The organism is Hymenobacter sp. UYCo722 (assembly GCF_040547115.1).
Lineage (GTDB): Bacteria > Bacteroidota > Bacteroidia > Cytophagales > Hymenobacteraceae > Hymenobacter.
In genome coordinates this window covers 1-230,686 of record NZ_JBEPPC010000004.1, presented here as the reverse complement: position 1 = coordinate 230,686, position 230,686 = coordinate 1, and the positions used below count along the sequence as shown (strand labels likewise).

General features: G+C 61.2%; 197 protein-coding genes and 8 tRNA genes (1 of these 205 cut by a window edge). 96 read left to right on the top strand and 109 right to left on the bottom strand.

All coding sequences use genetic code 11. The annotated features are described in order from the left end of the window. The 39 genes from ABIB44_RS12650 to ABIB44_RS12460 form a co-directional block, all read right to left on the bottom strand. Positions 1–1,296, bottom strand: partial view of an aldehyde dehydrogenase family protein gene (locus tag ABIB44_RS12650; RefSeq protein ID WP_354585008.1) — the 5' portion only. Its footprint begins 249 nt before the window's first position; only the first 1,296 of its 1,545 coding nucleotides appear in the window; it begins with the start codon at positions 1,294–1,296; the stop codon falls past the left edge of the window. 311 nt (positions 1,297–1,607) lie between these two features. After that, positions 1,608–2,129, bottom strand: coding sequence for a HEAT repeat domain-containing protein (locus tag ABIB44_RS12645; RefSeq protein ID WP_354585007.1), 522 nt, complete (start codon positions 2,127–2,129; stop codon positions 1,608–1,610). A 109-nt stretch (positions 2,130–2,238) separates the two neighbouring features. Beyond that, complete coding sequence (gene rpsN / locus ABIB44_RS12640; protein ID WP_035567891.1) at positions 2,239–2,508, bottom strand: 30S ribosomal protein S14; 270 nt, start codon at positions 2,506–2,508, stop codon at positions 2,239–2,241. Between the two features lie 12 nt (positions 2,509–2,520). Further along, positions 2,521–3,075, bottom strand: coding sequence for a 50S ribosomal protein L5 (gene rplE / locus ABIB44_RS12635; protein WP_168672176.1), 555 nt, complete (start codon positions 3,073–3,075; stop codon positions 2,521–2,523). Between the two features lie 15 nt (positions 3,076–3,090). Then, positions 3,091–3,432, bottom strand: a complete 342-nt coding sequence (gene rplX, locus ABIB44_RS12630) for a 50S ribosomal protein L24 (RefSeq protein ID WP_345051300.1) — start codon at positions 3,430–3,432, stop codon at positions 3,091–3,093. Positions 3,433–3,435: 3 nt separating this feature from the next. Further along, positions 3,436–3,804 (bottom strand): 50S ribosomal protein L14, encoded by a 369-nt coding sequence (gene rplN / locus ABIB44_RS12625; RefSeq protein WP_188561967.1) that lies wholly within the window; start codon positions 3,802–3,804, stop codon positions 3,436–3,438. Between the two features lie 9 nt (positions 3,805–3,813). Next, complete coding sequence (gene rpsQ / locus ABIB44_RS12620; RefSeq protein WP_168672178.1) at positions 3,814–4,113, bottom strand: 30S ribosomal protein S17; 300 nt, start codon at positions 4,111–4,113, stop codon at positions 3,814–3,816. 5 nt (positions 4,114–4,118) lie between these two features. Then, positions 4,119–4,331 carry a 50S ribosomal protein L29 gene (gene rpmC / locus ABIB44_RS12615; RefSeq protein ID WP_345051291.1) on the bottom strand — a complete coding sequence of 71 codons (213 nt, stop codon included), beginning with the start codon at positions 4,329–4,331 and terminating at the stop codon, positions 4,119–4,121. 3 nt (positions 4,332–4,334) lie between these two features. Continuing rightward, positions 4,335–4,760: a 50S ribosomal protein L16 gene (rplP, locus tag ABIB44_RS12610; RefSeq protein WP_035567899.1), complete on the bottom strand. Its 426-nt coding sequence runs from the start codon at positions 4,758–4,760 to the stop codon at positions 4,335–4,337. 175 nt (positions 4,761–4,935) lie between these two features. Continuing rightward, a complete protein-coding gene (gene rpsC / locus ABIB44_RS12605; protein WP_070727272.1) occupies positions 4,936–5,826 on the bottom strand; it encodes a 30S ribosomal protein S3 in 891 nt (296 codons plus the stop codon). Positions 5,827–5,832: 6 nt separating this feature from the next. Beyond that, positions 5,833–6,279 (bottom strand): 50S ribosomal protein L22, encoded by a 447-nt coding sequence (gene rplV, locus ABIB44_RS12600; RefSeq protein WP_216685964.1) that lies wholly within the window; start codon positions 6,277–6,279, stop codon positions 5,833–5,835. A 1-nt stretch (position 6,280) separates the two neighbouring features. Continuing rightward, positions 6,281–6,559: a 30S ribosomal protein S19 gene (gene rpsS, locus ABIB44_RS12595; protein WP_068191730.1), complete on the bottom strand. Its 279-nt coding sequence runs from the start codon at positions 6,557–6,559 to the stop codon at positions 6,281–6,283. 3 nt (positions 6,560–6,562) lie between these two features. After that, entirely contained in the window at positions 6,563–7,390 is an 828-nt protein-coding gene (gene rplB, locus ABIB44_RS12590) for a 50S ribosomal protein L2 (protein WP_168672182.1), read from the bottom strand. A gap of 49 nt (positions 7,391–7,439) precedes the next feature. Continuing rightward, complete coding sequence (rplW, locus tag ABIB44_RS12585) at positions 7,440–7,727, bottom strand: 50S ribosomal protein L23 (protein WP_354585006.1); 288 nt, start codon at positions 7,725–7,727, stop codon at positions 7,440–7,442. Next, positions 7,727–8,365, bottom strand: a complete 639-nt coding sequence (rplD, locus tag ABIB44_RS12580) for a 50S ribosomal protein L4 (protein ID WP_354585005.1) — start codon at positions 8,363–8,365, stop codon at positions 7,727–7,729. Before rplD ends, rplW begins: the two co-directional genes overlap by 1 nt. 8 nt (positions 8,366–8,373) lie before the next feature. Then, complete coding sequence (rplC, locus tag ABIB44_RS12575; protein ID WP_070727262.1) at positions 8,374–8,994, bottom strand: 50S ribosomal protein L3; 621 nt, start codon at positions 8,992–8,994, stop codon at positions 8,374–8,376. 181 nt (positions 8,995–9,175) lie between these two features. Further along, entirely contained in the window at positions 9,176–10,450 is a 1,275-nt protein-coding gene (locus ABIB44_RS12570) for an O-antigen ligase family protein (protein ID WP_354585004.1), read from the bottom strand. Continuing rightward, positions 10,450–10,905 (bottom strand): WapI family immunity protein, encoded by a 456-nt coding sequence (locus ABIB44_RS12565; RefSeq protein ID WP_354585003.1) that lies wholly within the window; start codon positions 10,903–10,905, stop codon positions 10,450–10,452. The genes ABIB44_RS12570 and ABIB44_RS12565 overlap by 1 nt, the downstream gene beginning before the upstream one ends. A gap of 142 nt (positions 10,906–11,047) precedes the next feature. Next, complete coding sequence (gene rpsJ / locus ABIB44_RS12560) at positions 11,048–11,353, bottom strand: 30S ribosomal protein S10 (protein ID WP_035567915.1); 306 nt, start codon at positions 11,351–11,353, stop codon at positions 11,048–11,050. A gap of 38 nt (positions 11,354–11,391) precedes the next feature. Beyond that, positions 11,392–13,530 carry an elongation factor G gene (fusA, locus tag ABIB44_RS12555; protein WP_354585002.1) on the bottom strand — a complete coding sequence of 713 codons (2,139 nt, stop codon included), beginning with the start codon at positions 13,528–13,530 and terminating at the stop codon, positions 11,392–11,394. A gap of 102 nt (positions 13,531–13,632) precedes the next feature. Then, complete coding sequence (rpsG, locus tag ABIB44_RS12550; RefSeq protein WP_035567919.1) at positions 13,633–14,100, bottom strand: 30S ribosomal protein S7; 468 nt, start codon at positions 14,098–14,100, stop codon at positions 13,633–13,635. A gap of 98 nt (positions 14,101–14,198) precedes the next feature. Then, positions 14,199–14,621 (bottom strand): 30S ribosomal protein S12, encoded by a 423-nt coding sequence (gene rpsL / locus ABIB44_RS12545; protein ID WP_035567920.1) that lies wholly within the window; start codon positions 14,619–14,621, stop codon positions 14,199–14,201. 182 nt (positions 14,622–14,803) lie between these two features. Continuing rightward, on the bottom strand, positions 14,804–15,127 hold the full coding sequence (locus tag ABIB44_RS12540; protein ID WP_354585001.1) for a DUF3467 domain-containing protein: 324 nt from the start codon (positions 15,125–15,127) through the stop codon (positions 14,804–14,806). Positions 15,128–15,153: 26 nt separating this feature from the next. Further along, complete coding sequence (locus ABIB44_RS12535) at positions 15,154–15,465, bottom strand: hypothetical protein (protein ID WP_354585000.1); 312 nt, start codon at positions 15,463–15,465, stop codon at positions 15,154–15,156. Positions 15,466–15,564: 99 nt separating this feature from the next. Then, entirely contained in the window at positions 15,565–19,917 is a 4,353-nt protein-coding gene (gene rpoC, locus ABIB44_RS12530; protein WP_354584999.1) for a DNA-directed RNA polymerase subunit beta', read from the bottom strand. A 426-nt stretch (positions 19,918–20,343) separates the two neighbouring features. Next, the gene (locus ABIB44_RS12525) at positions 20,344–20,865 is read right to left on the bottom strand and encodes a hypothetical protein (RefSeq protein ID WP_354584998.1); all 522 of its coding nucleotides are present in this window, start codon (positions 20,863–20,865) and stop codon (positions 20,344–20,346) included. A 321-nt stretch (positions 20,866–21,186) separates the two neighbouring features. Further along, on the bottom strand, positions 21,187–25,032 hold the full coding sequence (gene rpoB, locus ABIB44_RS12520) for a DNA-directed RNA polymerase subunit beta (protein ID WP_502916494.1): 3,846 nt from the start codon (positions 25,030–25,032) through the stop codon (positions 21,187–21,189). Positions 25,033–25,323: 291 nt separating this feature from the next. Next, complete coding sequence (gene rplL, locus ABIB44_RS12515; RefSeq protein ID WP_168672191.1) at positions 25,324–25,704, bottom strand: 50S ribosomal protein L7/L12; 381 nt, start codon at positions 25,702–25,704, stop codon at positions 25,324–25,326. A gap of 66 nt (positions 25,705–25,770) precedes the next feature. Further along, a complete protein-coding gene (gene rplJ / locus ABIB44_RS12510; protein ID WP_035567386.1) occupies positions 25,771–26,319 on the bottom strand; it encodes a 50S ribosomal protein L10 in 549 nt (182 codons plus the stop codon). A gap of 15 nt (positions 26,320–26,334) precedes the next feature. Further along, positions 26,335–27,033 carry a 50S ribosomal protein L1 gene (rplA, locus tag ABIB44_RS12505; RefSeq protein WP_331060638.1) on the bottom strand — a complete coding sequence of 233 codons (699 nt, stop codon included), beginning with the start codon at positions 27,031–27,033 and terminating at the stop codon, positions 26,335–26,337. 19 nt (positions 27,034–27,052) lie between these two features. After that, the gene (gene rplK / locus ABIB44_RS12500) at positions 27,053–27,496 is read right to left on the bottom strand and encodes a 50S ribosomal protein L11 (protein WP_210521229.1); all 444 of its coding nucleotides are present in this window, start codon (positions 27,494–27,496) and stop codon (positions 27,053–27,055) included. A 120-nt stretch (positions 27,497–27,616) separates the two neighbouring features. Further along, the gene (nusG, locus tag ABIB44_RS12495; RefSeq protein WP_035567382.1) at positions 27,617–28,183 is read right to left on the bottom strand and encodes a transcription termination/antitermination protein NusG; all 567 of its coding nucleotides are present in this window, start codon (positions 28,181–28,183) and stop codon (positions 27,617–27,619) included. Positions 28,184–28,195: 12 nt separating this feature from the next. Further along, complete coding sequence (gene secE / locus ABIB44_RS12490) at positions 28,196–28,390, bottom strand: preprotein translocase subunit SecE (protein ID WP_354584996.1); 195 nt, start codon at positions 28,388–28,390, stop codon at positions 28,196–28,198. A 64-nt stretch (positions 28,391–28,454) separates the two neighbouring features. Further along, a tRNA-Trp gene (locus tag ABIB44_RS12485) sits at positions 28,455–28,525 on the bottom strand. A gap of 149 nt (positions 28,526–28,674) precedes the next feature. Beyond that, the gene (gene tuf / locus ABIB44_RS12480) at positions 28,675–29,865 is read right to left on the bottom strand and encodes an elongation factor Tu (RefSeq protein WP_168672198.1); all 1,191 of its coding nucleotides are present in this window, start codon (positions 29,863–29,865) and stop codon (positions 28,675–28,677) included. Between the two features lie 169 nt (positions 29,866–30,034). Further along, positions 30,035–30,106, bottom strand: a tRNA-Thr gene (locus ABIB44_RS12475). Between the two features lie 15 nt (positions 30,107–30,121). Continuing rightward, positions 30,122–30,194, bottom strand: a tRNA-Gly gene (locus tag ABIB44_RS12470). Between the two features lie 78 nt (positions 30,195–30,272). Beyond that, positions 30,273–30,355: transfer RNA gene (locus tag ABIB44_RS12465), tRNA-Tyr, on the bottom strand. Between the two features lie 170 nt (positions 30,356–30,525). Further along, positions 30,526–33,105, bottom strand: a complete 2,580-nt coding sequence (locus ABIB44_RS12460) for a M1 family metallopeptidase (protein WP_354584995.1) — start codon at positions 33,103–33,105, stop codon at positions 30,526–30,528. A gap of 96 nt (positions 33,106–33,201) precedes the next feature. Here ABIB44_RS12460 and ABIB44_RS12455 point away from each other — a divergent pair, with 96 nt between their 5' ends. The 3 genes from ABIB44_RS12455 (at position 33,202) to frr (ending at position 35,233) form a co-directional block, all read left to right on the top strand. After that, on the top strand, positions 33,202–33,705 hold the full coding sequence (locus ABIB44_RS12455; protein ID WP_354584994.1) for an acyl-CoA carboxylase biotin carboxyl carrier protein subunit: 504 nt from the start codon (positions 33,202–33,204) through the stop codon (positions 33,703–33,705). 46 nt (positions 33,706–33,751) lie between these two features. After that, positions 33,752–34,555 (top strand): UMP kinase, encoded by an 804-nt coding sequence (gene pyrH, locus ABIB44_RS12450; RefSeq protein WP_354584993.1) that lies wholly within the window; start codon positions 33,752–33,754, stop codon positions 34,553–34,555. A 114-nt stretch (positions 34,556–34,669) separates the two neighbouring features. Continuing rightward, positions 34,670–35,233, top strand: a complete 564-nt coding sequence (gene frr / locus ABIB44_RS12445; RefSeq protein ID WP_354584992.1) for a ribosome recycling factor — start codon at positions 34,670–34,672, stop codon at positions 35,231–35,233. Positions 35,234–35,356: 123 nt separating this feature from the next. On the opposite strand, the gene nadD is transcribed toward frr, so the two are convergent. The 6 genes from nadD to ABIB44_RS12415 all read right to left on the bottom strand — a co-directional run bounded on the left by nadD (position 35,357) and on the right by ABIB44_RS12415 (position 39,662). Further along, complete coding sequence (gene nadD / locus ABIB44_RS12440; RefSeq protein ID WP_354584991.1) at positions 35,357–35,923, bottom strand: nicotinate (nicotinamide) nucleotide adenylyltransferase; 567 nt, start codon at positions 35,921–35,923, stop codon at positions 35,357–35,359. Positions 35,924–35,938: 15 nt separating this feature from the next. Further along, positions 35,939–36,523: a guanylate kinase gene (gmk, locus tag ABIB44_RS12435; RefSeq protein WP_354584990.1), complete on the bottom strand. Its 585-nt coding sequence runs from the start codon at positions 36,521–36,523 to the stop codon at positions 35,939–35,941. 29 nt (positions 36,524–36,552) lie between these two features. Beyond that, positions 36,553–36,855 (bottom strand): hypothetical protein, encoded by a 303-nt coding sequence (locus tag ABIB44_RS12430; RefSeq protein WP_354584989.1) that lies wholly within the window; start codon positions 36,853–36,855, stop codon positions 36,553–36,555. A gap of 72 nt (positions 36,856–36,927) precedes the next feature. After that, positions 36,928–37,572: a sigma-70 family RNA polymerase sigma factor gene (locus ABIB44_RS12425; RefSeq protein ID WP_354584988.1), complete on the bottom strand. Its 645-nt coding sequence runs from the start codon at positions 37,570–37,572 to the stop codon at positions 36,928–36,930. Positions 37,573–37,848: 276 nt separating this feature from the next. Further along, complete coding sequence (locus tag ABIB44_RS12420) at positions 37,849–38,898, bottom strand: glycosyltransferase family 9 protein (RefSeq protein WP_354584987.1); 1,050 nt, start codon at positions 38,896–38,898, stop codon at positions 37,849–37,851. Continuing rightward, the gene (locus ABIB44_RS12415; protein ID WP_354584986.1) at positions 38,895–39,662 is read right to left on the bottom strand and encodes a glycosyltransferase family 2 protein; all 768 of its coding nucleotides are present in this window, start codon (positions 39,660–39,662) and stop codon (positions 38,895–38,897) included. Before ABIB44_RS12415 ends, ABIB44_RS12420 begins: the two co-directional genes overlap by 4 nt. An 86-nt stretch (positions 39,663–39,748) precedes the next feature. Between ABIB44_RS12415 and ABIB44_RS12410 the strand changes: the two genes are divergently transcribed. The 3 genes from ABIB44_RS12410 (at position 39,749) to ABIB44_RS12400 (ending at position 41,910) form a co-directional block, all read left to right on the top strand. Beyond that, the gene (locus ABIB44_RS12410; protein WP_354584985.1) at positions 39,749–40,933 is read left to right on the top strand and encodes a hypothetical protein; all 1,185 of its coding nucleotides are present in this window, start codon (positions 39,749–39,751) and stop codon (positions 40,931–40,933) included. 103 nt (positions 40,934–41,036) lie between these two features. Beyond that, positions 41,037–41,264 (top strand): hypothetical protein, encoded by a 228-nt coding sequence (locus ABIB44_RS12405; protein WP_354584984.1) that lies wholly within the window; start codon positions 41,037–41,039, stop codon positions 41,262–41,264. Positions 41,265–41,379: 115 nt separating this feature from the next. Beyond that, positions 41,380–41,910 (top strand): GNAT family N-acetyltransferase, encoded by a 531-nt coding sequence (locus tag ABIB44_RS12400; protein WP_354584983.1) that lies wholly within the window; start codon positions 41,380–41,382, stop codon positions 41,908–41,910. Between the two features lie 19 nt (positions 41,911–41,929). On the opposite strand, the gene ABIB44_RS12395 is transcribed toward ABIB44_RS12400, so the two are convergent. The 4 genes from ABIB44_RS12395 to ABIB44_RS12380 all read right to left on the bottom strand — a co-directional run bounded on the left by ABIB44_RS12395 (position 41,930) and on the right by ABIB44_RS12380 (position 46,510). Further along, positions 41,930–44,041, bottom strand: coding sequence for a T9SS type A sorting domain-containing protein (locus ABIB44_RS12395; protein ID WP_354584982.1), 2,112 nt, complete (start codon positions 44,039–44,041; stop codon positions 41,930–41,932). Positions 44,042–44,228: 187 nt separating this feature from the next. Continuing rightward, positions 44,229–45,011: a hypothetical protein gene (locus ABIB44_RS12390; protein WP_354584981.1), complete on the bottom strand. Its 783-nt coding sequence runs from the start codon at positions 45,009–45,011 to the stop codon at positions 44,229–44,231. Positions 45,012–45,065: 54 nt separating this feature from the next. After that, on the bottom strand, positions 45,066–46,037 hold the full coding sequence (locus ABIB44_RS12385) for a glycoside hydrolase family 43 protein (protein ID WP_354584980.1): 972 nt from the start codon (positions 46,035–46,037) through the stop codon (positions 45,066–45,068). Between the two features lie 50 nt (positions 46,038–46,087). After that, on the bottom strand, positions 46,088–46,510 hold the full coding sequence (locus ABIB44_RS12380; protein ID WP_354584979.1) for a hypothetical protein: 423 nt from the start codon (positions 46,508–46,510) through the stop codon (positions 46,088–46,090). A gap of 199 nt (positions 46,511–46,709) precedes the next feature. Between ABIB44_RS12380 and ABIB44_RS12375 the strand changes: the two genes are divergently transcribed. Next, positions 46,710–47,534 (top strand): S1/P1 nuclease, encoded by an 825-nt coding sequence (locus ABIB44_RS12375; RefSeq protein WP_354584978.1) that lies wholly within the window; start codon positions 46,710–46,712, stop codon positions 47,532–47,534. Positions 47,535–47,691: 157 nt separating this feature from the next. Further along, positions 47,692–48,297, top strand: a complete 606-nt coding sequence (locus ABIB44_RS12370; RefSeq protein WP_354584977.1) for a hypothetical protein — start codon at positions 47,692–47,694, stop codon at positions 48,295–48,297. A gap of 75 nt (positions 48,298–48,372) precedes the next feature. Here the strand turns inward: ABIB44_RS12370 and ABIB44_RS12365 are convergent, their stop codons facing one another. Beyond that, a complete protein-coding gene (locus ABIB44_RS12365; RefSeq protein WP_354584976.1) occupies positions 48,373–49,863 on the bottom strand; it encodes an amidase in 1,491 nt (496 codons plus the stop codon). 163 nt (positions 49,864–50,026) lie between these two features. On the opposite strand from ABIB44_RS12365, the gene ABIB44_RS12360 reads away from it, so the two are divergent. Beyond that, positions 50,027–50,383, top strand: a complete 357-nt coding sequence (locus ABIB44_RS12360; RefSeq protein WP_354584975.1) for a glyoxalase superfamily protein — start codon at positions 50,027–50,029, stop codon at positions 50,381–50,383. Between the two features lie 29 nt (positions 50,384–50,412). On the opposite strand, the gene ABIB44_RS12355 is transcribed toward ABIB44_RS12360, so the two are convergent. The 3 genes from ABIB44_RS12355 to ABIB44_RS12345 all read right to left on the bottom strand — a co-directional run bounded on the left by ABIB44_RS12355 (position 50,413) and on the right by ABIB44_RS12345 (position 53,422). Continuing rightward, positions 50,413–51,159, bottom strand: a complete 747-nt coding sequence (locus tag ABIB44_RS12355) for a LytR/AlgR family response regulator transcription factor (protein WP_354584974.1) — start codon at positions 51,157–51,159, stop codon at positions 50,413–50,415. Between the two features lie 61 nt (positions 51,160–51,220). Further along, complete coding sequence (locus ABIB44_RS12350; protein ID WP_354584972.1) at positions 51,221–52,387, bottom strand: sensor histidine kinase; 1,167 nt, start codon at positions 52,385–52,387, stop codon at positions 51,221–51,223. A gap of 87 nt (positions 52,388–52,474) precedes the next feature. Then, positions 52,475–53,422, bottom strand: coding sequence for an alpha/beta fold hydrolase (locus tag ABIB44_RS12345; protein ID WP_354584971.1), 948 nt, complete (start codon positions 53,420–53,422; stop codon positions 52,475–52,477). A gap of 276 nt (positions 53,423–53,698) precedes the next feature. Between ABIB44_RS12345 and ABIB44_RS12340 the strand changes: the two genes are divergently transcribed. The 11 genes from ABIB44_RS12340 to ABIB44_RS12290 all read left to right on the top strand — a co-directional run bounded on the left by ABIB44_RS12340 (position 53,699) and on the right by ABIB44_RS12290 (position 61,122). Then, positions 53,699–54,166 carry a carboxypeptidase-like regulatory domain-containing protein gene (locus tag ABIB44_RS12340; RefSeq protein WP_354584970.1) on the top strand — a complete coding sequence of 156 codons (468 nt, stop codon included), beginning with the start codon at positions 53,699–53,701 and terminating at the stop codon, positions 54,164–54,166. 82 nt (positions 54,167–54,248) lie between these two features. Further along, positions 54,249–54,572, top strand: a complete 324-nt coding sequence (locus ABIB44_RS12335; RefSeq protein WP_354584969.1) for an ArsR/SmtB family transcription factor — start codon at positions 54,249–54,251, stop codon at positions 54,570–54,572. Positions 54,573–54,636: 64 nt separating this feature from the next. Further along, positions 54,637–55,455 carry a sulfite exporter TauE/SafE family protein gene (locus ABIB44_RS12330; protein ID WP_354584968.1) on the top strand — a complete coding sequence of 273 codons (819 nt, stop codon included), beginning with the start codon at positions 54,637–54,639 and terminating at the stop codon, positions 55,453–55,455. Between the two features lie 46 nt (positions 55,456–55,501). Beyond that, positions 55,502–56,869, top strand: coding sequence for an MBL fold metallo-hydrolase (locus tag ABIB44_RS12325; RefSeq protein ID WP_354584967.1), 1,368 nt, complete (start codon positions 55,502–55,504; stop codon positions 56,867–56,869). A 48-nt stretch (positions 56,870–56,917) separates the two neighbouring features. Continuing rightward, entirely contained in the window at positions 56,918–57,259 is a 342-nt protein-coding gene (locus tag ABIB44_RS12320; protein WP_354584966.1) for a rhodanese-like domain-containing protein, read from the top strand. Between the two features lie 68 nt (positions 57,260–57,327). Beyond that, entirely contained in the window at positions 57,328–57,888 is a 561-nt protein-coding gene (locus ABIB44_RS12315) for a YeeE/YedE family protein (protein WP_354584965.1), read from the top strand. A 17-nt stretch (positions 57,889–57,905) separates the two neighbouring features. Next, positions 57,906–58,316, top strand: a complete 411-nt coding sequence (locus ABIB44_RS12310; protein ID WP_354584964.1) for a DUF6691 family protein — start codon at positions 57,906–57,908, stop codon at positions 58,314–58,316. A gap of 27 nt (positions 58,317–58,343) precedes the next feature. Continuing rightward, positions 58,344–59,390, top strand: a complete 1,047-nt coding sequence (locus ABIB44_RS12305) for a c-type cytochrome (protein WP_354584963.1) — start codon at positions 58,344–58,346, stop codon at positions 59,388–59,390. A 9-nt stretch (positions 59,391–59,399) separates the two neighbouring features. Beyond that, entirely contained in the window at positions 59,400–59,552 is a 153-nt protein-coding gene (locus ABIB44_RS12300) for a hypothetical protein (protein ID WP_354584962.1), read from the top strand. Between the two features lie 39 nt (positions 59,553–59,591). Continuing rightward, positions 59,592–60,128 carry a DsrE family protein gene (locus ABIB44_RS12295; RefSeq protein ID WP_354584961.1) on the top strand — a complete coding sequence of 179 codons (537 nt, stop codon included), beginning with the start codon at positions 59,592–59,594 and terminating at the stop codon, positions 60,126–60,128. A 58-nt stretch (positions 60,129–60,186) separates the two neighbouring features. Then, positions 60,187–61,122: an MFS transporter gene (locus ABIB44_RS12290; RefSeq protein ID WP_354584960.1), complete on the top strand. Its 936-nt coding sequence runs from the start codon at positions 60,187–60,189 to the stop codon at positions 61,120–61,122. Positions 61,123–61,429: 307 nt separating this feature from the next. Here ABIB44_RS12290 and ABIB44_RS12285 read toward each other — a convergent pair whose 3' ends face one another. The 11 genes from ABIB44_RS12285 to ABIB44_RS12235 all read right to left on the bottom strand — a co-directional run bounded on the left by ABIB44_RS12285 (position 61,430) and on the right by ABIB44_RS12235 (position 68,496). Next, entirely contained in the window at positions 61,430–61,738 is a 309-nt protein-coding gene (locus ABIB44_RS12285) for a PKD domain-containing protein (protein ID WP_354584959.1), read from the bottom strand. 336 nt (positions 61,739–62,074) lie between these two features. Then, positions 62,075–62,491: a hypothetical protein gene (locus tag ABIB44_RS12280; RefSeq protein WP_354584958.1), complete on the bottom strand. Its 417-nt coding sequence runs from the start codon at positions 62,489–62,491 to the stop codon at positions 62,075–62,077. 389 nt (positions 62,492–62,880) lie between these two features. Beyond that, positions 62,881–62,954, bottom strand: a tRNA-Asn gene (locus ABIB44_RS12275). Positions 62,955–63,065: 111 nt separating this feature from the next. After that, on the bottom strand, positions 63,066–63,485 hold the full coding sequence (locus ABIB44_RS12270; RefSeq protein ID WP_354584957.1) for a Rieske (2Fe-2S) protein: 420 nt from the start codon (positions 63,483–63,485) through the stop codon (positions 63,066–63,068). 62 nt (positions 63,486–63,547) lie between these two features. Further along, positions 63,548–64,396 (bottom strand): 3-hydroxyacyl-CoA dehydrogenase NAD-binding domain-containing protein, encoded by an 849-nt coding sequence (locus ABIB44_RS12265; RefSeq protein WP_354584956.1) that lies wholly within the window; start codon positions 64,394–64,396, stop codon positions 63,548–63,550. A gap of 77 nt (positions 64,397–64,473) precedes the next feature. Further along, entirely contained in the window at positions 64,474–65,445 is a 972-nt protein-coding gene (gene ftsY / locus ABIB44_RS12260) for a signal recognition particle-docking protein FtsY (protein WP_354584955.1), read from the bottom strand. Positions 65,446–65,645: 200 nt separating this feature from the next. Continuing rightward, positions 65,646–65,810 (bottom strand): DUF4295 domain-containing protein, encoded by a 165-nt coding sequence (locus ABIB44_RS12255; RefSeq protein WP_210514038.1) that lies wholly within the window; start codon positions 65,808–65,810, stop codon positions 65,646–65,648. 8 nt (positions 65,811–65,818) lie between these two features. Then, positions 65,819–66,001 (bottom strand): 50S ribosomal protein L33, encoded by a 183-nt coding sequence (rpmG, locus tag ABIB44_RS12250; RefSeq protein WP_035567317.1) that lies wholly within the window; start codon positions 65,999–66,001, stop codon positions 65,819–65,821. A 104-nt stretch (positions 66,002–66,105) separates the two neighbouring features. Continuing rightward, a complete protein-coding gene (locus ABIB44_RS12245) occupies positions 66,106–67,800 on the bottom strand; it encodes an aminopeptidase P family protein (protein ID WP_354584954.1) in 1,695 nt (564 codons plus the stop codon). A 187-nt stretch (positions 67,801–67,987) separates the two neighbouring features. Next, entirely contained in the window at positions 67,988–68,227 is a 240-nt protein-coding gene (gene rpmB / locus ABIB44_RS12240) for a 50S ribosomal protein L28 (protein WP_168674977.1), read from the bottom strand. 86 nt (positions 68,228–68,313) lie between these two features. Next, positions 68,314–68,496 carry a C1orf53 family protein gene (locus ABIB44_RS12235; RefSeq protein ID WP_354584953.1) on the bottom strand — a complete coding sequence of 61 codons (183 nt, stop codon included), beginning with the start codon at positions 68,494–68,496 and terminating at the stop codon, positions 68,314–68,316. Positions 68,497–68,573: 77 nt separating this feature from the next. Between ABIB44_RS12235 and ABIB44_RS12230 the strand changes: the two genes are divergently transcribed. From ABIB44_RS12230 to hemB, 7 genes are all read left to right on the top strand, one after another. Further along, entirely contained in the window at positions 68,574–69,086 is a 513-nt protein-coding gene (locus ABIB44_RS12230) for a hypothetical protein (RefSeq protein ID WP_354584952.1), read from the top strand. Positions 69,087–69,119: 33 nt separating this feature from the next. Further along, positions 69,120–69,893, top strand: a complete 774-nt coding sequence (locus ABIB44_RS12225) for a DUF6597 domain-containing transcriptional factor (protein ID WP_354584951.1) — start codon at positions 69,120–69,122, stop codon at positions 69,891–69,893. A 94-nt stretch (positions 69,894–69,987) separates the two neighbouring features. After that, positions 69,988–70,536 carry a hypothetical protein gene (locus ABIB44_RS12220; RefSeq protein ID WP_354584950.1) on the top strand — a complete coding sequence of 183 codons (549 nt, stop codon included), beginning with the start codon at positions 69,988–69,990 and terminating at the stop codon, positions 70,534–70,536. 59 nt (positions 70,537–70,595) lie between these two features. Then, positions 70,596–71,849, top strand: a complete 1,254-nt coding sequence (rocD, locus tag ABIB44_RS12215; RefSeq protein WP_354584949.1) for an ornithine--oxo-acid transaminase — start codon at positions 70,596–70,598, stop codon at positions 71,847–71,849. A 53-nt stretch (positions 71,850–71,902) separates the two neighbouring features. Continuing rightward, entirely contained in the window at positions 71,903–73,042 is a 1,140-nt protein-coding gene (locus tag ABIB44_RS12210; protein WP_354584948.1) for an NAD(P)/FAD-dependent oxidoreductase, read from the top strand. 56 nt (positions 73,043–73,098) lie between these two features. After that, positions 73,099–73,650, top strand: coding sequence for a hypothetical protein (locus ABIB44_RS12205; RefSeq protein ID WP_354584947.1), 552 nt, complete (start codon positions 73,099–73,101; stop codon positions 73,648–73,650). A gap of 95 nt (positions 73,651–73,745) precedes the next feature. Then, a complete protein-coding gene (gene hemB / locus ABIB44_RS12200; protein ID WP_354584946.1) occupies positions 73,746–74,732 on the top strand; it encodes a porphobilinogen synthase in 987 nt (328 codons plus the stop codon). Positions 74,733–74,754: 22 nt separating this feature from the next. On the opposite strand, the gene ABIB44_RS12195 is transcribed toward hemB, so the two are convergent. Continuing rightward, positions 74,755–74,826, bottom strand: a tRNA-Arg gene (locus ABIB44_RS12195). Positions 74,827–74,830: 4 nt separating this feature from the next. On the opposite strand from ABIB44_RS12195, the gene ABIB44_RS12190 reads away from it, so the two are divergent. Genes ABIB44_RS12190 through ABIB44_RS12180 form a run of 3 tightly spaced genes read left to right on the top strand, consistent with a single transcriptional unit; the run spans position 74,831 to position 76,387 of the window. Continuing rightward, complete coding sequence (locus tag ABIB44_RS12190; protein WP_354584945.1) at positions 74,831–75,367, top strand: GNAT family N-acetyltransferase; 537 nt, start codon at positions 74,831–74,833, stop codon at positions 75,365–75,367. 10 nt (positions 75,368–75,377) lie between these two features. Continuing rightward, positions 75,378–75,626: a hypothetical protein gene (locus tag ABIB44_RS12185; protein ID WP_354584944.1), complete on the top strand. Its 249-nt coding sequence runs from the start codon at positions 75,378–75,380 to the stop codon at positions 75,624–75,626. A 38-nt stretch (positions 75,627–75,664) separates the two neighbouring features. Next, complete coding sequence (locus tag ABIB44_RS12180; protein ID WP_354584943.1) at positions 75,665–76,387, top strand: DUF92 domain-containing protein; 723 nt, start codon at positions 75,665–75,667, stop codon at positions 76,385–76,387. 125 nt (positions 76,388–76,512) lie between these two features. Here the strand turns inward: ABIB44_RS12180 and ABIB44_RS12175 are convergent, their stop codons facing one another. Beyond that, a complete protein-coding gene (locus tag ABIB44_RS12175) occupies positions 76,513–77,913 on the bottom strand; it encodes an APC family permease (RefSeq protein WP_354584942.1) in 1,401 nt (466 codons plus the stop codon). A gap of 194 nt (positions 77,914–78,107) precedes the next feature. On the opposite strand from ABIB44_RS12175, the gene ABIB44_RS12170 reads away from it, so the two are divergent. The 6 genes from ABIB44_RS12170 (at position 78,108) to ABIB44_RS12145 (ending at position 82,476) form a co-directional block, all read left to right on the top strand. Further along, entirely contained in the window at positions 78,108–78,464 is a 357-nt protein-coding gene (locus ABIB44_RS12170) for a hypothetical protein (RefSeq protein WP_354584941.1), read from the top strand. Between the two features lie 62 nt (positions 78,465–78,526). Continuing rightward, positions 78,527–78,673 (top strand): hypothetical protein, encoded by a 147-nt coding sequence (locus ABIB44_RS12165; RefSeq protein WP_354584940.1) that lies wholly within the window; start codon positions 78,527–78,529, stop codon positions 78,671–78,673. Positions 78,674–78,733: 60 nt separating this feature from the next. After that, the gene (locus ABIB44_RS12160) at positions 78,734–79,681 is read left to right on the top strand and encodes a cation diffusion facilitator family transporter (protein WP_354584939.1); all 948 of its coding nucleotides are present in this window, start codon (positions 78,734–78,736) and stop codon (positions 79,679–79,681) included. Positions 79,682–79,726: 45 nt separating this feature from the next. After that, the gene (locus tag ABIB44_RS12155) at positions 79,727–80,665 is read left to right on the top strand and encodes a cation diffusion facilitator family transporter (RefSeq protein WP_354584938.1); all 939 of its coding nucleotides are present in this window, start codon (positions 79,727–79,729) and stop codon (positions 80,663–80,665) included. 120 nt (positions 80,666–80,785) lie between these two features. Continuing rightward, positions 80,786–81,991 carry an amine oxidase gene (locus tag ABIB44_RS12150; protein WP_354584937.1) on the top strand — a complete coding sequence of 402 codons (1,206 nt, stop codon included), beginning with the start codon at positions 80,786–80,788 and terminating at the stop codon, positions 81,989–81,991. Then, a complete protein-coding gene (locus tag ABIB44_RS12145) occupies positions 81,988–82,476 on the top strand; it encodes a methylated-DNA--[protein]-cysteine S-methyltransferase (protein WP_354584936.1) in 489 nt (162 codons plus the stop codon). The genes ABIB44_RS12150 and ABIB44_RS12145 overlap by 4 nt, the downstream gene beginning before the upstream one ends. Before the next feature lie 61 nt (positions 82,477–82,537). Here ABIB44_RS12145 and ABIB44_RS12140 read toward each other — a convergent pair whose 3' ends face one another. After that, positions 82,538–83,422 (bottom strand): alpha/beta hydrolase, encoded by an 885-nt coding sequence (locus ABIB44_RS12140; protein WP_354584935.1) that lies wholly within the window; start codon positions 83,420–83,422, stop codon positions 82,538–82,540. Between the two features lie 195 nt (positions 83,423–83,617). Between ABIB44_RS12140 and ABIB44_RS12135 the strand changes: the two genes are divergently transcribed. Both ABIB44_RS12135 and ABIB44_RS12130 read left to right on the top strand, forming a co-directional pair. Then, positions 83,618–84,391: a tetratricopeptide repeat protein gene (locus ABIB44_RS12135; RefSeq protein WP_354584934.1), complete on the top strand. Its 774-nt coding sequence runs from the start codon at positions 83,618–83,620 to the stop codon at positions 84,389–84,391. 79 nt (positions 84,392–84,470) lie between these two features. Then, a complete protein-coding gene (locus ABIB44_RS12130; RefSeq protein ID WP_354584933.1) occupies positions 84,471–85,208 on the top strand; it encodes a hypothetical protein in 738 nt (245 codons plus the stop codon). 336 nt (positions 85,209–85,544) lie between these two features. Here ABIB44_RS12130 and ABIB44_RS12125 read toward each other — a convergent pair whose 3' ends face one another. Together ABIB44_RS12125 and ABIB44_RS12120 are read right to left on the bottom strand one after the other, a co-directional pair. Further along, positions 85,545–87,968, bottom strand: coding sequence for a M4 family metallopeptidase (locus tag ABIB44_RS12125; protein WP_354584932.1), 2,424 nt, complete (start codon positions 87,966–87,968; stop codon positions 85,545–85,547). A gap of 441 nt (positions 87,969–88,409) precedes the next feature. Then, a complete protein-coding gene (locus tag ABIB44_RS12120) occupies positions 88,410–89,729 on the bottom strand; it encodes an amidohydrolase (protein ID WP_354584931.1) in 1,320 nt (439 codons plus the stop codon). A 156-nt stretch (positions 89,730–89,885) separates the two neighbouring features. Between ABIB44_RS12120 and ABIB44_RS12115 the strand changes: the two genes are divergently transcribed. Beyond that, positions 89,886–90,584: a hypothetical protein gene (locus ABIB44_RS12115; RefSeq protein WP_354584930.1), complete on the top strand. Its 699-nt coding sequence runs from the start codon at positions 89,886–89,888 to the stop codon at positions 90,582–90,584. 74 nt (positions 90,585–90,658) lie between these two features. On the opposite strand, the gene ABIB44_RS12110 is transcribed toward ABIB44_RS12115, so the two are convergent. The 5 genes from ABIB44_RS12110 to ABIB44_RS12090 form a co-directional block, all read right to left on the bottom strand. Further along, positions 90,659–90,883, bottom strand: a complete 225-nt coding sequence (locus ABIB44_RS12110) for a PID-CTERM protein-sorting domain-containing protein (RefSeq protein WP_354584929.1) — start codon at positions 90,881–90,883, stop codon at positions 90,659–90,661. 92 nt (positions 90,884–90,975) lie between these two features. Beyond that, a complete protein-coding gene (locus tag ABIB44_RS12105) occupies positions 90,976–94,779 on the bottom strand; it encodes a DUF4331 family protein (protein ID WP_354585094.1) in 3,804 nt (1,267 codons plus the stop codon). 62 nt (positions 94,780–94,841) lie between these two features. Beyond that, positions 94,842–96,680 carry a DUF4331 domain-containing protein gene (locus ABIB44_RS12100; RefSeq protein WP_354584928.1) on the bottom strand — a complete coding sequence of 613 codons (1,839 nt, stop codon included), beginning with the start codon at positions 96,678–96,680 and terminating at the stop codon, positions 94,842–94,844. 565 nt (positions 96,681–97,245) lie between these two features. After that, on the bottom strand, positions 97,246–98,025 hold the full coding sequence (locus tag ABIB44_RS12095) for an SDR family NAD(P)-dependent oxidoreductase (protein ID WP_354584927.1): 780 nt from the start codon (positions 98,023–98,025) through the stop codon (positions 97,246–97,248). Between the two features lie 92 nt (positions 98,026–98,117). After that, positions 98,118–98,933, bottom strand: coding sequence for a phytanoyl-CoA dioxygenase family protein (locus ABIB44_RS12090; protein ID WP_354584926.1), 816 nt, complete (start codon positions 98,931–98,933; stop codon positions 98,118–98,120). Between the two features lie 333 nt (positions 98,934–99,266). Between ABIB44_RS12090 and ABIB44_RS12085 the strand changes: the two genes are divergently transcribed. Continuing rightward, positions 99,267–100,808 (top strand): hydroxymethylglutaryl-CoA reductase, encoded by a 1,542-nt coding sequence (locus ABIB44_RS12085; RefSeq protein WP_354584925.1) that lies wholly within the window; start codon positions 99,267–99,269, stop codon positions 100,806–100,808. A 126-nt stretch (positions 100,809–100,934) separates the two neighbouring features. Continuing rightward, entirely contained in the window at positions 100,935–101,660 is a 726-nt protein-coding gene (locus ABIB44_RS12080) for a hypothetical protein (protein WP_354584924.1), read from the top strand. 84 nt (positions 101,661–101,744) lie between these two features. Here the strand turns inward: ABIB44_RS12080 and ABIB44_RS12075 are convergent, their stop codons facing one another. Next, the gene (locus tag ABIB44_RS12075) at positions 101,745–102,284 is read right to left on the bottom strand and encodes a hypothetical protein (protein WP_354584923.1); all 540 of its coding nucleotides are present in this window, start codon (positions 102,282–102,284) and stop codon (positions 101,745–101,747) included. Between the two features lie 101 nt (positions 102,285–102,385). Beyond that, entirely contained in the window at positions 102,386–103,591 is a 1,206-nt protein-coding gene (locus ABIB44_RS12070) for a homogentisate 1,2-dioxygenase (RefSeq protein WP_354584922.1), read from the bottom strand. Positions 103,592–104,043: 452 nt separating this feature from the next. Between ABIB44_RS12070 and ABIB44_RS12065 the strand changes: the two genes are divergently transcribed. After that, positions 104,044–109,407: a DUF8693 domain-containing protein gene (locus tag ABIB44_RS12065; RefSeq protein WP_354584921.1), complete on the top strand. Its 5,364-nt coding sequence runs from the start codon at positions 104,044–104,046 to the stop codon at positions 109,405–109,407. A 60-nt stretch (positions 109,408–109,467) separates the two neighbouring features. Here the strand turns inward: ABIB44_RS12065 and ABIB44_RS12060 are convergent, their stop codons facing one another. After that, positions 109,468–110,505, bottom strand: a complete 1,038-nt coding sequence (locus ABIB44_RS12060) for a LacI family DNA-binding transcriptional regulator (protein WP_354584920.1) — start codon at positions 110,503–110,505, stop codon at positions 109,468–109,470. 409 nt (positions 110,506–110,914) lie between these two features. Here ABIB44_RS12060 and ABIB44_RS12055 point away from each other — a divergent pair, with 409 nt between their 5' ends. The 7 genes from ABIB44_RS12055 to uxuA all read left to right on the top strand — a co-directional run bounded on the left by ABIB44_RS12055 (position 110,915) and on the right by uxuA (position 124,233). Beyond that, entirely contained in the window at positions 110,915–114,136 is a 3,222-nt protein-coding gene (locus ABIB44_RS12055; RefSeq protein ID WP_354584919.1) for a SusC/RagA family TonB-linked outer membrane protein, read from the top strand. A gap of 176 nt (positions 114,137–114,312) precedes the next feature. Beyond that, the gene (locus ABIB44_RS12050; protein ID WP_354584918.1) at positions 114,313–115,818 is read left to right on the top strand and encodes a RagB/SusD family nutrient uptake outer membrane protein; all 1,506 of its coding nucleotides are present in this window, start codon (positions 114,313–114,315) and stop codon (positions 115,816–115,818) included. 120 nt (positions 115,819–115,938) lie between these two features. Then, positions 115,939–117,813, top strand: a complete 1,875-nt coding sequence (locus ABIB44_RS12045) for a glycoside hydrolase family 2 protein (protein ID WP_354584917.1) — start codon at positions 115,939–115,941, stop codon at positions 117,811–117,813. Between the two features lie 92 nt (positions 117,814–117,905). Next, positions 117,906–119,378, top strand: a complete 1,473-nt coding sequence (locus tag ABIB44_RS12040) for a hypothetical protein (protein WP_354584916.1) — start codon at positions 117,906–117,908, stop codon at positions 119,376–119,378. A 277-nt stretch (positions 119,379–119,655) separates the two neighbouring features. Continuing rightward, entirely contained in the window at positions 119,656–121,932 is a 2,277-nt protein-coding gene (locus ABIB44_RS12035) for a glycoside hydrolase family 3 N-terminal domain-containing protein (RefSeq protein WP_354584915.1), read from the top strand. Positions 121,933–122,095: 163 nt separating this feature from the next. Further along, complete coding sequence (locus ABIB44_RS12030) at positions 122,096–122,917, top strand: SDR family oxidoreductase (protein WP_354584914.1); 822 nt, start codon at positions 122,096–122,098, stop codon at positions 122,915–122,917. Positions 122,918–123,069: 152 nt separating this feature from the next. Then, positions 123,070–124,233, top strand: coding sequence for a mannonate dehydratase (gene uxuA, locus ABIB44_RS12025; RefSeq protein ID WP_354584913.1), 1,164 nt, complete (start codon positions 123,070–123,072; stop codon positions 124,231–124,233). 15 nt (positions 124,234–124,248) lie between these two features. Here the strand turns inward: uxuA and ABIB44_RS12020 are convergent, their stop codons facing one another. Next, positions 124,249–125,922, bottom strand: a complete 1,674-nt coding sequence (locus ABIB44_RS12020) for a S41 family peptidase (RefSeq protein WP_354584912.1) — start codon at positions 125,920–125,922, stop codon at positions 124,249–124,251. Between the two features lie 415 nt (positions 125,923–126,337). Here ABIB44_RS12020 and ruvX point away from each other — a divergent pair, with 415 nt between their 5' ends. The 3 genes from ruvX (at position 126,338) to ABIB44_RS12005 (ending at position 128,725) form a co-directional block, all read left to right on the top strand. Further along, positions 126,338–126,763: a Holliday junction resolvase RuvX gene (gene ruvX / locus ABIB44_RS12015; protein WP_354584911.1), complete on the top strand. Its 426-nt coding sequence runs from the start codon at positions 126,338–126,340 to the stop codon at positions 126,761–126,763. 123 nt (positions 126,764–126,886) lie between these two features. Beyond that, positions 126,887–127,495: a peptide deformylase gene (def, locus tag ABIB44_RS12010; RefSeq protein WP_354584910.1), complete on the top strand. Its 609-nt coding sequence runs from the start codon at positions 126,887–126,889 to the stop codon at positions 127,493–127,495. Positions 127,496–127,747: 252 nt separating this feature from the next. Next, entirely contained in the window at positions 127,748–128,725 is a 978-nt protein-coding gene (locus tag ABIB44_RS12005; protein ID WP_354584909.1) for a zinc dependent phospholipase C family protein, read from the top strand. A gap of 60 nt (positions 128,726–128,785) precedes the next feature. On the opposite strand, the gene ABIB44_RS12000 is transcribed toward ABIB44_RS12005, so the two are convergent. Continuing rightward, positions 128,786–129,715: an ion channel gene (locus tag ABIB44_RS12000; RefSeq protein ID WP_354584908.1), complete on the bottom strand. Its 930-nt coding sequence runs from the start codon at positions 129,713–129,715 to the stop codon at positions 128,786–128,788. A gap of 203 nt (positions 129,716–129,918) precedes the next feature. On the opposite strand from ABIB44_RS12000, the gene ABIB44_RS11995 reads away from it, so the two are divergent. From ABIB44_RS11995 to ABIB44_RS11975, 5 genes are all read left to right on the top strand, one after another. Further along, positions 129,919–130,593 (top strand): response regulator transcription factor, encoded by a 675-nt coding sequence (locus ABIB44_RS11995; RefSeq protein WP_354584907.1) that lies wholly within the window; start codon positions 129,919–129,921, stop codon positions 130,591–130,593. Positions 130,594–130,757: 164 nt separating this feature from the next. Next, complete coding sequence (locus ABIB44_RS11990; protein WP_354584906.1) at positions 130,758–132,125, top strand: sensor histidine kinase; 1,368 nt, start codon at positions 130,758–130,760, stop codon at positions 132,123–132,125. A gap of 112 nt (positions 132,126–132,237) precedes the next feature. Then, entirely contained in the window at positions 132,238–133,152 is a 915-nt protein-coding gene (locus ABIB44_RS11985) for an efflux RND transporter periplasmic adaptor subunit (RefSeq protein ID WP_354584904.1), read from the top strand. A gap of 7 nt (positions 133,153–133,159) precedes the next feature. After that, positions 133,160–133,825, top strand: coding sequence for a response regulator transcription factor (locus ABIB44_RS11980; protein WP_354584903.1), 666 nt, complete (start codon positions 133,160–133,162; stop codon positions 133,823–133,825). Between the two features lie 345 nt (positions 133,826–134,170). Then, the gene (locus tag ABIB44_RS11975; RefSeq protein ID WP_354584902.1) at positions 134,171–136,453 is read left to right on the top strand and encodes a patatin-like phospholipase family protein; all 2,283 of its coding nucleotides are present in this window, start codon (positions 134,171–134,173) and stop codon (positions 136,451–136,453) included. Positions 136,454–136,497: 44 nt separating this feature from the next. On the opposite strand, the gene ABIB44_RS11970 is transcribed toward ABIB44_RS11975, so the two are convergent. Next, on the bottom strand, positions 136,498–137,208 hold the full coding sequence (locus ABIB44_RS11970; RefSeq protein ID WP_354584901.1) for an alpha/beta fold hydrolase: 711 nt from the start codon (positions 137,206–137,208) through the stop codon (positions 136,498–136,500). Between the two features lie 320 nt (positions 137,209–137,528). Between ABIB44_RS11970 and ABIB44_RS11965 the strand changes: the two genes are divergently transcribed. Continuing rightward, positions 137,529–138,083 (top strand): RNA polymerase sigma factor, encoded by a 555-nt coding sequence (locus ABIB44_RS11965; protein ID WP_354584900.1) that lies wholly within the window; start codon positions 137,529–137,531, stop codon positions 138,081–138,083. A gap of 379 nt (positions 138,084–138,462) precedes the next feature. On the opposite strand, the gene ABIB44_RS11960 is transcribed toward ABIB44_RS11965, so the two are convergent. From ABIB44_RS11960 to ABIB44_RS11950, 3 genes are all read right to left on the bottom strand, one after another. Further along, complete coding sequence (locus ABIB44_RS11960) at positions 138,463–139,389, bottom strand: NAD(P)/FAD-dependent oxidoreductase (protein ID WP_354584899.1); 927 nt, start codon at positions 139,387–139,389, stop codon at positions 138,463–138,465. 141 nt (positions 139,390–139,530) lie between these two features. After that, on the bottom strand, positions 139,531–146,208 hold the full coding sequence (locus ABIB44_RS11955) for a T9SS type A sorting domain-containing protein (RefSeq protein ID WP_354584898.1): 6,678 nt from the start codon (positions 146,206–146,208) through the stop codon (positions 139,531–139,533). Between the two features lie 1,827 nt (positions 146,209–148,035). After that, the gene (locus ABIB44_RS11950; RefSeq protein WP_354584897.1) at positions 148,036–150,849 is read right to left on the bottom strand and encodes a 4-alpha-glucanotransferase; all 2,814 of its coding nucleotides are present in this window, start codon (positions 150,847–150,849) and stop codon (positions 148,036–148,038) included. A 242-nt stretch (positions 150,850–151,091) separates the two neighbouring features. On the opposite strand from ABIB44_RS11950, the gene ABIB44_RS11945 reads away from it, so the two are divergent. Both ABIB44_RS11945 and tamL read left to right on the top strand, forming a co-directional pair. After that, positions 151,092–156,326, top strand: a complete 5,235-nt coding sequence (locus ABIB44_RS11945; RefSeq protein ID WP_354584896.1) for a translocation/assembly module TamB domain-containing protein — start codon at positions 151,092–151,094, stop codon at positions 156,324–156,326. Between the two features lie 62 nt (positions 156,327–156,388). After that, positions 156,389–158,740: a translocation and assembly module lipoprotein TamL gene (tamL, locus tag ABIB44_RS11940; RefSeq protein WP_354584895.1), complete on the top strand. Its 2,352-nt coding sequence runs from the start codon at positions 156,389–156,391 to the stop codon at positions 158,738–158,740. A gap of 272 nt (positions 158,741–159,012) precedes the next feature. Here the strand turns inward: tamL and ABIB44_RS11935 are convergent, their stop codons facing one another. Next, a complete protein-coding gene (locus ABIB44_RS11935) occupies positions 159,013–160,182 on the bottom strand; it encodes a hypothetical protein (RefSeq protein WP_354584894.1) in 1,170 nt (389 codons plus the stop codon). A gap of 253 nt (positions 160,183–160,435) precedes the next feature. Here ABIB44_RS11935 and ABIB44_RS11930 point away from each other — a divergent pair, with 253 nt between their 5' ends. Then, complete coding sequence (locus ABIB44_RS11930; protein WP_354584893.1) at positions 160,436–162,454, top strand: tetratricopeptide repeat-containing sensor histidine kinase; 2,019 nt, start codon at positions 160,436–160,438, stop codon at positions 162,452–162,454. A 1,164-nt stretch (positions 162,455–163,618) separates the two neighbouring features. On the opposite strand, the gene ABIB44_RS11925 is transcribed toward ABIB44_RS11930, so the two are convergent. Further along, a tRNA-Val gene (locus tag ABIB44_RS11925) sits at positions 163,619–163,696 on the bottom strand. Between the two features lie 77 nt (positions 163,697–163,773). After that, positions 163,774–163,848, bottom strand: a tRNA-Val gene (locus ABIB44_RS11920). Between the two features lie 258 nt (positions 163,849–164,106). Between ABIB44_RS11920 and ABIB44_RS11915 the strand changes: the two genes are divergently transcribed. Continuing rightward, a complete protein-coding gene (locus ABIB44_RS11915) occupies positions 164,107–165,018 on the top strand; it encodes a TerB family tellurite resistance protein (protein WP_354584892.1) in 912 nt (303 codons plus the stop codon). Positions 165,019–165,115: 97 nt separating this feature from the next. Here ABIB44_RS11915 and ABIB44_RS11910 read toward each other — a convergent pair whose 3' ends face one another. Together ABIB44_RS11910 and ABIB44_RS11905 are read right to left on the bottom strand one after the other, a co-directional pair. Then, a complete protein-coding gene (locus tag ABIB44_RS11910) occupies positions 165,116–166,231 on the bottom strand; it encodes a mechanosensitive ion channel family protein (protein ID WP_354584891.1) in 1,116 nt (371 codons plus the stop codon). A 45-nt stretch (positions 166,232–166,276) separates the two neighbouring features. Continuing rightward, positions 166,277–167,539, bottom strand: coding sequence for an ABC transporter permease (locus ABIB44_RS11905; protein WP_354584890.1), 1,263 nt, complete (start codon positions 167,537–167,539; stop codon positions 166,277–166,279). Positions 167,540–167,687: 148 nt separating this feature from the next. Here ABIB44_RS11905 and queA point away from each other — a divergent pair, with 148 nt between their 5' ends. The 3 genes from queA to ABIB44_RS11890 all read left to right on the top strand — a co-directional run bounded on the left by queA (position 167,688) and on the right by ABIB44_RS11890 (position 170,435). Beyond that, positions 167,688–168,737 (top strand): tRNA preQ1(34) S-adenosylmethionine ribosyltransferase-isomerase QueA, encoded by a 1,050-nt coding sequence (gene queA, locus ABIB44_RS11900; RefSeq protein ID WP_354585093.1) that lies wholly within the window; start codon positions 167,688–167,690, stop codon positions 168,735–168,737. Positions 168,738–168,821: 84 nt separating this feature from the next. After that, positions 168,822–169,559 (top strand): 2-C-methyl-D-erythritol 4-phosphate cytidylyltransferase, encoded by a 738-nt coding sequence (locus ABIB44_RS11895; protein ID WP_354584889.1) that lies wholly within the window; start codon positions 168,822–168,824, stop codon positions 169,557–169,559. A gap of 90 nt (positions 169,560–169,649) precedes the next feature. After that, positions 169,650–170,435 (top strand): enoyl-CoA hydratase-related protein, encoded by a 786-nt coding sequence (locus ABIB44_RS11890; RefSeq protein ID WP_354584888.1) that lies wholly within the window; start codon positions 169,650–169,652, stop codon positions 170,433–170,435. Between the two features lie 108 nt (positions 170,436–170,543). On the opposite strand, the gene ABIB44_RS11885 is transcribed toward ABIB44_RS11890, so the two are convergent. Then, positions 170,544–171,383 carry a hypothetical protein gene (locus ABIB44_RS11885; protein ID WP_354584887.1) on the bottom strand — a complete coding sequence of 280 codons (840 nt, stop codon included), beginning with the start codon at positions 171,381–171,383 and terminating at the stop codon, positions 170,544–170,546. Positions 171,384–171,582: 199 nt separating this feature from the next. On the opposite strand from ABIB44_RS11885, the gene ABIB44_RS11880 reads away from it, so the two are divergent. Both ABIB44_RS11880 and ABIB44_RS11875 read left to right on the top strand, forming a co-directional pair. After that, a complete protein-coding gene (locus ABIB44_RS11880) occupies positions 171,583–172,194 on the top strand; it encodes a DUF4142 domain-containing protein (RefSeq protein WP_354584886.1) in 612 nt (203 codons plus the stop codon). Positions 172,195–172,445: 251 nt separating this feature from the next. Continuing rightward, complete coding sequence (locus ABIB44_RS11875) at positions 172,446–173,000, top strand: DUF4142 domain-containing protein (RefSeq protein WP_354584885.1); 555 nt, start codon at positions 172,446–172,448, stop codon at positions 172,998–173,000. 93 nt (positions 173,001–173,093) lie between these two features. On the opposite strand, the gene uvrA is transcribed toward ABIB44_RS11875, so the two are convergent. Continuing rightward, a complete protein-coding gene (gene uvrA, locus ABIB44_RS11870) occupies positions 173,094–176,129 on the bottom strand; it encodes an excinuclease ABC subunit UvrA (protein WP_354584884.1) in 3,036 nt (1,011 codons plus the stop codon). A gap of 396 nt (positions 176,130–176,525) precedes the next feature. On the opposite strand from uvrA, the gene ABIB44_RS11865 reads away from it, so the two are divergent. From ABIB44_RS11865 to ABIB44_RS11830, 8 genes are all read left to right on the top strand, one after another. Next, positions 176,526–177,290 (top strand): hypothetical protein, encoded by a 765-nt coding sequence (locus ABIB44_RS11865; protein WP_354584883.1) that lies wholly within the window; start codon positions 176,526–176,528, stop codon positions 177,288–177,290. 102 nt (positions 177,291–177,392) lie between these two features. Beyond that, positions 177,393–177,902 (top strand): hypothetical protein, encoded by a 510-nt coding sequence (locus ABIB44_RS11860; RefSeq protein WP_354584882.1) that lies wholly within the window; start codon positions 177,393–177,395, stop codon positions 177,900–177,902. Positions 177,903–177,989: 87 nt separating this feature from the next. Next, positions 177,990–178,502, top strand: a complete 513-nt coding sequence (locus tag ABIB44_RS11855) for a hypothetical protein (RefSeq protein ID WP_354584881.1) — start codon at positions 177,990–177,992, stop codon at positions 178,500–178,502. 64 nt (positions 178,503–178,566) lie between these two features. Beyond that, positions 178,567–180,042 (top strand): MBOAT family O-acyltransferase, encoded by a 1,476-nt coding sequence (locus ABIB44_RS11850; RefSeq protein ID WP_354584880.1) that lies wholly within the window; start codon positions 178,567–178,569, stop codon positions 180,040–180,042. Between the two features lie 36 nt (positions 180,043–180,078). Then, complete coding sequence (locus ABIB44_RS11845; protein ID WP_354584879.1) at positions 180,079–181,404, top strand: alginate O-acetyltransferase AlgX-related protein; 1,326 nt, start codon at positions 180,079–180,081, stop codon at positions 181,402–181,404. Positions 181,405–181,415: 11 nt separating this feature from the next. Continuing rightward, positions 181,416–182,729, top strand: a complete 1,314-nt coding sequence (locus ABIB44_RS11840) for an alginate O-acetyltransferase AlgX-related protein (protein WP_354584878.1) — start codon at positions 181,416–181,418, stop codon at positions 182,727–182,729. 133 nt (positions 182,730–182,862) lie between these two features. After that, positions 182,863–183,135: a hypothetical protein gene (locus tag ABIB44_RS11835; RefSeq protein ID WP_354584877.1), complete on the top strand. Its 273-nt coding sequence runs from the start codon at positions 182,863–182,865 to the stop codon at positions 183,133–183,135. Positions 183,136–183,144: 9 nt separating this feature from the next. After that, on the top strand, positions 183,145–183,615 hold the full coding sequence (locus ABIB44_RS11830) for a DUF3592 domain-containing protein (RefSeq protein WP_354584876.1): 471 nt from the start codon (positions 183,145–183,147) through the stop codon (positions 183,613–183,615). 94 nt (positions 183,616–183,709) lie between these two features. Here the strand turns inward: ABIB44_RS11830 and asnS are convergent, their stop codons facing one another. After that, positions 183,710–185,104 (bottom strand): asparagine--tRNA ligase, encoded by a 1,395-nt coding sequence (asnS, locus tag ABIB44_RS11825; protein ID WP_354584875.1) that lies wholly within the window; start codon positions 185,102–185,104, stop codon positions 183,710–183,712. A gap of 232 nt (positions 185,105–185,336) precedes the next feature. Between asnS and rpoN the strand changes: the two genes are divergently transcribed. Both rpoN and ABIB44_RS11815 read left to right on the top strand, forming a co-directional pair. Next, the gene (gene rpoN, locus ABIB44_RS11820) at positions 185,337–186,929 is read left to right on the top strand and encodes an RNA polymerase factor sigma-54 (RefSeq protein WP_354584874.1); all 1,593 of its coding nucleotides are present in this window, start codon (positions 185,337–185,339) and stop codon (positions 186,927–186,929) included. Between the two features lie 202 nt (positions 186,930–187,131). Next, on the top strand, positions 187,132–189,978 hold the full coding sequence (locus ABIB44_RS11815; protein WP_354585092.1) for an ATP-binding protein: 2,847 nt from the start codon (positions 187,132–187,134) through the stop codon (positions 189,976–189,978). 45 nt (positions 189,979–190,023) lie between these two features. Here ABIB44_RS11815 and ABIB44_RS11810 read toward each other — a convergent pair whose 3' ends face one another. Beyond that, entirely contained in the window at positions 190,024–192,132 is a 2,109-nt protein-coding gene (locus ABIB44_RS11810) for a hypothetical protein (RefSeq protein ID WP_354584873.1), read from the bottom strand. A gap of 183 nt (positions 192,133–192,315) precedes the next feature. Between ABIB44_RS11810 and ABIB44_RS11805 the strand changes: the two genes are divergently transcribed. Then, the gene (locus ABIB44_RS11805; RefSeq protein WP_354584872.1) at positions 192,316–194,421 is read left to right on the top strand and encodes an OmpA family protein; all 2,106 of its coding nucleotides are present in this window, start codon (positions 192,316–192,318) and stop codon (positions 194,419–194,421) included. A gap of 77 nt (positions 194,422–194,498) precedes the next feature. Here ABIB44_RS11805 and ABIB44_RS11800 read toward each other — a convergent pair whose 3' ends face one another. The 4 genes from ABIB44_RS11800 to proS form a co-directional block, all read right to left on the bottom strand. Beyond that, complete coding sequence (locus ABIB44_RS11800) at positions 194,499–194,843, bottom strand: DUF4844 domain-containing protein (protein ID WP_354584871.1); 345 nt, start codon at positions 194,841–194,843, stop codon at positions 194,499–194,501. 504 nt (positions 194,844–195,347) lie between these two features. Continuing rightward, positions 195,348–195,773 (bottom strand): DUF4844 domain-containing protein, encoded by a 426-nt coding sequence (locus tag ABIB44_RS11795; RefSeq protein ID WP_354584870.1) that lies wholly within the window; start codon positions 195,771–195,773, stop codon positions 195,348–195,350. 102 nt (positions 195,774–195,875) lie between these two features. After that, positions 195,876–196,382: a DUF4844 domain-containing protein gene (locus ABIB44_RS11790; protein ID WP_354584869.1), complete on the bottom strand. Its 507-nt coding sequence runs from the start codon at positions 196,380–196,382 to the stop codon at positions 195,876–195,878. Positions 196,383–196,561: 179 nt separating this feature from the next. Then, on the bottom strand, positions 196,562–198,037 hold the full coding sequence (gene proS / locus ABIB44_RS11785; protein ID WP_354584868.1) for a proline--tRNA ligase: 1,476 nt from the start codon (positions 198,035–198,037) through the stop codon (positions 196,562–196,564). A gap of 263 nt (positions 198,038–198,300) precedes the next feature. Here proS and ABIB44_RS11780 point away from each other — a divergent pair, with 263 nt between their 5' ends. Both ABIB44_RS11780 and ABIB44_RS11775 read left to right on the top strand, forming a co-directional pair. Further along, complete coding sequence (locus ABIB44_RS11780; RefSeq protein ID WP_354584867.1) at positions 198,301–199,638, top strand: hypothetical protein; 1,338 nt, start codon at positions 198,301–198,303, stop codon at positions 199,636–199,638. A gap of 79 nt (positions 199,639–199,717) precedes the next feature. Then, complete coding sequence (locus ABIB44_RS11775; protein WP_354584866.1) at positions 199,718–201,301, top strand: OmpP1/FadL family transporter; 1,584 nt, start codon at positions 199,718–199,720, stop codon at positions 201,299–201,301. A gap of 106 nt (positions 201,302–201,407) precedes the next feature. Here the strand turns inward: ABIB44_RS11775 and ABIB44_RS11770 are convergent, their stop codons facing one another. Then, positions 201,408–202,451, bottom strand: coding sequence for a hypothetical protein (locus tag ABIB44_RS11770; RefSeq protein WP_354584865.1), 1,044 nt, complete (start codon positions 202,449–202,451; stop codon positions 201,408–201,410). 106 nt (positions 202,452–202,557) lie between these two features. On the opposite strand from ABIB44_RS11770, the gene ABIB44_RS11765 reads away from it, so the two are divergent. Then, entirely contained in the window at positions 202,558–204,783 is a 2,226-nt protein-coding gene (locus ABIB44_RS11765; RefSeq protein ID WP_354584864.1) for a S9 family peptidase, read from the top strand. Between the two features lie 72 nt (positions 204,784–204,855). On the opposite strand, the gene ABIB44_RS11760 is transcribed toward ABIB44_RS11765, so the two are convergent. Next, positions 204,856–205,068 (bottom strand): hypothetical protein, encoded by a 213-nt coding sequence (locus tag ABIB44_RS11760; RefSeq protein WP_354584863.1) that lies wholly within the window; start codon positions 205,066–205,068, stop codon positions 204,856–204,858. A gap of 175 nt (positions 205,069–205,243) precedes the next feature. Beyond that, a complete protein-coding gene (gene prmC, locus ABIB44_RS11755) occupies positions 205,244–206,107 on the bottom strand; it encodes a peptide chain release factor N(5)-glutamine methyltransferase (RefSeq protein WP_354584862.1) in 864 nt (287 codons plus the stop codon). Positions 206,108–206,164: 57 nt separating this feature from the next. Here prmC and ribD point away from each other — a divergent pair, with 57 nt between their 5' ends. The 4 genes from ribD (at position 206,165) to ABIB44_RS11735 (ending at position 209,830) form a co-directional block, all read left to right on the top strand. After that, complete coding sequence (gene ribD, locus ABIB44_RS11750; RefSeq protein ID WP_354584861.1) at positions 206,165–207,199, top strand: bifunctional diaminohydroxyphosphoribosylaminopyrimidine deaminase/5-amino-6-(5-phosphoribosylamino)uracil reductase RibD; 1,035 nt, start codon at positions 206,165–206,167, stop codon at positions 207,197–207,199. Positions 207,200–207,279: 80 nt separating this feature from the next. Beyond that, positions 207,280–207,762, top strand: a complete 483-nt coding sequence (gene msrC / locus ABIB44_RS11745) for a free L-methionine (R)-S-oxide reductase MsrC (RefSeq protein WP_354584860.1) — start codon at positions 207,280–207,282, stop codon at positions 207,760–207,762. A gap of 31 nt (positions 207,763–207,793) precedes the next feature. Beyond that, positions 207,794–208,480: a Cj0371 family chemotaxis-regulating polar lipoprotein gene (locus tag ABIB44_RS11740; protein ID WP_354584859.1), complete on the top strand. Its 687-nt coding sequence runs from the start codon at positions 207,794–207,796 to the stop codon at positions 208,478–208,480. A 171-nt stretch (positions 208,481–208,651) separates the two neighbouring features. Continuing rightward, positions 208,652–209,830 carry a glutathionylspermidine synthase family protein gene (locus ABIB44_RS11735; protein WP_354584858.1) on the top strand — a complete coding sequence of 393 codons (1,179 nt, stop codon included), beginning with the start codon at positions 208,652–208,654 and terminating at the stop codon, positions 209,828–209,830. A 138-nt stretch (positions 209,831–209,968) separates the two neighbouring features. Here ABIB44_RS11735 and ABIB44_RS11730 read toward each other — a convergent pair whose 3' ends face one another. The 4 genes from ABIB44_RS11730 to ABIB44_RS11715 form a co-directional block, all read right to left on the bottom strand. Then, a complete protein-coding gene (locus ABIB44_RS11730; protein WP_354584857.1) occupies positions 209,969–210,631 on the bottom strand; it encodes a phosphatidylserine decarboxylase family protein in 663 nt (220 codons plus the stop codon). Positions 210,632–210,860: 229 nt separating this feature from the next. Beyond that, the gene (locus ABIB44_RS11725; RefSeq protein WP_354584856.1) at positions 210,861–212,147 is read right to left on the bottom strand and encodes a Glu/Leu/Phe/Val family dehydrogenase; all 1,287 of its coding nucleotides are present in this window, start codon (positions 212,145–212,147) and stop codon (positions 210,861–210,863) included. 144 nt (positions 212,148–212,291) lie between these two features. After that, positions 212,292–213,272, bottom strand: coding sequence for a phosphatidate cytidylyltransferase (locus ABIB44_RS11720; protein ID WP_354584855.1), 981 nt, complete (start codon positions 213,270–213,272; stop codon positions 212,292–212,294). A gap of 140 nt (positions 213,273–213,412) precedes the next feature. Further along, positions 213,413–214,384, bottom strand: a complete 972-nt coding sequence (locus ABIB44_RS11715; RefSeq protein WP_354584854.1) for a CPBP family intramembrane glutamic endopeptidase — start codon at positions 214,382–214,384, stop codon at positions 213,413–213,415. A 221-nt stretch (positions 214,385–214,605) separates the two neighbouring features. On the opposite strand from ABIB44_RS11715, the gene dusB reads away from it, so the two are divergent. Both dusB and ABIB44_RS11705 read left to right on the top strand, forming a co-directional pair. Further along, positions 214,606–215,598, top strand: coding sequence for a tRNA dihydrouridine synthase DusB (gene dusB / locus ABIB44_RS11710; RefSeq protein ID WP_354584853.1), 993 nt, complete (start codon positions 214,606–214,608; stop codon positions 215,596–215,598). A gap of 161 nt (positions 215,599–215,759) precedes the next feature. Continuing rightward, a complete protein-coding gene (locus tag ABIB44_RS11705; protein ID WP_354584852.1) occupies positions 215,760–216,962 on the top strand; it encodes an ATP-binding protein in 1,203 nt (400 codons plus the stop codon). Between the two features lie 129 nt (positions 216,963–217,091). On the opposite strand, the gene ABIB44_RS11700 is transcribed toward ABIB44_RS11705, so the two are convergent. Next, positions 217,092–218,153 carry a lipocalin-like domain-containing protein gene (locus ABIB44_RS11700; protein ID WP_354584851.1) on the bottom strand — a complete coding sequence of 354 codons (1,062 nt, stop codon included), beginning with the start codon at positions 218,151–218,153 and terminating at the stop codon, positions 217,092–217,094. A 225-nt stretch (positions 218,154–218,378) separates the two neighbouring features. On the opposite strand from ABIB44_RS11700, the gene ABIB44_RS11695 reads away from it, so the two are divergent. Then, positions 218,379–219,008: a hypothetical protein gene (locus ABIB44_RS11695; protein ID WP_354584850.1), complete on the top strand. Its 630-nt coding sequence runs from the start codon at positions 218,379–218,381 to the stop codon at positions 219,006–219,008. 29 nt (positions 219,009–219,037) lie between these two features. Here the strand turns inward: ABIB44_RS11695 and ABIB44_RS11690 are convergent, their stop codons facing one another. Both ABIB44_RS11690 and ABIB44_RS11685 read right to left on the bottom strand, forming a co-directional pair. After that, on the bottom strand, positions 219,038–219,733 hold the full coding sequence (locus ABIB44_RS11690) for a carboxypeptidase-like regulatory domain-containing protein (protein ID WP_354584849.1): 696 nt from the start codon (positions 219,731–219,733) through the stop codon (positions 219,038–219,040). Between the two features lie 55 nt (positions 219,734–219,788). Next, the gene (locus ABIB44_RS11685) at positions 219,789–220,685 is read right to left on the bottom strand and encodes a carboxypeptidase-like regulatory domain-containing protein (protein WP_354584848.1); all 897 of its coding nucleotides are present in this window, start codon (positions 220,683–220,685) and stop codon (positions 219,789–219,791) included. A 116-nt stretch (positions 220,686–220,801) separates the two neighbouring features. On the opposite strand from ABIB44_RS11685, the gene ABIB44_RS11680 reads away from it, so the two are divergent. The 3 genes from ABIB44_RS11680 to ABIB44_RS11670 all read left to right on the top strand — a co-directional run bounded on the left by ABIB44_RS11680 (position 220,802) and on the right by ABIB44_RS11670 (position 223,985). After that, complete coding sequence (locus tag ABIB44_RS11680; protein WP_354584847.1) at positions 220,802–221,305, top strand: hypothetical protein; 504 nt, start codon at positions 220,802–220,804, stop codon at positions 221,303–221,305. Positions 221,306–221,385: 80 nt separating this feature from the next. Next, positions 221,386–223,176: an amino acid permease gene (locus ABIB44_RS11675; RefSeq protein WP_354584846.1), complete on the top strand. Its 1,791-nt coding sequence runs from the start codon at positions 221,386–221,388 to the stop codon at positions 223,174–223,176. A 332-nt stretch (positions 223,177–223,508) separates the two neighbouring features. Then, positions 223,509–223,985: a hypothetical protein gene (locus ABIB44_RS11670; protein ID WP_354584845.1), complete on the top strand. Its 477-nt coding sequence runs from the start codon at positions 223,509–223,511 to the stop codon at positions 223,983–223,985. Between the two features lie 154 nt (positions 223,986–224,139). On the opposite strand, the gene ABIB44_RS11665 is transcribed toward ABIB44_RS11670, so the two are convergent. From ABIB44_RS11665 to ABIB44_RS11655, 3 genes are all read right to left on the bottom strand, one after another. Beyond that, positions 224,140–224,373, bottom strand: a complete 234-nt coding sequence (locus ABIB44_RS11665) for a hypothetical protein (RefSeq protein WP_354584844.1) — start codon at positions 224,371–224,373, stop codon at positions 224,140–224,142. A gap of 123 nt (positions 224,374–224,496) precedes the next feature. After that, positions 224,497–224,835 carry a hypothetical protein gene (locus ABIB44_RS11660; RefSeq protein WP_354584843.1) on the bottom strand — a complete coding sequence of 113 codons (339 nt, stop codon included), beginning with the start codon at positions 224,833–224,835 and terminating at the stop codon, positions 224,497–224,499. A gap of 232 nt (positions 224,836–225,067) precedes the next feature. Next, positions 225,068–225,340: a hypothetical protein gene (locus ABIB44_RS11655; RefSeq protein ID WP_354584841.1), complete on the bottom strand. Its 273-nt coding sequence runs from the start codon at positions 225,338–225,340 to the stop codon at positions 225,068–225,070. A gap of 305 nt (positions 225,341–225,645) precedes the next feature. On the opposite strand from ABIB44_RS11655, the gene ABIB44_RS11650 reads away from it, so the two are divergent. From ABIB44_RS11650 to ABIB44_RS11630, 5 genes are all read left to right on the top strand, one after another. Continuing rightward, positions 225,646–226,626 (top strand): aspartate carbamoyltransferase catalytic subunit, encoded by a 981-nt coding sequence (locus tag ABIB44_RS11650; RefSeq protein ID WP_354584840.1) that lies wholly within the window; start codon positions 225,646–225,648, stop codon positions 226,624–226,626. A gap of 95 nt (positions 226,627–226,721) precedes the next feature. Further along, positions 226,722–227,999, top strand: coding sequence for a dihydroorotase (locus ABIB44_RS11645; protein ID WP_354584839.1), 1,278 nt, complete (start codon positions 226,722–226,724; stop codon positions 227,997–227,999). Between the two features lie 135 nt (positions 228,000–228,134). Then, the gene (gene purE, locus ABIB44_RS11640) at positions 228,135–228,665 is read left to right on the top strand and encodes a 5-(carboxyamino)imidazole ribonucleotide mutase (protein WP_354584838.1); all 531 of its coding nucleotides are present in this window, start codon (positions 228,135–228,137) and stop codon (positions 228,663–228,665) included. Further along, positions 228,662–229,912 carry a 5-(carboxyamino)imidazole ribonucleotide synthase gene (locus ABIB44_RS11635; protein WP_354584837.1) on the top strand — a complete coding sequence of 417 codons (1,251 nt, stop codon included), beginning with the start codon at positions 228,662–228,664 and terminating at the stop codon, positions 229,910–229,912. Before purE ends, ABIB44_RS11635 begins: the two co-directional genes overlap by 4 nt. Positions 229,913–230,033: 121 nt before the next feature. Further along, a partial coding sequence (locus tag ABIB44_RS11630; protein ID WP_354584836.1) for a carbamoyl-phosphate synthase domain-containing protein occupies positions 230,034–230,686 on the top strand: 653 nt, incomplete at its 3' end.

Sequence of the window (230,686 nt, the reverse complement as noted above, 5' to 3'; positions counted from 1 at the left end):
CACCAAGGCACCATTTGAGATGTTCATCTCGCCTACTAGCTCTTCCATGCGGTCAACCAGCACGATGCTGTCAATGGGACCGAAAGGCTCCTTAAAATATAGCTCGCTCTGCCGAGGCAGGTTCACTAGCGCGCGGGGCATGGCATAAGCCGACCGGTCCTGGCCGGGCAGGAAGAGACTATCGTCAAATTTGCCTTCGTAAATAGGCGTAGCCCCGGTTTTGAGGGCATCGGCATAGAGGCGGTCGAGGTCTTGGGCTTGGGCGGCATTAATGACCGGACCAAAGGCGAGGTCCGGCAGCTTATCCCCCGCATTATCCACCAGAGTAGGATTACCCACCTTCAGGTTGCGCACGGCTTCGGTATACGTTTCCAGGAACTGGGGAAACAGCCGGCGCTCAACCACGAAGCGCACATAGGCGGTGCAGCGCTGCTTGCCGTAGTCGTAGCCCTTTTTGAGCTGGTCGGCCAGGGCATTCCAATCACTGTAGTCCCAGATGCCGTAGGCGTTGACGCCTTCCATTTCGAGCATGTAGCGCTTGTCGGTAGTGGAAAGCGCATCGGCGATGTTGCGGGCATTTTTGCGGCCTCCCACAAAGCTGAGGCAGTCGATGGCAGGATGCTTCACCAGTGCGTCGCTCAGTTCGCCGCCAGCGCCACTCACCAGCGTTACGGGCAGGCCCGCCCGGCGCACCAGGGCAAACGCCAGGCTCAGGGAGATGAAGCCCCCGTCGGTAGGCGTTTTGGCGATAACTGAATTGCCGCACAAAGCTTGAACCAGCACAGCGTGGAGCAGCACGGACATGGGGTAATTCCAGGAGGCAATGTTGGATACCAAGCCCAGCGGGGTGCGGCTCCCCAACATTGAGTCGATGTTATCGACGTACCATTGCGCGCCCTCCACGGCTCGGTCGATATCGGTGAAGCCCAGCTTGTAGGTCTTCCCGATTTCCCACATCAGCAGTTTGCCGATGAGCTCGACCTGCGGCCGGAGCAGGTCGAGTGCGTCCTGAACCTTCTTCCGGCGCTCATCGTGGCTGGTAGCGGCCCAAGCGGCGGCTTCGTTCTTGGCGGCCACCACGGCGCGGATGGCCGCGTCCTGATTCAGCATGGGCAGGCTGCCCAGCACGGTACTATCGATGGGCGAACGAAACTCGCGGGGCCGACCGGGCTCCTGCCAATGCCCCTCCATTAGATTAAGGAAACCACCCTCGGCGGTGAAGATTTCCGGAGTCACCTGCTTCACCTGGGCCAGCAGGGTGGCGTATTCTACCTGGGGAGAAATGATTTTGGGCATGGGGTAGGTACTGGTTTGCAATAAAGAAGTAGGTGAGTGACGAATACAGACATCAAGCACGAGTTTAACAAATTGTTTTCCAGCACCAAATACATCCGTGTGACCAATACATTGTAAAGTGCCCTTGTCGCACGAGCTTCATGGCATGCCTACCTGAATTACCCACCTTTTTTGCAATAACAACCCCTCCCCCACCACCCGCCGCCAAAGTAGCTGAGGAAACTGGGAGTGGCAGCAGCCTCGGTACCTAACCTTCGTACCAAGTGTATTAGTAGTCCCCGGGCAGGGGTTCAGAAACGGCGACGTAAGTTTTATACCTCTAAGTAGGCAATAAAACCATCGACAGTATGCTGAATATCTTCTTTGTTTTTAATATACTCTGGGCATACCTCTGGATGTTGCTGCACATCGTCCCACTTTGCTTTGATGGTATGCAAGTCGTCCGAATCGAACTCAAATATCTGTCCGTCTAATATACTTATCGCGCCCATTTTGACTTCAGCATTCCCGTAGAAGAGTAAGTCGAACATTTCGACTAACAGGTGAGAACAGTTCAAGGTATCTAAGGCAAACACCATTGTGCCTCGATAATTTTCGTTCTCCTTTTTGGTGATTGCCTGCATTAGTGGCTCTACAGCACGGCTATCTTCTGAATCGTGTAAGGCAATGGACGCTCGATTCCGCATCAGAACATCAGTGCCTGAAAGGAAAGAAACGAGGAATTCAAATACTTCATCTCCGCCAATGCTCACTAGCTTATCCAAAGCAGGCTCAGCAATGGTCCAATCTGATGAAAGAAACTCCGCTTTAAGAATCGTTAAATCTAGTACCACCTTGCGATTTCTTAGTTAGAGCATACTCCAATCGACTTATGAAACAAAAATAGACGCCCCAGCCGAAGCTGAAGCGTCTATTTAAGTGCTTGTGAAAAGCCTTACTGGACTACCAGCTCGACTTGGTCACACCAGGAATCTTCCCGGCGAGGGCCATTTCGCGGAAACGCACGCGGCTGATGCCAAACTTGCGCATGTAGCCGCGGGGGCGGCCGTCAATCATGTCGCGGTTGTGCAGGCGCACGGGCGAAGCGTTTTTGGGCAGCTTGTCGAGACCTTCGTAGTCGCCGGCAGCTTTCAGAGCCTTGCGCTTCTCAGCGTAGCGGGCCACGGTGGCAATGCGCTTGCGCTCCCGTGCTTTGATGGATTCTTTAGCCATAAGAGGTAGGGATTAAGCGTCTTTTTTAGCGTTGGCGAAAGGCATACCGAAAGCTTTCAGCAGCTCGTAGCTCTGCTCATCGTTCTCAGCGTTGGTCACGAACGTGATGTCCATGCCCGAGATGCCTTTGATTTTGTCAATCGAGATTTCGGGGAAGATGATTTGCTCCTTCACGCCGAGCGTGTAGTTGCCACGACCATCGAAACCTTTGTCGTTGATGCCTTTGAAGTCACGTACGCGGGGCAGGGCCACCGTCAGCAGACGGTCCATGAACTCGTACATTTTCTCGCCGCGCAACGTCACTTTAGCACCGATAGGCATGCCTTCGCGGAGCTTAAAGTTCGACACCGATTTCTTGGCGATGGTGGCAATGGCTTTCTGGCCGGTGATAACCGTCAGTTCTTCCACGCCGTTGTCGACCAGCTTCTTGTCAGCTACCGCAGCGCCGATGCCACGGTTGATGCAGATTTTGGTGACACGGGGTACCTGCATGATGCTCTTGAACTGGAATTTCTCCTGGAGCGCGGGTACGATGTCTTTTTTATAAATGTCTTTGAGACGGGCCATGATGCGGGGGGCTGCTTAAGCCGTTTTGGCAGTGGCACGCTTGGCCTTCGCAGGCGCAGCCGGAGCTGCAGCCGCTGCGGCGCCTTTGCGCACCCGCTCACCGGTGGTGGGGTTGATAGCCTGCACGTTGCTCACGTGCATGGGCGCCTCCATCTTGGTGATGCCGCCCTGGGGCGATTTGGCGCTCGGCTTGTTGTGTTTCGTCACCAGGTTCAGCCCTTCCACGGTTACGCGCTGGGTTACCCGGTTCACCGACTTAATCACGCCGGTTTTGCCCTTTTCGTCGCCAGCAATCACCTTCACGGTATCGCCCGACTTTACGTGCAGTTGCACGGGGTCTGCTTTTCTGATAGCCATGGCTTAGAGTACTTCGGGGGCTAGGGATACAATTTTCATGAACTGACGCTCACGCAGCTCGCGGGCCACTGGGCCGAAGATGCGCGTGCCGCGAGGCTCGTCGTTGTTGTTGAGCAACACGGCAGCGTTGTCGTCGAAGCGGATGTACGAACCGTCTTTACGACGAATCTCCTTCTTCACGCGCACTACTACGGCCTTGCTCACGGTGCCTTTTTTAGCGTTGCCCGAAGGGATAGCCGACTTGATGGCTACCACAATCTTGTCGCCAACGCTGGCGTATTTCTTGCCCGTGCCACCCAAAACGCGGATGCAGAGGACTTCCTTGGCGCCGCTATTGTCGGCCACCGTCAGGCGGGATTCTTGCTGTATCATCGAATTAGATTATTTAGCGCGTTCAATAATTTCCACCAGGCGCCACCGCTTGGTTTTGCTCAGCGGACGGGTGCTCATGATGAGGACCGTGTCGCCTTCGCCGCACTCGTTTTTCTCGTCGTGGGCGTGGAATTTCGTGGTTTTGGTCACGAACTTGCCGTACTTGGGGTGCTTTTGTTTCTGCACCACAGCCACGGTGATGGACTTATCCATCTTGCTGCTCGTCACCTTGCCGGTGATTTCTTTGCGCATGTTGCGCGAAGCTTCATCGGCTGCGGTTTGGTCTTGGGTTGTTACGTCGGTTGCCATCGGAATTAAGCGGGGTTAGAGGCCTGCTCGTTGTTCCGGCGGGTCTGCTCGGTGAGCAAACGGGCGACGTTCTTACGGTTGGCCTTGAGGCGGGCGGGGTTTTCCAGGGGCGAAATCGCATGAGCGAAACGCAGCTGCTGGCCCTGAGCCTGCTCGGTTTTGATTTGCTCTTTCAGCGCGTCGGCGGAAAGGCCTTTGTGGTCGGTCTTGTTCTTCATGACTTAGGCGGCGTCCGTGTAGTCGCGGCGAACCACGAATGAAGTACGAACCGGCAGCTTCTGAGCCGCGAGACGCAGCGACTCCTTAGCTACTTCCAGCGATACGCCGTCCGACTCGAACATGATTTGACCCGGCTTCACGCAGGCCACCCAATACTCGGGCGAGCCTTTGCCCTTACCCATCCGCACTTCAGCAGGCTTCTTGGTAATGGGTTTGTCGGGGAAAATGCGAATCCATACTTGCCCTTCGCGTTTCATGGCGCGGGTCATGGCAATACGGGCAGCCTCAATTTGGCGAGCCGTAATCCAAGACACTTCCAGCGACTTGATAGCGAACGAACCGAAGTCTATGGAGCTGCCGCGGTAGGCGAGGCCTGTTACGCGACCCTTTTGCATCTTGCGATACTTGGTCCTTTTCGGTTGTAACATTTTATTGAAATTTTAAAGAATTCAGAAGAAGATAGAACGTCAAAACCAGAACGTCATGCTGAGCTTGCCGAAGCATCTCTACCACAAGGGTAATCAAGCTGATTCAACGAAGCGGTAGAGATGCTTCGGCAAGCTCAGCATGACGTTCTGTTATTTCAAAACGTTCATTTAGAAACTAGCGACGCGGGCCACGAGGAGCACCACCGGCGGCTCCACCACCAGCGGCGGGGCCGTTGCGGCGGGGACCAGCGTTGTCGCCGCGGGGAGCACCACCGCCGGCGTTGCCACCACGGTCGTTGCCACCACGGCCACCAGCACCACCATCACGACGCGGGCCGCGGTCGCCTTCACGACGCTCGCCACGGGGGCCACGGTCGTCACGACGTCCACCGGCATCGCCACCGGGGTTGGTGAGCTGCTGGTTGGGCGAGAGGTCGGGCTTGCCGAACACCTCACCGCGCATTACCCACACCTTGATGCCGATTTTGCCATACACGGTCTGAGCTTCCGACAAAGCGTAGTCGATATCGGCGCGCAGCGTGTGCAGCGGCGTACGACCTTCTTTGTATTGCTCCGAACGGGCAATTTCAGCACCGCCGAGACGGCCACCGCACTGAATCTTGATGCCTTCGGCACCAACACGCATCGCAGCCTGAATCGACATCTTCATGGCGCGACGGAAGGAGATACGAGCGGCCAGCTGCTGGGCGATGCTCTCGCCTACCAGTTTGGCATCCAACTCCGGACGCTTAATTTCGAAGATGTTGATTTGAACGTCTTTGCTGGTGATTTGCTTCAGCTCGTCCTTAATCTTGTCAACCTCCTGGCCGCCCTTACCAATTACCACACCCGGACGCGCCGTGTTGATGGTGATGGTGATGCGCTTCAGGGTGCGCTCAATCACAATGCGGCTGATGCCACCTTTCTGAATGCGGGCGTTGATGTACTTGCGGATTTTCTCGTCCTCCACCAATTTCTCGGCGAAGTCCTTACCACCGTACCAGTTGGAGTCCCAGCCTTTGATGACTCCCAAGCGGAAGCCAACCGGATTTACTTTCTGTCCCATATTAAATTAGGATTTGGCGTCGGCCTTAGGGTTATCGGTAGTACCAACTTGCTTTGCGTGCTCGGTGGTCGTTTCAGCTTGCGCACGAGCAGCTTTCGAACCGGCTTTCTCCACTTTCGTGTCGATTTTCAGGGTCACGTGGTTGCTGCGCTTGCGGATGCGGTGGCCACGGCCCTGAGGGGCGGGGCGCAGGCGCTTCAGCTGGCGTCCTTCGTCCACGAAGATTTCGCTGATGTAGAGGTTTGCGTCCTCAATCCGCTCTTCTTCGTTGTGCTGCTGCCAGTTGGCCAAGGCCGAAAGGAGCAGTTTCTCAATCTTCTCGGCGCCGATATTGGCTTCGAAGCGCAACAGGCCGAGGGCCTGGGTCACTTTCTTGCCGCGCACGAGGTCGGCCACCAGTCGCATCTTACGAGGCGAGGTCGGCACATTGCGGAGTTTTGCTACTGCTTCCATCTTAGCGCTTGCCTTTATCTTTTTTGGCGACGTGACCACGGAAGTTACGCGTCGGAGCAAATTCGCCCAACTTGTGTCCTACCATGTTCTCGGTCACATACACCGGGATGAACTTATTGCCGTTGTGAACAGCGAATGTGTGGCCAACGAAATCGGGGGAAATCATCGAGCGGCGCGACCAAGTCTTCACCACTGATTTTTTACCGGCCGTTTCGAGTGCCGTGACTTTCTTTTCCAGCCGGAAGTCAATGTACGGCCCTTTTTTGAGTGAACGTGCCATATATTACTTCTTGCCTTTGCGGCTCACAATCAGGTTCTCCGAATACTTGTTCTTGTTACGGGTCTTCTGGCCCTTAGCCAAAATGCCGTTACGGCTACGTGGGTGACCACCCGACGATTTGCCTTCGCCACCACCCATGGGGTGGTCGACAGGGTTCATCACCACACCACGAACGCGGGGACGACGACCAGCCCACCGGTTCCGGCCAGCCTTACCCATCACGGTGTTCATGTGGTCTCCGTTCGATACCGTGCCGACCGTGGCCATGCAGGTAACGAGCACCATGCGCATTTCGCCGGAAGGCAGTTTGAGCGTGGCGTACTTCTCTTCGCGGGCTACGATTTGGGCGTAGGTACCAGCCGAGCGGGCCATGGCCGCACCCTGACCGGGCTGCAATTCGATGTTGTGGAGGATGGTACCGAGGGGAATCTCGCGCAGCGGCAAGGTATTGCCCACTTCGGGGGCCACACCGGGGCCCGATACAATCTTCGCGCCTACCTGCATGCCGGCGGGAGCGATAATGTAACGCTTCTCGCCGTCAGCATAGCTGAGCAGGGCGATGCGGGCGGTCCGGTTGGGGTCGTATTCGATGGTCTTCACCGTGGCGGGCACACCGGCCTTGTCACGCTTGAAGTCCACGATACGGTACTGGGTTTTATGACCACCGCCGATGTAGCGGTTGGACATTTTACCGGAAGAGTTCCGGCCACCCGATTTGGGGAGGGAAGTCATCAACGACTTCTCCGGGGTCGACGTCGTAATCTCGTCGAACACCGGCGCAACGCGGTGGCGTTGCCCTGGGGTTGTTGGTCTGAGTTTTTTAAGTGCCATTACTAGCTAGTTGTGCTTTTGCGGCGAGAGAATCTTTTGTTGGCGAAGCCTAGAGGTTGCTATAGAAGTCGATTACATCGCCTTCTTTAACCGTCACAATGGCTTTTTTGCCATTGGAACGACGGCCGGAAACCTGGCCGCCTTTGGTACCTTTCGACTTGATTTTGCCAATGGTGCGCATCGTGTTGATGTCGGTTACCGTCACGCCGTACAGCGATTCGATGTCCTTCTTGATTTGCACTTTGTTGGCGGTGCGCTCCACTTCGAAGGTGTAGCGACCTTTCTCGTTGAGGCCGGTGGCCTTTTCGGTGACGATGGGGCGTTTCAGCGTGCTCATTATTCGGCGGTGCTATAGAGTTGAACCAAGGAAGCCATGCCGTCTTCCGAAATCAGCAGCGTATCCGTGTTCAGCAGGTCGTGGGTGTTGAGGCCGATAGGCGTCGACACTTTCACTTTCTGCAGGTTGCGGGCGCTGAGGAGCACGTTCTTGTTTACCTCACCGGTAACCAGCATGGTCTTCTTGCCATTGTTCAGCTTGAGGCCGTCCATGATGGCAACGAAGTCCTTGGTGCGGGGAGCATCCATGGCAATGTTCTCCACGATGGAGATTTTGCCATCTTTCGCCAGGCTCGACAAAGCCGAGAGGCGTGCTACGCGCTTGGTCTTCTTGTTGAGCTTGAAGTTGTAGTCGCGTGGCTGCGGACCGAACATCCGGCCACCACCAACGAACACACCCGACTTCATGCTACCAGCACGGGCGCCGCCCGTACCTTTCTGCTTCTTCAGCTTCTTCGTGGTGCCGTGCACCTCGTTGCGCTGCTTGGACTTGTGCGTGCCCTGGCGCTGGTTGGCCAAGTACTGCTTCACGTCCAGGTACATCACGTGCTCGTTTACTTCGAGACCGAAGATGGCGTCAGACAGGGTCACCTTGCGGCCGGTGTCTTCGCCTTTGAGGCTATATACTGCGAGTTCCATCGTATCGTCTATTTCTCGATTACCACGTAAGAATTCTTAGCACCGGGAATCGAGCCGCTCACCAGAATCAGGTTCTTGTCGCCTACTACGCGCATCACCTTTAGGTTCTGCACTTTCACGCGGTCGTTGCCCATCCGGCCACCCATGCGCATTCCTTTGAATACGCGCGAAGGCCAGGAGCAAGCACCAATCGAACCGGGGTGACGCAGGCGGTTGTGCTGGCCGTGGGTCTGGCCACCAACACCTTGGAAGTTGTAACGCTTTACAACGCCCTGGAAACCCTTGCCTTTGGAAGTGCCTACAACGTCAACAAACTCGCCTTCCTCGAAGAGGGTAGCGTCGATAGTTGCGCCAGCGGCGTAGGTCGATTCAGCGTCGAGGCGGAATTCAACCAATTTTTTCTTGGGGGTAGTGCCAGCTTTCGTGAAGTGACCAACCAAAGCTTTGGTGGTGTTCTTCACTTTTTTCTCGCCGTACCCAATTTGAATGGCGGTGTAACCGTCATTCGCGATAGTCTTAACCTGCGTCACTACGCACGGACCCGCTTCGATGAGCGTGCAGGGAATGTTTTTCCCATCCGGAGTGAAGAGGCTTGTCATACCGATTTTCTTACCGATGATGCCAGGCATTCTGTTGTTGATTAAATGACACAAAAAGAAAACGACCGAATGCCGTTTTCGCTAAGGGAGTGCAAAGATAGGAAAAAAGCCTCGGGAATCACAAGGCAGCCTGGAAATATTTTCGCAGTGAGGCTGTTAGCTCGGCTTAACGTCCCCCACCCTCTCCTTAATCGCGGATAGCCCGACGGCGCTAAGCGGGACGCCAAGTTGGGTCGGGGTCGTCGCTGGGCAGGGAGCCTTGCAGCGCCAGCAGTAGAAAGAAGACCACGAAAGCGAGGCCTATCTGCGTTTCCAGCGTGTATTCGACTAGCAATGATAGGGCGATACTAACATACTGAGCCAGTAGCAACGGCGCGTGTTTGCGGCGAGCCCACCACGCGGGGTAGAATAGTCCGGCGCAAAATACCATCAGCCCCAATGCGCCGTAAGCGGCCAGGTTGTATAGGTACTGGTTGTGGGGCTGGATATAGAACTCAGAACCCATTTCGGGGTAAAGCCTGGCGTAACGCTTCGCCATTTCGCTCTCCAGGTCTGCCTTGCTCACCCCCACCAGTTTGTTATCGGACCAGATGGCCAGCGCGGCTTTGTAGGAATATACCCGCGCCGCGATGGAGAAGTTCTTACCCTCGGAGCTGGTGGTCTGCTTGACCTTGCCAACGTCTTCCTGCGTGTTGTAAACCTTGTTGCGAAACGTGGGGAACGCCACGAAACTGAGCACCGGCAGTAGCACCAATACCGCTGCCAACAGACCAGCCTGCTTCCACTGCCGCTTGCGAAGCACCAGCCACAGGATGGCCAAACCGCCTAAAGCATAGAAGGTCATTTCGCCGCTACGTACTGCCAACAGATGCAGGAATAGCGCGAGGACCACAGTAGCATAAATAACCCACGGCCGCCACGCCTGGCGCACCGCATCATGGGCTAGTAGCAGTGCGCCGGCCGCAATGGCGAGCGTAATAATGAGGCTAAACCGAATGTGGTCCGGCTCGGTCGGCATAACCTTCGAATGGAGGTAGCTTTCGTTGATTGCGCTGGCGTGTAACAGGTAGTTGATAGTTGATCCAATCGCCGCTAGCAGCGTCATCACCACGAGTAATAGCCATAGCCACCGTAGGTAGCGATTTGGCATCGCCGGCAGTAGCCAGAATGCCAGCGGCAACAGCAGAAACGGCAGCTGCAACACCACGTCTTTGCCGTATTCGCCCATATTGGCGGCATTCGTGTTCAGCCCCTGGATAAGGTGCAGCAGAAACACCAGCGATAAGCTTCCGAATACCGGCCACAGCTGCCAGTTGGCTATTCGACGGTGAACGGCGGCGTAGGTGATTCCAGTAAGGGCGATGCCAGCCATCCCGATGCTGGGCAACACGCGAAACCAGTTGGCAATAAAAATACCGACGATGAGGCAGCCGCAGAATAATAGGGCGGCGCGGTGCAGGCGGGCAAGGGTGAAGGTGGTTTGCATTAGGCCTTTTCGCTAGAAGCTATACCCCTGTTATCACCGTACTTCTCCACCATTTGTCTCAATTTCCCAAGACTCCTATTCAAGTAACTCTGGTCCGTCAATATCTCAAATTTCAGGACATTTTCTTCTACGCAATTATCCCGGAATTCTCCGCTTATTGAAACATGACCAACTTCATTGTAGCTAATCTCGAATAACAGATTGTTCTCGTAAGAAGTGAATCTTGCGATTCCGCGCAGGTCACGTTGAGTAGCTTCGAGTTGTTTATAAAAGTCATATATATTTCCAGTAGACACCCATAAAATACTGTTCACAGAAAAACAAGTGCTTTTAAGTTTGAGCTTACTTCTAGTGTCGTAACCGCCAAAAACACTGGTTTCGTTTGGGAAGCCATATGCTTCCTCTATTTTAATCTTAATGAATCCACTGGCCCCTCTGATAGAAAAAGAATCCATAGCACGTAATTGGAAATTGTAAGTCGAGAGTAGTAGGCAACTAGATGTTGTATAAGAAGCCAACCGCCGCAATTTCCAACGAAAAAGCCCCACCGCAACTTGTGCAGTGGGGCTTTTCTCAATTAAAGCTGAAATCGAATCCTCAGACTTTGATTTCTACGTCAACGCCACTGGGCAATTCCAGCTTCATCAGGGCATCTACGGTCTTCGACGACGTCGAGAAGATGTCCACGAGGCGCTTGTAGGTGCAAAGCTGGAACTGCTCCCGGCTCTTCTTATTCACGTGGGGCGAGCGCAACACGGTGAACTTCTCCTTTTGGGTCGGCAAAGGAATCGGGCCGCTAACGATGGCGCCGGTGGCCTTCACTGCTTTCACGATTTTCTCGGCCGATTTGTCTACGAGGTTGTGGTCGTAGCTTTTCAGCTTAATGCGAATTTTCTGGTTCATTGGAATTGGTGGGGGCCGATTGCCCCCGTTAGAAAAGCTTATTTACCTCCTTTTACTTTGGCGATGATGCCTTCGGCCAGGTTCGTGGGCACTTGCTCGTAGTGCGAGAACGTGAGCGAAGCCGAAGCCCGACCCGACGAAATCGTACGCAGTGCAGTTACGTAACCGAACAGCTCGGACAGCGGAACGTCGGCCTTAATCAGCTGGGCACCGCCTTTAGTGTCCATGCCCTTCATCAGGCCGCGACGACGGTTCAAGTCACCGGTTACGGGACCCGTGTACTCGTCGGGGCAAACCACTTCCACGCTCATGATGGGCTCGAGCAATTTCGGGCCAGCCTGGCGGGCAGCTTCGCGGAAACCACCACGGGCGGCAAGTTCGAACGACAGGGCGTCCGAGTCAACGTCGTGGAAGGAACCGTGGTAGAGACGCACTTTCATGCCCTCAATCGGGAAGCCGGCCAGCGGACCTTGCTTCATCGCTTCTTCAAAACCCTTCTGAATAGGCTGGATGAATTCGCGGGGGATGACACCGCCCACAATGGCGTTGTCGAACTCCATGCCGGGCTTTTCGGGTTCGGTTTCCTTCGGGCCAAGCTCAAACAGAATGTCGCCGAACTTACCGCGGCCACCCGTCTGCTTCTTGTAGGTTTCGCGATGGTCGACTTTCTTGGTGAGAATCTCCTTGTAGGCTACCATCGGGGCACCCTGGTTGATTTCCACTTTGAATTCGCGACGCATACGGTCGATGATGATTTCAAGGTGCAGCTCGCCCATGCCACGGAGAACGGTCTGGCCCGTCTCGGGGTCGGTGTTCACTTTCAGCGTGGGGTCTTCCTCGATGAGCTTGGCGATGGCCATGCCCATTTTATCAACGTCAGCCTGCGTTTTCGGCTCGATGGCGTAGCCGATTACCGGCTCGGGGAAGCTCATCGACTCAAGGACGATGGGGTGCTTCTCTTCGCTCAGCGTATCGCCAGTGCGGATGTCTTTGAAACCAACACCTGCCGCAATGTCGCCCGCCTGGATTTTGTCAATCGGGTTCTGCTTGTTGGAGTGCATCTGCATGAGACGCGAGATACGCTCCTTCTTGCCGGTGCGGTTGTTGAGCACGTACGAGCCAGCGTCCAGCACGCCGCTGTAGCAGCGGAAGAAGCACAGACGGCCTACGAACGGGTCGGTAGCAATTTTGAAGGCCAGCGCGGTGAACGGCTCCGTGTTGTCGGGGTGACGCTCGATTTCGGCCCCGGTGTCGGGGTCGGTGCCGATGATGGCGGGCATGTCAAGGGGCGACGGCAGGTAAGCCATGACGGCATCCAGCATCGTCTGTACACCCTTGTTTTTGAAGGCCGAACCGCACAATACGGGCGAGAATTTCATGTCGATAACCGCCTGGCGGATAACAACCATCATTTCCTCTTTCGTAATTGAATCGGGGTTGTCGAAGAATTTCTCCAGCAACGCGTCATCATACTCCGCCACGCTCTCCACGAGCTTCTGACGCCACTCGGCTACTGTCTCAACGAGGTCCTCGGGAACGGGGATTTCGTCGTACGACTTACCTTCGGTTTTGTCGTCCCACACAATGGCTTTGCCAGTCAGCAGGTCAACTACGCCTTTGAAGGTATCTTCAGCGCCAATCGGAATCTGGAGGGGAATGGGGTTAGCGCCCAGTTTCTCCTTGATTTCGTTTACGGCCTTGAAGAAGTCGGCACCGGCGCGGTCCATCTTGTTCACGAAGCAGATACGGGGCACGCTGTACTTGTCAGCCTGACGCCATACAGTCTCCGACTGCGGCTCAACGCCCGAAACAGCGCAGAACAATGCCACGGCACCATCGAGCACACGCAGCGAACGTTCCACTTCTACTGTGAAGTCAACGTGGCCGGGGGTGTCAATCAGATTGATTTTGTACTGGTGGGTATCCGGCGTGGGGTCGCCCTTCACGTCGGTGGGGTAGTTCCAGAAGGTGGTGGTGGCAGCCGAAGTAATCGTGATGCCGCGCTCCTGCTCCTGCTCCATCCAGTCCATCGTGGCGGCACCATCGTGCACTTCCCCGATTTTGTGGGTTTTACCCGTGTAATACAGAATACGCTCCGACGTCGTGGTCTTACCGGCGTCGATGTGCGCCATAATCCCGATGTTGCGGAGGTATTGAAGTTCTTTGTTGACGGCCATTGTTACAATGAGTGAGTTTGTGAACAAGCGAATGAGTGAATCAGTGATTAGGTTCCGTTAGGGGCAAATCACTCATTCACTCATTCGCTTGTTCGCACTTGGTTAGAAACGGAAGTGCGAGAAGGCTTTGTTGGCCTCGGCCATGCGGTGGGTGTCGTCTTTCTTCTTGACGGCAGCACCTTCGCCTTTGGCGGCGGCGATGATTTCGCCAGCCAGCTTATCCTTCATGGTCTTCTCACCACGACGACGGGCGTACTGAATCATCCACTTGGCACCTACCGAAATGCGGCGGTCGGCGCGCACTTCAATCGGAACCTGGAAGGTGGCACCACCTACGCGGCGGCTTTTCACTTCCACGGTGGGCATCACGTTGTTCAACGCTTTGCGCCACATTTCGAGGCCGCTCTCCTTGGTGCGCTGCTCTACGAGGTCGCAGGCGTCATAGAAGATGGTGTACGCGAGGTTTTTCTTACCGTCGTACATCATGTAGTTCACAAAGCGGGTTACCAGCGTCTCCTTGTACTTAGGGTCCGGCAGCAAGATGCGCTTTTTTGGTTTTGACTTTCTCATGATTGAATATAGTTGTCAGTTGCTTGTTGTCAGTTGTCAGTTGCTAGGCCGATTAAACGACCTGATAACTGACAACTAACAACCAACAACTAAATCATTTATTTCTTCTTCTTAGCGGGTGCGCCTTTCGCTGCTGCGGCGGGCTGACCGGGCTTCGGACGCTTAGCACCGTACTTCGAACGACGCTGGGTCCGGCCGCTTACACCGGCGGTGTCCAGGGCGCCACGGATAATGTGGTAGCGAACACCTGGCAAGTCTTTAACCCGGCCGCCACGAATCAGCACGATGCTGTGTTCCTGGAGGTTGTGGCCTTCACCGGGGATGTATGCGTTTACTTCCTTACCGTTGGTAAGGCGCACACGGGCCACTTTGCGCATAGCCGAGTTCGGCTTCTTAGGCGTGGTGGTATACACGCGAGTGCATACGCCCCGACGCTGCGGGCACGAATCAAGGGCGGGCGACTTCGACTTGGTAGTCAAAGCCTCACGGCCTTTCCGTACTAACTGATTGATGGTTGGCATTTAAGGAATGGTTTGTTGGGAGCCGTTTGCCCCTAAAATTTGGCTTGCAAAGGTAAGGTTATTCCGCCGCAATAGCAAACAGACTGAGGATGTTAATTTTTAGAATCCTTGGCTGGGGTTAAAACACGAAAGCGCCCCCACCCAAATGGAGGCGCTTTCGCAGCTAATGTGTCTGCTTCAGCTTACGCCTCTCCTACCGCGCCCCCGAAGTTCATCGGGTAGCTTGGAGCTTCGTTCTGCATCTTGATGGGCCCGAAAGCAGCTTCAAACCGCTCGATGTTTTCGGTGAGGGCTTGCAGGAGGCGCTTGGCGTGCTCGGGCGTGACGACGATGCGCGCCTTCACCTTGGCCTTGGGCAGGCCGGGCATCATGCGGATGAAGTCAATCACGAACTCGCTGTTGCTATGCGCAATCATGGCGAGGTTGGCGTATTCGCCCTCCGCCATGGCTTCAGAAAGCTCGATGTTGATGGCGTTTGGGTCCGGGTTTTGGTCGGTTGATTGCATGGGATTGTGTGTGAGAGATTCCGTCTTTAAGCTGTTCGCTGCTTTTTCCGCAATAAGTATTCGGCAACTACTCCAAACAACATAGGGGCTAAAAACACGAGGTTTATAATCCCCCACTCGTTCCCCGGTTTCATTATTGGTTCAATACCGATAAAAGCGAATAGTGCAGCTATTACGAATCCAAATAGACGCCATAATGGCGATTTCTTTTCCAAAAACACCCATATGGCTACAGCATAAAGCACTGCACCTATTATCAGAATCCCTATTAATACAGGGATGAACCCTATAACAGTTGCTGCTGCTTCTGATGCGTTTATTAGTATGGAGGTAGCCATCGTTGCCTTCTGCAAATGAAGCAATAGTGCTCTAAGCTAAAACAAAAAAAGCCGACCGGGATACCCCGGTCGGCTTTTCCATTACAAACCTACGGCAGATTACTCAGCCGATACTTCGCGCTTGCCAGCACGGCTGGGGCGCTTGGCGGGAACGGCGGCTTCGGCTGCTTGCGCGGCCTGGGCAGCTTCCATCTCCTCTTTCGAGCCGACAATCTGACGGGTGTACTCGCGCAGACCAGTACCGGCCGGGATGAGGTGACCGACGATTACGTTCTCCTTCAGGCCCAGCAGCTGGTCGGCCTTGCCACGGATGGCGGCTTCGCTCAGAACCTTGGTCGTTTCCTGGAAGGATGCGGCCGAGATGAACGAGGCCGTGCCCAGCGAGGCCTGCGTGATGCCTTGCAGCGTGGGGCGCGAAACCGAAGGCTGTGCGTCGCGCACTTGCACGAGGGCGAGGTCGCGGCGTTTCAGGCTGCTGTTCTCGTCGCGGAGACGACGGGCCGTCACAATCTGACCGGGCTTCATATTGCTCGAATCACCGGCTTCGGTCACCACTTTCATGTCGATAATCATGTCGTTCTCGGCCATGAAGATGATTTTATCAATCACCTGATTTTCGAGGAACGACGTGTCACCGGCATCCAGAATCACCACTTTCTGCATCATCTGGCGAACAACCACCTCGATGTGCTTATCGTTGATTTTCACACCCTGCAAGCGGTATACTTCCTGAATCTCGTTCACGAGGTACTCCTGCACGGCGCCGGGGCCCTGAATGCTCAGGATGTCCGAAGGCGTGATGGCGCCATCCGACAGCGGCATGCCGGCGCGGATAAAGTCGTTGTCCTGCACCAGAATGTGCTTCGACAACGGCACCATGTACTTCTTCTTGACGCCGTCTTTCGACTCAACGTAGATTTCACGGTTACCGCGTTTCACGGTGCCATAGGTTACTACGCCGTCGATTTCCGATACCACGGCGGGGTTCGACGGGTTCCGGGCTTCGAAAAGCTCCGTTACCCGTGGCAGACCACCGGTGATGTCGCGGGTTTTGCCCACCGAGCGAGGAATCTTGGCGAGGATGTGACCAGCCTTGATTTTGTCGTTGTTCTCGACGCTCAAGTGCGAGCCTACCGGGATACTATAGGCCTTCTGGCCTTCGGCATCGCCCTTTTTGCCGGGGCGGATGATGATGGATGGGTTCTGGTCCTTGGCCTTCGATTCGATAATCACCTTCTCGCGGTGACCAGTCTGTTCATCCGATTCCTCGCGGAACGTGATGCCTTCAGTGATGGCGTCGAACTGCACGGTACCATCAAACTCGGCCAAAATAACGGCGTTGTACGGGTCCCAGTTGTTCAGCTCCGTACCTTTTTCCACTTCCTGGCCTTCCGTTACGAGCATGAACGAGCCGTAGGGAACGTGGTTGGAAGTGAAGACGCGGCCGGTGCCTTTTTCCACGATGCGAACTTCGCCCGAGCGGCCCATGACCACGGCACCTTTCACGCCTTCGGCGGTCGTGGTGGCCACGGTACGAACGTCCTCGAACTCCACCACACCAGCAAATTTGGCTTTGATGTTCGACTCCACGGCAATGTTGGAAGCCGTACCACCTACGTGGAAGGTACGCAGGGTCAGCTGCGTGCCGGGCTCACCAATCGACTGCGCGGCGATAACACCGACAGCCTCGCCACGCTGCACCATGCGGCCCGAAGCCAGGTTGCGGCCGTAGCACTTGGCGCAAATGCCGCGCTTGCTTTCGCAAGTCAGCACCGAGCGGATTTCCACCGATTCGATAGCCGTAGCATCGATGCGGCGGGTGGTGTCTTCCTTGATTTCGGAACCCGAAGTCAGGAGTACCTCGCCGGTGATTGGGTCGATGATATCGTGCACCGTCACGCGGCCCAGGATACGCTCGGCCAGGGGCTCTACGATGTCCTCGTTGTCCTTCAGCGCGAAGGTTTCGATGCCGCGCAACGTGCCGCAGTCCGGCTCGTTCACGATGACGTCCTGCGAAACGTCCACCAGACGACGGGTCAGGTAGCCGGCGTCAGCCGTCTTCAGTGCCGTGTCAGCCAGACCTTTCCGGGCGCCGTGCGTCGAGATGAAGTACTCGATTACGTCGAGGCCTTCTTTGAAGTTCGACAGAATCGGGTTTTCGATAATCTCGCCAATCGAGCCTTGCAGCGACTTCTGCGGCTTGGCCATCAGACCACGCATACCGCCGAGCTGACGAATCTGCTCGCGCGAGCCACGGGCTCCCGAGTGCATCATCATGTAGATGGAGTTGAAGCCCTGGTCCTCCTTTTCGAGGCGGCCCATCAGCGTCTCCGTAATCTGGTTGTTGATGCGGGTCCAGATGTCAATAACCTGGTTGTAACGCTCGTTGTCTGTAATCAGACCCATCTGGTAGTTCTGCGTCACGGCCTTCACGTCGTTCTGCGCCTGCTTTACCAGCACGTCCTTCTCCATCGGGATTTTGATATCGCCGAGGCCCATGCTCAAGCCGCCTTTGTAGGCCGACTGGAAACCGAGGGTCTTGATTTCGTCGAGGAACTGCGCGGTGCGGGCCATGCCCGTGCGCTTGAACACCGTCGAGATGATTTGCTGGAGCTTCTTCTTGGTCAGCAGCTCGTCCACGAAACCTACTTCCTCCGGCACGAGCTGGTTGAACAGCACACGGCCAGCCACAGTATCCACGATTTTGGTTACCAGGTCGTCGTTTTCGTCGCGAATCTGCGTCCGTACCTTAATGAAGGCATGCTTCGAAAGCTGGCCTTCGTTGATGGCAATCACAACCTCCTCATCCGAGTAGAAAACCCGGTCTTCACCGATAATCTTCTCGTTTTCGGTGCTGCGCTTGCCTTTGGTTACATAGTACAGACCCAGAACCATGTCCTGCGACGGCACCGCGATGGGCGCGCCGTTGGCGGGGTTCAGGATGTTGTGCGAGGCCAGCATGAGCATCGAAGCTTCCAGGATAGCGGCCGGGCCGAGGGGCACGTGCACAGCCATCTGGTCACCGTCAAAGTCAGCGTTAAACGCCGTACAAACGAGGGGGTGCAGCTGGATAGCTTTGCCCTCGATGAGACGCGGCTGGAATGCCTGAATGCCCAAGCGGTGAAGCGTAGGAGCACGGTTGAGGAGCACTGGATGGCCTTTCAGCACGTTCTCCAGGATGTCCCACACCACGGCGTCCTTGCGGTCCACAATTTTCTTAGCCGATTTCACCGTCTTCACAATGCCGCGCTCGATGAGCTTGCGGATGATGAACGGCTTGAACAGCTCGGCTGCCATGTTCTTGGGCAGGCCGCACTCGTGCAGCTTCAACTCAGGACCAACGACGATAACCGAACGACCCGAGTAGTCGACACGCTTACCGAGCAGGTTCTGACGGAAGCGGCCCTGCTTGCCTTTCAGCATATCGGACAGCGACTTCAGGGCACGGTTGCCTTCGGCGCGCACGGCGTTCACCTTACGCGAGTTGTCGAATAAGGAGTCAACAGCCTCTTGCAGCATGCGCTTCTCGTTCCGCAGAATCACCTCGGGAGCCTTGATTTCAATCAGGCGCTTGAGGCGGTTGTTGCGGATGATAACGCGACGGTACAGGTCGTTCAAGTCGGAAGTGGCGAAACGGCCACCGTCGAGCGGAACGAGGGGACGCAATTCCGGGGGAATAACGGGCACCATGCGGATAACCATCCACTCGGGCTTGTTCTCCACGCGGGTTGCAGCGTCACGGAAAGCTTCCACCACGCGCAGACGCTTCAGGGCTTCCGCCTTCCGCTGCTGCGACGTTTCGTGGGCAGCGGAGTCACGTAGCGAGTAGCTCAACTCGTCCAGATTGATGCGCTCCAGCAGCATGTGGAGGGCATCGGCACCCATGCGGGCGATGAACTTGTTAGGGTCCTCGTTGGGCAGCATCTGGTTCTCCCGGGGAAGTTTGTCGATGATGTCCAGGTATTCGTCCTCGGTGAGGAAGTCGAGCACTTGCACGCCTTCTTCCGCCAGCGAACCGGGCTGAACAACAACGTACCGCTCGTAATAGATAATCTGGTCGAGCTTCTTGGTGGGCAGGCCCAGCAGGTAGCCGATTTTGTTGGGCAGCGACTTGAAGTACCAGATGTGGGCAACGGGCACCACCAACTCAATGTGGCCCATGCGCTCACGACGCACCTTCTTCTCAGTCACCTCCACGCCGCAACGGTCGCAGATGATGCCCTTGTAGCGGATGCGCTTGTACTTACCGCAGTGGCATTCCCAGTCCTTCACCGGACCGAAAATCCGCTCGCAGAACAAGCCACCCATTTCGGGCTTGTAAGTGCGGTAGTTGATGGTTTCAGGCTTCACTACTTCACCGGTGCTGCGCTCCAGAATTGCTTCGGGCGAGGCCAGCGAGATGGTGACTTTGGAGAAGTCCTGAACTACTTTCTTGTTTTTTGCGAAAGCCATTTGATTGGGGTTAAGCGTGTAGCTGTTTGGCTTACTTTCTGTTTGGTTCCTCGCACATCGCCAGATGGGCGCAAGAGTTCCAAACAGTTCGACACTTCAAAAAGTGCCTTTACTCAACAGATAGGTATGTGTAGCAAAGACAATTAAGAAATATCTGTTCAACTAGCTCGTCGTCAGGCTAAGGGCAAAAAGGCCTTCAATTAAGTTGCTTGGAGAATCTTGCTGCTGAACTGACCATATCTCGGGACAGCTTCCCCAGCTTCTTTCATTGAAGCGTTTTCTTACTCTCATTTTGCGGAGCCGCTTGATTAGTGGCTCCGGTTGCCTGATGGCGAAGCATTCAAATTTCAACTTGTAGTTAAGTACCAGAACCCAGTCATCATGTGTTAACCTAAGGACTGTTAGAAACGTGGCTGATGGCAACAACTATCGCCATTTTATGGTAATGTCTCTGAATTCAACTTTACCTGCTTGCCCTCCGAATCTATCAAAATAAGGCAGTGGCAAAAGCTTGATTTTTGTCACACTTGGCAAAACACCCTTGAAAAAATAAACTGTTTTCAAGGGTACATCTGTGTATAGTGTAGCGAAGAGTGTTAAGCCACGTCTGGATTCGTTTTTACCGAACACAGCACTTTCACAGCTGAAAGTTTCTCCTTTATCGTTGATGAATTCAGAAACTTGAGTATTGTAGTTATCAAAATTCGGACCCTTGTTGGTAACTAAAATAGTAACTGCAACTGTCTGATTGGTCTTGTTACCAACTGCGCTGACCAATTTGAAATTTATATTCTTGTCGGTTTGCATTTGGCCAACCAAGCTTTCGTCCAATGCCACACTGGTATTACCAGTTACAGCCACACGCTTCGCCTTAATAACCTTTTTCTGACCATAACTAGTCGTTGCGCCTAATAAGGCTAAGACTAGTACTAAAAAGGATATTTTCATACGAAAGAGTTAGTTAGAGCGGTAAAAGCAGCCTTTTCTGGCATTTTTAGCAGCTCAGCTACTAATGAGTCCTCATCAATTGCTTCAGAATGAATCCCCTGACCTTGGTCAGTACTCCATTAGCAGTTGCACGTTACTTCCGAAGCATTGCACAGATGGGAATACCTCCGCTCAATGTGCATATGCATGAGCTCAGTCCCTTAACTGTTGTAAGAGAAGAATCGAAATCTGGCAATTCGGAGAACGGGCGTCGTTTCAATCAGCAAGTGTTGAACGGTTAGTTACCAGCGCCAAAGCACCAGCAACTAACCGTTCACTTCACTATTCCATCGTGATTTCGAGTGCCAGACCACGGAGTTCGTGGAGCAACACGTTGAACGACTCGGGGATATTCGGCTTGGGCAGAATGTCACCTTTTACAATGGCTTCGTACGCCTTGGCGCGGCCCACCACATCATCCGATTTGATGGTCAGGATTTCCTGAAGCACGTTGGAAGCACCGAAGGCCTCCAGTGCCCACACTTCCATCTCGCCGAAGCGCTGGCCACCGAACTGCGCCTTACCACCCAGCGGCTGCTGCGTGATGAGCGAGTACGGCCCGATGGAACGAGCGTGCATCTTGTCGTCAACCAAGTGACCGAGTTTGAGCATGTAAATCACGCCCACGGTTACCGGCTGGTCGAAACGGTCGCCGCTCAGGCCATCGTACAGGTAAGCACGGCCCCAATCCGGCAGGCCGGCTTCGGTCAGCTCATGCGCAACTTCGTCCTCGGTAGCGCCGTCGAAAATCGGAGTTGCGTAAGTGCGACCCATTTTCAGACCAGCCCAACCAAGTACCGTCTCATAAATCTGACCGATGTTCATGCGGCTTGGTACACCAAGCGGGTTCAGCACGATGTCCATCGGCGTGCCATCTGGCAGGAAAGGCATGTCCTCATCGCGCACGATGCGGGCTACCACACCTTTGTTACCGTGGCGGCCGGCCATTTTATCACCCACTTTCAGCTTGCGCTTCTTGGCGATGTACACTTTGGCAAGCTGCACGATGCCAGCAGGCAGTTCGTCGCCCACTTCCAGAGTGAAGCGCTGACGCTTGAAGCGCGCGGTGATGGTGTTGCGGCGCTTGGCGTAGTTACGCACCAGCTCCAGCACCAGGCCATTCACGCGGGCATCAGCCGTCCAGCCTTCCAGAATGAGGTCCTTAAACAGGTTCACTTCTTCCGGAACAGCGTAATTGCTTTCGTCTTTGTAAGGGTTCTTCTCGGGGAACATCCCCTCGTTGATGTTCTTGCGGTTGAACTTCACGCCCTTGGCAATCATCTCCTCGCCGAAGCGATGTTTGATGCCCTGGCTCGTTTTGCCTTCCAGCAATTGCACCAGCTTATCCACCATGATGGCTTTCACGCCGCGCAACTCCTGCGCGTAGGTGCCCTTCAGGTCTTCCACTTCTTTCTTCGACTTAGCCCGGAGGTTTTTGTCTTTCTTAGGACGCGAAAAGAGTTTGGTGCCGATAACCACACCCTGCAGGGAGGGCGGCGCTTTGAGCGAAGCATCCTTCACATCGCCGGCCTTGTCGCCGAAGATGGCACGGAGCAACTTCTCTTCCGGAGTGGGGTCCGTCTCGCCTTTTGGCGTGATTTTACCAATCAGGATGTCGCCTTCCTTCACCTCCGCGCCGAGGCGGATGATGCCGTTGTCGTCGAGGTTGCGCACGGCTTCTTCGCTCACGTTCGGAATCTCCGAGGTCAGCTCTTCTTCGCCGCGCTTGGTCTCGCGCACTTCCAGCTCAAACTCCTCAATGTGAATCGAGGTGAAAATGTCGTCGCGAACCACACGCTCCGAGATAACGATGGCATCCTCGAAGTTGTAGCCCTGCCACGGCATAAATGCCACCTGCATGTTGCGGCCCAGGGCGAGCTCGCCTTTGTTGGTGCCGTAGCCTTCGCAGAGAGCCTGGCCCTTGGTCACCCGCTCACCGCGCTTCACAAGCGGCGTCAGGTTGAGGCAGGTGTCTTGGTTGGTACGACGGAACTTGATGAGGTCGTAGGTGATACGCTCGGCATCGAAGCTCACCATGATGTCGTCGTCCGTGAGGTCGTACTTCACCACGATTTTGTTGGCATCCACGTAGTCAATCACGCCCTCGCCTTCCGACATAATCAAAGTACGCGAGTCGCTGGCGATACGTGCTTCCAGACCCGTGCCCACAATCGGAGCCTCGGGACGGAGCAGCGGTACTGCCTGGCGCTGCATGTTCGAGCCCATCAGGGCACGGTTGGCGTCATCGTGCTCCAGGAACGGAATCAGCGAAGCAGCTACTGACACAATCTGGTTCGGGGCCACGTCCATGTAGGAGTACTCCGACGGATTCACCACGGGGAAGTCACCTTCAAAACGGCCCTTCACCAGTTCCTGGGTCAAGTTGCCGCCCTCATCCAGCAGGGAGTTGGCCTGCGCGATGTGGTGGGTGTCCTCCTCCTCAGCGGTCAGGAATTTCACGTTGGGGCTCATGTCCACCTTGCCGCCTTTCACGTCGCGGTAAGGAGTCTCGATGAAGCCCATGGCATTCACGCGAGCATGCACGCACAGCGACGAAATCAGACCAATGTTAGGTCCTTCCGGCGTTTCAATCGTGCAAAGACGACCGTAGTGGGTGTAGTGAACGTCACGTACTTCGAAACCAGCGCGCTCACGCGACAGACCTCCTGGCCCGAGCGCCGATACGCGACGCTTGTGCGTCACCTCGGCCAGCGGGTTGGTCTGGTCCATGAACTGCGACAGCTGGTTCGTACCGAAGAACGAGTTGATAACGCTGGACAGCGTCCGGGCGTTAATCAAATCCACCGGCTTAAAGTCCTCGTTGTCCCGCACGTTCATGCGCTCCTTGATGGTACGCGCCATACGGGCCAGACCCACGCCAAACTGCGCGTAAAGCTGCTCGCCCACGGTGCGGACACGACGGTTGCTCAAGTGGTCAATGTCATCGACAATGGCCTTCGAGTTGCTCAAGCCAATCAGATACTTCACAATCAGGACAATGTCCTGGTTGGTCAGTACCCGCGACTCCTGGTCCATGCCAATCTGGAGCTTCTTGTTAATCCGGTAGCGACCAACCTCGCCGAGGTCGTAGCGCTTATCCGAGAAAAACAGCTTCTGGATGATGTCACGAGCGGTTTCTTCGTCAGGAGCCTCCGTGTTCCGGAGCTGACGGTAAATCTGCTCAACAGCCTCCTTCTCCGAGTTGGAGTTGTCCTTTTGCAGCGTGTTGTAAATAATCGCGAAATCCGCAATGTTCACATTCTCACGGTGCAGGATTACCGACTTCGCGCCGGCCTCCAGAATCACGTCGATGTCCGCTTCCTCAATGGTCGCATCGCGCTCCAGCAACACTTCGTTGCGGTCAATCGATACCACTTCGCCGGTGTCCTCGTCCACGAAGTCTTCCGTCCAGGTGCGGAGCACCCGGGCAGCCAGCTTGCGACCAACGGCTTTCTTAAGGTTTTTCTTATCGGACTTCACTTCCTCCGACAGCCCGAACAGGTCGAGAATGTCCTTGTCAGTGCCGTAGCCGATGGCGCGAAGCAGCGTCGTCACCGGGAATTTCTTCTTCCGGTCGATGTACGCGTACATCACGTTGTTCACGTCCGTGGCGAATTCAATCCACGAGCCTTTGAACGGAATAATCCGGGCCGAATACAGCTTGGTACCGTTCGTGTGCTTGCTTTGGGCGAAGAATACGCCCGGCGAGCGGTGCAGCTGCGATACGATAACGCGCTCGGCCCCGTTGATAACGAACGAACCCTTCACGGTCATGTAAGGGATGTTCCCGAGGAACACCTCCTGCTCAATCGTTTCGAAGTCCTCGTTGTCCTTATCATTGCACACCAAACGCAGCTTGGCTTTCAGCGGAACTGAATAAGTCAAACCACGGTCGATGCATTCGTCGACCGAATATTTCGGCGGGTCAACGTGATAGTCGATGAAGGTCAGTACGAAGTTTTCGCGCGAATCCGAAATGGGGAAGTTCTCGGCGAACACTTTGAACAATCCTTCGTTAGAACGACGCTCAGCAGCGGTTTCCAACTGAAAGAATTCCTGGAACGAGCGAACCTGCACGTCCAGGAAGTCCGGGTACTCGATAACCTTCTTAATCTTGGCGAAATTGATTCGCGCGTCGGCGGTCTTTTTGAGCGCGGCCGTCTTTGCTTTCGGTGTAGCCAATGCGATGGGGATTATAAGATGGACACAGAAGCGTAAAAAAGGGAGGCCGGCAGGCGGCCCGTCAGCGGTGCATCGCACCCCCTAACTATCTATGCTACAAGATAGTTAGCTGACATAGCAAAAGCGCGAACTGGGTGGCTCGCGCGGTTGACACGCTACAAACAGGAAAAGACCTGGCTATGTTGCCAGGTCTAATCCTTATTCGAAGCGGGTCCGGAGATGCTTCAGGAGCAGAAATTACTTAACCTCTACTTCAGCACCGGCTTCCTCGAGCTGCTTCTTCAGCGACTCAGCCTCGTCCTTGGTTACGCCTTCTTTCACGGGCTTGGGGGCACCGTCAACCAGCTCCTTGGCTTCCTTCAGGCCGAGGCCGGTCAGGTCTTTCACCAGCTTAACTACGGCCAGCTTAGCGCCGCCAGCAGCCTTCAGGATTACGTCGAACGACGTCTTTTCCTCAGGAGCCTCGTCAGCAGCAGCACCACCGCCACCGGCCATCATTACGGGAGCAGCAGCAGCGGGCTCGATGCCGTACTCGTCCTTCAGGATGGTTGCCAATTCGTTTACTTCTTTCACCGTCAGGTTTACGAGCTGCTCAGCGAATGCTTTCAAATCTGCCATTTCTGTAGATTGTTAAAAAAAAGTGTTGTTGAAAATTTATTGTTGAAGTCGAAAAAGAGTGGGCGCTTAGGCGGCCTCTTTTTCGGAAAGCGTTTTGAGGATACCGGCCAGTTTGTTGCCCCCGCTCTGAAGAGCCGAGATAACGTTTTTGGCGGGCGACTGGAGCAGACCGATGAGTTCACCGAGCAGTTCCTGCTTGCCTTTGAGGGTCGTGAGACCTTCGAGCTGGTCGGAGCCGATGTAGATGCTGGCATCTACGTAAGCGCCTTTCAGCACGGGCTTTGGCGTGACGCCGCGGCCGTAAGCCTGAGCCTTATAGAAGTCGCGCAGCAGTTTGGCAGGAGCCGAGCCGCTCTCCGTAGAGAACAACACGCCCGACTGGCCTTTCAGCGCGGCATCCATCTCCGACGTGTCGTGGCCAAGGGTATCAAGCGCTTTCCGGATGAAGGTGTTTTTGTACACCTTGTATTCCAGACCGCGGTTGAACGCCAGACGACGGAAGTCGTTGATTTTCGCTACCGACATCACCGAAGCATCGACAATGTAGAACGAGTTGTGCGATTGCATTTTTCCGCTCAACTCATCCACGAGGGTTTGTTTTTCTTCCCGAGTCATGTTTGGTTGGGTTAATTAGCTAGCGGAGTTTACTTGGCTGTCTACCGGAACGGCGGGCGACATCGTGCTGCTGAGCGTGATGCTCTTGATGTAGGTACCTTTCGAAGACGAAGGCTTCAGGCGACCCAACGTCTGGATTACCTCCAGGGCGTTTTCGGCCAGCATGCTCGGCTCGAACGATACTTTACCCACCGAGCAGTGAATGATACCGGTTTTGTCGACTTTGAAGTCGATTTTACCAGCCTTCACTTCCTGCACCGCCTTGGCGACGTCGGTCGTTACGGTGCCCGACTTCGGGTTCGGCATCAGACCACGGGGACCGAGCACACGGCCCAGGCGACCTACCTTAGCCATTACGGCGGGCATGGTGATGATGACGTCGATGTCGGTCCAGCCTTTCTCGATTTTCGAGATGTAGTCGTCCAGACCCACGAAATCGGCACCGGCGGCCAGCGCTTCAGCCTCCTTGTCGGGAGTAACTAGAGCCAGAACGCGAACGGTTTTGCCAGTGCCGTGGGGCAGGGTGGCCACGCCACGAACCATCTGGTCCGCTTTGCGAGGGTCAACGCCGAGGCGAACGTCAATATCTACTGAAGCATCGAACTTGGTGTAGGTAATGTCCTTCACCACGATTGCGGCTTCCACGAGGCTGCGCATTTGCGTCAGGTCGTGTTTGGCAAGGGCTTCCTTGCGCTTTTTGCTTACTTGTGCCATGTGTTCTTTCTCCGTTTAATTATTCAGCAAAAGGAGAAGTGCCACTGATGGTGATACCCATGCTGCGGGCCGTACCAGCCACCGACTTCATCGCCGACTCCACCTTGAAGGCGTTCAAGTCAACCATTTTCGTTTCGGCAATGGTACGTACTTGGTCCCACGTCACGGAGCCCACTTTGTTCCGGTTCGGCTCTTTCGAACCGCTCGTCAACTTAGCAGCTTCCATGAGCAGCACCGGAGCCGGTGCCGTCTTCACCACGAAGTCAAACGACTTGTCGGTGTACATGGTAATAAGTACAGGACACACTTGACCGGCTTTATCTTGGGTGCGAGCATTGAACTGCTTGCAAAACTCCATGATATTCAAGCCTTTGCTACCAAGTGCAGGTCCTACCGGCGGCGATGGGTTCGCTGAGCCTCCCTTTATCTGCAGACGCAGATAACCTCTGATTTCTTTGGCCATTTGATTGTGTTGGCTGTGGCTCCTGCGTCGTAACTCGCGCTTGCCTCAGTTTAGTAAACTCCTTGTTTGGAAGCCCCGCCGACCCGGAGCAATTAGCCGGCGTGGTATAATCGATAAGGATTAAACCTCCTTTTCTACTTGAGTGTAGCTAAGTTCTACCGGCTGCGAACGGCCGAAGATTTTCACCACTACATTGAGCTTCTTACGCTCCTCAAATACTTCATCCACGTTACCGGAGAAGCCGTTGAAAGGGCCGTCTACCACTTTCACGAGTTCGCCTACTACATAAGGCTTGTCGAGAGCGGCATCAACCTGCTGTTCGGCTTCATCTACGATACCGAGAATGCGGTTCACTTCGGAGATATGGAGCGGAACTGGCTTGTTGTTCGAAGCATCCTTTTTGTCCTTGTCGCCAAGGAAACCAATCACGCCGGGCGTGCTGGTAATGATGTGGTCCACTTCACCGTGGCCGAGGTCGGCGTGGATGATGATGTAGCCGGGGTAGAGGTTCCGCTCGCGGACGCGCTTCTTGCCGTTACGCATCTCAAACACCTTTTCCACCGGAATCAGCACCTGCGGCACCAGCTCGGTCAGGTTGTGGCGACCGAGCTCCGTTTCGAGGTAATTTTTGGCTTTTTTCTCCTGGCCGCTCACGGAGCGTACCACGTACCATTTCAATTCGCCCATCTTAATTGCTGATTAGCGAAACGAGTTATAAAATGCTTTCAGTATCGACTCAAAGCTGATGTCCATGACGCCTACCACAATGGCAAAAACCAGCGAACCAATCAGCACGAGGCCGGCGCTTTTCTGCAGTTCCGTCGTCGTGGGCCACGTTACATTGTAACGCATCTCCTCGATGGTGGTGCGGAAATAATTGCTCAGTTTGTCCATTGGTTGAAGAGATAACAGCGTTGCCGCTGATGACGACATGGAGCGGGCCAACTGACCCAAATTGCACGAGTGGAGAGATTCGAACTCCCGTCAAAGGTTTTGGAGACCCGTATGCTACCGCTGCACCACACTCGTTTATTGACATTCCCACAAAGCGCATTTCGCTAAAGGGAGTGCAAAGGTAAGATAAACAGAAGAGAAAACAAATATTCGCTTCTGTTTCAGCGTAAAAAAGCCGCCCCCGAGGTTTCGAGAGCGGCTTTTTTTACTGATTAAGCCAGAGCTTAGTCGAGAACTTCGGTTACCTGACCTGCACCTACCGTACGGCCACCCTCACGGATAGCGAAACGCAGGCCTTTCTCCATCGCCACCTTGTTGATGAGCTCAACGGTAATGGTGATGTTGTCGCCGGGCATTACCATTTCAACGCCCTCGGGGAGGGTGATGATGCCGGTAACGTCGGTGGTACGCAGGTAGAACTGCGGACGGTAGTTGTTGAAGAAAGGCGTGTGACGGCCACCCTCCTCTTTCGAGAGAACGTAGACTTCAGCCTTGAACTTCTGGTGAGGAGTTACCGAACCGGGCTTGCAGATAACCATGCCGCGACGGATGGCTTCTTTTTCAATACCACGGAGCAGCAGACCAACGTTGTCACCAGCTTCGCCACGGTCGAGGATTTTGCGGAACATTTCCACACCCGTAACCGTCGACTTCAGGCCAGCAGCAGCGCCCATGCCCAGGATGTCAACTTGCTCACCCGAGTTGATGATGCCGCGCTCGATACGACCGGTGGCAACAGTGCCACGGCCGGTAATCGAGAACACGTCCTCAACAGGCATCAGGAAGGGCAGGTCGGTCAGACGAGCAGGAATTGGAATGAACGAGTCAACCGCGTCCATCAGCTCCTCAATTTTGGGAACCCAGTTGGCATCGCCGTTCAGGCCGCCAAGGGCCGAACCCTGGATAACCGGAATGTTGTCGCCATCGAAGTCGTAGAACGAGAGCAGCTCACGGATTTCCATTTCCACCAGCTCGAGGAGCTCGGGGTCATCCACCATGTCTACTTTGTTCATGAACACCACCAGCTGAGGAACACCTACCTGACGAGCGAGCAAGATGTGCTCACGGGTCTGGGGCATTGGGCCGTCGGTGGCAGCTACCACGAGGATAGCACCGTCCATCTGGGCAGCACCAGTTACCATGTTCTTCACATAGTCGGCGTGACCGGGGCAGTCAACGTGCGCGTAGTGACGGTTAACCGTCGAGTACTCTACGTGCGAGGTGTTGATGGTGATACCACGCTCTTTCTCTTCGGGGGCGTTGTCAATCGAACCGAAATCGCGCTTCTCGGCCAAGCCTTTGCCGGCCAGCACCTGCGTGATAGCAGCAGTCAGGGTAGTCTTGCCGTGGTCGACGTGACCGATGGTGCCGATGTTTACGTGCGGCTTGGACCGGTCGAAATTTTCTTTAGCCATTGTAAAGAGTAAAAAAGAGGTGGTGAAGTGAATTTGAGGTAAAATCGGAACCTACACGAAGAAAGCGAGACTCAGCCCCTACTGAAATAGAAAACTGTGCGTCGCTTGCCTGAGAGAACCGAGCCGGCAACCGGAATAATCCCGATTGCTGGACTTGTGTAATAATCTGAGCCATTTATGGGATTTGAACCCATGACCTCTTCCTTACCAAGGAAGTGCTCTACCACTGAGCTAAAACGGCTTATGCTGAAAAATGAGCGGGAGACGAGGTTCGAACCCGCGACCTGCAGCTTGGAAGGCTGCCGCTCTACCAACTGAGCTACTCCCGCGGAGGGAGTTAAAAGTTGAGCGTGTAAAGTTAAGAGTTAAAACCTCTCCACTTTTAACTCTTAACTTTTAACTCAAAATGGTGGGGGTAACAGGACTCGAACCTATGAACCCGAAGGAGGTGAGTTACAGTCACCCGCAATTGCCACTATGCGATACCCCCATTTTTGGTGCTTCGCGGCCGATTACCGAGAAGCTTAGCCCTTTCGTTTCGCTGCTACCGAAGTAGTAGTGTTTCGTAAGGAGTCGCAAAATTAGAGGTTTTTTGACACAAGGCAAGGGATGAAGCAAAAAAAGGTTGTTCTTTTTTTGCTTCATCGGCGGAACTGGCTCCTACATAAGGTTATAAATTGCTTTCAATTTATCGTCCGTTTCCTTCTCACGAATGTTTTGGAGGGTGGCCTTGAGGCCGGGGGTGCTGGGCACGAGCAACGCAAGGCCATGGTATGCTCCGAGGCGTACTTCGTAGCGGGGGTAGGTACGAGCATACTCTTCGAGCACTTTCAGGCCTTTATCGCGCTCGACGGGTGGGATGTTGGCCATAAGAGCTCCGAAAGCCTGGAAGTAGGCGTAAAGGTCGGTTTCGGCTACATCGGATAGCCGGCGTAGAAACCACGGATACTGGTCGAGACGACCATTGAGGGAATAGAACTTGGCAATCGCCACCAGCAGCGTGCTGCTGCGGGTGTTTTCGATGGCCGCGATTTGCTGCTTGGAATTGACCTCCGGGCGCTTGGCCAGGATTTCGATTGCTGCTGCTGAAACCAGGATGGAGCTATCGGCCACGGCAGACCCGTAGACTTCGCCGTAGCTGCCGTCGGGGAAGGCAGAGAGCGTTTTGAGGGCCTGAACGCGGACGCGGGAGTTGGGGTCGGCACTGGCAAGGCGCACAATGTCCTTGCGCATAGCGGTGGGCTCGGGGCCGCGGTACCCGCGCAGGTGTTCGAGGGCAAGGCGACGCACGTTCCAGAATTTGTCGTTGAGCGCGTTGCGCATGAGACTGCTCACGCTCAATTGGTCCGTTTTATTCTGGAGCTGATTCATTACCTCCGCCTTCTGTTGATAATTGCGGGCGTGGTAGTACTGAAATATCAACTCATCCTGGGTACGCTCTTCTTCGATTTGGGCCAGTAGCTGGGTTTCGTTGTCAAACTTGACCAAAACGGGTTTCTGGCTGGCGGGCAGCTGGAACGTCTGGTCGGCTTTGGTAATGGTGATGCGGTGCTCGGTGGGCTGGTTGCTGCCGGTCCAGACGGCTACGGTTACGGGCAGGCGATACACGGGCTGGAAAATGGTATCCTGCACCTGCTGCACGCGCAGGGCTACCTGGCCGTTGGTATAGGTGTGGGAAATGCGCAGCTCGGGGTGCCCCCGGCGCATAAACCACTGGTCGAAAAACCAATTCAGGTCTTCGCCGGTGGTTTCTTCAAAGGCATCACGCAGCTTGGATATTTCGACGGCCGAGAGCTTGTTCTGAGTAAGGTAACGGTTGAGCGAGGCGTAGAAAGCATCGTCGCCCACGTATTTGTGCAACATGTGCAGCACGCGTCCGCCCTTGTCGTACGAGTGGCGGTCGAGCATGTCCTCGCGGTTGACGTAGCGGTAGCGAATGACGGGCTCACGCTTGCTCACGGCCTCTTCGAGGTAGTTATTGATTTTCATCTCCTGAATGAGACTGGCTTCATCGTCGCCATACTTGCGCTCGGCCCAGAGATACTCGGAATAGTCGGCGAATGATTCGTTCAGGGGTAAGTTGCTCCAACTCTCGCAGGTCACGTAGTCGCCAAACCATTGGTGGAACAGCTCGTGAACCACCACAAATTCGCTGGTCTGGTAATTGGCATCGAGCAGCTCGCGCTTGCTGGCCTGCACGAAGCTGCCGAAGGTGGAAGCCGTGGTATTCTCCATGGCCCCGCTAATGTAGTCGCGCACGGCCACCTGGGCATATTTGGGCCACGGGAATTCCACACCCAACTTCTTGGAGAAGAAGTCGAGCATTTCGGGGGTGTGGCCAAACACGGCGCGGGCAGTACCAGCATACTGCGGCTCGACGTAGTAGTCGAGCGGCTTGCCGTGCCAGGAGTCGCTTATTACGGCGAAGTCGCCAACGACCATAGTAGCCAGGTAAGGGGCATGCGGCTCGGTGAGCTTCCAGGTATCGGTGCGGGTGCCGTCGGAGTTGGCGTGGGAGGAAGTGAGCAGGCCATTGGAAAGCGTTTTGAACTGGCTTTCCACGGTCATGCTGATTTCCTGGGTCATCCGCTGGTTGGGCTTGTCGATGGTTGGGAACCAGCAGGAACTGGACTCCGTCTCGCCCTGCGTCCAGATTTGGCGGGGCTTATTCCGTTCCAGACCCAGCGGATTGATGAAATACAGGCCTTTATCGTTGGTAATGGCCGCTGAGCCACCCTGGGGCAGTTCGTTGGGCTTGGCCACGTACACGATACGCACTTGGTAAGGCGTGCTGCGCGGGTACGGGTGGTCGAGCGCGATGACGAGCTTGCGGCGATTGTAATTGTAGTTCAGGTTTTTATTCTTCTTCTCTCCTACCAGCTCTACTTTCTGCACATCGAAACCTTTGGCATCGAGCACCAGCTCGGTCTGGGGATAAAAATGCGCGCGCAGGGTGAGAATAGCCGTGCCCAGCAAGTGCTGCTTTTTGTAGTCGAAGCGTACATCAAGCTTGGTATCGACCACATCGGTCAGCATACTGGCAGCGGGTTGCAAAGGCGCATCGGCGGGTAGCCAAGAGGGCACCGTGAGTCCGGCGGCGGCCGGAGCCGACGCAACAGCCGGCTCCGGCTTTTTGTGGATGGGCGGCCGAAGCACACCCTTGCCAGACGACTGCGCATCGGCCAATAGTGTATTAAACAATAAAAACAGGCCCGTAAGGCCTGGAATCAGATACTTCATGCCAACAAGTACGGGCTAAAAACGCCTCAATTTCCGAATTAATTTGAGATTTGGCCTACCTTTAACCCCGCTTCACTCCCATCCAAGCTCACTCCAATGTTCCAAATCAACACCGGCGCCAACCAGCAATGGGAAGTCGATTACCGCAGCCCCGATGCGGTGATGCTTAACAGCGAACCATTTGCATGGGACATTGCTGACCTGGGAGGCGGGCGATTCCACATCCTCTACGAAGGTCGCTCCTTTAACGCTGAGGTTGTCGAAGCCGACTACGTCACCAAGAACATTGTCCTCAAACTAAACGGCCAGCGGGTGGAGTTGCAAGCAAAGGACCGGTTCGACCTGCTACTCGAACGCCTGGGCATGGCGAACGCCACAGCTACCAAGGTGAACGAACTCAAAGCCCCCATGCCGGGCCTCATCGTCGACATTCGGGTGCAGCCCGGCCAGGCCGTCCAAAAAGGCGACCCGCTGCTGGTGCTTGAGGCCATGAAAATGGAAAATATCCTGAAAGCCCCCGCCGATGGCATCGTGAGCGGCCTGAAAGTGGTACTGCGCGACAACGTGCAGAAAGGCCAGGTGCTGGTACAGTTTGCCTAGCCACCGGCGGGCCTCTTCATTATCCGATTTAATCGTTCCTTACGCTTTGAAATATAATCGCATCCTCCTCAAGCTCAGCGGCGAAGCGCTGATGGGCCAGCAGCAATACGGCATCGACGCCGAACGGCTGATGCAGTACGCCTCCGAAATTAAGTCTGTGCAGGCCACGGGGGTACAGGTGGCCGTCGTGATTGGTGGGGGCAACATCTACCGCGGCGTGCAGGCCGAAGCTTTTGGCCTCGACCGCGTGCAGGGCGACTACATGGGCATGCTGGCCACGGTCATCAACTCGATGGCTTTGCAAAGCGCCCTGGAAAAGCTGGAGGTGAGCACGCGCCTGCTCTCGGGCCTCACCATCCAGCGGGTGTGCGAGCCGTATATCCGGCGGCGCGCCGTGCGGCACCTGGAGAAAGGTCGGGTCGTTATTTTTGGAGCGGGCATCGGTTCGCCTTATTTCACGACCGACTCGGCGGCTTCGCTGCGGGCCATTGAGATTGAGGCCGACGTGGTGCTGAAAGGCACGCGGGTGGATGGCATTTACACGGCCGACCCGGAAAAAGACCCCACCGCCACGCGCTACCCCGAAATCACCTTCGACGAAGTACTGAGCAAGAACCTGAACGTGATGGACATGACGGCCTTCACGCTCTGCAAGGAAAATAACCTGCCTATCATCGTGTTCGACATGAACACGCCCGGCAACCTCGAGCGCCTGCTAAACGGCGAACCCATGGGCACCCTGGTAAGCATGGGCGGTACCGACGCGGGCCGTGACGGCCGCAAGCCCTTGCCAGAACCCACGCAAAGCCTGCTGCGCCCGATGGTGGGCAACCAGCCCGAGCAAGCGTAAAATCAATGAGTAATTATCAATGAACAATGAGCAATTTTGTGGCGGCAAACACGCCCCTGCTCCGTTCGGGTAATTGCTCAGTGCTTATTGTTAATTGTTAATTGCTTTCAAAAGATGGACGAAGAAATTCAGTTTTACCTTGATGAGCTGGCCGAGTCGATGGCCAAGGCCCTGGCGCATGTGAACGTAGAGATGAGCCGCATTCGGGCTGGCAAGGCCTCGCCGGCCATGCTCGACGGCCTGCGCGTAGATTACTACGGTACGCCCACACCCGTCAGCCAGATTGCCAACATCTCGGCTCCCGATGCTCGCTCGCTGCTCATCAAGCCCTGGGAGAAAAATATGGTCGTTGAAGTGGCTAAGGCTATCAAAAACAGCGACCTGGGCCTGAACCCAGTTTCGGATGCCGATGGGGTGCGCCTGAATATCCCAGCTATGACCGAGGAGCGCCGCCGCGACTTGGTGAAGCAGGCCAAGAATGAGTCGGAAGCCGGCAAGGTGCGCGTGCGCGGCATCCGCAAGGATGTGAACGAGTCGCTGCGCAAGCTGCTGAAGGAAGGCGCTTCGGAAGATGCCGTAAAAAGCGCCGAAGAAAAGGTGCAGAAAACGACCGACACGTACATTGCGGAGGTGGATAAAACCTTCAGCAAGAAAGAATCGGAGATTATGACCATCTGATTTGGTCTCCCTGGAAACGACAAAGCCCGGCGAAATTCGTCGGGCTTTTTTGATTTTTTCAGGCGGAACACGCCACGTTTCAAGCGTGGATGAAGCAGGACAAACAATCTGGAGTCACTACTGCTATTTTTCCAGCTCGGCTTCGACGGCGGCGGGCACGAGGTAGCGGATACTGTGGCCCTGACGCAGGCTTTCGCGGATATAGGTAGCGGAAATGTCCAGCAACGGAGCTGCCACGACACGGGCGCGGGGAAAAGCGGCCAGGTCGGGCAGCGGGCTGCCGGAGCGCGGGTACACGTAGAGGTCGATTTCGGCGAGCAGGCGGGCGGCTTCGCGCCAGCGCGGCAGTCCGGCGAGGTTATCGGCCCCCATCAAAAGCACGAAATCGGTGTCGGGGTGGCGCTGGCGCAGGGCATCGAGCGTGGCGATGGTGTAACTGGGGCGGAGCAGACTGAATTCGATTTCTTCGGCGCGCAGGCGGGGGTTGCCGGCAATGGCCAGCTGCACGAGGTGCAGGCGCTCAGCATCAGGACGGAGGTCGGTGGCGGCTTTGAAAGGGCTGTGGGGGGATACCACGAGCCAGACCTGGGCCAAATCGGTGCGCGTGGCGAAATGCTCGGCCAGAATGAGGTGGCCGACGTGCACAGGATTGAACGACCCGAACAGCAGGCCGATGCGTTGCGTTGCCATGCTTCGCTTGTTCAGCTATACGATGGAGGGCTCGCCGCTGATGAAGCTGCTTACGAGATGCTCGGCGTGGGCGCAGGCCTCGTTGAGGTCGTCGTTGACGACGGTGACATCGAACCGGTCTTCGAACGCAAGCTCGAAATTGGCCTTGTATACCCGCGAGGAAATGCTGGATTTTGAGTCGGTGGCTCGGGCATTGAGGCGCTGCTCGAGGACTTCGATGGAAGGCGGCCGCACGAAAATGGCCAGCGCACGGTCCTTGTAGAACTCTTTGATGCTGAGGCCGCCCTTCACGTCAACATCGAGTATAGCGTGCTTGCCGCTGGCCCAGATGCGCTCGATTTCGGATTTAAGGGTCCCGTAAAAGGCCCCCTCGTACACTTCTTCCCACTCAACAAATTCGTTGTGCCGAATTTTGTCCTGGAAGTCCTGAACGGAGATGAAATGGTAGTCTTTGCCATTGACTTCGGCGCGCCCGCGGCGGTCGCGGGTACAGGCCGAAATGGAAAAGCTTAGCTCGGGCAGCCGGTCCATGAGGCGGTGCACGATGGTGGTTTTACCGGCTCCCGAAGGAGCCGAAAACACAATAATTTTGCCTTGCATCGCGCAAAGCTAGCCAGTGGCAGCCGGAATTAAGCCACCTCGGCCCCAACGCGGGCCAGAATTGACTGGTGCAGGCTGGCCGGAATGGGCCGGCGCGACACGCGCTGATTGAGGAAGCCGATGAACACGCGCTGCTTTTCGAGGTCTTCGAAGCAGGGCGAACAATCGGTCGCGTGGTCGTAGAGGTAATCCTCGTCGGCCTCAGTCACGGCGTGGCCATCGATGAGTTGGTCTAGTACAGTATTCACTCGGTCGCAGTCGGGGCCATTATCCGGCGGGGCCGGGGCAACGGGGGCCGACGTGTTGGTTTTTATAGTAGCAGATTGTGCCATAATTGAAAATTGCTGGGAAAGGGGTGAATAACAACGCCGTACAAAGCTACCAATGTACCCTTGCTGTTGACGTTAATTATTATCGGCCTCGGTTAGTTCCGTTTCGTCGTCTATTGTATCATTGCCATATCCCATTGACTGGGCGTATTTCTCGAGCTTGTCCTTGAGAAAGTTACGGGCCCGGTGCAGGCGCGAGCGTACCGTACCAATCGGAATATCAAGCACTTTCGCCATCTCCTCATAAGTAAAACCTTCCAGGTCACAGAGGATGATGACGGTACGAAAATCGACGGGCAAAGAATTCAGGGCACTGGCTACTTCATCGCCGATGAGGTCGCGGGCCGACTGCTGGCGCATGTCGGACGACGAGGCCCCGATTTCGCCTTCGGCCTCCACATCATCAGGGTTATAATAGCCCTCAATCTCGCTATAGTCGACTTTGGCGGGCTGCTTGCTCTTCTTGCGAAAGTCGTTGATGAACGAATTCTTGAGAATGCGAAACAGCCAGGCCTTGGCATTGGTACCGGGCTCAAAGTACTCAAAAAAGCGGTACGCCTTGAGGTAGGTTTCCTGCACCAAGTCGTTGGCATCGTCCTCGTCGAGGGTGAGGCGATAGGCAAAGTTGTAGAGCGGGTCGAGCACGGGCATGAGCTCGGCCTGAAAGCGCCGGTCTTTTTCCTCTTTACTCAATTTAACCCGTTCGGGAGAATCGCTCATGCTGGGGCAGGGTAATTGCAGGCCGAAACCTACGAAATAATAGATGATTGGGGCAAATAACCAGGACGTTGGCAGCAACTCGGAAGCAAGGGGTGGCCGAGTTGCCGGTTGCGTCAGCGCCGCCGTTCGTAGCCCGGGCGAGCACCAAACAGCTACAGCCAACGCACGGCCCAGTGACCGATGTACGGATTGCCATGCCGCCTAGGTTGCACAAATACCAGCCAGCAGCAAACTAACTAGATGAATAGGGGTTTGTTTGCCGTCGAAAAGCGGAACTTATCCGGCTGTTGCGGGCTGCCAGGCCAACACTCGGGCAGCTACCGCTACCGCCTCAATGGCCCGGATGCAGGTGCAGGCCGCCGGGCGGGTGCGGCAGGCCTGGCAATCGGGTTTGTCGAAGACCATGTACCCGGCATGAAGACCCAGCGGGGCCCAGCGGCCGGGGTGCATAGGCCGGATGGGTGGGTACAGGCCCAACGCGTGGCGGCCCAGCGCGGCAGCGAGGTGCAGCGGACCGGTGCTGCCCGCCACGAGGCCATCGGTGGCGGCAATGAAGGCAATAAACTGCGGCAGGCTAAGCTGGCCGGTGAGGTCGGCGGCCAGGTACGGGGCATTTTCACGCCGCCAGTCGGCCAGCTCCTCCCCTTCGGCCGCCGTGCCGGTAATAAAAACGCGGTGGCCGGCCGCGTGCAACAGCTGGGCAAGGCGGGCAAAGTTAACCAGGCCCCACTCGCGGGCGCTGCCCCGGCTGCGCGGGTGCAGGATGACATTGAGCTGACTGGAGCGACGCCCGGTGAGCAGCTGCTGCCAGGCTTCAGCCAGCGGCTCGGGGGCTGCGAGGTGCACTAACGGGGCCACGGCCAGTAGCGGGGTTGCCAAAGCGCCGCCCAGGGGCCGGAGCAGCTGCAGGTTCAGCTGAGCCTCGTGCAGGGGCGAATGGCGGCGGCTGAGGGCCACCAACCGGTTGCAGGTGAGCCAGTGCTGCCAGCGGTTGCGCGTGCCGATGCGCACGGGAATGCGGGCTTTTTGGGCCAGCCGGGCCAGCAGCTTGTTGGGGAAGACGTGGACGATGGCAGCGGCACCAAACTGGCGCAGGGCGGCAACCTGGGCGGCTTCGGGCAGCGGCTGCAGCTCATCGAGGTTCAGAAAATCGTCCACCCACGGGCAGGCGGCGGCCACGGCAGCGGTGTAGCTGCGGCCGATAAGCACCACCCGGCAGCCGGGGAATAATTCCTTCAGGCGCGCGCAGACCGGCAGGGTCAGAACTACGTCGCCGATGGCATCGGTGCGCGAGACGAGGAAGGTGGGCGGCGTTTCCGGGCTCATGCTTCGGCGCGTTCGGTGCGGGTTTTCAGCTTCGCGAATTTCAGGAATACGCCCCAGGCTGAGATGCCGGCGATGCACAGGCCGGCAAAACCGTCGAGGAAACCGAGGCGTAAAACGTAGCCGTGCACAAATTTCCAGAGCGGTTTCAGCAGCAGGTGGAATACGTTGACCTCGGTTTTGCCGCGCAGGGCCAGCTCCTGGGCCGTAATGCTGGTGAACTTGTTGAGCTGGGTGACGTGCTGGGCCACCGAATGGTAGCTGAAGTGCAGGGCGTGGCCGGCCAGCGGGGCGGTAGTCAGGCCGGGGTTCACCTCAAATTTCTCGTGTAGCAGCAGGCCCGTCCAGCGGCCCAGGCGACGGTCGTAGAGGCGCAGCTTGCGGTCGGGGTACCAGCCGCCGTGGCGCACCCAGTGGCCACAGTAGTTGGTGAGGCGGGCCAGGGAGTAAGCCGCGTGCCGCCAGTCGGCTTGGGCGGCGCGGATGGCCTGGCGCAGCTCGTCGGTGAGGACTTCGTCGGCATCGAGCTGGAGGACGTGGTCGAACCGAGCCTGACTGGTGGCGTAGTTTTTTTGCTCGACGTAACCAGCGAAGGAATGCTGAATGACGCGCGCGCCATGCTGCCGGCATATTTCAACGGTACTATCCGTGGAGAAGGAATCGACGACCAGCACGTCGTCGGCCAATTCGCCCAGCGCTTGGAGGCAGCGGGCGATGTTGGCCTCCTCGTTGAAGGTGATGATGACGACGGAGAGGGGAACGGGCATGGGCCGGCAAAGGTAAGCGGGCAGCAAAATGCGAGCGGCAACCATCTTTGCCGTTCTTCTCACCCATCCTTTTATGCTTGCACCTCATGTCCGTGCCGCTGCCTGAGTTTCGCAAATACTACCTGGCTAGCGGCTGGCGCATTTTTATGGGTGTGGTCGCACCGCTGCTGATAGCGCTTTTCGTAGGCATGCCGCTACTCTGGTGGCGGGGAAAACCGATGCCGCTACTTACGGCGCTCTATTGCCTAATCCCCCTTGGCTTCGCCCTGCTGTTCCTCTACGGCCTGATGGAGGCTGCCTGGGGCTACATCACTATCACTACCGAAGGCATTACAGAAAGCGGAGTATTGGGCCGCCACCAGCTGGTCTGGGTCGAGATTAAGGGCTACCGAATAAGCAAGAATTACCTGCGCCTCTTTCCTGTCGATGCGCGCAAGCGGCCTGTGAAAATTGGCCTCCTCACCGAGGAAATAGAAAAAATTGCCCGTTGGATAACCAGCTACTATCCAAACCTCAGTCCGCAGGAGGCCACCGAAACCAATGTTCCGCCCGAGCCCTTTGCTTCGCCGGCCGGGCAAACGGCCCGGACCAAACAGCGCACCGAAGCCCAGCAGACCGCCCGGCTACTAAACCGGGCTAGCTGGATAGTTGCCGCCTGGTTGATTTTTTACCCCGCGCCCTATACGCTGGCCGTGATGGCAGGCATTCTGCTGCCACTCGGGGCGGCAGTGGCCCAGGGGCTGTATCCGGGCCTGCTGCGGCCCGATGAACCAGATGGCAGTGGGACCGCGTCGCTCGGCTTCGCCCTGATTTTGCCGGGAGTTGGCTTGTTTGTCAGAATGCTGTTTGATATGGAACTGGTCAGCGTGGCGGCCGTCCAACGGTGGGCGTATCCGGTGGGTGGAGGCTTTGCCCTACTGCTGGTGGCCGGTAGCTGGCGACACTTGGTGGGCAAAAACCGGGATTCCGGACAGCTCATTATTATCCTGACAGCAGCGCTGTTTTTCGGGTATAGCGCTCCGGTGGCCTATAACGTGGCATTCGACGCGGGCCTACCAGCTTACTATGCGCCCCGGCTGCTCCGCAAGTATATCAACAACGATGAGTTTTCCGGATTTATGGCCATTGTGCAGCCGTGGGGGCCATTGCGTGACTCGGCGGGGGTGCATGTAAGCCGCACGCAGTACCAGCGACTTCGGCCTGGCACCCTGGTGCGGGTGCGCCTGATGCCGGGTGCGCTCGGCATTGCGTGGTTCCGGACCGTAGAGTAAAATTCCGGGCGACCAATTACCGATTGGCTACCCGAAGTCCTACTTTTCCGCATGACAAGCCGCCAAGCGTGCGTAACTTGCGGCCCTATTTGCAATTTCATCGATGAAAAAAACGCTCCTGCCCGGCCTGCTGGCCGCTGCCCTGTTGTCGCTCACGCTGCCTTCGTGCGGCCCCTCGGTTGATAGCGAGGACGACATTGTCACCACCGCCCTGCCGCCCCTGCCCGCCGCGCCCGACACCACCTCGGGGGCCAAGAAGCCCGAACAATTTCGCGAGCTGAACGCGGTGAACGCCACCGAAGACATCAAGAAGATGCAGCCGCAAATGTAATTTTGCTCAATGAGCAATTATTAATGAGCAATGAACAATGTCCACAGTGGCGTTTTTCATTGCTCATTTTTGTTGCTGTTCGTTTCGACTTCCACCCTTAAGTATTCGCCCGACCTTGACAACTGCTGACTACACCCTGCGCCGCGGCGTGGAAACCGACTTGCCCCAGGTACTGGGCCTCATTAAAGAGCTGGCTGAGTTCGAAAAGGCTCCGGATGCCGTGACCAACACGCTGGCCGCCATGCAGCGCGACGGCTTCGGGCCGGAGCCCATTTTCGGCTTTTTCGTACTGGAGAATGCAGCGGCCGACATCATCGGCCTGGCGCTCTACTACACGGCCTACTCCACCTGGAAGGGCCGGATGCTTTATCTCGAAGACCTGGTGGTAACCGGGGCCGCCCGGCGCGGTGGCCTGGGCCGGCTGCTCTTCGATGCGGTGGTGGCCGAGGCCCGCGCCACCGGAGCCGTGCGCATGAAGTGGCAGGTACTCGACTGGAACGAGTCCGCCATCGGCTTCTATCGAAAGCTGGGGGCCAACATCGAGAGCGAATGGCTCAACGGCAACCTCGACGAGGCGCAACTAAGCCGCTACGAGGTAGCGCCGGCGGCCCGGGCAGCAGCCGAACCCACCACGCGCAGCCTGTAGAAGCAGCACACTGGCGGCGCTACTCCCGCATGAACTTCCGGGTGCCGGTGCCCCCCTGCGCATCCTGCCAGCGCAGCAGGTAGAAGCCGGGGCGAATGCCGGCCACATCGATACTAAGCAGACCAAGGCCGGCTGCCACGGTGAGGCTGACAGCGCGCACAAGGCGCCCCTGCTCGTCGTACACCCGAAAAGCAACCACGCCCGCCGCCGCGGCCGGATATTGCAGCTGCAGTACCTCGCCGGCCACGGGGTTGGGGAAGATGCCCGCCGTAGCACCTTCGGAGCTGAGCAGCACGGAGGCAGTGTTGTCGAGCGAGCCATCGGGACGCACCAGGCGCAGGCGGTAGTAGCGCAGGCCGGCGGGGGCCTGCGCATCGGTGAAGCTGTACTGGGCGGCGGGCGGGCGGGTGGCCACCGTGCCCACCCGCTGCCAGCTGGTGGTATCGGCCCCGACGCTGCGCTCTACCACGAAGCTGCTCAGGAAGCACTCGTCGCGGGTAGTCCAGTTCAGGGTGGCCCCGGTGCCGGCCGCGTAGGTGCCCGCCAGCGCCGTGAGCGGGGCCGGCAACATTGCCGGGCCGCCGCAGCCCAGGTTGCGGAAGCTGCGCACCCGCAACACCTGCCGGCCGCCGGCAATGTCGCTGATAGTGCTCAGGGTGCGGGCATTCTGGCCCCGGGCTACGGCGTAGTGCATCACCGCGCCGGGCAGGATGAGGTGGCTCAGCTGCTGGGCGTGGCCCAGCTCGTGCACGGCCACGGTTTCGAAATCGACTTGCGGACTGACGGCATTAGCCGGGCCGAACTGGAAGTTGGCAGCATCATCAAACTGCATATCGATTTCCTTCACCCAGAACACCACCGCGCCGTTGGGGGCGTAGCAGCCGCGGTAGTAGCTGGTGGTGCGGCCCAGCACCAGGGCGGGCAATTGAGTGCCTTGGTCAAAGGCGACGACGTTCACGCCGTCGTCGGCAATGGCGTTGCTGGGGCCGGCGGCCCCCTCCCAGTTCATACCTGTGTTGCAGCGCCACGAGGCCAGGGCCCGCTGCCAAGCCGCCGTAGGGGCCGCCACAAAGTTGGGGCCGAGCTGAAAGCTGATGCCGCCGCTGGCATTTTGGGCAACGTGGTTAGGGCGCTGGAGGAGGTTGCCGTCGGTACTCTCCACGTTGGTGAGGGCGTAGATGACGGTGACGGGCGTCAGGCTTTCGGCTGGCAGCAGCCCGTCGGTGGTGACGCGCACCAGGCCCGAACCGGCAGGACGGCCGCCGCTGGCCGCCGAGGGCACTCGCACCTGAATGCGGGTATCGGTCCAGGCGAGGTAATCGGTTTCGCGGGCTTTTACGCGGGTCGCACCGCCGTCATCGGCATTGCGAAACTCGACGAAGCCCACTCCTCGGCTGTTGCCAAAGCCGCTGCCGCTAATGGTGAGCACCGCCCCCGCCCCCGCCGGCAGGCTGAGGGGGCTAAGGCCCGTGACCAACGGAGCCAGCGTGCCAGCCGGCCGGGCCGCCGCCACTTTAGGCAGCGCCGGCAATGGGTGCAGCACCCGCCGCGCCTGCCCCGTCAGGCTGGCCAGGCGTTGGTAAAAAGCCGCGTCAAGCGCCGGGTAGGTGCGGAAGGGTTCGGCGGCAGTACCGTCGGTGGGGTTTACTTCGATGAAGCCCTGCTGGCTGCCCACCGGTGTGAGCGGCCGGCCGGCGGCGGGCAGGCCGGGCCAGGGGGCCGGCATCAGGAAAAACACGCCGCGCTGGCCGGGCGCGAGGTTCAGCGTATTGGTGAGGAGTTGCTGGTCGAGTCCCAGGCGGCCGCCTTCGGTGAGCAGCACGAGGCCGGCAGTATCGGTGGGCTGGCCTTTCAGCAGCGAAAACACCTGCAAGCGATGCCGGGTGAAAAGGCGATGGTGGCCGGCATCCCAGAAGCTTTGGGCGTCGCGCACCTGCGCTTCTACCACCAGGGTGGAGCGCTGCACCCGCTGCGCGGGAGCCATTGGCAGCATCAGACAGCGAGCTTGGGCGGTAGTCGGCGGGGCCTGGGCGCGGCTCGGGCCGGCCAGCGCAACGAACAACACCGTAGCGGCCAGCAGCCACGCGCGACCCGGCCGTAAAACACAAGGAAAAGGTAGCGGTGCGGCCATATATCAGCAGAGGGAAATGAGTGCTGCCGAAGATACGGACGGCGCGCCCCTCAGGGATGAGGTAATGGCCGGGGTATCGCAAAATTTCATTTCGCACCGAGGAAAGCCAGTGCCCACCCACCGGTTGTCGCTGGCCCGGATAACTGACGGGCGGCGCGGAAGCGGCACTTTTTTTGCGTTGCTCGGCCTATTCGGCGCTTTTGGTGGGTGGTGGCGCGGCCGGGCGGCGCTGGAGGCGGTAGGCCCGCCAGTCGCGCCAGATGGCACCCACAAACACGTTTAGGCGGTAGCTGAAGTACGAGCCGTCGAAATCCTCCTTGTAATCGATTTCGAAAACCGACTTGCGGTAGCCCACGCTGCCGCTCACGCCCAGCCAGCGGAAGGGCTTTATCAGCACGTTCACGCCAGCCTCAACGGGGAAGAACAGGCCACGCGTATCGGTTCTCACCTGGTTGTTCTGGTTGGTTTCGGTGTAGTGGCTGCGACCCAGGCCGAAATCAACCGGCAGGCTGATTTCGAGCCAGCGCCGCTGAAAAAACACGTAGCTCACATTGGGCGTGAAATAAGTGAGGTCGAGCTGAGGCGTGAGGGTGTCAATAATTTTCTTCGTGCGCTTGCCGTTTCTAATCTGATACACATACAAGTCGCCGTAGCTGCGGCTGAGGGTGTAGGCACCTAAGCCCACCCGCCAGCGGCGGTTGGGCAGCACAATACCCGCGTTCAGCCCGATGATGTGCACGGCCGAAGCCTGCACGAACGACTGCCGGTTATCGAGCGACAGCACGAAGCCCACCCGGCGACGCGGCACTTGGGCCGTGGGCGCAATGGGCGCGGGCACCACGCTGGGGGCGGCCAGCGCGGGCCGGGTAGTATCGGCGGCTACGGGCTGTTGCGCCCGGGCAGGCCGGGCTGGCAATGCCAGCAGCAACCCCAGCAACCAGCATGTACGCGTGTAGTAGTTGGCCCGCATCCTGTAAATATCGCGCCTGAATCATGATATCCAGCTGACAAAAATAATATCGCGCTATACCGTGGGCGCAGGCTGGGGCCGCCACGAGGGCGAGCCACCCGCCACGGCGGGCCAGCCGCCGGGGGTGTAAGTGAGCCGGTCGAGCAGCAGCACCCGGCGCGAGTAGCCTTCCGAGTCGTCGATGGCTTCGAAGGTGGGCTGGCGCGGGTCGATGGCGTGGCAGGCCAGCCAGTCGTGGCCGGCCGCATCGGTGATGACGCAGTTGTGGCCGGGGGCCTGCCAGTGGGCGTTGGCGGCCAGTACCGGGGCGGCCTGCACTTCAAAGGGGCCGGTGGCGTGGCGGGCACGGGCCACCAACACGGCATAGTGGGCATGCGGACCGCAGCAGTTGTCGCCCGAAAAAAACAGGTAGTACCAGCCCGAGTCGGCCCGGTAGTGCAGCCAGGCCGCTTCGATGAGGCGGTGGTAGTCGGCTTTATCATCCGAGCCGCTGGGCTGCACCACGGCCTGCGCCACGCTGCCCGGGGCAAAGCTCAGGCGGTCGGCGGCCAGCTCACGCACCCAGATGGGCCCGAAGCCCGAGCCCCAGTACAGCAGGCGCTGCCCGGTGGCGGGGTCGTCGAAGGCCATGGGGTCGATGCATGTGAAGCCGGGGCCGGCCAGCAGCGGCCGGCCGCAATCCACGAAGGGTCCGGCGGGCCCGGCCGCCACCGCCACGGCCAGGCTGAGGGCGTCGGCTCCGTCGGGCCGGGCCGAATAGTAGAGGTAGTAGCAGCCCGCCTGCAAGCTCACGTGCGGGGCCCATATTTTTTGGCTCTGTTGCGCCCATACGGGCTTTTCGGGCAGGCCCTCGCCGAGGTCCTCCCACTGCACCAAATCGCGCGAGCGGGCCACCTGCAAGTTGATGACGCGGCCGGCCCGCCGGGTTTGGGTGGCGTAGGCGTAGTACCAGCCATCGGGCGCGCGCAGGATGGTGGGGTCGGGAAAATTATCGTCGAAGACCGGGTTGGTGTAGGTGGTGGGCATGGCTGGTCTGCTTTTTTGAACGAGGTAAGGCCCGGGTACGCCCCTACCGCCTAATTGGTAGACGGCGGCACTACCGGCACCACCTGCCGGCGCAGCCACGAATAGGCCGAGGCCACATCCAGAAAGGCTACCCCGCGGGGTGCGTCGATGGCCTGCACCAGGTCTTCGGTTACCTGGCGGGCCAGGGGGTCGTGGGGCAGCACCCAGGCAATGCAGCGCAAGCCGGCGGCCTGCATATCGGCCAGCCACTGCTCGCCCCACTGCGTGAGCTGCACGGTGCTGCGCGTCATGCTCGAGTAGTCGTTCAGCAGCTTGGGGCAAGGGCGCTGGCGCTGCACAGCCAGCAGCATGCGGCAGGTCGAACGCGACATTTCCTGGTTGTAGTCGCCGCGCCAGTCGGCATACAGACAATGATTTAGGACATCGTGGCCAATGAAAACGGTGGGCGAGTCGACGAGCGGGTCCAGCTCCATGCAGAATTAAAAAGCGCCTCCGGAATAAATCGGCGGGCAAAGGTGAAGGGGTAAAGCTACCTTTTCTGCTCGAATATTCACAATTCTTGCCTCCCTGCTAATCTCAGTTTCAGTGTAGCTTTGTGGTTTGGCGCACGTTACGCCAATTTCATCCGGATAAAGTCCGGTTTCTTCTTCCTTCTTTTATTTCAACTTTCGCATGTTTCGTTCTGTGAGTGCCCGGTCGCTGGTTTTATTCGTTGTGTTGCTGCTGGCTGCGCCGCACGCGGGCCGCGCCTGGGGCGTGCTGGGGCACCGGGCTGTGGCCCGCATTGCCGAAAACCACCTTACCGCTACTGCTCGCCAGCGCGTTAGCCAGCTACTGGGCTGGGAAACAATGCCCCTGGTGAGCACCTGGGCCGACGAGTTGCGCGCCGACCCGCAGTTTAAGGAAACGGCTCCCTGGCACTACCTCAACGTGGCTACCGGGCTCGACTTCGCCGCCTTCGTGGCCCAGCTGAACGACCCCGCCCTACTGGCCCCGGCCGCGCCCACCAACGCCTACACCGCCCTGCTGCAAGCCCGCCGCGACCTGAAAGACCCCAAAAAAACCACCGACGAGAAGCGCGTGGCCCTCAAGTTTCTCATTCATCTGGTGGGCGACGTGCACCAGCCCCTGCACGTAGGCCACGCCGAAGACAAGGGCGGCAACGGCATTGTGGTGAACTGGCGCGCCAAGGACGACTCTAACCTGCACAGCGTGTGGGACACGGCCATTCTGGAATACCCCGGCTTCACCTACTCCGAGATGACGACGGCCTACGACCGCGCCACGCCCGCCGAAATCAAGCAATGGCAGAAGGACGACATGACGACCTGGCTGTTTGAATCGTACCAACTGTGCACCCCTGTTTACGCCGCTGCCGCCGCCAATCCCAGGTTCGACTGGCGCTTTTACCCCACCTTCGGCCCCGTGGCCCAGCAGCAGGTCCTCAAAGCCGGCATTCGCCTGGCCGGCGTGCTGAACGAGATTTTTGCCAAGTAGGCAGGCGCGAAAACAACTCGCCCAACAGCACCAAAAAGCCCCAATTACTGCGCCAATTGGGGCTTTTTGGTGCCAAATTCAGTCGATTGCAAAGTACCCTTTCTACCCCTCGTTTTCCTTCGTCGTGCTATTTTTATTTGGAGTCCGCAACGCGGTCATGGCAATCGCGCCGCTCTCCCGCCTGGCCTGCGCTCAATGCCAAACGCCGGGAGCGCTTTCGTGCACAGTCTTCTCGCGCTACGCGCATTTATTCTGGATACCGGCTTTCCCCATTGGCAAGTTCAGCGTGACGGTGTGTGAGCACTGCAAGCAGGTGCTCACAGCCCGCGAAATGCCTGCTAGCTACCACGCTCCCGTGCAGGAGATTCAACGGCAGGCCAAAACACCGCTCACGCATTTTGCGCTGCTCGCGCTGTTCGGCTTATTCCTTATCATCAGCCTGCTCATCAATATCTTCGACGGGCAAAAAAACACGACCGAGACGACCATCAGCACCGCTCCGGCCCAGGAAATAGTTGGCACCCGCTACAAATTCGACGTAACCGATGATGGTCGACAATATGGCCTACTAGAGGTCATCGATGTCACCGCCGACAGCGTGCACTACCGCATGACCAACCCGTTGCGTGGCAGCCTGACGGCGGGCAGCGCATCGCAGGCCCTACGCGACTCGGTAGCTCCGGCAAACGCTCACCAGCGGGCTTCAACGCAACAGTGGAATTACTCTTCCAAAGGCCAGGGCCTGTTTAAACGGCTCGATTGAGGGACGGCTGAGTTCTCCAAAATAGCCGGCCAGAGTCACGCCGTGCCTTGGCAAAACGCGGACTAAAAGCGCGTGCTACAGCGCCGGCCGCTGGGCAAACCACGGCCGGGCCTGTTCCAGCTGCCCGGCAAGCCGGAAGAGTACGTCCTCGGCACCTAGTTTCGCGATGAATTGCACGCCGCAGGGCAGGCCGTCGGCCGTCCAGTGCAGGGGTACCGACATGGCGGGCTGGCCCGTGAGGTTGGCCACCTGGGTGTAGGGCGTTTTTTCGAGGCTCTGTTCGGCCAGCTGCTCCACGATGCCCGAGCGGCGGATGAGGCCGCCGAGGCCAAAGGTGTTCACCAGCTTCAGCAAAAGCTGCTCGCTGGGCTTGGGCTGCAGCTCGCCGATGCGCACGGGCGGCGTGGCCAGCGTGGGTGTCAGCAGCAGGTCGTAGGTCTGATGGAAGCGGCCGAAGGCGCGGGCGTGGTCGTTCCAGGAGTGGCGGGCGGCGGCGAAGTCGGCGGCGGAGTAGGTGCGGCCCAGCAGGCCCAACAGCCAGGTGGTAGGCTCCACGTCGCGGGGCCGGGCCGGGCGGCCCAGGTGCTTGGCCAGCGCCGCAATGCTGGCCCCGGTTTCGCCGAAATACAGCATCAGAAACGCCGAAGCCACGGCGCGGCCATCAAAGGGCAACGGCACTTCTTCCACGTCGTGGCCCAGGCTTTCGAGCAGTTTCGCAGCCTCCGTCACGGCCGTGGCGCATTCGGGGTGCAGGGCGCTGCCCAGCGGGTGGCCCAGGCTGAAGGCAATGCGCAGGCGGCCGGGTTCCCGGCCCACTTCTTCCAGATAGGGCCGGGCCGGGTTGGGCAGGAAGTAGGGCGCGCCCGCGTCGGGGCCGCCCGTCGCGTCGAGCAGGGCCGCGCTGTCGCGCACCGAGCGGCTGAGCACGTGCTCCACGGCCGCGCCCTGCCACTTTTCGCCCTGCTCGGGGCCGGTGGGCACCCGGCCCCGGCTGGGTTTCAGTCCAAACAGGCCGCAGCAGGCCGCCGGAATTCTTATCGAGCCACCGCCGTCGCCGGCCCCGGCCACGGGCACAATGCCCGCTGCTACGGCCGCCGCTGCCCCGCCGCTGCTGCCGCCGGGCGTGTGGCCCAGGTGCCAGGGGTTGCGGGCGGGGCCGTGCAGCAGCGGCTCGGTCACGCCCATCAGGGCAAACTCGGGGGTGTTGGTTTTGCCCAGGACGTTGAGGCCGGCGGCCTGCCAGCGGCGCACCAACTCAGCGTCCTCGATGGGCACGAAGCCGCGCAGGGCCCGGCTGCCCGAGGTGTGCGGCGCACCAGCGTACTGCGCCCCAAAATCCTTCAGCAGAAACGGCACACCGCCGAACGGACCGGCCGGTAGCCCGGTGGCGGCCCGCTGCCGGGCGGGCTCGTAGAGCGGATGCACCACGGCATTGATTTGCGGGTTCACGGCTTCGGCGCGGGCCACGGCGGCGGCGCAAAGCTCGGCGGCCGTGAGTTGGCCGGAGCGCACGAGGGCAGCCTGGGCCAGGCCGTCGAGGCGGTCATATTCACTAAAGGAAAGCATGGGCTAAAGGTAGCGGGCCAAGAACATGCAATCTGCGCTACCGGGGTATTCGTACGTTCGGGCAAAACGCGTCGAAATAAGCAGCACGGTAAACCACCAATAAAGCGCTATATTTCCATTAAATAGCATTACTCAATTAACAAAGCTTCTTCCTCCATTCCTCATGGTCACGCCCGTTTTTCAGATTACGGACTACGCGCTGGCCGTGGCGTTCTACATTGACTGGCTGGGGTTCAGCATCGATTGGGAAGAGCGGCCGGCGAGTGGCGGGTACTACCTGCAGGTTTCGCGCAGCAGCATCGTGCTTCACCTCACCAACTACCCCAACGAAAGCAGCGCGGGTGCGCGGGCCATGGTCGATTTCGCGGGCCTCCTGTCGTTTCATCGCCTGCTGCTGCAAAAGGAAGCGGCCTTCCCGACCCCGCCGCTACGAAAAGCCCCCTGGAACGACCGGGTAATGCAGCTGGAGCTGTTCGACCCCGCCGGCAACTGCCTGCTGCTGGCCGAAGTGTGCGCCTGAACACTTTGCGGCGGCCGCTGGCGCTGTTCCTACAAGCTCAGCAACTCGCGGAACCGGGCCGACTGTTGCCGCGACACCTCCACTTCGGGGCCGTCGCGCAGCTGCAGCTTCAGCGTGTTGCTAAACCAAGGCTCGATGCTGGCAATCCACTTTAAGTTGATAATCTGCTGGCGGTTGGCCCGAAAAAACACTTTGGGGTCGAGGCGCGCCTCCAGCTGCTGCAAGGTGCGCGGAATAAGCGGGCGGTGGCCTTCGAAGTGAATGCGGGTGTAGCTGCCATTGATTTCGAAGAGCTTGATATCGGCCAGCTTCACAAACCAGCACCGCTCGCCATCCTTCACAAACACCTGGTCCTGGGCCGTGAGCGGGGCCAGCGGGGCTTCCTCCACGGGGCCGGCGGCGGGCGCATCGGCCGGTACCGGGGCGCTGATGCGCGTGCGGGCCTTGGCCAGCGCGGCCGCCAGCCGGGTTTCCTCCACCGGTTTCAGCAAGTAGTCGAGCGCATTCACGGCGAAGGCCTGCAGGGCGTATTCGTCGTAGGCCGTGGTGAAAATGACGTGCGGGGCCGCTTCCAGCGAAGCCAGCAGCTCGAAGCCGGTTTGGCCGGGCATCTGCACATCGAGCAGCAGCAAGTCGGGCCGCAGGGCCTGAATCTGGGCACGGGCCTCGTCGGCGTGGCGGGCTTCCCCTACTATGCTCACGTCGGGAAAGGCTTGCAGCAGGTGGCGCAGCTCGGTGCGCGCCAGGCGCGAATCGTCAACGAGAAGCACATTCATGGGCAATGGGTGAATGAGTGAATGAGTTTGGTCTGTCGTCCTGAGCTTGCGAAGGACCTTCTCATGCCTGCGCCGCACGATTTTCTGCAAGCCGTTCAGCGGTGAGAAGGTCCTTCGTAAGCTCAGGATGACGAGCGCCCACATGGGCCGCCACGCCCAGCGGCAGGCGCAGCTCGGCCGTCACGGTATCGGGCAACTGCGCGTCGTTGCCCACGCGCAGGCTGGCGGTGGGCCCAAACAGCAGCTGCAGGCGCTCGTGGGCATTGGGAAGGCCAATGCCGGTGTGGTCGGGCGCAACGGGGTCGGGCTGGTAGCGGCCGGGGTTGCGCACGGTGATGAGTACCTGCGCCGGCCCCTCCAGTTGGGCCGAAATGTGCACTGCCCCGCCGCCCGGCCGGGGCGTAATGCCGTGCTTGATGGCGTTTTCGACCAGTAGCTGCAACGTCATGGGCGGCAGCTGGGCAGCCAGGGTGGCGGGGGCCACGTCGAGGGTGTAGTGCAGGCGCTCTTCCAGCTGCAGGCTTTCGAGGGTGAGGTAATGGGCCACGGTTTCGAGCTCGCGGGCCAGGGGCACCTGCTCGCGGGTGTTCAGCTGCAGCGAGTAGCGCAGCAGGTCGGAAAGATGGGTCATCATCTCGCGGGCGCGGGCCGGGTTTTCCAGCACCAGCGCCCGGATGTTGTTCAGGCCATTGAACAGAAAATGCGGATTAATCTGGGCCTTGAGCGTCCGCATTTCGGCATCGCGCACGGCGGCGTTCAGCTTCCACTTGTCGATTTCGGCCTGCTTGTAGTTGTCGAGGTAATGCAGGCTGAAATAAACCCCCGACCACAGCAGCATAAAGAAAAACGAATTGGCCGTGTAGCCCACGTACGGCAGCCACGGAAAACCCTGCTTGGTTTGGCCCACCGGGTCCAGCAGCCAGTACAGCAGTGTTACCAGCACCCCGGTGAGAGCCATGCTGCCTATGGCCACCAGCAGGTTGCCCAGCAGCAGCCGGGGCAGCAGGGCCGGCAGCGGCAGGTGCGTCCAGCCGTGGCGGCGCAGGTACAGCCGCAGCAGGTGGCTGCCCAGCAGCATCGAACCCGCCACGATGACTTCGACGGGAATAAGTACCAGCTGAAACTTGCCGAAAACCACCGCCAGCACGCCGCCCAGCAGCCCATACGCTGCCCAGCCCCCCACCTGAAGAATCCAATACAAGCGCGGGCGGGCCGGAGAGCGGGGCATGGTTACGAATGAATAAGCAGTGGGCAAGATACAACGCCGGCCCGCAGGCCAGGGCGGCCCGGATGTGGCCAGCCGGGCCTGCTCGAATTATTTTCTGGCCACGGCTGGCTGCTTCAGAAAGGCATCGGCCTGGGCCAGAAACCAAGCCGTGTCGTCGTACATCAGGAAGTGGCGACCGGCTTCCGACATCTCGATGCGGGCCTGCGGCAGCCTGGCGTACTGCCGCGTGAAAATGGCGCGGGTGCTTTCCTTGGTCGAGCCGTACTGCGCGTAGGCGGCCCAGGCCCCAAGCACCAGCACCGGCTGCTGAATGCGGGCAATATCGTTCCGCAAATCAATGGTGTACATATCGTACATCGCCTGGGCCACGGTGGGAGCATCCGAGGCCGAGCCCCAGCGCATCAGCTGGGCCTGGCGGGCCGTGTCGGTTACCAGGCCAGCCACCATCTGGCGTTGGGTGGCGGCGGACTGGTGGCCCTGCTTCATTTGCTGGCGCAGTTGCTCGGCCATGGGCCGTGCGGTTTCCACGGTAGCAGCCGGACTCTGAATGGCGGCCAGAAAGGGCAGCGAGTCGACGATTACGAGTGGGCCGATGGCCTCGGGCTGGGCCGCGCTCAGGGCCAGCGCCAGGAAACCGCCCAGGCTGTGGCCCACAATAGTGGGCCGGCTCAGCTGCTGGGTTTTGATGTAGGCCAACAGCTGGTCGCGCACGGCGGGCAACAGCGGGTCGGCCAATGGGGCGGCCGCAGCCGCACCGCCGAAGCCGGCCAGCGAAATAATGTGGCACTGGTATCGGCGCTGGTAATGGGCCACCGTTTCGTCCCAGACCGCGCCGGGGCAGGTCAGGCCCGGAATCAGGAGCATGGGCTGGCCCTTGCCCACTACCCGCACCGTGAAGGCGGGATGCCGGGCCGGGTTGTCGGCCACGGGTTGGGCGGCGGACGTGGCAGCGGAGCCGGCGGCAAAAGCCGGCCCGGCGGCGCTCAGCAGCAACAGCGAAAAAGACAGGCGGCGGGCAAATGCAGCAGTTTTCATGGGCGGTGGTTGGGTTGTTGATGGTTGAATGACCCAAACTTACCGGCCGGCCTCGGCCCGCGAAACCCCTTTTCCGCGAACGGTAATCTGGCCGGCTGAATGGCGTGGCAGGCGGCCGAATGGCAACCCCTGGCGACGGCCACCTGGCCCCCGGTCGAAACTTTTCGTGGGTCGGCGCACGTAACAGCATTGGCGGGCGGCCATTGGGTAGCCGGTAGTCGCCCGGGGGTTGGCAACGCGGCCGGCTTTCGTCCCGCCCTTTTTCAATTTATTGCTATGCGTATTCTACTCGCTTCCTTCGTTCTATTGGCCTGCGCCGCCCGGCCCGCCGCCGCCCAAAGCAGCAGCGCTACGGCCGCCGCCAGTGCCCAGAACCAGTTGGCCCTGTCGGAAGGCCGCACCGCAGCCAGCCCACGCCGCATGCGCCTGGCCTGCGCCCCCCTGATGGGGCAGGTGTTCGAGGCCAACGGCCGCCCGCTGCTGGGTGCCACGCTGCTCGTGAAAGGCACTCACCAGGTGTATGTGACCGACGCCGAAGGCAAGTTTTTGATTACTGATGTGGTGTACCAGGGCCAGCAGCTCACCATTGGAGCCGCCGGCTACGTGAGCCAGGACGTGGCCCTCGAAGAATGCACCCTGCCCCGCCTGGTGCTGGCCAAGGAGCCCACCGCCCACATTCGCCGCTCGGGCAAGCGCGCCGGCCAGCTCATTCGCCTCGACGGCAAGAGCGTCGATATGAAATAGCTTTCGGAAACTCCTTCGCCGGGAGGAGAATTAGGTGAACGGTTCGACATATGAAATTTTATTCATACATTTGCCACTCAGTATGAGTACCTCCTTCCCCGCACCGTTGGTTGATATGGGCCTCTCCATTGAGAAGATGGAGAAAGTGGCTTTCATTCTCAAAACCACGGCGCATCCTACCCGCATTGCCATCGTGCAGCTGCTGGCGGCGCAGGAGAGCCAGTCGGTAACGGAAATCAGCGACAAGCTGAACGTGGAGCAGAGCCTGCTTTCGCACCACCTCGCCGGCATGAAGCTCAAGGGGATTCTGAGCAGCACCCGCGAGGGCAAAAATATCTATTATTCACTCAAAATGCGGGAAGTTATCGATGTGATTCAATGCCTGGCCGGCTGCACTTTTCTGTAAGGAGCCCGCGTTTTTTTGCCTTTACACATGAACAACCCTTCATAGCTTCATACATCATCCGCTCATGCTCCATTACCTCGGCTATTTCGCTGCCATTTTCATCGGCCTCTCGCTCGGCATCATGGGCGGGGGTGGCTCTATCCTCACGGTGCCGGTGCTGGTGTACCTGATGGGCGTGAGCCCGGTGCTGAGCACGGCCTACTCGCTGTTTGTGGTGGGCAGCACTTCGGTGGTGGGCGCGGCGGGCTACTTTCGGAAAGGGCTGGTGTCGCTGAAAACGGCCGTGGTCTTTTTGATTCCCTCACTGGCATCGGTGTTTCTGGTGCGCAAGGTGCTGTTGCCGGCCATTCCGCACGAGCTGTTTACCCTGGGCAGCATCGTGTTCACCAAAGACCTGCTGGTGCTGGTGGCCTTTGCCGTGCTGATGGTGGCGGCGGCCACCTCCATGATTCGCAGCAAGAAAGCCGAGGGAGTGCTGGCCGAGGAGCTGCCCCCAAAGCCCGCCTTCAACTACCCGCTTATTCTGGGCATTGGGCTGGTGGTGGGGCTGCTCACGGGCTTCGTGGGCGCGGGGGGCGGCTTTCTCATCATTCCGGCGCTGGTGCTGGGCGCGCGCCTGCCCATGAAGCTGGCCGTGGGCACCTCCCTGGCCATCATTGCCCTGAATTCGCTCATTGGCTTCAGCGGCGACCTCAGCGCGGGCACGCCCATTGCGTGGCCGTTTATATTGGGTTTTCTGGCGTTTGCGCTCGGCGGTATCGTGCTGGGCACCTACCTGGCCCGCTTCATTCCGGGGGCCAAGCTCAAGCCGGCTTTCGGCTGGTTCACCCTTGCCATGGGCACATTTATCCTCACCAAGGAGCTGCTGTTTCATCGCGCTTAACCGCCCGTTTCCCGCCGTTCTCCCACCCGTTTTTTCGTCGAATCCCATGAAAATCGAGCAATTTGAAGACCCGGGCCTGGCCCATTACTCCTACGCCATTCTGAGCGAGGGTGTCCGCGAAATCGTGCTGGTAGACCCCGCCCGCGACCCACAGCCCTACTACGACTTCGCCCAGGCGCACGACGCTAAAATCGTGGCCGTGCTCGAAACCCACCCCCACGCCGACTTCGTGTCGTCGCACCTCGAAATTGCCCGGAAAACCGGGGCCGTCATTCGCGTCAGCAAGCTACTGGGGGCCGAGTATGCCCACGAAGCCTTCGACGAGGGCGACTCGTTCACGGTGGGCCAGCTCACGTTTCGGGCCCTGAACACGCCCGGCCACTCGCCCGATTCGGTGAGCACCGTGCTCAGCCGCGCGGGCCAGGACGTGGCCGTGTTTACGGGCGACACGCTGCTCATCGGCGATGTGGGCCGGCCCGACCTGCGCGAGAAAGTAGGCAACCTGACGGCCAGGCGCGAGGAGCTGGCCAAGCAGCTGTACCACAGCACCCGCGAGAAGCTGATGACCCTGGCCGACGACGTGCTGGTGTACCCCGCCCACGGCGCGGGCTCGCTGTGCAGCAAGGCTACCAACACGGCCAGCAGCAGTACCATCGGGGCCGAGAAAATCGGCAACTACGCCCTGCGCCCGCAGTCGGAGGAAGCCTTTGTGCGGGAGCTGCTGGCCGACCAGCCTTTCATTCCCAAGTACTTTGGCTACGACGTGGCGCTGAACAAGGCCGGCGCGCCCGACTTCGCCCCGAGCCTGCGGCAGGTGAAGCGCCTGGCGACGGGCACGGCGCTGCGAGCCGGTGTGCTGGTGATTGACGCCCGGCCCGAGGCGGTCTTCAAGCAGGGCCACGCCGAAGGGGCCATCAACATTCAGCAGGGCGGCAAGTTCGAAACCTGGCTGGGCTCCGTTGTGGGGCCAACGGAGCGGTTTTACCTGCTGGCGGCCGATGCGGACACGCTGACGGATTTGATTCAGAAGACGGCCAAAATCGGCTACGAGCCGCTGATTGAAGGCGCGCTGGTGGGCACCCCTTCGGCCGCAGCAACCCTGGCCCGGCTGGACGTGGAGGCCTTTCGCGCTCACCCCGGGCGCTACACCATCGTGGACGTCCGCAATGCCTCGGAGCACGCCCACGAGCCGCTGTTTGCCGGCGCGCTCAACCTACCGTTGCCGGAGCTGCGCGAGCGGACCGGCGAAATCCCGACCGATAAGCCGGTGGTGGTGCATTGCGCCGGCGGCTACCGCTCGGCGGTCGGCAGCAGCATTGTGGCCCCCGCCCTGCCCGCCACGCCGGTCTACGACCTGAGCGAGGCCGTAAAAACCTTTCCCGTGCGCAGCCCCGACGCAGCTGCCCACGCCTAGCGTGCAGCCAGCGCCAGTCCTACCCATTCATTCCTAATCTCATTTCCAATGTCTTCCGCCGAAAACACGCCGCAGCCCGGCTACCAGAACCTGACCCCGGCTCAGTTTGCCGCCGAAATCCGCCGGCCCGGGGCCGTGCTGCTCGACGTGCGTCGCCCCGAGGAGTTTGCCCAGGGCCATTTGCCCGAGGCCGTGAACATGGAAGTAACCGCACCCGACTTTGCCCAGCGCATCGCCCGCCTCGATAAAAAGGTGCCCACCTACGTGTACTGCCGCAGCGGAGCCCGCTCGGCCAACGCGGCCGGGCAGCTGGCGCGGGCCGGTTTTGCGCACGTCAGCAACCTGATGGGCGGGGTACTCGACTGGTCCGAGCCGCTGACCACGCGGTAGTCGCCCGCCATTTCTACTTCTGAGCGCCCGGCGCTGCGCCGGACGCCCTGTTTTCATTTCCGAACTTTATGCTTGAACTCCTGCAAAAACCCTGGCCCTGGTACGTGGCCGGGCCCCTTATTGGCCTCACGGTGCCGGCCCTGCTGCTCGTGGGCAACAAAGCGCTGGGCATCAGCAGCTCGCTGCGGCACATGTGCGCGGCCTGCGTGCCGGCCGGCATTCCGTTTCTGACCTACAACTGGCGGGCCGAAATCTGGAACCTGGTGTTTGTGCTGGGCGTGGCCCTGGGCGGCTTCATCGGCTACCAGCTGATGGGCCACCCCGACGTGGTGAACATCTCGTCCGCCACCGTGCGCGACCTCAAAACCGAGCTGCACCTCACCGATTTCACCGGCCTGCTGCCGCGCGAATTGTTTGCCCTCGATAACCTGGCCAACTGGAAGGGCTGGGTGTTTTTGGTGCTGGGTGGCTTTCTGGTGGGCTTCGGCACGCGCTACGCCGGCGGCTGCACCTCGGGCCACGCCATTTCGGGCCTCTCTAACCTGCAGTGGGTGTCGCTGGTAGCCGTTGTCGGCTTCTTCGCCGGCGGCCTGCTGATGACCTGGGGTATTTACCCGATGTTATTTTAGGTGCGATTTTAGTCCTTATGAAATACTTCAAATACCTGGTGCTGGGCACGTTGTTCGGCATCATACTCACCAAGAGCGAAGTCATCAGCTGGTTTCGGATTCAGGAGATGTTCCGCTTCCAGGCCTTCCACATGTACGGCGTCATCGGCTCGGCCGTGGTGGTGGGCCTGGTTTCAATTCAGCTCATCAAGCGTAACCGACTGAAAACCATCAGCGGCGAGCCCATTGTGCTGGCCGACAAGAAATTCAACCACGGCATCTGGATTGGCGGCTTTATTTTTGGGCTGGGCTGGGCCATCACCGGGGCCTGCCCCGGGCCGCTGTTTGCCCAGCTGGGCAGTGGCGTAGGCGCGGCGGCCGTGATGATTATGGCGGCCCTGGCCGGCACCTGGACCTACAGCGCCCTGCGCGAAAAGCTTCCCTACTAACTCCCTCCCCACCAAACCGACCACCCCATGAACCCCACGGAAGAACGGGTGCGGCAGTTGCCCCACCTGGTGCGCCTGCTGATGCTGCTGACGGCGGCCGTGGTGCTCGTACTCGTGGTGGTCCTCACGAAGCTTTACGGGCCGGCCCCAACGATGCCCGAAGTGGCGGCCAACGAAGCCACTGATGGCCCGCCCCCGGCCGGCAGCTACCACCGCCCCGCCACCCCGGCCCCCGACACGGCCCGGATTCCACGCACCGCCGCCGGCCGCCAGATTCGCTACGGCCGCGAGCTGATTGCCCACACGGCGCAGTACCTGGGCCCGCAGGGCTCGGTAGCGCACCTGAGCAACGGCATGAACTGCCAGAACTGCCACCTGCAGGCCGGCACCATGGGTTTCGCCAACAACTACCTGGCCGTGGCGGCCACCTACCCCAAGCTGCGGGCCCGCTCGGGCTCGGTGGAAGGCATCGAGAAGCGCGTGAACGACTGCCTGGAGCGCAGCCTCAACGGGCGGGCGCTGGCCGACAGCAGCCGCGAAATGCGCGCCGTGGTGGCCTACATCAAGTGGCTGGGCCAGGGCATTGCCAGGGGCCGCAAGGTGTACGGCACGGGCTTCGTGCAGCTGGCCTACCTCGACCGCGCCGCCGACCCCATCATGGGCAAAGCGGTGTTTGCCAGCAAGTGCCAGCGCTGCCACGGGCCGGAGGGCCAGGGCCAGTCGCTGGCCGCCGGGCGCGGCTACCAGTACCCACCGCTGTGGGGGCCGCACAGCTACAATGACGGCGCGGGCCTGTTCCGCGTCACCAACTTCGCCAAATACGTGAAGGCGGCCATGCCCTACGGGGCCACCTTCGACCACCCGCAGCTCACCGACAAGCAGGCCTGGGACGTGGCGGCCTTCGTGAACGCGCAGCCCCGCCCGCACTTGCCAGCCCCGCACGACTGGCCCGACATCCGCCAGAAGCCGGTGGACCATCCCTTCGGACCCTACGCCGATGCATTTTCGGTGCGGCAGCACAAATACGGGCCGTGGCAACCCATTGAGGCCGCTTACCCCGGCAAAGCCAATTAATCCCCGCTTATGCATTTCCACCTGCGTCGCTGCATGGCCGCCCAGGTACGCACCCGAGGCCTGGACGTGCTGGACCTCTACCTTTATGAATCGGCATTGGGCGGCACCTACGGCGAAACCCGCTACATGATGAACAAGGTGAACACGCACCAGCTGAACTGACTACTGAACGACGACTTTTAACCCAATTCCCGTTTGCTGATGAACTTCCTGACCCGTTTTTTCGCTGCCGCCGCACTGGTGGCCACCATTGGCACGGCCGCCCAGGCCCAGACCACGCCCGTCGCTACCCCGCCAACGGCCCCGCCCACTCCCGCACCCGTACTCCCGCCGCCCAACGCGGCCGTGGCGGCGAAGGCGGCCACTTTTCAGGGCGCGCCCGCGACCAAGAAATACTACCGGGCCGTGTACCAGCTCGACAACAGCGACCCCAAGCTCATCAACCAGACCCTGCACAACATGAAAAATGCGCTGGAGGACCCCCGCCTGAAAGGCAAGCTGGAGATGGAACTGGTGGTGTTCAGCGGCGGTACGGTGGTGTTCAAAAAGGACCAGCCCTTCGAGGCCGATGTGCTGGCCCTGCAGCAGGCCGGCGTGATTCTGGCTCAGTGCGCAAATTCCATGAAAGCCTACAAGCTGACCAAGGACGACATGCTGCCCTACATTTCCGTGGTGCCCACCGGCAACGGCGAGCTGATTATCCGCCAGACCGAAGGCTGGGTGCTGGTGCATCCATAAGCGGATACTTCTTTGTCTCAACCCTTACTTCCCTATTCCAATCCTCCCCATCACCCCCATGCCCGTCCGGCTTGGCCTGCGCGAAAATGCCCAGCAATTCACCCCACTGGTTATCGTCAATGCCTTCGTGGGCGGCACGGTGTGGAGCCTACTACAGCTATTGCTGGCCACCAAAAGCTTCACCCTCACGCAGATTGGCACGGTGGCCGCGGTGTACCCCGCCGTGTGGGGCCTGGGCCAGCTCCTGACTGACCCGCTGGCTGACCGGCTCTGCAAGAAGGACCCACTATTCTGGAGCATGCTACTGCAGGGCGCGGTGCTATTGGCCATGCTGTTCACCAGTTCCTACCCGGCATTTCTAGCGCTGGCGGCGCTGTTGGGCGCGGGCACAGCGCTGGTATACCCCACTTTTCTGACGGCGGTGGCCGAATATACTCCCGCAACGCAGCGTGGGCATCTTCCGCTTCTGGCGCGATGCGGGCTATGCCATCGACGCGCTGCTGACGGGACTGTCTCGTCCGGAATTCCTAGACCACCTCATGACCCGGTGTATGTAAAATCCCGCTGCTTCGACCCCTTCCCTTTCCCGGCCGCCACCGAAGCCCAACAGGCGGAAATCCACAAGCTGGCCGAGCAGCTCGACAGCCACCGCAAGCGCCAGCAGGCCCAACACCCCACGCTCACCCTCACCGACCTCTACAACGTGGTGGAAAAGCTGCGGGCCGGCCTGCCCCTGACAGCCAAGGAGCAGGTAACCCACGAAAACGGGCTGGCCGCCGTGGTGCTGGAGCTGCACAAGCAGCTCGATGCAGCCGTAGCGGCGGCCTACGACTGGGCCCCCACCCTGCCCGATGCCGAGCTGCTGACGCGGCTGGTGCAGCTCAACCAGCAGCGGGCGGCGGAAGAAGCGGCGGGCACGGTGCGCTACCTGCGGCCAGCGTACCAGGCGAAGTCAGTTAGCAGTGAACAGTTGGCAATGAGCAATGAGCAATGAGCAATGAGCTGGCTACGGAAGCGGTGAGCAGTGAGGTGGCAGTGGCGCGACGTGAGTGGCCGGCGGGGCTGGCGCAGCAGATGCGGGCGGGGCACTCACGGCAGCGGGCGTGGCGGGCTGCTTCGCGGGCAAGGTGCGGGCCGGCCAGGTGCTGCCGCTGCTGGAGTCGCTGGCAGAGCTGGCACTGCTGCGGCACGTGCCGGAACTGGAGGCATATGCGCTGCAGGCGGGGCTTGGCTGCACAAAAAACGCCCTTCCGGCCACGTGGCTGGAAGAGCGTTTTTGTTGGCTGGTTCAGCCCCTGCAATTAGGGCACGACGGTGACCTGCTTGCTGGTGGTGGCATCCCGGTTACTGTTTTTGGCGGTGAGCTTGATGGTGTACTGGCCCGTCGTGACGTACTTGTGCTTGGCCTTGATGCCGGTGGTGCTGAAGCCGTCGCCGAAGTCCCACACGAAATCGCCGGCGTCGGTGCTGCAGCCCGCGTTCACCTCTACCTCGTCGTTGACCTTGGAGCTGGGCTGGCCTTTCTCAATGGTGAAGCAGGCGTCGGGCTTCTTGCTACAACCGGCCAGCAGCAGGGCAGCTAATAAAACAAAATTTGCTTTGTGCAGCATAACGGAATGGCGTTGAAAATGAGTGTTCCGGAAAGTTACAAATCAATTTGTTTCCTTGGAACTCCCGACTACTTTAACCTTGGTAAAAAACAATTTATTCTTGCCCCATGCGTACCCATGGAGCATGGCCGTCCCAAGTGCGTTTGGGCTGAATTGAACAGCCGCTAACGACAATGGCATGGCGCTGGAACGAGGGAGCCGATGGCGACCAGGCGGGCTGCTTTGCGGGCAAGGTGCGGGCTGGGTAGGTGCAGCCACTGCTGGAGTCGCTGGCGGAGCTGGCCCTGGTACGCCACGTGCCGGAACTGGAGGCATATGCGCTGTAGCGCCAAACCGCTACGCTACCTGCGCGAGCCAGGCCGTGGCTTCGGCTTCGGTTTCGAAGCGGCGGAAATGCATGGAGCCACCGTTGGCCTCCTGCACTATCTGTCCCATGGCGAGACGGGTGAAAACGTTGTGGGACATTACCACGGCGCCGTATAGCCCGGCCGGGTGCTGGGCGGCGGTGTTGCGCCAGAAGTCCACGCACCACGCAATTTCCTCGGGCGTGAAGGGGGTCAGCAGGTGTTGGTGGGAGAGGAAGCGGTGCCAGCGGTTGCGCTGTAGCACGTGGGGCAAGTGGCTAAGCAGGCCCTGCAGCTCGGGCAGGGTGTGCTGGCCGTCGTTGTACTGGAGCAGGGCGTAGGCGTCGGGGTGCTCGTATAGGCGGCCGACGGGGTTTTCGAAGTATAGCTGAGGAGAATCAGGGGCCATTGGGGTGAAAGGAAACGGGAACCGCGGCAGCGGCGGGGGCCGCCAAAGGTAGGTCGGTTTTTTGCCAGGAGCTCGGCCGGGCGGGGCAAAAGAAAAGCCCTTTCGGTTTGGAGAAGGCCTTTGATAAGGCAAGGAAACGTGTTTGAGGCCGCTAAGCGGTACGGTTGCGCAGCTATTGCTCCACGGCATCGGCCATGACGCCTACCTTGGCCACAGCGGTGCGGCGCTCCTTGGGGAAGCAGTTGAATTTCTGGGTCTAGTAGCGGATTTCGTGGTCTTCACTAACGTTGACCCGGGTGCGGTTGGCAGGGCATTTCAAAACTATCACAACATCAACCGGGGGCAATAATTAAAAAAGGCCACTCACGATACCGTGAGTGGCCTTTTAGCGCTCCCTCCTGGGCTCGAACCAGGGACCCTCTGATTAACAGTCAGATGCTCTAACCGGCTGAGCTAAGGAAGCTTTTTTCTAGCCGAAACACCGGTTGTTGTTGTTTCGGAGTGCAAATCTACAACGGTCTTTTGAAGAAACACAAGCCTATAGTATGTTTTTTTCAAAAATTTCTACCTGATTTCAGTTCGTAATACTGAGCAGATTGCCTTGTACACTGACACTGTACTGCTTAAGGGGCAACGGGGTGGGGCCACCGGTCACTTGGCCTTTAAGGTCAAATTGCGAGGTGCAGCACGAATCGCGCATAAATAGCTTCGAATTGCGGTCGAGCGAAACCAAGGCGCAGGCATCGTAAGGTTGGTAGGGGCAGTTGCGCTCGAAGGCCAAGAAAGTGCTGGCACTCTGGCGTACCACAATCACCCCCTTCACGCCACCATTGCCGGCCGGGCCTTTCACCGGGATAGTTACGGCTCCGTTGTCGAAGCGCAACGGGGCGTATTCCTGGGCCGCTAGGCTTAGGCTGAGATTGACCGGAGCATAGGGAATCTGGGGCTGGGCATTGTTTTTACTGCCGCAGGCATCCAGCAAGGCACTTAGCATCAACCCTCCCGCTACCCGCCCGGTCCTCGAGCTGAAAAACATCAAATTCATGGCGAAGCACCTTAGTAAGTGTAGAAGCCACGGCCGGTTTTGCGGCCGTGATGGCCGGCATCGACCTTTTGTTGCTGGATGCGGCTGGGCCGGAACTTACCGTCCTGATGAAACGAAGCGAACATGGCACTGGTCACCGAGAAGTTGGTGTCGACTCCAATCAGGTCCATCAACCGGAAGGGGCCCATTTTAAATCCACTGGCTTCGAGCAGCTCGTCCACTATTTCAAATGGAGCCACATTTTCCTCTACTACTTTCAGGCTTTCCACATAGTAGTGCCGGGCCACGCGGTTCACGATGAACCCCGGGGCATCGGCGGCGCGCACGGGGGTTTTACCCAGACGACGGGCCATTGCCTCCACCGCGTCGGCCACTGCGGCGGCGGTAGCTACGCCGCTAATGACCTCCACCAGCGGCATCAGCGGGGCGGGATTGAAGAAGTGTAGGCCTACCACGCGCTCGGGGTTCGGTACGGGAGCCGCCAATTGGGTAATGGGCAGCGATGAGGTGTTGGAGGCTAGAATTGTGGTTGGCTCGTTGATGGCCGCTAGTTGCTGGAACAGCAAGTGCTTCACGTCGAGCCGCTCTACCACGGCTTCAATGATGCAGTCGGCGCGCACGTCGGCCAGCGCGGTGGTGAGCGTAAGGCGGGCCAATGCGGCTTCGCGGGCCTCGGCGGTCAGCTTATTTTTGGCTACCAGCTTGCCCAGGCCAGCGGCAATGGCCGCTTGTGCTTTTTCGAGGGCAGTTAGGCTCAGGTCGAAGAGAACCGTGGGTAGGCCGTGCTGCACACCAAGCTGGGCAATACCCAGGCCCATAGTCCCGGCCCCAACGACGGCTAAGTTTTGAATCTCATTCATAGCACGAAGATAAACGGCCCGCCCCGGCCGGTAGTATCCGGAAGGAGCAGGCCGTAACGCGGGCGAATTATCGCCGCTTATTTCTTGAACAGCGAATTGACGAACGTGTGGCGGTCAAATAGCTGCAAATCAGTCATCTTCTCCCCCACCCCAATGTAGCGCACCGGAATGCTGAACTGGTCCGAAATGCCAATCACTACGCCACCCCGGGCCGTGCCGTCGAGCTTGGTGATGGCCAGGGCCGTGACTTCAGTGGCTTTGGTGAACTCCTTGGCCTGCAGAAACGCATTCTGGCCGGTACTGCCATCGAGCACCAGTAGCACTTCGTGCGGCGCGTCGGGAATCATCTTCTGCATCACGCGCTTGATTTTGCTCAGCTCGTTCATCAGGTTCACCTTGTTGTGCAGGCGGCCGGCCGTGTCGATGATGACCACGTCAGCGCCCATTTCCACCCCCTTTTTCACCGCGTCGAAGGCCACGGATGCCGGGTCGGTGTTCATGCCGTGGCTCACCACCGGCACGCCCACGCGCTGCCCCCAAATGATGAGCTGGTCGACGGCGGCGGCCCGGAAAGTATCGGCCGCGCCCAGCACTACTTTCTTGCCGGCCGAGTGAAACCGGTGCGCCAGCTTGCCGATAGTGGTGGTTTTGCCTACGCCATTCACCCCGACCACCATGATGACGTAGGGCTGCCCGGAGCTGCCCGCGCTGTCCAGCACGGCCATGGAACCCGAGTTGTTATCTTCCAGCAGCCCCACGATTTCCTCGCGCAGGATGCGGTCGAGCTCACCGGTGCTCACGTACTTGTCGCGCGCCACCCGGGCCTCAATGCGGTCAATAACCTTAACGGTCGTATCAATCCCCACGTCGGCGTGCACCAGCAGCGTTTCCAGGTCGTCCAGCACCGACTCATCCACGGTGCTTTTACCCACCACGGCCTTGCTCAGCTGCTCGAAAAAATTGGTTTTGGTTTTTTCCAGCCCGGCATCAAGCGAGGCTTGTTGGGCGGGAGTTTCCTTGTCCTTTTTAAAAAAATCGAAGAGGCCCATGGGGGTTCTGTCATGCTGAGCTTGCGAAGCAGCTTATCACGTTCGCCGTGCTCGGATTGGTAACTCTACTGAAAGCAGCCGTGATAAGCCGCTTTCGGCGTCAGCATGACAAAAGTCAGCATGACAGGGGGTATTACACGCAAAAAGTCCCACGAAGGTGGGACTTTTTAAACTCTTACAAAGCCGAGGCCGGCCAGCAACTATTTGTTGCCGGTAGCCAGGTACTCCTGCACTTTGTCGAGCAGCACCATTTCCTCGCGGAAGGTGTAAGCACCGGTTTTCTCCGATTTAACGGCACGAATCACTTTTGCCCAGTTCTTGGCATTTTCTACGGTTTTCAGCGTAGCAACTACTTTCTTAGCCATTGTTCAGGTTATTTAATTTCCTTGTGAACGGTCATTTTCTTGAGGATGGGGTTGAATTTCTTCAACTCGATACGCTCAGGGGTGTTCTTGCGGTTTTTGGTGGTGATGTAGCGCGAGGTGCCCGGCATCCCCGAGGTTTTATGCTCGGTGCATTCCATGATAACCTGCACCCGGTTTCCTTTCTTGGCCATCTCGACGGGGGTGTGTGTTTTTAAATTTAGGACTGCAAAGGTACAGGGATTTTTCGGAACTGCAAAGAACCGGGCAGCATAAGGGCTAGTAGCATAAGCATTAGCTACTTCAGCTCGGGCAGCTTGAAGCCTTCCAGCGCGCTGGGCTCGGCCATTAGCTTCTCGATATCGGCGACGGTGCGCGGGGCTTCAGCCGATAAATTCTCGTAGCCGGTGGCGGTAATCAGGGCATCATCTTCGATGCGGACGCCGATGTTCCACCACTTGGGGTCGCAGGGCGAGCCGGCGGGAATGTAAATACCCGGCTCGACGGTGATGACGTTGCCAACCTGCAAGGGGGCGTAATTGCCCCGGTCATGCACATCGAGCCCCAGGTAGTGGCTGGCTCCGTGCGGGTAATACTTGCGAAAATCTTCCTTCTTTTTGATGATGCCGAGCTTTTGCAGGCCGGCGGCCACCACTTCCTGGGTGGCTTTGTTGGGCGCGTTGAACTCGGCCCCGGGGCGGCAGGCGGCGAAGCCGGCTTCCTGAGCAGCGAGCACCAGCTCGTATACCTGGCGCTGCGCCGGGCTGAAGGTGCCGGACGGCGGCGCGGTGCGCGTCACGTCGGCGGAGTAGCCGTGGTATTCGGCCCCGCAGTCCATTAGCACGAGGTCGTTGTCGAGGCGCGGGCGGTCGTTGGTTTCGTAGTGCAGAATGCAGCCGTTGGCCCCACCGCCCACGATGCTGGGGTAGCCCTGGAATTCGGCTCCGTAGCGACGGTACACGTACTCGTGCAGGCCCTGCACCTCCATTTCGCCCAGGTCGGGGCGCAGCAGTTTCATTACCTCGCGCTGGCCCTGGGCGCTGATGCGAACGGCCCGCCGCAGCAGCACCAGCTCCTCGGGCGTTTTGATGGCGCGCAGGGCATCCAGTTTTTCTCCCAGCGTCATATCATCGAGCCGGCCGGGCGGGTGGGCTTCCATAGCAGCTTTGCGGGCCGCGTTGGTAGTGGCCGCCAGGTAGTCTTTCACTAAGGGAGAACTGCTGAGCGCAGGGCTCGCTTTCACCTTCTCCGCCAGGTACCCGGCCACGTCGGGCATCAGGCCGTAGTGCCGAATGCTCTTCTCAAACTCGCCAAGCGCCGGGTTGTAATCGGCGGGCACGCCGACTTGCCGGCGAAACGTGGCCACCAGCTTATGCAGGTCGGCAGGGTTGCCGGAATCGTCCCGGGTGTCGGTGGGCAGGTCCCCGAAGAGGATTTTGTCGAAATCAGCCCACTTGAGCCCACTCGCGGCGAACTCCTTGTTATCAGCGGTGTATTGGAGAGCCAACTGATTTTTGGCCCCGACGGCCCCAAGCCGACGACCAGTCCACGATTCGCGGGCGGGGTTGCGGGGCTGCGTGAATAGCGCTTCCGTCACGCCCGGCTGGCCACCTACGGTGCGCGGCTCGGCAAAGAGCAGCAGCACGGCATCGGGTTCCCCGTAGCCGGTAAGGTAATGAAAATCGGGGTTCTGATGGTAAACGAAGTCGACGTCGTTGGCGCGGTTACGCACCGGCGCGGCAAATACCACGGCCACGCTGTGCGGCGGCAGCTGCGCCCGCAGCAGCTCGCGGCGCTGCCTGTGGAAGGCCGGCGACAGAAAATCGGTGGGCCGGGCCGGGGCCGCGTACTCCACGATAGGCTCGGGGATGGAGGCAGGGGTTTGGGCCACCGCCGAACCGGCCAGCAGCAACCCGCCAACAACCCCCTGCGAACCGAGCCGCAACCGCCGCGGCACCTGGAAAAGCGAAAGAAACGGGAACCTTATGAACATCAGGAATTGCAGTGGAGAGCAGGTGAGAAAGCAAGATAGCCGCCAACCGACAAAGCCAGCGCCGCTGCGGTTGCCTGATGGACAACCGCAGCGGCGCTGGCTTTTAGCAAACGGTATTTAGGGCTAAGCAGTTAGATTAAACTGGGTTTATCTAATGACTCACTACCCGATGCTTGCTACTGAAAATCTAGTATACGATGAAGCCCTGCTCCTTAGCCTTCTTCAGGACCGCCATAATGCCGTTCTTGTTGATGGTGCGGATGGTGGATGTCGCTACTTTCAGCGTCACCCAGGCATCCTGCTCGGGGATGTAGAAGCGCTTTTTCTGCAAGTTCGGATAGAACTTGCGCTTGGTCTTGTTGTTAGCGCGCGAAACGTTGTTACCAACGCGGGTACGCTTGCCGGTCAAATCACAAACACGGGCCATGATATCGGAGGGTTAAATTTTAATACAAAGCAGGGAAACGGGCCGCAAATATCGGCAAAAGTCTGGCATTCACCAAACACCCCGCCCTATTTCCCGTCAGAAGCGCCCTCAGCGCCTGATTTGGGCCGAAATTTCCAGGGACAGTGGCGGCAGCTGCTCTGGCAGCAGCTGCCCCGGCGGCGATGGTACTGCTCGGTGAAGACGAGGTAACCTTCGGGCGTGTAGTAAAAATCGCCGGGCTGAAGCGGCTGCGGAACAGTAGGTGGCATGGGGAATCAAAGGTACGCCGGCGGGTGTTGAACCAGCTTTGAGCCGTATCTTGCTCCTGAAACCTCCTATTTATTCTATGAAAACGCCTAGCTATTTCGCGCTGCCGCTGCTGGCTTTATTGGCCGTCGGGCATGTGAAACCGGTGGCGGCGCAGACCGCCGCGCCGGTAGTCCTCACGGCGGCCACGGCCCCGGCGGGCGTGCGGCCGGCCCTGGCCCGCGAAGCAACGGCCCTGGCCGACCCCGTGCGCGAGGCCCTGCGCACGCTGCCTCAGGCCAAGAAGAAGTTTCTGGCTGGCCTGCCCGATGGCGACCAGTTCCTGCTGTCGGTGCGCGTGGCGGCTTCCGATACCAGCTTCCGGCAGGCCTCGGCGCGGGTGCTGGGCTGGCGCGGCAACACGGTGCAGGCCCTGCTGCTGCCCGAAGCCGCCGATTCGGCCTCGCCCCTGGAGCCCACGCCGGTGAGCTTCCCCGAAACCGCCGTGCTGGACTGGACCCTGCTGCGAGCCAGCGGCCGTGAGGAAGGCAACTACGTGGGCCGCTACACCGACACGGCCCGCCAGTTGGAGGGAGGCATGCGCCTACGATAGCGAAGCGGGTGGCGAGGCCCGTTACTTTGCGCCATGCACTATCAGGAATTTGCGCCATCCCCAGCACTCGCGGCCATCATTCTGCGCTACTGGCAGTTTGAAGTAGCGGCCACATTGGCTGGACCCGTACCGCACACGGCCTTGCCCGATGGCTGCGTCTCGCTGATTGTATTTCGGACCAGCCCGCTGGCCCCGCCTACGGCTTTGTGGGCCGGCCCACGCACCATTCATTTCCGGCAAATAATGGCTCCTAGCAGCGCGTTTTCGGGTATCCGGTTTGTGCCGGGTGCCGCCCGGGCGCTATTTGGGCTGGAGATGGACGGGCTGAAAAATGCGGCGCGGCCGGCCCAGCCCGACATGGAGCGCTACCCCCTGCTCGCCGCCCTCGTGGGGCAGTTGGCTAAGCGCCCGCTCCAGCCCGCCGCCCTCGACGAGCTACTGGAGGCCGCCGGGCCGGGAGCACCCGACGAGTTGGTGCAGCCGCTAGTAGAGCAGATTCTGGCCAGCCACGGCCGGGTAGCTATCGGCGAGCTGACGCGCCAGGCCGGCCGGAGCGAGCGGCAGGTGCAAAAGCGCTTCAAACAGGCGGTGGGCCTCACCATGAAAGAGCTGGCGCGTAGCCGCCGCCTGCGCGCTACGGTGGTGGCGCTGCTGCTGGCCGATGGCGACTACTTCGGTACCCTGGAAGCGGCCGGCTACTTCGACCAAGCCCACTTCAACCACGAGTTTGGGGGCAGCGCGGGCACTTCGATGCGCGAATTCCGCGACTACATCCGGCGTATTCGCCACACGGACGTGAAGGCCTGAGCCGACTGAGGCAAAACGACGGTTTTTTACAAGCGGCGCGGTGGCCTCGCGGCTAATTTTGCGGTCAGACTTCACCCTTTATTCTGCACGCAGTATGCACACGCTTCGCTTTTGTTTTTTGCTGATTATTGGATTGCTGGCCCGCCTTGCTGTGGCCCAGCCTGCCGCCCCGGCCCCGCCAAAGGTGCAGCCGTTTTTGTTTTTGGAGGGTGACTGGCAGGGCGCGGGCTGGATTCAGCTCGGACCCGGGCAGCGCAGCGAATTCAACCAAACCGAAACCGTACGGCGTAAGCTTGGCGGCAATCTGCTCACCATCGAAGGCTTGGGAATGGACAAAGCCAACCCACAGCGCACCATCCACAACGCCTTCGCCACGGTGGCTTTCGATGCGGCCAGCAACACGTTCCGCATGCGGGCCTACCGGGCCGATGGGGCCTATACCGACGCGTTGGCCACGCCCGCGGCCGACGGCAAAAGCTTCGTGTGGGGCTTCGATTACCCCGGCGCGGGCAAGGTCCGTTTCACCATCGGGCTCGATGCGCAGGGCCGGTGGCACGAAGTGGGCGAGTTCTCGCGCGACGGCACGCAGTGGATGCAGAATTTCGAGATGACGCTGCATCGCGTGGCCCCGGCCCGTCCCTGACCGGCAATTGGGCGGGGGCTTTTGCGTAATTTCGGGCCTCATCAATTCCCGCTCGCCTCATGCACGCCACCGCCTCCCCCACCGCCACCTCCGCCCGCGCCGCCGAGCTCATGGAGCTCGAAGACCAGTATGGCGCTCACAACTACCACCCGCTGCCCGTGGTGTTGAACCGCGGCGAAGGCGTGCACCTGTGGGACGTGGATGGCAAGCAGTATTTCGACTTCCTCTCGGCCTACTCGGCCGTGAACCAGGGGCATTGCCACCCGCGCATTATCGACGCGCTGACGAAGCAGGCCCAGCAGCTCACGCTCACGTCGCGGGCTTTTTTTAATGACCAGTTGGGGGCGGCCGAAAAGCAGGTCTGTGAGCTGTTTGGCTACGATAAGGCTTTGCTGATGAATTCCGGGGCTGAAGCCGTGGAAACCGCTCTGAAGCTGGCCCGCAAGTGGGGCTACCAGGAAAAAGGCATTGCCCCGAATATGGCCCAGATTGTGGTGGCCGAGCACAACTTCCACGGGCGCACCACGGGCATCATCTCCTTCAGCACCGACGGCGACAGCACGGGCGGTTTCGGGCCCTACATGCCCGGCTACCGGGTGGTGCCCTACAACGACATCGAAGCGCTGGAAGAAGCCCTGCGCGACCCACACGTGTGCGGCTTCATGGTCGAGCCCATTCAGGGTGAGGCCGGCGTAATGGTGCCCGCCGTGGGCTACCTGGCCCAGGCCGCCGCCGTCTGCAAGGCGCACAACGTGCTGTTCATCACCGATGAGATTCAGACCGGGCTGGGCCGCACCGGCAAGCTACTGTGCTGCGACCACGAGGCCACCCGCGGCGACATTCTCATTCTGGGCAAGGCCCTGAGCGGGGGGGTGTTGCCGGTGTCGGCGGTGCTGGCCGATGATGAAATCATGCTCACCATTCAGCCCGGCCAGCACGGCTCCACGTTTGGCGGCAACCCGCTGGCCTGCGCCGTGATGCGGGCCGCCCTGGATGTACTCATCGACGAAAAGCTAGCCGAGAATGCCGCCCGCCTGGGCGAAATTTTCCGGGACCGCATGCGCCAAGTGCAGGCCCAGCGCCCCGAAGTAGTGGCCCTGGTGCGCGGCAAAGGCCTGCTGAACGCGGTGGTGATTGTACCCGCCGCCGACGGACGCACCGCCTGGGACGTGTGCGTAACCCTGATGGAGCGCGGCCTGCTGGCCAAACCCACGCACGGCGACATCATCCGCTTCGCCCCGCCGCTGGTGATTACCGAGGAGCAGCTGCACGCGGCCTGCGATATTATTGCGGAAGTGATTCTGGCTTTTTAGGCCTAGTCTGTTATCCTTCGCTACGCTCAGGATGACAGACTACTTTTAGCTCTATGGCCACCCCTAACCTCTCCTACTGGGAGCATCAGTCCTTCTTCGGCCCGGCCGACGTGGCCATCGTGGGTGCGGGGCTGGTGGGCCTGACGGCGGCGCTGTACCTGAAACAGCTGCGGCCCGATTGGCGCGTGGTGGTGCTGGAGCGCGGCCCGCTGCCCAGCGGAGCCAGCACCAAAAACGCTGGCTTTGCCTGCTTCGGGTCGATTTCGGAATTGATTGAGCAGGAGAAGCATGGCGACCTGCAAGCCATGGTGGCAGCCCGCTGGGCCGGACTGGCCCGCTTGCGCGAGCTGGTGAGCGATGCCGCGCTCGACTACCAGCCGGTGGGCGGCTACGAGCTGTTCCGGCACGCCGAAGCCGGGTTGGCAGCCGAGTGCAGCAATAAAATCGACTATTTCAACGAGCTGCTGGCCCCGGTGGTGGGCCAGGCCCGCACCTTTCGCGAAGCCAGCGCCGAGGCGGGCCACTTCGGCTTCGGGGGCGTGGGCACGCTGCTGAAAAACGAGCACGAAGGCAGCCTCGACGCCGGCCGCATGATGCGCGCCCTGCTGGCCCGCACCTGGGCCGCCGATGTACCCGTGCTCACCAACTGCGCTGTAGCGGCCATCGAAACAGCAGCTAGCGGCCACCGGCTGCAGCTCGCCAACGGGGCAGCCGTGGGGGCCGGGCAGGTGCTACTGGCCACCAACGCCTTCGCCACCGAGCTACTGCCCGAGCTAGCCGTCGCGCCCGGCCGCGGCCAGGTACTGGTGACCGAGCCACTGCCCGAAGTTAGCCTGCGCGGCACGTTTCACTACGACCACGGCTATGCGTATTTCCGGCAGCTGCCCGACCACCGAATTTTACTGGGCGGAGGCCGCAACCTCGACTTCAAGGCCGAAGCAACTACTGCGCCCGGCCTCACTGCGCCGGTGCAGCAATACCTGGAAGACCTGCTGCACGAGGTAATTGTGCCCGGCCGGCAGCCGCGCATTGATTACCGCTGGAGTGGGGTGATGGGTTTTGGGCCGGCGCTGGCTCCCATCATCGACTGGGTACGGCCGGGGGTGCTGGCCGCCGTGCGCTGCAACGGCATGGGTGTGGCGCTGGGCGCGGGCACCGGCTGGCAGGCGGCGGCAAAGCTGGCCGCCGGGTAGCGAAAAACCGTGAATCTTCGTACAGCCCAACGCTGACTTTACTTTCGGTTTCTCTTATGCCTGTTGCTACGCCCTTTCGTCGTTTTTCTTTCCGCTCGTTGGTCCTGCTGGTAGCCCTTGGCTCTCTGGCCGGCGGCTGCCAGAGCAGCCGGCCGAGCTTTTCGTTTCAGCCGGCGGTGTTGCGGGCGACTACGGCAATGCCTGCTCCACGCGTGGCCAGGGCACCCGTACCGGTAGCGGCTCCGGTTGCCGCAGCGGAGGCAGCTCCGCGCGCGGCGACGGCGGCATTGCCATCCACCATTGAAGCAGGGCCATTGCGGGCCACTGCGCCGCATCCGGCCGCTAGGCCGGCCGAAACTGTAGCCAGCGTAGCGCCCGCATCGGCCTCCTCAGTCAGGCGTACCCACCGCCCGCTACTGCACCGGGCGCATGCCTCGGCCGAAGCAGGACTAGGCACCACGGTGTTTGGCATTCTGGGCATCGTCACCCTACCCATCGCGCTGCTGGGCCTGCTGCTGAGCGGCGGCGGGCTGGTGTGGGGCATTGTGGCGGCCGCGGCGGCGCTGGCCATTCTGGTCGCTTACCTCGACCCATTTGGGCGGCGGTAGGGTTTCGGGCCGAACTTTGCGGCTTCGTTTCGCTTCTTAGCCTGCAATTTCTCATTCAAATCCATTGTCGGCGCGTCTGCCGCCGCTCGTAGCTTATGCTTCCCACTCACCGCCCCCGCCGCAACCGCAAGTCCGCCGTTATTCGTGATATGGTGCAGGAAACCCGCCTCACCGCCCACGACTTCATCTACCCGCTGTTCATCACCGAAGGCCAGAACCAGACCGAGGAAATTAAGTCGATGCCCGGCATCATGCGTTTTACGGCCGACCGCGTGATTGACGAAATCGGGCAGTGCGTGGAGCTGGGCGTGAAAGCCTTCGCCCCCTTCCCCAACATCAACGAAGTGCTGAAGGACCCGATGGCCCGCGAAAGCACCAACCTGGAAGGCCTGTATCTGAAAGCGGTGGCCGACATCAAGCGGCAGTTTCCGGAGGTCGTTATCATGACTGACGTGGCCATGGACCCCTACAGCTCCGACGGCCACGACGGCGTGGTGGACCCCGATTCGGGCGAAATTCTCAACGACGCCAGCCTCGAAGTATTGGGCCAGATGGCCCTCGCCCAGGCCCGCGCCGGAGCCGACATCATTGGGCCCAGCGATATGATGGACGGCCGCGTGGCTTGGATTCGGCGGGTGCTCGATGAGAACGGCTTCGCCCACGTCAGCATCATGAGCTACACGGCCAAGTACGCGTCGGCGTTTTACGGCCCGTTCCGCGAGGCGCTGGCTTCGGCCCCGAAAAAGGGCGATAAGAAAAGCTACCAGATGAACCCCGCCAACCGCCTCGAGGCCCTGCGCGAGCTGGCCCTCGACGAAGCCGAAGGGGCCGACATGGTGATGATTAAGCCTGCACTGAGCTACCTCGACATCATTCGGGAAGTAAAAAACCACACCCACCTGCCCGTGACGGCCTACAACGTGAGCGGCGAGTACGCCATGATAAAAGCCGCCGCCCAGAACGGCTGGGTCGATGGCGAGCGCACCATGATGGAGGTGCTCACCAGCATTAAGCGCGCCGGGGCCGATGCCATCCTGACCTATTTCGCTAAGGAAGCGGCGGCCGTGCTACGGCGCGGCTAACCCGCGCGGCTGGCAAAAAAAGTGGTTTCGGCAGGGCTCGAACCCGCATTGGCTGGTTCGAAGCCAGCAGTCCTATCCATTGAACGACAAAACCAGTAATGGCCCCAAAGATATTGCCGGCTGCGGCTTCGCCCCTAATTCGCCGCGCCACCTTGGCCGACTTACCGGCGCTACTGGCCCTGATGCGGCGCGTGGTGCCGCTGATGCAGGCCAGCGGCAACTTCCAATGGTCGGCTGACTACCCAAACGAGGCTGTTTTTAGGGCTGACATTGCGCAAAACCACCTTTGGGTGGCCGAGCTGGCGGGCGCGGTGGCCGGCGTGGCCGCCCTCACCCAGGACCAGGATACCGAATACGCCCAGGCCGACTGGGACGTGACCCAGCCCGCCCTCGTCACGCACCGCCTGGCCGTGGACCCGGCCGCGCAGGGCCAGGGCGTCGCGCTGGCCCTGATGGCGCAAGCTGAAAAGCAGGCGGTGGCAGCAGGCTTGCGGTTTCTACGAGTTGACACGAACTCCGAAAACGCCGCGACGCAGCGGCTTTTCCCGAAGCTGGGCTACCGGTTTGCGGGCGAAATCACATTGGCCTTCCGGCCGGGGCTGCGGTTCTTCTGCTACGAAAAGCGGCTGGTGTAACTTTTCCGGTATGGGCTGTCTGCTACGATTGATTACGGTGATGCTGCTGACGCTGGGCGCACTTTTGTGGTTCGTTTTTTTGGGGCAACTATATGAGAAACTGGTTCATCCGGAGCAAAAGAATCTGAATAATGGAGAGTTCTTTTGGCTTGGCCTCGGGCTATTTTTTTTCACCGCCATTACCTGCCTGGGTTTTCGTGCCAAACGAGTCTCTCGTCGCGCAAAAGATGCTGAACAGCCCGGTGACCACCAATATTAGGTTGAGTCAGTTCGCCCACTGCCGTTTGCTTCTTCCTCATGAGTAACTGGCCCTCATTCATCCCGGTGCTGCTGCTGCTCGGCCTCGGCATGTTCTACAGCGTGCGCCGGGGCAAGCTGACGGCGACGGCTGCCGCCACGGGCGGGGCACTGGGCCTGCTCATTTACCTCGGCAGCGGCTTTACGGGTCTGGCGCTGCTGGCCCTGTTCTTTGCATTGGGCACGGCGGCATCCGGTTGGCGCGTGGCCGACAAGCGCCGCCTCGGGCTGGCCGAGGAAAACAAGGGTCGCCGCACCGCCGGGCAGGTGGTGGCCAATGCCGGCGTGGCCGGCGCACTGGGCCTGCTGGCCTGGCAGTTTCCGACTGCCGCCCCGCTGGCCAGCCTGATGCTGGCCGGCAGCTTCGCCGCCGCCACGGCCGATACGCTCTCGTCGGAATTGGGCAACTTGTATGGCCGCCGCTACTACCACATCCTCACGCTACGCCCCGCTACCCGTGGCCTGAACGGCGTGGTGAGCCTGGAAGGCACGGCGCTGGGGCTGGCCGGTTCGGCCGTGCTGGCGGCGGCCTATTGCCAAGGGTTCGGCTGGGGACCGGCGTTTGGTGGGCTGCTGGTAGCGGGCACGGCCGGCAATTTGATTGATTCAGTGCTGGGTGCTACGCTGGAGCGGCGCGGTATCCTGAGCAACAATGCCGTCAACTTCCTAAATACCCTGACCGGCGCGCTGGTGGCGGGTGGGCTGGGGTGGTGGCTGGGGTAGGCAATGCGGCCGGTGTCGGGTGCCGAACCAGTTCTGGACATTGTATGTGCCTTGAAGCAAGAAAACGCACACACTCGACATCATCGCGCCGGACGATGAGGAAATGGTGGCGGCTATATCACCACTTACCGCGCGAATGGCCAGCGCCCTAGCCGGCGGCTCCAGAGCAGGAACGCGCCCGTGCCCAGCGCCATCATGCCCAGCGCGGCCACCTGAAAGTACAGCTTGAAGTGCACTCCGCCCCACTCTACCTCGGCTGGAGCGATGCCCACAAACACGAACAGCCACACGATGATGGCCAGAATTACCGGCAGCGGGTAGAGCGGCATTTTGAACGGCAGCGCGCTGGTGCCGCGCCGCTTTCGCAGCAGCATCAGCCCCACGGCCTGGCCCACAAACTGCACCAGAATGCGCATGGCCAGAATGGCCGAAATAACCTCGCCCAGCCGAAACAGCAGGCTAAACACGAAGCCCACGCCGCCCAGCAGCAGCAGCGACACGTACGGAAACTGCTTGGTGGGGTGCAGTTTGCCGAAGATGGGCAGAAACTCGCCGTCGGCCGCCGCCGCGTAGGGAATGCGCGAGTAGCCCAGCAGCACCGCGAACAGCGACGCGAACGCCACCAGCAGCACCATGGCCGTGGCCACGTTGGCCGCCGTGGGCCCGTACAGCCGCTCCATAAACACGCTGATGATGAACTGCGACTTGTCGCCGGCGCTGGCCTGCCAGCCCTGCACCTCCTGCCAGCCGATGACCGTGCCCACGCTCCAGTTCAGCAGCAGGTAAAGGGCCGCGATGCCCAGAATACTGAGAAAAATGCTGCGCGGAATGACTTTTTCCGGCCCCTTGATTTCGGCCCCCAGGTGGCACACGTTGTAGTAGCCGAGGTAGGAATAGATGGTTTTGACGGCCGCCTGCCCCATGGCCGCCGAAATGAGCAGCCCCGGCAAGGCCGAAAATCCGCCAACCGGAAAAATATCGACGTGGTGGTTGGGGTGCGTGACGCCACCGAAAATCAGCCAGCCCATCAGGCTCAGCACGCCCACCCACAGGGCCACGCCTAACTTGCCGATGTCCTCGATGCGGCGGTAGAGCAGCACAACGAGCAGTAGCACCACCGCGCCGGCCACGGCTTTGGGCTGCCACCATTCGGTCATCGGCACGAGGTAGCCGAAGTATTGGGCGAAGCCGATGGCCCCGGAAGCCAACACCAACGGCGACTGAATCAGCGTTTGCCACACGTAGAGGAACGACATGTAGCGGCCCCACTTCTGCTCGCCATAGGCCAGCTTGAGGAAACGGTAGCTGCCGCCGGCTTCGGGATAGGCCGCGCCCAGCTCGCTCCAAATCAGGCCGTCGACGGAGGCCAGGGCCGCGCCCACCAGCCAGGCCAGCAGGAAATTAGGCCCCATAAAGCCCATCACGAGCGGCAGGGTGACAAAGGGGCCAATGCCCACCATATCAATCATATTAAGAGCAGTAGCTTGAACCAGGCCGAGGCGGCGCTGCAAAGTAGGTGCGGACATGAGGGCGAAAGTAGCGCGGACTTTAGCTTCGCGGACCTGCGGTTATAATCCGCGCCCGGTCCGGCCTTTGTTTGGGCGAGCAGTGGGCGCATCAGCCCATGCTCTTTTAGCACCTAGTTTGTGTCCAGTTTATGAAACAGCCCATTGAGCCATTTTTACTGATGGCCGGCATTTTCCGGCTTACTTCACATCCCATGCGCCCCCTCCTGCTCACCCTGCTCCTCGCCGCGCTGCCGCTCCTTTTCGGCTTCTGGATGAACGCAACGGCCCCGCATCCGCCCACCAGCGCCTACGCCGCTGCCCGCTGCACCCGCTACTGCTACGCCCATGCCTGCCCCCACGCCACGGCGGCCAACAGCCCGGCCTACTTCCGGCTCCGGCCGCTGTACGGGCTCACCATTGCGGCGCTGTTGGCGGGCGGCAGGGCGTGGTACGGCCTGTTCAACGTGGCTTTTTACCTGGTATTTATTCCCGGGCTGCTGCTATGGCTCACGTACGGGGCGCTGCGCAACGCCCGGACGCTGCGGCAGCTAAAGCAGCGGCGGGCATGAGTGCGCCGCAGCAAGTGCTGGGTCGGTTTGTGGAACTTGCGTTTTGGTACTGCGTCGATTTCATGATACACCTGGCCAACCTAACCCACAGCAGCTACCCCGAAGCCAATACCTGGGTGCTACTGCTGCTGCTGCCGGGGCTGCTGGCGGGCATCATTGGGGTGCGGGTGGTGCAGGGCATTGCGTTGCGCCGGGCCCGGCGGCGGTAAGGCACACCAACCCCGGCCGCGTTCAGCGCGTAAGCTTCAGCCAAACTTCATCAAAAGTTCATGGCTGGCAGTTCTTCTAAAATCGTAGTTTACGGGGCTATTGGGGCGAACGTGGCCATTGCCATCTCCAAATTCGTGGCGGCCTACTTCACCGGGAGCGCGGCCATGCTGTCGGAAGGCATTCACTCGCTCGTGGATAGCGGCAACGGCGGGCTGATTCTTTTCGGGCTCAACCGTAGCGCGCAACCGGCCGATGCCCGGCACCCATTTGGCCACAGCAAGGACCTGTATTTCTGGACGGTGATTGTGGCGGTGATGATTTTTGCCGTGGGTGGGGGCATGTCGCTCTACAAAGGCTACCAGTACCTGCAGGCTCCCGCCCCCCTCACCGACCCCACCTGGAACTACTGGGTGCTCGGCCTGGCGATGGTGTTTGAGGGCACGGCCTGCGCGCTGGCCTACCGCGAGTTCCGCAAAACCCAGGGCGAAGCGGGTTTCTGGCAAGCCCTGCGCGACAGCCGCGACCCGGCCGTGTTTGCCATTCTGCTCGAAGACCTGGCCGCGCTCGTGGGCTTGGTAATTGCGCTGGCGGGCGTGTTTTGCGGCCATTATTTCAACAATCTATACTTCGATGGCGCGGCCTCCATGGCCATTGGGGCGCTGCTGGTGGGCATGGCGGTATTTATGCTGCGCGAAGCCCGGGGGCTGCTGGTGGGCGAAGGAGCCAGCCCCGAGGTGTTGCGCGGCCTCGAAGCCCTGGCCCGCCAGGATGCGGCCGTGGTGAAGCTGCGCGCGCCGCTCACCATGTACCTCGGCCCCACCGATGCCATTCTCGCCCTCGACATCGCATTCAACGACCACCTCACGGCCGTGGAGATAGAGCAGGCCGTGGAGCGCCTGCAAACGGCCATAAAAGGCAAATACCCCGAGTTCCAGCGTATTTTCATCGAAGCCTCGTCCCTCAATGGCCAGCAACGCCAGAAGGCCTCCCCGCTGGCTTCCGCCTAAGTCTTTTACCAACGACAACTCCGTTTCATCCGTACTTGCGCACCTATGGCCGACGCTAACGCATCCAAAGTTTCTCTTTACGGTGGCATTGCCGCCAACATTGCCATTGCCATCAGCAAGTTCGTGGCGGCCTATTTCACCGGCTCATCGGCCATGCTTTCGGAGGCTATTCACTCACTGGTCGACACCAGCAACAGCGGCTTGCTGCTCTATGGCACCCACCAAAGCCAGCGCCCCCCCGATGCCGAGCACCCCTTTGGGCACAGCAAGGAGCTGTATTTCTGGGGCCTGATTGTGGCGGTGCTGATTTTTGCCGTGGGCGGCGGCATGTCGTTCTACGAAGGCATCAAGCACATTCAGAACCCCGAGCCGCTCGAATCGGCGGGTTGGAACTACGTGGTGCTGGGCGTTTCGCTCCTCTTCGAGGGCATTGCCATGTACCTCTCCGTGAAGGCGTTGCTGGCTCAGTCCGACACCAATACCGGTTTCGTGAAGATGCTGCGCACGAGCAAGGACCCGGCGGTTTTCGCGTCGGTAATGGAAAACCTGGCCGCCCTCATCGGCCTGCTGCTGGCCCTGGCCGGCGTGTTTTTCGGCCACCAGTTCAACAATCCGTACCTCGACGGGGCCGCCTCCATTGCCATTGGCCTGCTGCTGATGCTGGTGGCCGTGTTTTTGGTGGGCCGCACCAAAGGCCTGCTGGTGGGCACCGGCGTGGATACCGCCACGCTGGCCAACCTCGAGCGCATTGCCCGCGACCAGCCGCAGGTACGCGAAATTCGCTCGCCGCTCACCATGTACCTGGGGCCGAACGACGTAATCATGGCCCTTGATGTGGATTTTGCCGACAACCTCACCTCCACGGAAGTGGCTACCGCCATCGGGCACCTGCAGGATGCCATCCGGAAAGAGCACCCCGAGGTGCAGCGCATTTTCATCGAGGCCAAGAACCTGGCAAAAGCGGCCCCGGCAGACCAGCAGTAGCTCGTTATGACGGTCGAGCAACCCCAACCCCAACCTCCCTTTTGGGGTAAAACCCCGGTGCGCCCACCACAGCTACCGGGCTGACGCGGGTGGCCGCCGGTTTCACGCAGCCCCTTTGCTATGAAAGTTTTTCCCCCTGTTGCTTCCCCGTTTCGCTCGTTTTGGTGGGGCGGCTACGAGTGCACCGACCAGCTCAACGCCTTCGGCCACCGCGTCGATTTTCTGCCCCTCACCGGCCATTTGCAGTTGATTGATGAGGATTATGCCGCTCAACAGCCCTTTCGCATCGGCACCGTGCGCGAGGGTATTCGCTGGGCGATGATTGAGAAAACGCCTTATCAGTACGATTTCAGCACGGTAAAAATGATGCTGGACGCGGGCCAGCGCCACGGCATGCAGCAAGTGTGGGACCTGTGCCATTTCGGCTACCCCGACGACCTGACGCCGCTGCACCCGCTGTTTGCCCGGCGCTTCGCCGCGCTCTGCCGCGCCTTTGTGGATTTTTACCGCTCGCAGCGGCCCGACGATGTGCTCATCGTTACACCCATCAACGAGGTCAGCTTTATTTCGTGGCTCGGCGGCGATGCCCGGGGTACGTCCCCCTACTGCCACGGCCAGGGCTGGGACGTAAAATACGGCCTGATGCGCGCCTACATCGAAGGTGCCCACGCCCTGCGCGAGGCCGACCCCAGCATCCGTTTCCTGAGCACCGAGCCGCTGGTGCACATCGTGCCGCCGCTGCGGGCTACGCCGCACGAGCGCCGCCGGGCCGCCGAGGCGCACCGCAATCAGTTTCAGGCTACCGACATTCTCAGCGGCCGCCTGTGCCCCGAGCTGGGTGGCCACGAAAGCCTGCTCGACATCGTGGGCTTCAACTACTACTACGACAACCAGTGGCAGAACGGCACCCCCAACAAGCTGGGCTGGAACGACAACGTGCCCGACCCGCGCTGGGTGCCCCTAAGCCAGCTGCTGCGCGCCGCCTACCAGCGCTACCACCGTCCCTTCGCCCTCACCGAAACCAGCCATCCCGGCGTCGACCGGCCCACTTGGCTGCGCATGGTTGCCGAAGAATGCGCCGCCGTGCTCCGCGAGGGCCTGCCGCTGCAAGGCGTCTGCCTTTACCCCCTCATCGACCGGCCCGACTGGGACCACCTCGACCAGTGGCACCAGTCCGGCCTCTGGGATGCCGACCTTGGCCAGCCTGGCCCCGGCCGCGTGCTGCACCAACCCAGCGCGGAGGCCCTGCTTCGGGCCCAGGCCTTGGTGAGCGCCGCCGCTCCACCCCTGCCCCGGCAGGCCCCGCACCGTACTTTAGGAGGATGAACACCACGGCCATTCTCGCCACGCCCCTCGGCCCGCTCGCGCTCACTGGCTCAGAAGCGGGTTTGAGCGCCGTCACGTTTCTCGATGAGGAGACAGAAGCAACAAGGCCAGCGGCCGTCCCCGCCTGCCTGCGCCCGGCCCGCGAACAGCTAGTGGCCTACTTCGGCCGCGAATTGCGCGATTTCACTCTTGCCTACGCGCCCGCTTCCGGCACCGATTTCCAACGCCAGGTGTGGCAGGCCCTCACGGGCATCGGCTACGGCCGCACCGCCTCCTACCGCGACGTAGCCAAGCTGCTGAACAACCCCAAATCCGTGCGGGCCGTGGGCGCGGCCAACGGCCAGAACCCGCTGGCCATCGTGTGGCCCTGCCACCGCGTTATCGGGGCCGACGGCAGCCTCACGGGCTACGCAGGCGGCATGCACCGCAAGAAATGGCTGCTCGAATTTGAGCGCCCCACCCGCCAGGGCGGGTTGTTTGGGTAGAAAATAAGCAAAAAAAACGGTCATGCTTCACTGCGTTCAGCATGACGGTCTGACTTGGCTTTTACGCCCCAACCAGTTTCAGCAGCCCTTTGTAGATGATGTTGTGCTGCCAGTACAGCTGTAGCACCATCGGAATGTGGTGCCGGCCCGGAATAATGGTGTACTCCGGAGCTTGCCCGGTGGCTTTCAGCCTATCCCGAAAGCGCCCCGAGCTACCGCTGATGCTCGGGTAGGTTTCGCCACCAATGTAGAAAATGAACGGCGGCAGGTTGGGCTTAATCTTATAGATGGGCGACATTTCCTTCCACACGGCCGGGTCGTTGCCGAAAGGCACTTTGTATTTGTCATCGCCTTCGTACTTCGATTCTTTGAGGTAGTTGTACATGTCGAGCCCGGCCGGGTCGTCCATAATAGCCCCGCGCACGGGGTTCTGAGGCAGGCCGTTGCGGGCCAGCAGCTCATCATCGGTAGCCAGTAGTGCCGCCAGGCCGCCGCCGGCCGAGTGGCCCATCACAAACACGCGGGCCGGGTCGCCGCCGTACTGCTTGATGTTGGCCACCGTCCAGGCCAGGGCGCGGGCGCAGTCCGCGGCTTGCTCGGGCACGTGCACGGGCGGGGCGAGACGGTAGTTTATCACCACGGCCACCACGCCCTGCTTGGCCAGCCGCCGGCCAATAAAGCTGTAGATGTTCTTGTTGCCGCTCGTCCAGCTCCCGCCATGAATGAACAGCACCACCGGGTAGCCCGCCGCGCCCGGGGCCGCTTTCTTGGGCGAATACACGTCCAGAATGTGCCGTTCCTTGTCAAAATCGGGAGCAGAGGCGGCCACGTAGGGCACGTCTTTGGTGCGGTGGCTGGGGCGGGCCGCCACGTATTCGGTGGCGAGCACCAACACTACTACGGCCAACAGCAAAGCCAGCGGGGTAATCAACAGGAAACGACGCATTACGAAAATAAACGGAGTAAGCTGCCGCCGGAAGCCGGCACAGTGGCCCCACCTACGCCCGGCGGCGGGCTACAGTTTGCTCCGGCTCCGGTGCTGGCCTACCCCCCTGCTTGGCAGCGCTGGCTTTATCTTTGTCAGAACCGGCTCTGGCTGCTATTTTGCCCGGCCGCATCCATCTTTCTTTATTTCAAATCCGTGTTGATTTCCGCTTCGCTAAAAACTGTTTCGCGGGCCCTGGTGGCCCTGTTGGTGTTGGGCCTGCTTGGGGCCGCACCTGCCTGGGCCCAGCGCAAGAGCCGCACCAGCACCGCCAACCCCGATGGCAGCCTGGGTGCCGCCGCCAGCACTCTGTCGCCCCGCGCGGCCCGGTTACAGCCCCTGTTCGGCGGCCTCACGCCGGCCCGGGCCACCCAGGTCATCGGCGAAGCCCAGCTCAAGGCCATTGCCGCCAGCTTCGCCTCGCCGGCCGAAGCCAGCGTCTTTTTTGCGAAGAAAGGTTTTGAGTACCTGAGCGAGAATAAGCCCGATACTGCTACTTACCGCTTCAACCTGGCTTGGCTGCTCGACCCCCAAAACGCCGATGCTTACCGTGGCCTCGGCATTGTGGCCAGCGCCCAGCCCACCCCCGATGCCGCCATTGGCCTGCTCACTTCCGGCCTGAGCCTGGCCCCCACCAATGGCCTGCTGCTGAGCGACCTCGGCACCAGCTACCTCATCCGCTACGGCCAGACCAAGAAGAAAAAGGACCTTGCCACGGGCCTCGACCTGTTGCAGCGCGCCACCACCCTCGGCCCCACCAACGCCAACGCCTGGCAGGAGCTGGCCCGGGGCCTGTACTATCAGGAAAAATATGCCGAAGCCTGGGCCGCTGTGCACAAGGGCCAGGCCATCAGCCCCAGCAGCCTCGATTTTAGCTTTGTTTCCGACCTGCTGGCCAAGCTGCCCGACCCGCAGGGCACGTTCAAGTAAGCCTAGCCCCGTAGCAGTTTCGGCCCCGCCCGCGTTAGCACCGTATAAACCGGCTTAGTCACTATTCCCCCCTCCGCGTATGCGCTTTCGAGCATTTGTTTTGGGCCTGATGGCCGCCAGCGCCCTGGCCGCCAGCCCGGCCGCCGCCCAGCACCGGCAGCAGGTGCGCCGCTACAATTCCCAGGGCCGCGCCTATTACCAGGGCCCGCTGCACGTTACCCTGGCCGGCGGCACCGGCCTCTACAACGGCGACCTGGGCAACAGCCCCGGCGACAATTTCTATGGCCTTGCCGGCAGCCTGGGCGTGCTCTATCGCCTCACGCCGCACCTGCACCTGGGCAGCGAGTTCAGCTACGTACCGCTGAGCGCACGCGACCACCTGACCGAGCGCGGCCTGGCTTTCAGCAGCCACAACGGCCTGGGCACCGTATTTCTGCGCTATGACCTACTGAACGATGAGTCCGTTTTCGCGGCTTTAAGCGGCGAGCCGCCCATTTTTCAGGTTTACGTGCAGGGCGGCGCGGGGCTATTGCTCTACGACCCGCGGTCGTATATGGGTACCAGCCGGGCCAACAGCAGCACCTCCTTTTTTGCCCCCGAGCGCAACGACTACCCGGCCCTGGCCGGGGCCTTTCCCATTGGGGGCGGCTTTAGTGTGCACCTGTTCGACCGCTGGCGCGCCGGCCTTGAAGGCAACTACTACTTCACCACCACCGACCAGCTCGACGACATCAGCAACAAGCGGTTGGGCGGGGCCTCGGCCAATACCGACGGCTTCGGCACCCTCATGCTAAAGCTGGATTATTCACTGGAATAAGCCCGGCTCAAGCCATCATCAATTGATAACCAACAAAGAGGCCCGTCAGCATTGCTGACGGGCCTCTTTGCTATACCGGAACGAGAACTGGCTGTTCTTTCACGAAGCGCTGACGGGAATGGCTGGCCACCATCAATCGGGTTGGTGAGGTACCTGCCTTTAGCGAGGCTGCTCATCGAGCGAAGGGCAGCCTGGTGCTCGTCAATCTCCTGGCCAATGAGCGAGGCGACTTCACTTCATCCGCTCGCACCAACCGTTTGTGCACAGGTTTAGGGTGAATAAGAAAGGGCTCCCGGCAATGCCGGGAGCCCTTTCTTATTTCAAGCTCAGAAAGACCTACTCTTTCACGAAGCGCTGGTGGTATACCTTCTGGCCGTCGCTCACGGTCAGGGTGTACATGCCTTTGGCGAGGCCGCCAATGCGCAGCGTACCATCAGCAAAGTTGACACCGGCTACCCGGGCACCGCGCAGGTCGTTCACCATTACGCTGGTGATGGCGGCGTTGTCGCTCAGCGACAGGTTCAGCACATCGGTAGCGGGGTTTGGGAACATCGTCAGGGTGCGCAGCTCGCTGCGGGTCGGGGCATCGCCGGTCAGGGTCGGGGCCACGATGGTACCACCGCTCACGGTTACCGAATAGTCTTCGGTTTCGCCGTAGCTGTAGGTGCCGCAGTAGTTGGTGGCCGAATTGTCGCTCATCACGATGCGCAAGCGGGTTTTGCCGTTTTTGGCGGTGGTAGGCACCGTGAAGCTGGCGCTGCGGGCGGTAGTTACCACGGCCGTGTTGGTCGTCGATACAAGGGTTTCGCCGGCATCGATGAAGTCACCATCCTGGTTCCAGTCGGCATAGATGCGGAAGTACTCCGCGTAAGCCGTACCAACAAAGCCAGTCTGGTAGGTGATGGTCTGCGACGAGCCAGCGGCTACGCCGGTGGTAGTGGCCGAGCCGTTGTAGTAGCCGGCATCGGCACCCGAAGTCCGGTTGATGCTACCCAACTGCACCAGTTTGATGTACTCGTAGGCTTGGCTGGTGCCTTTGCTTACGCAGTAGCTCGTGGTGGGGGGAGGCGTAGTGCCACCAGCGGCAGCACCCACACCCACCGCAAACCAAGCGTTGGTTACGGCCGTTACCTGAGCCGAGCCAGCCCCGTACAGGTCCGTAGCGGCCTGAATGGAGTAGGTACGAGCCTGCGCGTAGGTCGAGGAAGCGACCATGTACACGCTTTCCATGCGGTAAGTGATTTTAGCAGCAGCGTCGAGGCCCAAGCCGGTTACGCTGTAAGCGCCGCCACCTTCGTTAGTGCCGCTTTCGCCAGCAGCCAGCACGTAGTACCAATGGTTGAGTACACCCGAGTTGGTGTGCACACCGCCGTTGTCGGCCGTGCCGGTGTACCAGTTCACGCCTTTGTAGTAAGCGGGCTGGCCGAGGGTTTTCGGCGCGCTCATCGAGCGCAGGGCCGCCTGCTGCTTGTCAATCTCCTCACCAATGAGCCAAGTAGACTTCGCTTTCACGCCGCCTGAGGTAAAGCCGAGGTTGGCCACGGCGTACGCCTCAATCGAAGCACCCCAGATGTCGGACAAGCCTTCGTTCATGGCACCCGACTCACCCGAGTAGGTCAGGTTAGCAGTGCGCTCACACACGGCATGGCCGATTTCGTGGCCGCATACGTCGAGGGCCGTGAGGGGGCGGAAACGTGCGGCACCGTCGCCGTAAGTCATCACCGAGCCATTCCAATAGGCATTTTCGTAGCCCACGCCATCGCCAGGGGTATCGTCGAAGTGTACGTAGCTCTTGATTTTAGCGCCGGCGTTGTCGTACGAGTTGCGGCCGTGCACGTTCTTCCAGTAGTCGTAGGTGGCTTGGGCACCCACGTGGGCATCGCCGGCTACGTTGTCGAAGTTGGCGTTGTTGTACTCAGTCCAGCTGTTGTCCGCATCCACGAAGTCGGTGGCAGTGGTGTAGCTGTTGCCTTTTTTGCAGTTGTAGGTTTCGATACCCAAGCCGCGGGTGGTGCCTTCGCGCAGAAAGTAGCCGCCCGTGGTGGTGCCATCGGCAAAGGAGCGGGTGCCGCTGTAGGCGGTAGCGAACGTACCGGTAGCCGCCGCGTGCTTGATGATATTGTCCTGCAACACCACGGCACCGGAGTGGGCATCTACGTAAATGTAGGCGCGGCTCACGGGAGCGGCGGCGTACACGTTGAATTTCCAGGCCAGTACCCGCGGGCCATTCTCGCCGGTACGGTGGTCGCCCACAATCACCAACTCGCCGCTGGGCTTGAAGGCTTCTGCATTGGCCTCGCTGGTCTGCCACATGTAGGTGCGGGCAGCTACGTGCGCCAGCGCGCTATTCAGGGCTGATTTTTCGCTTACTGAAGGCGTGATATCCAGGTTGATGATGCGTTCAAAGTCGCCGTTGATAGCTTCTACCGCGCCGCCTTTGCTGTGTACGATATAGGCGGCATGCTCCACGCGGATGCCCTGGTAAAACTGGGCGAAGCGCTGGTGTACGAAGCCGAGCTGGTCGGTATCGGCGCTGCGCTGCACCATCTGGTCGGCGTTGGTCAGGGCCAGCTGCTGACGCAGCACTTGGTCGCTGCTCACACCGCGCAGGGCGGCTTTGCCCTCGGCCGTAAACTGCACCAGTTCGGGCTGGCCATCGTTACCCACTACTTTATTAGCAATTTTTGCCGCATCCTGGGCCTGCGCCGAAGCGAAGGAAGCGAACAGCAACAAGGCCGCAGCCGAGTATTTATTGGTCATAAAAAGAGATTTTGGTATTGGTGAAAATGATTATTTGGCAATCCTTACGGCATTTTATTGCGGATTGTTAAGCAATATCTTCTATTTTTTTGAATACTTCGCACTTTCGCATTAAAAAATGATTAAATATTTAATAATTAAAACAAATAAGCCGAATAATTATACGCGTGGGCTTTTTGCTAGTCTCTGCCAGGCTGAACTGGTTTCTCCGGGTTAGAAAGCGTAGCCGACTTCCACGGCCAGCTCCGATGCGTTGGGCCCCGGCCAAGCCAGTAGAAAGCAACTCTAATAAGAAAGGCCGTCGGCAATGCCAACGGCCTTTCTTATTGGATTCTAAGAAACGTATTTCATGAAAACGCTTTGCAAATCAATGTTTTGCATCGTTTGCTTCCTCACAGGCTGTTAGTACAGAATGATTCCGGTCCAACAACGGCCCCAGTACTAGCGAGCGGGCGCGGTGAGATAGTCGGCGGCCAGCGTGGCCAGTGTCTTCACGCCCAAGGTCAGCCCGCTTTCATCGATGCGAAAACCGGCGGTGTGGTGGTCGGCGGCGGTGGCGGGGTCCTGGCCCTTGCGCATGCCGCCCACAAATAAAAACACGCCCGGCACCTTTTCCTGGTAAAAAGAAAAGTCCTCGGCCCCGGTCACGGCCTTGATTTCGCGCACGTGCTCGGCCCCGGCCACGGTGCGCAGCGTGGGCAGCATGCGTGCCGTGAGGGCCGGGTCGTTGGTTGTGACGGGTACGTAGGGCTCGATGGTCACGTCGGCGGTAGCCCCGGCGCTCTCGGCAATGTTGGTGGCAATGCGGCGAATGGAAGCCCAGATATGCTGCTGGGTTTCGGGATTGAGGGCCCGAATGGTGCCCGTCAGCTCCACGTCGGGCGGGATGACGTTGTAGCGCACGCCCCCGTGAATGGTGCCCACCGTGACCACGGCCGCGTCATCAGTCAGCTTCATTTCGCGGCTCACGATGGTTTGCAGGCCCATAATAATTTGGGCGGAGGTCACCACCGGGTCCACGCTGTTCCAGGGGTAAGCGCCGTGCGAGCCCTTGCCGTGCACCGTAATGGCGAAGCGGTCGGAGCTGGCCATTTCGCCGCCCGAACGGTACGAGAGGTTGCCCACCTCGGTCTGGGCCTGAATGTGGATGCCGAACACGGCATCGACTTTGGGGTTGGTGAGCACCCCTTCCTTCACCATAAGCTTGGCCCCGCCCTCGGTGCCCGGCAGCGAGCCTTCCTCGGCGGGTTGAAAGATGAACTTGACGGTGCCCGGCAGGTCGGCTTTTACCTGGCTCAGTACCTCGGCCGTACCCATCAGCATGGCCACGTGGGTATCGTGGCCGCAGGCGTGCATCACACCCACGGACTGGCCCAGGTAAGTGGTTTTTACTTTGGAGGCGAAGGGCAGGTCGTTGCTTTCGGTAAGGGGCAGGCCGTCCATATCGGCGCGCAGGGCCACCACGGGCCCGGGCTTGCCGCCGCGCAAAATGCCCACTACGCCGGTGCGGGCCACGCCGGTCTGCACTTCGATGCCCAATTTTTTTAGATGCGCGGCGATGATGCCGGCGGTGCGGGTTTCCTGGTTGCTCAGCTCGGGATGCTCATGAATGTCGCGCCGCCAGGCAATGACTTTGGTTTCTTCCTGCGCGGCCAATTGGGCAATGCGGGCATCGAGAGCGGCATTCTGGGCGTGGGCGGCGGGAGCAACGGCCAGGGCCAGCCCGAAGCCGGCCGGCAAAACGCGAAGTAAAAAGCGCATGGGGCAAATGGAGAATATTGGAGGATAAAGACGGCGCTTTCGGGCCGCTGGGCAATGTTACGTCAGCATTGCCCGTCAGCGCGCTACTGTTCAGGCAATGGCGTATTTTTGCGGGCTATTTTGTTATCGGCATAGTATTCGATTTCCCAATTTATTGTGGCTTCTGTCTTAATTCCGCCCGCAGCTCCTGCCTCCGCTCAGTCCCCCGCCCTAGCCCCCCGCCCACGCACCTGGCCGGCGGCCTGGGCCCAACGCGGCTTCCGGCTGCGGCTGGGGCTGGTGGTGGTTTTATTGCTGGGGCTGCTGCCGGTGGTGCCGGGCTTCTACCGTTTTGTGCAGGCGCGGCCGGGCCAGCCGCTAGCCGACCCGCTGCTGGCGCTGCTGCCGGTGCAGGACCACTCCACGCTCATCTTCACGCTCATTTACGGGGCCATCGCGGCCACACTGGTATACCTGCTGCCCCGCCCGCAGCGGCTGTTGCAGGCACTATGGGCCTATTATTTACTTCAGTTGATGCGCATGGCCACGCTGTGGCTGCTGCCGCTGGAGCCGCCCGCCGCGCTGGTGATGCTGCACGACCCGGTGATGGACCGCATCTTCGAAGTAACCACCCAGCCCATCGTGCGCGACCTGTTCTTTTCGGGCCACACCGCCACCATGATGCTGCTGACCCTCGTGGGCCGGGGCCGCGGCTGGCGCGGGGCCTTGGGCCTGGCTACCGTAGCGGTGGGCCTGCTGGTACTGATGCAACGCGTGCACTACTCCTACGACGTGCTGGCCGCGCCTTTTTTCGCCTGGGCCGCTTACTGGCTGGCCGGGCAGATATGCCCGCCCAATACGGCCGCAGGGAAATAACCAGCAAAAGAGCCCCGCCGGGTGGGGCGGGGCTCTTGATAAACGCTAGCTTTTAGATGGTTGAAGCTACCGACTCAGGACTGCTTTTTAGCGGCCCGGTAGGCCCGCAGGCGCTTGAGGCCGTAGGCACCGCCAGCAGCCAGCAGCAGGGAGGCCCCGCCATCGATGGGAATTTGAGTGGGTGCGCCGGTGGGCGTGGGGCCGCCGGAGCCGGGGCCCTGGGCCAAGGCGGCAGCGGCCGTAAACAGCACCGCGGCCACCGTGGCGAAGAGGGAGCGTATTAAAAATGTTTTTTTCATCAGACAGGCGGTTTGAGGATAATCAATGACAAAGACCTTCCGGCAATGTCCCAGGCCAGCCGCGCCGACCTGGGACATGGTGCCGGCCGTGGCTATTCCACTACTACGCGCTTCACCACCTGGGCGAAGCTGCCGGTGAGGCGTAGCGAGTAGATGCCAGGGGCCAGCCCCGCCACGTCGAACTGCGCCGAGGCACCGGCGGCCGTGATGGCCAGGGTGCGCTTGGCAACCTGCTGGCCCAACTGGTTGTAGAGCGTGGCCGTAACGGCGGCACGGCTCAACTCGGCGGGCAGCAGCAGCGTGAAGCTGGCGTGGGCCGGGTTGGGATAGAGCTGCACCAGGTTGGCCAGGGCCGCGGGCGTGGTAGCGGTAACCACCGCCGGCCCGAAGGACAGCACGAAACGGCCGGGCATCGAGGTCTGCTGCGTGGTGAAGGTGTACAGCGGCTGCGAGGCTAGGTTAATGCGCGCTCCGGTCTGGGTATCGAGCAGGAACACCTGCGTGTTCGTACCGAAGTTCAGCAGGTCCACCGCGTTCAGGGTGTAGCTACCCACGGCGGGCACGCCCACGTTCAGGGGTACGGTTACGGTGGCAGTACCCAGCGGGGCCAGGCCGTTAATCGACAGCTCGTCGCCGGCAATGATGCTGCTCACGTTCAGGCCCGTGGAGTTGGGCAGCTTGTAGGCATCGAAATGCGTGTCGAAGGCGGGCGAGGCCCCCTGTTCGAAGTACACGGTAGTTTCGTCGAGGAGCGGGCTGCTGCTTTGCAGGCGCAGCTTCACCTGCGGCCGGGTGTCGGCGGTGCCTTTGTTGAAGCTCGGCTGAGCATTGAAGCTGGTCACGCGCACGGCATTGTTCAGGCCGAAGCTGCCGGGTGTGCCGGGCGTCGTCACGCGGGTGAAGAAGCCCTGCATGGCGGCGAGCTGCGGCGTACCGAAGCCGTTGATGTAGCTGCGGTACATGCCCACGTACTGGCTGGTGCTCTGGTACACGTAAATGGCGTCGTCCACATTGGTGCGCGTCACGCCGGCCGTCTGGCTAAAGTCAATCGGCGACGGGTACGGGTTGCCGAGCAGCTGCCAGCCGCTCTGCGCCAGGGCACCGCGGGTGAGGTTGCTACGGCTCAGCGGGCCGTTGTTGAGCGTGCCGCTGAGGTCCACCACGTTGCTGGCATCGATATTCACCGTGTAGCCGCCGAGCACGGTCATGGGGTCAGAGGCCAGGGGCACGAAGAATCCCTGGTCGAACGCGGCCACGGAGTTGGCGGCCATCGTCACGCGGCTCTGGTCGTAGCCAAACACATTCGGGAAGGGCGTCACGCTATTCGGAATAGCGGCCGTGTTGTAGGTCGTATTGTAAATCGGGGTGAAGCCCGGCGTGCCCGTGGCAATATCACTGAGCGTGGTGTTGCTCACCGGCGAGCTGTAGTGGCGGTAGCCCGGGCCAGCGTTGAAGGCCGGGTCGATGGCCCGCTGCATGGTGGCCGGGCCCGTTACCGAGCCGTTGGTGTTCACCACCAGCGCGGTGCCGGCGGTGGGCGTCGAGAGCAGCGTCAGCAGCTGCGCGTTGCTGGTGGTCAGGTTGCCGTTGGTCAGGGTCAGGGTCTGTACCACGCGCACGCCGCCGTTGTTCAGGGTGAGGCCGGCGCTGTTGTCCACGGCCAGGCTGCGCACCTGGCTGGGCAGGCCCGCGCCGCTGGTCTGGGCTTCGCCACCGTCGTACACGTAGTTGGCATCGCTGGCAAAGCTGCGCGAGCCGGCTACCTGAATGCTGCCCGTGGCTCCGCTGGCCGCAATACCATCGGGGTCGCACACGCGCAGGGTGCCGCCCGCCGCCAGCACAAAGCTGCCGGGGCCGGTTACGGGAATGCAGTTGGTAGCCAGCACGCCACGGGTGTCGAGCACGCCGCCGCTCTGCACGGTCAGAGTGCCGTTCACCTGGATGGGGCCGTTGAACGAGGCAATGCCCGTGCCCGTGATGGTCACGTTATTGTAAGTGCCGGCATCAACTGGCATGGCGGTACTCACCGTCAGGTCCGGAATCACAATCGTATTGGTCGGGCCGCTGGCCGAGCCCGTACCGCGCCAAGGCGTCTGCACGTAGGGGAAGGCCGTGCGGAAGGTGGTGTCATTCACTTCCACGCCCGTGGTGAAGCCCACTTCGGCCAGCAGTGCGGGCGTAGCCGGCGAGGCAGTCGTAGGGGTGTAGTCATCGAACCACAGGCCAATGGCGGCCAGGACGAGGCCACCGGCGGCTTTCAGCTCAATCTGGTCCACGGCGTCTTCCAAGCGACGGCCGTTGGGGAAGCCATCCATGTTCGGAATGTTCTGCAGGGCCGCCGAGGCATTGTAGCGCGGGTCGAGCAGGCCCAGCTTGGCGGCGGCCAGCAGGCCTTGGTTGCTGAAATCGGCCGAGGTGCGCGGGGTAGCAGGCACGGCCATGTTCAGGCGCAGCATGTCGCCACCGGGGTTGGTGCGGCCCGAAGCCGTGAGGGGCAGAAAGTTGTTGATGAATGGCTTACCAGCGGCCAGGGGGTTGCCCCCCGCCTTGCCGGTGGCCAGCTGATACGGAATCAGGTTGGGCACGCCGGTATGGAAAATCGGCTTGATGTCTACCGAGCGGGGCTTGCCCGCTACCAGCAGGTACTCGCCAAAGCCGCCCTTGGCGCTCGATGCCAGTGCCGTGCCGTCGAGGGCCGGGTTACCGGCCAGGCCCGAGAGGCCGGCCGCCTGGTTGCGGAAGTCGAAGCCCGGAAAGCTGGCTCCCCCCAATGCCGGCTGGCCGGCCAGCGACTTGGTCTGGATGCGCAGCGCGGTCAGGGCCGGCACGGCCTCCCCATAGTAAGTAGCCGGTACGGTTTTAGGCGCGGCCGGGGCTACGGGCGCGTTGTCGGCCATGTACAGGTCCACTTCCGGGTTCGAGAGGTAGTCGTCGGTGGTGGCATCTTCCGTGTAAGGGGTGGCCGCGTTCCAGGCGTCCTTGCCCCCGACGGGATTAATTACCTCGTTGGTGAGCGGCATGCCCAGGCGCGATACCTGCACGTAGTTGCCGCTGGCACCTTCGCCGGTGGCCGCGTCGAACGTGCGCACCTGCCGGCGGCTGGCCGAGGCCCACACGCCAATCACGTAGTTCGGGTCGAGGATGGTGGCGGCGGCCGTCACCGGCTGGCCGTTTTTCTGCAGCGTGGCAATCGGAATGCTCAGCGCGATGCTGTGGCAGTTTTTGCGCGAGAGGCCGTCGGTGGCACTGCCCGGCCGCAGGCCCGCCAGGTCGAAGATGGCACCCAGGTCGGCAAAGAAAGGGTCATCAGCCGGGCCGCAGTATATCTGCTCGCCGCCCGCACCCGTGGCGTTGGCAATGGCCGCCGTGCGCAGCGACTCGTAGTTGGGGGCTGCCAGGCCGGCACCACCCTCAATGGAGCGCGGGCCGATATTGTTAGGCGGCACCGTGCCATTGGCCACGATGGTCGTGAACGTGGCCCCGCCGTCGGTGCTTTTCTCGCACACGTAGGTGGTTTTCAGGTTCTGAGCCCCCAGCCGGATGTTGAAAAACGTGCTGGGGTCCCCGTTGGTGCGCGTGAAGGTGAAGCGGTACGTGATGTCGTCGCCGGGCGTGGTGCCGTCGTTTTTCACGTGCACCTCGTAGCGCACACCCTCGCCAAACGTCGAGTAGTTCGGCCCGCCCTGCGGCAGCTCGAAGGGAATGTAGTTGGCAATGAGGGTTACCCGGCTGGCGTCGTTCGGCGACACGAAGGCGTACACATCGGTGTTGTCGGCCAGGGGGTCTTCGGAAATCAGTGGGGCCTCGCGGTGCGAGGACGCCTCCAGGGGAGTGTGCCGCACCTGGCCCCACAGGGCGAGGCCGACGGCCGCCGTGGCGGCCACCGCGGGCAGCATCACGAACTTACGTATAGAGTTAAGAGCCATTATCTTCGGACGATTCTAGATGAGAAAATGAGTTAGCGCTTCACGGCGTAGCCTTCCCAGGGAGCGGCCACGTAGGGGAACGTAGTGCTGAAGGGCAAGTCGTTGTGCTCTACGCCGGTGGCGAAATTGAGCACCCCCTTCAGGCGCGGCGTCACCGGCGAAGTGCTGGTGGGCGTGTAGTCGTCGTACCACAGGCCGATGGCTGCCAGGGCGGCACCGCTCACGGCCTGTAACTCAATTTTCACCACGTCGTCTTCCAAGCGGCGGCCGTTGGGGAAGCCGTCCATGTTTGGAATGTTCTGGATGGCGGTGCTGCCATTATAGCGCGAGTCGGTGAGGCCGAGCACGGCTGCGGCCAGCAGGCCCTGGTTGCTGAAATCTTTCGAAGTGCGCGGCGTGGCAGGCACGGCCATGTTCAGGCGTAGCATGTCGCCGCCGGGGTTGGTGCCGCTCAAAGGCAGGAAGTTATTTACGAAGGGCTTGCCGGCGGCCAGCGGGTTGCCGGCTTTGCCGGTGGCCAGCTGGTAGGGCCGCAGGTTGGGCACGCCGGTATGGAAAATGGGCTTGATATCCACCGAGCGGGGCTTGCCCGCCACCAACAGGTAGTTGCCGAATGCGGCATCGTCGAGGGCGGTGCCGGCCACGGCCGGGCTGCCCTTCAGCGGAAACAGGCCCGCCGCCTTGTTGCGGAAGTCGAAACCCGACGCGGGCAGCCCCGGCTGCCCGGCCAGCGACTTGGTTTGAATGCGCAGTGCGTTCAGCGCCGGCACGGCCTCCCCGTAGTAAGTCGCCGTCACCGTTTTGGGTGCGGCCGGCGGCACGGGGTTATCATCGGCCATGTACAGGCCCAGCTCGGGGTTCGAGAGGTAGTCGTCGGTAATGGCGGCCTCGGCATACGGTGTGGTGCGGTTCCAGGCGTCTTTGCTGCCAACGGGGTTAATTACCTCGTTGGTGAGCGGCATGCCCAGGCGCGATACCTGCACGTAGCTGGTGTTCACGCCGGTGGCCCCGCCCGTGGCACTCAGCGTGCGCATGGTGGGCCGGCTGGCCGAAGCCCACACGCCAATCACGTAGTTCGGGTCGAGGATGGTGGTGGCGGCCGATACCGGCTGGCCGTTTTTCTGCAGCGTGGCAATCGGGATGCTCAGCGCGATGCTGTGCACGTTGTACTTGCTCAGGCCATCGCGGGCTCCGTTGTTGATGCGGAAGCCGGCCAGGTCGAACGTGGCACCGAGGTCGACGAAAAACGGGTCGTCCGAGGGGCCGCAGAACACTTGCTCGCCGCCACCGCCGGTAGCCGTCGTCACCGCGTTCTGGCGCAGGGTGGCGTAGGGCAGAGGCTGATTCAGGCCCGCGCCGCCGTTGATGGAGCGCGGCCCGATGTTGTATACCGGCACCACGCCGTTGGTTACGATGGCAGTGAAGGTGGCTCCGCCGTCGGTGCTTTTCTCGCAGGTGTAGGTGGTTTTTAGGTTTTGCTTGGCCAGGCGCACGGCAAAAAACGTGCTGGGGTCCTCGTTCACGCGCGTGAACGTGAAGCGGTACGTGATGTCGTCGCCGGGAGTGGCCGAGTTGTTTTTCACGTGCACCTCGTAGCGAATGTTCTCGCCGAAGGTGTAGTAGTTCGGGCCGCCCTGGGGCAGCTGAAACGGGATGTAGTCGGCGATGAGGACGACTTTGTTCGGGTCGTTCGGCGACACGAAGGCGTACACGTCCGTGTTGTCGGCCATGGGGTCGTCGGCAATCATCGGAGCTTCGCGGTGGCTACTCGCCTCCAGAGGCGTGTGGCGCGCGGTGCTCCAGACCGAAAGCGCCGAAACGGCACCAACGCCCAGCATCCAATGCAAAGGCTTACTTAGAAGGATTTTCATAAGTTTTAGCAAACGAAAAAGAGTAAAAAAAAAGAACCAAGCGAAAACGATTAAAAAATTTAACTGATTGATTTAAAAATAATTAGCCAATACACCAGAACCCAGCAAGTGGTATTCAGACATATTGGCGAGCGATACTGGCTAGCAATAAAAAATAACGCGCCGCGCGAGCGGCATAGCGCCCCGGCACCGAAATGCTAGGGGGAAGACGCTGCTACCCCAACGGCAGCAGCGCAATTGGCCCAACCAAACCGCTAAATGCTGCCAGGAGGGCCGATAAAAAATGGGTAATGATTACATAGAACTCCTTGCGGGTTAAAACACTACGTTGCGCGCAATAGGACTGGATTTAGGCAAAATTGATATTTTGCATTAAATAATTATTTTCTTGATTTATCGCCCAGTCAGGGCGGTTTTATTACTAGCGTTTCCTTACATACCTGGCTGCATGCACCGGTTCCTGCCGTTGCCGCCGGGGCTGCCTGCCCGGCATACAAAAAGGGCTGCTCCAGTGGAACAGCCCTCAGCGGTAAAGTTTGGCGTGCGGCTGGCGGTGCCGCGCAGGCTACAAATACTTCTCGTAAATCCCGGCCGCGATTTTCTCCACAATGCCCTTTGGCACCACGCTGGTAAGGCCCGCCGACACCTTATTGAGCACCCCGGGAATGATTTCGGCCTCGCCAGCCAGCAGGCCGGCCACGGCAGCAGCGGCCACGGCCTCGGCCGTCATCGACACCTTATTGGCGGTGGCCTGCAGCTCGGCTCCCATGCCGGCGCGGTCGGCAAAGCTGGTGGTGGTAGCCCCGGGACTCAGGCAGCTCACCGAAACGCCGGCCCCTTTCAGCTCGTAGCGCAGGCCGCGGCTGAAGCTCAGCAGAAAAGCCTTGCTGGCGGCGTAGAGCGTGAGCGACGGCACGGCCTGGTAGGCAGCGGTGCTGGCCACGTTCAGCACGTAGGCTTTGGGCACCTGGTGCAGCGCGGGCAGCAGCGCGTGCGTGAGGGCCACGGGCAGGTGCATATTTAGCTGCAGCATGTTTTGCTGCTCGGGCAGGCTGAGCTGCTCAAAGCGGCCCCAGAGACCATAGCCGGCATTGTTTACGAGCACGGCCAGCTGATTGGTCTGGGCAGTAGCCCAGGCGGCCACGGCAGCGGCGGCATTGGGTGCAGCCAGGTCGAGGGCCAGCACTTTAGCCTGATGCTGATATTTGGTTCCGATTTCCTGGGCCAGGGCCGTGAGCTGGTCCTCGGACCTCGCCACGAGCAGCAGGTCGTAGCCGCGCTGAGCCAGTTGAATGGCAATGGCCCGGCCAATGCCGCGCGAAGCGCCGGTAACGAGTGCGTACATTTTCAGTGAACAGTTAACAGTGAGCAATGAACAGTTATCAGAAGACCGCACAAACACTACTGTTCACTGCTCACTGTTAACTGTTCACTGAATTACTTCACCAGGTGCAAAAAGCGCAGGTAGAACGGCGTGGGGCTATCCTGGCTCTTGGGCTGGTACTTGCCCGAGAGGATGGGCACGTACATCACGCGGCGGCGGCTGGCCTCGCCGATGAGCGGCGACTGGGCCACGCGGTGCCACATGCGGCCGTCGTGCACGGTGAGGTCGCCGGGTTCGGTTTCGATGGCCATTTCGTTGGGGTCGTAGTACACATCCTTGTAGTACTTCTTGCGAAACAGCATCTTGTGCAGGCCCTGGCGGTGGGTGCCGGGTATCACGCGCAGGCCGCCGTTGGTGGCCTTGGTACCGTCGAGGTGCAGGCCCACGTTCAGCATTGGGCCGATGCGCTTGCCGTAGAACACATCGCGCAGCGAGTCGGTGTGCCAGCCCATCTGACTGAATTCGGAGCCGGTCACGTTCACGTAGTGGTTCACCACGAGGCCGTCTTTCTCGTTCTCGCCCACCCGGCCGCCTTCGGCTTCGAGCAACGGGAATAAGGCTTTAAAACGCTCATCCTGCAACAGCTCGTGCAACACGGGATGGTGCTGCGAAGCAAAGGCGAAGCGCTGCACAATGCGCGAGCCGTCCACATCGTGGCCGTACTTGATGGGCACGCCGTTTACTTTTTCCACGCCCTCGGCCAGCCAATGCGCCTGCACTTCCTGCGTGGCCTGCAAAATCTGGCCAACGAGCTCGGGCGAGGCGAAGGGCCGAAAGTGAAGAAAACCGTATTTAGCAAAAAACGCTCGTTGCTCGGCCGTGAGGGCACTACCGAGGGTGAAGCGTGGGTAATCAGCGGATAAGACCATAGCAGAATGGGTAGCGGGCACCGGGGAGTACCCGACACAACGCAAAGATAATAGATAGGGGGCCCGCGCCCGCTTGGGGCAAGCCGGGCACCAAGCCGCGGCGGCTATAACCGCACTGCCGCATAGGGAGTTTTATCGCGCCCAAAATTCGCCCTGGTCAGATGAACGGGGGGTGAATTTGCTATCCGCCCCGGCTCGCATACTGCCGCGCCGGGCCAGCGCGTTGCATCGTTTTCGCGGGATTCTGCCCAAAATTTCCCACCTTCACTCCCCGCACACTTCATTTCTCCAACCTCCCCTCCCACCGCTCCGATGGTTTTCACGCCCAGCCCCATGCTCCTCAAGCTGCTCTACACGCGCGGCAGCCTGCACAACCAGCCCGAGAACGCGGGCGTCGCCTTCAGCCTCAAAAACCGGCTCGACATGGTGAAAGTAACCAGTTTTACGAAGGTGCAGATTGACGGTGTGGAAGTGCCGGCCGACAAAATCCGGGTCGATTTGGGTAACGGCGAGCAGCGGGCCGCCACGGCCCTCGACGCCGCCGGCCAGGCCGTGGAGCTGCCCGTGGGCCGGGCCATCACGGTGCTGCTTGATACGCCGGCCTTGGCCGAGGGCATGCACCGCGTGCAGATGTGGTTTGGCACCGACGCCTTTGGCGACCTGCACGTGGAGGTGGAAGACGCCATCGTGGGCGTGGCCAGCTCGAAGCCGCGCATCCCCCGCTCGGAGGAGGACGACTACGCCGAGGCGGCCATCGCGGCCCGCCAGCGCTTCGCCGAGGAGTTTTCGGGCCAGGAGTTCAAGCACCTCAAGCACTACTCCTTCGACGCCCACCAATTGCAAGGCAACTGCGAGCATTTCATGGGCGTGGCCCAGATTCCGGTGGGCCTGGCCGGGCCGCTGACGGTGAACGGCGAGCACGCCCAGGGCGATTTCCTGATTCCGATGGCTACCACCGAGGGCACGCTCGTGGCCAGCTACAACCGCGGCATCCAACTGCTGAACCTGTGCGGCGGCGTGAAATGCACCGTGATTGGCGATGCCATGCAGCGGGCCCCGGTGTTTGTGTTCGACGATGCGCGCGGGGCTCGCGACTTCGGCAAGTGGGTGGAGGACAACATCGACCTGATTCGGCCGCAGGCCGAAAGCACCTCCAGCGTGGCCAAGCTGCAGTACATCGACACCTACCTGAGCAACAAGTTCGCCTACCTGCGCTTCAATTTCAGCACCGGCGACGCGGCCGGGCAGAACATGGTGGGCCGCGCCACCTTCGCCGCCTGCTCCTGGGTTCTGGAGAACTACAAGGGCGCGAAAGTCGAGCACTTCTACCTCGAATCGAACTTCGCCACCGACAAAAAAGCTTCGCAGATTAACGTGATGCGCACTCGCGGCAAGCGCGTGGTGGCCGAAGCCGTCATCAAACGCGACGTGCTGATGCAGCGCATGCGCGTAACGCCCGAGCAGCTGGCCTACCACGGGCAGGTGAGCAACGTGGGCGCGTTTATTTCGGGAGCCAACAACAACGGCGCGCACTCGGCCAACGGCATCACGGCCATGTTTATCGCCACTGGCCAGGACGTGGCCAACGTGAGCGAGTCGAGCGCCGGCATCCTGTACTCGGAAGTAACCAAGGACGGCGACCTCTACATCAGCATCACCATTCCGTCGCTGATTGTGGCAACCCACGGCGGCGGCACCGGCCTGGCCACCCAAAACGAATGCCTGCGTATGCTGGGCTGCGTGGGCCGGGGCACGGTGCGCAAGTTTGCCGAAATTGTGGCCGGTGTGGTGCTGGCCGGCGAAATTAGCCTGGGGGCCGCCATTTCAAGTTCCGACTGGGTAAGCAGCCACGAGCAGTACGGCCGCAACCGCTAGTTGCCAGCGGAATGGCACGGTGCTTGAAAAGTGAAGCCGGCAGCGTTAACAATGCTCAAAAATTTGTATTTTTGACATCCTGTTAGCCAGTTACTTTTCTTTATCACCGCTTTAGTAGGACTATTCGTGAAAATTACTTTTCTGATACTTTTGCTGGGCCTGAGCGCGGCTGGCCAGTTGGCGCAGGCTCAGGCCAGCCACGATATAGCCGAAGCCCGCAACCTCTATGCGCAGGCCAACCGCCCGCCTCAGGAAATTACGCTGCGCGCTAACCTCAAAGCGCAGGGCTCGGGCTTTTTCGGCGATGGCAGCATGCAGCCGGGCGCGCTGCGCACCTTCGACGGGCGCTACCGGCCGGTGCCCGGCCTGCGCTACCACGCCGGCCTGCGCCTGCTCGAAGCCCAGGACTCGATTAACACGGACTCGACCCACCTCTGGCCCGTGGGCAGCCTGCGGGGCTTCGACCTGGGCGAGCCCGGCGATGCTAAACCCCCGCGCCGCTTCCGCCCACGCCTGGTGAAGGAGGGCAGCGCCGGCCAGCGCCGCGAGTTCGTGGAAGTGCTCACGGCCGTCGATGCCGGGCCATTGCTACTGGCCTGGCTCTACACCTCGGGGGCCGATGCCGTAGCCGGCCGCCTTTCGATGGCTCCGCTCCTGCTGGTGGGGGCCGGCAACGACCCCGGCGAGCCCCTGCGCTCGCTGGAGCCCAGCCGCTCGTCGGTGCAGCGCCTGTTTGGCAACCGGGCCGATGCCATCAACGCCTACGCCATGACCAAGCAGCTGGTCTACGACAGTCCTGCCGACGTTGCCCGCATGATTGACTATTTCAACCGGCTGGCCGTGGTGAAGTAGCCGCACCCGGCCCGCCGCTGATACAGCAAAGAAAAAGCCCTTTTCGCACGTGCGAAAAGGGCTTTTTCTTGTCCTGGAAGACAATTACAGCGAGTTAGCCGTTACTTTGAAGCGGGTATCGGAACGAACGGTGAGCGAGTCCTGAATAAAGAAGTTGGGCCGCTGCCGGCTGTACACCGTCAGCTCGTACGTATCGGCCTTCAGGTAGTCATCGAGCCGGTCGGTGGTGGGGAGCAGCGTCAGGGTTTTGGCTCCGCGGGGCGGATTATAGAGGTGCGCGAGCAGAATTCGATTATTGGTTTTGGGCGTGTTGATGTACACCTTGAGCGTATCGAGAAAGTCGAAATTGAGCGTGGCCGGGGTTACCAGCGTCAGCTGCATCTGGTCGAGCAGCACATTTTTCACCTTATCGCGGGTGGTTTTGTTGTTGCGAAACGACGCTTCTGAGTTCGTGATAATGGAAACCGGCTTGGGCAGGCCCGTAAAAAAGATGCTGGGCGGTGGAATTCGGGAGTTCTGCGACACATCCACGGTAAACGTCAGCAGGTCATCGAGCACGTTTTTTTTGCAGCCGAACACGGCCAGCAGCAACAGTACCGGGGCGAAAACAAGGAGCTTCTTCATGGTCAACAGCATAATTGATTAGGCTTCGATATACGCAGCTTGGCCGCTAAAAAGTTCGGAGTCCACGACCAGAACACTCCTTAAAGTTACGCACGAACCACCTAATCCATCATATCGGCCGAGCGGGGCGGGTCGGGCACGAAGCCGGGGTTCCAGCTCATCGGGTAGCGGCCGTCCACGTAGGGCAGGGCGGCCTCGGTGAGGTAGAGCGGGCGGAAGGTGTCGACCATCACGGCCAGCTCGTGGGTTTCCTTTTTGCCGATGCTGGCCTCCACGGTGCCGGGGTGCGGGCCGTGCGGCAGCCCCGTGGGGTGCCAGGTGAAGGAGGCCAAATCGACGCCCTTGCGCGACATAAAATTGCCGGCCACGTAGTACAGCACCTCGTCGGAATCGACGTTGGCGTGGTTGTAGGGGGCCGGAATGCTGAGCGGGTGGTAGTCGAACAGGCGCGGCACGAACGAGCAGATAACGTAGTTGTGCCCCTCGAAGGTCTGATGCACGGGCGGGGGCTGGTGCAGGCGACCGGTGATGGGCTCGAAATCGTGAATGCTGAAGGCGTAGGGGTAGAAATAGCCATCCCAGCCCACCACGTCGAACGGGCAGTGCGCGTAGGTGAGCTCGTGGAGCAGGCCTTCTTTTTTGACGTGCACCACGTAGTCGCCCTCAGGCTTATCTTCCAGAATCAGCTCGCTCGGCGGGCGAATATCGCGCTCGCAGTAGGGCGAGTGCTCCAGCAGCTGGCCGAAGTGGTTGCGGTAGCGCCGCACGGTCTCCACCGGGCTGAACGACTCCACAATCATCAGCCGCACCGGGCCCTCATCGAAATGAAACTGGTGGATGACCGTGCGCGGCACCACCACGTAGTCGCCGGCCTCGAACACGACTTTGCCCAGCTGGCTCCAAAGCTCGCCACTGCCCTCGTGCACGAAAATGACTTCGTCGGCCTGGGCATTTTTGTAGTAATAGTCCATCCGCCGCTCCGTGGGGTTACAGATGCTCATCGTGACATCGGCGTTTCCGAGGAGGGTTTGGCGGGCGGCCAGGTAGTCGCCGCCGGTCGTCGTCTGGGCCAGGGTGCGCAGGTGCTCGGGCTGCAGCGGGCGGTCCTTCAGCAGCTTGGGGGCGTAGGGCCGGGGCTGGCCCACGTGCTTAATCTGGGTGGGCGGGTGCACGTGGTAGAGCAGCGACGACACACCGTGGAAACCCTGCGTGCCCACCAGCTGCTCCGAATACAGGGAGCCGTCGGGCTGGCGAAACTGGGTGTGGCGCTTGCGTGGAATCTGGCCGAGGCGGTGGTAGTAAGCCATGGTATCGAGGGGTGGGATGGGGCCGTGAAGGTAAGAACGAGGAGCCCGAAGTTTTGGAGAGTCCACCGGTCATCCTGCGCTCGCGAAGGACCTTATCCCGCTTGCATCAGCCGGAATCGACTTCAAATTCTTCGTCGGAGACAAGGCACCTCGTCGCACTCAGGACGAGCTTTTCCGGGCACTTACGGCGACGGGAGTAGGTCGTTTTTCCGTAAACGTTTGCGGAGATATTTTCGGTGAAAACCTAGTTTTCAGGCAAATAAGGCCGATACCTTTAGTGCCGGCCAAGCTGCTGCCGGCCCGTTACCAACCTGCCGGCCTACCACCACTGCTCCAGCTTCCGGAGCTGCACCGACACTTCGGAAGCGTCGCTGACCGCCGTTGGGCCCCGGCCCAACCTACCGGCCCCGCCGGTCCTTTCCACGCCATCTCACCCAATTCCTTTCCCACTCATGAAGAAACTGCTACTGTTTCTCCTGCTCAGCGGCCTCACGCTGGCGGCCGGCTACGGCCAGGCCATTTCGCCCTACCTCGCCGGCCAGAACGCCTGGCTGCCCACGGCCCTGGGTACGCAGGTTTTCAATGGGCAGCTCGATAAGCTGTGGCCGCTGGTGAAGCAGTCGAAGGTGCGCATGGTGCGCGTCGGCGGCAACGGGGTGAACTCCAACCTGGTGACCAACGCCCAGTACATCGCCCTGATTGACTCTATTCGACGCATTGGGGCCGAGCCCATGGTGCAGGTGTCGGAAGGGCGCGGCCGGTTCACGGCGGCCCAGGCGGCGCAGGTGGTGCAGCACGTCAACATCACGATGGGCCGCAACATCAAATACTGGATTATCGGCAACGAGCCCGACCTCAACATTCCCTCGCAGCCCAACCCGGTGCCCGTGGCCGGCGTAGAAGCCTACATCAAAGCCTTTGCCTCGGCGATGAAGGCCGTGGACCCCACCATTCTGACCGTGGGGCCGGAAAACGCCTCCTACAACGGCTACTTTCCCGCGCTGGTGGGCGGGGCCAACGACATCACCGGCACCGATGCCAACGGCCGCTACTACATCGATGTCATCACCTTTCACACTTACCCCTTTGCGGGCACGCAGACGCGGGCCCAAGTGGTGAGCGGCACCACCAACCTGACCAACAACGTCGTCAACCTGCTGGGTTTGATGGCGGCGGCCAATACGAAAAACAACCGCACCGGCGCCAACGCCCTGCGCTGGGCGCTCACCGAATTCAACGTCGACTATGCCAACCCCACCGCCAACACCGTGGAAGGCGTGGGCGTGCATTCGTTTCTGAACGGGCAATTCTGGGCCGAGGTGTTTGGCGTGGGCATGAAGTACGAGGGCCTTTCGATGCAGCCCTGGTCGATTCATGAGGGCAGCGGGGCGCGCGGCGGCGGCGATTTGGGCTACATCGACGGGAGCACACCCTCGACTTTTAAGCCGCGCTCGGCCTTCTGGCACGAGATGCTGGTGTCGGACAACCTGCACGGCACCAACCTCAACGCCACCGACAACCAACCGCTGGTGAAAGTGCTCAGCAGCACCGATAACGGCACGACGGCCGTGATGGTGCTGAACCAGAGCGACGCGGCCGACTACGATTTCACGGTGCAGCTGAGCACGGCGACGGTGCCCGGCGCGGCGGCTCTCAAAATCAACGTGCCGGCCAGCATCAATGCAGCGTACAACGACAAGATTTACGCGCAGTCGACGCTGGTGCTGCTCTTCAATGCCCAGGGCGCTTTGACGCGCAAAATCGTGTACTCGCTGCAACAAGCACAACAGGCCCTGCCGCCGAAGTATCTGAATCCTGGCCAGACCTATACGCTGGCCGGCTTCACCGCCGATAAAACCTTTACCTGCACCGCGCCCGAAGCCGTGACGTATGCGGCCTCGGTGCTGGGCGAGTTCACCTCGATAAACTGGAATTTCGGGGCGGGCGCGACGCCGGCCACCGGCACCGGCAAAAACCCGCCAGCCGTGACCTACGCCACCGCCGGCAACCCCACCGTGACCATGACGCTGGTGAACCCGGACACGACCATCGTGGTGAGTAAAGCCGTGGTGCAGGTGAGTGCCTGCGTGCGCACGCCCTACTCGGGCACGGCGGCCCTGATTCCGGGCGTAGTGAAGGCGGTGGAGTACGATAACGGCGGCCAGGGCGTGGCCTACAACGACTCGGATGCCGCCAACCGCGGCGCGGCTGCCGACCCCACCGTGCCCCGCCCCACCGAGGGCGTGGACACCGAAAACGGCGACGCCGGCTACACCAATGTGGGCTATTCGGCTACCGGCGAATGGCTGAAATACACCGTCAATATCCTGCGCAGCGGCCTCTACCGGGTCACGGTGCGGGTATCGTCGGGGGCGGCGGCGGGTGGCTCCCTGCGCCTGAGCCTGAACGACGTGGACAAAACCGGGGTGGTAGCCGTGCCCAATACCGGCAGCTACGCCACCTACCAGGACCTGGTTATCAACAACGTGTACCTGGATGCTTCACCGAATGCGACGCTCAAATTCGACATCGTGGCCGCCAGCCTCAACTTCTCGAAGCTGACGTTTGTGGAGCAGCCCATAACGGGCATCGTGGTGAACCGCGTGTACAATGGCAGCTCGACATCGGACGGCGCGACCGATGCCGTGGAGCTGCTCGTGACGCAGGACCACCTCGACATTCGCGGGTTGATTGTGAAGGATTTTGAGAGTAACCTGACGCTGGATAACGGCGGCAAAATCCAGTTCATCGACAACGCGCTGTGGAAGGATTTGCGCGTGGGCACCACCATCGTGCTGCGGCGGCTGGCCTCGGGCATCACCGGCTACGTGACGGATACCGACGCCTCGGATTTTACGCTGGACATGCTGATGGAAAACACGACTTATCTGGCGGATTTATCGAATACCGGTCAGAACTTCAACCTGACCAATACCGACATGGTGCTGCTGAAAACCGGCCCGGCCAGCGGCATTGATAACCCGGTGCACGCGCTGGTTTCGAACAACGGCAGCACCAACGCCCTCTACACCGGCCTCACCGGGCCGAAGCTGGTCTTTAATGCCGTGCTGGCCACGGGCGCGTTCCTGTACCCGCTGAACCCGGCCCAAAGTACCGCCGACTACAACGGCACCAGCGTGGCCAGCAGCACCAGCACCAGCCGCAACTGGGGCTACGGCTTCGGCGCGGGCAACATCAGCTACATCCAGCTGCTGCGCAACCAGGCTTTTGTGCCGCCCACCATCGTGGTGAACCGCGTGTACAACGCCACCAACGACGCCAACGGCAACCAGGACGCCATGGAGCTGCTGGTGGTGCGCGACCACCTCGACCTACGGGGCCTGATTGTGAAGGATTTTGAAACCAACAACACGGCTGACAACGGCGGCAAGTACAGCTTCAACAACACGGCGTTCTGGAGTGATTTGCGCATTGGCACCACCATCGTGCTGCGCCGCCTGGCCGGCCCCACCGGCTACGTGCCGGACGTGGATGCGTCGGATTTCACGCTGGACTTACTGCTGGACAACGCCACCTACCTCACCAACCTGGCCCCCACCACTTCGTTCAACATCACGCAGTACGACATGGTGATGGTGAAGACGGGCCCGGCGGCGGGCGTGGCGGGGGCCATCCATACCTACGCCACCAAGGGCGGCGGCAGCGCGGGCGTACCCTCGTCCCTCTACCTGTCGATAACGGGAGCCAAAATGACCTCGCCTGACGGCACCGACGCGGGCGGCGGCACTTTCCACTACCCGCTGAACCCGACCCAGGATATAGCCGACTACAACGGGGCCAAGGGCGCGCTGAGCAAAAGCACGGCCTTCAACTGGGGCTACGGTTTCGGCCAGCCCAACATCGACTACATCCAGAGCCTGCGCAACACCGTGACCGGCCCCGATTTGGTGGTGGCCAGCGGCCAGCGCCTCACGGCCGGCGGCAGCTACAACAGCATCATAGTGCAGAGCGGCGGCACGCTCACGCTGCTGGGCGCTACCAGCGTAGCCAGCGCCGTGCAGGTGCAGTCGGGCGGCGTGTTCACCAGCAATTGCCAGGTGCTGACCGGCGCGGCCAGCTTCGGGCTGCAGGCCGGCGCGGAGCTGCAAATCTGCGACCCGGCCGGTATTGCGGCCACCGGCACGACGGGGGCTATTCAGGTTACCGGCACCCGCACATTCTCGCCCGATGCAGCCTATACCTACAACGGTACGGCGGCCCAAGCCACCGGCGCGGGCCTGCCCGCCCAGGTGCGCAGCCTAACGGTGAACAACGCTCTTGGCCTCACGCTGAGCCAGGGCGTGCGCGTGGCCCAGGTGGCCCGCCTGCAAAGCGGCAACCTCGCCACCAGCGGCCAGCCGTTCGTGCTGCTTTCTTCCGTCGATGGCACAGCGCTGGTTGACAACTCCGGCGGCATCGTAACCGGCAGCGGCACCATGCAGCGGGCCGTAACCAGCCCCGTGACCGGCCCGGCGTACCGCCATTTCAGCTCGCCGGTGGCCGAGGCCACGTTTGGCAGTTTGGCCACTACGGGCTTCGCGCCGACTTTTAACGCAGCGTACAACAGCAGCGCCACGCCCGGCGCAGTATCACCCTTTCCCACGGTGTTTGGGTACGATGAAGGGCGCATTGCCACGGTTGTCTCGAATTTTGGGGCTTTCGACAAGGGTTGGTTTTCGCCCGCCGATGCCACTGAGGCCATGCAGCCCACCCGCGGCTACACCGTGAACGCGCCCGCCACGGCTGCGCCCATTGCCTTCACCGGCACCTTTAACAACGCCGCCCAGAACTCGGGCGTGCTGAGCCGGGGCACCGATGCCGACGCCGGCTGGCAGCTGCTGGGCAACCCCTACCCCGCCCCGCTCGACTGGAGCACCGTGACGCCCGCCCAGCGCCCCGGCCTGGACGCCGCGATGTACGTGTACCAGAGCACCGGCCAGTACGCCGGCACCTACCGCAGCTACGCCAACGGCATCGGCACCTCGCCGCTGGTGGTGGCCGGCTCGGGCTACTTCGCCCGCGTGAGCACCGCCGGCACGCCCGGTGCAGTGAACCTGACCAACGCCAACCGCGTCACCAGCTTCGCGCCGCAGCCCGTGTTTGGGCGCGGCCTAGCCGATGTTCGGCCGCAGTTGCGCCTCACGCTGGCCGGAGCCAGTTTGCATGACGACGCCTTCCTGTATCTGCAAGCTGGGGCCACGGCGGGGATTGATGCCGAGTTCGATGCCACCAAGCTGCCCAACCCCGTCGGCCTCGACCTGGCCACGCTGAGCGGCACCCGCCCGTTGGCCATCAATGGCCTGCCTTTGCTGAGCGCGGCCGAAGTGGTGGTGCCGCTGCACCTGCGCGTGCCGCAGGCTGGCAGTTTCACGCTTGAAGTGGCTGATTTGGCTGATTTCGGCACGACCACCGTGCTGCTGCGCGATGCCCTGACGGGCACTCAGCAGCTGGCCACTGGTGGGCGCTACGCCTTCACGCTGGCCACGGCTGCGAGTGGCACCGGCCGCTTCAGCCTCGTGCTGCGCCCGGCTGCCGTTACGGCTACGCGGGCGGAGCTGAGCGCGGCTACCGTGAGCATCTACCCGAACCCGGCCCACGGCCGCTTCACGGTGCTGCTGCCCCCACTTCCGGGCCAGGCAGCCGTGCGCGCCACGCTTTTCAATGCGCTGGGGCAGGCGGTGCTGAGTCGCGGCATTGCGCTGAACGCGGCGGGCGCGATGGCAGAATTCAGCACGCAGGGGTTGGCGGCGGGTGTGTATACGCTGCGCCTGCAGGCCGAGAGCCAGACGCTGACTAAGCGCTTGGTGGTAGAATAGCCAGGCGCATCACCTTACCGGAGAAGGGCCCCGAAACGTTGTTTTGGGGCCCTTTCTGCATCAGCTATTGGCCGTGGAGCGCCGCTCGAACAGCGTCGACTCCAGCACTACGCTTTGGCTGGGGAGTACGGGTTTTTTCTTTTCCACGGCGCGGAGCAGGATTCTGGCGGCTTCGCGGCCGATGTCGTAGGCCGGCTGGGTGATGGTGGACAGGGGCGGGTCGAGCAGGGCGGCGGCTTCGAGGTTGGAAAAGCCGATGACTTTGATGTCCTGGGGAATGCGGCGGCCCAGCTCGTTGCAGACGTGGTAGGTACTGATGGCCAGCCGCTCGACGGACGCGAACACGCCGTCGATGTCGGGCCGGCGCAGCAGCAGCTCGCGAATGAGACTCACGTTCTGCTCATTGTCCATCACGCCGTGCAGAATGAGGTCGGGGTCGGGCGCGCAGCCGCGGGCGGCGAGGGCATCGAGGTAGCCCTGGAGGCGGAACTGGCCGATGGACAGGTTATTGGAAATGAGCAGGTGCGCGATGTGCCGGCAGCCGGCCTGCAGCAGGTGCTCGGTGGCCTGGTAGCCGCTTTCGTAGTCGTTGGTGGTGACTTTGGCGGTGGCCACTTCGGCGCACACGCGGTCGAAAAACACGATGGGCAAGTTGGCTTCGCGCAGGCTCTTGATGTGGGCAAAATCCTCGGTGCCGCTGGCCACCGACATCAGCAGGCCATCAATCCGCCCGCCCTTGAGGTGCTGCACGATGGAGACTTCGCGGGCGTAGTCGTCGTGGGTGAGGTAGATGAGGACGTGGTAGCCGGCCTGCCGCGCCGCCTCCTCGATGCCATTGATGGCGAGGGCGAAAAAGTGGTTGGCCACCTTGGGAATAACCACGCCAATGGTCTTGCTGATGTTGCGGCGCAGGCTGCTGGCGTAGGCGTTGGGCTCGTAGTGGCGGGCGGCGGCCAGGGCGCGCACGCGGGTTTTGGTGGCCTCAGACACCTCGTGGCTGTCGCGCAGGGCCCGCGACACCGTGGCGATGGACATGTTCAGCTCTTCGGCCAGCGACTTTAGGTTCACGGGCGGCATGGGGGGGCGGCTTTCGGACACGGTTCGGGGGAAACAGCCTGGACGGGGCGGCAGATAACAAAAAGAACGTCATGCCGAGCGTAGCCGAGGCATCTCGCAGGCAATAGCAACTAAGGCGTCAGGACTACTACCACACGCGAGATACCTCGGCTGCGCTCGGCATGACTTGGGTAAAGCGTGCAGGCTGACTACCCGGCAAGGTACAAACCGCCCCGGCCACCCAGCGCAAACGGTTCGATTTGCTGCAAACGTTTACGTAAATAAAGCCCTGCTATTGCATTAGATAGCCGCTTACAATCCGGTAATTCGCAGAGCCAAGCCCCGAAAAAAGCCCGCATTAACGGGCTTTGGGGCCGCTGCGGTACCGGCCGCGCTCCTCCTGCGCCAGCCGGTTCCCCTCCTCTCAAGTCACCAAAATCCCACCCATTTTATGACGGTCATTCTACGACTTGATTTCCGACGCTGCCTGCGGCCGCTGGTGCTGCTGCCGGCGCTTAGCCTCGGCCTCGGCCTGCACCTGGCCGCCCCGGCCGCCGCCCTGGCGGTCCCCCACGCCGTGCGGGCCGATATCACCATCAGTGGCCGCGTGGTGGACGAAAAAGGCGCGGGCCTGCCCGGCGTCAACGTCATCGTGCGCGGCACCAACAACGGCACCCAAACCGACGTGGATGGCCGCTACAGCATCAAGGCGGCCGACAATGCCACGCTGGTGTTCTCCTTCGTGGGCTACGCGGCCCGGGAGGAAGCCGTGGGCGGCCGCACGGCCATCAACGTCGCCCTCAAGCCCGATGCCAACGGCCTGGAGGAAGTGGTGGTGGTGGGCTACGGCGTGCAGGAGAAGAAAATGCTGGCCACCAGCATCGCCACCATTTCGGCCAAGCAGGTGGAGCTCATTCCGGTGGCCTCGCCCTCCGAGGCGCTGGTGGGCCTGGTGGCCGGGGCCCAGATAACCGAGCCCTCGGGCGAGCCCGGCCAGGGCGCGGTTATCCGGGTGCGCGGCCTAGGCTCGATTTCGGCCGGCAACAACCCGCTGTACGTGGTGGACGGCTATCCGCTCAACAACCCCGACAGCTACAATCAGATTCCGCCCGGCGACATCCAGAGCGTTCAAATTCTGAAGGATGCGGCGGCCTGCGCCATCTACGGCTCGCGCGGCGGCAACGGCATTGTGATTGTGACCACCAAGCGCGGCGCTACCGACGGCCAGACCCGCTTCAACTTCCTGGCCAACACCGGCTTTCAGCAGGTGGCCAAGCGGGTGGATTTGCTTAACCGCGACCAGTTTCTGGAGTACTTCAAAGAGTCGTACACCAACGCCGGCCGGGCCTTTACCCCGGCCATGACGGCGCTGTTTGCCCAGGACCAAAACGCCCTGCCCGACACCGACTGGCAGAAGGAGATTTTCCAGACCGGGCTGCAGCAGCAGTACCAGCTTTCGGCCAGCGGCGGCACCGAGAAGGCGCGCTTCTACATTTCGGGGGGCTATTTTAAGCAGAGCGGCGTGGTGCGGGGCTCGGGGTTCGAGCGGTTTTCGCTGCGCGCCAACTACGATGCCCAGCTGAGCAAGCGGCTGAAGCTGGGCCTGAGTCTGGCCCCCAATTTCACCCGCACCGACGTGGTGCCTATTTCGGGTAGCTACAACGGCGGCAACATCAGTGGCGGCGGCCCCGGCGGCGAAACCGGAGCCGTGACGGCGGCGCTCATCATGGCCCCCATCGTGCCGGTGCGCCTGGCCAATGGCGACTACGCTGGCCTGAAAACCGGCACCAACCAGGCCATCCTCAACCCCGGCGACCTGCTGAGCCCGGTGGCCCCGTTGGACCTGTATAAGGACCGCAGCAACGCGGTGCGCGCCCTGAGCACCACCTTCCTCGACTTTGAGGTGATTGATGGCCTGCACCTGCGCACCAATTTCGGGGCCGAGCTGCTGAACACGCGCCGTGCCATTTATGTGCCGGCCACGCTGGGCACCAACAGCAACCAGCTGGCCAACCTCTCCAACCCCATCCTCAACAACGTGGATGCCCGGCGCTCGAACAGCACCAACCTGAACTGGGTGTGGGAGAACACGGCCACCTACAACCGCACCTTCGCCACCAACCACAACCTGACCCTGCTGGCCGGCTACGCCGCCCAATACAACACCCTGGAAAGCAGCACCGTGCTCGGCCAGACGGGCACCTACACCAACACCAACATCGAGTACCCCACCGCCGCCGGCCAGGTGTTTGGCACCGGCCTCTCGAACCCATCCAACGCGCTGACGTCGGTGTTCGGGCGGCTCGATTACGCCTTCAAGGAGCGCTACATTCTGACCGCCGCGCTGCGGACCGACGGCTCGTCGCGCTTTGGGCCCGATAACCGGTACGCCACCTTCCCGTCGCTGGCGCTGGCCTGGCGGGTAGCCGAGGAAAATTTCATCAAGCAATTCGCGGCTATCAGCGAGCTGAAGCTGCGCGCCAGCTACGGCGTGACCGGCAACAACAACATCGGCGACTACAACTACCAGGCCTACCAGCAGGGTGCCAACTACGTGTTTGGAGCCGGCAACGGCACCCGCGCGTTCGGCTTTTCGCCCAACGGTGTGTCCATCCGCGACCTGAGCTGGGAAACCAACAAGCAGGTCGACGCCGGCTTCGACCTGGGCTTGTTCCGCGACCGCATTTACCTGACCGTGGCGGCCTACCAGCGCAACACCACCGACCTGCTGCTGAACCGCAACATTCCGGCCGTGCTGGGCTTCTCGTCGCGGGCCCTGGCCAACGTGGGCGAGGTACGCAACCGCGGCCTGGAATTCCAGTTGAACACGGCCAACATTCAGGGCAAAAACTTCACCTGGAACACCTCGGCCAACCTGTCCATCAACCGCAACCAGGTGATTGCCTTGTCCGGAGCCAACGAGCAAATCACCTTCGATGCCGTGTTTGGCTACACCAGCTCCATCCGGGTGGTGCCGGGCCAGCCGCTGGGCGTGTTCTACGGCTACCAGCAGGAGGGCATTTACCGCGACCAGGCCGACATCGACAGCAGCCCCAAATGGACCGGCAGCACCACCGTCATCCGGCCCGGCGACTTCAAGTTCCGGGACGTGAACGGCGACGGCCAGATTAACACGGCCGACATCGGCGTCATCGGCAACCCCTTCCCAAAATTCACCTACGGCCTGCAAAACACCCTCGGCTACAAGGCGCTTTCGCTGTCCTTCACCTTGCAGGGCTCGCAGGGCAACGACGTGCTTTACGGGGCCGACCGCTACGTGGTGAACGGCCAGGGCGGCACCAACGGCCGCACCAACCTGCTGAACCGCTGGCGCTCGCCCGACAACCCCGGCGACGGCAAAACGCCCCTGGCCACCGTCAACGGCTCGCTGAAATCGGTGTTCAACTCCTACTACGTGCACGATGCCTCGTTTCTGCGGGTGCGCAACGTGACGCTGCGCTACCAGGTGCCCGGCGACTGGCTGAAACGCGCCAGCCTGCAAAGCCTGGGCATCTACACCAGCGTCCAGAACCTGTACACCTTCACGAAGTACATCGGCTACAACCCCGAGGCCAACAACTACGGCAACACCACCGCCCCCACCTACGGCGTGGACCAGGGTGCGTACCCAATGGCCCGCACCGTGACGCTGGGCGTGCAGCTGGGCTTCTAATTGAGTAAGCTGTCAGACCCAGTAGGTCGTCATGCTGAGCGCAGTCGAAGCATCTCTACCGCTTCGTTGAATCGAATGATTTACTACCGCGGTAGAGATGCTTCGACTGCGCTCAGCATGACGACCTGCTTAGCGTGACAGGTCTTATCAATCAATCTCTTAATTCAATTCCCACCATGACTTTCAATAAATTCTTCTCGGGCGCGGCCGTGGCCACGCTGCTGGGCCTGGCCACGCTGGGCACCTCCTCGTGCAACAAGAACTTCATCGACCTGAGCGACCCCACCCGCCTGCCTTCGGCCCAGGGCTACACCGACTCGCTGAGCATCGTGACCGGCGTGACGGCGGCCTACTCGTCCCTGCAGGACCTGTACGGCAATGGCAGCAACCGCGGGCTGTTCGTGTTCACCGAAATCCCGTCCGACAACAGCTTCACCGTGACCTCGGGCGAGCTACTTAACGAGTTCAATGACTTCACGCTTTCCAGCGGCAACCCGCGCCTGCAAAGCCAGTGGCTGGTAACCTACCGCGCCATTGCCCGCTGCAACGTTATTCTGAGCCGGGCCGGCGGCGTGAAGCTCACCGAGGCCACCCGCAACCGCTTGTTTGGCGAGGTGCGCTTCATCCGGGCGCTGGCCTACTTCAACGCCGTGCAGATTTGGGGCGACGTGCCGCTGGTGACCAGCGAAATCACGTCGATTGCCGACGCCTACCAGTTTGGCCGCGCGCCCAAAGCGCAGGTGTACGACCAGATTGAAAAGGACCTGACCTTTGCCGAACTCAACCTGCCCGTAACCCAAACCGGGGCCAACCTGGGCCGCATCACAAAAGGGGCCGCCCAGGGCCTGCTGGGCAAAGTGCTGCTGACGCAGAAGAAGTACGCCGATGCCGCCACTGCCCTGAAAAAGGTCATCGATGGCAACAGCTACGCGCTGCAGGCCACTTATGCCAACATTTTCCTGACAACCAACGAGATGAACACGGAAATTCTGGCCGCCGCGCGCTACACCAAGGGCGGCCTGGGCGTGGGCAGCTACTTCAGCACCTGGTTTATGCCGGTGCTGCCAGCGGCCGTGGCCCTCACCGTGAACGGCAACGTGGGCGTGGGCCAGCAATTCAACTCCGTGGACCCCGATTTGGTGGCCGCCTTCACGGCCAGCGGGGCCTCCGACGTGCGGGCCGCCGCGTCGTTCGGCGCGTCGGGCACTGGCACCGCCACGCTGTACTACACCAAAAAGTATAACGATATCCCCACCACTGCCTTCGACGCGGAGAACGACTGGATTATCCTGCGTTACGCCGACGTGCTGCTGATGTACGCCGAGGCCGTGAACGAAGCCGGCGGCCCCAACGCCCTGGCCCTCGACGCCGTGAACCGCGTCATCCGTCGCTCGCGGGGCCTGCCCGTGGCCACTCCCGCCCCGGCCGTGGACCTGGCCGCCGCCATCAGTCCGGCCGACCTGCGCACCCGCCTGGAGCTGGAGCGCCGCCTAGAACTGAATTTCGAAGGCCACCGCTGGTTCGACCTCGTGCGCACCAACCGCGCCCTGCCGGTGATGAATGCGTTCTTCACCCGCACCGGCTCGGCCAGCCGCCTCGACAACAACAAGCTGGTGTTTCCGCTGCCCATCCAGGAAATTCAAACCAACCCGATTCTGACCCAGAACCCGGGCTACCTCTAAGCGACGATGCGGGCGCGAGGTGGTGAAGGTTTGCGGAGCCCCGCGCGGCCACTGCAATGGCTGGGGCCTCGCAAGCCCTCACCACGCCTGTATTATTGTATCTCCTCGTTTCTTCCAATTATGACCCCACCCAACCCGTTGAAGCTGCTGCTGATGGCCCTGCTGTTGCTCCTTGTCGGCAGCTTCGCTGGCCCGGCGGCCCGCGCCCAAGCCAGCCTGATTCAGAATGCGCCGGGCCGCCGGGTACTCAGCCTCAACGGCAGCTGGAACTACATCATCGACCCCTACGAAAACGGCTTTTATGACTACCGCCGCGAGGCGTTCGATAAATCGGCCAGCGGCAAGGGCGGCTACTACGACAACGCCAAGCCCAGCACCACGCAGGAACCCGAGCTGATTGAGTACGACTTCGACCACTCGGCCGCGATGCAGATTCCGGGCGACTGGAACTCGCAGGACCCCAAGCTGCTGTACTACGAAGGCACCATTTGGCTGAAAAAGAGCTTTAAGATTGCGCCCACGGCCGGGAAGCGCTATTTTCTCTACTTCGGGGCGATTAATTACGAAGCGCACATTTACCTGAATGGCAAGAAGCTGGGCATGCACCAGGGCGGCTTCACACCCATTCAATATGAGGTAACCGGCAAGCTGAACCCCAGCGGCGAGAACTTCGTGGTGGTGAAGGCCGACAACACCCGCCACCTCGACGCCGTGCCCACCATCAATACCGACTGGTGGAACTACGGCGGCATCACCCGCGACGTGTTCATCGCCGAAGCGCCGGAAACGTTTATCGTCGACTACAAGGTGCAGCTGGCCAAAGACAACCTGAGCCAGCTGGCCGGCTACGTGCAGCTCGATGGCGCGGGCAAAGCCGGCCAGTCGGTGACCCTGAACATCGCCGAAGCCGGCATCCGGCAAACCCTGAAAACCGACGGCGAAGGCCGCGCCACGTTCAGCCTGCCAGCCAAAAAGCTCAAGCTGTGGTCGCCGCTGAGCCCGAAGCTGTATGCGGTTTCGCTCACCAACGGCGGCGAAACGGTGCAGGACAAAATAGGATTCCGCACCATCCAGACCCGGGGTCAGGACATTCTGCTGAACGGCAAGCCTACGTTTATGCGTGGCATTTCCATTCACGATGAAAACCCGCTAATTCCGGGCCGGGCACGTGGCGAGGGCGACCTGCGCATGCTGCTCACCTGGGCCAAAGAACTGGGCTGCAACTACGTGCGCCTGGCCCACTACCCGCACAACGAAACCATGCTGAAGCTGGCCGACGAAATGGGCCTGCTCGTGTGGGCCGAAGTACCGGTGTACTGGACCATTGCCTGGCAAAACCCCGCCACCTACCAAAACGCCGAAGCCCAGCTCTCCGACCTGATTTCGATGGGGAAGAACCGGGCCAGCATCGTGGTCTGGTCGGTGGGCAACGAAACACCGCTCGGCGACCCGCGCCTCGCCTTCATGACCAACCTCGTGAAACGCGCCCGCGCCCTCGACGACACCCGCCTCATTGCCGCCGCCCTCGAGCTGCACCGCACCCCCGACAACGTGGTGCACGTGGACGACCCGCTGGGCGAGTCGCTCGACCTTACCAGCTTCAATGAGTACGCCGGCTGGTACTGGGGCGGCAGCCCGAGCGACATCACCAAGTACACCTTCGACATCAAGTACAACAAGCCGGTGGTGGTGAGCGAGTTTGGCGGCGACGCGCTGGCCGGCTACCACGGCGACGCCGAAACCCGCTGGAGCGAGGAATATCAGGAAAACCTCTACGTGAACCAGCTCAAGATGCTGGGGGCCATCAAGGGCCTGCGCGGCATGACGCCCTGGATTCTGGCCGACTTCCGCGCCACCCGCCGCCAGCACCCGGTGTACCAGAACGGCTTCAACCGCAAAGGGCTGATTTCGAGCACGGGCGTGAAGAAGAAGGCATTTTTTGTGCTGCAGGAATATTACCGGCAGCAGGCGGCGAAGTATGACGGAGGGAAATGATGATAAATCAAACCAATTGGAACGGTCATGCGGAGCTTGCCGAAGCAGCTCTATCGCTTCGTTGCAGGGAGTGGAATGGTAATGCAGTAGAGGTGCTTCGGCAAGCTCAGCACGAAGTTCTTTCCTCTGGCAGGACACTGCTGACAGCCGCCCTACTCCTGCTCAGCCTCACCGCCCACGCCCAAGCCCAGTCCCGCGACAGCGCTGAATACACCCTGCGCGTGGCCGCCAAAAAAACCATCAACAACTCCACCATCGACGGCAAGGCCGGCTTCGCGGAGTATAAAAATTACCCCACGCGCACCGTCACCACGCTGCAGGGCTTCATCCCGGCCACCACCAGGCTGGACAAATACGGCGGGCGGCTCGACAAGAAAACCAAGGCCACCGGCTTCTTCCACGTCGAGAAAATTGCCGGCCGCTGGTGGGCCGTGGACCCCGACGGCCACTACTTCCTGCACAACGCCCCCAACGACGTGCAGCCCGGCGGCTCGGAGCGCACCCAAAAGGCGTTGAAAGACAAGTATGGCGACCGCGCCGGCTGGATGGCCGCCACCCGCAGGTTTTTCTTCGCGAACGGCTTCAATGGCGCAGGCGCGTGGTCGGCCACCAAGGAAATTCAGGCCGAAAACCTGAAAGCCGACCAGCCACTGGCCTACACCATCAACCTGGATTGGATGAGCGGCTACGGCAGCAAGCGCGGCGGCACCTACGTGCAGCCCGGCCACAAAGGCTACCCCAACGACGTGATTTTCACCTTCGACCCGGGCTTTCCCGAGTACGTGGAAGAGCAGGCCAAAAAGCTGGCCCAGAACCGGAAGGACCAGAACTTGTTCGGCTACTTCTCCGACAACGAAATGCCGCTGCTGCGCAAAAACCTCGACGGCTATCTGACCCTGCCCGTGACCGAGCCCGGCTATGTGGCCGCCAAAAAATGGGCCGACGAGCGCAGCATCACCCTCGAAACCATCACCGACCAGAACCGGCAGGATTTCCTCGCTTTCGCCGCCGACCGCTACTTCAGCATCGTGGCCACGGCCCTGAAAAAGTACGACCCCAACCACATGTACCTGGGCTGCCGCTTCCACGGCGCACAGCGCTACTACCCTGAGCTGATGAAGGTGGCCGGCAAGTACCTCGATGCCGTGAGCATTAACTACTACAACAACTGGACGCCCGAGAAACGCTGGGTGGCCGATTGGGAGCAGGTTTCGGGCAAGCCCTTCATCGTGACGGAGTGGTACGTGAAGGGCGAGGATGCCCCCGGCCTGGCCAACACCGCCGGGGCCGGCTGGGTGGTACGCACCCAGGCCGACCGCGGCCGCTTCTACCAGAATTTCACGCTGGGCCTGCTCGAATCGAAGAATTGCGTGGGCTGGCACTGGTTCAAATACCAGGACAACGACCCCACCATTGTGGGGGCCGAGCCCTCGAACACCAACGCTAACAAGGGCATCGTCGACAACAACCTGGAGCCCTACGCGCCCCTGCTCGATAAAATGCGCGAGCTGAACCAGCAGATGTATCACCTGGCCGATTTCTTCGACCAGCGCCCCCCGATGTAGCGACGCAACCCTTCGCGTTTCGGCCGCCGCGCCATTCACCCAAATCGTTCAACGACGCGACGCGAAGGGCCACGTTGCTACACCTCAAACCTGTGCTTACCTGGCGGCCGCTGGCCGTTTCGGAGTCCGAAAAACCGCTTACCCGGCCGGAATTGCGCCTCACGAGAATGGTGGGAACGTATGACTGAGGCCTCGGCCGGGGCGGCGGTGGCCGGTGGCCGCCAGAACGCACTTCTTCTTCCCTGAGCCCCAACGCGGGCTTTTCTTCCGCACCCGAATGACTTTTTCGCTTCCCAAGCCCCTGTTGCCGCTGCTGTTGCTGGGCCTGCTGCCCGGCCCGGCTGCCCTGGCTCAAAAGAAAAGACCGGTGCCGACGGCAGCCACCGCCAGCCCGGCCGATATCGAGCAGCGCATCAACGCCCTGCTCGGCCAGATGACGCTGGAGGAGAAAGTGGGCCAGCTCAACCAGTACTCCGGCCGCGAGGTAACCGGCCCGGCCAGCGACCGCAAGAGCACACTCCTCAGCAGCATCCGGGCCGGGCAGGTGGGCTCGATGCTGAACGTGAAGGGCGTGCGGGATACCCACGAAATTCAGGCCGTGGCGCTGGAATCGCGCCTGCACATCCCGCTGCTGTTCAGCCTCGACGTGATTCACGGCTACCAGACCACCTTCCCGATTCCGCTGGGCGAGGCCGCTTCCTGGGATTTGGACGCCATCCGGCTCGGCGCGCGCGTGGCGGCCCGGGAGGCCGCCGCGTCGGGTATTCACTGGACGTTTGCGCCAATGGTGGACGTGGGCCGCGACCCGCGCTGGGGCCGCGTGATGGAAGGGGCCGGCGAAGACCCGTACCTGGGTTCGCAGATTGCCCGGGCCCGGGTGCTGGGTTTCCAGGGCGAGAAGCTGGGCGGCACCGATGCCATCATGGCCTGCGCCAAGCACTTTGCCGCCTACGGGGCCGCCATCGCCGGCCGCGACTACAACGCGGTGGATATTAGCGAGCAGCAGCTTTGGGAAACCTACCTGCCGCCCTTCCGCGCCGCCGCCGAGGCCGGCGTGGCCACGTTCATGAACTCCTTCAACACGCTGAACGGCATCCCGGCCACCGGCAACGCCTACTTGCAGCGCGACATTCTGAAGGGCCAATGGCAATACCCCGGCTTCGTGGTGAGCGACTGGGGCTCCATCGGCGAAATGACGAACTGGGGCTACGCGGCCGATAAAGCCGATGCCGCCCAAAAGGCCATCACCGCCGGCTCCGACATGGACATGGAGAGCGACGCCTATCATAAAAGCCTGGCGCAGCTGGTGCAGGCCGGCAAGGTGAACATTTCTTTGGTTGATGATGCCGTGCGTCGCATTCTGCGCAAGAAATTCGAGCTCGGCCTCTTCGACGACCCCTACCGCTTCTCGGATGCGAAGCGCGAGCAGCAAGTTCTGGCCGACCCGCAAAACCGCGCCGCCGCCCGCCAGATGGCCCGGAAATCCCTGGTGCTGCTGAAGAACGAAAGCGCCACCCTGCCCCTCGCCAAAACGCTGCGCCGCGTGGCCGTCATCGGCCCGCTGGCCAAAGCCAAGCGCGACCTCAACGGCAGCTGGGCCGTGGACACCGACACCACCCGCATCACCTCGCTCTACGACGGCCTGCGCCAGCGCGCGGGCAAAGCCACCGAGCTGCTCTACGCCCGAGGCTGCGCCCTGAGCGGCGACAGCCGCGCCGGCTTCGAGCAGGCCGTGGCCACCGCCAAAAATGCCGACCTCATCGTGCTGGCCGTAGGCGAGGCCTGGGACATGAGCGGCGAAGCCAAGTCGCGCACCGATATCCACCTGCCCGGTGTGCAGGAGGAGCTGTTCAAAGCCCTTAAAGCCACCGGCAAGCCCGTGGTAGCAGTAGTCTTTGGTGGCCGGCCGCTCATTTTCGATGCTGTATCGGAGCAGGCCGACGCCATCCTCTACGCCTGGTGGCCCGGCTCGGAAGGCGGCACCGCGCTGGCCGATGTGCTCTACGGCGATTATAATCCCGCCGGCAAGCTGCCCATCACCTTCCCGCGCAGCGTGGGCCAGCTTCCGATGGCCTACAACCAGCAGTATAGCACCGGCCGCCCCGTTACCAAGCCCGGCGAAACGCGCTATAAGTCGGCTTACATCGACTCGCCCAACACGCCGCGCTACGCCTTCGGCTACGGCCTGAGCTACACCACGTTCACCTACTCGGACCTCAAAATCAGCCGCGCCGCGATGACTTCCGGCGAGGCGGTCCAGGTCAGCTTCACCCTTACCAACACCGGCAAACTGGCCGGTGAGGAAGTAGCCCAGCTTTACCTGCGCGACCCCGTGGCGTCCATCGCCCGGCCGCTCAAAGAGCTGAAGGATTTCCGCAAAGTCAGCCTAAAGCCCGGCGAAAGCAAAACCGTGACGTTTACCCTCGATAAAAGCAAGCTGGCCTTCTACAACTCGAAACTGGAGTGGGCCGCCGAGCCGGGCAAATTTAATATTCTGGTCGGCAGCGCTTCGGATGCTATTCGGCTCGAAGGCACGCTGGAGCTGCTGCCGTAGGTTCTTCATCAGGACCGTCATGCCGAGCGCAGCCGAGGAGTCTCGCGCGCGGCAGTAACCCATCCGTTCAACGATGCGAGCGCGATGCCTCGGCCACGCTCGGCATGATTACCAGCGCCTGCCATCCCAATACAATGAACATCTATCCATAATACGCTAATCTATGCCTGCCCTCTCCCAATTCTCACTCGCCGGTAAAGTCGTCGTTATCACCGGAGCCACCGGCGTGCTGGGCGAAGCTCTGTCGCTGGCCGTGGCCGAGGCCGGGGCCAAAGTGGCCATTCTGGGCCGCAATGCCGAGCGCGCCGAGGCCCGCGCCGCCGCCATCCGCGCCACGGGTGGCGAGTGCCTGGTCATTCTCGGCGACGTGCTCGATGCCACCCAGATGCACGCCGCCTGCGACCAGATTATGCATACCTGGGGCCGCATCGATGGCCTGGTGAACGCGGCCGGCGGCAACATGCCCGGCGCTACCGTCGGCCCCGACCAGGATTTGTTCGACGTGGATATTGAGGATACGCGCCGGGCCGTCGATTTGAACCTGTTCGGCACCGTGATTCCGACCACCGTATTTGGCCGCGTGATGGCCACGCAGGGCAGCGGCTCTATCGTCAACTTTTCGTCGCTCACCGCCCAGCGCCCGCTTACCCGCGTGATGGGCTACACGCTGGCCAAAACCGCCATCGAGGGCTACACCCGCTGGATGGCCACCGAGCTGGGCCTGCGCTACGGCGGCGGCATCCGCATGAATGCCATCGCGCCGGGCGTGTTCCTCACCGAGCAAAACCGCGACCTGCTGGTAGCACCCGACGGCTCGCCCACCGGCCGCGCCAGCAAGTTTATCAGCCACACGCCGTTCGGCCGCTTCGGCGTGCCCGAGGAGCTCACAGGCACCTTGATTTACCTACTGAGCAACGCCTCGCGGTTCGTGAATGGCGAAACCGTGCTGGTTGATGGTGGCTTTAATGCCTACAGCGGAGTTTGACTTTGTTGATTGATAATGAATAATTAAATAACGTGATGCTGAGCTTGCCGAAGCAGCTCTACCGCTTCGTTGGGCCGATTGGATTACTACTGCGGTAGAGCTGCTTCGGCAAGCCCAGCATGACGTTCTACTGCTCACTGACAATTAAAACAATGTCCCTCCTCCAAAGCTGGCGCTGGTACGGCCCCAACGACCCCGTGCGCCTCGCCGACATCCGCCAGGCCGGCGCGACCGACGTGGTGACGGCCCTGCACCACATTCCGAACGGCCAGGTCTGGACCAAGGCTGAAATTCAGCAGCGCCAGGCCCTCATCCGCGCCGATGGCCTGACGTGGAGCGTGGTGGAAAGCGTGCCGGTGCACGAAAACATTAAAACCCGCACCGGCGATTTCCAGCACTACATCGCCACCTACCAGGAAAGCCTGCGCAACCTGGCCGCCTGCGGCATCTACACGGTGACGTATAATTTCATGCCCGTCTTCGACTGGACGCGCACCGACCTAGCCTACGAAGTAGCCGACGGCTCGAAAGCCCTGCGCTTCGAAAAAGCCGCTTTCGTAGCCTTCGACACGCTGCTGCTGAAGCGCCGGAATGCCGCCCAGGACTACACCGCCGAAGAATTAGCCCGTGCCGAAGTCCGCTTCGCCGCCATGAGCAAAGAGGAGAAGCTGCTGCTGCAGCGCAACATCATCGCCGGCCTGCCGGGCAGCGAGGAGAGCTTTACCCTGGAGCAGTTTCAGCGGGCGCTGGATGCCTACGATGGCATCGACGCCGCCAAATTGCGCGAGCATCTGGTGCTGTTTCTGCAGCAGATTGTGCCCGTAGCCGAGCAGGTCGGCATCAGCCTCGCCCTTCACCCCGACGACCCGCCCTACCCCATCCTGGGCCTGCCCCGCGTGGTGAGCACCGCCGAGGACGTGGCCGCGCTGGCGGCCGCCGTGCCTTCGCTGGCCAACGGCCTGTGCTTCTGCACCGGCTCGTTCGGGGTGCGGGCCGATAACGACCTGCCGGCCATGGTGCGTCAGTTTGCCGACCGCATCCACTTCATCCACCTGCGCAGCACCCAGCGCGACGCGGCGGGCAATTTTTACGAAGCCAACCACCTCGAAGGCAACGTGGACATGTACGCCGTGATGCGCGAACTGGTGCTGGCCATGCGCCGGCGCAACATTAGCCTGCCCATGCGCCCCGACCACGGCCACCAGATGCTCGACGACCTGCTCAAAAAAACCAACCCCGGCTATTCCGCCATCGGCCGCCTGCGCGGCCTCGCCGAACTGCGCGGGCTGGAAATGGGCATTACGCGCAGCCTGTAATATTTACCGGGCCAGTTATTTGCCCAGCAGCGCCAGCTGCGCGGTGCTGTCGCCCACGGCGTGCAGGGCGCGCTGCAGCTCCAGGTCGTGCTCGCGGAGCACGGTGTAGTAGGGCACCTGGCCGTAGGCGCTGCGAGCGATGTAGGCTTTCATCTGGTTGCGGAGCAGGCCGGCGCAGCGGCGCACGGCCCCGGCATCGGCAACCACACCGTCCTGCGCGGCTTGGGCAGCGAGGCTGGCCAGCTGCGCGTCGCTGATGCGGAAGGTGGCGTTGAACTGCTCGAAACGCAGGGCTTGCAGTTCCTCTTTATGGCCTTGGAAGAAGCTCAGGGCGAAGGCGCGGGGCGCGCCATGAGCCATCAGGGCGGTGTAGTAGGCGGAATGGGCGAGTGAGTCGCGCGGCACGAACACGTCGGGCATGATGCCGCCGCCGCCGTACACCGTGCGGCCGTGGTCGGTGCGGAAGCGCAGCTCCTTGGCGAAATGGATGCTGTCGGCCGATTCCAGCTCGCCGTGGGCGGCGCGCTTGGCCACGTCGGAGCTGTATTCGGCGTAATTGGCCCCGTAGGGTTTTTGAATGGAGCGGCCCACCGGCGTGTAATAGCGGGCAATGGTGAGGCGCAGCTCGCCACCGTCGCTGAGCGCGATGGGCTGCTGCACCAGGCCCTTGCCGAAGGTGCGGCGACCCACGATGATGGCGCGGTCGTGGTCCTGCAATGCGCCGGCTACCACTTCGGCGGCGCTGGCGCTGCCTTCGTCCACGAGCACCACCAGCGGGCCTTCCTCAAACTCGCCGGCCACGCGGGCGTAGGTCTGCGAGTCGTACTGGTCGCCCTTGCCGTCGGTGTACACGATTTTGCGCGAGCCGGCAATGAACTCATCGGCCAGGCGGGTGGCGCGGTCGAGGTAGCCGCCGGGGTTGCCGCGCAAGTCGAGCACGAGGCGCGTGAGGCCCTGCCGGCGCAAGTCGGCCAGCGCGGCCTTGAACTCGTCATAAGTACCCGAGGCGAAGCGACTCACCTTGATGTAACCGGTTTGTGGGTCGACCAGATAGGCCGCGTCGATGGAGCTGTTGGGAATGCGGCTGCGCGCAATACTGACATTGAGCGGGCGCGGCAACCGACGGCGGCGCAGCTCCAGGGCCACGCTGCTGCCCCGGGGCCCGCGCAGCAGCTGCGACAACTGGTTGGTAGTAAGCCGCGCGCCCGACACCCGCTTGCCCCCGATGCTGAGTACCTGGTCGCCGGGCTGCACGCCAGCCTGCTCGGCCGGGCCACCGCTGAGTGGGGCCACCACGGTCATGGTATCCCGAAAAAGGTTGAACTCGATGCCTACGCCGTCGAAATCGCTTTGCAGGAAGGCGTCGGTGCGGTCGCGGTCGCGGGCCGGGATATATACCGAGTGCGGGTCGAGCTTTTCGAGCATCTGCATCACGGCGTAATCGGCCAGGCCCTCGGTATCGACCGAGTCAGCGTAGTCGCGGTCGACGTAGCTGAGAATCTCCTTGAAGCGCAGGTAGCCGCGCGCCGTCGCGTCGGGGTTTTCCGATGAGGGCCGGAAAGGGTTGTTGGCCACCAGCACACCGCAGCCCATGGCCAACAGCAACAGTACACTCTGCCGGAACCAGCCACGCCGCCCAGGGGCAGCCGGCCGGCCAAGCTCCTGATTAGCAGGCGTAGAAGGGGGCATAGAGGATTAAAGTAGCGTTATCGACAAATAAAATAGAATTGGATAGGCTTCAAAATTATAGAAATTTTCTTAGTTGCAAGCGTCAATAGCTAGCCATTTCTTAATTTCCTGAATCAATACAATTGTTTACATTCAAAAGGCAAATAATGGCCTGTTATACTGGCAAATTACAATCGCCTGCCGGCAGGTTGCGAGCCGGCTAAGCTGATGCAATTTATCACTTTATTGAGAAAAGAGTATTACTGTTTCGTCCAGCCGCAGTGAAAGCTCGTTGAACTCCGGGTTTTTCGCTCCAGAGCGCAGGGCAGGTAGCTACGGCGGTAGCGAATGGCCGGATTGCGTGCCTGCAACCGGCCGTATCTTTGCGGCCGTCGGCGGGTGCCGGCCTTGTATTTTGCCACCAAGTTTTTCGGCTATGCCCCGCATCCTCGCCATCGATTACGGCAACAAGCGCGTGGGCCTCGCCGTGACCGACCCGCTCGGCATGATTGCCTCGCCGCTCGAAACCATTCATAGCAAAGACTTGCTGGCCTACGTGAAGGCCTACCACCAGCGCGAGCCCCTGCGGGCCATTGTGGTGGGCATGCCGCGCACGCTGCTTAACGAGCCCACCGACGTGACCAGCGCCGTGGTGGGCCTGCTGCGTACCCTGCGCCGCGAGCTGCCCGAGCTGCCCATTCACGAGCTGGATGAGCGGTTTACCTCGCGCATGGCCCACGCCACCATGCTGGCCGGCGGCCTCGGCCAGAAGGCCCGCCGTGATAAGGCCACCGTCGACCGCATCAGTGCCGCCATTATTCTCCAGTCATTCCTCGAATCGCCGCTCATGCGGGAAGTTTAAATTAACCGTTTACAAAAACGTCGTGCCAAGCGTAGCCGAAGCATCTCGCGTGTAGTAGTAATTAGTTATCCGAGCGAGATGCCTCGGCTGCGCTTGGCATGACGTGCCTTTTGCCCCTAACCCATGATTTACCCCATTGTTGCCATCGGCGACCCCGTCCTCAAGACCAAAGCCAAGAACCTTGCCGCCGACCTGCCGGCCGCCGAGCTGCAGCAGCTGATTGCCGATATGTTCGAAACCATGTATTCGGCCCATGGCGTAGGCCTGGCCGCGCCCCAGGTGGGCAAAGCCGTGCGCCTGTTCGTGATGGATTCGGGCCCGATGGTGGAGCTTGATGAAGAAGACCTGGCCGAGCTGGAAGAAGGCGAAGTGCCCGAGCCCGGCATCAAGCGCGCCTTCATCAACCCGCAGATGGTGAGCGAAACCGGCGAGCAGTGGGGTTTTGAGGAAGGTTGCCTGAGCATCCCCGGCATCCGCGAGATGGTAACGCGCTGCGCCGACATCGTGCTGCGCTACGAAGACGAAAACCGCCGGGTACACGAAGAGGCTTTCTCGGGCATGGCCGCCCGCGTGATTCAGCACGAATACGACCACCTAGAGGGCATCCTGTTCACCGACAAGCTGTCGGGCTTCAAAAAGCAGCTGCTGAAGGGCAAGCTCGCGCGCATCAGCAAGGGCGACGCCACCCACGACTACCGCATGAAGTTCGCGGGCGAGGGCCGGCGGCGGTAAGGCAGCCTTTTAGCAAATATATACAGCAGTGAAACGGGCATACCCGGCGCGGTGTGCCCGTTTTCTTTGTTTTTGCTGGCCTATCCGACAATTTTTCTGGTTGAGGAGTTACGCATAAGTAAGCGTATTGAATGGAACGTCATGCTTATCTGGCGTACGCGCAGTCGAAGCATGACCGCCTTTTTGCTACGGTTGCTTTCGCGTGACTGCTAAAAAACAAGATTCTGAACCCGATTCCGTACCTTGTTTGCCGTGAAAAAATACGGATTTTTGCTGCTTTTCGTGCCGTTGCTCTTTGTGGCGCTGCGTGCCCAGGCCTGGGGCTTTTTCGGGCACCGGCTGCTGAACCGGCTGGCCGTGTACACGCTGCCGCCGGGCATGATTGGCTTCTACAAGGCTAATATCGACTACCTGACGGTGAATGCCACCCGGCCCGATTCGCGGCGCATGGTGGTGCCCGGCGAAGCACCCAAGCACTTTCTGGACGTGGACCGCTACGGCGACAGTGCCGAATTTAAGCTACCCCGCAAGTATGCCGATGCCGTGGCCCGCTACGGCGAAGACTCGCTGCTACGCCACGGCATTGTGCCCTGGAACGTGGTGAGCATGAAAAGCCAGCTCACCGCCGCCTTCCAGGCCAAGGATACGGACCGGATTCTGCGCCTCTCGGCCGACCTGGGCCACTACATTGCCGATGCCTGCGTGCCGCTGCACACCACCCGCAACTACAACGGCCAGCTCACGGGCCAGCGCGGCATCCATGGCCTGTGGGAGTCGCGTCTGCCCGAGCTGCTGAGCGCCGATTACGACCTGTTCAGCGGCAGGGCCGAATACCTGGCCAACCCGACGGATGCCATTTGGAGCGCGGTGGCGCGCTCGCACGCGGCCGTCGATTCGGTGCTGCGGTTCGAAAAGCAACTCACAACCGAGTTCAGCGACGACCAGAAATTCGGCTACGAGCAGCGCGGCAGCCAGACGATTCGCACGTATTCGCGCGCGTTCAGCAAGGCCTACCACGCCCGCCTGAACGGGCAGGTGGAGCGCCAGTTGCGCTACGCCTCGGGCCTCATCGGCGATTTTTGGTTTACCTGCTGGGTCGATGGCGGCTCGCCCGACCTGCGCCAGCTGCAATACCAGCCCTCGGACAAAGAGCAGCAGCGCGTAGAGCTGGAAGCCAAAGAAACGGCCGCCGCGCCGGTAGCGGGCACGGCCCCGGGGCACGACGAGTAAATGAGCAGTGAGCAGTGAGCAGTGAGGAATAGGAGCTAGAGCAGTCGAGTTCAAAATTCCTCATTCCTCACTAAGCGCGGCGTCCAGTGCCTCGGTTTGGTGCACCATATCCAGGTCAATCACGGCGATGCCGTCTTCGTCGACCTCGTAGGCGCGCATGAAGCGGCGGTGCCACTCAATTTCGTCGTGGGTGTAAGAGTTGCGGGCGTGCACATCCTGCGCAAAAGTGTCGTCGTAGCCTTTGAGCTGGATGATGACTTCAACATCAAGTCGTTCATAGTCGGCGGCAAGCAAGCCGTGGAGCGGGCTTTCGGGGGTGATGTCGTGCACGATGGTCCAGCTCAGCGGGAAGAAGCTGATGGTGCTGCGCTCGAGCGGCAGGAAGGCATAATTCTGGTTGTTGGTAGCGGGGTCGACGGTTTTGAGCAGCACGCGGGCTTCCAGGTTGATGAGGATGTTGTTGCGCTGGTTGGCGATGCGGAACTGCAGGCAGGGCGTACCGTCGGGCCGGCGGCTGACGATGGCCGTGTGGCTGAAATGAATGCGCGCCGTGGGTCGCGAAAAACGCCCGTACAGCAAGCCCGTGGCCAGCGCGAACGTGAGCACGCCCACCAATGCCTCCACGCTGCTGATGAAGCCGGCCCAGTTGCTACCCGGGTACACGTGCCCGTAGCCGACGGAAGTGAACGTCTGGATGGAGAAAAACAGGGCGCTCAGAAAATCCTGGAGGCCGCCGCGCGGAGCGGGCACCCCGGGCAGGTCGTCGAGGCCCAACGCCACGTAGGTAGCGGCAAAAGCCACGTTCAGCACGGTAAAAAACCCCACGACCAAGCCAATAAACGGCCACCATTCCATCTGGATGAGCCATTGGTAAGGGTCGTGGCGGTGGGGGCCACCGCGCCGCCGCACATTGAAGGAGCCGTCGTGGTTGATGGCCCGCCGGGTGCGGCGCGAGAATTTTTCGCCGATGCCGGGGTCGAGAGTGGGCATGGGGATTGGGTGCGTTAGAAGGATGAAACCGGTGCGGCAAAAGCACGGCCTGCTCAGTTTGCGGGCGCGCCGCCAAAGCAGCGGCACCGTTCTGACGCATCAGGCAGCTTATCGCAGCGGTAAAGATGCTTCGGCCAGCGCAGGTTTCCCGGCGCAGGGTTCGCAACCGACCTTTGCGCTCCTGCCCGCCACTCTTTTCGCCCATGCATATTCTACTGGTTGAAGACGACCCCCGGCTTTCGGCCCTCATTAAGCGGGGGCTGGAGGAAGAGCAGCTGACCGTGACCGTGGCCGCCGATGGCGAGCGCGGCCAGGAGCTGGCTCTCACCCAGCCGTTCGACCTCGTTATTCTCGACGTGATTTTGCCCCACCGCAGCGGGCTGGAGGTGCTGGCCGCCATTCGGGTGCAGGATGCGCGGGTGCCGGTGCTGCTGCTCACGGCGCTGGGCACTACCACCGATAAGCTCCAGGGCTTCGGCAACGGGGCCGACGACTATTTGGTGAAGCCCTTCGACTTTGCCGAGCTGGTGGCGCGGGTGGGGGCCCTCATGCGGCGCGGCGGCACCCAGCCCCACGGCACCCGCCTAGCCTTTGCCGACGTGCTGATGGACACTACCAGCCGCACCGTAACGCGGGCCGGGCAGCCCCTGCGCCTCACCACCCGCGAGTTCGGCCTGCTGGAGCTGCTGCTGCGCCACCCCGGCCGCGTACTGAGCCGGGGTGAAATTGCCGAGCACGGCTGGGACGAGTCGTTTGACGCGGGCAGCAACGTGATTGACGTGTATGTAAGCTACCTGCGCAAGAAAGTCGACCACGGTTTTCCCACCAAGCTCATTCACACCGTGACGGGCGTGGGCTACGTGCTGCGGCAGGAATAATTTTTTAGTGGTCGTCTGGAATCGCCTGTCATCCTGAGCTTGCGAAGGACCTTATCACGTTCGCGCCAAGCAGAATGCTACTGCCAACTATTCCAACGCATTAAGGTCCTTCGCAAGCTCAGGATGACAGACGAAACCCAAACCCTCATCCCCAACCCTACAATATGACCATCCGCAACCGCCTGACCTGGCTTTTCGTGGGCGTGGTGGCCTTCATTCTGCTGGGGGTGCTCACCACCGCCTTTTTGTTGCAGGCCGATTACAGCCGGCGCGAATTCCGGCAGCGGCTGCGCGACCGGGCCGAGGTGGCGGCCTACATCTTTCTGGAGAAGGATGAGCTGCGCAGCGCAGCGTTCAAGGAGTTCCAGCAGCGGTACCAGCGCACGCTCACCGAGGAGATTATTCAGCTGTATGATGCCCGGGGCGAGGTGCGCTTCGTGCACGAAGATGCCCGCCTGGAAGTACCGCCCGAGGTGCTGGCCCGCATTCGGGAAGGCCACGAGGAGTATTTTGAGGACGGCCCGCGCGAGGCGGTAGGCATTTTTTACCGCGACAACCAGGGGGAATACGTGGTGGTAGCCGGGGCCGAAAACCTGTATGGCAATGACCGGCTGCGCTCCCTGGCGACCATTCTGAGCTCCGTTTTTGTGCTGAGCCTGCTGCTGATTTACGGGGCCGGGCGGCTGTTTGCGGGGCGGGCGCTGGCCCCCATCGCGGCCCTGCACGACCAGATGGAGCGCATTTCGGCCCACGACCTGCACCGGCGCGTGGCCGAAAACCTCTCGGGCCGCGAGCAGGATGAGCTCTCGCGCCTGGCCCACACCTTCAACCGCCTGCTCGACCGCCTCGAAAGCAGCTTCGATGGCCAGCGGGCGTTCGTGCGCAACGCCTCGCACGAGCTGCGCACGCCGCTAGCCGCCAGCATCGGCGAGGCCCAGCTGGCCCTGGCCCGCGAGCGCGAGCCCGCCGCCTACCGCGCCGCCCTGCACGCGCTGCTCACCGACCTCACCCAGCTCAATGCCCTGCTCAACCACCTGCTGGAGCTGGCCCAGGCCGAAACCCCGCTGCCCGAGCACGACACCCGCATTCGGGTTGATGAGCTGCTGGCCGAGGCCTGCGCCGCCGTTGCCCCGGCCCAGCGCCCGCGCCTGCACCTGCACACCGGCCACTTGCCCGCCGAGCCCGAGCAGCTGGAGCTCACCGGCAACCGCGCCCTGCTCAGCCGCGCCCTCATCAACCTGCTCGAAAACGCCCTGAAATACTCGGAGCCCCAGCCCGTGGCCGTCGAGCTTGAATACGAGCACGGCGGCGTGCGCCTGCGCATCCGCGACGAAGGCATCGGCATTGCGGCGGCGGATTTGCCGCAGGTGTTCCAGCCGTTTTTTCGGGCCGGCAATGCCCGGCCGGTGGCGGGCCACGGCGTGGGCCTGCCGCTGGCCCGCAAAATCATCGAGCAGCACGGCGGGCAATTGGAGCTGACCTCGCAGCTGGGCCACGGCACCACCGCGCTGGTGCATCTGCCCACGGCCTAACGGTACCGTGAACGCTGCCTTCGCAGGGCCCGGGGCACATATTAACCCCTTTCTAATCGTATTCTAATGACTGGCCGGTAGCCTTGCAGCAGTTTAACTACTGCCGCACTCCATGAACCTACCCAACTGGCCACTCGCGACGCTGCGCCGTCGCCTTCCCTGCCGCACAAGCATCCTCGCTGTCGGCACAATGCTCGGGCTGCTGGCCTTCCCCGCCTGCACCGCCTCCGAGGCCGATGCCCTGGATGAGCCCGCGCCCCAGCAAGCCATCGCCGAAGCAAAAACAACCACTACCGAGCCCGCTGCGCCCGAACTGCTGCTGAGCGGCGAAATCGCGGCCGATGCCAACCGCACGGCGCGGGTGTTCCCAAGGGTGGGTGGGCAGGTGCTGCGCGTGGGGGTTGATTTGGGCGATGAAGTGCGCCAGGGCCAGGTGCTGGCCGTGTTGCAAAGCCGCGAAATTGCCGAGCTGGAAAACCAAAGCACCGCTGGCACCGCCGACTTGGCCGTGGCCCGCAAGAACCTGGCCGTGGCCGAAGAGCTGCTGCAAAGCGGCCTCGGGACCGGGCAGGACGTGTTTCGGGCCCGCGCCGAGCTGGCCCGCGCCACTGGCACCGCCAACCGCAACCACCGCCAGCTCGACGTGTATGGCCTGGCCCGGGGCGGGCAGTACGAGCTGAAAGCACCGGTGGCGGGCTACGTCATCGAGAAGAACCTAGCCACCGGCCTGCGTTTCACCGCCGCCAACGTGCCCGCCGCCTTCACCGTGGCCAACCTCGACAGCGTGTGGGTGATGGCCAACGTGTTCGAGGCGGACCTGACCCGGGTGCGCCAGGGGCAGCCAGTCGAAATCACCACCCTGAGCTACCCCGACCAGCCCCTGCGGGGTCACATCGACCAGCTTTTTCGCCTGCTCGACCACGACAGCAAGGTGATGAAAGTGCGGTGCACCCTGCCCAATCCCGGCCACCTGCTCAAGCCCGGCATGCACGCCCAGGTGCGCGTGCTGGCGACTCTTGCCAACTAAGCACGCCATGGCCATTCTCATCATTGAAGCCGAAGAAAACCGCCGCACCAGTATGCAGCGATTTTTGCAGCGCGCCGGCTACCTCACCGACCTTGCCCCCAGCCTGGCCGCCGCCACCGCCAAGCTGGCCGGGCGGCACTACGAATTTGTGCTGCTGGCCCAGACCCTGCCCGACGGCGACGGCCTCACGCTGCTGCACGAAGCCAACCGGCGCGGCTTTCACGCGGCGTCCTTTGTTATGCTGATGGCCACCGACGCGGTGGAAGACCGCCTGCGCGGCTTCGCCGCCGGGGCCGAAGACTGCCTGGCCCGCTCCACCACGCTGCTGGAGCTGGAGCGGCGGCTGCGCAGCATTGCCCGGCAGCGGTTTGGCCGGCCCCGGCCGCGCATCAGTTTCGGGGCGGGATTTGAGCTGGATTTGGCCGGCCGCCGCCTGCGCCACGGTGCCCAGGCCGTGGGGTTGAGCCGCTCGCAGTTCGATTTGCTGCACCACCTGCTGCGGCACCGGGGCCGGCCCCTTACCCGCAAGCAGCTGGGGGCGCACATTGGCAAGGGCTCGGAGGGCTCGAACTGCATCGACGTGCACATTATGAATGTGCGCAAGGCCCTGGCCCGCTTCGCCCCGCCCGATTTCCTGCAAACCGTGCGCGGCATCGGGTATCAGGTGGCGTAGGCTTGGGCGGGGCGGGCATTCCCGAGCGCTCAGGTTTCGTACTTGTGGCGCAGCAGCGTGCGAGGCTTGCTCCGCCCGCCGTTGAGCGGAGCAGGCTGCAGTCGTTCAATAACGGGCGGGGGCCAGCCCCGCATTCCACTCTTTTCGCAATCCAATCCGCAACGAACGCAACTCGGTAATTTCACTAGCTATTAGTCTTTTAGCCAACTATAGCAGTGGCAAAACTGCCTCTGGCCCGGCCCGCAAAAACCCCACGGGCCGGGCTGGCGTACCTGCGGCAGCAGCGTAGTTCCCGGCGCTGGTTGTTACTTGTCCCCTATGCGTCACTTCTGCACTCGTTTACCGTTGGCTTTGTTGCTGACGGCGCTTTCTGTTTTCACTGCTTCAGCCCAGAAAGTGGGCCTGGTGCTTAGCGGCGGTGGGGCCAAGGGCCTGGCCCATGTGGGCGTGCTCAAGCAGCTGGAGAAAAACCACATTCCCATCGACTACATCGTGGGCACGAGCATGGGCGCGGTGATTGGCGGCATGTACGCGGCCGGCTACTCGCCCACTGAAATTGAGCAGATTGTGCTCAGTCCCGAGTTCCAGAGCTGGACTTCGGGCAAGCCGCTCGAAAGCAAGACGTTCAATTTCCTCACGGCCGAGCCCTCGCCCTCGGCCCTGCGCCTGGGCATTGCCATCGACTCCACGTTTCAGGCCCGCATCAGCACCAACCTGGTGAACGACTTGAACCTGAACCTGGCCCTGGCGCGCCTGTTGGCTCCGGCTTCAGCCAGCGCCAACTATGACTTCAACAAGCTGTTCGTACCCTTCCGCTGCATGGCCTCGGAGGTATTTACGCGGCAGGAAGTGGAGCAGAAATCGGGGGCGCTGGCGGATGCCATTCGCAATTCCATGTCGTTTCCGCTGGCTTTCCGGCCCATTCGCAACCTCGATGGCAAGTACTACTATGATGGGGCGGTGTACGACAACTTCCCGACCACGAACATGAAAAAAACCTTCGCGCCCGACATCATTATCGGGGTGAACGTGGGCGACGTGGCCATGAAGAAGTACCCCAAAAACGACGACGAGCTGCTGGCTAGCACCGTGGCTTTTTTGGGCACGAGCGTGGCCGACACGCTGAGCGTGGGCAAAAACGGCATCTATATTCAGCCCGACCTCGATAATATGGGCGTGGGCGACTTCGACCTGGTGAAAACCTTTATCGCCAAGGGCGATACCGCCGCCCAAGCCAGCATGGCCAAAATCAAGGCCCGCATTGGTCGGCGCGTCGATTCGCTGGACTTGCAGAAGCGGCGACTGGCCTTCCAGTCCCTGGCGCCTACCCCGCGCTTCATCGACGTTAAGGTGCGCGGCCTGCGGCCCGACCAGAACGAGTACGCCGCCCGCTTCTTCCGTAAAAAAGGCCGGGAGTATTCGCTCGATGATATCGAGGAAGGCTACTACCGCCTGGCTTCGGATGACTATTTCAAGAACATCTATCCGCGCATTCGCTACGACGCGGCCCGCAAAGGCTACGTGTTCAGCGTTGATGCCCAGCGCAACAACAACGTGAGCGCCGAGGCGGGCTTCGTACTCAGCAACCGGCCCATCGACAACCTCTACGTGGGCGTGGAGTACCGCTACCTGCGCAGCCTGCTCTACACGGCCTCGGCCGACGTGAGCCTGGGCCGCTTCTACAACGGCGCGCACGGCTCGTTCCGCATCAACGTGCCAGCTAAGTACGCTTACTATATCGAGCCCGAGGTCACATACAACCAGTGGGATTACCAGAGCACCGGCGGCGTGCTCGGCCGCGATGTGCTCAATACCCAGGTGCGGCAGCAGGACACCAAGCTCGGCGCGCAGTTTGGCGTGAGCCCTAACTACCGCAGCCGCCTGCTGCTCGACGTGGCTACGTTCGTTACTAAGGACCAGTACACCAATTCGAAAGAACTCCGGTCGGTCGACGTGCTTGATGCCACCGTATTCCGGGGCGCGACGGCGGCCCTGCGCCTGGCGCGCAACACCCTCAACCGCAAGCAATATGCCTTCTCCGGCCACCGCTACGTGTACACGCTACGCGGCGTGACGGGTGCGGCCACGTACACGCCCGGCTCGACGTCGGTGCTCGATGCCAACTCGCAGCACCACGAGTGGGTACAGTTCCGGGCCACGGTAGAGCGGTATTTCGTGATGAAGAAAGACCGTCAGGCCTGGGGCTATTTCGGCGAGCTGATGGCCAGCGGCCAGGGCACCTTCTCGAACTACCGCTCGTCGCAGACGACCGCGCCGGTATTCGCCCCGCTGCCCGACTCGCGCACGCTGTTTCTGGACAGTTACCGCTCGGCCCGCTACGCGGCGGCCGGCCTGCGCTATACCCAGCCCTTCCTGAAAAAGCTCGACTGGCGCACCGAGGTCTACGTGCACATCAACGGCCAGCCGCTGGTGCAGGGCGACCAGCAGCAGGCCGTCCGCCGCTCGGGCTTCGACCGGCCGCGCATTACGGCCAGCACCGGCCTGATTTTCCAGACGCCGGTGGGCCCGCTGGCGCTCCACGCCCGCTTCTACGACGACCCGGCCGAGCGCTTCAGCGTGTATGGCCACCTGGGCTTCCTGCTCTTTCGCGGCCGCGCACTGGAATAGGGCCGGGCTGGCGTTGCAAGTGGCGCGCAACGCGGTAATGACACTTACCCTAGCGCCGCCGCCACCACTGCCGGCACTTCCAGCGGCAGCAGATGGCCGGCAGCCGGCACCTCGGTGAACACGGTGCCGGCGGGCAGGTGCGGCAGCGTGAGACGGCGCTGCGCGGCGGGCGCAATGGCGTGGTCGTGGGCACCTACCAGCAAGTGGCAGGGCCCGGCCAGAGTGGCCAGTTCGGCCGTGATGTCGGTACGGGTACCCTGCTCCAGCCAATGGTCCCAGGCGGGGCGGCGGGTGCGCAGGTTGTCGGCTACTACCGTGGCGTGCCTGGCGGGCGGCAAAGGATGGAACGTGATTTTGCGGCAGGTTTTTTCGGCCGCTTCCGGCTGGCCGTAGGCGGCGAGGGCGGCAGCGCGGTCCTCGTCGCTCATGGGCTCGTGGGAGGGCGGCGAGGGCGAGAGCAGCACCAGCCGGCGCAGCCCGGCGGGCCGGCGGGCGGCCAGCAGCAGGGCAATTTTGCCGCCCATGCTGTGGCCCAGCAGCGTAAAGTCATTCACCCGGTGCTCGGCCAGATAGTCTGCCACCCAGTCGGCATAGGCCCGCACCGAGTAGTCGAAATGCAGCGGCGCGGGCGTGTGGCCGAAGCCGGGCAGGTCGGGGGCCAGCAACTGCACATCGGCGGCCAACAAGGGGCGCAGCATGTCGAACTCGTGGCCGGCACCGGCCCAGTAGTGCAGGGCAACAACAGTATGGGGCATAGTATGAAGGGGTTTGGGAAAGTCTCTCTACGGCAAAATAGCGAAGCCCGCCGGTCCTCGTCGGGTGCCGGGGTGGTGGTGGGCCTCAACCAGAAATTGTAGACCCGGGGCAAACCGACAGGGACGGGGGGGCGTAAGTTGCCTGATACCTGCAATTAAATCTGGTCGTAATAATATTTTATTGCTATTCATTCATCCTCTCAACCCGCCTTATTCCGCTACTCCGCTACTATTCTTCGTTCGCTTATCCAATTTCCAGCCTTCGGTATGCTTGTCGCCCGGTTATCGCGCCAGCACGCTCATGCCGTCCTTATTCCGCTATGAATTCAACTACGACGTTGCTCTCGGCAACGGAAGAAGCGGTGCTCGTCGAGCGCCTGCTGGCTCGTGATGAACAAGCCCTGCGCTTGTTGCACGAACGATACGCACGCAGTCTGCTCAACGTTATTAATCGGCTGGTGCACGACCAGGAGCTGGCCGAAGACCTGCTGCAGGAGGGTATGCTGAAAGTATGGCTGAGCATCGGCCATTACGACGCCGGCCGCGGCCGCCTCTTCACTTGGATGGTTCGGGTGTGCTGCAACAGGGCCATCGACGCGTTGCGCAGCCCCCGCCACCGCTTTCATCAGGATACCCGCCCCCTGGAGGTGAGTGGGGCGCAGCGCGCCTCGGCCCCCCCTACCTTCAACCCCGAGCACATTGGCCTGCGCGAGCTCACCCTCAAGCTCAAGCCCCGCCAGCGCGAGATTATCGACCTGCTTTACTTCGGCGGCTGCACCCAGGCCGAAGCCGCCGAGCAGCTTGGCATTCCGCTGGCCACGGTGAAGACCCGGGCGCGCACCGCTATCCAGGTATTGGCTCAGCTGGCCCGGTAAGTGGGAGGGTAATGGGATGGTGGAGTAGTGGAGCGTTGGAGTAGTCAAGGGTGAAGAGAACGTGATGCAGCGCGTACCTGCAGCTTGTCTAATGCACTATAGAGTAGTCACGCATAAGTAAGCGTATTGAATGGAACGTCATGCTTCATCTTGCGTCCGCGCAGTCGAAGCATCTCTACCACTTCGTTGCTGCCAGCATTGATTACTACTGCGGTAGAGATGCTTCGGCAAGCTCAGCACGACCGCCTTTTTTGCTACGGCTACTTTTGCACGACTATTTAAACCCGTCGATTAGATTGCGTTGCGCAGTAGAGGTGCTTCGCCGTGCGGTCGCAAGATGAGGCATAACGTTCTTTTTATGCTTCGCCAACCCACTCCCCTACCGCGGGCACTCCTCCCGCGTCAGGCTTTCGTTGATGACGATGGCGGCGCGGTTGCCATCGGCAGCGGCCAGCAGGGCCTGCTGCGTTCCCGGCTTGGTATCGCCGGCGGCGTAGAGCCCGGGCAGCGAAGTTTGTAAACCCGAGTCGACCCACACCGCGCCTTTGCTGGTGAGGCGGGCCCCAATATCAGTGGCCAGGGTAGTGCGCTGATGCTGCGGCGCGTGCAGAAACAGGGCCGCCCGCTCCAGCTCGCTGCCATCGGCAAACTGCAAGCAGCGCAGGTCGCCCGTTTTCGAGCCAATTAGCCGCACCAAAGGCTCCTCCCGAACGCCGATTTTCTCGCGGCGCAGGCGGCGACGGGCGTTGGGCGTGAGGTGGCCCGGGCCGTCGGTTACCACAATCACGTCGCGGCTCCAGCGGCTCACCAGCAGCGCCAGGCCGGTTACGGTGCGGCCCTGCCCATACACGGCCAGGGGCTGGTCGCGCACTTCCCAGCCGTGGCAGTATGGGCAGTGCAGCACACCCCGCCCCCACAGCTCCCGAAAGCCCGGCAGCGGCGGCAGAATGTCGCTCACGCCGGTGGCCAGCAGCACGCGGCGGGCCGTAATGGTGGTGGGTGCATCGTCGGCGGTGCCGTGGCCGGTGGCCCGGAAGCCCTTGCCCACGCACGTCAGCTCGTCGATGTGGAGGCATTCGGTTGTCACGGTTTCGTAGGGCTTCAGCTGCTCGTGGCCCAGGCGCAGCAGTTCGGCGGGCCGAATGCCGTCGCGGGTGAGGAAGCCGTGCACGGCCGGCGAAGCGGCATTGCGGGGCGGCCCACCGTCGGCCACCAGCACCCGGCGCAGGCAGCGCCCCAGCGTGAGGGCCGCCGACAATCCGGCGCTGCCCGCCCCGATTACCAATACATCATAGTCAAAATCCATATTCAGGCGAAAAAGGGTAACGCATCGCTTGACTAACCGGCCAACCCAGGCCGGGGTTGCGCGCCGCCCAGTTTATACCCACAAAAAAAGGCCTTCCCCGAGTGGGAAAGGCCTTTTCAGCTAGCGCGGAAAGCCGGGAGACTATTCCTTGATGAGGCGCTTGGTCAGGTTCACTACCTGGCCGCCGTTGGCACCGCGCACCAGCAGCACGTAGCTGCCGCTGGCGATGGTGTTCAGCTGCAGGGCGTGGGTCAGGCCGGCATCCAGGGTGGTGAAGAGTACCACGCGGCCCGTAGCGTCCAGCACGCTCACTTGGTACGAACCGGCGGGCAGCGCCGTCAGGTCGAGGTTGGTGGCGGTAGTGGCCGGGTTGGGGAACAACGCGATGGCGGGCACCACTTTGCCGAAGCGCACGGTGCGCACGGGCGAGTAGCTGCTGGTGCCATCGGTGTCGACCTGCTTCAGGCGGTAGTACACCAGGCCGTCGGCCTTGGCCCCGATGCCCACGTCGGTGCGGGCGTAGTCGGTGGCGCTGGTGCTCGTGCCCTGACCCTTCACTTCGTCAATCTTCACAAAATCGGTGCCGTTGAGGCTGCGCTCCACGTTGAAGTGGTCGCTGTTCTTCTCCGAAGCCGTGTTCCAGGCCAGTTGGGCGTCAAGGTTTTTAGCCGTGGCAGTGAAGGCCGTCAGTTCAACCGGCAGCGGACGTGCACCGATGGTGTAGGTAACGGGTACGATGTTGGTGCCACCGTTAACATCGACAGTGGTGACTTCAACCGTGTAGGTGCCGGCTTTCAGTTTTGTCGGGTCACCTACCGTAATCAGGCCGGTAACAGCGTTCAACACTAGGCCCTGGCTGGCGAGCAGCGCAGTGCCGACCGCGTCGGTAGTGGCACTGGTCAAGCCATTGAATGCCCCCGAGGCCAGTGCCCCGGTAGTAGCGTTGTAGAGCTGGCCGGTGCTGTTGTACTGGGCAGTATTAGCGTCGCTCACAAAAGCAATAACATCGTTGGCGGCATATTTCGTGAAGCCATTTGCCGTGGTACCGCCTTTCACCGGGGTATTAGTGTAAGCTGAACTGATATCCTGCCCAACCGGGATGGTGTAAACAGCCGGAGCCGAAACGGCACCCGCATTGTCCAGCACCGTGTAGGTAAAGAAGGCGTTGCCCGTGAAAGTGCCCAGAGGGTCGAATTTCAGATTGGCAATGTCAGCTACTGCAATTACCTGGTTAACCGTTACGGCTGTGCCGTTCAGGCTCAGCGTGCCTTGTTTCGCAACATCAGGAATAGTGGTGATGGTGTAGGAGGCGATGGTGTTGTTACCATCAGCATCCGTGCCGCTCAGCGAGGAGATGAGCAGCGGGCCGGCCGTGTTGCCCTCGGGGCCTTGCAGCACGTTGGTGACGGCATTGGCCACCGGCGCGCGGTTGCCTTTGGTCGTGGTGAACGTGGCGGCATTGTTAGCCGTGTTGGTTTCCGTACTGGTGGTCGTCACGTTGGCCACCACGTTGTACGAGGTAGTGAACGTGGCGGGGTTGTTGAACGAGATGGTGTTCACCACCTGGCCATTGGCTCCGGCAACCTGGCTGGAGATGGTGGGGAAGGTAACCACCCCAGTGCCCGCGTTGTATATGCCGCCGCCTGAAACCACCACGTTGGTGGCACCAGCCGGCAGGGTTACGGTCTGCACTACACTGGTGGCTACCGACGGGCCATTGTTCAGGGTTACCACCGAGTAGGTAACCAGGTCGCCGGGCTGGGCCGTGGCTGGGCCGCTCAAGGCGGTTGTCACGTCGGCGCGCTGGGTTACCACCAAGTCAGCGAAGGTGTTATTGTTACCGGGAACCGCATCCGTCTGGTCACCCGTTACCAGGCCACGCACGGTGTACGGGGTCATGCCCGGGGTCGTGAGGACGATGGTGTTGGCTACCGAGGCACCGATAGCAATGGAGGCCACGGCTGGGAAGGTTACCACGCCCGTTACCGCGTCGTAAGTACCGCCATTGGTGATGGTAACGGAGGCAATCGGCAGGCCGGGCTCGAGCGTTACGCGCTGGATAACGTTGGTCGCGGCTACCGTGGTACTGGCATTGTTCAGGTTGGTCGTGCTCACCGTGAGGGTGAGGGGCTGGCCGGCTACGGGCGTGGTCGTGCTGGGCGTCAACAAAATCCGCAGGTCGGTGGTGCCGGTAGTAGCCGGCGTGGCCGTCGTTGCAATCGTGGAGACGTTGTTGGTATAGCTGGTTTCTTCCGAAGCCGTACTCACAGAAGCAGAAGCATTCAGGCTGGTGAGGGTAGCCGGGGCGGTGAAGCGGACGACGTAGCTAACGGTGCCATCGGTACCAGCCAGCTGGCTGGCAATCGTGGCAAAGGTGAAAACTCCAGTCGTACTGTTATACGAGCCGTTCGTACCTACAACACCAGTCAGGCCCACGGGAAGCTGCACACGGATGGCCACGTTCGAGGCCGGAGCCGAGCCGTTGTTGGTGGCCGATACAACGTAGTCGACCTGGTTGCCCTGCACGATGGTAGCGGGGCCGCTGAGCGTTACGGTAGCATCAACCAGGGGCTCGGTTGCCGTCGTCACAGTGGCCGTGTTGTTGGCCAGCAGGTTGTCGGCAGTGGTGGAGGTTACCGAAGCCACGTTTGCAAACGTGGCAAGGTTGGGCATCGTGTACGTAATCGTGTTCGACACGCTGTTGCCGTTGAGCAGGCTGGCCGTAGCCGGGAAGCTAACTGCGCCGGTCGTGGCGTTATAAGTACCGCCGCCCGATACCGTTACGCCACTCAGGCCGGCCGGAATCGACACAGCCGTTACGACGCCGGTAGCCGTTACGGGTCCATTGTTGGTCGTGGTGACGGTGTAGGTAGCTAGGCTACCAGCAGCAACCGTGTTGGGGCCAGTCAGGAGCACGGCTACATCGGTTACCGGCGTTACGGTCACATCCGCCGTAGCAATGTTGTTGGATGGCATCAAGTCGGCAGTAGCCGCCGAAATAGTGGCGACTGCGGCAATCACACCCGAAGCGGGAGCCGTGATATCAATAGTGTACACCTTGCTGGCGCTGCTGCCCAAGGAGGCTACTGTTGGGAAAGTCACCAGGCCGGTCGTCGCGTTGTAAGCACCCGGAATAACCGTGCCGGCACCATCTTTCACCACCACACCGGACAGGCCGGCGGGCAGGGTTACGAATTGAGCCACGGTGGTAGCCGTGCCGGCTCCGCTGTTACCCGAAGTCACGGTAAACGTTGTGGTTGCCCCAGGGGCTACGTTAGCGCTAGGGTTTGTAATGGTGGTGTACAGGTTGGCGTTCGTGGCGGGGGCCGGAGCCGCGTTCACGGTCGTAGCCGGAGCAGCAGCCGTGTTGTTGGCCGTGTTCGAGTCGCCGGTATTGTTGATATTCGCCGCAACCGTTGCCGTCGCCGTGAACCCCGTAGTGGTAGTAGGCGTGAAGCTGATGGTGTTATCGGCGCGGGCACCGTTGGCCAGCGTAGCCAGAGCGGGGAATGTTACGGTACCGATAGCGGCATTATAAGTACCACCGTTCGACACGTATACGTTCGACAGGTTAGTGGGCAGGCCGGTCACCGTCTGCACCACGCTCGGCGCTACCGAAGGACCATTGTTAGCGGTCGATACGCTGAAGGTGGTCTGTACCCCAACGGCCGTCGTGGTTGGGCCGCTGATAGTCGTCGTTACGTCGTAGGTTGGCGTAACGCCAATGGAAGCGCTGGCCACGTTGTTGGCCGTCTGGCCGGCTTCGTTGGTCGTGGTGCTGGTAGTAGCGGTAGCAGTTACCGGACCGGTAGCCGGCACCGTGAAGGTAATGGCAGATGCCGTGCTGGCACCACTGGCTTGCGAGGTCAAAGTAGAATAGCTCACCACGCCTGTGGTGCTGTTGTAAACACCCCCGTTGGTGGCCACCACGTTGGTAAGGCCGGCGGGTAGCTGCACGGCAGCTACCACTCCGGCTGCCGTTTGCGGGCCGCTGTTCGAGAACGTTACGTTGAACGTGCCCGTCTGGCCGGCTAGTACTGAAGCAGCACCGGCAGAAATGGTCGTGGCCACATTGGCCGTGGTGTTCACCGTTGCCACTAAGCTGGCATTGTCGTTCGCAGTGTTGGCACCCTGGTTGGTAGCGGTTCCCACCGCGCTGGCGATGGTAACTGCCCCCGTTGTGGTGGGAGCCGTGAAGCTGAAGTTGAACTGGTTGGTCGCACCGCTGGTCAGCGTGGCTGCCGCCCCGAAGTCGATGACCCGAGTGGCCGGGGTGTAGGTAGCGCCGCTAGGCACTATCACGTTGGTTACGCCGGTTGGCAGTGTTACCTGCTGCGTCACGACCGAAGCCGTCGAGGGACCGTTGTTGGTGAAGGCCACCGTGTAGGTGCCCGAAGGCTGCCCGGCATTGAGAACCGTGGGGCCAGCTAGGGTGGTCGTTACATCGGCCACAAGGCCCACCGTCGTTGTTACCGAAGACGTGTTGTTGGCCGTCAGGCCGCCTTCCGAAGTCGTGGTCGAAGTGTTGGAAGTAGCCGTTACCGTGCCGCTGGCCGGGACCGTGTATGTGATGACGTAGGCGTTCGAGGCCCCCGCTGCCAAGGTGGGGTTCGAGTAGGTGATGGTGTAGCCAGTCAGCACGCTGCCGCTGATGGTGCCTCCTGTGGCCGTTACGCCGGTAAGGCCAGCTGGCAAGGTGACGGTCTGCGTAACGCCGTTGGCGGTTTGCGAACCGATGTTGCTATACGTTACATTTAGCGTAGCCGTGGAGCCCGCGTTAGCATTGACCGGACCAGTGATAGTAGTGGCTACGTCGGCGATGCAACTAGCTCCGGCCGTACTGTTGGCAATGCTGTTGCTGATGGCTGGGTTAGCGATGCCAACCTGGCCAGGCGTCGAGCCATAGGCAGCAGGACCGGGATTCGGGTTAGTTGTTCCATTGGCACCGCCGTTGGCCATTGCGGTTGCTGTGGCCGTGCTGTTCGTCAGAATAATACCGCCGCCGCCGCCGCCGCCGGGGCCGTGCGATACACCGCCCCCGGAGTTGGTGCCGCCCGTGCCGCCGTTGGCAGTCAGGGTCAGGGTAGCGGATTGGCTGTTAGTAACCGTCACGAGGATGGAGCCGCCGGAGCCGCCGCCACCGCTGCCATCATTGGCTACCGTGTTATTAGCATTAGCCCCATTGGCCAGGATGTTGCCTGTGCCAGTCAGCGTACCCGTGCGCACCAATACCATGCCCCCGCCGGCCGCGCCACTGCTGGCAAAACCGGCAGCAGGAGTACCCGTGCCATCATTAGTAGCTCCGGCACCGCCGCCGCCGCCTAAAACCAGCCGGCTGCTGCTAGGCACTGGGAATGCCGCGCCAGGCTCGCCCCCTACGGGGCTGTTGCTGTTCCAAGAGTTGCCACCGCGGCCGCCGTCGCCACCGTTAGCACCGCCGCCGCCGCCCGTGTTCTCGTCGTTAGCAACTGGATTGGCATCCGTGCCACCACCACCAGCATTGCCAGGTGCGCCCCGGCCGTTGTCGCCGCTCGGATAGCCATCAGCCCGCGCAGCAGGGAGCAGGGTAGGATAGCCGGCAGTAGCCGTGCGGGTATCGAGAAATACACCATTAGCCGCAGCATAAGCCGGGTCGTTGATATAACGGGGGGTACCAACAATACCTTCGCCCTTGGTACCGCCGGTGTTCAGGCCGACCGACGAGCGGTAGTCGGTGCCCGAAGTAGTGCCCGAGTTATCGCCGCGAAGCTGCCGGCCCGCGCCGCCGCGGAATCCCATGCCCGAAGCATCAATCGTAAAGCCGGCCAAGTTGAGCTGGCCGTCCACATCAATGGCTACGATACCACCAGTGGCCCCGTTCCAGGCACTAGGTGTGATGTTGGCTCCCAGGGTAACGTTAGTATACTGCGGCACCCGGATTACTTGGAATGTACGCTGGCCTTTAGTGGCAGTAGCCACCGTGTTTGCGTAGCTGTTCTTGAGGCCGGTAGCTAGGGTAATAGTGCCACCAGCGGCGGCCGTTACCGTAGCGCTGGCAGCAGCTACCGTCACATACTCGTAAGTGCCCGCCGTGATTGCGCTGCTGCCATTGGCCGCACCGCCAGCTACGCCGTCGCCGTAACTATCGGTATTGGCTGAGTTAATGTCCGCGCCCTGCATTTGAATTATGAGGAGCAAGTCACCGGGAGCAATGCTGGTTGCCGCACCGCGAGCCGGCCCTACGGTAATAGTCGTTGCGTTCACAGCTGGCGATTGGGCCGCTGTGCTAGGGTAATAAGCGTTCGGGTTAGTGGAAAGCGGAGTAGCCGCACCGTCCTTGCCCGCCGTGGCGCAGGGGGCTGGGGTACCAGCTGCGCCGGTAGGCGTCAGTGTAGTCGTTATGTTGGCATTGGCTGCCGAACCGTCGTTGTTGCTGGGATTGGCATCGGTCGAGGTTGTGGTGCTGGCCGCCTGCCCGGTAACGGAGGCACCCAGGGCCACAAAGCTGACGGTGTTCGTTACCGTGGCACCGGGAGCAACCGTACCGTTGGTAAACGTGATTACACCCGTTGTCGCGTTGTAGCTGCCCGTAGTGGTAACCATAGCAGGCTTGCTCGGAAGAGTAAGCGTGGTCTGCGTGCCAGCAGCGCTAGCGCCAGCGTTGGTTGTGGTAGCAGTGTAAGTTATTGTCTGTCCAGCCAGCGCCGTGGTGGGGCCAGAAAGAGTCGTGGACAGGTCGGTTGGTGCAAGCTGCGAAACGCCGATGTAAGTCAATTCGCCCGAATGGTTGGTACTGGGATTGCCGTGCCAGTTGGCCGCACTGGCCGGATTAGCACGCATGTAGATACGGAATGTCAGGTCTGACACACCACCAACAGGAGTATTTACCAACACCGAGCCGCTGACGAGACCGCCGGCAACAGCGGGGTCCGAGTTACCGTTCCGAATTTGAGGAACCCCGACGACTGGGTTAGTATCTACTACGAACTGCGCCTCACCGCTAAGTTTGGAAAGGGTTACGCCCGCAGGAGGGCTGAGCAGTTCCAGTTCAGTTGTGAAGCCCAAACCTGTGGAACTTACACCACCGAGGTCATTAACTTGAATAACCGGGTTTACTGCATTACGGTCGGGAAACGATATCGTTAGGTCCGCATACTGATACCGCACATTTTTGGGAGCGTTGAAGGGCAATGCTTCAATGGAAGCAAAATAAGAAATGCCCCTGTTAACTGACGTGGTGATGCCAGTACCCGGAGTATTTCCCGGAAAAGCCGAGGTAAACACGTTGTCCGCATGCGCAATAAGATTGTCCATTGTTGGAAACAACGGGAATGGCACCAACTGAGTGCTGGTAGCCGCCTGATTCGGCGTAGTACCAAAGTTCACTGCTTGGCCCGTAGCCACTTGGTTAGCAGTACTTAATGTATACTTTTGGTTGCCAAGGGTAAAAGTTACCTTGAACGGATAACTAGTTGCAGCAAAGGTGTTGCCGGTTGGGTTATCCGTGTTGTTTTGGAAGGAAATGGTCTGGGGGGCTACCGTGGGACCATTGCCGGCCGGGGTGCCCGTACCAGCGGCAAACTCCAGCGCGGGGGTTTGGGCCATCACAAATCCTGGCCAAAATAACGCCTGCCAAGCCAGCAGCAGTGTAACAAATCGTAAGAGAGCTCTCATAAGAAAAACGTGGGGAAGGTGAAAAAATATATTAAGATTCTGATGTTATTCTATTAAACCAAAGCAACTTGGTGATTCATTAAAGCCGGGGTTGCAATTTTTGACAAAAATAGTCCCGCGAAGAAAATCAATTGACACATTCTTCGACCAACGCTTCTATTGCGACGGTGAAAACACCTCAATCATCCTTGTATGCATGAGATGATGTTTCGTTAAAATTACTATTTGTCATATTATAAATCTATATAGTGCAAAAATATGGAACTAAACTTATTAAATACATTAGGGATATTTAACGCCGGTTATTACTGTTTTTTTTGCAATAGCATCGTAATTCAATAAGCACAAACATTTGTTAATCAAATGTTTGTCGGATTATTAATTATTATAATAATATATAATAATTATTTTCACTCATGCGGACAACTCCTTTCACATACGCCCCTCAAATCAAGCTGGATTTTGATTAAGCCTCGAAATCGCACAATATTTTTTTGTTAATTAAATCACATTCCACCTTGTCAACTATTCAATTCAGCTATAGATAATAATGAATAGCATGGTGATTATTAGCGTAAGAAGCTGTTTGGAAAGTAACCGGAACGTTGTAGCAAGGCAACTTGCGTTTCGTCGTTGAGCAAAAATTACTTTTGCAGTGCACCGACTAATCGCATGAATTCGGCGCGGCATCGGAACACCGACCTTCTAAGTAGTCGTGTAGAAGTAAGCATATCGATTCTAGAACGTCATGCTTCAGCTGGCGTCCGCTTGCCGAAGCAGCTCTACCACTTCGTTAGGACCATGCAATGAAGCGGAAGAGCTGCTTCGACTGCGCGGACGCCAGATAAGCATGACCGCCTTTTTGGCTACGGTTACTTTTGCGCGACTTTCTAAATGGCTTCAGTGGATAAAAGCACAGCGGGCAACCAGTCCTGAATGACCGGTTGCCCGCTGTGCAGTTCGCTCGAATGAGTGAAGAACTACTTACCCCGGCTACCCGCGCCCGCTGGCGGCCACCAGCGCCCGCAGCGGCTCGTTGAAGCCCACGGCCTCCACCAGCTCTTCGAGGGGCAGGTGCAGGCGGTACTTCCAGAAGTGGGTGGGGTTGCTGGGCACGTTGATTTGCTCGTCGTGCGGATTGGCGCGGCGCAGCTGGCTATCGATGGCCAGCAAATCCTGGAGCGGGAAAATGGCCCACATGGCCGGCGAGTGCAGGTGCTGCACCAGAATCTCGCGCGCCACCCAGGGCTCGCAGTAGAACGGGGCCACCTCGCGCCAGTGGCCGAGCATGGTTTCGAAGAAGCGCTGGGTGCGTACCCGGTCCTCCTCCCACCAGCCGCGCACGGTGCTGGTGTCGTGGCTGCTGGGCGTCACCACGCTTAGGTAAGCGGCATCGTTGGGGTGGCTGAACTCGACTTCGGGGTTGGACGGCATGCGCTGCACGTTCAGGCCCAGCATGCCGAGCTGCTTCATCACGCCCGGTACCGAGGCGGGCACCATGCCCAAGTCTTCGCCGCAAATGAGCATGTCGGTGGCGTAGCGCACGGGTGGCAGCTTCGTCAGGCCCTGCTCCTTCCAGAACTCCTCGTGGCGGCGGAAGAAGAAGTCCACGTAGATGTCGTCGTAGAGACGGGCGCGGTCCTGCTCCGAATCAAGCTCGCGGAAGGAGTAGCTCTTGTTCAGGGTGATGCGCGGGTGGTAGAAGTCGTCGCCGGCGGGCACGAAGAGCACGTCGTTCACCAGCCGGAACAGGCCCTTTTGCAGCCAGGCGAAATAGTCGGCATGCTCGGGCTGCTCGGCCAGCTTGTGGGTGATGTAGGCCTCGATTTTGCGCTGGTCGCTCACGTGCGGCTTCAGGTGGATGCGGCCGTAGCTGGCATCGTCCAGGTATTCGTTGAACACGGCTTCGGCCTCGCCCTGAAAAATATCCTGGAGCATGTGCCAGCGGATGTAGGGCTCGCAAAGGCGCGAGTAGTCGAACCAGCCGAGGCGCTGCTCAATCTCGTGGCGGTGCAGCGGCAGGGCCGGCGAGAAGTGACCTAGCAGGCCCTCCACCGACTCGATGGGCATCTCCCAGATGCGGAAGAAGCCGAGGATGTGGTCGATGCGCAGGGCGTCGAAGTAGCGGGCCAGGTGGCCCATGCGCTGCTTCCACCACAGGTAGCCGTCTTCGGCCATGCGCGTCCAGTTGTAGGTGGGGAAGCGCCAGTTCTGGCCAGTAGTCGAGAAATCGTCGGGCGGCGCGCCGGCCTGGGCATCCATGTGGTAGAGCTCGGGCTGGGTCCAGGCATCCACCGAGTGGCGGTAGATGCCGATGGGCAGGTCGCCCTTCAGCACCACGCCCCGGGAGCGGGCGTAGGCCACGGCGGCGCGCAGCTGCTTGTCGAGGTGGAACTGGGTGAAGAAGAACAGGCCGAAATCGTCGTAGTCGGACGCGGTTTCGGCCGTGAGCCCGCTCAGGTGCTGCGGGCGGCGGAACTCGGCGGGCCACTGCTGGAAGTCGGCGGTACCGAACCGGTCGCGCAGGGCCGAAAAGGCGGCGTACGGCACCAGCCAGTCGGCCTGGCCGGCGAAGAACTCGCGGTATTCGGCATCGGCCAGAAACGCCTGCTTCTCCTGCTGGTAGAGCAGCTTCAGGAACTTCCACTTGGCGGCCATCACCGGCTCGTAGTCCACGAAGTCCTTGGCGTTGAACGCCGTCTTGAGCGCCGCCAGCTCCTTCGCGGCCTTTTTGTCCTTGAGGGCGGCGATGCCTTCGAGGTGAATGAACTGCGGGTGCAGCGCAAACACCGAAATGGCGGCGTAGGGGTACGAATCGACCCAGGTGTGGGTGGCGGTGGTGTCGTTGATGGGCAGAATCTGCACCAGCTTCATGCCCGTTTGCACGGCCCAGTCGGTCAGCAGGGTCAAGTCCGAAAACTCCCCCACCCCGAGGCCCTGGGCGCTGCGCATGGCAAACACGGGCAGCGACACGCCGGCCCCGCGCCAGGCGTCGGCATAGCGGTAGCCCTCATCGCTGAACACCCGGGCGGTGGTGCGGCCCTGGGTGGCGGGCACTACGCGGTTTTCGCCGCCCTCCATGTCGAGGGCGTGGCCAGCGGCGGCGTTCCACATGGCGTACTTGTACCGGCAGTCCTCGCCGGGGTTTTGCAGCGTCACGGTGCCGGCCCAGGTGGGGTACTCCGCATCCGACAGCACGAGGGCTTTGGTATTGTCCCAGGCCCCCAGCGCGGGGTCGGAGCCGAGGATGCACAGGCCCAGGTGCGAGTCGACGCGCGGAGCCAGCAGGCGGAACATGGTTTCGCCGGCAGCGGGGGCGGTGTTGGTGCCTGGCTCGGGCGTTTCGGCAGCGGCTTTGGCGGCTTTAGTTTTGGCGGCGGGGGCCTTTTTGGTTTTGGCGGCCGGGGCGGGCACGTTGGCGCGGGCCGGGTCGTTCCCGGTAGGGCGGCGGAACAGGCCTTTGGTAAAGGCGGCGGTCAGCAGCTCGTTTTCGGGTTGGGCGGGGGCGCGCCAGTAGTCGGCCAGGTGCAGGTGGGCGGTGCGGGCAGCAGCGTAGGCGATGTGGCGGTTGGGGCCGAACTCCCAGTGTTGGTCGCCGGTGTTATCGTCGCGCAATACATACTTATAGGTAAGCTCGCCCGATGCCTCGGCCAGGTCAATTTCCAGGCTCCAGCAGCTGGTAACTTCGTCGTAGTGCAGGTCGACAGCCGCCGCGGGCTGCCAGCTGCCGAGGCTGGGATGCGAACCACAAATGGCCAGGCGCTGGCCAAAAAGAGTGCGGTAGGGCAGGGAAAAACGTAGTATCATGGGCAGGCGGGGGTGTTTGGGGGGTGCAAGATAGGGACTTGCGAAGGGAGGAGTTAGGAAGCCGAAAGCCTGGCATTTTGCTCAAACGGTTGCGCAGCCGCGACTATCCGGGCCGGGATTTACGCAGACTGGCCGGGCCACGTTCCGCAGGGCGGGGCAGCGGGCTATTTTCCAACCCGGGCCCCGCTTTTTGCGTTTGGGAGAACTGCCCTGCTTTGTCTCGTTGTTAATTCCTTGCTGCTTTGTCCACTTTTCTGCGCCGAACTCTTTACGGAATCCTGGGGCTGCTAGCCTTTATCCTGCTGCTGGTTATCGCGGTAGTCGTTGTGCTTCAATTCCCCGCCGGGCAGGATTTTGTGGCGCGCCGCGCCGAAAGCTACCTGCGTGGCAAGCTGAAGACGGAAGTTAGAATCGGGAAACTCCGCACCGATTTCCGCCACGCCATCAACCTCGACGGCGTGTACGTGGAGGACCAGCAACGCGACACGCTGCTTGCCGTTGGCCACCTCGGAGTCGACCTCGACATTTGGGCGCTGCTGCACAGCCAGGTGAATGTATCCAACGTCGAGCTGAACGACGGCCGGGTCCGCCTCACCCGCACCGAGCCCGATTCGGTGAACAACTACGACTTCATCATCGACGCTTTCGTCGACCCCAACGCGCCGGTTGATACCACGGCCTCCGCCCTGAAGTACGACATCGGCAAGGCCCGCCTCACCAACATCTACTTCACGCAGCTCGATGAGGTGACCGGCTCCGACATCCGGGCGCGCATTGGCGAGTTTACGGCCAACATGGACGCGGTGGATGTGGATAAGTCCATCTATAAGGTGGATAATGCGGCTCTGCGGCGCGCGGCCATCGGCATCGTGCAAACCAAGACGGCCCCGCAGGTAGACAACCCCGGCCCCACCACGCCGATTTCGGTGCAGTTCGGCATCAACCGGGCCCTGCTCGACAGCGTGGCTTTCACCTATAAGAACCAGCCGGCGGGCCAGTACATCAGCACCAGCATTGGCCGGGCCGATATCACGGCGAAGAACATCGACCTGCAGAAGGAGCTGGTGGCGCTGGACAAGCTCACCCTCAAAAACACCACCTTCGCTTACGCCCAGAACAAGGATATTCCGGTGGAGGAGCGCGTGGTGAACCCCGCCGAGGTTGTGCGCAAGCTCGACGAGGCCGCCGACCAGAACAAGGCCGCCACCGGCCAGCGCCTGGCCTGGAAGGTGACGCTGAACGAGTCTGACATCAGCGGCCTGGCCGTGAAGTTCGACAACTTCAACGAGCCCAAGCAGCGCACTCGCCTGCCGGCTCTCGACTACAACCACCTCGACTTCAGCGACCTCGTGCTGAACACGCACGACCTGCGCTACACCGAAAACCGCACTACTGCCAAGGTCGACAACCTGGCCGGCAAAGAGCAGAGCGGCTTCGAAATCACGTCGTGGCGCGCCAACGTGGTGTACGACTCGGTGCAGATACGACTCGACAGCCTTGACCTGATTACGCCGCACACCCGCATCCGGCGCAAGCTGGCCATTGGCTACGAGAGCCTGGCGGCGCTGGGCAATACGAAGAAGCTGCCCAACCTGAAGATTGAAGGTGATTTGCGGGACGTGCGCCTGGGCTTCCGCGACATTCTGTACCTGGCCCCGGACCTGGCCGGCACGCCGCCGTTTAACACTGGCCCCAACCAGTCGGTGCTGGTGAACGGGCTGGTAGCGGGCCGCGTGGGCGATATGACCATTCGCAACTTCGAGTTTGTGGGCCTGCGCAACACCGTGGTGCGTGCGCCCCGCATCCACATCACCGGCCTGCCGGAGGTGGATGGGCGGCTGTACGTGGATGCCGATTTGCGGCAGTTTAGCTCGTCGCGGGCCGACGTCATGAGTCTGGCCCCGAAGGGCAGCATTCCGAACAACATCAGCATTCCGCCCACCTTCGCGGTTAACGGCACCTTCAAGGGCTACCCCACTACGCTGCAGTTCAACACCGACCTGCGGGCGCGCACCAGCTACGGCGACCTCGCTTTTAGCGGCCAGCTGGGCAAGGCGCGGGCCAACGGCCAGCAGCCGCTGGTGGGCACCTTTGCCACCAAGGCGTTTGACTTCGGCAAGCTGCTAAAGGACCCCACCATCGGGCGCGTTACGGCCACGGGCCGCATCAACGCCACCGGCAACCTGAAAGACCCCGGCACGCTGGTAGGCCAGGTGAAAGCCAACGTGCAGAGCGCCCGCTACAACGGCTATACGTATAAGGGAGTAGCCGCGACGGTTGACCTCGACCGCAACCGCTACGTCATCAACGCCAGCAGCAAGGGCGACCCCAACCTCGACCTTGACCTGACCGCCGTGGTGAACCTGCGCGACGCCAACAACCCCACCTACGAAGTAACCAAGCTGAACCTGCGCGGGGCCAACCTCACGGCGCTGGGCTTTTATACCGGCGGCGACCTGCGCGTGCAGGGCAACCTGGTGGCCAACCTGCGCGGCTCCGGCCTGAACACGCTCAATGGCACGTTCAGCGGCACCAAGATTGTGATTGTGCGCGACAACCAGCGGTTTCCGCTCGATTCGCTCAACGGCCGCATCGTGCAGAACGACCGCCGCACGCTGGCCGTCATCACCTCCGACATTGCCAATGTGCGGCTCGATGGCAACGTGCACCTGGGCGACATCGCCACCGAGCTGCAGCAGCACCTCGACCGCTACTTCGACGTGCCCGGCGTGAAGTACGTGCCCAACGGGGCCGACCGCCACTTCACCTACTCGCTGCAGCTGAAAGACCCCACGCTGGCGACCAAGCTGGTGAAGGGGTTGAAGAAGATTTCGCCCTTCACGCTGGCCGGCGACTATTCGCGGCAGGCCGCCCGCCTCACGGCCAACACCAGCATTCCAGTTATCCGCTACGAGAACTACCGGATTGATTCGCTGAAGCTGGATGTGAATTCGGACCCCGCCAAGCTCGACTACGGCTTGCGCCTGGCCCAGGCCGCGCAGGATTCGACCATCAAGCTGCGCCGCCCCAGCGTCATCGGCAACGTGGCCAACAACAAGCTCTTCACCCGCGTGGCCATTCTGGGCGACTCAGCTAACCGCGAGCGGCTGGCGGTGGCCGGCACCCTGCAGGCACTGGCCCAGGGCGGCGGCCGCGGCAGCAGCGTGGTGTACCAGTTTGAGGCCGCGCCCGAGCAGGTGATTAACTACCAGAACTGGACGGCCGGGGCCAACAACTTCGTGCGCTACTACCCCACCGGCGAAGTGGTGGCCGACGGCCTGAACCTGACCAACGGCCGCAGCACCCTGGCCCTGCAAAGCCAGAACCCGCAGGTGAAGACTTCGCCGCTGGGCGTCACGTTCACCAATTTCGAACTGGCCGAGTTGGCCCGCATCGTGCAGCAGCAGGATTCGCTGGTGGCCGGCACGCTTAATGGCACGGCCCGCATCGACAACCTGGGCAAAAAAACGCAGGCCTTCACGGCCGATGCCACCATCAAAAACCTGGTGTTCCAGAAGGCCCAGATTGGCGACATCGCCCTTAACGCCACCAACCCCGCCCCCAGCCGCTACAACATTGATGCGCGCCTGACGGGTGGCGCATCGGGCACGGTGGGCGGCGCGGGCAACGACGTGCGCGTGAGCGGCTACTACCTGGCCAGCGAAGCCCTGCCCCTGCATCTTACCGTGGATGCCCAGCGCCTGCAGCTGCAGCTGGCCCAGGCCTTTTCGGCCGGGCAGCTCCAGCAAGCGGCCGGCTACGTGCGCGGGCAGCTGGCCGTGACGGGTGCGCCCGCGGCCCCGGTCGTGCGGGGCACACTCACGACCTCGCCCGAGGCGGCCTTTGCCGTAACGCAGCTGGGTGCGCTCTACCGCCTGCCGGGCCAGGAACTCACGTTCGACGCGCAGGGCATTGCCTTCAACAACTTCACGGTGCTCGACTCGGCCGATAACAAAGCCGTGGCCAACGGGCATTTGCTGACCCGGGATTTCGTAAGCTACGCCTTCGACCTGACGGCCACCACCGACAACTTCACGGCCGTGAACAGCACCCGGAAGAACAACCCGCTGTTCTACGGCAAGCTGGTGGTGGACTCGAAAACCCGCATCACCGGCCCACTGGAGCTGCTCAAAATCGACACCAACGTGACCGTGGTGGAGGGCTCCAAGCTCACTATTGAGTCGCCGAGTGCCGACCCCAGCAAGGTCGACACCGAAGGCATTGTGCAGTGGATTGACAAGAGCGCGCCCATCGATACGATGCTGCAGCGGCAGCTGGCCCTGGACACGCTGCGCACGGCCACGGGCTACGACGTGACGGCCGTGGTAACGGTGACCGACAAAACGCCCTTCACCATCATTATCGACCCGGTGAGCGGCGACAACCTGCGCGTGCGCGCCAACGGCACGCTCAACACTAACATCGACCCCGTGGGCAACATCACCCTGAGTGGCCGGCTGGCCGTAGCACGCGGCCAATACCACTTGTCGCTCTACGACCTGGCCTCGCGCGACTTCAGCATCCGGCCCGGTTCCACCATCACCTGGAGCGGCGACCCGTACAATGCCGACCTCGACATTACGGCCGTGTACAAGGTCGATGCCGCGCCCTCCGACCTGTTGGCCGGCCAGGGCCTCGACGATGCTACCGCCAACACCATTGCCCGCAATCGCCTTCCCTTCAACGTGCTGCTGAACGTGAGCGAGCAGCTCAGCAAGCCGCTCATCGGCTTCGATATTACGCTGCCGGCCGACCAGCGGGGGGCTCTCGGCGGGCAGGTCGATGCCAAGCTGGCCCAGCTGCGCCAGCCCAACCAGACGTCGGAAATGAGCAAGCAGGTGTTCTCGCTGCTGATTCTGGGCCGTTTCCTGCAGCAAAACCCCTTCCAGAGCAGCGCCAGCGAGAGTTTCGTGGCTTCACAGCTGCGGGGCTCGGCCAGCGCCGTGCTCACCGACCAGCTCCAGAACCTGACCGGCAAGTACCTCTCCGGCCTGGGCGTGGACCTGGGCGTGACCAACCAGGCCGACTACAGCTCCGGCAGCGCCAAAAGCCGCACCGACCTGAACGTGGCCGTGAAGCGTCAGTTCCTCAACAACCGCCTTTCGGTGCGCCTCGGCACCGATATTCCGCTCAGCGGCACGGCGGGCAACAACACCACGTCGGGCACCACGTCGGCCAGCAATTTTGCCGGCGACGTGAGCATCGAGTACTCCATTCTGCGCGACGGCCGCCTGCGCCTGCGCGCCTTCCGCCAGAACGCCTACGAGGACATCGACGGCCAGCTTATTAAAACCGGGGCGGCCCTGGTGTTTCAGCGCGACTACAACAACCTGCAGGAGCTGTTTGCCAAGCTGCCGCCCGAGGTAAAAGCCGACCGCAAGCGCCAGCGCAAGGAAGAAAAAATTGAAAAGAAGGCGGCCAAGGATTCTGTTCAGACCGCGCCCACCGCCCGCGCCGATAGCAGCAAAACCAAATGAGCCCGCCGCTGTCCAACCCTCGCCCCCGCTCCCGTTCCATCCATTTGCCCGTTCGCCCCGATTTGACTTCCCCGCTTCCCTGTTCTCTTGCCACAACGCGCCGGCTTGCCAGCGGCGCGCTGCTGCTGCTGCTGGCCTCGTGCTCGGGGCTGAAATTCGTGCCCGACGGCGAGCGCCTCTACACGGGCAGTAAGGTGACCATTACCCCCCCCGCCGGCGAGAAGAAGGTGAACAACCAGTCGGCGCTGCAAACCGAGCTCGCGTCGGTGCTCCGGCCCAAGCCCAACGCCTCGCTGCTGGGCCTGCGGCCGAAGCTCTACTTCTGGCATATGGGCGTGGGCAAGAAAAAGGGCCTGGGCAAAATCCTGGCCGACAAGTTTGGCGAAGCCCCGGTGCTGCTTTCGCAGGTGAAAATTGCCGCCACCCGCGACCTGATGATTAACCGCCTGCACAACAACGGCTTCTTCAACGGCACGACTTCTTTTGAGGTAAAAAAGCAGGAAAAAACTGCGCAGGTCGACTATACGGCGCTGCCCGGGACCGTGTACCGCTACACGCAGGTCAATTTCCCGAAGCGCGACACGCTGGTGGATGCGGCCATCCGGGCCACGCAGGAAAAGAGCCTGGTGAAGGTGGGCGACGCCTACAACCTGAATACCCTCACGGCCGAGCGCGTGCGCATCGACGCCGCGCTCAAGGAGCAGGGCTACTACTATTTCGCGCCCGACTACATCATCTTCCGGGTCGATAGCACCCTCGACCACCGGGCCACCGTCGACCTGCGCATCAAGCCCTCGGCCCCGCTCAAGGCGTTGCAGCCCTACGTGCTCAATGCGGTGAAGCTCAACACCAACTACGTGCTGACCGACACCACCATGCGCAAGCCCATCTTGTACCAGGGCTACCAGTATTTTCCCGATGAGGACGTGTTCAAGGCCCAGGCCATCACCCGGGCCACTTTCCTGTACCCCGATAGCCTGTACCGCCGCCACCGCCGCGACCAGACCCTGAGCCGCCTCATGAGCCTAGGCACGTTCCGCTTCGTCGAAATTCGCTTTCGGCCGGCGGCGGCCGGCGACACGGCCATCGTCAATCCGACCACCAATTCGCTCAACGTTCGCTCGCGCCTCGACGTCGACGTGCTGATGACCCAGCTCAAGAAGAAAAGCCTGCGCGCCGAGGTGCAGCTCGTTACAAAAACCAACGGCTTCACCGGGCCGGCCATCAACGTGAGCTTCCGCAACCGCTCGGCGCTGCGCGGGGCCGAGCAGCTGATTATAAATGCCACGGGCTCGTTCGAAACCCAGACCCGCGCCGGCGGCAACGCCCTGGGCCTCACCAGCACCGAAATCGGGGCCAGTGCCAAGCTGCTGATTCCGCGGCTGGTGGTGCCCGACCTGCCGCTGCTGGACGTGCACCTGCCCAACTCCGATTTCCAGCCCCGCACCACCCTCGAGTTGGGCTACAAGAACATCACCCGCACCAATTTCTTCACGCAGGACCTGTTTAACGGGAGCTACGGCTACTCGTTCAAAACCAAGATTACCAACGAGCAGGAAATTAAGCCCATCGACGTGCAGTACGTGCGCCTGGCCAATACCACGGCCCCATTCGACCAGCTGCTGGTCGACAAGCCCTACCTGGCCAATGCTTTCCGCCAGCAGTTCATTCTGGCCAGCAGCTACCGCTACACCTACAACCAGCAGGTGCTGGAGCAGCGCCGCCAGCAGATTTACTTCAGCGGCGGCGTCGAGTTCAGCGGCAACGTGGCCAATCTGGTGTCCAGCAGCGTGGGCCTTTCCAAAAACGAACGGGGCCGCTACACCATCGCCGGCCAGGAGTTCAGCCAATACACCAAGGTCGATTTGGAGCTGCGCGAATACTTCCGCCTCTCGGCCGACCCCAGCAAGGGAAACCGGCTGGTGGGCCGCCTGCTCATCGGCGCGGGCCTGCCCTACGGCAACTCGGCCGGCACCGGCATGCCCTACCTCAAACAGTTCGGGGTGGGTGGACCCAACTCAGTGCGCGCCTTCGCGGCCCGCAGCATTGGCCCCGGCACCTACAAGCCCAATACGGATGCCGACAACAAAACCAGCTTCTACGACCAGGTGGGCGACCTGCGCCTCGAAGGCAACATCGAATACCGCCAGGACCTGTTTCCCTACGTGAAAGGGGCCCTGTTTGTGGACGCCGGCAACATCTGGCTGGTCAACCCCGACCCCCAGCGGGCGGGCGGCCAGTTCAAAGCCAACACCTTTCTCAACCAGCTGGCCGTGGGGGCCGGCGCCGGCATCCGCATCGACGTGCAGTTTTTCGTCATCCGCTTCGACTTGGCTTATCCCTTGACCGCGCCCTACGGCACCCCCGACAATCAGACCCCCCGGCTCAATCTGGCCATCGGCTACCCATTCTAAGCGGCGAGTATCAGGAGTCGCGTAAACGTAACCGTAGCACAAAAGGCGGTCATGCTTCATCTGGCGTCCGCGCAGTCGAAGCATCTCTACCGCAGTAGCAAGCTGTTGTGCAGAAGTAAACGTGTTGAATCTAGCACGTCATGCTGAGCTTGTCGAAGCATCTCTACCGCTTCGCAAGGGCCGTTCAACGAAGCGGTAGAGATGCTTCGACTGCGCTCAGCATGACCGCCTTTTTGCTACGGTTACTTCTGCACGATTACCTAAGAAATGAGCTACCGGATAATGGGCATGCGCTCGAACGGCCGCTCTCTATCGAACAGATAGCGGTAAGTGGCATGAGTTTTCACGATGCTGGCCCCGATGGAGCGAATCGTGACCAGCATGCGCGGGTTAAAATCCCCAATCCAGTTCATCTCAATATCGGCGTAGCCGGCATCCACGAATTTCTGGCGCGCATACGTCAGCATCGCTGCATCTACGCCGGTGCCCTGGTACTCGGGCACCACCCCGTAGATAAGGCCGAACATGCGCTTGTCGTTCCGCCGCATAAAGCGCCAGCGAGCCACCAGAAAGCGCAGCTTTCCCCACAGGTTCAGCCGCCGGCCCACGTGCCGGAAAATCTGGTTCAGTTCGGGCAAACTGATAAAGAACGCCACCGGCTCGCTGCCGTGGTAGGCAAACCAGAGCAGGCGCTCATCCACCACGGGCTTCATTTCCTTCACAATGCTGCGGGCCTGGTCGAGCGTCATCGGTTTCACGCCGCCGTGCCTAGCCCAGGCCAGGTTGTAGACGTGGTGGAAATCGTAGGCCAGCTTTTCGGCATCGGCCTTGCGGGCGTGCTCAAACCGGAATTCGGCCGCGTGCCCCGCTGCCTGCTGCGCGAAGCGGGCGTGTAGCGGCGTGGTCGTGGTGCGGTAGCAGGTGTATTGCTTGAAGTAGAGCTGAAAGCCGTACTGCTCGAACAGGGCCCGGTAGTACGGCGGGTGCCAGAACATGCCGTAGCTGGGCGGGCGCTCGAACCCATCAATCAGCAGGCCCCAGAAACGGTTGCGCTCGCCGAAGTTGATGGGCCCGTCCATGGCCTGCAGGCCCCGGCCAGCCAGCCATTGCCGGCCCGCGTCGAAGAGCTGGTTGGCCGCCGCCGGGTCGTCGATGCACTCAAAAAAGCCCAGCCCGCCGGTGGGCAGGTCGGCATTTTGCACATCCGGCGCATCGCGGTTGAGGAAAGCCGCCACCCGGCCGATGGTGGTGCCGGCCGCATCGGTCAGCACCCAGCGAATAGCCTCGCCATTGGCGAATTTCGGGTTTTTGATGGGGTCGAACACCACCTCCACCTCGTTTTCGAGCGGGCCAATGTATTGAGGTACGCCCGCGTGCAGGCGGGCAGGCAGGGCAATGAATTCCCGCGCCAAACGCGGGGTAGTTACTTCGAGCAGCGGCATACGAAAAACAAATAACGGCCGCCGAAAACCGCAGCAGCCAGCCTGCAAAGAAAAGCTCTGGCGGCGGCCCGGGCCGGCCGGCCGGACAATTTCGCACCGTCTTATTCCGAATATCGAAACATAGTAGTATTTTGGCTATGCATTCGTCGGCCACAATTGCGTGGTTCTTCGGCCGGCGCATTCCTTGCGCCGGCCGGTCACGGGGCTTGGTTGCTGGCTGTCCTTTTTTATCCTCTGCCCTTCCCGTATCCCGATGAAATCACCTATTCTTCTGGTGCTGCTGGGGCTGGCGCTACAGACTCGCGCCGCCGTTTCCGCTGCTGCTTCTCCGCTCGATAGCCTCCGGCGGCAGCTGGCCACCATGCCCGCCGACACCACCCGCGTGCTGCTCCTTGCGCAACTGGCCACCGAGCTCACTCAAATCGACCCCCTGGCCACCATTGTCTACTGCCGGCAGGCCCTGCAGCTGGCCCAAAAAATCGGATTTCGGCGGGGCGAGGCGTTGGTGCTGATACGCCTGGGCTCGGGCTTTCGCGAAGCCGGCAACTACCCGGCCGCCCTGCAGTTCGGCCTCAAGGGCCTGCATTTGGCCGAGGAAGTAGGCAGCGCCCCACTCGTGGCACGCGGCCTGAATGCACTGGGCTACCTCAGCTGGGAGCAGGGCAATAGCCGGCCGGCCCTGTTTTACCTGCGCCGGGCCAAGGCCGTAGCCGAGCACAGCCACGCCGATGCCGTGCTCACCCGCGTGCTGGGTAATATTGGCAACGTGTACCAGCAGCTGCACCAGCCCGATTCGGCCCTGCTTTACTCGCGCCAGGGCCTGGCCCTCGACCTGCGCAACCACGACCTGAGCAGCGAAGTAGGCGATGCCGCCATGCTGGGCAACATCTACGCCAGTCTGGGCAATCGCTCGCGGGCCCAGTATTACTACCGGTATAGTCTGCGCCGCTCGCTGGGTGCCGGCTTCACATTCGCCATCTGCCGGGCTTATTTGGGGCAGGCCCGCCTGTTTTATCCGCCGGCCGGCCCACCCACCGACTCGGCCCTGTACTTTGCGCGGCAGGCGCTGCGTACCGCCCAGCGCGGCAACTATCCGCGCGGCCAGTACGAGGCGGCCCAGTTTCTGGCCACGGCTCAGGCGGCGCGCCACGACACGGCGGCCGCCTTCCGCTACCTACGGCTGGCCAACACCACCCGCGATACGCTGTTCAGCGCCACCACGCTCAGCCAGATGCAGGCCCTCGACGTGAGTGAGCGGCTACGACTGGGCGAGCTCGACCGGCAGCGCGCCCAGGCCGCCACGCATCGCCGCCAAGTATGGCTGCTGGCCGCCCTGGCTGCCGCCGTGCCCGCGCTGCTGCTGCTGTGGCACAACGGCCGGCTGCGCCAGCGCGCCAACCAGCAGCTCAACGTCCAGAATGCCCAGCTCGAAACCCAGCGCGACGAGCTGCGCGCCACCCTGGCCCGCCTTGAAGAAACTCAGGCCCAGCTGGTGCAGAGCGAAAAAATGGCTTTCCTGGGCGAGCTCACGGCCGGCATTGCCCACGAGCTGCAAAACCCGCTGGCCTTCGTAAAGAATTTTGCCGATGTCAGCGCCCTGCTCGTCGATGATATAACCGGCGAGCCCTCATCGTCGGCCAACGGCGATGGCAGCCAAGAGCTGCTACTGGCCGGGCTGCGGCGCAATCTGCGCGAAATCAGCCAGCATGACCAGCGCGCTACGGCCATTATTGCCAGCATGCTGGCTCGCTCGCACGGCGGCCCGCCGCCGCCCCACCAGCCCACCAACCTCAATACGCTGGCCCTCGAATACTTGCGCCTGGCCTACCAGGGCATGCGTGCCAAAGACAAGTCCTTCGTAGCAGCCCGCCCTACGCACCTGGCCGAACACCTCCCGCTGGTACCCGTAGTAGCCCCCGACCTGGGCCGCGTCTTCCTCAATCTGTTCAGCAATGCCTTTTACGCCGTGCGCCAGCGCCAGCAGTGCGGCGAAGCCGGCTACTTGCCCGCCGTGCAGCTTAGCACGCGGCTATTGCCCTCGGGCCACGTCGAAGTTCGGATTCGCGACAACGGCCCCGGTACTCCGGCTGCCGTGCGCGCCAGCATCTTCCAGCCCTTCTTCACGACCAAAGTGGCGGGCGAGGGCACCGGCCTGGGTTTGGCCCTGGCCCACGACATTGTGGTGCGCGACCACGGCGGCACCCTCACCGTCGACTCCCGCGAAAACGACTACACCGAATTTATTATCTGCCTGCCGGTTCCCGTTGCCTAGTGGCACTTTGGAGTTTTTACGCAGCGTTGAAAACCGCTGCAGCTTGGCTCAATAGTGCAGCGTGGGCGCGCGCAGGGGCCGCAACGCAGTATCGGCACCGCTTACTCCTCGTGGCGGAGACCCGCCCATTGGCAGAGGCCCCCGCAATCCCCGGTTGGCCTGGAACTGCGCCAGCAAAAAGCAAAACGGACATTCTCCCCGGTTTTCTCCCGTGCCCGCCGCTCGCACTTCTGCCGGTATTTGCTGGGCCACCCGGCACCGGGGGTGCGTGTGGTAGATGGCGGAGCCAGCATCGTCGGGATGATTGCTGAAGAAGGGGAAAGCCGTTTCCATAACAATTCAAATTTTTTTTATAAATGTAGCCAATAATATTTATGTTTAATAATAAATTAACAAAAATATATTCAATTAGTTCTTATGTAAATGAACGCGCTGGCGCGCCAGCCCTTACCGCCCCTTTCTGCTCAACTGGCAAAGCTTTTTGCCCGCCACCCGGCCAATTTTGTAGCTGCTACCACGCATCGGGATACAGTATCCTCCTGATACAAGGCACGGACTTCAAGTCAGCATTCGAGATAGCAGAACGCGACATGGTGAGCATTGCTGAATGTCCAGAAAACCGCTTCACTTTCCCGGTGCTGCTTGCTGGTTTACCAGCCTCAAGGTGCTGGTGCACGGCGGTTCGCCATGCGTAACTGGTTAGCAACTACTCAGCAATCCAACTACGCACACAAGCGGCCGAGGCGTAGCGGGAGTCAGCTGTACTTGAGCTGGCCGCTGGGTAGGCAGGCATCGGTCGCTGGTTCTTGCAACGGATTTGGGCCGGCGCACCGACTGATTGCGGGCCAGCAGGTAGGCGGGCACGTAGCGTGAAGCCAACGGTACTGGCGCGAAAGGGGCCTCCGGCAAATAGGTTTGGTGAGTAGAGGAGCGTTCCAATAACCCAGGCCGCAGGGTCGCTACAGCCCGGGCGTGGTGCGCGGATAATCCCTAAAGTTACCCAGCCCGGGACATCTGCTGCCGGCAATTTCACCAATCCCGGCTGGCACTGCGCCAACGCACCCGGCAGCGGACCGAATGGTGGCCGCGGCCACCGGATAGGCATAGGCTGCTGGCCCTAAAAACGAAATGCCCCCGGTTAAAAAACCGGGGGCATTTCGTTTCTGGTGGGAAGTAAAGGATTCGAACCTTCGACCTCTGGCGTGTGAAGCAAGCGCTCTAAACCAACTGAGCTAACCTCCCGGATTTGTTTAAACCATCGTTTAAACCAAAAATAAAACAGCTACCTAGTTTGTGGGCTAAGTGACTGTCTTTCAACGTGGGGGATACTGGGTTCGAACCAGTGACCCTCTGCTTGTAAGGCAGATGCTCTGAACCAGCTGAGCTAATCCCCCGGGTGGCATTGCTGCCGTTTCGGATTGCAAAGATGGGGGTTGTTTCTGGAAATGCCAAACCGGGTAAACTCAACGCTGCCCCAGGCACGCCTATTCCACCCGTTAAATGGGCTCAACAATTTCATTTTCAGGCGCAGAATTTTTTTTCAAAAAACTTCAAAAGCTTCCCGCAGACGGCTCAATCCGTGGCCAGACAACGGAATTGGCAGGCTACCGTTAACGGTGCGTACCAACTTCTCACCCCCTTCTTTTTGCCCCATGAACACGCAACTGCTCCAAAATTATTCGGAAGACGAAAAAACCGCTTACCTGAGCGCCATTGCCAGCCTCGCTACTGCCGACCGCCAGGCCTCGCCGGCTGAAGGCCAGTTTCTGCAGGCATTGTCCCAGCAGGCCGGCCTGTCGGCCAGCGCGACGCAACAGGTAGTGGCGGCTGCCAACGACCCCAGCAACGAAAGCATTCAGCAGCACCTCGATGTGCTGAAGGGCAGCGACCTGCGCTATTCGCTCGTTACCGACCTTATCAGCTTTTCGCGCGCCGATGGCGCTTACTCGAACGACGAGGAAGCCATGGTGGACAAGATGTCGCAGTACCTGGGCATCAACCAGCAACAGCAGCAAACCCTCGAAACCGTGGTCGACCAGGCCGCCACTGTTGCCCACAACCCGCAGGACCCCGCCAAAGAGGGCTTCCTTAGCAGCATCGGCGACAAGCTCTCCAACGTCGGCATCCCGAAAGGCGCGCTGATGGCCGGCCTGCTCGGCGTGGTAGCGCCCATGGTGCTGTCGAAAGTGCTGGGCGGCGGCGGCTCGAACGCCAACGCCAACACGAACGATGGCTACGGCGACCAAAGCAGCTCGGGCGGTGGCCTGGGGGGCCTGCTTAGCGGCGGACTGGGCGGCCTGCTGGGCGGTGCGGCCCAAAGCGGCATGGGCGGCCTGCTGGGCGGCCTGCTCGGCAACGTAATGGGCGGTGGTGCCGGGGCCAACGTGCCGCAGCAGCAGTCGGCCATTGGCAGCGGCGGGCTGGGTTCCATCATGTCGGTGCTGGGTGGCCTGGGTGGCCAGCCCAACCAGCGTTCGGCCAGCTCGGGCGGCGGCGGCCTGGGCGGCCTGATGGGCGGCGGCATGGGCTCGTTGCTCGGCGGCCTGCTGGGTGGCGGGCGCTAGGTGCCGGGCCATTCGTAGCTTCAACAAAAAAGGCCCCTCCTTACCGGAGGGGCTTTTTTTTGTCGCAGTCAGCAGCCGACGTGCCGGGGCAGCAGCATCAGGCTCCGGACGCGGCGACTACGGGTACCGGCGCGCCGGCCAGGTTGCCCCCTTCGCGCTCCACTACCTCCACGATGCAATAGTTGAGGTCTTCCTTCACGTTGAGGTAGTCATCGTAGCTGGTGGTTTCGACGAAATACTGCACCGTTACTTCCTTGCCGGCCAGGGTGAGGGCACTAAATTTCATCTGCACGTCCTGCGTCACGAGGGGATGGGCCTTGATGCCGGCTACGGCCCCGGCAATAATGGCGTGCAGTTGGGCACTGGTCGTTTTTTGGTCGAAGATGAGGGTGAAGCCCACCCGGCGCGAAGTGCGCAGCGAGAGGTTGTCGAGGGGCTTGTCAATCATGCTCTTGTTGGGTACGGTCACGTAGCTTTTCTCGGCCGTGCGCAGGCGGGTGCTGCGGAAACCAATTTTCTCGACGGTGCCGCTCACGTCGCCGGCCGTCACGAGGTCGCCCACGCCGAAGGGCTGGTCGAGGAAGATGGTGAACGAGGCGATGAGGTTTTCGAGGCTTTCCTTGGCCGCGAAAGCTACGGCCAGCCCGCCAATGCCCAGGCCGCCGATGAGGGCCGTTACATTCACCCCAAACACCTGCCCCAGAGCCACCAGCAAGGCGATGATGATGAGCAACACCTTGAGCAAATCCTTGGCGAAGGGCAGAAACTGATTGTCGAGGCGCGTAGGGCCGATTTGGCTGCGTAGCAGGGCCCGCCGGTGCATCACCAGCAGGGCAAAATCGACTAGCCGCAAGGCTACCCGCGCGGCGGCAATGATGAAGCCCAGCGCCAGCAGCCGCCCCAGCAGCACCTCATGCCACGGAATCTGGCCGGGCCGGGCCAGCAGGCTGTGCGGGTAAGTGAGCGTGGCCCCGGCAATCTGAAGCGTGACGAGCAGCAGCAGCGTCGAGAGCGGCTGGATGAGCAGGCTGTGTAGCTCTTCCACGCTCACGCCGGCCGCGTAGCGCTTGGCGAAGGAGAACAGCAACTTGCTGAGCAGCCGCGACAGCAGCCGGCGAAACACGCCGCCGGCCAGTATAATAAGCGCGGCAACCAGGTATTGGCTCAGGGTGTTGCCCAGGATTTCGTAACTCAGGAAGGGGGGCAGCGTCATGCAGCAGCGTCGGTAGTTAGCAGATAAAGGATGTAGAACGACTGTTTACTTGGCCCGGATGGCGATTACGGGGTCGAGGTTGGCGGCCAGCACGGCCGGCACGATGCCAGCCACGATGCCGATGCCCACCGAAATAAGTAGCCCCAACACCACCCGCGCCACCGACATGGTGAGCGGTAGCGCATCCTGCGGCACCAGCGTTACCAGCCACACCAGCACCAAGCCGGCGGCCCCGCCAATGAGACACAGAAAGACGGCTTCAAACAAAAATTGAAACAGGATGAAGTAGTTTTTCGCCCCCAGCGATTTCTGAATACCGATGATGTTGGTGCGCTCGCGCACGCTCACAAACATGATGTTGGCGATGCCAAAGCCGCCCACCAAAATGGCAAACGAGCCGATGATGCCGCCCACGATGCCAATTACCCCAAAAAACTTACCGACTGCCGAGGCAATCATCTCGGGGCGGTTGAGCGCGAAGTCGTCGACTTCGCGGGGCTTCAGGCCGCGAATGTTGCGCATCACGCCGCGCATCTCGTATTCCAAGTCGAGCAGGCCAGGGTCTTCATCGCGTCCCTTCACCACCAGCGTGGCAGCGGGCCCACCGCCGAAGCCCGTCGTGCTCAGGGCAAAAAACTTGATAAACAGGTTGAAAGGAATGAGGCAGTTCGCATCATTACTGGAAATAGTGATGAGCTTTTTGCCTTCCTTGGGCATCACGCCGATGATGGTGAAGTTTTGGCCACGGGCTTTGAACTGCCCGCCCAGCGCGCCACCGTTAGGAAACAGGTTTTCGGCGATGGTGGCCCCAACGATGGCTACCGGCCGGGCCGCGTCCATCTCCTGCTGCGTAAAGTAGCGGCCTTCGCGCAGCGCCACGGTGTTCACGGCGCGGAAATCGTAACTCACGCCTTGCAACACGCAGTCGGCCACCGAATTGGAGCCAGATTTAAAGGTGTTCCCACTTTTAGCCGCGACAATGGCCACGCCTTTGTTGTTATCACTTAGACGGCGACGCAGCTGCTGAAACTCGCGCGGCGATGGATTGGGCCGGTTAAAGTATTTCCACCACGGGTAGTCGGGCCCGAATTCGAGCGGCCACTTCTGAACGGAAATAACTTTGTCGCCCACAAAATCGAGGCTGCTGCGGATGTTGGCTTCCAGCGAATCGACGATGGTGAAAACGGCGATGATGGAAAAGATACCCACCGTGACGCCGAGCAGCGACAGTATCGTACGCAGCAGGTTGGATTTGAGGGCATCCCAGGCAAAAAGAAAGCTTTCGAAGGTGAGGCGGAGCGTGAGCATGGTGCAAAAGACGGGGTTGGGCCGGAAAGTTGCGCCCGCGCCCCGGTGGGGCAAATGGGCCAATCACAAAAAACAACAAATTCCAAATAAAAGCCGTACTTTTGCCTCCCCAAATTTCCGTATATTCCCTAAATACAGCCCTATGGCAATGAAATTGCACGAGTTCAAATTTGAACTCCCTGAAGAGCTGGTGGCCCTGCACCCCGCCCGCAACCGCGACGAAAGCCGCCTAATGGTGGTGCACCGCGCGACTGGCCAGATTGAGCACCGTAACTTTAAGGATATCCTCGATTATTTCGACGAGGGCGACGTATTTGCGTTCAACGACACGAAGGTTTTTCCGGCCCGCCTGTATGGCAACAAGGAGAAAACCGGGGCTAAGATTGAAGTTTTCCTGCTGCGCGAGCTGAACAAGGAGTTGCGCCTGTGGGACGTGCTGGTGGACCCGGCCCGCAAGATTCGCGTCGGCAACAAGCTGTACTTCGGCGAGTCGGACATGGTGGCCGAAGTAATTGACAACACGACTTCGCGCGGCCGGACCATCAAGTTTTTGTTTGATGGCACCGACGAGGAGTTCCGCAAGGCGTTGTACGAGTTGGGCGAAACCCCGATTCCGAAGGAAGTTATCAACCGCGAAACCGAGCCTGCTGACAAGGAGCGGTACCAGACCATTTATGCCGAGCATATTGGCGCGGTGGCGGCCCCGTCGGCCGGCCTGCACTTCACCCGCGAGGTGATGAAGCGCATGGAAATCAAAGGCATTGAGCCGGCGTTTGTGACGCTGCACGTGGGCCTGGGCACCTTCCGCACGGTAGATGTGGAAGACCTGACCAAGCACAAGATGGACTCTGAGAACTTCATCGTGACGGCCCCGGCCTGCGCCGTGGTGAACAAGGCCCTCGACGCCAAGCGCAAAGTATGCGCCGTGGGTACCACCACCGTTCGCGCCATGGAGGCGTCGGTTTCGGCCAACGCCCGCATGAAACCCACGCAGGGCTGGATTGACCGGTTCATCTTCCCGCCCCACGATTTTAAGATTGCCAACTGCCTGCTCACCAACTTCCACATGCCGGAGAGCACGCTCATCATGCTGGCGGCGGCCTTTGCCGGCTACCCGCTGCTGATGGAGGCCTACAAGCAGGCCATCAAGGAGAAATATAAATTTTTCAGCTACGGCGACGCGATGCTGATTCTGTAGTTTACGCCTCGTAGCAAATGCTTTTTTTAGCGCCGGTGGCCCGTAGAGGACCACCGGCGTTGTTTTTTAGGCATCTTCGCGGCCATGAAACCCCGTTCCTCCTCCCCAGCCACTCCTCCTCCACTCCCACCGCATGCGCCCGGCAGCGGCGTTCCCCGGTTCGCCATTCTGGTAGCGGGCGGCAGCGGCACCCGCATGGGGGCCGACCGGCCCAAGCAGTTTCTGCTGTTGCGTGGCGAGCCGGTGCTGCTGCACACGCTCCGCCGCTTTGCCGAGCCGGCGTTGCGCGTGACCGAGTTGGTGGTGGTACTGCCTGCAGACCAGCTCGACACCTGGCAGGCCCTGTGTGCCGAGTTCAGCGTGACTATTCCGCACCGGCTGGTGGCGGGCGGGGCCTCGCGCTGGGCTTCGGTAAAAGCCGGTCTGGCCGCCTTGGGCGAACATTTCGAAGGCTTGGTGGCGGTGCACGATGGTGTGCGCCCGCTCGTGCCCCGCGCGGTGGTAGAGCGCACCTATGCGGCGGCCGCCACCCACGCCGCCGCCGCCGCCGCCGTGCTACCCAAGGACTCGGTACGGCTGGTATCGCCGCAGGGCTCGGCCGCGCAAAACCGCAGTCGCCTGCGCCTGATGCAGACCCCGCAGACGTTTGAAATCGACCTATTGCGCCGCGCCTACGCCATGCCCGAGCTGGCCACCTTCACCGACGATGCCACGGTGGTCGACGACCTGTGCCGCGTGCAGCTGGTGGAGGGCGACTACCGCAACCTGAAAATTACCACGCCGGAGGATTTGCTGGTGGCCGAGGCACTGCTGGGAGCGTAGTACATGCTTTGGCCTGTGCGTTATTTGCACGACATATTTTCACTTCGACTTCACCACTCCGGCACAAGCTAAAGCACGTGCTACAAGCTTATGGAATACACCAGCCTGCTCTACGACGTGCGCCCCGACGGCGTAGCCACCATCACCCTGAACCGCCCGGAGGTGTTCAACGCCTTCAACGACCCGCTGAGCTACGAGCTGCAGGATGCCCTGAAGCAGGTGGCGCGCGATGCCAGCGTGCGGGCCGTGGTGCTCACGGGCGCGGGCCGGGCCTTCTGCTCGGGCCAGGATTTGAAGGCGGCGCAAGGCGCGGAAAAACGCTCGTTCTACGACTCGCTGCACAAGCGCTACAACCCCATCATCCGGGCCATGCGGGCGCTGCCCAAGCCCATTATCGGACGCATCAACGGCGTGGCGGCGGGCGCGGGGTGCTCGCTGGCGCTGGCTTGCGATGCGCTGGTGGCCAGCACCGAAGCTTCGCTGATTGAAGTGTTCGTGAACATTGGGCTGGTGCCCGATTCGGGCTCGTCGTGGTTTCTGCCGCGGCTGGTGGGCACGCTCAAAGCCTTTGAACTGTGCAGCCTGGGCTCGAAAGTGCCCGCCGAGGAGGCCCTGCGGCTGGGCCTGGTGAACCAGGTGGTGGCCCCCGAACAGCTTGACGAGGCTACTTATGCCCTGGCCGGCCGCTACGCCGCCGCGCCTACCAAATCCATCGGCCTCATCAAGCAAATGCTGAACAAGGCCGGCGCGGCCACGCTCGATGAGATGCTCGACTACGAAGCCCACTGCCAGCAGATTGCCGGCGAATCAGCCGACTACTTTGAAGGCGTGAAGGCCTTCAGCGAGAAGCGCAAGCCGGTTTTTAAAGGAGAATAACTCCTTACTGTCGACTGCCACCCGGCAGCCGTTCATGCTGGCATGAACAAAAAGAGCCGCCCTTGCATAGGCGGCTCTTTTGCTTTCGCAGAGAAAAGGGCGCGAAAATTAACGCAGCTGAATGGTGCGGGTGTGGCCGTTCACGGTAACGGTGGCCACGTTGTCGCAGGTGCCGGTGCCGTAGTCAAGCGTCATCGCCTTGCTGTTGGTATTGGTGATGAGTGTGGTACCCTGCACAAAATACTTGGGGCAGTCGGCGCGCTTGATGAGCGGGTTCTGGATGGTGGCGGAGTAGCCCACGTTTTTGCGGTTGGTGCCGGTAGCCGAGCCGGTTACACTGTAGATGTCGTCGGCAACCTGCGGGGTGCCAAAGCCGGCGGTGCGGGTGAAGGTCCAGTTGGCCGTCCAGGAGTGGGTGCCGCCGTTGTTGGCGCGGATGATGCTGGCGTTGGTGACATCGACGGTAAACGAGCCGCTGCCTATGTCGGTGAAGGTGCGGGTAGCAGTGTGCTGGTTGTCGTTCACGAAGTACGCTTCGCGGGTAACCACGGCACCGGCCGTGCGCCGATTCACGTCGGTAGTGAAGCGCACCATAATCTTACCGCGGCGGTAGCGGCCATCGGCGCACAGGCAGTTGGTGGGGCCGAAATCGATGGTGAGGGTTTTGTTGGCGAAGTCGTAGCTGCGGGTGGCGCAGCTACCGAAGCGGGCGCGGAATTCGGCATCGGTGATGATATTGGGCGAACCCTGAACCTGGGCGTCGGTAGGGCCAGCCATCTGCATGGCTTCCGAGCTCATGGCCGTTTCGGAGTTATCGTCGGTGCGGTCTTCGGCCGTGGTGATGTCGTCGGTGGGGGTGGCGTCGTTGTTGCGGTTGCAGCTGGTGGTGAGCAGGGCGGCGCTTGTCAAGCAGGCCAGGGCGAAGGAACGGAGAGTGGCGGTACGCATAACGAGACGTGAAAAATAGGTGGAGAATGAAGTGAGAAACCGAACGGAGTACTGCGTTTGTGGCCGGTTGGAAGCGGAAGATAGCGCCGGGTTTAAGCAGCCAAAAAAAATATTGCGCCGGTTTCGGCCAAACCTCGGTTTCGGCCGGCCGTATAGCCTGCACGCCCGGCCAAAGGAGCCAGACGCCCCCGGTTCGCCCATGCCTATTTCCCTGAATTATACGCCTCTGCCCCGCCAGCTATTCTGGCTGCTGCTGCTAGCCCTGCCCCTCCTCAGCAACTGCTCGGGCAACGGCTCCAATGCTGATGCCGTGGACACGGCCATGACCCAGAACGAGAAGAAAATCGACACGGCCGACATTACCAAAAAGCAGGAGGCCGATGCCGAATTTCTCGTCGAAAGCACCAGCAACGCCCTGCTCGAAGTGGAGCTGGGCAAGCTGGCACAGGCCCGCGCCACCGCGCCGGCCGTCCGCAGCTATGGGGCCCGCCTGGTGCCGCAGCGGCTGGAGCTATTGGCCACGCTACGCGCCCTGGCTACTGCCAAAGGCCTGACGGTGCCCGCCGCGCTCGGCGGCGACGAGCAGGAAGCCTACCACGAGGCCAGCACCCAAACCGGCGCGCAGCTCGACAAGCAGCTGATGGCCCTGCTGGTGAAAGCCCAGAAGCAGGACGAGGACAACTTCGACGATATGAGCGATGATGCCTACGATGGCGACATTCGCGGCTTCGCGGCTAAATTCCACGGCCCCGTGGAGCAGCAGCTGGATGCCGCCAAAGAAGCTGCCGACGTGGCCGACAAGCTGCCGTAACCAAACAAATGGGGGTTGAGCCCCCACGCATGACTGCCTTTTTGCTAAAGTTGCCTTTGCGCGACTACTTACCCCCCAACAGCTAAAAAAAACCGCCTCAGAAGCGGCTTTTTTTAGCTGTTTCAGCTTGCGCTCGTAAAGAACAGTGTAAGATTCCCCGACTGGCCCAACGTGGCCCGGCTTTCACACCCAATAGTTCGTTTATGAAAAAGCAAGTCAAAATCCTCCTTCTTTCTTTTACCATCGCTGGTTTGACGGCCTGTTCTGGCACGCAGGATGCCGTGGAGCAAGCTAATAAAACCAACGAGCGCCGCAATGAATCGGTGGCTGCCGCCATCGAAACGCCCGCCCAGGTGAAGGCCCGGCTCGACTACGATGCCGATTTCGCAGTAGCCGCTTCCAGTAGCAACCAGCTCGAAGTGGCCATCAGCAAACTGGCCCAGCAAAAGGCTATTGCGCTGGAAGTGAAAGAGTGGGCCAAAACCATCGAGACCGAGCACACCAAGATGGACCAGGAACTGGCAGCCATCGCCGGCCGCGCCAATATTACCCTGCCCCGAATGATGAGCGAAGACGACCGCGACCACTACAACGACGTGGACGACCGCAAATACTTCGGCTTCGATAAAAAGTATCTCCGCTCGCTGAAGGATGCCCATGAGCGCGACGTACAGCGCTTCGCCGCCGCCGCCACGCAGCTCAGCAACGCCGAGCTCCGGGCTTTCGCCGCCCAGTCGCTGCCCAACCTGCGCGCCCACCTGCAACAAACCGCAGAGCTGTACAAGCGCGCCGACGAGCGGAAGTAAGCCTTCTGATTAACGCTAAGAAGCCAGAAAGCAGCGGCACCATCGGTTTATGCTGGTGCCGCTGCTTTCTGGCTTCTCAATTCTGCCTTGATATTAGGCCGCAGCGTACTTGCTGGTTTTCAGCTCCTCGGCCAGGAAGCGGGCCGTGTGGCCCTTGCCCGATTTGGCCACCTGCTCGGGCGTGCCTTGGGCGACAATAAAGCCGCCGCCCGCGCCACCCTCGGGGCCGATGTCGATGACGTGGTCGGCCACCTTAATCAGGTCGAGGTTGTGCTCGATGATGAGGACGGTATTGCCTTTATCGGCCAGCTTTTGAAGCACGTCGGCGAGGTGGTTAATATCCTCAAAGTGCAGGCCGGTGGTGGGCTCGTCGAGGATATAGAAGGTCTTGCCGGTGTCTTTTTTGCTGAGCTCGGTGGCCAGCTTCACGCGCTGGGCCTCACCGCCCGAGAGCGTGGTGGCCTGCTGACCCAAGGTGAGGTAGCCGAGGCCCACTTCGTTCAAGGTTTTGATTTTACGCAGGATGCGGGGCTGGTATTCGAAGAACTCCACGGCCTTCTCCACCGTCATATCGAGAATGTCGGTGATGGACTTGCCCTTGAAGCGTACTTCCAGGGTTTCGCGGTTGTAGCGGCGGCCTTTGCAGGTTTCGCAGGGCACGTGCACGTCGGGCAGGAAGTTCATTTCGATGGTGCGGATGCCGGCACCTTCACAAGTTTCGCAGCGCCCGCCCTTCACGTTGAAGGAGAAGCGCCCCGGCCCGTAGCCGCGAATCTTGGCCTCTGCCATCTCGCCAAACAGCTGGCGAATTTCGGTGAACACGCCCGTGTAGGTGGCAGGGTTCGAGCGCGGCGTGCGCCCGATGGGCGACTGGTCGACCTCAATCACCTTGTCCACCAAATCCAGCCCTTCAATGCTGCCGTAAGCCAGTGGCTCGCGCTTGGCGTTGAAGAAATACTGGTTCAGAATCGGGTACAGCGTGTCGTGGATGAGCGTGGACTTGCCCGAGCCGGACACGCCGGTCACGGCCACCAGCTTGCCCAGGGGCACTTTCAGGGTCACGTTTTTCAGGTTGTTGCCCTTCGCACCCTTTAGCACCAGCTCGGTGCCTTCGCCCTTGCGCTTCTTGCGCTGCATCTCGATGTGCTTCTGCCCGCTGAGGTATTGCGAGGTGAGCGAGCCGGAGTTGAAAATCTCCTGCGGCGTACCCGAGGCCACAATGTGGCCGCCGTGGATGCCCGCGCCGGGGCCAATGTCGAGCACGTGGTCGGCGTGCAGAATCATGTCCTTGTCGTGCTCCACCACAATGACGGAGTTGCCGATGTCGCGCAGATGCTGCAGGGCCTTGATGAGCCGCTCGTTGTCGCGCTGGTGCAGGCCGATGCTGGGCTCGTCCATGATGTAGAGCACGCCCACGAGCTGGGTGCCAATCTGGGTGGCGAGGCGGATGCGCTGGCTTTCGCCGCCGCTCAGCGTGCGCACCGGGCGGTGCAGGTTCAGGTAGTCGAGGCCCACTTCGAGCAGGAAGCCGATGCGCTTGCGGATTTCCTTGAGCAGCTCGCGGGCAATCACGTTCTGGCGGTCGGTCAGGCGACTTTCCAAGCCCTCGAACCAGGCGGCCAGGTCGTTCAAATCCATCACCGACAGCTCACCGATGTTTTTGCCGTCCATTTTAAAGTGCAGGCTCTCCTTTTTGAGGCGGTAGCCCTGGCACTCGGGGCAAGGCTGGGCCTGCGCGTACTGCGCAATCCACTCCCGGATGTTGTCCGACTCCGAATCCATCTGCCGGCGCAGGAAAGGGATAATGCCCTCGAACACCTCGTTGTACATGCCCTTGCCGCTGTCGGCTTCATCTTCCGAAATGCCGTGCAGCAGGCGCTTCAGCAGCTCCTCGGGCAGCTTCTCAATGGGGGTATTCAGCGTGGCCTTGTTCTTCTTGAGAATGAGCTGGAGCTGCTGGAAAATCCAGATGTCACGGTACTCGCCCAGCGGCGCGATGCCGCCCCGGCTGATGCTCAGCTTGCGGTCGGGCAGCACGGCTTCTTCCGTAATTTCCTGCACCTCGCCCAAGCCGTTGCAGGTGGGGCACGCGCCGTAGGGCGAGTTGAACGAGAACGTGTTCGGGGCCGGGTCGTCGTAGGCGATGCCGGTGGCCGGGTCCATCAAAAAGCGCGAGAAGAACTGCGGCGCGGCTTTTTTAGCGTCGGGGTCGAGCACCAGCATGGTGCCCTTGCCGTGCACCAGCGCGTTCTGCACCGAGCCCGAGAGGCGGAACCGGTCCGCTTCCTTCACCAGCAGCCGGTCAATCACAATTTCGATGTCGTGAATCTTGTAGCGGTCCACCTGCATCTTGGGCGTGATGTCGATGATTTCGCCATCGACCCGCACTTTGGTGAAGCCCAACTTGGCAATCTTCTGAAAGTCCTCGCGGTAGTGACCTTTGCGGCCCTTCACCACGGGTGCCAGCACGACGAGCTTTTTATCGTCGAAGTGCTTGAGGATATAGTTGATAATCTGGTCGTCGCTCTGCCGAATCATCTTCTTGCCCGTAGCGTAGCTGAAGGCTTCGGCCGTGCGGGCATATAACAAGCGCAGGAAATCGTAAATCTCCGTGATGGTGCCCACCGTGGAGCGCGGGTTGCGCGAGGTGGTTTTCTGCTCGATGCTGATAACCGGCGACAGGCCTTCAATCTTGTCCACATCGGGCCGCTCCAGCCCGCCCATAAACGAGCGGGCGTAGGCCGAAAACGTCTCCATGTACCGCCGCTGTCCCTCGGCATAAATCGTATCGAAGGCCAGGCTGCTCTTGCCCGAGCCCGAAATGCCCGTAAACACCACCAAGCGGTTGCGCGGAATCTTCACGCTCACGTTTTTCAGGTTGTGCTCGCGCGCGCCGTACACCTCAATGTATTGCGCCTCCAGGTGCTGCGAGGCGGGGCTGTGGCCATTCAGCTGGCCGTGCACGTGCCCGGTAACGGGGCCAGCGGCCGGCAGCTCGGTGAGGTCGCGCACGGCGGCGGCCGTTTCAGCAGCGGCAGCCGATGCGCCGGTTTTAACAGGAGTCTTCTTAGCAATTTTCGGAGCTTTAACAGCTTCGGCAACCGGGGTTGCGGTGGATTTTTTGGCCATTCAGGAACGCAGCGAATAAGTGCGTAAAGGTACGGAAGAAGGAAGCCCGCTGGCTACGAAAACAAGCAAATTGCCAGCCGCGTTAGCCAGCCCAGCGGGCCGGGCGTTGGTGCGTAACAAGCCAGCCGGCCGGTTTGTGCCCGTAGTTGGCATCGAAGTGCGGGCGGCGGGCTGGCCGGCCGCTGATTTAGGCTGCCGGAACGAGGAATAGCACCACCATTAGCATGATGTAACCAGCAGGTTTTCAGCAAAAACTCATCTTCCCCGCCCTCCTTTCGGCGGGCAATACAATAATATTTCCCCGGCCGACTTCTCGGTTCCTCATCTTGGCACTAGCCTTGCAACTGGCCATGACGGCAGCCTTAGTGCCCCGGCCCACTTCCCATCTCAACCACCATGAAACCCCTCGCAAAATTTTTCGGCGCTGCTCTGGTGGGCGCGCTGGCCCTGTTGGCCATTCCCAGTGCCCAGGCCCAGGTGGGAGTAAATATCAATATCGGCGCACCGGCCTGGGGGCCGCAGGTTCCCTACGGCACGCAGTACTACTACATCCCCGAGATTGACGGCTACTACGACCTGTACGCGCAGCAGTACCTCGTGTACGACAACGGCTACTGGGTGCCGCTGCCGCAGCTTTATGGCTACGACCCTTATCGGTTTCATCCGGTTGCTATTGCTTACCGGGGTCGTGAGCCGTGGTGCCAGCGCGACTATTACCACCAGCGCTATGCCTACCAGCCCTATTGCAACTACGGCCGTGGCGGCTACCGCAATGGCTACTATAGCAACGGTTACGGCCGCAATAACTATCCCCGTGGCGGCTACTACGGCAGTGGGCGCGGCTACAACGACCACGACCGCGACGACCACGGCTACAACGACCGCGACCACGATGGCCACGGCTACGGGTACGGGGGAGGCTACAGCAGTGGCCCCCGTGGGGGCCAGCCCCAATACCCGGGCAATGGCGGCGGTCCGCGCGGCGGCAGCTACGGCGGACAGCAGCAGCCTCAGCAACCGCAGCCTGGTGGCTACGGCAATAGCTCGGGTAGCTATGGCAGCGGCCAGGCCCACGCAGGCACTGGCAATGGCCAAAGCGGCAATGGCCAGGGCAGCAATGGCAACGACCAGGGTGGCGGCCGCCGCCATGGTCGCGACTAGCCCGGCATCGCTCAACCAGCCTGCCCAAACCGAGTATAAACCCTGCGCCCGGCCGGACAAGCATCCGGCCGGGCTATGTATTCATTTGCTCAATTTTTCCTCATGAAACGATTCCCCACCCTGCTTTGCGCGGCCCTGTTGGCCAGCGCGGCCCTCGCAGCGGCCCCGGCCGCCCACGCCCAGATTAACATCAACATCAATCCGCCCAGCTGGGGGCCAGCCGTGCCAGCCGGCGCGCAGTATTACTATATTCCCGAAACCAACGGCTTCTACGACGTGCCCGCCCGCCAGTACGTGGTGCTGCGCGATGGTCGCTGGGTACGCGTGGGCAGTCTCGCGGGCTACAACACCGCCAACTTCCACCCCGTGGTGGTCGATTACGTGGGGGCCCAGCCTTGGGTGCGCTACAAGGAGTACAAGGTGAAATACCCCAAGCATGGCAACGCCTACGGCATGCCCCCCGGCCAAGCCAAGAAAATGTACAAGAAAGGCTACGTGGTAGTGCCCGCCAACGGTGCCTATTATCCCGAAGAGCATTACGACAAGCACTACGACAAACACGAAGGCAAGGGCAAGGACAAAGAAAAAGGCCACGGCAAAGGCAAGCACTAGCTCTACCGCCACGGTAGCCTGTGCCAACAACTGGCACCGTCCTTGCCAAGCCGGTTAATTCCTACTGCTTTTAAAACCCTTCACATCATGAAATTCCTGCCCTCTCTCTTCAGTGCGGCCCTGCTGGGTGCAGCCGTGCTGGCTACGGCCCCGGCCGCCCACGCCCAGGCCAATATCAACATCAACGTGGGCACGCCCGCCTGGGGGCCGCCCGTGCCGCAGGGCACGCAGTTTTACTACATTCCCGAAATCGACGGCTACTACGACCTCAACGCGCAGCAGTACATCGTGAACCGCAACGGCCAGTGGATTCCGGTGGGCGTGATTGATGGGCGCGACCCGCGCAGCTTCCACCCGGTGGTGCTCGACTACCGGGGCCGCGAGCCGTGGGTGTACGTGGGTGCGCACCGCGACCGCTACCCCCGCCGCGTGGTAGTAGTGCGGCCGGGCCGTGGCTTACCCCCCGGCCAGGCCAAGAAAATGTACCGCGAAGGCTACCGCGAAGGCCGGTACGACCGTGATGACCGCGACGACGACCGCGGCCACGGCAAAGGCCACGGCAAAGGCCACGGCCGTGGGCACGACCGCGACGACGACTAATCATCGCGCACGGCTTCGGCTTTATTCACCCGCATCAGAACCTGCTACCCGGCAGGTTCTTTTTTTGCCTCCCCGTTCCGGTTGTAGCTTTGAAACCCTCTACTTCCGCATTTCTTCTATGGTTTTCAGCAGTACGCTCTTTCTCTTTTATTTCCTGCCCGGCTTTTTGCTGCTGTACTACGCCGTGCCGGCGCGCTTCAAGAATGCCGTGGCCCTGGTGGCCAGCATCGCGTTCTACGCCTGGGGCGGGCTGAACTTTCTGGCGCTGTTTCTGGCCTCGGTGGTGGTCAACTTCGTGCTCATCCGCTTCATGGATGCCACGCCGGAGCGCTGGAAGCAACGCATATTCCTGATTATGAGCATTGTCATTAATGTGGGCATGCTCTTCTACTTCAAGTACGCCAACTTCTTTCTGGACAATGCCAGCGCCATCCGGGGCCACTTTGGCGGGCCGCCGCTCACCTGGGAAAAGGTGGTGCTGCCCATCGGCATCTCCTTTTTCACCTTCGAGAAGCTGACCTACACCATCGACGTGTACCGGGGCGTGAACAAGCCGCTGAAGTCGTTCTGGGACTTTATGCTCTACATCATGCTGTTTCCGAAGATGATTGCCGGGCCCATCGTGCGCTTCCACGAAATTGCGGGCCAGCTCACCGACCGCAGCGCCTTCGACACCGTGGACCAGAAGCTGGCCGGCCTGTTTCGGTTCGTGATTGGCCTGGCCAAAAAGGTGTTGATTGCCAACGTGCTGGGCGAGCAGGCCGACCTGATTTTTAAGATGGACCCGGCCACGCTCTCCGCGCCGCTGGCCTGGCTGGGGGCTGTGGCCTACACCTTCCAGATTTACTTCGACTTTTCGGGCTATTCCGACATGGCCATTGGCCTGGGCCGGATGATGGGCTTCCAGTTTCCCGAAAACTTCAACAACCCCTACATCTCGCGCTCCATCACCGAGTTCTGGCAGCGCTGGCACATCACGCTGGGCCGCTGGATGCGCGACTACCTCTACATTCCGCTCGGCGGCAACCGCGTAAATCCCAGCCGCCTCTACGTCAACCTCTGGACGGTGTTCATCCTGTCGGGATTCTGGCACGGCGCGGCCTGGAATTTTATTGCCTGGGGGGCCTTCCACGGGCTGTTTCTGATACTGGACCGGCTGTTTCTACTGCGGCTCTACCAGCGGGTGGGGGCGCTCAGCATCGTGCCCACGTTCCTCATTACCGTGGTGGGCTGGGTGCTTTTCCGGTCCGAAACGCTGAGTGGGGCCCTGACCTACGCCGGCCGCATGTTTGCGGGCAGCACGGCCAGCCTGCCTTACTTCACACCCGAGTTCTGGACCACGCTGGCGCTGGCCGCGGGTTTCGCCTTCATGGCCGCGCTGCCTACCGTGGAGCGGCGCGAGCTGCGGGTGCTGGCCGCCGACCACCTGACGTTGCCCCGGGCCCTGGCCCTGAGCACGGCCACCGCCGTGTTGCTGATTCTGAGCGTGAGCTACGTGCTCAGCGGCAGCTTCAACCCGTTCATCTACTTCCGGTTTTAGGCCCGGGGTGCTGCTCCGCTAACTTTTATCTCCACTGTGGTCCTCCTTCTCAAACGGCTGTTGCTGGGTGCGCTACTCGCCTTGGTGCTGGTGCCCGCCATGCAGGCCAAGTTTCATTTCTTCGATGAAAAGCCTCTGGGCGGGGCTTACACGCTGGGCGCGCACCCCGACCCGACTTGGGATGCGCTGCGCGACAACACCTACCAGACGGCACTGGAGCGCTACCTCGAAGACCGGCTCGGCCTGCGACCCCTGCTGGTTCGCCTGCGCAACCAACTCTCCTTTTCGCTGTTCCGGGTGGTGCATTCGAGCGGCACTGAGGTGGGCCGGAACGGCATACTTTTCGAAACCTTCCAAATCCAGAGCTACGCGGGCCACGACCGGCTGGCCGAAGCCGTAGTGCGCGCCCGGGTGCGCCGGTTTCGCACCGTGCAGCGCGACCTGGCCCGGCGCGGCGTGCAACTGCTGTTTGTAATGGCTCCCAACAAGGCCCGCTTTCAGCCCGAAGACCTGCCGGCCCGCTGGCAAATACCTGCGGGCACCGTCACCAACTACGACCTGTACCTGCGCGCCATGCAGGCCGATACGGTGACTATGCTAAACATGGTGCCGCTGATGGCCAAGTGGAAAAAGACCGCGCCCTACCCGCTGTTTGCGCACGCCGGCACCCACTGGAGCGGTTACGGGGCCGCCCTGGCCGTCGATACCCTGCTGCGCCGCCTCGAGCAGTTGGGCGGCGTGCGGTTTCCCGCCATCCGCACGGTGGGTAAGCCCCTCATCGTGCGCGCCACCGATTCGCTGCAGGGCAACGACAACGACCTGGCCAAGCCACTGAACCTGTTGCAGGAAGTAGAAAACACGCCCCACGCCTACCCGCAGCTGGCTTTCGAGGCCCCGCAGCCGGGCCAGACGCGCCCGGCGGCGCTGTTCGTGAGCGACAGCTTTATCTGGGGGCTCACCCAGTTCAACGCCTACATTCCCAGCCTGTTTTCCGATGATACCCGCATCTGGTACTACGGCAACAACGTGTACCTGCCCGACAAGCCGTTTACGCCCGACGGCCCGCAGGTGCGCTACCTCAACTACCGGCAAATTATTGAATCGCGCCGGTTTATTGTACTGATGACGACCGAGCACAACCTGTTCAAGCGCGAGTTCGATTTCACCGACCTGGTGTACCGCATGTACCACCCGCTCACGCCCGCCGAAAACGCCGCCATCGACGAGCTAGCCCGGCAACTGGCCCAGAAAGCCACCGAGCGCGATGCCGATGCCGCCTGGGAAGCCCAGGCCAAAGACCCCAATGCTTACCAGACGCAGCTGCGCGAACAAGCTGAAGTACTGTACGAAAACCGGCCTTAGCTTTCCACATCGTGACAAATTCCCCTCCGCCTACTACGCACCGCTGGCCCAAACGCCTGCTGCTCGCGGTTATTCTCGCGCTGCTGGTGCTGCCGCCGCTCCAAACCGAGCTCCACTTGCTGGAGGTGGCTCCGCTCGACGGCTACTTCGACGCACCGGCCTTCCCCAAGTTTACGTGGGATGGCCTCTGGGAAAATTCGTACCAGCCTGCCATGGCCGCTTATGCCGAAGACCGGCTGGGCTTTCGCAGCTGGCTGCAACGCTTGCGTAATCAGTTGGCTTACTCCGTTTTCGGGCAAACCCCGGTGACGGTGGTGGTGGCTGGCCAGGACGACGTGCTGTTTCAGCCGGTCAGCATCGAAGCGTACTTAGGCCACGACTTTTCGGGCCTGGAGATGGTGCACCGCGTACGGCGGCTGCGCGTGGTGCAGGATTCGCTCCGGGCGCATGGCACGCAGCTGCTGTTGGTGGTGGCTCCGGGCAAAGCCCGCATTCTGCCCAAAATGCTGCCGGCGCACTACGCTGCCCAGCCGCTGCAGCCCAGCAACTACGAAGCCGTGATGCTGGCGGCCCGCAAGTACCACCTGAACGTGCTGGATGCGGCCGCGCTGCTCCGGCAGTGGCAGGATACCACGCATTTTCCGCTGTTTCCGCGCAGTGGCACGCACTGGAGCGGCTACGCCACTACCCTTATTGCCGACACGCTGTTTCGGCGCGTCGAGCAGCTGACGCGGTACGACCTGCCCGATTTTACCTCGCACGGCTACAGCGTGGCCACCGAAATCGACTCGCTGCGCTACACCGACGACGACCTGCAGTTGATTCTCAACAAAATCTGGAAAGTCAAGCCCTACCCGGTGGCTTATCCGCACGTCGTATTCGGGCCCGAAACGGGCAAGCGCCGCGTCAATGCCCTCGTTATTGGCGACAGCTTTGCCCAGAGCTTCTACAATTTCTACCCCTACTACCAGAAGCTCTTTACCCCGGAAGCGCGCTACTGGGCCAATTACGAGTACGTATTCTGGCCCAACGACGCGCCCGACTCGCACATGGTGCGCGACCTGAACCTGCGCCAGCAGCTCACCGGCCGCGACCTCGTGCTCATCATCGCCACCGAGCAGAATTTCGGGCAGCTCGGCTTTGGCTTTATCGACCAGGCCTACCGCGTGTTCCGCCCCATTTCGGCCGACGAACGATTGGGCATCGAGAAACTGTACGGTGAGCTGCAGAAAAAAGCGACCTGGGAAGAGGTGCACAACGACGAGCAGATTCAGCAGCACCTGCACGAGCGGGCCGAATCCATCTATGACCACCTGCACCTCTAACGCGGCGTTCTTGGGGCATCGGGGGAAGGGAATCACCTCGCAGATGTTGCTCATGCCGGCCACGAACAGCACAAGGTGCCGAACCAATGGGCGCGGCCCCACCGTTTGGGAGCAGCCCCCTACCTTAGTTGCAATGAACGCCGCCGCCGCTGCCACCCCCGAAGCCGTTTCCGAAGACCAGCTGATTGACCAGTACCTGGCGCAGCTCACGCAGCTCAGTCCCAATGGCCGGCTGGAGCTAATGGCGCGGCTGGCCCAAACGCTGAAAAGCGCCAAAGTAGCCGAGTCAGCAGCTGCACTGACGGATTTTGTGGGTACCTGGGCTACCGACCTGGAAGCGGGTAAAATGGAAGCGGCCATTCTTACCAGCCGTCATTTCGAGGCTAAGCCGGAATTGGAGGAATAATCACTGCCCGTGACAGAGGACCAACAACCCACAAAGCTGTTTTTCTACTGCTTTTATTTTGTCATCGTCTTAACAAGCGGTGGCTTCTTGTCTATTGGCATTTCTGAAGCGTATCATTCTTACACCTTGTATAACAGTGGCCTACACACTCAAGGCAAAGCAGTGTTAGTAGAAGACCGCGGCAACGCGGACGGAGACTGGACGACTTATGAGGTGACATTCGTGGCGGCTGACCACAATACGTACACCATCCAAAACCATTATTCTACTTCTGATGAAGTGAAACTGTACAAAGTAGGTCAACCAGTACCCATTATTTACCTTGCTGCCGAACCCGAAGATGGCCGGATAGACAACAGTCGCGAGCAATCTGGGGTGTACGGCGGTTGTTTTTTCGGAGCCTTGTTTGCCGTGTTATTCGGAGGGGTGTTTTATTACTTTTTTCATCGGCCCCACCTCCTCTGCCAACGGGCAGCCTGACCAGAGCCAAAAATCAGACGCGACCCAAAACAGTAGCTCCAAAAAAAGGGCCAGTCCTTGCGAACTGCCCTTTTTTCGTCCTTTTCATCCCTCTCTAAAACGCCGCGTTCTTGGGGTAGCGCGGGAAGGGAATCACGTCGCGGATGTTGCTCATGCCGGTCACGAACAGCACGAGGCGCTCGAAGCCCAAGCCGAAGCCGGCGTGCGGCGCGGTGCCGAAACGGCGGGTGTCGAGGTACCAGTCGAGGTCTTCGGTGGGCACGTGCATCTCGGCCATGCGAGTGGTGAGCTTGGTGTAGTCCTCCTCGCGCTGCGAGCCGCCGATGATTTCGCCGATGCCCGGAAACAGCACGTCCATGGCGCGCACGGTGCGACCATCGTCGTCCAGCTTCATGTAGAAAGCTTTGATTTCCTTGGGGTAGTTGGTGAGGATGACGGGCTTTTTGAAGTGTTTCTCGACGAGGTACCGTTCGTGCTCGGACTGCAAATCGGTACCCCAATCGACGGGGAATTCAAACTTCTGCTTGGCCGATTTCAGAATTTCGACGGCCTCGGTGTAGGTGAGGCGCTGGAAGGCATTGTCGACCACGGATTGCAGGCGGCCCAGCAGCTCCTTGTCGTACTGCTCGTTGAGGAAAGCGAGGTCGTCGGCACAATGGGCCAGGGCGTAGCGCACTAAGCTCTGGAGGAAATCCTCGGCCAGGTCCATGTTTTCTTCGAGCTCGTTGAAGGCCACTTCGGGCTCAATCATCCAGAACTCCGCCAAGTGGCGGGCAGTGTTGGAGTTTTCGGCCCGGAAGGTGGGGCCGAAGGTGTAGATGCTGCCCAGCGCCATGGCCGCCAATTCCCCTTCGAGCTGGCCCGAAACGGTGAGGTTGGTCTGCTTGCCGAAAAAGTCCTGGGTGTAATCCACCGAGCCGTCGTCGGCCAGCGGCGGCTTATCGGCCGGCAGCGTCGTCACGCGAAACATCTGGCCCGCGCCCTCGGCGTCGGAACCGGTGATGATGGGCGTGTGGACGTAATAGAAGCCATGGTCGTTGAAATACTGGTGCACGGCGAAGGCCAGCGCATGCCGGATGCGCAGCACCGCGCCAAACGTGTTGGTGCGGGGGCGCAGGTGGGCAATGTCGCGCAGGTGCTCCAGCGAGGTGGCTTTCTTTTGCAGCGGGTAGGCTTCGGCATCAGCCGCGCCCAACACCGTAATTTCGGTGGCCTGAATTTCCACGGCCTGGCCCTTCCCTTGCGAGGCCACCAGCGTGCCCCGAATGGCCACGGCGGCCCCGTTGCCCACGTCCTTGAGGGTTTCCTCGGGAAAATTCTCAGCGGCGGCCACGGCCTGGATGGTGTGGATGGTGGAGCCGTCGTTCACGATGATGAACTGCACGTACTTGTTGCCGCGGCGGGAGCGAACCCAGCCTTTAACCAGGACTTCGCGGTCGAGGTCCTGGCTGGCCAGGAGTTCTTTGACGGTGGACCGTTTGAGGGACATAACTTGCGGGGAAGCGGATTGTGAAGGGGGCAAAGGTAGGAATGTACCGTAAGCTTTAGCTTGCGACGAGCATAGCGCGTGAAATCGTTGAACGGCGTGGCCGCCCTTATTTACTGCGCTCATCGCAAGCTGCAGCTCACGGCACTTCGGCTAAAGCTTCCGGTGCATCAACTTTTCGTGCCAAAGTTTAGTAAAACGGACCTCCGCCCCCGCCTTTCCGTACTTTCGTTATATGCAACGCCTCGACCTCAAACAGCTCCTTTCCCAAAAGCTCAGCCCGCAGCAGATTCAGTTTATCAAGCTGCTGCAAATTCCGACGGCCGAGCTGGAAACCCGCATCAAGGAGGAAATGGAGGTAAACCCGGCCCTGGAAGAGGACGAGCCCGACGACACCGAAGAGCTGGAGCGCGACGAAGACGATGGCGACGATTCGGACGACCCGGATGCCAGCCTCGACAACGACGAAAACACGCTGGAAGAGGATTTTGACGACCGCAGCGGCAACGATACCGAGCTGGTGGACGAGATGCCGGAGCCCGAAATGCAGCCCAAGGACGAAGGACCCGCCGACAGCGAAACGGCCGCCGACAACACCGACCTCGACCTGAGCGACTACCTCAACGACGACGAGATTGCCGGCTACAAGATGCAGGGCGATGGCCCCGGCGAAGAGGAAGAACGCGACACCCCGCTGGCCGATACCAGCGGCTCGCTGCTCGATTCGCTGATGGACCAGCTGCACTTTGCCGACCTCGATGAGCGCCAGGAGGCCATTGGCCAGCAGCTCATCGGCTCGATTGACGGCGACGGCTACATCCGGCGCGACCTATCGGCCATTGCCAACGACCTGGCTTTTTCGCAAAATCTGGAAGTGAGCGTGGCCGAGATTGAGGCCGTGCTGCGCGTGGTGCAGCAGTTCGACCCGCCCGGCATTGCCGCCCGCGACCTGCCCGAGTGCCTGCTGCTGCAGCTGGAGCGCCGCCCGCAGGACGAGAACACGGTGAACGCCGAGCGCATTCTCACCGACACGTTCGACGAGTTCAGCAAGAAGCATTATCCGCGCATTCAGCAGAAGCTCGATTTGGAAGACGACGAGTTGAAAGAGGCCATTGGCGTGATTCTGAAGCTGAACCCCAAGCCCGGCGGCAGCGGCCCCAGCGGCCTCGGCAAGACGCAGTACCTGATGCCGGACTTCATCCTGACCAACGACAACGGCGTCTTTAACCTGACCCTGAACGCCCGCAACGCCCCCGAGCTGCGCGTGAGCCCGGCCTACACCGAGATGTTCCGGACCTACGACAAGGCCGCCAAGAAGGACCAGAAAATGAAGGAGGCCGTGACCTTCGTGAAGCAGAAGCTGGACTCGGCCAAGTGGTTTATCGACGCCATCCGGCAGCGCCAGAATACGTTGCTGCGCACCATGAACGCCATTGTGGAGCTGCAGCGCGAGTTCTTCGTGGAAGGCGACGAGGGCAAGCTGAAGCCGATGATTCTGAAGGACATTGCCCAGCGCATCAGCATGGATATCTCGACGGTGAGCCGGGTGGCCAACTCCAAATCCATCCAGACGGAATTCGGGATTTACCCGCTCAAGTACTTTTTCTCCGAGGGCATTGCCACCGACTCGGGCGAGGACGCCAGCAGCCGCGAGGTGAAAAGCATTCTGAAAGACCTCATCGGCAAGGAAAGCAAGGAACGGCCCCTGAGCGACGACAAGCTGGAAAAGATGCTGAATGCCCGGGGTTACAACATCGCCCGTCGCACCGTGGCCAAATACCGCGAGCAGCTCAACATTCCGGTGGCGCGGCTGCGCAAAGAGCTGTAGGGCTTTTTTGAGAACGGTAGAACGTCATGCTCATCTGGCGTCCGCGCAGCCGAAGCATCTTGCCCGCCACCAGTAATCCTTTCAAGTAGATTGCGTTGCGCGGTAGAGATGCTTCGACTGCGCGGACGCCAGATGAGCATCACGTTCTTTTACAACGTGCTTTATATCGTGCTGCTGACGTTATTGTACCTAAAACGCTTTGATGCAACCTGACCATATCCCCTCCGACACGGCAGACCTGCGCGCGCTCTACCTCGCCGAGCGTGCTCGCCGCGAGCAGGCCGAAGAAGCTGCGGTGCAATGGCAGGCCCGCGCCCAGATACCCGAGCTAAACCCCAACCCCGTGCTACGGCTCGCGGCCGACGGCTCGCTGCGCTACGCCAACGCCGCCGCCACGCCCATCGTGGCCGAGCTGCTGGCGGCCGGCCCGTCGCGGCTACGCTCGCAGCTGTTGCAGGCCGTGGGCCAGGCCCGGCAACAGCGCCAGCACCAGTCCGAACAGCAAAGCATTATGGTCAAAGAGCGGCTATATCTGCTCTCGACGGTGGCGCTGGTCGAAGATGGTACGGTGCTGCTCTTCCTCACCGACATTACCGCGCAGCGGCAGGCCGAGCAGGCGATGGCCGAACAGCGGGCGTTCTACGAAACCATTATGGCCCACCTGCCAGCCGTGGTAACGGTGCTGGGGCCCGATGAGCACTACCACTACATCAATCCCTACGCCGAGCCCGACCCGCAGCAGCGGCGCGCCCGCATCGGCCGCACGTTTGCCGAGCATTGCGCCGCGCGCGGCCTGCCCCCCGAAGTGGCCCTGCGCCGCCACCGCCTGTTCGAGCGGGCCGTGAGCACCCGGGCCCTGGTGAGCTGGGAGGAGCGCTGGCCCGGCCCCGATGGCACGCCCATGCTCTACTGGCTGTGCTACTACCAGCCGGTATTCGGGCCCGGGGGGGTGCTGCGCCAGGTGGTGTGCTACGGGTTCGACATTACCACGCGGCGGCTGGCCGAGGCCCGCACCCGCCGGAGCGAGGCCCAGGTGAAAGCCCAGCAAACCTTCACCGAGCAGGTGCTCGACCTGGCCCCCAACCTCATTTACGTGCGCGAGCGGTACCAAACGGGCCACCTGAGCCGCATCATTTTCCAGAACCGCACCATGGCCGAGGTGCGCAGTCGGATGATGCACCTCACCGGTTCCGACTCGCTCGAAGAAGCCCTGCGGCCCGAAGACATCCGGGCCATTGCCAAGGCCGACGAGCAGGCCCTGCGCACGGGCCGGTCCGTGACCAGCGAAGACCGCATTGTGCTGCCGACCGGCGACGAGCGCTGGTTCCAGAGCGTGCGCTGCCCCATCACCATGGCCGATGGCACGGTGTACATCCTAGGCGTGAGCACCGATATTACCGACCTGAAAGCTGCTCAGCACGTGGCCGAGGCTTCGGCCGTGGCCCGTGAGAATTTCCTGGCCAACATGAGCCACGAAATTCGCACGCCCCTGAACGGGGTGCTGGGCATGGCCAGCCTGCTGGCCAAAACCTCGCTCAGCGAGCAGCAGCGCAACTACGCCGACATCATTCAATACTCGGGCCGCCACCTGCTGAACGTGGTGAACGACGTGCTCGACATGGCCAAAATCACCTCCGGCAAGCTGGAGCTGGAGCAGCGCGTCTTCAACCTGTGCGAGGCCACAGGCCAGGCCGCCGAGCCGCTGGTGCTGCAAGCCGCCGAGAAGGGCATTCGGGTGGTGGGCACCCGCCTGAGCGAATCGTGCCCCCTGCCCTGGGTAGTGGGCGACTCGTACCGCATCAACCAGATTCTGCTCAACCTGCTGGCCAATGCCATCAAGTTCACGCCGGCGGGCGGCACCATCACCGTTGGCGGCTTTCTGGTGAGCGAAACCATCGACACGCTCACCGTGGAGTTTCGGGTGACGGATACGGGCATCGGCATTGCCCCCGACAAGCTCGATACCATCTTCCAGGAATTCACCCAGGCTTATGCCGATACCACCCGGCAGTTTGGCGGCACCGGCCTGGGCCTGAGCATCAGCCGGGCGCTGGTCACGCAGATGGGCGGCCGTATCACGGTGCAGAGCGAGGTGGGACAGGGCAGCTCATTTGCCTTCTTCCTAACCTTGCCCCGGGCCTCGGCCCAGCTGGCCGAAGCCCCGCAGGTGCTACCGGCCAACACCGTGCGCGGCCGCCGGGTGCTGCTCGTGGAAGACAACCCCGTGAACCGCGAGGTGGCCCTGCTGCTGCTCGAAAGCCACGGCGTGCTGGTAGATGAAGCCGGCAGTGGCCTCGAAGCGCTGGTGCTTTTCGAAGCGCACCGCTACGATGCCGTGCTAATGGACATTCAGATGCCCGGCATGAACGGCCTGGACGCCACGGCCCGCATTCGCGCCCATATCGACGCGGCCCGGGCGGCCACGCCCATCCTGGCCCTCACGGCCAACGCCTTTCTGGCCGATGCCGAGAAATACCTGGCCGCCGGCATGAACGACACGCTGCCCAAGCCCTTCGACGAAGCCGAGCTGCTGCACAAGCTGGCCAGCCTCATCGCCGCGGGCGCTCCGGGGCCGCTGCCGGGCCTCGGTGCCGCCGCCCCAACCGCGCCGCCGCGCCGGCGGCGGGCAGTGCGCGCGGCCACGGCGCAACCTTCCTCAACCAACGGTGCGTCCTTGCATCGGACCGCCCCGCCGGTTGCGCCCGCCCCGCAACGCGGGCCGGTGTTCGACCTGGTTCTGCTCCGCCAAACCGCCCACGGCAACGCCGCGTTTATGAACCGGGTGCTCACCGCCTTCCACGCCAACACCCCCGGCAGCGTGGCAGAGTTGCGCACGGCCCAGGCCGGGGCCGATTGGCCCGCCGCCGCCGCCCTGGCCCACAAGCTGCGCCCCTCGCTACGCCTGCTGGGCGCGGCCGCCCTCACGCCCTGGCTCGATGCGCTGGAAGCCCCCGTCGCCCCTGCAGCCGAGCGCGACCAGGCCACCGAGGCTCTGGCTACCGGCCTCACGGCGCTGCTGGCCGAGCTACCCCGCGAGGTAGTAGCGTAGCTGGTGCGCGAAGTTGTAGGGTAGCGAGCATCCTTGCCCTCGCCCCTACCGCCGGCCCACCCGCCACTCGGCGGCCACCTCAAAATACGGCAACACCCGCCGCGTCTCGCGGTCCAAATCGGCCGCCGCGTAGCTGGTACCAGTAAAGCTGCCCTTTCCGGTTTGATAGGCATAGTAGGTGCGTAGCCACTGCAGCCACAGGCTGGCCGTGAGGGTGAGCCCCCCGGCCCGGCGCTCGATGCCCACCTCGGGCCCCTGCTGGCGGGTGATGTTGTGCAGGTAGATGAGCGACGTGGCCGGGCCGGTGGGCTGGTCGCGCAGCAGAGCAGCGCGGCCGTAGTTGCGCTGCTCGAGCAGGCGGTAGCCCAGGCGCAGGCTGGTGCTGCCGCGCGGTCCGGCCCAGCTCTGGCGCGCCCCGATGCTCAGGTCGTGCGTCACGCTGGTGTCGAGCGGGCTCTCCCGAAACTGCGTCCAGTTGAGCTGGCCCACCCGGTTTTCGCGGCGCTGGTAGTCGGCCAGCAGCAGCAGGCGCGGCCGAAGCTGGTAGCTCAGGCTCTGGCTTTGTTCCAGCACGCGGCTGGCGCGGTTGCGGGCCTGCTCGGTGGCCTGGTCGCGCACCTGGTAGCTCACCCACAGGTGGTAGGTCGAGCGGATGCTCCAGCGGCCGGGGGCCCAGGTAAAGCCCGGCTCCCAGTGCAGGAGGTGGTCGGCGTAGTTCTCGGCACTCAGTCCCGCCCGGATAAACACCGTCTGCCGGTACTCGCCCGCCACGGCCAGCGTGGTTCGGAAGGCTCCGGCCCAGCGGCCGGTCCAGGTGAGGCGCAGTAGGTGCTGGGCTTCGTCGCGGGTTTGCTGGTTATCCTTGCTGGGGGCATCCACGCGCAGCAGCTGGGCCGTGCCCAGCAGGGCCACCGCGTGGCGCGGCGTGAGCAGCCAGGTTAGCGAGCCCTGCCAGAGCGTGGTTTGCTCGGTGATGTCTTTCACCTGCTCGCGGGCCAGGGCGGCAGCCAGCCGGGCAGGGTTCAGGTTGCGCGAGTTGTCGAGGTAGTACCCCCGCTGCCGCTCCCGGTAGGCAAAGCTGAGGCTGGTTTGCAGCTTAGGCCGGGCAAAGCGCAGCTCCTGGCGGGTATCCAGCTCGCGCTGTCGGTAGCCGACGTCCTGCAAAGTATCGCCCCCCTCGTTCAGCCGCCGGTACCGAAAGGCCCGGGTAGGCAGCAGCACACTGTTATCCGAGCGCAGCGTAGTGTAGGGGTTGAGGCGGTAGCTGGCTCCCGCCTGCGCCAACACCGTGTCGCTCTGGATGCGCTGCACCGAGCCCAGCAGGTAATCCTCGGCGCGGTTGGTGCGATAGCCCAGGCGGCCCTGCACCGTCAGGGCCGCGTTTTCGAGAAACGCCTGTTCGCCGGTGGCCTCGGCCACGAGCCGCTGCATGGTGCGCGGGCCCAGCGCGGCGCGGGTGCCCAGCACGCGCGCCACCAGCGGCGCGGCCGTCGGCCCGTTCAGGAAGTAGATGGCCGCCGCATCGAAACCGTAGGCCAGGCCAGCATCCTGGCGGCCGTTGCGACGGTCGGTGGCCAGGCCGCCCAGGGCCGTCAGGCGCAGCTGGCTCAGCGAGTCGGTGGCCAGGCCGGGGCGCAGGCGGCGCTGGTAGCCCACGCGGGCCAGCCACAGGCCGGTGCGGGTGTTGTTGGCGCGGCTTTGGTCGTAGTGCAGCTGCTGGCCCAGCTGCCAGTGCTGGGCCACCCCCAAGCCGATGATGTGGGCCAGGTCGGCCCCGTAGTCTTCGCGCACGAAGGGTGGCGTACCCCGCGAGTCGTATACCCAGTCGGTGCCCACGCGGTAGCGCAGCTGCTGGCGTGGCCCCAACAGCAGGTAGCCGCGCGCGCCGCTGGTTTGCACGAAGGTGCTCACGCCTATGCGCCGGGCCCGGGCCAGCAGTAGCAGCGAGGTGTCGGCCCCGGCCGGCCGCAGCCCCCGAAATACCGGCCCGAACGGCGTGGCCCCCACCAGTACCTGCGCCCGGCCCGCGCCCGGCAGCCCGGCGGCCAAGCCCAGCAGCAGGCCCAGCAGCAGCCAGCCCCGGGCCGGACACGCGGGAGCCGCCCGCCGCCGCCGCGCCGCCCGCACTCCCGCCAAAGGCCACCGAATGTTCACATAAGTCCCCCCGGCGCGTTAGGCGGCCGGCGGGTGGCAGCGGGAAGGTACTACAGCGGAACGACTGGCCGGAAAAATACTTTTTCGTTAGGTTAGCTATTCGTTAACCCGACAAAACAAACCGGCAATTTTGTACATTTGCTTGACTACGTTTAGCCAGTACTACTTTTTGCCATTTTAGCTATGAATAATCGTCGTTTGAATTATCTGCTGGCGACCATGCCGGTGGCCCTGGGCCTGCTGGCCGCCGCCCCGGTGCAGGCCCAGCACGTGCAGTGGGCCGCCCGCCTGGTCGAGGCTTCGTCGCAGAAAGCCGAGGGCAAGGAGCCTTTTTCCCCGTCTAAAGTGCTGGGTGCCCCCGACGCCCTGCCGCTGGGCGAAATCAGCAACAACGCCTGGATTCCGCGCAAGGAAGGAGCCAACGAATTTATCGAAGTGAAATTCCTGCGCTCGGTGGCCGCTCAGCAGGTAACGGTGGTGGAGAACTTCAACCCCGGCTCCATCACCAAAATCGAGCTCATCGATACCAAAAACGTGCACCACGAGGTGTATACCAATGCCAATCCCGGCCCCCTGCCCGAGCCTTCGCGCACGCTCGAGGTCAAGTTCCCGGCCGCCGAATACCGCACGCTGGGAGTGAAGGTGTACATGAACACGGGCAAGGTGGAGGGCGTGAACCAGCTTGACGCCATCGGCATCGCCGACGTGGCCTCGACCATGGTGAAGCAGGCCTTTGTGGGCGAGAAAGGCCCCGACGCCGTGAAGTCGACCCAGTTTGACTCTTCGCTCGTGAACCTCGGCCCGGCCGTGAACACGCGCTTCGTGGATACCCACCCGGTGATTTCGCCCGATGGCCGCACGCTGTACTTCGCCCGCCAGAGCGCGCCCACCAACGTGGGCGGCGCGCGCGACCCGCAGGACATCTACATTTCCAAGCTGGTATCGGGACGCAACAAAACCTGGGGCACGGCCAAGAACATGGGCGAACCCAGCAACACCCCCGAAGACCCCAACGGCCTGGCCTCGGTATCGGCCGATGGCCGCACGGCCCTGCTCATCGGCGTGTACGAAGATGGCTTAATGGAGCCCAAAGGCTTCAGCATGAGCAAGCGTACGGCCGGGGGCTGGAGCAAGCCGGTGAAAGTCGACATCGACGACTACTACAACAAGGACCCGCTGAATATTGATGCCTACCTCGCCACCTCGGGCAAAGCCCTGCTGATGGCCGTGGAACGCAACGACGGCATGGGCGGCCAGGACATCTTCGTGAGCTTCCCGAAGGATGACAACCTGCCCGGCGCGATGCATGATACCAAGAGCCAAAAAAAATGGACCAAGCCCAAGAGCCTGGGCCCCAACGTGAACACGACCGGGGCCGACTTCGCCCCCTTCCTGGCCGCCGATGAAAAGACGCTGTATTTCGCCAGCGACGGGCGTGGCGGCTACGGCAAGTCTGACATCTTCTACACCAAACGCCTCGACGATACCTGGACGAACTGGAGCCCGCCGCGCAACCTGGGCCCGGTGGTGAACTCGCCCGACTTCGATGCCTACTACACCATCTCGGCCGCCGGCCAGGATGCTTACCTGGTGTCGTCGCGCAATGGTACGGGCGGCTCTAAGGACATCTTCCGCATCTCGCTGGCCCCCGCCTTCCAGCCCGAAGTGGTGACGCTCGTAACCGGCAAGGTGCTCGACCAAGCCACCGGCAAGCCCATCAAAGCCATCATTCATTATGAAAACCTACTCACGGGTGAAGAAATTGGCGTAACGGAAACCGACCCCGCCACTGGCGAATACACCATTGTACTGCCCAGCGGCGTGCAATACGGCTACCGTGCCGAAGCCAAAGGGTACCTGGCCGAAAACGCCAACCTCGACGTGACGGCTAAGGACAAGTACACCGAACAGAAGCAGGACCTGTACCTGGTGCCCTTCAACGTGGGCCAGACGGTGAAGATGAATAACATCTTCTTCCAGCAGAGCAAGTACTACCTCACCACCAGTTCCTACCCCGAGTTGCTGCGCCTCATTCGCATCATGAAGGACTACCCGACGGTCGAAATTAAGCTTTCGGGCCACACCGACAACCAGGGCGACCCAGCCCTGAACCTCAAGCTCAGTCTCGACCGCGTGAACGAGGTGAAAAAGTACCTTAGCAGCCACGGTATCAACGGTGGCCGTATTTCCACTGAGGGCTTCGGCGATACTAAACCCGTCGCCAGCAACGACCAGGAGGATACGCGCACGAAAAACCGCCGCGTCGAATTCACCATCACCAAGAAGTAAGCTTTCTGACATTTAACGTAAAAGCCCCGGCTCGTTTTGCGAGCCGGGGCTTTTACGTTAAATGTATTCCGCACTTGCTATTTCAAGGCTTTCAGGCCCGTAAGCCGCCGGGCCACGAAATCGTTCAGGCGCTCGTCGGAACTATCGATGCCAACGATGTCCATCAGGTCGATATAGAATTCGGCAACTTCATAACGGTCATCGGCCGTAACCATCAGCGGCTCGAAGCGTTCGAGGCCGCGGTCCATCGCCTGCAGGTAAGCATCACGGCCGGGGGCGACGCGGGTTATCTGCACAAAGTCGAAGGCGGTGATTACCAGCAGCCGGTTCAGCTCAGGACGAGCCTCAACCTGACTCCTCAAGGTGGCGCTGGGTTCGGCTACGTGCTTGGTCGCTTCAATAAAATCTTCGAGACGACTCACTACCAAGCTTGAACCGGGCCGGGCCGGAGCTTGCGCATGCGCTAGAAAGGCCAAGCAGCTTAGTAGCATGCTACAGCAAAAACGCTTCATAAGGAAAATATAACTATTCAATTAGCGCAAACTAATTTGCCCGTAGAGAAGCTCAAAGATGAAGACTATTTTGCAAATATGGTGATGGGAACCTTAAAGCCGAGTGTTGCCGAATCGGCGCATAATTCAACCATTCTAGCTCTCGCGAAAGGAATTTGCATTGCATCAATAACAATAAAATAGCCCCGTGCGCTCAACTAGCATCATTTCGGGGGTGAGGCACAATTCGTGTGGTCGCTGCGCACCCAGGGAGCGGGCGCGCTTTAACCTGACTGGAGGGCCATGATGCCACCCCACGCCAGGTTGCCCATTGCCCAAGGCTGGCACGGAGTGCACTGCGTTGTGTTTGTACCAACAAAAAGCCCTGGCTCGTCATGAGCCAGGGCTTTTTGTTGGTACAAACACTGCTAACGGCTATCGCCGAGCCTGCACTTGCGCTACAAACTCATTCAAACGTCCTTCGGAAGTTTCGAGGCCAACAATATCCATTAGGTCAAGGTAGAATTCGGTCACCACTTGGCGGTCCTGCGCCGTTTTGGTATACGGTGATATTCGGGCCAGGCCCTCATCGATGCAGCGCAGGTAGGCTTCGCGGGTGGGCCGGCCGGCGGCTACCCAGGCAAATTCGTCAGCCGACTGCACCATTAGCCGGTTGATTTCAGGGCGCGTTTCAGCACGACTGCGCAGGACTACACCCGCCGCGGCATCCCGTTTGGTCATGTCCTTATAGCGCTCCAGTTGCGACAACACTTTGGCAGGCGTTGCCAAAGTGGCTACCGATTGGGCGTGGCTGGTTAGCAACACGCAGTTCAAAAAGCCGAGCAGTAAGATTTTTTTCATAGAAAAGGGGAAGTGGGCGAAAGTAAAAAAAGCAACTTGAGTAACTACTTATTTGAAGAATTCCTAGCCCCTGGCCCGCGGCCTATTGCCGGAATAAGGGCTTTAGGGCCTAGCGCCAGGGCTTTCGACGAAAGCAGTTAGGCGGCCTTCGGAACTCTCGAGCCCCACGATATCGAGCATGTCCTGGAAGTATTCGGCTACTTGCTGGCGCTCCTGCACCTGGGTTACCAGCGGCTTAATGCGCGCTAAACCGGTATCCAGGCTCTTATAGAAATCCTCGCGGCTAGGCTTGCGCCCAGCCAGAGCCAAAAATTCTGAGGCGGTCTGCACGAGCAGTTTGTTGAGCATGGGCCGGGTTTCCGGGGGCAAAGTGCTACGGCGGCTGCCGATTACTACTTCGGCTTGGGTCTGGCGTACCAGGCGCTCGAGTTGCGCTACGGCTTTAGCCGGCACCACCACAGAAGTCTGAGCATAGCTGCAAAAAGTGCTTGCCAGCAAAAAAACGAATGATAGAGAGTAACGCATTGAAAGATTTGTAGAAGGATTACTATGCACAGAACTGTTTTTTTGCTTTCGCACTGCAATGTAATTAATAATCGGAAAAATCATGCTAAAAAATGAAATTATTTCTTCATAAAAGAATGAATCTGGTTGTTATCGAGTTTTTTCTGCTGTGCTTAAAAAGCAAACGGCCGGGCAGCACTGCTGCCCGGCCGTTTGCCGGTATTACCCAATTGAAGAAGCAGCAGCTAAGCGCTGCCGTAGCTAGCCAGCAGGTCTGCTAGTCTTTAGTAAGCGCGGGCAAAGTAGACGCGGCGTGGGCTGGGCTTACCGGTCACCATGCAGATACCTTCTTCGTCGGCCTCGTTCAGGGGCAGGCAGCGCACGGTGGCTTTGGTTTCTTCCTTAATGCGCTCCTCGGTTTCGGAAGTGCCGTCGTAGTGAGCCAGCAGGAAGCCAGGCTCCTCGTCCAGCATCCGCTTGAACTCGTCGTAGCTGTCGACGCGAGTGGTACGGGCGGCGCGGAAGCTTTTGGCGCGCTCGTAGATGTTGGTCTGGATATCGGTTAGCAGCTGGTCTACGCTGGCTACGATATCGGCTAGGGGCAGGCTCATTTTCTGCTTGGTGTCGCGGCGCACCACTTCCACCATACCGGCGTCGAGGTCGCGCGCACCGATGGCCAGCCGCACGGGCACGCCTTTCAGTTCCCACTCGGCAAACTTGAAGCCGGGGCGCTCGGTATCGCGCGCGTCCAGCTTCACCGAAATGCCCCTGGCAATCAGCCCCATCTGAATGGGCTTGATGCGCTCGAGCAAAGCATCCAACTCGCCAGTTTTGTAGATAGGAATGATAACCACCTGAATGGGAGCCAGCTTGGGCGGCAGCACCAGGCCTTCGTCGTCGGAGTGGGCCATCACGAGGGCCCCCATCAGGCGCGTACTCACGCCCCAGCTGGTGCCCCACACGTGCTCGCGCACGCCTTCTTTGTTGGCAAACTGCACGTCGAACGCCTTGGCGAAATTCTGGCCCAGAAAGTGGCTGGTGCCCGCTTGCAGGGCCTTGCCATCCTGCATCAGCGCCTCGATGCAATACGTGTCCTCGGCCCCGGCGAACCGCTCGTTAGGGGTTTTCACGCCCTTCACCACGGGCAGGGCCATGTGCTCTTCGGCAAACTCGGCGTACACGTCGAGCATCTGGCGAGTTTCGGCCACGGCCTCCTCGGCGGTGGCGTGGGCGGTGTGGCCCTCTTGCCACAAAAACTCGGCAGTGCGCAGGAACAGGCGGGTGCGCATTTCCCAGCGTACCACGTTGGCCCACTGATTGATGAGCAGCGGCAGGTCGCGGTAGCTCTGCACCCAGTTTTTGTAAGTACTCCAGATAATAGCTTCCGAGGTAGGACGCACCACCAGTTCCTCTTCCAGCTTGGCGTTGGGGTCGACGCGCAGCTTGCCGGGGCGGTCGGGGTCGGTCTGAAGGCGGTAGTGGGTGACCACGGCGCATTCTTTGGCAAAGCCCTCGGCGTTTTTCTCTTCCGCCTCAAACAGGCTTTTGGGCACGAAAAGCGGGAAGTAGGCGTTTTCGTGGCCGGTGCGCTTGAACATGTCGTCCAGTTGGCGCTGCATTTTTTCCCAGATGGCGTAGCCGTAGGGTTTGATAACCATGCAGCCGCGCACGGCGGAGTTTTCGGCCAGGCCGGCGCGTTTCACCAACTCGTTGTACCACAACGAGTAATCTTCCTGGCGGGTAGGCAACTTTTTGCTCATGGGAGGCATCTAAGAAGTAATTGAAAAAGTTCCCGACTCTGGTACAAGAATTGAGTAGTGTTTAAGGCACCGTTTCGGGCTCAAATTACGTTACTAAAGCCCGGACTATACTCCTCCCTTGGATTGCCCGCGCCATCGCCGACACGTACCTGCTTTCCAGTATTTTTAGTTGATTTAGCCCTCATTCTTAGCTTCTTCATCCCACTTCCATCGTATCGGTTGTTACTTTACAATAAGCTACCCACCCTCATTTTTTTTCAGTCATGAAAAACCTACTCACCGCTTGTTTGCCCGCATTGGCCCTGTTTGCGCTGGGTGGCTGCGCCGGTACGTCAGCCCTGACGTCGTCGGAAGATGACGGGGTCTATTATTCATCAAAGGACCGCACCACGGCGGTGGTGCGCGCGGCCCCTGCACCAGCCAATGCCAGCGAGGAAGCCAACCCAGACTACAACGGTGGCGCGCCCTCGTCTTCGGCGGCCCAGCGGGGCAGCGGCGCGACGCAGTATTACGACAACTCTTACAGCTACATGCGCGGCGTGCCCGGCTACGGCTCGTCGGGCTACTACGGTTCCGGCCTGAGCGGCTACTCGCCGTACAGCCCATACACCACGCTTAGCTATTCCCCTTTCGGTAGCGTTTGCACTGGGTTTGGCTACGGCTGGGGCGGCGGGGCCTGCGGGTATTCGCCTTACGCCTATGGTGGCGGGTATGACCCGTTTTATGGCAGCCCGTATGGCTACAGCCCTTACTACGGTTACGGCTCAGGTCTGAGTATCAGCTTTGGCTTTGGCCGGCCCTACTATGGCGGATACGGCTACAGCCCCTACGGCTATGGGTATGGCTACTCGCCTTACTACTACGGCGGCTCCTACTACGGGGGCTACTACGGCCGGGGTGGCTACTATGGCAACAGCTACGGTGGCGGCAACTACGGCAACGGTAACAACGGCTACTATGGCGGCAACAACGGCGATAGCCGCGGCAACGGCCGCACCTATGGCCACCGCACCGACCGCGCTTCGGAAGGCAATTACAGCGCTGCCCCCGCCACTGGGACCGCAAACACCCCAACGGGCGGCCATGTGCGCAGCGAGCAGGTGCTTGGCAACGGTGGGCAGTCCCTGGAAGCGGCTTCTGTTGGCACGAGCCGCGGCCGTCGCGACGAAGTAGCGCCCCCCGGTGGCTACAGCAACCAGCCCCAGCGGCTGGATGATGGCGGCCGCCCCCGCTACCGCAACATGGACGCCCCCGTGGCAACCGACATCAACAACGGCCGCACCCGCGTCGATGGCATGCAGCCCCAAGACCAGCCCGCCACCGCACCGCAGGATGGCCGCCGCCGGGGTGGTTTCTTCCAGAATGTGTTCAGTGAGCCGGCTGGCAATGGCAACGGAGGCAATGGCCAGGCAGCCGAGCAGCCCCGCCAGCGCAGCTACGAGCAGGCCCGCCAACGGAATTACGAGCAGCCCCGCCAGCAAACCTACGAGCAGCCCCAGCGCAGCTACAGCCAGCCTTCGTACTCGGCCCCGTCGTCGGGCAGTGGTGGTGGCGGCGGCAATAGCGGCGGCGGCGGTGGCGGTCATCGGGGCCGTGACTAACTGATTTGGTTTATTTTCTGCAGGAAATTCCTCCCAGCGAGCCGGCCCGACGGCCGGCTCTTTTTCTTCCCTCCTTCCCATGAAAAAACGGATTTTATGGCTTAGCCTAGCCCTCGTTGCAGGGCAGGCCAGCCACGTCTTTGCCCAAGGCGCTGGCGATGCACTGCGCTATTCGCGCCTACAATTTGGCGGCCCGGCTCGCACCCAGGGCATTGCCGGGGCTAATACGGCCCTCGGGGCCGATTTTGGCAACCTCACCAGTAATCCGGCTGGTCTGGGCCTGTTTCAGAAGTCGGAAGTGCACATAGCCCCCGGCATTGGCATTGGCCAGAGCGACAGCCGCATCGACGGCGGCACGGGCGCGGCAACCAACGAAGCCAAGAACAGCTTCCACGTGGGTAGCGCGGGGGCCGTATTCGCTTCGCGCAAGCCCGACAGCGAGCAGGGCGACTGGCGCGGTGGGGCGTTTGCCCTGGGCTTTACGCGGCTAGCCGACTTCAACATGAGCACCAACTACCAGGGCAACGTGGCCAACAGCCAGTCTTTTCTGGCCCGACTGCAGCCCGATGCCGGGGTACGCCCGCAGAGCTACTATAATGACCTCGACGCCCAAGTCACCGCCAACCGCTACAAAACCAACCTGGGCCTGGCCTACGGTGCCTACCTGGCCAATATCTCGGCCTATCGCGGGGGCACCCGCGCCGATTCGGCCGTAGTGCTGCGCAAACAGGGCAGCCAGCTTACCCAGGGCGAGTTGGTTATGAATTCGGGCTCGCTGTCGCAGTTCGACATTGGCTACGGGGCCAGCTACCGCGACCGGGTATACATCGGCGGCGCTATCGGGTTTGTGAGCTCAAACTTCACCCAGAACCGTACCCTCACCGAATCGGATAACGACCCGAACACCCACTTCCAGAGCCTGACCAGCAGCACGCAGCTGCGCACCAAGGGCAGTGGCTTCAATGCGCGCCTAGGTGTAATTGTGCGCGCGCTGGATAACCTGCGCTTTGGCGCTTCGGTGCAAACGCCGACGTTGATGCGCTTGAGCGACTCGTACAACGAGAGCCTGGTGGGCAGCTTCAGCGCAACTGGTACCGACCGGGTGCCCCGCGACCTGCCCGTGGGCACCGGCCCAAAAGTTTCGCTCCCGGCCAACGACTATGACTACACCCTTACCACGCCGTTCCGGGCCACGGGTGGGGCGGCTCTCACGCTGGGCAAGCACGGCTTCGTAACGGGCGACGTGGAATACGTGGGCTACCGGCAGGCCCGCCTGAATAGTGACCCCAACGCGGCCAATGGCGACGATTATACCTTCACCAACGAAAACGCCGCCATCCAGAGCCTGTACCGCAACACCGTGAACCTGCGCTTTGGGGCCGAGGGCCGGTTTGATGTGTTCCGGGTGCGGGCCGGCTACGCCCGCTACGGCGACCCCTACCAGGCCGATACCAACAACGAGCGCGCCCAGAACTTCTACACCGTTGGCTTGGGCCTGCGCCAGGGCAATTTCTTCCTCGATGCGGCGGGCGTGTATTCAACCGTCGACCAACGCTACAATCCCTACCACGTGTTCAACACCACCGGGGCCGATGTAGCCCCGCTCATCAAGACCAACGCCAGCCGCTACACGACTACCGTGACGGCAGGTATCGTCTTTTAGTGGTGAGTGGTAAAAACCGCTTTCGCAATTCGCTTTAGGCAGCCTGTTATCAGACACTAAAAAAGGGCCATTCCGGCTGGGATGGCCCTTTTTTAGTGCTTTTCGATTAATACTTCTGCACCTTTACCTGGCAGGTGAGCACGGGGTTGGTGCCACCGGTAAGGGCAGTTACCTGCAGCAGGCCATAGTAATTCATCCCATTATCGTCGAGCGCCCTGAAGGCGATGACCTGATTGAGCGCCAGAGGGCCGGTGATTTTGTTGCTGGTGAGGCCGGCGGGATACTTGTAGGGTTTGCCAGCGATGAAAGCCGCCTCAAAACTGGCAGGGGTCGTCGCATCGGTGAATTGCGTGGTGGTGAGCCCTTCGGCGTGGATTTCGGTGGCCCGGCGGTGGTCAGTGGGCCAGCCGGGCAGCGAGAGGCGGCTGGCCGTATCGGCGGGGGCTACCAGGCTCACAGCGGTACCGGTTTGGTTGGCCACGCACACCAGGTCGATAAGGTTCTGGTTGGCTTGCAGCGACTTGCTGTTATTGAGTACGCTGTATCGGGGCAGCAGCAGGCCGGAGCGCAGATTCAGAAACACGCGGCGGCTATCGCGCACGCTGGCGACGCGGGGTGCTTTGCGTGGCAACGGACGCAATATCAGCGAATAGCTGTGGAATACGGCCGCTGAGTCGGATTTGTGCACCGTGAGGTGGTAGCCGCGCGCGGCCGTCTGGCCGCTGACATCGGTGGCGGTGTAGGTCCAGGTTTCTTTGCCAGAAGTGGTGCGGGCCATCAGCCCGTTCACGAACAGCGTTTCGCTGCCCCGGCCCGCGCCACCGCTGTTGGCCGGCAATAGCGAATCGAGGTAAACGAGCGTGAGGGCCTTGGGAGCATTTTCCTGTTTGAAACTGCTGGTAGGGATGGGGTAAAGGATGGGGGCGGGGCCAGGCTCGTAGGTAACATCAATGCGCAGACTTTTAAGCGGCTGGTCGTTGCCCACGGCATAGGCGTGCGTCACGAGGGTGTCGCCGGCGGCCACGGTGCGGTTGCCCGACAGCAGGCCGGTGGCCCCCACGAAGTCGAGCCGCACGGGAGCATCGGTTTTAGCGCAGGCGGCCAGCAGCACCAGCATGGGCAAGCAGAAAAACAAGGAGCAAATACGCATGGGGCAAAGATACTGGGGCCAGCCGCGCAACCCTGCTACGGCCGTTAGTACCTTTAACGTTCCCAATCCCGCCCGTATTTCGCTTACGCCTTTTTTTATCTGATTTATGCGTTTCCGCTTTTTTGCTCTTGCCGCGCTGCTGGCCGCCAACGGCCCGGCCCTGCTGCCGGGCTACTCCCCCACCCTGGCCCTGGCCCAACAAAAACAAGCCCTCACCCTGGAAGACATCTGGGCCAAGCCCACTTTCCGGGCCGCCAGCGTGCCGGGCTTCAACTGGATGAATGACGGCCGCTACTACTCGGCCCTGGAAAGCGGCAGCTTGGTGCAGCACGAGGTAACGACCGGCAAAGCCCTGCAAACCCTCGTGCCGGCCGCCGAATTGCAGCTGCCCGGCGAAGCCAAGCCGCTGGCCGTGGACGGCTACAGTTTCAACGCCGACGAGCAGAAAATACTCTTCACAACCGGTACCGAGCCCATTTACCGGCGCAGCGCCCGCGCCAGCTACTACGTCTTCGACCGCGCCAGCAAGAAGCTGACGCCGCTGAGCGCCGGCGGCAAGCAGGGCTACGCCACCTTTTCGCCCGATGGCCGCTACGTGGCCTTCACCCGCGACAACAACGTGTTTGTGACCGATTTGGCCACGATGCAGGAAAAGGCCGTGACGACCAACGGCGCGAAAAACAACCTCATCAACGGCTCGGCCGATTGGGTCTACGAGGAGGAGTTCAGCTTCGCGCAGGGCTTTTTCTGGTCGCCCGACAGCCGCCAGATTGCCTTTTACACCTTCGACGAAAGCCAGGTACCGGAGTACGACATGCAGGAGTGGGGGGGCCTCTATCCCAAAGAATACCGCTTCAAATACCCCAAGGCCGGCGAGAAAAATTCGGTAGTAAGCGTGAGCAGCTACGACGTGGCCAGCACCCGCACCACCAAAATGGACGTGGGCCCGGTGGCCGACCAGTACCTGCCGCGCCTGATGTGGACGCAGGCCCCCAACACGCTCAGCATTCAGCGCCTGAACCGGTTGCAGAACAAGCTCGAAATTCTGCACGGCGACGCCACCACCGGCAAAACCCAGGTGGTACTGACGGACGCCAGCCCGGCCTACGTCGACATCAACGACGACCTGCGGTACCTGCCCGGGGGCAAGCAGTTCCTGTTCACCAGCGAGAAGGACGGCTACCAGCATCTGTACCTGTATGACATGAGTGGCAAACAGTTGCGCCAGCTCACGAAGGGCAACTGGGAGATAACGGCCATCAACGGGTTCGACCCCAAAGCGGGCTTCGTTTACTTCACCAGCACGGAGGGCTCGCCCCTGCAGCGCCACCTCTACCGGGTGAGCCTGAGCGGCGGCGGCAAGCAGCGCCTCAGCGAGGCCGGCCCCGGCACCGACGCCGTGAACATGAGTCCCGACACCCAGTATTTCTTGAACACGCACTCGGCAGTTGGCCTGCCGGCGGTGGTGAGCCTGCGCGAAGGCAGCACCGGCAAGCTGGTGAAAACCCTGGAGGACAACGCCAAGCTGCGCGAAACCATGGCGCAGTTCGACCTGGGCAAGCTGGAGTTCTTCACCTTCAAGACCAGCGAGGGCACCCAATTGAACGGCTCAATGCTGAAGCCCAGCAACTTCGACCCGGCCAAGAAATACCCCGTGCTGATGTACGTGTACGGCGGCCCGGGCTCGCAAACCGTGGCCGACAATACCGGCGGCGGCATCTCGGCCACTAACTACCTGTGGCACCAGCTGCTGGCCCAGAAGGGCTACATCGTGGTATCGGTAGACAACCGGGGCACGGGGGCGCGAGGCGGCAACTTCCGCAAGCTCACCTACGCCAACCTGGGCAAGCTCGAAACCATCGACCAGGGCGAGGGGGCCAAGTACCTGGCCACGCTGCCCTACGTGGATAAATCACGCATCGGCATCTGGGGCTGGAGCTTCGGCGGCTACATGACGGCCCTGGCCATGACCAAAAACGCCGACCTGTTTAAGATGGGCATTTCGGTGGCTCCGGTCACCAACTGGCGCTATTACGACACCGTGTACACCGAGCGCTACCTGAAAACGCCCCAGGAAAACCCCGGCGGCTACGACGACAACTCGCCCGTGCAGTTCGCTCAGAACCTACGCGGCCGGTTCCTGCTCGTGCACGGCACCGGCGACGACAACGTGCACTTCCAAAACTCGATTGCCTTCGTCGATGCCATGATTAAGGCCAATAAGGACTACCAGACGCTGTACTATCCCAACCGCAACCACGGCATCCGGGGCGGCAACACTTCGCTACACCTCTACCGTCAAATGACCAATTTCGTGCTCCAAAATTTGTAGTCACTGCTTCTGAGCACCAAAAAGCCCCGGTTCCTGCGTAGGAATCGGGGCTTTTTGGTGCTCAGAAGCGCCTTACTTCTTACCGTGCTCTTCGGCGTGGCTCTTACGGGCCGTTTTGGCATGCGACTTAGCGTGCGAGGTGTGGGCCTCAGCCGTATGGGCATGGTGGGCCGCCTTCTCGTGGCTGCCTGCCTCGTGGTGCTTGGCGGCTTCGGTGTGATGTTTAGCAGCCTCCGTGTGGTGGGTGGCGGCTTGTTTGTGGCTATCAGCTGCTTTCTTCGACATGATGTGGGAATTTTGAGAACGGCCCGTCATTGGCCCGAGCATTTCAGTACGTAGGCAATACCATGAAGTTACGTAAAATCAAATTCATAAAACCCTCATTATCAAAGAACAACAAGCTAAATGTCCTGAATTATAATTCTCTATTAAGGAGTACGGCTGAGCTCTGCGGGTTAATTTATTGGTTACCCCGCGCCGCCCGTACCATGCGCGACTTCCCGAACATGTCCGCCACCACCCGCACGTCGGCAAAGCCCTGCGCGGTAAATAGCGCTGCTGTTTCGGCTCCCAGAGCCTCGTTGATTTCGAGGTAGGCCACGCCATCGGCGGCCAGCAGCTGCGCGCCTATTTCAGCCAGGCGGCGATAGAAGAGCAGCGGGTCTTCATCGGGCACGAACAACGCGGTGGCCGGCTCCCAGGCTAGCACGTTTTCGCGCATTTCGGCCCGCTCGCTTTCGCGCACGTAGGGCGGATTGCTCACCAGCACGTCGAGGGTGCCGGGAGCTAGGCCGGTGGGCATCGCCTGCAGAATATCGACCTGCTGAAACGCAACCGATGGGGCCCACTTGTCGGCGTTGCGGCGGGCCACGACTAAGGCTTCGGCCGATATATCAACGGCCAGCACCTCGGCGCCGGGCAACGTGCGGGCCAGGGCCAGCGCCAGGCAGCCCGAGCCAGTACCAACGTCTAGCATGCGGCGGCCGGGCCGGCTGTTCTGCTCGCGTTCAATTAAGCGCACCAACTCCTCGGTTTCGGGGCGCGGGATGAGGGTGGCGGGGTTCACTTCCAGCTCCATACCGGCAAAGTGGGACGTACCGAGGACGTACTGCACCGGCTCGTGGGCCAGCAAGCGGGCTTGCAGGGAGGGCAGCTGCGCCAACACCTCGGGTGCAACTGCTTCGCGGGCCGCCATGCGGAACGGCAGCGCCTCCAGGTGCACTAGCTGCTGTAGTACAAGCGTCGCAATGGCTTCGGCCTCATGCGGTGGATAAAGAGCCGTGAGGGCGGCGGTCAGAGCCGCAGTAGCGTCGCGTAGATTCATCGAAAACAAAGGTAGGCCGGGGGGTGTAGCTACGCTGTCGGACCTACCTTCGCCCCCATGAAACCAGACGACGCCTTGTTCATGCGCCGCGCCCTCGATTTGGCGCAACTTGGCACCGGCCACGCCCGGCCCAACCCCTTGGTTGGCTGCGTAGTCACGCACGAGGGCCGCATCATCGGCGAGGGCTGGCACCAGCAGTACGGCGGCCCGCATGCCGAAGTGAATGCGCTGGCTGCCGTCGAAAACCAGGAGATGCTGCGCGAAAGCCGCGTATACGTGACCCTGGAGCCCTGCGCCCACCACGGCAAAACCCCGCCCTGCGCCGACCTGCTCATCGAAAAGGGCGTACCCGAGGTTATTATCTGCAACGACGACCCGTTTGCCCTGGTGGCAGGCCGCGGCATCGAGAAGCTGCGCGCCGCCGGCGTGCACGTCGAAACCGGCCTACTGGCCGAAGCGGGCCGCTGGCTGAACCGCCGCTTCTTTACTTTCCACGAAAAAAAGCGGCCTTACTTAGTGCTGAAGTGGGCCGAAACGGCCGACGGCTTCCTGGCCGGGCGCTACTTCCAGCCAGTTCAAATCAGTGGCCCGCAGGCGGGCCTGCTCACCCACAAGTGGCGCGCCGAGGAGGCCGGCATATTGGTGGGCACCCGCACGGCCCTGCACGATAACCCCCGCCTGAGCGTGCGCAACTGGCCCGGCCCCCAGCCCACGCGCCTCGTCATCGACAAAAACCTGAGCCTGCCGCCCACCCACCACCTGCTCGACGGCTCGCAGCCCACCCGGCTCTACACCTACCGCCAGCCCCACCACACCCCCAACCTCGACCTGGTGATGCTTTCCGAAGCCGACGACCTGCTGCCCCAGGTACTGGCCGATTTGCACCAGCACAACATCCAGTCGGTGCTCGTGGAGGGCGGCCCCACGGTGCTTAACGCTCTGCTGGCGGCCGGGCTGTGGGATGAAATCCGCGTTTTTCGCTCGCCCATGCGACTGGGCCAGGGTATTGCTGCCCCGCGCCTGGGCCACACCGGCCGCCGCAGCATCGAGAACGTAGGGCCCGACGAGCTGTTGTGGTACGTGAACGACTAATTCAACGGTTGTCAATTATCAGCCCCGCTAGAACGGCTTTTCTGACAACCGACAACGACTAACTGACAACCAAGACCCTTATGGCCGAAACCCTCGCCCTCGACACCACCCTCACCAAAGCCGAGCAGTATCGCCAGCTGCTGCCCCAAATCGAAGCCCTCACCACCGATGAGCCCGACCTTACGGCCAACCTGGCCAACACGGCGGCCGCGCTACGCCAGGCGTTCGGTTTTTTTTGGGTGGGATTTTACCTCGTAAAAGGCGACGAGCTGGTGCTCGGCCCCTTCCAGGGCCCCATTGCCTGCACGCGCATTCGGCACGGCAAGGGCGTGTGCGGGGCCAGTTGGGCCCGGGCCGAAACCATCCTCGTGCCCGACGTGGAAGCCTTCCCTGGCCACATCGCCTGCAGCTCCGATTCGAAGTCGGAAATCGTGGTGCCCATCCTCAAAAACGGCCAAGTCGTGGCGGTCCTTGATGTCGATAGCGACCAGCTCAACGACTTCGACCACGACGACCAAACCGCGCTGGAGCAGTTGATGCAACTGGCGGCGCAGTGGTTTTAAGGTTGCTGCAAATCCTATATTTCCCCTTCCCATGAAAAAGCACTTCTACTCCCTCGGCGACTGGCGCCGCAACGCCCTGCTGCTGGCCGCCGCGGGCAGCCTGGGACTCATGCTGCCCGCTTGTTCCTCCAACGACACGGTGGAAAGCCGCGCCGCCGAAAACGGGGCCGAAGCCAGCTGGGGCGGCGAAACCTACAGCCAGGGCGTCATCACCGAGATGACGGAGGTGCAGCCCAACGAGTGGAAAGTGACCGCCGAGCGCCCCGCCGGCAAGGAAGAAGTAGCCGCCATTCTGCACCACCTCGACGGCAAAACCGACACCCTGCAAGGCCAGGCCCTGCAGCGCCAGATGCAGGACTACAGCCGCCAAAACCCCGAAAACCACGTCCAGAACAGCGGCATGATGAACGTGCTGATGTGGAGCGGCATCGGCTACATGGCCGGCCGCTACATGACGCCCAACCCCGGCTTCTACGCCAACCCCGGCGTGATGCAGCAAAACCAGGGCTGGCGCGCCAACGTGGCCCGCGAGCGCCAAAGCGGCCGGGGCTTCTTTGGCCGCGGGTTTGCCGGCGGGCGCACCTCCCCCACGGCCGGCATTCAGGAAAGCCGCTCCACGCTGCGCGCCGCCCCGCGCCCCAGCTTCCGCAGCAGCGCACCGGCCGGGCGCAGCAGCGGCTTCGGCAGCCGCGGCGGCTTTCGGGGGTTTGGCGGGTAATTGCGGTGTTTTTCTGGTTAAATAATTGGCCGTCATGCTCCATCTGGCGTCCGCGCAGCCGAAGCATATCTACCGCCAAAGTAGTTATTTACTGCTGCGGTAGAGATGCCTCGGCTGCGCGGACGCAAGATGGAGCATGACGTTCTTCTAGAAATCTGCTCTACTTTAGAAATGAACATCAACCTTTTTCCCCTCACCGGCGACGTTTCACCCGCCGTGCGCGCATTGGGCTGGGAATGGGCCATCGAAGACGCCTGCCAAAACTACGTGGCCCGCGAAGCCGTGCAGCTGCCCGAAGCCGAAGCCGAAACCCTGCTGCAAGCCGCCGACACGCTGTACGACATGCTGGTGCAAGCCATTCCCGACGCTTTGCCCGATGAGTTCCTGCGCCAGTTGGCCATTCCACCCAACCTATGGGGAGCCGTGCGCCACTCCTGGCACGACGAGCGCCACTGGCACCTCTACGGCCGCTTCGACTTGGCCCTAACGGCGGAAGGACCCAAGCTCTTGGAATTCAATGCCGACACCGCGACCAGCCTGCCCGAAACCATGGTGGTGCAGTGGGCCAGCCTGGTCGCCGCCGGTCAGGCCGAAGACGACCGCCAGGCCAACGGCCTGTTCGAGTGCCTGGAGGACCAGTTCCGCCACTGGCGCAGCCTCAACCACGACCGGCAGGCCACGCTCCTGCTCGTGCACCTGCCCGATAGCGCCGAGGACGAAGCCAACTGCGCCGTGCTGGCCGAAGCCGCTCGCATCGCCGGCTTCGCTGATACCTACGTGTGCCCGGTAGATGAAATGCGCGTGTCGGTGGCGGGCGAGGACCGAGGCGTGTGGGCCGAAACCGTGCCCGGCCAGTGGCAGCGCTTCGATTTCCTGTTCAAGCTGGTGCCGTGGGAAATCCTGGCCGAGGAAGAGCCCGCCCTCACCGCCGACCTCACCGACCTGCTGCTCACCCGCAACGTGGTGGTAGCCAACCCCGCCTACGCCCTGCTGTTCCAAAGCAAAGCCCTGCTGGCCCACCTCTGGACTACGTTTCCGCACCACCCGCTGCTGCTCGAAGCCAGTCTGCAGCCCTTGGCCGGCCATAGTGTGCGCAAGCCGGTTCTTGGGCGGGAGGGGCAGAACGTAGCTGAAATCCGCCCCGACGGCAGCTCTGGCGCTGACATTCCCGGCGAATTCGGCCAGCAGCCCCAGCTTTACCAGCAGTGGGCCGAGCTGCCCACCGACGCGCAGGGCCGCCGCTACCAGGCCGGCGTGTTCTGGGCCGGCGAGGCCTGTGCTATCGGCTTCCGGCGCGACATAAGCCTGATTACCAACCTGTCGGAGTTCGTGCCCCACCTGCTTGTCTGAACCGCGGATTTATCGGATTCAGCAGATTAGTTGGATTTTGTGGATGTATCTGGAGCACTAACAAAACAGAAAGGCCACCCTGAAGGGTGGCCTTTCTCAATCATCCACAAAATCCGACTAATCCGCTGAATCCGCGGTTCAGACCTTCAGCTGGCAGATAACCGTGGTACCACCCTTAACTTTCTGGCCCAACTCTACTTTCACTTCGGTGTCCATCGGCACGAATACGTCGACGCGCGAGCCGAACTTGATGAAGCCGAACTCCTCGCCCTGGCTCACTTCGTCGCCCTCGTTCACGTACCACACAATGCGGCGGGCCATGGCCCCGGCAATCTGCCGAAACAGCACCAGCGGGCCGGCGTCGGACTCAACTACCACCGTGGTTCGCTCGTTCTGGGTGCTGCTTTTGGGGTGCCAGGCCACCAGGTAGTTGCCCGGATGGTACTTGAAATACTTCACAATGCCCGAAATCGGGTTGCGCGTAACGTGCACATTGATGGGCGACATGAAGATGCTGATTTGCTTGCGCTCATCCTCAAAATATTCGGGCTCAAACACGTTTTCAATCACCACCACCTTGCCGTCGGCCGGGGCCAGCAGCAGGTCTTCGTGGGTGAACATGTGCCGGAACGGGCTGCGGAAAAACTGCAGAATCAGCAGGAAGATGATAACCGTGGCCCCGGCAAACAGCCGGTTCACCAGCACCTGCCCCCGGTTGAACTGAAACATGAGCAGGTTGAGAACCAGTAGAATCAGCAGCGTGACGAACAGGATGCGTCTTCCTTCTTTGTGAATCTTCATAATCACGAATTGAAACGGCGTACACGACGCGGTTTCGGGTAAACAATTGGTCTTAAACGGAGCGCGGCGGCCGATGGCCAACCGCACAAGGCCCCTAAGCTACCGCAAAGGTCAGCAACGAACAGCAAAAAGGCACGGGCTTGCTGGCCCGTGCCTTTCAAATTGAACTGCTAGCCCCACTTCAACAACCGCGAACGGGCGGATTAGTATGGGGTATCAGGCTATTAATTTAGAAGCCGCCGCGGTACTTGTAGGTCTGGGCTACTTTGTCGATGGCGACCACGTAGGCGGCGATGCGCATCGGAATTTTATATTTCTGGCTGGTCTGATACACTTTCTCAAACGCATCGGACATGATGCGGTCGGCGCGCTCGGTCACCATTTCCAGCGTCCACTTGAAGCCCTGCTTGTTCTGCACCCACTCGAAATACGACACCGTAACACCGCCCGAGTTGGCCAGAATATCCGGCACCACCAGAATGCCCTTCTCGTTGATAATTGGGTCGGCCGAGGCCGAAGTGGGGCCATTGGCCCCTTCCACGATGAGCTTGGCCTTGATGTCGTGGGCGTTGTGCTCAGTAATCACATCCTCCACGGCGGCGGGCACCAGCACGTCGACCTCGCAGGTCAGCAAGTGGTCGGGGTTCATGGGGGTGGCCCCGGCAAAGCCTTCGAGGCGGCCGTTGTGGGCATTTTTGTAAGCAATGGCCTCGTCGATGTTGATGCCATCGGCGTTCCAGTACGCACCCGAAATATCGGACACGGCCTTGATTTTCACGCCCTGCTGGTGCAGCAGTATCGCGGCCCACGAGCCCACGTTGCCGAAGCCCTGGATGGCGGCCGAAACATCCGTCGGCTTCAGATTCAGCTTCTTGAGAGCGGCCAGGGTCGAGACCATTACGCCACGGCCGGTGGCCTCGGTGCGGCCCAGCGAGCCGCCCATTACCAGGGGCTTGCCGGTTACGACGGCCGGCGAGGTCATGCCATTGGTTTTCGAGAATTCGTCCATCAGCCACGCCATTTCGCGGGGGCCGGTGCCCATGTCGGGAGCCGGAATGTCGCGGTCGGGGCCAAAAACATCCTTCAGGGCCAGGGTGTAGCCGCGCGTCATGCGCTCAATTTCGCCGGCGCTCATCGTGGTGGGGTCGCAGATGATGCCGCCCTTGGCCCCGCCGTAGGGGATATCCACCACGGCGCACTTCCAGGTCATCCAGGCCGCGAGAGCCTTCACCTCGTCGAGGTGCACGTTCTTATCGTAGCGGATACCGCCCTTGCTCGGGCCCAGAATGGTGTTGTGAATCACGCGGTAGCCTTCAAACACCTGAATTTTGCCGTTGTCCATCGTCACCGGGATGTGCACGATAACCTGCTTGTCGGGGGCTTTGAGCACGTTGTAGGTTTCGTCGTCGAGGCCGAGGATTTCGGCGGCGATGTTGAAGCGCGACATCATCGACTCGAGCGGATTTTCGCGGTCGACTTTTGGGGCCGGTTCTTTATACACGGTGTGGGCTGCCATGAGGGAGTTTATGAATGTTGGGTGGGACTTGGATACGGTTTAGGGCCGCAAAGGTATGTTTTACTTCGCTGTTAGCTATTAGCTGTCAGCCGTTAGCCCGTTGATATTTAGCTAAAAGAGCTAACAGCCAATAGCTAACAGCTGTCAGCTAAAAAGCAGCTGCAGCAGCGCCAGCACCGGCAGCACCAGCAGAAATGCATCGAACCTATCGAGCAGGCCGCCATGGCCGGGCATGATGCTGCCCGAGTCCTTCACCCCCACGCTGCGCTTGAGCATGGACTCGGCCAGGTCGCCCAGCGGCGCAAATACGGCCACCACGCCGGCCGCTACCAGGCGGTGCGTCAGCGGCATATCGGGCAGCATGAAGCCCACGGCCCAACCCACTACCAGCGTGAGTACGAAGCCGCCGGCCCAGCCTTCCCAGGTTTTGCCGGGCGAGATTTGGGGAGCCATTTTGTGCTTGCCAAAGGTTTTGCCAGCGGCGTACGCCCCGATGTCGGAAGCCCAGATGAGGAAGAGCAGGGCGAAGATGCGGCGGTAGTCGTAGTGGCCGCCTCCAAAGCCTATCTGGCTCAAAAAGCTCATAGGCAGAGCTACGTAGAATATTCCGCCGTATACGGCGGAAATATTATCAAAAGGCTTACCTCCGTTCGGCCACCTCAGAATCTCACACAAAACAAGAGCCACTATCGCTACCAATGCTGCTAGGCTGAGTCCAGCATAAATAGTTGGTAGTGTAGAAAGAAGAAAGGTATTTCTATCGAACGGGCTTTCTTCGCCCAAAGGCGGGTAGATGGTATAGCCCCCGGTTGGTAAATTGAAGTAGTGATGGATTGCACCTTGCCCGTAGATGTATACATAAATTAAAAGCCCCATCAGCAGCCCCATCCACACAATAGGCCTACTTCCCCCCGCTCGCATCATGCGGTAGAATTCCCACAGCATCACGGCCTGCACGGCGGCGAAGAACAGTCCGAATGTCCAGGGGCTGAACCAGACGCTGCCCAGCAGCATGGCCGCCCCGATGAGGCCGTAGATAACGCGCAGGCGCAGGTTGCTGGGGCCAGCGGGTGCGACGGCGGCTTCGGCAGAAACAGGAGTAGTCGGAGGCGTAGAGTTGGCCAAGTTGGGCGGGATGTAGCGACGCGTATTCGCGTCGCGTCGTTGAACGGAATCGTTGTTTGTTGTGCGGGTACGGACGTTGAAAGAAAGTCGTTCGCCGGCTAGCGTAGACGGCGCTAACGCCGGGACGCAAGCCGGCGCCTCTACCCCGCTTGCCGCACGCCGTCGCTGCCAATAGTCAGCATCTGAGTGGGCGCGGCGGGGGCCGTCATGCTGCGATACAGCCAGAAAAGCAGGCCGGCCGTGAGTAGCACCGATGGAATGACCAGCGTGAGGGGCAGCGCGTCGTTCGAGTCGGGGTCGAAGCCCCAGCCGAACTGGCCGCGCTGAGTGAGGTAGAGAATGAGCAGCTGCACGGCATTCTGGGTGAAGTGCGCCCCCATGCTCACCAGAATATTGCCGCTCCAGAGGTACAGATACCCCAGCACCAGCCCCAGCACGAAGCGCGGCACAAATCCGAAAAACTGAAAGTGAATGGCCGAAAAAATGGCCGCCCCCAACCACACGCCCACGTGCGGCGAAAACCAGCGCACCAGGTTTTTCTGAATCACGCCCCGAAACACCAGCTCCTCGGCCACGGCCGGCACCAACGCAATCACGAGCACGCCCACCGCGAACCGCGCCCCGGAATTGAAATTGGTGAGAAACTTGGTGAGCACGGCGGCGCGGTCTTCGCTGGCCCTGGCCCATACCTCAAAATCGTGCAGCGCGCCCGGGAAATGCGCGCCTGCATTCCAGGCGATGATGACTGACATAAAGGGCAGAATGACCACAATGAGCAGCGCGCCCCCCAGCAGCCACCAGCCCGCCCCCAACCGGCGCGGGTTGAAGTATTCGGCCCAGCCGTAACCCAGTGCCGAGGCCAGGGCCAGCGCCCCGCCCGCTCCGGCCACGAACAACAGCACGCCCTGCATCATCATCAGCAGGCCCCAGCCGTTGGGCGAAGCGGTGGGGTTCATCGCCACACCTTGCACCTGCCCCACCGATAGCCCGAAGCCCCACTGCGCCCAGGCAAACATCAGCGCGTAGCCCACGCAGGCCCCTATCAGCATGAAACCCAGCAGCAGCAGAATCTGGAGGCCGGGGTGCAACGTGCGGGGCAGGAAACCTTTCATAGCGGGGCGTAAGTTGGGAAGGGCGTAAATTTACCGCAGTTTTTAACTTGGGCTGGTTCGCTCAGAATAATAAAACGTCATGCTGAGCGCAGCCGAAGCATCTCGTGTGCAATAGTAACTCCATTGTTCGCGGCGCTAACCTGAAGTTCAACCGCGCGGGCGAGATGCTTCGGCTGCGCTCAGCATGACGTTCTCCTAATCATTCGTATCCCTTATCCTCCGTGGTCAACATCGGTCCCAACATCCAGCTTCCCGACTTTCCGCTCCTGCTCGCGCCCATGGAGGACGTGAGCGACCCGCCCTTCCGCGCCGTGTGCAAGGCCAACGGGGCCGACCTGATGTACACCGAGTTCATCTCGTCGGAGGGCCTGATTCGGGCCGCCGCCAAGAGCCGCAAGAAGCTCGACATCTTCGACTACGAGCGGCCCATCGGTATTCAGCTTTTCGGCTCCGATATCGAGACGATGGGCGAGTGCGCGGCCATCAGCACCGAGGCCGGGCCTGATTTGATTGACATCAACTACGGCTGCCCGGTGAAGCAGGTAGCCTGCCGGGGCGCGGGCGCGGCCCTGCTCCAGGACATCCCCAAAATGGTGGCCATGACGGCCGCCGTCATCCGCCACACGCACCTGCCCGTAACCGTGAAAACCCGCCTGGGCTGGGACGAAGGCACCAAAAACGTGGAGGAAGTGGCCGAGCGCCTGCAGGACATCGGCATTGCCGCCCTCACGGTGCACGGCCGCACCCGTGCCCAGCTCTACAAGGGCGACGCCGACTGGCGCCTCATCGCCAGCATTAAAAACAACCCGCGCATCAAAATTCCCATCTTCGGCAACGGCGACATTACCTCGCCCGAAAAAGCCGTGGAGTATAAAAACCGCTACGGCGTGGATGGCGTGATGATTGGCCGGGCCAGCATTGGCTACCCCTGGATTTTCCGGGAGGTGAAGCACTTCGTGGCCACCGGCGAACTCCTCGCGCCGCCCACTTTGGAGGAGCGGGTGGCCGCCTGCCAGATGCACTTCGACCGCAGCGTGGAGTGGAAAGGCCCGCGCGTGGGCGTGTTTGAGATGCGCCGCCACTACGCCCACTATTTCCGGGGCCTGGAGGGAGCTAAAACCTGGCGCACCAGCCTGGTGAACGCCGAAACGCCCGCCGACGTGCTGGAGATTCTCCAGGAAATTGCCGCCAGCGACGCGGTATTGGTGGGGTAAACGAAACTGTCATCCTGAGCACCGCGAAGGACCTTATTACGCCAGAACAGTTAGCAGCAATCATTTCTACTGCCAATCGTTCAGCGGTGATAAGGTCCTTCGCGGTGCTCAGGATGACAGCCGATTTGCTGACGTTCTTTTATCAGCCCCTTACGCTATTCATGGCTCCGATTTACGAGAAGAAAACCCGCATCAAAATTCTGATTGCGGTGCTGGCCCTGCTCATCGGGGCGGCCACCATCATCTACACCAATTGGCTGGTGCAGCGCGTATCGGCCCGCGAACAGCAGCAGATTCAGCTCTACGCTAAGGCCCAGGAGTTCATCATCAACTCCGAATCGGATGCGAATATGTTCGTGTTCAACGAAATTATTAATGCCAACGCCACCATCCCGGTTATCCTGACCGATGGCAAAGACATTGTGGGGGCCAAGAACATTGCCATGCCCCCGCACCTGCCCGAGGCCGACTCGGCCGCCCGGCTGCGCGCGGAGCTGGCCCTGATGCAGCAGCAGCACCCGCCCATTGTAGTGCGGCTGGGGGCGGGCCAGAACAACTTCATCTACTACCGCGACTCGCAGCTGCTGCGGCAGCTGCGCCTCTACCCGCTGGTGCAGCTCGTAGTGATTGGCTGCCTGGCCGTGATTGCTTACCTGGCTTTCAGCTCGTCGCGCCGGGCCGAGCAAAACCGCGTGTGGGTGGGCCTGGCCAAGGAAACCGCCCACCAGCTGGGCACCCCGCTCAGCAGCCTGGTGGGCTGGCAAAACTACCTGCGCGACTCCGACCGGTTCAAAGACGAACCCATTGTGGAGGAGTTGGGCAAGGACATCCGGCGGCTGGAAATCATCACCGAGCGGTTCTCCAACATTGGCTCGGTGCCGGTGCTGAAGGACGAAAACCTGTACCTCACCACCCGCAACGCCATCGAATACCTGCAAAGCCGGGTGTCAAAAAAGGTGAAATTCACCATTGAAAGCGACCTGCCGATGGACACGCCGGCCCGCATCAACGTGCCGCTGTTCGACTGGGTGATTGAGAACATCTGCAAAAACGCGGTCGATGCTATGGAAGGGCGCGGCTCCATTACGCTGCACCTGCGGCGCGTGCGCACCCGCCGCACCTGGTACCGGCGCGGCATGCCGCCCCGCCAGGTCGCGGTCGACATCACCGACACCGGCAAAGGCATCCCCAGCAACAAGCTCGACAGCGTATTTATGCCTGGTTTCACCACCAAAAAGCGCGGCTGGGGCCTGGGCCTGGCCCTGGCCAAGCGCATCATCGAGAACTACCACGAAGGCCGCCTCTTCGTGAAATGGAGCGAAGTGGGCCGCGGCACCACGTTTCGGGTAGTGCTAAACCAATAAGGAATAAAGCCGAAAAGACGGTTATGCTGAACGCAGTGAAGCATCTCTACTACGCAAATAATTTTATTTACGATTGCGGTAGAGATGCTTCACTGCGTTCAGCATAACGTGCTTCGGCCGGGTTAGGAGCTACCTATTTGTGATTTCCACGTAGGCCTGGCCCGTTACCGGCTGGCCATTATGGGTGCCCTTCACGCGGCACATGCCTTCCCAGTAATACATGGTGAAGGCGTGAAAAAACCGCAGCGCCAACTCCTGCTGCGGCACCAGCGGCTCCACCGTGAGGTCGTAGCCCTGGGCGGGCACCTGCACGCGCCAGGTGGCGGGGTACTTCTTCTTCGACTTCGGGCTGGTCCAGTACGTGAGGGGCGTGAGGGTGAAATCGGGCCCCGACAGGTGCAGGTCGCCGCCGGTGGGTCGGCTCAGGGTGCCGTTGTTGAGGGTGAGGCCGGTGGCCGAGTTGCGCAGCGTGTTCAGCATGAACTCCTCGCGGGGCTCGTCGAGCTGAATGCTGAGCCAGTCCCAGCCCACATTCTTGTCCACGATGCTGGTGCAGTTCCACTGCCGGTCGTACCAAAGCTCGCCGGTTACCTGCCGCGCTTTGCCACCGATGGTGAGCGTGCCGATAGTGGCCAGGCGCGGATAGGAGTAGTAGCCGGCCGTGATGCCGTTGCCGTAGTTTTCGTAGCCGGTGCCGCTGTGCAGCACCACGGGGCGCGTGGGCCGGGTGGTGAGGTCCAGGGCATAGCCGGCGTTGGCCTTGCCGGTAAGGGCGGCCTGGAGGTGGTAGGCTCCCTCCTGCCCGTCGAAGGACCACACCTGGCCGGCCTTGTGCTCGCGCAGGCGCACGGGCAGCGAATCGGTGAGCAGGCGCGGGAGGCGGCCCAGGTCGTAGTCGTAGTGAAACTGCTGGCCCTGCGGGTCCGTCAGGGCCACGTTCACCATTTGCCAGTCCTGCTTGCCGTCCTTCAGGTTGAAGTGGAAGAAAACGTACTCAACCCCAAACTGCTCGCCGGTGGCCTGGTCGCGCAGGTGGCCGGTGAGGTACCACCATTCCAGCGAGTTTTTGGGGTGCGGGGCTTCTTCGTGGGGCAGCTCGGCGCGCTGCGCGGTGGGGTTGAAGCGGGTAGTGGGCCGCGGGGCCGCACAGGCCGCCAGCAGAAATATCAGGGCAAAACGCAACACTTTCATACCCGGCCAAAAGCCGTTTTGGGGGCGAAAGGTTTGATAGATTCATTAAATTGAGCCTCCTTGAAAAGTCCTTTTTCTGACTCAAAAAACCAATGATTCATTAAATTGAGCCGTTCGCTGCAGCAAATCCCCTTGGTATATAAGGTCCCAACGACAGCTTTTTTAGGTTGCAAGCATCAGCCGTTTTCACCGTGCTTTCGCAATTAATTCACTTCCGCCTCGCTTATGCAAGCCACAGCAAACAGACTACTTCCACTGGTGCTACTGTTGAACCTGGCAGCTACGGCCAAGGCCCAAGTAGCCGAAACCTCTATCCCCGCCCAAAACAGTATTGTATCCATTTCGCCGGCTGAGTTGATTTACAAAGTAGCAATTGGCTACGAGCACCGGGCCGGTTCCCACGGCGGGGCAGGTTTGATGGGCAGCTACTACTACGGCAATTTAGGGTTGCCGCCCGGATGGCAGACGACAGCGTATTTTCGCCACTATTTCAGCCGTCAGTTTCCCGTTGGCTGGTATGTGCAAGTGGAAGCCAGCGTGCTCAACTTTACCCAAACAGTTGGCCTGGTTAACCTCAAGAACAAAGAACATAGCGATTTCAGCTACCGGACGGTGAGTGGTGGTGGTGGCGTTGGTTTCGGCTACCGCACCCAACTGCTGCGACGCGTCGCGAATGGGCATCTGCTCGGCAATGTGCTGGTAGGATTTCGGGGGCATCCTCGCCCCCAGCCCAGCTACGATACAAGCTTGTACCGCCAGGAATCCAGTTTTTTGGGACCCGATTCTGAATGGTACTTGTTATTCGGCCCAGGCTCAATAGTGCATGGCCTGCTTACCTTGGATTATCAGTTCTAGCCACTGCTACACCACCATTGCATTTCCTGTCACCCTTTCGGCGGGGCCACCGGCGGCTCGGGCTGGCGGATTTTACCCATAATCTTGCCCCGGCCCTCCACCGACTCCAGGCGGACGACCAGCTCGACCGGCGCGTTGGCAGTGGGCAGCTTCACCGGTACTTCCTGGGTTTTGAACACGAACGGGCTGCCCTGCACGCGCAGTGTGAGCGCGCCGGCCCGCACCGGCTCCCAGCTGCGGGCCAGTACCAGCTCAAAGCGGCCGTTTTCGTCGGTAGTCGCGCCGTATTGGGTATCGTTAATGAAAACGAACGCGCCGGCCACGCCGGGCCCGTTCTTGCCATCGAGCACCACGCCGCGAATCACCATCGACTGCTGCTGCTCGGCGGTAGCCGGCATTGGCGCGGCGGCCGTGGTGGGCGGCTGCTGAGGCGGCTGGGTGGCGCACGAAGTGGCCGACTGCCAGCCCAACAGCGCCAGGCCCGCAAGCGCCCAGCGCCGCCAGCCTACCACGGGCGGCGCGGCAACCGGCGTGGCGTAGGTATTGGCGCACAGCGGCCGCCCGCCCTGCCGCGCCAGAAACGCCAGAATCTCGGCCTCGCTGAGGATGGTGAAGTCTACGACTTCGGTGGCGCAGGTGGCGCAGAAGCGGCCAGCGGCCGTGGGCGACATGGCGGCCCAAGGCTGGGCGCAGGGCTGCGGAATGGAAAACGAGGAAGGAGCCATGCGGCTAAGGTATTGGTTTTTGGAAGAAGCAAGGCGGTGGTTGGTCGCCACAACATCAGTGGTGGCGGAAGGGCCGGGCGAGCCAGTATTTGCCCCAGAAGTAGAATGCGCGGGGGTGCCAGGGCGCGGGCGGTAGCTTGCGCGGCGGCAGGTGGCAAACCACCACTTCGCCCATCATGCGGTTATCGGCCTGCATTCGGAAGCGCTGCGCTTCGCCAGTTGTTTGGTTCGCCAAGGTTCGCTCCTGCGTCAGGTAGCCCAAGGAGGACAAGACAAGGGTTACAATCTGGCTCTGCGCCAATTCGGCCGGCACGGTCATTTCGTACGAACCCGTTGCGGTGGTACTGAAACCTACTGTGGTTCCCTTTAGCAGTACTGTCACGCCCGGGATTCCCTCGTTGTTGGCACTATCAGTAATAATACCCCGCAACACCAAAGGCCGCTCCGACAGCAACGGAAGCTGCTCCGGATATGTCCGGATTATCGGCACGCCATGCAGCGTTTCGCGGCCTACCATTGGTGGTTGAGCCGGTGCTGTAACCGCAACATTTTCAACTATGGGCGCATCAATCACCGGTGCGGCCGGCACCGGGCCGCCCCAATAGCGGGCGCGCCACTCGGTGAGCGTTTGGGCATTGGCTTCGGTACCTATGCCCTCACGCACGGCCCATACGGCCACGGCGGCCGCCAGCCAGGCCCGCCAGCGCTGGCTTGGGGCAGCCAGGGCGGCGCGCTGCAACGGCCGTTCCAGCTGCCCCGCCGCGAACCGGCCGCAGGTGCGGCCGGCCTCGGCCCCGGCCAGGTAGGCCAGGATTTCAGCATCGGTTTTCAGGGTGAAGTCGACTACCGTGTGGGCACAGGCGGCGCATTGGCGGCCGGCGGCGGTGGGCAACATAGCGGCCCAGCTTTCGGAGCAGGGCTGCGGGATGGTGAGCGAAGTAGCGGGGCGCATAAACGGGCTGGGTGAACGGCGGTGCCCTTCCGATGCGCACCGGCGCGTGAATGCACACGGCCAGCTCGCAAAAAGGCGTATCTTGGATATCTATCCGGCCACTACAGTCTTTCCACATGAAAACGCTTTTCCGCTTTGCGCCGCTGGCGCTGGTTGCCCTGCCCTTGTTCAGCCACGCGCAGCAGCGCACCGGCAGCGTGGTGGGGCTGGAGATTCCGGGCTCGCCCGCGCCGGCCAGCGGGCACTGGCTGGCCGGGGCCTACGTCACGGGCAGCTACTCGCCGGTGCTGGCCCCGGGCCTGGCGGGCTACGGCGTGCAGCCCTACCTACGCTATGTACTGGGCAGCGGGCAGCGGGCGCGGCCCTTCGTGCAGTATAGCCTCGCACCCTACTGGGTGCAGCCCTACGGCAGTGCCGCACCCTTTGGCAGCACCGATGGCCGCTTCGGTAACCCGGCGTTTGCGCCGCTGGGGCTGCGCGGGCCGGTGCCTAATGGCTTCGGCTACAATGGCTACGGCAGCGGCATGGGCAGCGTATCGGTGGGGCTGCCGGTGCGGGTAGGCGGCGGCACCATGACGGTGCACGTGGCTGGCAGCCTCGTGAGCGGGCTGCTGCGCTGAGGGCTGCTAACGGGGCCGGATGCGCCACAACCCGCGCCGGGGCGTTATCTTTTCGCCCCCAAACCCGCCCCCGTTCTTTCATGAGTTCTGAAAAATCCCTGTTTCGCCGCAAAACCATCGCGGCCATTCTGCAAAATCCCCCGGCCGACCACGAGGGCCATTCCCCCGGCGGCTTGGAGCGCCACCTCACCGTGCGCGACCTTACGGCGCTGGGCATCGCGGCCATTATCGGGGCCGGTATTTTCAGCACCATCGGCAAGGCCAGCCTCGATGGCGGGCCGGCGGTGTCGCTGCTGTTCGTGTTCACGGCCATTGCCTGCGCATTTTCGGCGTTATGCTACGCGCAGTTCGCGGCCACCATTCCGGTTAGCGGTTCGGCTTATACCTACGCCTACGCCTCGTTTGGCGAGCTGGCGGCCTGGATTATTGGCTGGGCTTTGATAATGGAATACGCGGTGGGCAACATCGTGGTAGCCATTTCGTGGTCGGACTACTTTACGGGCCTGATGGACGGCATTGGGCTGCACATTCCGCTTTGGCTCACGATGGGCACCCAAACCGGCCACGCCGGTTACGAGGCCGTGCAGACGCTGGTACAGTCGGGCAAAACCCTGGCCGAAGCCACGGCGGCCGTGTCGCCGGCCCAGCTCGACGGCTACAAGGCCTGGATGCAGGCCCCGGCTCTCACCGATGGCCTGCACCTGGTTATCGACCTGCCGGCCTTCGCCATCACCGTGGCCATTACGGCGCTGGTGTACGTGGGCATCAAGGAGAGCAAAAACGCCTCTAACCTGCTGGTGCTGCTGAAGCTGATTATTGTCTTCATTGTGATTGTGGTGGGCGCGTTCTACGTGAACCCGGTCAACTGGACGCCTTTTGCCCCCAACGGCGTGGGCGGCGTGCTCAAGGGCGTGTCGGCGGTGTTTTTTGCCTATATCGGCTTCGATGCCATTTCGACGACGGCCGAGGAATGCAAGAATCCGCAGCGCGATTTGCCCAAGGCCATGATGTACGCCCTGATTATCTGCACCGTGCTGTACGTGATTATTACGCTGGTGCTCACGGGCATGGTGTCGTATAAGGAGCTGGGCGTGGGCGACCCGCTCTCGTTCGTGTTTGCCAAAGTGGGGCTCTCGCGGCTGTCGGGGCTGGTGGCGGTGAGCGCGGTGTTTGCCATGGCTTCGGTGCTGCTGGTGTTTCAGCTGGGGCAGCCGCGCATCTGGCTCACGATGTCGCGCGACGGGCTGCTGCCGTCGGTGTTCTCGCGCATTCATCCGCGCTTCCACACGCCTTCATTCGCCACCATCGTCACGGGCTGCTTCGTGGCCATTCCGGCACTTATTCTGAACATGGATTTGGTGGTCGACCTCACCAGCATCGGCACGCTGTTCGCGTTTGCGCTAGTTTGCGGCGGCATTCTCATCATCGACCCTTATGGCCAGTCGGAGGCCCGCTTCAAGGTGCCCTACATCAACGGCAAGTGGCTAGTGCCGCTGATTCTGCTGGTGGGCGCGTTCCTGATTGTGCGCTACAACGCGGCCAGCAACCACCAATTCTGGCTCGACATCACCGGCCAGCGCGGCTGGATTGAGCACGACGCCCTGAGCGGCAAGGTCACGGGTGGTTTCGCCCACCAGATTCCGACGCTGGTGTTTTTCCTGTTTTGCTTGGCGCTATCGGTACTCTCGTTCCGCAAGCGGCTCTCGCTGCTGCCCACCCTGGGCTTGCTCATCAACCTGTACCTGATGACGGAGCTGGGCATCAGCAACTGGACGCTATTCTTTGTGTGGCTGCTGATTGGCCTGGCCGTGTACTTCACCTACGGCTACAAGAACTCGAAGCTGGGCCGCACGCCGGAGCTGGTGGCGTAGGGCAGTTTTGTACCCAGAAAGCAGCTCCGGCCGCTGGTGCAGCCGGAGCTGCTTTCTAATATGGCCGGGTGGGCCTAGGCAATAGACGGGTATTTTATCCGCAGCGCATGTTACGTGTTGGAGGCGGTCGGTTGGAGAATGCAAATGGCTTTACCTCTTATTTGAACCACCGTGGCTGTTGCAGAACTCGGTTTAGCAGGACCTGCTAAACCGAGTTCTGCAACAGCCACCACCGTTTTCCTAAAATGTAGCGGTGCGCGTCGGCAGGCATGGCGCATGGTGTCGGGTTTCCTCCGGACCGAAGTACCTTTCCTCGCACTTAACTCCCTGCCATGCTTCGCTGCCTCTGCGTCTTGCTGCTGTTGTCCGGCCCAGCTTTCGGGCAAGTGGCTTCCAATTCCCCCGCCGGCGGGCCCGGTGCGAGCGGACCCGCCGCTCGTAACACGGCGGCCGACACGGTCGCGGCGCTGCAGCGGCTGTTTCACCTGCGGCGCGCGGGCGGCGTTGCCCTGCTGGTCACGAGCGGCCTGGCGGTGGCGGCCGGGCCGGTCATTGGCTTTTCCGTTTCGGGCCAGGGCGGCTACCAGGGCTTGGCGGGCGTCGTCGTCGGCCTGCGAATCGGCGCGGGCGTTGCTCTGCCGTTGACGGTCCTGGGCGTGCGCTTGGTTTCTCGCTACGCGAAAGCGAACGAAGCGCAGGTGCTGGCGACCTACCAAGCCACCCACGCCTTGCCCCCGCGACTGGCGAAGAAACTGCGGCCGGGGCTTTTTCTCGCACCCGAACAACTTTCCCCCTACCGCTACCACTAGCGACGGCGAGGTGCTTCCTGACCTTATCAGACCCTGCGGTTGTAGAATTTCCGGGTCAACTCAGAAACAAGGGAGAGGGATTATGTTGTCACCATAAATTGCTCCTTCAACTAAACAACGGGCGTTTACATTGCTACCGTTTCGCTGAGCGAGGCTAGGAATTGGCCATGGTACAGATAACTCCCAACGCGGTTGCCTTCTCCAACACGGCCGCGCCAATGGCGGCGGGCAGTTCGAGTACCACCGGTTCTTCGTTCAGTACTTTGGTTTTGATGGCCCACGCTTCCGCCAGTTCCAGCCCTGCCTCCTCGTGCAACAGGCGCGCAAAACGGAGCGATTTCATCCCTACTTGCCAGCCAAAGAACGTGATTTCTATTCGGGGTTCCATGGGCAGCTTGCGGCAAGAAGGGCCGGTAAATCTAGGCCTGAGCTAGCTACAAATTGAATTATTTCCTTTTGCTCATCGAACCGTTTAGCCATACTCGCTAGTCGAACTCCGGACTCCTTTTCCTTAGAGTTGGTAGGTTCGATACAGTTCTAGCCAGGCAAACAGCCCAAGGGCCAGCCCGACATTGACAGCCCAAGCTACCCAAGTGGTGTAAAGCACCTGCCGCCGGAAAAGCCAACTGAGCAGTCCCACGTGTACCGCCAGGCACCCGCTCCCCACAAGCATCGCTGCTGAATCGTGGCCTGCCCCGGAGCCGAAGGTGAAAAACCCCACAAAGGCCGCTACGAATTGCCAGAAAAAGTACCCAACAAGGCCGAATACTAAGCCCGTGGCGAAGTGCAGAGAATGCCCCATTTTGGTGGAACGCACTTGCACAAACATCGGCAACTTGGGTTCAGTCATTGGGGACTTAAGTAAGGCGGAGGTTGGTAATCAATTCCTCGTTTTACCAAACGAAGCGCGTTTTATCTTCGGACCTTATTCTGTCCACATTTATTAGACAACCTTACCTGGAAATCCATCTGTAAACCACGTCCCAATCCTGTCCGGCTTGGGCTAGCCCACCTCACCCGCCCGGGTTCGGCTTAACCAGACCACCCTGATGCTACTTTGTACCGGCCGGAAATGAATCAGCTCATGAAATACCCAATGGTTCATGGGCTGCTTGCCACCGCAGAATGGTGGTCCGCCAGCTTAAGCGGCGGAATAAAGAGCTAAAGTTAAGATGGATGTGCTTGCCAAGCAACTGGTTGCGCGAGCCATGGGTTTTTTTGATAGCGAAAAGAAGAACAAAATATGCGTTGACTAGCCCGTTAGCTTGAAAAATCCAGAGATGAGAAAAGTAGCCAGAAAAAATTAACATGGTTGATGAATTGTCGGGCGTAACAATACCGTAGCTTTGCAGCATGCTTCAACCCCAAAAACCGTTGATGAAGCGTGGAACCCTGCTCGACTGGGAACCGCGAGTGGACCGGAAGGTCTGCGGCCCCGTCGGTTTTCCCGATTCTGCCACTGGTATTTCTATTGTTTTTTCTGGTATTGCCCCGCCACCGTTTCGGATTCCGAAACGGTTTTTTTATGTCCACTGAGTTCGGGGGTTGCCGCTCCGCTGCCGTGGCTTCCGCTTCATATGGCAGTCAGCAAATTGCAGGGACTGTTAAAACCCCTCCGGCTCGTAACTACTGATTACGTACTTAATTTCCCCAACCTGGTATGGCCCGTAAAGACCTGATTGACATTGCATCCCTGCACCCGGAGGAAATCGAGTTTCTGCTCGACCAATCCAAGTCCTTTAAAAAGCTATTCACTCATTCGGTGAAGCGAATTCCCGCGCTGGAAGGCAAGTCCGTGCTCATGCTCTTCTATGAGGCCAGCACCCGGACGCATTCTTCCTTCGAGGTAGCGGCTAAGCGTCTCTCGGCGGAGGTAACGAATTTCGACGTTGCCCACTCCTCCATCTCCAAGGGCGAGTCGGTCCGCGAGACGATTGAGACCCTCCAGGCCATGCGCACCGACTACATCGTTATCCGCCATAGTCACCCCGGCCTGCCCGGCATGATTGCCCGCCAGACCACGGCGTCGGTCATCAATGCCGGCGACGGGGCCCACGAACACCCCACCCAGGCCCTGCTGGACGCTTTTACCATCAAGGAAAAATTTCCTGACCCCCGGGGCAAAAAGGTCCTCATCATTGGCGATATTCTCCACTCCCGCGTGGCGCGCTCCACCAGCACTTTGTTGCAAAAGCTGGGCATCGAGGTCGCTTACCTGGGGCCGGGCTCGCTGGTGCCCAAGTACGGCCCGGCCACCATCCGCCGCTTTACCGACTACGAGGCGGCCATGGCCTGGGCACCCGATGTAGTGTACCTGCTGCGCGTGCAGCTGGAGCGCCAGGACGTGCAGTTTTTCCCCAGCGTTCGCGAGTACCACCGGGTATACGGCATCACCAACACCCGGCTGGCGGAAATCCGCGACCGTGGCCTCTACATCATGCACCCCGGCCCCGTGAACCGGGGGGTCGAGCTGTGCGACGCCGTCATGGACTATGAGCGCAGCCTTATCACTAACCAGGTCGAAAACGGGATTTCTGTTCGCATGGCCGTGCTCGACTGGCTCACGCCGGGGGGAGACTTCCCGAAGCAGGAATCGTATGTCGCGCAGCAGCGAGCCAACTCAACGGCGATTATCCCCTAAAAGTCCGGACGCGGCGGCTGGTTCCGCCCGTGTATTTTTTTCTTCAACAGCCAGAACCCCTCACCCCCTTGCCGATTTATAGCAATCATCCCTCCATGCTTCTTCTTCAAAACGCCCGTATTGCCTCCGAAGACTCCCCCATACTTGTCGAAAGTGATGTTCTCATTGTCGAAGGAAAAATTCAGGAAATCGGGAGCGGCCTGGCCGTTCCCGAGGGTGCCCGGGTCATCGACGCGCGTGGTCGCGTGCTGATGCCGGGCATGTTTGATGCCCACGTCCATTTCCGCGCGCCGGGGTTTGAGAACAAGGAAACCATTACCACGGGCAGCGAAGCGGCCATCAACGGCGGCGTTACCGGCGTGGTCATGATGCCCAATACTCGGCCGGCCCTCGACTCGGCTACTGCGGTGGCCACCGTGCTGGAAAATGCCAAGGACCGGTCCCGTATTCCGGTGTACACCTCCGGCTGCGTTACGAAGAATCGCGAGGGCAAGGAACTGGCGGAAATCGAGGGCATGCGCTCGCTCGGGGTGAAAATGCTCACCGACGATGGGGATACCACGGCCGACCCAGCCGTACTTTTCCGGGCGATGCAGTACGCCACCGAGTTTGGGATGTTTTTCGCCAGCCACTGCGAGGTGCCGGAACTGGCCGGGCCACGCGCCGTGAACGAAGGGGTGATGAGCTACCGGCTCGGCATCAAGGGCTCGCCGGCGTGCGCGGAGGAAATCATCATCGACCGCGACATCCGCCTGGCCCACGCGGCGGGCGCGCACGTGCACATCCAACACGTGTCCAGCAAGATGGGCATGGAAACCATCCGCTGGTGGAAATCGCGCGGCGATGTGAAGGTGACGGCGGAAGTGATGCCGCACCACCTGATGTTCACCGACGAGCACATCGGGGACTACGACACGAACTATAAAATGAACCCGCCGCTGCGGACGCAGGCGGATTGTGACGCCCTGCTGGCAGGGCTTATTGAAGGCGTATTCGACATCATTGCCACGGACCACGCGCCGCATACGCCGTTCGAAAAAGCCCAGGATTTCATCAGCGCGCCCAATGGCATCACCGGCCTGGATACGGCCTTGGTGTCGCTGTATCACCATTTCGTCGAGCCCGGAAAATTCGGTTGGGACCTGGTGGTGAAGCGCTATTCGGCGGAGCCCCGCCGCCTGATGGGCCTGCCGGCAGTTGCCATCGAAGTCGGTCAACAAGCCGAATGCGTCTTGTTCGATACCGAAGCGGAAACGACTTTCACGCGGGAGTTCATGAAATCCAAATCACAGAACACACCCTTCATCGACCAGACGCTGAAAGGCAGTGTAGACCTAGTGATTTTAGGCACGGAAATCCTGCTGGAGCGCTAATAGGTAGCGCTTATTCAAAAACAAACAGAACGTCATGCTGAGCGAAACCGAAGCATCTCTACCGCTTCGTATGCACCGCCTAGCGAAGCGGTAGAGATGCTTCGACAAGCTCAGCATGACGACCAAGAAATTTCAATGAACACCTCCGACTCCCCAGACTCTCCCAATAGCGCCGCCCCAGGCAAGCCCCTGGTCGGCGTGGTCATGGGCTCCAGCAGCGACTGGGACACCATGCAGCACGCCGTGCAGATGCTCACGCACTTTGGCGTGGCCCACGAAGCGCGCGTGGTGTCGGCCCACCGCATGCCCGACGACTTATTTGCTTATGCCGAACAAGCCGGCCCGCGCGGCTTGCAGGCCATTATCGCCGGCGCGGGTGGGGCCGCCCACCTGCCGGGCATGATGGCCGCCAAAACCACGGTACCCGTGCTGGGGGTGCCGGTGGCCAGTCGGCATTTGCAGGGCGTAGACTCGCTGCACAGCATCGTGCAGATGCCAAAAGGGATACCTGTCGCTACGTTTGCCATTGGCGATGCCGGGGCGGCCAATGCCGCGCTGTTCGCCGTGAGTATGCTGGCCCTGCACGACCCGGACCTGGCGACCAGGCTGCACGCGTTTCGGGCCGCACAAACCGAAGCCGCCCGCGCCATGACGCTGCCCGTATGAGCGACAAAACGCATAGCCTCGCCATGCCCCTGATTTTTCCGGGCAGCGTGGATGCCGCTGGCCAGCGGGCGACCCTGGGGGTGTTGGGGGGCGGCCAGCTGGGCCGCATGTTTGTGCACGCCGCCCAGCGCCTGGGCTACTTTACCGCCGTGCTGGAGCCCGACGCGCAAAGCCCGGCCGGGCTGGTGAGTCACCACCACATCCAGACCGACTACAACGACCCGGCCGGGCTGGCGCAACTGGCCCAGCTGTGCCAGGCCATCACCACCGAGTTTGAAAACGTGCCCGCCCAGGCCCTGCAAACGCTGGCCCTGACCCGACCCGTGGTGCCCGGTGCGGCCGCAGTGGGCATTGCCCAAAACCGCGTCGAGGAAAAAGCCCTATTCACCGCCTGCGCCGACGTGTCGGGGGTGGCCTGCGCGCCCTACGCGGTAATTGAAACGCTGGCCCAGCTGCAGGCCGTGCAGAACGAGCGAACTGATTTGCTGCCCGGCATCCTGAAAACTGCGCGCATGGGCTATGACGGCAAGGGCCAGGTCCGGGTGAAAACCGCCGCCGAGCTGGCCGCCGCCTGGGCGGAGTTGGGCGAAGCCGCTTGCGTGCTGGAAAAGATGCTGCCCCTAACCGCCGAGTGCTCGGTGCTGGTGGCGCGCGGCTGGGACGGGCAGGTAGTTAGCTTCGCTCCGCAGCGTAACGTGCACGTCGATGGCATTTTGGCTGTGACCTATGCGTACGAAGGAAACATGCCGCCCGCCCTGGCAACCAGGGCCCGCGACGCGGCCGTTTCCATCGCGGAGCATATCGGCTATGTCGGGGTACTGTGCGTCGAGTTTTTTGTGGTGGACGATGGCAGCGAACACGGTAACTTGGTGGTCAACGAGATGGCCCCGCGCCCGCACAACAGCGGCCACTACACCCTGAACGCCTGCGACGTGTCGCAGTTCGACCTGCAGGTGCATGCCATGGCGGGCCTGCCCCTGCCGCAGCCGCGCCAGCATTCTCCGGCCATCATGCTCAATCTATTGGGTGAGGTGTGGTTTGACAGCAGCGGCCAGCGGCACGAGCCCAACTGGTCCGCCGTGCTGAGCCTGCCAGGAGCCCACCTCCACCTGTACGGCAAGCTGGACGCGCGCCCTGGCCGTAAAATGGGCCACCTAACCATCACCGGCCCGGATGTCGCCAGTGTGAAAACCACGGCGCGCCGCGCCGCTGGTTTGCTTGGCCTGCCGGGTCTGGATGATATATAGAGGCCGTTTGTGTCAGAAAAATTCACATTAAACGAGCGGTCATGCTGAGCTTGTTGAAGCACCTCTAGCGCTTCGGCTGAACCATTCAACGAAGCAGTAGAGACGCTTTGACAAGCTCAGCATGACGTTCTTCCTGCGTCCATCCATCATGACCCAAACAGTAAAACTCATCCTCGAAGACGGCACTACTATAGAAGGCGAATCCTTCGGCGCGTTCACCTCCGCCGCGGGCGAGGTCGTGTTCAGCACGGCCATGACGGGCTACCCCGAAAACCTCACCGACCCGTCCTTCGCCGGCCAGATTCTGGTGCTCACCACTCCCATGGTGGGCAACTACGGCGTGCCCGGCGAGGAGCTGTACGAGTCGATTTCGACCATTTTCGAGTCCGACAAAATTCACATTGCCGGGCTGGTCGTCAATTACTACTCCGAGGAGCACAGCCACTGGAACGCCGCCAAAAGCCTCGGCGACTGGCTCAAGGAGTACAACATCCCCGGCATCTGCGGCGTCGATACCCGCATGCTCACCAAGAAGCTGCGCGAGAAAGGCGCCATGCTGGGCAAAATCGTGGCCGAGGACGACGTGCCCTTCCACGACCCCAACCTCGACAACTTGGTGGCGCAGGTGAGCCAGCCCGGCGTGGAGCACTTCGGCAGTGGCCAGCACAAAATCGTGCTGGTGGACTGCGGCACCAAAACCAACATCATCCGCTGCTTCCTGGAGCGCGACGTGGAGCTGATTCGCGTGCCTTGGGACTACGATTTCACGACCCT

Coding starts and splice junctions, on each gene's coding strand:
- rpsN (WP_035567891.1), bottom strand. CDS start 2,508: ATGGCTAAAGAATCCATCAAAGCACGGGAGCGCAAGCGCATTGCCACC.
- rplE (WP_168672176.1), bottom strand. CDS start 3,075: ATGGCCCGTCTCAAAGACATTTATAAAAAAGACATCGTACCCGCGCTC.
- rplX (WP_345051300.1), bottom strand. CDS start 3,432: ATGGCTATCAGAAAAGCAGACCCCGTGCAACTGCACGTAAAGTCGGGC.
- rplN (WP_188561967.1), bottom strand. CDS start 3,804: ATGATACAGCAAGAATCCCGCCTGACGGTGGCCGACAATAGCGGCGCC.
- rpsQ (WP_168672178.1), bottom strand. CDS start 4,113: ATGGCAACCGACGTAACAACCCAAGACCAAACCGCAGCCGATGAAGCT.
- rpmC (WP_345051291.1), bottom strand. CDS start 4,331: ATGAAGAACAAGACCGACCACAAAGGCCTTTCCGCCGACGCGCTGAAA.
- rplP (WP_035567899.1), bottom strand. CDS start 4,760: ATGTTACAACCGAAAAGGACCAAGTATCGCAAGATGCAAAAGGGTCGC.
- rpsC (WP_070727272.1), bottom strand. CDS start 5,826: ATGGGACAGAAAGTAAATCCGGTTGGCTTCCGCTTGGGAGTCATCAAA.
- rplV (WP_216685964.1), bottom strand. CDS start 6,279: ATGGAAGCAGTAGCAAAACTCCGCAATGTGCCGACCTCGCCTCGTAAG.
- rpsS (WP_068191730.1), bottom strand. CDS start 6,559: ATGGCACGTTCACTCAAAAAAGGGCCGTACATTGACTTCCGGCTGGAA.
- rplB (WP_168672182.1), bottom strand. CDS start 7,390: ATGGCACTTAAAAAACTCAGACCAACAACCCCAGGGCAACGCCACCGC.
- rplW (WP_354585006.1), bottom strand. CDS start 7,727: ATGAGCACGCTGAAACGCCCCATCGTCACCGAAAAGGCCACCGGCCTC.
- rplD (WP_354585005.1), bottom strand. CDS start 8,365: ATGGAACTCGCAGTATATAGCCTCAAAGGCGAAGACACCGGCCGCAAG.
- rplC (WP_070727262.1), bottom strand. CDS start 8,994: ATGCCTGGCATCATCGGTAAGAAAATCGGTATGACAAGCCTCTTCACT.
- ABIB44_RS12570 (WP_354585004.1), bottom strand. CDS start 10,450: ATGCAAACCACCTTCACCCTTGCCCGCCTGCACCGCGCCGCCCTATTA.
- ABIB44_RS12565 (WP_354585003.1), bottom strand. CDS start 10,905: ATGGATTCTTTTTCTATCAGAGGGGCCAGTGGATTCATTAAGATTAAA.
- rpsJ (WP_035567915.1), bottom strand. CDS start 11,353: ATGAACCAGAAAATTCGCATTAAGCTGAAAAGCTACGACCACAACCTC.
- fusA (WP_354585002.1), bottom strand. CDS start 13,530: ATGGCCGTCAACAAAGAACTTCAATACCTCCGCAACATCGGGATTATG.
- rpsG (WP_035567919.1), bottom strand. CDS start 14,100: ATGAGAAAGTCAAAACCAAAAAAGCGCATCTTGCTGCCGGACCCTAAG.
- rpsL (WP_035567920.1), bottom strand. CDS start 14,621: ATGCCAACCATCAATCAGTTAGTACGGAAAGGCCGTGAGGCTTTGACT.
- ABIB44_RS12540 (WP_354585001.1), bottom strand. CDS start 15,127: ATGCAATCAACCGACCAAAACCCGGACCCAAACGCCATCAACATCGAG.
- ABIB44_RS12535 (WP_354585000.1), bottom strand. CDS start 15,465: ATGGCTACCTCCATACTAATAAACGCATCAGAAGCAGCAGCAACTGTT.
- rpoC (WP_354584999.1), bottom strand. CDS start 19,917: ATGGCTTTCGCAAAAAACAAGAAAGTAGTTCAGGACTTCTCCAAAGTC.
- ABIB44_RS12525 (WP_354584998.1), bottom strand. CDS start 20,865: ATGAAAATATCCTTTTTAGTACTAGTCTTAGCCTTATTAGGCGCAACG.
- rplL (WP_168672191.1), bottom strand. CDS start 25,704: ATGGCAGATTTGAAAGCATTCGCTGAGCAGCTCGTAAACCTGACGGTG.
- rplJ (WP_035567386.1), bottom strand. CDS start 26,319: ATGACTCGGGAAGAAAAACAAACCCTCGTGGATGAGTTGAGCGGAAAA.
- rplA (WP_331060638.1), bottom strand. CDS start 27,033: ATGGCACAAGTAAGCAAAAAGCGCAAGGAAGCCCTTGCCAAACACGAC.
- rplK (WP_210521229.1), bottom strand. CDS start 27,496: ATGGCCAAAGAAATCAGAGGTTATCTGCGTCTGCAGATAAAGGGAGGC.
- nusG (WP_035567382.1), bottom strand. CDS start 28,183: ATGGGCGAATTGAAATGGTACGTGGTACGCTCCGTGAGCGGCCAGGAG.
- secE (WP_354584996.1), bottom strand. CDS start 28,390: ATGGACAAACTGAGCAATTATTTCCGCACCACCATCGAGGAGATGCGT.
- tuf (WP_168672198.1), bottom strand. CDS start 29,865: ATGGCTAAAGAAAATTTCGACCGGTCCAAGCCGCACGTAAACATCGGC.
- ABIB44_RS12460 (WP_354584995.1), bottom strand. CDS start 33,105: ATGAAGTATCTGATTCCAGGCCTTACGGGCCTGTTTTTATTGTTTAAT.
- ABIB44_RS12455 (WP_354584994.1), top strand. CDS start 33,202: ATGTTCCAAATCAACACCGGCGCCAACCAGCAATGGGAAGTCGATTAC.
- frr (WP_354584992.1), top strand. CDS start 34,670: ATGGACGAAGAAATTCAGTTTTACCTTGATGAGCTGGCCGAGTCGATG.
- nadD (WP_354584991.1), bottom strand. CDS start 35,923: ATGGCAACGCAACGCATCGGCCTGCTGTTCGGGTCGTTCAATCCTGTG.
- gmk (WP_354584990.1), bottom strand. CDS start 36,523: ATGCAAGGCAAAATTATTGTGTTTTCGGCTCCTTCGGGAGCCGGTAAA.
- ABIB44_RS12430 (WP_354584989.1), bottom strand. CDS start 36,855: ATGGCACAATCTGCTACTATAAAAACCAACACGTCGGCCCCCGTTGCC.
- ABIB44_RS12425 (WP_354584988.1), bottom strand. CDS start 37,572: ATGAGCGATTCTCCCGAACGGGTTAAATTGAGTAAAGAGGAAAAAGAC.
- ABIB44_RS12420 (WP_354584987.1), bottom strand. CDS start 38,898: ATGAGCCCGGAAACGCCGCCCACCTTCCTCGTCTCGCGCACCGATGCC.
- ABIB44_RS12415 (WP_354584986.1), bottom strand. CDS start 39,662: ATGCCCGTTCCCCTCTCCGTCGTCATCATCACCTTCAACGAGGAGGCC.
- ABIB44_RS12410 (WP_354584985.1), top strand. CDS start 39,749: ATGTCCGTGCCGCTGCCTGAGTTTCGCAAATACTACCTGGCTAGCGGC.
- ABIB44_RS12405 (WP_354584984.1), top strand. CDS start 41,037: ATGAAAAAAACGCTCCTGCCCGGCCTGCTGGCCGCTGCCCTGTTGTCG.
- ABIB44_RS12395 (WP_354584982.1), bottom strand. CDS start 44,041: ATGGCCGCACCGCTACCTTTTCCTTGTGTTTTACGGCCGGGTCGCGCG.
- ABIB44_RS12390 (WP_354584981.1), bottom strand. CDS start 45,011: ATGCGGGCCAACTACTACACGCGTACATGCTGGTTGCTGGGGTTGCTG.
- ABIB44_RS12385 (WP_354584980.1), bottom strand. CDS start 46,037: ATGCCCACCACCTACACCAACCCGGTCTTCGACGATAATTTTCCCGAC.
- ABIB44_RS12380 (WP_354584979.1), bottom strand. CDS start 46,510: ATGGAGCTGGACCCGCTCGTCGACTCGCCCACCGTTTTCATTGGCCAC.
- ABIB44_RS12375 (WP_354584978.1), top strand. CDS start 46,710: ATGTTTCGTTCTGTGAGTGCCCGGTCGCTGGTTTTATTCGTTGTGTTG.
- ABIB44_RS12370 (WP_354584977.1), top strand. CDS start 47,692: ATGGCAATCGCGCCGCTCTCCCGCCTGGCCTGCGCTCAATGCCAAACG.
- ABIB44_RS12365 (WP_354584976.1), bottom strand. CDS start 49,863: ATGCTTTCCTTTAGTGAATATGACCGCCTCGACGGCCTGGCCCAGGCT.
- ABIB44_RS12360 (WP_354584975.1), top strand. CDS start 50,027: ATGGTCACGCCCGTTTTTCAGATTACGGACTACGCGCTGGCCGTGGCG.
- ABIB44_RS12355 (WP_354584974.1), bottom strand. CDS start 51,159: ATGAATGTGCTTCTCGTTGACGATTCGCGCCTGGCGCGCACCGAGCTG.
- ABIB44_RS12350 (WP_354584972.1), bottom strand. CDS start 52,387: ATGCCCCGCTCTCCGGCCCGCCCGCGCTTGTATTGGATTCTTCAGGTG.
- ABIB44_RS12345 (WP_354584971.1), bottom strand. CDS start 53,422: ATGAAAACTGCTGCATTTGCCCGCCGCCTGTCTTTTTCGCTGTTGCTG.
- ABIB44_RS12340 (WP_354584970.1), top strand. CDS start 53,699: ATGCGTATTCTACTCGCTTCCTTCGTTCTATTGGCCTGCGCCGCCCGG.
- ABIB44_RS12335 (WP_354584969.1), top strand. CDS start 54,249: ATGAGTACCTCCTTCCCCGCACCGTTGGTTGATATGGGCCTCTCCATT.
- ABIB44_RS12330 (WP_354584968.1), top strand. CDS start 54,637: ATGCTCCATTACCTCGGCTATTTCGCTGCCATTTTCATCGGCCTCTCG.
- ABIB44_RS12325 (WP_354584967.1), top strand. CDS start 55,502: ATGAAAATCGAGCAATTTGAAGACCCGGGCCTGGCCCATTACTCCTAC.
- ABIB44_RS12320 (WP_354584966.1), top strand. CDS start 56,918: ATGTCTTCCGCCGAAAACACGCCGCAGCCCGGCTACCAGAACCTGACC.
- ABIB44_RS12315 (WP_354584965.1), top strand. CDS start 57,328: ATGCTTGAACTCCTGCAAAAACCCTGGCCCTGGTACGTGGCCGGGCCC.
- ABIB44_RS12310 (WP_354584964.1), top strand. CDS start 57,906: ATGAAATACTTCAAATACCTGGTGCTGGGCACGTTGTTCGGCATCATA.
- ABIB44_RS12305 (WP_354584963.1), top strand. CDS start 58,344: ATGAACCCCACGGAAGAACGGGTGCGGCAGTTGCCCCACCTGGTGCGC.
- ABIB44_RS12300 (WP_354584962.1), top strand. CDS start 59,400: ATGCATTTCCACCTGCGTCGCTGCATGGCCGCCCAGGTACGCACCCGA.
- ABIB44_RS12295 (WP_354584961.1), top strand. CDS start 59,592: ATGAACTTCCTGACCCGTTTTTTCGCTGCCGCCGCACTGGTGGCCACC.
- ABIB44_RS12290 (WP_354584960.1), top strand. CDS start 60,187: ATGCCCGTCCGGCTTGGCCTGCGCGAAAATGCCCAGCAATTCACCCCA.
- ABIB44_RS12285 (WP_354584959.1), bottom strand. CDS start 61,738: ATGCTGCACAAAGCAAATTTTGTTTTATTAGCTGCCCTGCTGCTGGCC.
- ABIB44_RS12280 (WP_354584958.1), bottom strand. CDS start 62,491: ATGGCCCCTGATTCTCCTCAGCTATACTTCGAAAACCCCGTCGGCCGC.
- ABIB44_RS12270 (WP_354584957.1), bottom strand. CDS start 63,485: ATGCTAAGTGCCTTGCTGGATGCCTGCGGCAGTAAAAACAATGCCCAG.
- ABIB44_RS12265 (WP_354584956.1), bottom strand. CDS start 64,396: ATGAATGAGATTCAAAACTTAGCCGTCGTTGGGGCCGGGACTATGGGC.
- ftsY (WP_354584955.1), bottom strand. CDS start 65,445: ATGGGCCTCTTCGATTTTTTTAAAAAGGACAAGGAAACTCCCGCCCAA.
- ABIB44_RS12255 (WP_210514038.1), bottom strand. CDS start 65,810: ATGGCTAAGAAAGTAGTTGCTACGCTGAAAACCGTAGAAAATGCCAAG.
- rpmG (WP_035567317.1), bottom strand. CDS start 66,001: ATGGCCAAGAAAGGAAACCGGGTGCAGGTTATCATGGAATGCACCGAG.
- ABIB44_RS12245 (WP_354584954.1), bottom strand. CDS start 67,800: ATGTTCATAAGGTTCCCGTTTCTTTCGCTTTTCCAGGTGCCGCGGCGG.
- rpmB (WP_168674977.1), bottom strand. CDS start 68,227: ATGGCCCGTGTTTGTGATTTGACCGGCAAGCGTACCCGCGTTGGTAAC.
- ABIB44_RS12235 (WP_354584953.1), bottom strand. CDS start 68,496: ATGCCACCTACTGTTCCGCAGCCGCTTCAGCCCGGCGATTTTTACTAC.
- ABIB44_RS12230 (WP_354584952.1), top strand. CDS start 68,574: ATGAAAACGCCTAGCTATTTCGCGCTGCCGCTGCTGGCTTTATTGGCC.
- ABIB44_RS12225 (WP_354584951.1), top strand. CDS start 69,120: ATGCACTATCAGGAATTTGCGCCATCCCCAGCACTCGCGGCCATCATT.
- ABIB44_RS12220 (WP_354584950.1), top strand. CDS start 69,988: ATGCACACGCTTCGCTTTTGTTTTTTGCTGATTATTGGATTGCTGGCC.
- rocD (WP_354584949.1), top strand. CDS start 70,596: ATGCACGCCACCGCCTCCCCCACCGCCACCTCCGCCCGCGCCGCCGAG.
- ABIB44_RS12210 (WP_354584948.1), top strand. CDS start 71,903: ATGGCCACCCCTAACCTCTCCTACTGGGAGCATCAGTCCTTCTTCGGC.
- ABIB44_RS12205 (WP_354584947.1), top strand. CDS start 73,099: ATGCCTGTTGCTACGCCCTTTCGTCGTTTTTCTTTCCGCTCGTTGGTC.
- hemB (WP_354584946.1), top strand. CDS start 73,746: ATGCTTCCCACTCACCGCCCCCGCCGCAACCGCAAGTCCGCCGTTATT.
- ABIB44_RS12190 (WP_354584945.1), top strand. CDS start 74,831: ATGGCCCCAAAGATATTGCCGGCTGCGGCTTCGCCCCTAATTCGCCGC.
- ABIB44_RS12185 (WP_354584944.1), top strand. CDS start 75,378: ATGGGCTGTCTGCTACGATTGATTACGGTGATGCTGCTGACGCTGGGC.
- ABIB44_RS12180 (WP_354584943.1), top strand. CDS start 75,665: ATGAGTAACTGGCCCTCATTCATCCCGGTGCTGCTGCTGCTCGGCCTC.
- ABIB44_RS12175 (WP_354584942.1), bottom strand. CDS start 77,913: ATGTCCGCACCTACTTTGCAGCGCCGCCTCGGCCTGGTTCAAGCTACT.
- ABIB44_RS12170 (WP_354584941.1), top strand. CDS start 78,108: ATGCGCCCCCTCCTGCTCACCCTGCTCCTCGCCGCGCTGCCGCTCCTT.
- ABIB44_RS12165 (WP_354584940.1), top strand. CDS start 78,527: ATGATACACCTGGCCAACCTAACCCACAGCAGCTACCCCGAAGCCAAT.
- ABIB44_RS12160 (WP_354584939.1), top strand. CDS start 78,734: ATGGCTGGCAGTTCTTCTAAAATCGTAGTTTACGGGGCTATTGGGGCG.
- ABIB44_RS12155 (WP_354584938.1), top strand. CDS start 79,727: ATGGCCGACGCTAACGCATCCAAAGTTTCTCTTTACGGTGGCATTGCC.
- ABIB44_RS12150 (WP_354584937.1), top strand. CDS start 80,786: ATGAAAGTTTTTCCCCCTGTTGCTTCCCCGTTTCGCTCGTTTTGGTGG.
- ABIB44_RS12145 (WP_354584936.1), top strand. CDS start 81,988: ATGAACACCACGGCCATTCTCGCCACGCCCCTCGGCCCGCTCGCGCTC.
- ABIB44_RS12140 (WP_354584935.1), bottom strand. CDS start 83,422: ATGCGTCGTTTCCTGTTGATTACCCCGCTGGCTTTGCTGTTGGCCGTA.
- ABIB44_RS12130 (WP_354584933.1), top strand. CDS start 84,471: ATGCGCTTTCGAGCATTTGTTTTGGGCCTGATGGCCGCCAGCGCCCTG.
- ABIB44_RS12125 (WP_354584932.1), bottom strand. CDS start 87,968: ATGACCAATAAATACTCGGCTGCGGCCTTGTTGCTGTTCGCTTCCTTC.
- ABIB44_RS12120 (WP_354584931.1), bottom strand. CDS start 89,729: ATGCGCTTTTTACTTCGCGTTTTGCCGGCCGGCTTCGGGCTGGCCCTG.
- ABIB44_RS12110 (WP_354584929.1), bottom strand. CDS start 90,883: ATGAAAAAAACATTTTTAATACGCTCCCTCTTCGCCACGGTGGCCGCG.
- ABIB44_RS12105 (WP_354585094.1), bottom strand. CDS start 94,779: ATGCTGCCCGCGGTGGCCGCCACGGCGGCCGTCGGCCTCGCCCTGTGG.
- ABIB44_RS12100 (WP_354584928.1), bottom strand. CDS start 96,680: ATGAAAATCCTTCTAAGTAAGCCTTTGCATTGGATGCTGGGCGTTGGT.
- ABIB44_RS12095 (WP_354584927.1), bottom strand. CDS start 98,025: ATGTACGCACTCGTTACCGGCGCTTCGCGCGGCATTGGCCGGGCCATT.
- ABIB44_RS12090 (WP_354584926.1), bottom strand. CDS start 98,933: ATGGTCTTATCCGCTGATTACCCACGCTTCACCCTCGGTAGTGCCCTC.
- ABIB44_RS12085 (WP_354584925.1), top strand. CDS start 99,267: ATGCTCCTCAAGCTGCTCTACACGCGCGGCAGCCTGCACAACCAGCCC.
- ABIB44_RS12075 (WP_354584923.1), bottom strand. CDS start 102,284: ATGAAGAAGCTCCTTGTTTTCGCCCCGGTACTGTTGCTGCTGGCCGTG.
- ABIB44_RS12070 (WP_354584922.1), bottom strand. CDS start 103,591: ATGGCTTACTACCACCGCCTCGGCCAGATTCCACGCAAGCGCCACACC.
- ABIB44_RS12065 (WP_354584921.1), top strand. CDS start 104,044: ATGAAGAAACTGCTACTGTTTCTCCTGCTCAGCGGCCTCACGCTGGCG.
- ABIB44_RS12055 (WP_354584919.1), top strand. CDS start 110,915: ATGACGGTCATTCTACGACTTGATTTCCGACGCTGCCTGCGGCCGCTG.
- ABIB44_RS12050 (WP_354584918.1), top strand. CDS start 114,313: ATGACTTTCAATAAATTCTTCTCGGGCGCGGCCGTGGCCACGCTGCTG.
- ABIB44_RS12045 (WP_354584917.1), top strand. CDS start 115,939: ATGACCCCACCCAACCCGTTGAAGCTGCTGCTGATGGCCCTGCTGTTG.
- ABIB44_RS12035 (WP_354584915.1), top strand. CDS start 119,656: ATGACTTTTTCGCTTCCCAAGCCCCTGTTGCCGCTGCTGTTGCTGGGC.
- ABIB44_RS12030 (WP_354584914.1), top strand. CDS start 122,096: ATGCCTGCCCTCTCCCAATTCTCACTCGCCGGTAAAGTCGTCGTTATC.
- uxuA (WP_354584913.1), top strand. CDS start 123,070: ATGTCCCTCCTCCAAAGCTGGCGCTGGTACGGCCCCAACGACCCCGTG.
- ABIB44_RS12020 (WP_354584912.1), bottom strand. CDS start 125,922: ATGCCCCCTTCTACGCCTGCTAATCAGGAGCTTGGCCGGCCGGCTGCC.
- ruvX (WP_354584911.1), top strand. CDS start 126,338: ATGCCCCGCATCCTCGCCATCGATTACGGCAACAAGCGCGTGGGCCTC.
- def (WP_354584910.1), top strand. CDS start 126,887: ATGATTTACCCCATTGTTGCCATCGGCGACCCCGTCCTCAAGACCAAA.
- ABIB44_RS12000 (WP_354584908.1), bottom strand. CDS start 129,715: ATGCCCACTCTCGACCCCGGCATCGGCGAAAAATTCTCGCGCCGCACC.
- ABIB44_RS11995 (WP_354584907.1), top strand. CDS start 129,919: ATGCATATTCTACTGGTTGAAGACGACCCCCGGCTTTCGGCCCTCATT.
- ABIB44_RS11990 (WP_354584906.1), top strand. CDS start 130,758: ATGACCATCCGCAACCGCCTGACCTGGCTTTTCGTGGGCGTGGTGGCC.
- ABIB44_RS11985 (WP_354584904.1), top strand. CDS start 132,238: ATGAACCTACCCAACTGGCCACTCGCGACGCTGCGCCGTCGCCTTCCC.
- ABIB44_RS11980 (WP_354584903.1), top strand. CDS start 133,160: ATGGCCATTCTCATCATTGAAGCCGAAGAAAACCGCCGCACCAGTATG.
- ABIB44_RS11970 (WP_354584901.1), bottom strand. CDS start 137,208: ATGCCCCATACTGTTGTTGCCCTGCACTACTGGGCCGGTGCCGGCCAC.
- ABIB44_RS11965 (WP_354584900.1), top strand. CDS start 137,529: ATGAATTCAACTACGACGTTGCTCTCGGCAACGGAAGAAGCGGTGCTC.
- ABIB44_RS11960 (WP_354584899.1), bottom strand. CDS start 139,389: ATGGATTTTGACTATGATGTATTGGTAATCGGGGCGGGCAGCGCCGGA.
- ABIB44_RS11955 (WP_354584898.1), bottom strand. CDS start 146,208: ATGCGTGCTAATCCGGCCAGTGCGGCCAACTGGCACGGCAATCCCAGT.
- ABIB44_RS11950 (WP_354584897.1), bottom strand. CDS start 150,849: ATGATACTACGTTTTTCCCTGCCCTACCGCACTCTTTTTGGCCAGCGC.
- ABIB44_RS11935 (WP_354584894.1), bottom strand. CDS start 160,182: ATGCCGCTGCTCGAAGTAACTACCCCGCGTTTGGCGCGGGAATTCATT.
- ABIB44_RS11930 (WP_354584893.1), top strand. CDS start 160,436: ATGAAATCACCTATTCTTCTGGTGCTGCTGGGGCTGGCGCTACAGACT.
- ABIB44_RS11915 (WP_354584892.1), top strand. CDS start 164,107: ATGAACACGCAACTGCTCCAAAATTATTCGGAAGACGAAAAAACCGCT.
- ABIB44_RS11910 (WP_354584891.1), bottom strand. CDS start 166,231: ATGACGCTGCCCCCCTTCCTGAGTTACGAAATCCTGGGCAACACCCTG.
- ABIB44_RS11905 (WP_354584890.1), bottom strand. CDS start 167,539: ATGCTCACGCTCCGCCTCACCTTCGAAAGCTTTCTTTTTGCCTGGGAT.
- queA (WP_354585093.1), top strand. CDS start 167,688: ATGAAATTGCACGAGTTCAAATTTGAACTCCCTGAAGAGCTGGTGGCC.
- ABIB44_RS11895 (WP_354584889.1), top strand. CDS start 168,822: ATGAAACCCCGTTCCTCCTCCCCAGCCACTCCTCCTCCACTCCCACCG.
- ABIB44_RS11890 (WP_354584888.1), top strand. CDS start 169,650: ATGGAATACACCAGCCTGCTCTACGACGTGCGCCCCGACGGCGTAGCC.
- ABIB44_RS11885 (WP_354584887.1), bottom strand. CDS start 171,383: ATGCGTACCGCCACTCTCCGTTCCTTCGCCCTGGCCTGCTTGACAAGC.
- ABIB44_RS11880 (WP_354584886.1), top strand. CDS start 171,583: ATGCCTATTTCCCTGAATTATACGCCTCTGCCCCGCCAGCTATTCTGG.
- uvrA (WP_354584884.1), bottom strand. CDS start 176,129: ATGGCCAAAAAATCCACCGCAACCCCGGTTGCCGAAGCTGTTAAAGCT.
- ABIB44_RS11865 (WP_354584883.1), top strand. CDS start 176,526: ATGAAACCCCTCGCAAAATTTTTCGGCGCTGCTCTGGTGGGCGCGCTG.
- ABIB44_RS11860 (WP_354584882.1), top strand. CDS start 177,393: ATGAAACGATTCCCCACCCTGCTTTGCGCGGCCCTGTTGGCCAGCGCG.
- ABIB44_RS11855 (WP_354584881.1), top strand. CDS start 177,990: ATGAAATTCCTGCCCTCTCTCTTCAGTGCGGCCCTGCTGGGTGCAGCC.
- ABIB44_RS11835 (WP_354584877.1), top strand. CDS start 182,863: ATGAACGCCGCCGCCGCTGCCACCCCCGAAGCCGTTTCCGAAGACCAG.
- asnS (WP_354584875.1), bottom strand. CDS start 185,104: ATGTCCCTCAAACGGTCCACCGTCAAAGAACTCCTGGCCAGCCAGGAC.
- rpoN (WP_354584874.1), top strand. CDS start 185,337: ATGCAACGCCTCGACCTCAAACAGCTCCTTTCCCAAAAGCTCAGCCCG.
- ABIB44_RS11815 (WP_354585092.1), top strand. CDS start 187,132: ATGCAACCTGACCATATCCCCTCCGACACGGCAGACCTGCGCGCGCTC.
- ABIB44_RS11805 (WP_354584872.1), top strand. CDS start 192,316: ATGAATAATCGTCGTTTGAATTATCTGCTGGCGACCATGCCGGTGGCC.
- ABIB44_RS11795 (WP_354584870.1), bottom strand. CDS start 195,773: ATGAAAAAAATCTTACTGCTCGGCTTTTTGAACTGCGTGTTGCTAACC.
- ABIB44_RS11790 (WP_354584869.1), bottom strand. CDS start 196,382: ATGATTTTTCCGATTATTAATTACATTGCAGTGCGAAAGCAAAAAAAC.
- proS (WP_354584868.1), bottom strand. CDS start 198,037: ATGAGCAAAAAGTTGCCTACCCGCCAGGAAGATTACTCGTTGTGGTAC.
- ABIB44_RS11780 (WP_354584867.1), top strand. CDS start 198,301: ATGAAAAACCTACTCACCGCTTGTTTGCCCGCATTGGCCCTGTTTGCG.
- ABIB44_RS11775 (WP_354584866.1), top strand. CDS start 199,718: ATGAAAAAACGGATTTTATGGCTTAGCCTAGCCCTCGTTGCAGGGCAG.
- ABIB44_RS11770 (WP_354584865.1), bottom strand. CDS start 202,451: ATGCGTATTTGCTCCTTGTTTTTCTGCTTGCCCATGCTGGTGCTGCTG.
- ABIB44_RS11765 (WP_354584864.1), top strand. CDS start 202,558: ATGCGTTTCCGCTTTTTTGCTCTTGCCGCGCTGCTGGCCGCCAACGGC.
- ABIB44_RS11760 (WP_354584863.1), bottom strand. CDS start 205,068: ATGTCGAAGAAAGCAGCTGATAGCCACAAACAAGCCGCCACCCACCAC.
- prmC (WP_354584862.1), bottom strand. CDS start 206,107: ATGAATCTACGCGACGCTACTGCGGCTCTGACCGCCGCCCTCACGGCT.
- ribD (WP_354584861.1), top strand. CDS start 206,165: ATGAAACCAGACGACGCCTTGTTCATGCGCCGCGCCCTCGATTTGGCG.
- msrC (WP_354584860.1), top strand. CDS start 207,280: ATGGCCGAAACCCTCGCCCTCGACACCACCCTCACCAAAGCCGAGCAG.
- ABIB44_RS11740 (WP_354584859.1), top strand. CDS start 207,794: ATGAAAAAGCACTTCTACTCCCTCGGCGACTGGCGCCGCAACGCCCTG.
- ABIB44_RS11735 (WP_354584858.1), top strand. CDS start 208,652: ATGAACATCAACCTTTTTCCCCTCACCGGCGACGTTTCACCCGCCGTG.
- ABIB44_RS11730 (WP_354584857.1), bottom strand. CDS start 210,631: ATGAAGATTCACAAAGAAGGAAGACGCATCCTGTTCGTCACGCTGCTG.
- ABIB44_RS11725 (WP_354584856.1), bottom strand. CDS start 212,147: ATGGCAGCCCACACCGTGTATAAAGAACCGGCCCCAAAAGTCGACCGC.
- ABIB44_RS11715 (WP_354584854.1), bottom strand. CDS start 214,384: ATGAAAGGTTTCCTGCCCCGCACGTTGCACCCCGGCCTCCAGATTCTG.
- ABIB44_RS11705 (WP_354584852.1), top strand. CDS start 215,760: ATGGCTCCGATTTACGAGAAGAAAACCCGCATCAAAATTCTGATTGCG.
- ABIB44_RS11700 (WP_354584851.1), bottom strand. CDS start 218,153: ATGAAAGTGTTGCGTTTTGCCCTGATATTTCTGCTGGCGGCCTGTGCG.
- ABIB44_RS11695 (WP_354584850.1), top strand. CDS start 218,379: ATGCAAGCCACAGCAAACAGACTACTTCCACTGGTGCTACTGTTGAAC.
- ABIB44_RS11690 (WP_354584849.1), bottom strand. CDS start 219,733: ATGGCTCCTTCCTCGTTTTCCATTCCGCAGCCCTGCGCCCAGCCTTGG.
- ABIB44_RS11685 (WP_354584848.1), bottom strand. CDS start 220,685: ATGCGCCCCGCTACTTCGCTCACCATCCCGCAGCCCTGCTCCGAAAGC.
- ABIB44_RS11680 (WP_354584847.1), top strand. CDS start 220,802: ATGAAAACGCTTTTCCGCTTTGCGCCGCTGGCGCTGGTTGCCCTGCCC.
- ABIB44_RS11675 (WP_354584846.1), top strand. CDS start 221,386: ATGAGTTCTGAAAAATCCCTGTTTCGCCGCAAAACCATCGCGGCCATT.
- ABIB44_RS11670 (WP_354584845.1), top strand. CDS start 223,509: ATGCTTCGCTGCCTCTGCGTCTTGCTGCTGTTGTCCGGCCCAGCTTTC.
- ABIB44_RS11665 (WP_354584844.1), bottom strand. CDS start 224,373: ATGGAACCCCGAATAGAAATCACGTTCTTTGGCTGGCAAGTAGGGATG.
- ABIB44_RS11660 (WP_354584843.1), bottom strand. CDS start 224,835: ATGACTGAACCCAAGTTGCCGATGTTTGTGCAAGTGCGTTCCACCAAA.
- ABIB44_RS11655 (WP_354584841.1), bottom strand. CDS start 225,340: ATGCTGCAAAGCTACGGTATTGTTACGCCCGACAATTCATCAACCATG.
- ABIB44_RS11650 (WP_354584840.1), top strand. CDS start 225,646: ATGGCCCGTAAAGACCTGATTGACATTGCATCCCTGCACCCGGAGGAA.
- ABIB44_RS11645 (WP_354584839.1), top strand. CDS start 226,722: ATGCTTCTTCTTCAAAACGCCCGTATTGCCTCCGAAGACTCCCCCATA.
- purE (WP_354584838.1), top strand. CDS start 228,135: ATGAACACCTCCGACTCCCCAGACTCTCCCAATAGCGCCGCCCCAGGC.
- ABIB44_RS11635 (WP_354584837.1), top strand. CDS start 228,662: ATGAGCGACAAAACGCATAGCCTCGCCATGCCCCTGATTTTTCCGGGC.